Genomic DNA, 230686 nt, shown 5'->3' on the forward strand with positions numbered 1-230686 from the left:
CCATTTGTCTGGTGACAATGGCAAGGAGGTCACACCTGTTCCCATGCCGAACACAGAAGTTAAGCTCCTTAGCGCCGATGGTAGTCGGACTAACGTTCCGCTAGAGTAGGACGTTGCCAGGCAAATAATAGGATGCGATGAGCCGCATTGAGACCGTAAGGTCTCTTTTTTTATGCCCAAAAAAGAAAGTCAACGCAGAGCAAATGCGTTTAGACGATGAATTGAAGAATGAGCGCAACGAGCTTAGTCGAGCTAAGTGAGTAAGGGAGAGATGAAAATGAAGAAGTATAAGCGCATTTCTCTCAAGTTGAAAAAGCTCCTTAGCGCCGAAGGTAGCAGACTAACGTTCTAAAGCAAAACAGTGATTGAAAATCACATGTTTTACTTACTTAATAGCATGAGCTATTAAGAACAATAGCCCATGCCAGGCAAATATAATTGAGACCGCAAGGTCTCTTTTTTTATGCCCAAAAATAAAAAGAGTCAGTTTATCCATTTCTCTTTAATTATATCCCTCAAGTTAATTATGAATACAATAGACTAACGTCAATTGCATAAGTAACACTAACTTTTTCAAAAGAAAAAGAAGTGTTACTTTATAATTAACGTATTGATGAGTGCTTCTGTATGGGAAGTTAATTGGTTTTTAGGAATACCACCGAAACCTATAATGAATTTTGGAGTTGAACTTGTATTTTCTTCAAATTCATAGGGGTGTAATTTCAGTGAATGCTTTTTAGCGCGTTGTAAACATTCTTCCATATTTAATCCGTTTAAAACAGTTAGAGTAAAATGCATACCTGTAAGTGCACCGTCAACTTTCAACTGATTTTCGTATGGTGACAAAGCATTTAAAATAAATTGCAACTTTTCTTTATAAATTTTTCTCATTTTATTTAAATGACGTTCAAAACTACCACTACTCATAAATTGTGCAATCATTCTTTGGATATGAACTGGAGCTGTATTGGCTTCTTTATAATGATAATGATGATATTGTTCTAACAATTTCGGTGGTAATACAATATATGCAATTCTGCAACTTGGATAAATAGATTTAGAAAAGGTACTAAGATAAATGACTTTATCCTGTGAATCAAGACTCTGTAATGCAGGGATAGGTTTACCAAAATATCTAAATTCTGAATCATAATCATCTTCGATAATGTATCTATTATCTTGTTGTTGAGCCCAGTTGATGAGTTGGGTTCTTTTCTTTAGATTCATAACATGGCCAGTAGGAAACTGGTGTGAAGGTGTGATATAAATTATGTTATGATCCGATGATAAAATAGGATGAGTTTGTATACCATTTTTCTCGACTGGGACTTGTAAATAGTTGAATTTCTTTTTATCTAATACTTGTTTAATCGGAGGATAACTAGGTTTTTCTATAGCAAATGACGCATCTTCGAGTATATCAGTTAACATATTTAATAATTGTTCTGTTGAAGATCCTATTATGATTTGATCTGGATGAGATGTTACTCCTCTACTGCTGAATAAATAATGCGCAATTTGTTGTCTTAATTCAAATTCACCTTGATTATTTCCTCTTTGTAATAGTTCAAACTGATTATCTTCAAATACATCTTTTGCATATTTTCTAAATAAATGTGAGGGAAAATATTCTGCGTCGATTTCTGATAAGTTAAAAGAATAAGCATAATGTTCTTTATCTTCATCCAAATTTTCATTATTGTTGTATGTAGTTGTGGGCACAACATATTGTTTGGGTAGTACAGGTAATGATTCGATATCGGAGACGTAATAACCTGATCGTGGTTTAGAGTATATAAACCCTTCATCCAATAACAATTGATAGGCGTGTTCAATAGTTGTTTGGCTTAAAGATAAATGCTCACTTAATTGACGTTTTGAAGGGAATCTGTCATTTGACTGATATTGACCTTCTATAATTTGCTTTTTCAACTTTTCGTATAAATCAATATACAGTGATTGTTTCTCTTTCACTCATCTGACCTCCTTTATAATAAATAAATTGAACCTTTTTAAATATCAGTTTATCCTTTACAATTAATTTAATCAAGAAGTAAAGGGGTAGAATTTATGTCTAAAATAGTTGGATCTGAAAGAGTTAAACGAGGAATGGCTGAAATGCAAAAAGGCGGCGTTATTATGGATGTTGTCAATGCGGAACAAGCTAAAATTGCAGAAGAAGCTGGTGCTGTTGCAGTTATGGCATTAGAACGAGTACCTTCTGATATTAGAGCAGCTGGTGGTGTTGCACGTAGTGCTAACCCTAAAATTGTTGAAGAAGTTATGAATGCTGTATCTATTCCAGTTATGGCTAAAGCACGAATTGGTCATATTACAGAAGCTCGTGTATTAGAAGCAATGGGTGTGGATTATATTGATGAATCAGAAGTACTAACACCTGCTGATGAAGAATATCATTTGCGTAAAGATCAATTCACAGTACCTTTTGTATGTGGTTGTCGTAATTTAGGTGAAGCTGCTCGTCGTATCGGCGAAGGGGCTGCTATGTTAAGAACTAAAGGAGAACCGGGTACGGGTAATATTGTCGAAGCAGTAAGACATATGAGAAGAGTTAATGCTGAAGTGAGTCGATTGACTGTTATGAATGATGATGAAATTATGACATTTGCTAAAGATATCGGAACACCATATGAAGTTTTAAAACAAATCAAAGATAATGGTAGATTACCAGTTGTTAACTTTGCTGCAGGTGGCGTTGCAACACCTCAAGATGCTGCTTTAATGATGGAACTAGGTGCAGATGGTGTATTTGTTGGATCAGGTATTTTCAAATCTGAGGATCCAGAAAAATTCGCTAAAGCGATTGTTCAAGCTACGACACACTATCAAGATTATGAGCTAATTGGTAAATTAGCTGCCGAATTAGGAACTGCTATGAAAGGCTTAGACATTAACCAAATTTCATTAGAAGAACGTATGCAAGAGCGTGGTTGGTAATATATGAAAATAGGTGTATTAGCGCTTCAAGGTGCAGTTCGTGAACATATTCGTCATATAGAATTGAGTGGTCATGAAGGTATCGCAATTAAAAAAGTAGAACAATTAGATGATATCGATGGTTTAATCTTACCTGGTGGTGAATCAACAACATTAAGAAGGTTAATGGATTTATATGGTTTTAAAGAAAAGCTTCAGCAATCAGATTTACCTATGTTTGGTACTTGTGCTGGTTTAATCGTACTAGCTAGTGATGTTGAAGGTGAGGAAGGCTATTTAAATAAATTGGATATTACAGTTCAACGTAATTCATTTGGTAGACAAGTAGATAGCTTTGAATCAGAATTAGACATTAAAGGTATCGCTACGGATATAGAAGGTGTTTTTATTAGAGCACCTCATATTGCGAAAGTAGCTGACCATGTTGAAATATTAAGTGAAATTGGCGATAAAATCGTTGCTGTTAAGCAAGATAAATATTTAGGGGTATCATTCCATCCTGAATTAACAGATGATTATCGTGTAACGGACTATTTTATTAACCATATGATTCAAAAATAAAAATAAGGCAATGTATGATTGAGTTTAAATACCCAATCATACATTGCCTTTGTTCATTAAATGAAGAATCCAGCAATTGCTGCTGAAATAAATGATACTAATGTCGCACCGAATAATAATTTTAATCCGAATCTTGCAACAACGTCACCTTTTTTATCATTTAATGATTTAATAGCACCAGAAATAATACCAATAGAGCTAAAGTTAGCAAATGATACTAAGAATACTGAAGTAACACCTTTAGCATGTTCTGAAATGCCATTTAACTTACCTAATGCCTGCATTGCAACGAATTCATTTGATAGTAATTTAGTTGCCATAACAGAACCTGATTGAACCGCATCGTTCCATGGTACACCTGCTAAGAATGCAAATGGAGCAAAAACAAATCCAATTAAAGTTTGGAAATCCCATTTGATTGCACCACCTGAAAGTAAACTGAAAGCACCGCTTACTAAACCATTAAGTAACGCGATGATTGCGATGTATCCAATTAACATCGCGCCTACGATGACTGCCACTTTAAATCCATCTAAAATATACTCCCCAAGCATTTCAAAGAAAGATTGATTTTTAGTTTCACTTTCGGCAACTAATAATTTATCATCTTCTTCATTAACTTTATAAGGATTAATAATTGAAGCGATAATGAAACCACCAAATAAGTTTAATACAACGGCTGTTACGACGTATTTCGGTTCAATTAATGTGAAATAAGCACCAATAATTGAAGCAGATACAGTAGACATTGCAGATGCAGTTAATGTATACAAACGTTGTTTAGGTATATAAGGAAGTTGTTGTTTTAAAGAAATAAATACTTCAGATTGACCTAAAATTGCTGCTGCTACTGCATTGTATGATTCCAAACGTCCCATACCATTGATTTTTGAAATCAGGAAACCTAACACATTAATTATAAATGGTAAAATTTTAGTGTATTGTAAGATACCGATTAATGCTGAAATAAATACAATTGGTAATAAAACGTTAAAGAAAAATGGTGGATTTTTAGGATCTACATATTTAAAACCACCGAAAACGAAGTTAACGCCTTCTGCTGCTTTAGATAGTAAATAACCAAAACCATTAGCAATACCACCAATGACTGTAATACCAATATTTGTTTTTAATAAAATGAAGGCGAAAATTAATTGAATTACTAATAATAATCCAACATATTGCCAACGAATATTCTTTCTATCTGAACTAAATAAGTACGCGAGTGCTAAAAAGAAAATAATTCCAATAATCCCTATGAGAATGTGCATGTTTTTTCATTCCTTTAATTTATTCTATTGTCTATCATACAATAAAAAATAAGCGCTAACATCATAAAATTTAAAAATTTAAAATCAAATTAATTGAAAATGGTCAAAGTTGGTCATATAATATAGTCAAAGAAGGTCAAAAAGAGGTGATAATCATGCATAATATGTCCGACATCATAGAACAGTACATTAAACATTTATTTGAAGAAACCAATGAAGATGTGGTGGAAATTCAAAGAGCAAATATTGCTCAACGTTTTGACTGCGTCCCTTCTCAATTAAACTATGTGATTAAAACGAGATTTACAAATGAGCATGGTTACGAAATAGAAAGTAAACGTGGTGGTGGTGGTTACATCCGAATCACGAAAATTGAAAACAAAGATGAAACAGGTTATATTAATCATTTACTTCAATTAATAGGTCCTTCAATATCCCAACAACAAGCACTTTATTTAATAGATGGCTTGTTAGATAAGGGACTTGTAAATGAAAGAGAAGCAAAAATGATTATTGCTGCTATTGATCGAGAAACGTTAAAAATGGATATTGTATCTCGAGATATTATTAGAGCAAATATTCTTAAAAGAATTTTACCTGTCATAAATTACTACTAGAAGAATTGAGGTGTTGCTTTTTGCTTTGTGAAAATTGCCATTTAAATGAAGCTGAAGTTAAATTAACAGTTAAAAGTAAAGATGGTGTGCAAGAAAAATGGGTATGTAGTACTTGTGCGCAAGGTGATAACCCATGGACGCACCAAGAGCAATCATCCTATCATCATCAAGATGATATAGAAGAAGCATTTGTTGTAAAGCAAATATTACAACATTTAGCGACTAAACATGGTATTAATTTTCAAGAAATGGCATTTCAGGAAGAAAAAAGATGTCCAACTTGTCATATGACGTTAAAAGACATCGCACATGTAGGCAAATTTGGTTGTTCCAATTGCTATGCAACATTCAAGGATGACATCTTAGACATAGTAAGACGTGTGCAAGGCGGTCAGTATGAACATGTTGGAAAAGTGCCTCAATCTTCTTATCATAAGCTTGCGCTTAAAAAGAAAATCGAAGAGAAGAAACAATTTTTACAACAATTAATAGATGAACAAGATTTTGAACAGGAAGCCATTGTTCGAGACGAAATTAAATCGCTACGTGATGAGAGCGAGGTGCAACAGGATGAGTGACTTAGAACCTAACATTAGTGAGTGGATGAAAACGACTAAAGAAGCACCAGTGGTCATTTCTTCAAGAATTCGCTTAGCAAGAAATCTTGAAAATCATGTTCATCCACTCATGTTTCCGACAGAACAAGATGGATTTAGAGTAATAAATGAAGTGCAAGATGCATTACCCAACATGACTTTGAAAAGACTAGACATGATGGACCAACAAAATAAAATGAAATTAGTAGCTAAACATTTAGTGAGTCCAGAGTTGATTAAACAACCAGCATCGGCCGTTCTATTAAATGATGATGAATCAATCAGTGTCATGATTAATGAAGAAGATCATATTAGAATTCAAGCGCTAGGTACAGATTTATCTCTAGAAAGATTGTATAAAGAAGCGTCGACGTTAGATGATGAAATCGATCAACAACTCGATATCAGTTATGATGAACATCTAGGTTATTTAACAACATGTCCTACTAATATAGGAACTGGTATGAGAGCAAGTGTGATGTTGCATTTGCCAGGTCTTTCTATCATGAAAAGAATGTCAGGTATAGCACAAACAATCAATCGATTTGGTTTTACCATTCGAGGAATATACGGTGAAGGGTCACAAGTTTATGGCCACATTTACCAGGTTTCAAACCAATTAACATTGGGGAAAACAGAAGAAGAAATCATAGAGAATTTAACAGAAGTAATCAATCAAATTATAAATGAAGAACTTCAAATTCGATCAAGATTAGATAAACATAAACATTTAGAAACGTTAGATAGAGTTTATCGTTCATTAGGAATACTGCAAAATAGCAGGCTTATCACTATGGAAGAAGCATCTTATCGATTGAGTGAAGTTAAATTAGGCATAGATTTAAATTATATCAAACTAGATAATTTTAAATTCAATGAACTGATGGTAGGAATTCAAACACCATTTTTATTTGATGAAGAGGATGAAACACCAGTCAATGAAAAGAGAGCGAATGTTTTAAGAGAACATATAAAATAGGAGGTAACAAATCATATGCTATTTGGTAGATTAACTGAACGTGCACAAAGAGTATTGGCTCATGCACAAGAAGAAGCAATTCGATTGAACCATTCAAATATTGGAACAGAACATCTTTTATTAGGTCTAATGAAAGAACCTGAAGGTATCGCAGCAAAAGTATTAGAAAGTTTTAATATTACAGAGGATAAAGTTATTGAAGAAGTTGAGAAACTAATTGGTCATGGTCAAGCACCTATGGCAACATTACACTATACACCTAGAGCTAAAAAAGTGATTGAATTATCAATGGATGAAGCACGTAAGCTACATCATAACTTTGTTGGAACAGAACATATTTTACTTGGCTTAATCCGGGAAAATGAAGGTGTAGCAGCACGTGTATTTGCTAACCTTGATTTAAATATCACAAAGGCACGTGCACAAGTGGTTAAAGCATTAGGAAGTCCAGAAATGAGTAATAAAAACGCTCAAGCAAATAAATCTAATAACACACCAACATTAGATGGTTTAGCACGTGATTTAACAATTATTGCTAAAGATGGCACATTAGATCCAGTTGTGGGTCGAGACAAAGAAATTACTCGAGTTATAGAAGTACTTAGTCGTCGTACTAAAAATAATCCTGTATTAATTGGTGAGCCAGGTGTAGGTAAAACAGCAATTGCGGAAGGATTAGCTCAAGCAATAGTGAACAATGAAGTGCCCGAAACACTAAAAAACAAACGTGTCATGTCACTAGATATGGGTACGGTTGTAGCTGGTACAAAATACCGTGGTGAATTTGAAGAACGATTGAAAAAAGTAATGGAAGAAATTCATCAGGCTGGTAATGTGATTCTATTTATTGACGAATTGCATACATTAGTAGGTGCAGGTGGCGCTGAAGGTGCTATAGATGCTTCAAATATCCTCAAACCGGCATTAGCTCGTGGCGAATTACAATGTATTGGTGCCACAACGTTAGACGAATATCGTAAAAACATTGAAAAAGATGCCGCTTTAGAGCGTCGTTTCCAACCTATTCAAGTTGATGAGCCTACAGTTGAAGACACTGTATCAATCTTAAAAGGACTTCGTGATCGTTATGAAGCACATCACCGTATCAATATTTCAGATGAAGCTTTAGAAGCGGCTGCTAAATTAAGTCATCGTTATGTATCAGATCGTTTCTTACCAGACAAAGCGATTGATCTAATTGACGAAGCAAGTTCAAAAGTAAGATTGAAGAGTCATACAACACCTAATAATTTAAAAGAAATTGAACAACAAATTGAAAAAGTAAAAAATGAAAAAGATGCAGCTGTCCATGCACAAGAATTTGAAAATGCAGCTAACCTAAGAGATAAACAAACAAAATTAGAAAAACAATACGAAGAAGCTAAAAATGAATGGAAAAACTCACAAGATGGGGTGAGTACATCATTATCAGAAGAAGATATTGCTGAAGTTATTGCGGGTTGGACAGGTATCCCATTAACTAGAATTAATGAGACAGAATCAGACCGTTTACTAAATCTAGAAGATACACTACATCATAGAGTTATTGGTCAAAAAGATGCCGTTACATCCATCAGTAAAGCTGTTAGACGAGCAAGAGCAGGCTTGAAAGACCCTAAACGTCCAATTGGTAGCTTTATATTCTTAGGGCCTACAGGTGTAGGTAAAACTGAATTAGCCCGTGCTTTAGCAGAGTCAATGTTTGGTGAAGATGATGCTATGATTAGGGTTGATATGAGTGAGTTTATGGAAAAACATGCTGTCAGTCGTTTAGTCGGAGCCCCTCCAGGCTATATTGGACATGATGATGGCGGTCAATTAACTGAAAAAGTAAGACGTAAACCATATTCAGTTATCCTATTTGATGAAATTGAAAAAGCACATCCAGATGTATTTAATATACTTTTACAAGTTTTAGATGATGGTCATTTAACTGATACTAAAGGACGTCAAGTTGATTTCCGAAATACAGTTATCATTATGACATCCAATGTTGGTGCACAAGAATTACAAGACCAACGTTTTGCTGGTTTTGGTGGTGCAGATGATGGTCAAGACTATGAATCTATACGTAAAACAATGATGAAAGAGCTTAAAAATGCTTTCCGTCCTGAGTTCTTAAACCGTGTGGATGATATTATTGTCTTCCATAAATTATCTAAAGATGAACTTAAAGAAATCGTCACTATGATGGTGAATAAATTAACATTGCGTTTATCAGAACAAAATATTAATATCAAAGTTACTGAAAAAGCCAAAGAAAAAATTGCTGAAGAAGGTTATGACCCAGAATATGGCGCAAGACCATTGATTCGTGCAATTCAAAAAACAGTTGAAGATAATCTAAGTGAATTAATCTTAGATGGAAATCAATTGGAAGGTAAAGAAGTAACAGTGGACCATGATGGTGAAGCATTTAAATATGATATTCAAGATAGAAAAGTAGATAAGGCTTCTACTGAAGCGTAAACAATTATAGACTCTATTATGCTATAAGAGGTGGGAACTGAAGTATTCCCACCTCTTTATTTATATTCCGATAACACTATTATTCTAATATTTCCAATGATTACTAAATTGAGTTGTGACATAATAGAAATCAATGCTAGTGATATATAATTGTCTTTATTGATAATTGTAGAAAAGCATTAATTAATAAAAATTAAAATTTACATATTATTACGAAAAAATGACTTTATCGAATTGAATTATGAATACTTTTAAAAAATTAATTAAAGCATTAACATTTAATTTGTCATTATGAAAGTGTCAGTTTAAAATAGATTTGTTCTTAAATATAACGGAGGTGCGAAATTGGCCAAGAAAAAGATAATATTCGAATGTATGGCATGTGGCTATCAATCTCCAAAATGGATGGGAAAGTGTCCTAATTGTGGTGCATGGAACCAGATGGAAGAAATAGTAGAAAAAGCAGCCAACCCTAAACATGGTGTTAAATCTAAAGAAGCAGCAGGAAAAGTACAAACATTAGATAGTATCAAAAATGAATCAACACCACGTATTCTTACAGAATCTAAAGAATTTAACCGTGTACTTGGTGGAGGGATTGTCAATGGATCATTAGTGTTAATAGGCGGAGATCCAGGAATTGGGAAATCCACGTTACTTCTACAAATTTGTGCCTCACTCTCACAATCTAAAAATGTTTTATATATAACAGGTGAGGAATCAATTAACCAAACCAAATTACGTGCAGATCGTTTAGAAGAAGATTCAAGTCAATTACAAGTATTAGCTGAAACAGATTTAGAAGTCATCTATCAAACAGTTAAAGACATTAATCCGGACTTACTAGTCGTCGACTCTATCCAAACGATATACCATCCAGAAATCAGTTCTGCACCAGGGTCTGTGTCACAAGTTAGAGAAAGTACGCAAAGTTTAATGAATATAGCTAAACAAATGAATATAGCTACATTTATTGTTGGACATGTTACAAAAGAAGGTCAAATTGCTGGACCAAGATTACTTGAACATATGGTGGATACTGTATTGTACTTCGAAGGTGATGAACATCATGCTTATCGAATACTAAGAGCAGTTAAAAACCGTTTTGGTTCGACAAATGAGATGGGAATATTTGAAATGAAACAGAGTGGTCTTAAGGGTGTTCTGAACCCTTCAGAGATGTTTTTAGAAGAACGTTCAACTAACGTGCCAGGTTCAACAATTGTTTCAACTATGGAAGGTACAAGACCACTACTTATTGAAGTACAGGCGCTTGTAACACCGACTACATTTAATAATCCACGTCGTATGGCTACTGGTATCGATCACAATCGTTTAAGCCTATTAATGGCAGTTTTAGAGAAAAAAGAAAATTATCTACTACAACAACAAGATGCTTATATTAAGGTTGCTGGTGGCGTAAAATTAACTGAACCTGCAGTTGATTTAAGTATCATCGTCGCTACAGCTTCAAGCTTTAAAGATAAAGCTGTAGACGGCTTAGACTGCTTTATTGGTGAGGTAGGTCTAACAGGAGAAGTAAGGCGGGTTGCTAGAATAGAACAACGTGTGCAAGAAGCGGCTAAATTAGGGTTTAAGAGAGTTATTATTCCACAAACTAATATTGGTGGTTGGACTTTCCCTGAAGGTATTAAAGTAGTAGGCGTTTCATCAGTACACGAAGCATTAAAATACGCATTTAATTCATAAATGATTTGAAAGAGAGGGGGTAAAAAATGAACCCATTAAGATTAATGGTTGTAGCTATTTATATGATTATTGGTGCGACTTTAGGAATCATTATTATTCCAGAAGTTGTGAACGATTTAGGATTTAACCAATTTCCAATTTTGACGAATCATTATATTGACGGACTCATTGGGATTATTGTATTTTTTATTATTTTTGGTTTCTTTATCAAACAAATTACATTTGCTTTTAAAGAGTTAGAACATACAATCATGAAGCGTAGTGCTGTAGAAATATTATTTGCTACAATTGGCTTAATTATTGGACTACTAATCTCTGTAATGATTTCATTTATTTTAGAATTAATAGGGAATTCAGTTTTAAATCATTTTATTCCAATTATTATTACAATGATTTTATGTTATTTTGGCTTTCAATTTGGCTTAAAAAAGAGAGACGAAATGCTTATGTTTTTGCCAGAAAACATCTCACGTTCAATGTCTCAACATTCATTTAAAGCAATCCCTAAAATCATCGACACAAGTGCCATTATTGACGGGAGAGTTATAGATATTATGAAATGTGGATTTATGGACGGAGAGGTACTTATTCCACAAGGTGTGATTAATGAACTACAAGTCATCGCTGATGCTAATGATAGTGTTAAACGAGAAAAAGGACAAAGAGGTTTAGATAAACTGAATCAAATATATGATTTAGAATATCCCACACGTGTAATACACCCAACAAAATCACATAGTGATATAGATACTTTGTTGATTAAATTAGCAAAACAGTATCATGCACATATTATTACAACAGATTTCAATCTTAATAAAGTTTGTCACGTACATGGAATAAGTGCGTTAAATGTTAATGATTTATCTGAAGCGATTAAACCCAATGTACACCAAGGAGACCATTTAAATATCTTACTTACTAAGATGGGGAAAGAGCCAGGTCAAGGAGTTGGTTATTTAGACGATGGTACTATGGTTGTTGTTGATAATGCTAAGAAATTGATAGGACAACATGTTGATTTAGAAGTTATTAGTTTATTACAAACATCATCAGGACGTATTGTCTTTGCTAAAAACTTAAATGAAATAACGGAAGAATGATTATTGTATATGGAAAATCAGTTTCATGTGAAACGAGTTGAAAACCTAGTAGTATGAATACACGAAAAATGAAGGCTAGTAACTTATCAAAGTAGCGTAGAAGTGCTACAATTGTTTCTGACACAATTTGTATTATCAATGATTCATGTTTGACAGATAGACATTATATTTATCATAAAAACTAAATCATAGATAAACATTCGTTACATATTCAATAAGGAAAGTTGAATGAATATTGTTACAATATATAAATATCGATAATTAAAAACTACAGGAGTGGATAAAATGAGTGAACGCGTAAGAGTAAGGTACGCACCAAGTCCAACAGGATACTTGCATATCGGTAATGCACGTACTGCCTTATTTAACTATTTATTTGCTAAGCACTATGGTGGCGATTTTGTAGTGCGTATTGAAGATACTGATAGTAAACGTAATTTAGAGGATGGCGAATCTTCACAATTCGATAACTTAAAATGGTTAGGATTAGAATGGGACGAATCAGTTGATAAAGATAAAGGTTATGGACCATATCGTCAATCTGAACGTGCAGATATCTATAACCCACTTATTAAGCAATTATTAGATGAAGATAAAGCTTATAAATGTTATATGACTGAAGAAGAATTGGAAGCAGAACGTGAAGCGCAAATTGCACGTGGAGAAATGCCAAGATACGGTGGTCAACATGCTCACTTAACAGAAGAGCAACGTCAACAATTCGAAGCGGAAGGTCGTCAACCATCAATTAGATTCCGTGTACCTAAAGATAAAATATATACTTTTAATGATATGGTTAAAGGTGAAATTTCATTTGATTCAAATAATATGGGTGACTGGGTTATCGTGAAAAAAGATGGTGTGCCAACATATAACTTTGCCGTAGCCATAGATGATCATTACATGGAAATCAGTGATGTTATACGTGGTGATGACCATGTTTCAAATACGCCTAAACAATTAATGATTTATGAAGCATTTGGATGGGAAGCACCTAGATTTGCTCATATGTCACTTATTGTTAATGAAGAACGTAAGAAACTAAGTAAACGTGATGGACAAATTTTACAATTCATCGAGCAATATCGTGATTTAGGTTATTTACCAGAAGCGTTATTTAACTTTATTACATTATTAGGTTGGTCACCTGAAGGTGAAGAAGAAATTTATTCTAAAGAAGAATTCATTAAAATCTTTGACGAAAAACGATTATCTAAATCACCTGCATTCTTTGATAAACAAAAATTAGCATGGGTTAATAACCAATATATGAAACAAAAAGATACTGAAACAGTATTTGAATTAGCACTACCACATTTAATTAAAGCTAACTTAATCCCAGAAAACCCTTCTGAAGAAGATTTAGATTGGGGACGTAAACTTGTTGCTTTATATCAAAAAGAAATGAGTTATGCTGGTGAAATCGTTCCACTTTCAGAAATGTTCTTCAATGACATGCCTGAATTTGGTGAAGAGGAAAAAGAAGTAATCAATGGCGAACAAGTGCCAGAACTAATGACACACTTATATGGCAAATTAGAAGCACTTGAACCATTCGAAGCAGCGGAAATTAAAAAAACGATTAAAGAAGTACAAAAAGAAACTGGTATTAAAGGTAAACAATTGTTTATGCCAATTCGTGTTGCGGTTACAGGACAAATGCATGGTCCTGAATTACCGAATACAATTGAAGTGCTTGGTAAAGATAAAGTATTATCACGTTTGAAAGAATATATCTAAGCATATTGATAAAATCAAAAAAGTTGAAATTCACACTTGAAAAATTATAATTTAACACATAATATTGAATGTAATAAGTGAATTAAAACAAAGGATTAGTAATTAAATAGTACATGATGCAGAGAGTGTGCGGTGGCTGCGAGCACAACATGGAAATTAATGAATGCACCTTTGCTAGTTAAATTATATATGGATTAAATGAGAGTAAATTTATGTGATATAATACATTGAATTGATGTATATACAAAGATTTACTGAACGAAGAGTGGAACCGTGCTTATGCGCCTCTAACCCAAAAGTTAGAGGTGCATTTTTTATTTTATTCAAATATACAAATTAAAGAACTAATATTAGTTGTAAAGCTAAGGGGGAGAATGTTTTGTTAAGAAGAATGAGAGACGATATAAAAATGGTGTTTGAACAGGATCCAGCGGCACGCTCAACTATTGAAGTTGTTACAACATATGCAGGATTACATGCGGTATGGAGTCATTTGATTGCGCATAAATTATATAATAATCAGCGTTATGTAGCTGCCAGAGCTATTTCACAAATATCAAGATTTTTTACAGGTATTGAAATTCATCCTGGAGCTAAAATTGGTAAACGTTTATTTATCGACCATGGTATGGGCGTAGTGATTGGTGAAACGTGCACGATTGGGGATAATGTAACGATATATCAAGGTGTAACTTTAGGTGGGACTGGTAAAGAAAAAGGTAAAAGACATCCAGATATCGGGGATAATGTCCTTATCGCAGCTGGGTCAAAGGTTTTAGGCAATATTCAAATTAGTTCTAACGTAAATATAGGTGCGAATTCAGTAGTGTTACAATCAGTACCAAGTTATTCTACAGTTGTAGGTATACCTGGCCATATTGTAAAACAAGATGGTAAACGTATTGGTAAAACATTCGATCATCGTAATTTACCTGATCCATTATTTGAACAAATTAAACACTTAGAAAGACAACTTGAAAAAACAAGAAACGGAGAGATTCAAGATGATTACATTATATAATACGTTAACACGTCAAAAAGAAACATTTGAACCAATAGAACCAGGTAAAGTTAAAATGTATGTTTGTGGTCCAACCGTGTATAACTATATTCATATTGGGAATGCTAGACCGGCGATAAATTATGACGTTGTGCGTAGATATTTTGAATATAAAGGTTATGAAGTGGTATATGTATCCAACTTTACAGATGTCGACGACAAATTAATCAAACGTTCAAAAGAATTAAACGAAAGTGTTCCTGAAATTGCAGATAAATATATTAAGGCATTCTATGAGGACGTAGGTGCACTGAATGTTAAAAAAGCAACATCAAATCCAAGAGTTATGAATCATATGGATGAGATTATTGATTTCATCAAAAAATTAGTGGATGAAGGATATGCTTATGAAAGTAATGGCGATGTCTATTTCAGAACTCGTCAATTTAAAGACTATGGTAAATTAAGTCACCAATCAATTGATGATTTAAAAGTAGGTGCACGTATTGAAGCTGGCGATCAGAAGGAAGATGCACTTGATTTCACTTTATGGAAAAAGGCTAAGCCAGGTGAAATTAGTTGGGAAAGTCCATTTGGAGAAGGTCGTCCAGGTTGGCATATAGAATGTTCAGTTATGGCATTTCATGAACTAGGCCCAACTATTGATATTCATGCAGGTGGATCAGATTTACAATTTCCTCACCATGAAAATGAAATTGCACAATCTGAAGCACATAACCATGCACCATTTGCTAACTATTGGATGCATAATGGCTTTATCAATATTGATAATGAAAAAATGAGTAAGTCATTAGGTAACTTTATTTTAGTACATGATATTATCAAAGAAATTGACCCAGATGTATTAAGATTCTTTATGATTAGTGTTCATTATCGTAGCCCAATCAACTATAATTTAGAACTTGTGAGCGCTGCTAAAAGTGGGCTTGAACGTATTAGAAATAGTTACCAACTTATCGAAGAAAGAGAAGCTATCGCGACAGATATAGATAATCAGGAAGAATATATCAATCAAATTGATCAAATTTTAGAAAACTTTGAAACAGTAATGGATGACGACTTTAACACTGCTAATGCAGTAACAGCATGGTATGATTTGGCTAAATTAGCGAATCGATATGTTTTAGAAAACGTAACATCTACAAACGTAATTGCTAAATTTAAAGAAGTATATCAAATATTCAGTGATGTCTTAGGAGTCCCGCTAAAAGGAAACCAACAAGATGATCTATTGGACGAAGAAATTGAAAAATTGATAGAAGAGCGAAATGAAGCTCGCAAAAATAAAGACTTCGCACGTGCTGATGAAATTAGAGATCATTTAAAAGAACAAAATATTATTTTAGAAGATACACCTCAAGGTGTTAGATTTAAACGTGGATAATATGAATATTAAATTACTGAACCCGTTAACATTAGCCTATATGGGAGATGCCGTTTTAGATCAACATGTTCGAGAATATATCGTACTCAAATTACGAAGTAAACCCAATCGATTACATCAAATGTCTAAGTTATATGTGTCAGCGAAAAGCCAAGCACAGACACTTGAAACACTTATTGGTGAGGCATGGTTTACTGAAGAAGAAATGGATATATTAAAAAGAGGGCGCAATGCCAAAAGTTATACTAAAGCTAAAAATACAGACGTTCAAACGTATCGTAAAAGTTCTGCATTAGAAGCGGTAATTGGCTTTTTGTATCTAGAACATAGAGAAGAACGATTGAAAGCATTACTAAATAAAATCATAGAAATAGTTAACGAGAGGTCGTGAGTACGTGGAAGATATAGTCATTGTTGGTAGACATGCAGTAAAGGAAGCCATTATTTCAGGTCATTCTATAAATAAAATTTTGATTCAAGACGGTATAAAAAAACAACAAATTAACGATATTTTAAAAAATGCAAAAGATCAAAAACTAATAGTACAAACAGTACCAAAATCCAAATTAGATTTCTTATCAACTGCACCTCATCAGGGTGTAGCAGCATTAGTAGCACCATATGAATATGCAGATTTTGATCAATTTTTAAAGCAACAAAAAGAAAAAGATGGTTTATCTACGGTTATCATACTAGATGGATTAGAAGATCCTCATAATCTCGGATCAATCTTAAGAACGGCTGACGCATCAGGTGTTGATGGCGTGATTATTCCTAAACGTCGTTCTGTTTCATTAACTCAAACGGTTGCTAAAGCATCTACAGGTGCAATTCAACATGTGCCAGTGATTAGAGTAACAAACTTAGCCAAAACCATTGATGAATTAAAAAGCAACGGTTTTTGGGTCGCTGGTACAGAAGCGAATAACGCAACAGATTATAGAGACTTAGAAGCTGATATGTCATTAGCAATTGTAATTGGTAGTGAAGGGCAAGGTATGAGTAGATTAGTAAGTGATAAATGTGATTTTTATATTAAAATTCCTATGGTCGGTCATGTGAATAGTTTAAATGCATCTGTTGCTGCTAGTTTAATGATGTATGAGGTATTCCGTAAAAGACACTCGAACGGAAATAAATAATGAAAGAACGTTATTTAATAATTGATGGGTATAACATGATTGGCCAATCACCAACGTTAAGTAAAATTGCCAAGGAAAACTTAGAAGAGGCGAGAGAACAACTCATTGATGCGATTGCAAACTATAATGCTGTTATTGCCGATGAAATTGTTTGTGTCTTTGATGCTTACGAACAATCCGGCAAAGAAAGAGAATATATGTACCATGGCGTGAAAACACTATTTACTAAAGAAAAGGAAACGGCAGATAGTTTTATTGAACGATATGTGTATGAATTATACGATAAACATACAACGCATATTACAGTTGTGACGAGTGATATGAGCGAACAACATGCTATTTTTGGTTCAGGCGCTTATCGCGTATCTTCAAGAGAAATGTGGAGAGATTTGAGAGAAAATCAAATAACGGTGAGTAAATCCCTCGAAGATATTACAGAAACAAAGCCAAGAACTCGAATTCCGCTATCAGAAGACATACTTGCAGAATTTGAAAAAATACGAAGAGGAAACCACAAAAAAGACTGATTTTGCAACATTGTTATTTAGAAAGTGTTTCATATAAAATAGCCTTAAAATTTTGAAAGGCAACTATGGTATGACACAAAAGAATAACAACATAAAACAGCAATCAGTATTATTATCAAAGTCACAAAAAATAGATTTAGAATTAAAAGCTATCCTTCAACAATTCAATTCTTTTATTGTGGGTAGAATTAATTACATTTCTCAAAATGATTTTGAAAAAGACGACCTCTATCAAGAAGTACTCATCAAACTATATCTAGCACTTAAACGCCAACAGTTTCAATATGATGATTCGTTTATAAAATATATATCGCGCCTCATCAAATCAGTGAAATGTGATTACTATCGACGGTATTATACTCAACAAAAGCGGTTTACGAATGTAGTGAATGATGCTGTGGTTGAATATCAAACGAATTTGCTTGACCATGATCGAGTTGAAAAAGAAATCTTAACATGTGAAGCAATCAAACTATTAAATGATGCGTGTGAGAAATTAACTAAACAAGAACGAGAAGTATTTGAGTTATATAGTAAAGGTTATAAACCAAAAGAAATTGTACGTTTACTAAATATAAAAGACAAAGTAGTTTACAATGCGATACAACGTTGTAAAATGAAAATAAGACATCATTTAGAATATAGATTAAAATAATAGTGTAGTGTGACGACAATCTGTTCCCACTAATACTTACTGTGATAGTCATATATCAGTTTGACATTCGTATTTAGATTTATGTATAGTAGACTGGTATATTAATGAGTAAAGGTGAATGAAAGTGAAAAAAGTACCCTTGAATTGTGAAGAGTGTGGCAATAGAAATTATCATGTACCCAAAAAAGAAGGTTCAGCAGAACGATTGACCCTTAAGAAATACTGTTCAAGATGCAATGCTCATACAGTACATAAAGAATCAAAATAAACAATAATCAAATGTTTAATGGCTATTGTTAAAGATTTGGAGGTTTTATTAGTGGCTAAAAAAGAAAGCTTTTTTCAAGGTGTAAAATCAGAAATGGAAAAGACAAGTTGGCCAACTAAAGAAGAATTGTTTAAATATACTGTTATAGTAGTATCAACAGTAATATTCTTCTTAGTCTTTTTCTATGCCTTAGATTTAGGAATTACAGCATTGAAAAATTTATTAATAGGTTAGGAGTGGCGACATGTCTGAAGAAGTAGGCGCAAAGCGTTGGTATGCAGTGCATACATACTCAGGATATGAAAATAAAGTTAAAAAGAATCTTGAAAAAAGAGTAGAATCAATGAATATGACAGAACAAATCTTTAGAGTTGTCATACCTGAAGAAGAAGAAACACAAGTTAAAGATGGTAAAGCAAAAAAACTTGTGAAGAAAACATTCCCTGGTTATGTGCTAGTTGAACTTGTAATGACAGATGAGTCATGGTACGTAGTAAGAAATACACCAGGTGTGACTGGATTTGTCGGTTCAGCTGGAGCTGGTTCAAAACCTAACCCATTACTACCAGAAGAAGTTCGCTTTATTCTTAAACAAATGGGATTAAAAGAAAAAACAATCGATGTCGAGTTAGATGTTGGAGAACAAGTACGCATTAAATCTGGACCATTCGCAAACCAAGTTGGAGAAGTTCAAGAGATTGAAGCGGAAAAATTCAAATTAACTGTTTTAGTTGACATGTTTGGACGTGAAACACCAGTAGAAGTAGAATTTGATCAAATCGAAAAATTATAGTGAGATGCTTTAACGTTTTTAAATGTAAAAGTTGAAATTTTACTATTGCTTTTTGAAATAAAAAAGTGTTAAAATAATGTGGTCGCGCTTTTAGAGCGTTCATTTCGTCACGAAATGTTAAGAGTGGGAGGGCAAAACTGAGCCCTGTGACCACATCACGATATCAAGGAGGTGCACATCGTGGCTAAAAAAGTAGAAAAAGTAGTTAAATTACAAATTCCTGCAGGTAAAGCAAACCCAGCACCACCAGTTGGTCCAGCATTAGGTCAAGCAGGTGTGAATATTATGGGATTCTGTAAAGAGTTCAATGCACGTACTCAAGAACAAGCAGGTTTAATCATCCCGGTAGAAATTAGTGTATATGAAGACCGTTCATTTACATTCATTACAAAAACTCCACCGGCTCCAGTACTACTTAAAAAAGCAGCTGGCGTTGAAAAAGGTTCAGGCGAACCTAACAAAAACAAAGTTGCTTCAGTAACTAAAGATCAAGTACGTGAAATTGCTAACAGCAAAATGCAAGACTTAAATGCTGCTGACGAAGAAGCAGCTATGCGTATTATCGAAGGTACTGCTCGTAGTATGGGAATCACTGTAGAATAATAAGCAATCAAATTTAATTTGAAATGAACTGATTTAGACGATAAAAGCAGGTAACAGAATAGGTAAACAATCCATATTGTCTATGACATCTTATTACACTTTGGTCTCTGTGGCTAATTTGATTAAGACACTATCTGTTATCTGCTCTTAACTTGTGGCTAACACAAGTAAATGTGGGAGGAAATTCCGCTAAAACCACTAAAGGAGGAACAATAAATGGCTAAAAAAGGTAAAAAGTATCAAGAAGCAGCTAATAAAGTTGACCGTACTCAATACTATAGTGTTGAAGAAGCAATCAAATTAGCTAAAGAAACAAGCATTGCTAACTTTGACGCATCAGTTGAAGTTGCATTCCGTTTAGGAATTGATACACGTAAAAATGACCAACAAATCCGTGGTGCAGTTGTACTACCAAACGGAACTGGTAAATCACAACGTGTATTAGTATTCGCAAAAGGTGACAAAATCACTGAAGCTGAAGAAGCAGGCGCAGATTACGTAGGTGAATCTGATTACGTACAAAAAATCCAACAAGGTTGGTTCGACTTTGACGTAGTAGTTGCTACTCCAGACATGATGGGCGAAGTTGGTAAACTTGGTCGTGTATTAGGACCTAAAGGTTTAATGCCAAACCCTAAAACTGGTACTGTAACTATGGATGTTAAAAAAGCTGTTGAAGAAATCAAAGCTGGTAAAGTTGAATACCGTGCTGAAAAAGCTGGTATCGTACATGCTTCTATCGGTAAAGTTTCATTTAGCGATGAAAAATTAGTTGAAAACTTCAAAGCCTTACAAGATGTATTAGCAAAAGCTAAACCATCTTCATCTAAAGGTACTTACTTCAAATCTGTTGCTGTTACAACAACAATGGGTCCTGGAGTTAAAGTTGATACTGCTTCATTCAAACTATAATTTAAATATATTTAAATTACATCAAGCCTAGGACAATGAATGTTCTAGGCTTGATTTTTGAAAGAGAAAATTGACGATTTTTATAAACGTTGTATTTTAATTGTATTTAAGTAAACAATATGCAGTCAGCATCTGAGTTATTCGATTTCAAAATATAATTGGATCCTGATCATATTGGCTTGACTAAGGGATCAAACATATCAGAATTACTCAGAGAAACGTTAAGTATTAAAATGCAAAGGAATAGGAACGCCTGAGCAAAAGCTCATGCATAAGAAACTCTAAGCATTAAAATGCAAAGAGTTTCTAAAAATATATTGACATATTACAATTAAACGGTTATATTAATTATTGTGATTATTTTACCTAAGACAGTAGGAGTTATTTGATAACTTAAAAACCGATCCTGCCGAGGCTAAAATTGACTTGAACGTGACCATTAAACTTTCAAGCACTTTTTGCCGTGGGTAGAAAGTGCTTTTTTTATTAATCTTAAAAAAAGCACCGAAAAATACTAAATGGAGGTGTCTGAATGTCTGTTATCATTGAAGCTAAAAAACAATTAGTTGATACTATTGCTGATCAACTTAAAAACTCAGTTTCAACAGTGATCGTTGACTACCGTGGATTAACAGTAGCTGAAGTTACTGAATTACGTAAACAATTACGTGAAGCTGGTGTTGAGTATAAAGTATACAAAAACACAATGGTACGTCGCGCAGCTGAAAAAGCTGGAATCGAAGGCTTAGATGAATTCTTAACAGGTCCAACTGCTATTGCAACTTCAACTGAAGATGTTGTAGCTCCAGCAAAAGTTATTGCAGGATTTGCTAAAGAACATGAAGCTTTAGAAGTTAAATCAGGCGTTATGGAAGGAAATGTTATTTCAGCAGAAGAAGTTAAAACTGTTGGTTCATTACCTTCACACGACGGTCTTGTATCTATGCTTTTATCTGTATTACAAGCTCCAGTACGCAACTTCGCTTATGCGGTTAAAGCTGTTGGAGAACAAAAAGAAGAAAGCGCTGAATAATTGCGCATAAAAAATTAAAAATAACGGAGGAATTATAAAATGGCTAATCAAGAACAAATCATTGAAGCAATTAAAGAAATGTCAGTTTTAGAATTAAACGATTTAGTAAAAGCAATTGAAGAAGAATTTGGTGTAACTGCAGCAGCTCCAGTAGCAGCAGCAGGTGCAGCTGGCGGCGGAGAAGCAGCAGCTGAAAAAACTGAATTTGATGTTGAATTAACTTCAGCTGGATCTTCAAAAATCAAAGTTGTTAAAGCTGTTAAAGAAGCAACTGGCTTAGGATTAAAAGATGCTAAAGAATTAGTAGACGGAGCTCCTAAAGTAATCAAAGAAGCTATGCCTAAAGAAGACGCTGAAAAACTTAAAGAACAATTAGAAGAAGTTGGAGCTACTGTAGAATTAAAATAGTTCTAGTTTCCTAACTAAATAATATGGTTATCGATTTTGAATCGTAGCCACATTCTTTGAGAAGTTAAAAACCCCGTTATCGCGATAACGGGGTTTTTAATTCATTTATAGCTAAATTTATAATGATAGGAATGCAAAAGACTAATAGAGGTGAAGACATGAGTCATTACTACGACGAAAATCCGGATGTAAAAAGTGATGAAAAGCATATTACTTATGAATGTTATCAACATTCTATTAATTTAATAACAGATAATGGTGTATTTTCTAGAGATAAAGTAGATTTTGGATCAGATTTACTAATCCAATCATTCTTGAAGGCAAATCCTCCTGGACCAAGTAAAACGATTGCAGATGTAGGTTGTGGATATGGGCCGATTGGGTTGATGATCGCCAAAGTATCACCGCACCACCAGATTACAATGTTAGACGTCAATCGTAGAGCATTAGAATTAGCTAAAAAGAATAAAAAGAAAAATCATATTGAAAATGCGGATATTTTTGAAAGTGATGGTATGACTCAGGTTGATGATAACCAATTTGATTTTGTATTAACAAATCCGCCAATCAGAGCGGGTAAAGCTGTCGTTCATCGTATTTTTGAAGAAGCGTATCAAAAACTGAAAAGCAATGGCGAATTATATGTTGTTATTCAAAAAAAGCAAGGTATGCCTTCGGCTAAAAAGAAAATGGATGAATTATTTAACAATGTGGAAGTTGTGAATAAAAGTAAAGGATACTATATATTGAAAAGCGTAAAAGCTTGATTTAAAAGTATTATTCTGATATAGTTATAAAATGTAAAAATTTATGTTCAATAAGTGTGTACTTTTACGCAAAAACAAATAAGTAAATCAAGATAAATATAGAATAGAAAATGGTGTCATCTGAAGTGTTGCCGTTTTCTTTTTGTCTTTAAATCTTGTGATACTCTTTGTTTTATTAGTAAAAGCAACCCACACAATTTTTGAGGGGTGAATCTGTTTGGCAGGTCAAGTTGTCCAATATGGAAGACATCGTAAACGTAGAAACTACGCGAGAATTTCAGAAGTATTAGAATTACCGAACTTAATAGAAATTCAAACAAAATCTTACGATTGGTTCCTTAAAGAAGGTTTATTAGAAATGTTTAGAGACATTTCTCCGATTGAAGATTTCACAGGAAACCTATCTTTAGAATTTGTAGATTATAGATTAGGTGAACCAAAATACGACTTAGAAGAATCAAAAAACCGTGACGCTACTTATGCTGCACCTCTTCGTGTAAAAGTACGTCTTATTATTAAAGAAACTGGCGAAGTGAAAGAGCAAGAAGTATTTATGGGTGATTTCCCATTAATGACTGATACAGGTACCTTTGTTATTAATGGTGCAGAACGTGTTATCGTATCACAATTAGTACGTTCACCATCCGTATATTTCAATGAAAAAATTGATAAAAACGGACGTGAGAACTACGATGCAACTATTATTCCTAACCGTGGTGCATGGTTAGAATATGAAACTGATGCTAAAGATGTAGTTTATGTACGTATTGATAGAACTCGTAAATTACCATTAACTGTATTATTAAGAGCATTAGGTTTTTCTAGTGACCAAGAAATCGTTGATTTACTTGGCGACAGTGAATACCTACGCAATACACTTGAAAAAGATGGTACTGAAAATACTGAACAAGCATTATTAGAAATTTATGAGCGTTTACGCCCTGGCGAACCACCAACAGTTGAAAATGCTAAAAGTTTATTATATTCACGTTTCTTCGATCCAAAACGTTATGACTTAGCAAGCGTTGGTCGTTATAAAGCAAATAAAAAACTTCACTTAAAACACCGTTTATTCAATCAAAAATTAGCAGAACCAATTGTTAATAGTGAAACAGGTGAAATAGTTGTTGAAGAAGGAACAGTCCTTGATCGTCGTAAGTTAGACGAAATCATGGATGTATTAGAAGCAAATGCTAATAGTGAAGTGTTCGAGTTAGAAGGAACAGTTATTGATGAACCAGTTGAAATTCAATCAATTAAAGTATATGTTCCAAATGATGATGAAGGTCGTACAACTACAGTAATTGGTAATGCTTTACCAGATTCTGAAGTTAAATGTATTACACCAGCTGATATTATTGCTTCAATGAGTTATTTCTTTAACTTATTAAGTGGTATTGGTTATACAGACGATATTGATCATTTAGGTAATCGTCGTTTACGTTCAGTAGGCGAACTATTACAAAACCAATTCCGTATTGGTTTATCAAGAATGGAACGTGTGGTACGTGAAAGAATGTCTATTCAAGACACTGACTCAATCACACCACAACAATTAATCAATATCCGTCCCGTTATTGCATCAATTAAAGAATTCTTTGGTAGTTCTCAATTATCACAATTCATGGACCAAGCTAACCCATTAGCAGAGTTGACACATAAACGTCGTCTATCTGCTTTAGGACCTGGTGGTTTAACACGTGAACGTGCTCAAATGGAAGTGCGTGACGTACACTATTCACACTATGGTCGTATGTGTCCGATTGAAACACCAGAGGGTCCAAACATTGGATTAATCAACTCATTGTCTAGTTATGCACGTGTAAACGAATTTGGTTTCATTGAAACACCATACCGTAAAGTGGATTTAGACACTAATGCGATAACAGACCAAATCGATTATTTAACTGCTGACGAAGAAGATAGTTATGTTGTTGCCCAAGCGAACTCACGTTTAGATGAAAACGGACGTTTCTTAGACGATGAAGTAGTTTGTCGTTTCCGTGGTAATAACACAGTGATGGCTAAAGAAAAAATGGATTACATGGACGTTTCACCTAAGCAGGTTGTTTCAGCCGCTACAGCTTGTATTCCATTCTTAGAAAACGATGACTCTAACCGTGCATTGATGGGTGCGAACATGCAACGTCAAGCAGTACCATTGATGAACCCTGAAGCGCCATTCGTTGGTACAGGTATGGAGCATGTTGCTGCGCGTGACTCAGGTGCAGCTATTACAGCTAACCACAGAGGTCGTGTAGAGCATGTTGAATCTAATGAAATCTTAGTACGTCGTTTAGTAGAACAAGATGGTCAAGAGTATGAAGGTGAATTAGATCGCTATCCATTAGCGAAATTCAAACGTTCAAACTCAGGTACTTGTTACAACCAACGCCCAATTGTTGCTACAGGTGACATTGTTGAATACAACGAAATTTTAGCCGACGGTCCTTCAATGGAATTAGGTGAAATGGCATTAGGCCGTAACGTAGTTGTAGGATTCATGACATGGGATGGTTATAACTACGAGGATGCTGTAATCATGAGTGAACGTCTAGTTAAAGATGACGTATACACTTCTATCCATATTGAAGAATATGAATCAGAAGCACGTGATACTAAACTAGGACCTGAAGAAATCACTCGTGACATTCCTAACGTTTCCGAAAGTGCACTTAAAAACCTAGACGAACGTGGTATTGTGTATGTCGGTGCTGAAGTTAAAGATGGAGACATCTTAGTAGGTAAAGTAACGCCTAAAGGTGTTACAGAGCTTACAGCCGAAGAAAGATTATTACATGCCATCTTTGGTGAAAAAGCACGTGAAGTACGTGATACATCATTACGCGTACCACATGGTGCTGGCGGTATTGTTCTAGATGTTAAAGTCTTCAATCGTGAAGAAGGAGACGACACATTATCACCAGGTGTTAACCAATTAGTACGTGTTTATATCGTTCAAAAACGTAAAATTCACGTCGGAGATAAAATGTGTGGTCGTCATGGTAACAAAGGTGTCATCTCAAAAATCGTTCCAGAAGAAGATATGCCATATTTACCAGATGGACGTCCAATTGACATCATGTTAAACCCACTAGGTGTACCATCACGTATGAACATCGGACAAGTTCTTGAATTACATTTAGGTATGGCTGCTAAAAACTTAGGTATCCATGTTGCATCTCCAGTATTCGATGGTGCTAATGATGATGACGTATGGTCAACTATCGAAGAAGCTGGTATGGCACGTGACGGTAAAACTGTATTATACGATGGTCGTACTGGTGAACCATTCGACAACCGTATTTCAGTTGGTGTTATGTACATGCTTAAACTTGCACACATGGTTGACGATAAATTACATGCGCGTTCAACTGGTCCATACTCATTAGTAACGCAACAACCACTAGGTGGTAAAGCACAATTTGGTGGTCAACGTTTCGGTGAGATGGAGGTATGGGCACTTGAAGCATATGGTGCTGCATACACATTACAAGAAATCTTGACTTATAAATCAGATGATACAGTAGGTCGTGTTAAAACATACGAATCTATTGTTAAAGGCGAAAATATCTCTAGACCAAGTGTTCCTGAATCATTCCGAGTATTGATGAAAGAATTACAAAGTTTAGGATTAGACGTTAAAGTGATGGATGAGCAAGATAACGAAATCGAAATGGCAGACATTGAAGATGAAGATGTAACAGAACGCAAAGTAGATTTACAACAAAAAGATGCGCCAGAATCACAAAAAGAAATTACTGATTAATATGCACTTAAGATAATTAGAATGATAGAGGTAGAGCGATTTTAAATGTCGCTCATACCTTTCTCAAATTCTATATACTATAAATGTAAATCAATCAAATAGCACAGCTAATCTAAATTGAAGGAGGTAGGCTCCTTGATTGATGTAAATAATTTCCATTATATGAAAATAGGATTAGCTTCACCTGAAAAGATTCGTTCGTGGTCTTATGGTGAAGTTAAAAAGCCTGAAACAATTAACTATCGTACGTTAAAACCTGAAAAAGATGGTCTTTTCTGTGAAAGAATATTTGGACCAACTAAAGACTGGGAATGTAGTTGCGGTAAATACAAACGTGTACGCTACAAAGGCATGGTTTGTGATAGATGTGGTGTTGAAGTAACGAAGTCTAAAGTACGTCGTGAAAGAATGGGACACATCGAATTAGCAGCACCAGTATCACACATTTGGTATTTCAAAGGTATTCCAAGCCGTATGGGACTTTTATTAGATATGTCTCCAAGAGCATTGGAAGAAGTTATTTACTTTGCTTCTTATGTTGTTGTTGATCCAGGTCCAACAGGTTTAGAAAAGAAAACTTTATTATCAGAAGCAGAATTCAGAGATTATTATGATAAATATCCAGGTCAATTTGTAGCTAAAATGGGTGCTGAAGGTATCAGAGACTTATTATCTGAAATTGACTTAGATGAAGAACTAAAAATCTTACGCGATGAATTAGAATCTGCAACAGGACAAAGACTTACTCGTGCTATTAAACGTTTAGAAGTTGTTGAATCATTCCGTAACTCTGGTAATGATCCAGCATGGATGATTTTAGATGTACTTCCTATCATTCCACCTGAAATCCGTCCAATGGTTCAATTAGACGGTGGACGTTTTGCTACAAGTGACTTAAACGATTTATATAGACGTGTTATTAACCGTAATAACCGTTTGAAACGTTTATTAGATCTTGGTGCACCTGGAATCATTGTTCAAAACGAAAAACGTATGTTACAAGAAGCTGTTGATGCTTTAATCGATAATGGTCGTCGTGGCCGTCCTGTAACTGGACCAGGTAACCGTCCATTAAAATCATTGTCACATATGTTAAAAGGTAAACAAGGTCGTTTCCGTCAAAACTTACTTGGTAAACGTGTTGACTATTCAGGTCGTTCCGTTATCGCAGTAGGACCAAGTCTGAAAATGTACCAATGTGGATTACCGAAAGAAATGGCGCTTGAACTATTTAAACCTTTCGTTATGAAAGAATTAGTTCAACGTGAAATTGCAACAAATATCAAAAATGCTAAAAGTAAAATTGAACGTATGGATGACGAAGTGTGGGATGTTTTAGAAGAAGTTATCGTAGAACACCCAGTACTACTTAACCGTGCGCCTACGCTTCATAGACTAGGTATCCAAGCATTTGAACCAACTTTAGTAGAAGGTCGTGCCATCCGTTTACATCCACTTGTTACTACAGCATATAATGCTGACTTTGATGGTGACCAAATGGCGGTTCACGTTCCATTATCTAAAGAAGCTCAAGCCGAAGCACGTATGTTAATGTTAGCTGCTCAAAATATCTTAAACCCTAAAGATGGTAAACCAGTAGTTACACCATCTCAGGATATGGTATTAGGTAACTACTACTTAACACTTGAACGTACAGACGCAGTTAATACTGGTACTATCTATAATGATACAAACGAAGTATTAAAAGCTTATGCAAATGGATATGTTCACTTACACACTAGAATTGGTGTTCATGCAAGTTCATTCAATAATCCAACATTCACTGAGGAACAAAATAAGAAAATCTTAGCTACTTCAGTAGGTAAGATTATCTTTAATGAAATCATTCCTGATTCATTTGCTTATATTAATGAGCCAACTCAAACTAACCTAGAGGGTACAACACCAGATAAATACTTTGTTGACCCAACAGAATTAGGTGAAGGCGGATTAAAAGAATTCTTTGAAACTAAAGAATTAATTGAACCATTCAATAAAAAATTCTTAGGTAATATCATTGCTGAAGTATTTAATAGATTCAGTATTACTGATACATCTATGATGCTTGACCGTATGAAAGACTTAGGATTCAAATTCTCATCTAAAGCAGGTATAACTGTTGGTGTATCTGATATCGTGGTATTACCAGATAAAAAAGATATTCTAGATGAACATGAAAAATTAGTTGAACGCGTGACTAAACAATTCAATCGTGGTTTAATCACTGAAGAAGAAAGATACAACGCTGTCGTTGAAATTTGGACAGATGCTAAAGATCAAATTCAAGGTGAATTAATGCAATCACTTGAAAAAACAAACCCAATCTTCATGATGAGTGACTCTGGTGCCCGTGGTAACGCATCTAACTTTACTCAGTTAGCTGGTATGCGTGGATTAATGGCTGCTCCATCAGGAAAAATTATTGAATTACCAATCACTTCATCATTCCGTGAAGGTTTAACAGTATTAGAGTACTTCATCTCTACTCACGGTGCGCGTAAAGGTCTTGCTGATACAGCACTTAAAACAGCTGACTCAGGTTACCTTACTCGTCGTCTTGTTGACGTTGCGCAAGATGTTATTGTGCGTGAAGAAGATTGTGGTACTGACCGTGGCTTACTTGTTTCTGACATCAAAGAAGGTACAGAAATGATTGAACCATTCATTGAACGTATTGAAGGACGTTATTCAAAAGAAACAATTCGTCATCCTGAGACAGATGAAGTTATTATTCGTCCAGACGAATTAATCACTGCGGAAATCGCTAAGAAAATTACTGATGCTGGTATCGAACAAATGTATATCCGTTCAGCATTCACTTGTAATACACGTCATGGTGTATGTGAAAAATGTTATGGTAAAAACCTTGCAACAGGTGAAAAAGTTGAAGTTGGTGAAGCAGTTGGTACAATCGCTGCCCAATCAATCGGTGAACCAGGTACACAGCTTACAATGCGTACCTTCCATACAGGTGGGGTAGCCGGAAGCGATATCACTCAAGGTCTTCCACGTATCCAAGAGATCTTTGAAGCCCGTAACCCTAAAGGTCAAGCGGTAATCACTGAAATCGAAGGTGTAGTAGAAGATATTAAATTAGCGAAAGACCGTCAACAAGAAATTGTTGTTAAAGGCGAAAATGAAACTAGATCTTATCTAGCTTCAGGTACTTCTAGACTTAAAGTTGAAGTAGGACAATCAGTTGAACGTGGTGAAGTATTAACAGAAGGTTCAATCGAGCCGAAAAACTACTTATCCGTTGCTGGTTTAAATGCTACAGAAAGCTACTTATTAAAAGAAGTACAAAAAGTTTACCGTATGCAAGGTGTTGAAATTGATGATAAACACGTTGAGGTTATGGTTAGACAAATGTTACGTAAAGTACGTATCATCGAAGCAGGAGATACTAAGTTATTACCTGGTTCATTAGTTGATATTCACAACTTTACTGATGCTAACAGAGATGCATTTAAAGAACGTAAACGCCCTGCAACTGCTAAACCAGTATTGCTTGGTATTACAAAAGCTTCTCTTGAAACAGAAAGCTTCTTATCTGCAGCTTCATTCCAAGAAACAACTCGTGTTCTTACTGATGCAGCAATTAAAGGTAAACGCGATGACTTACTTGGTCTTAAAGAAAATGTTATTATTGGTAAACTTATTCCAGCTGGTACAGGTATGAGACGTTATAGTGACGTTCAATACGATAAAAATGTAGCGCCAGTTGCTAGTTCTGAAGAAGAAGTAGAAGTTACTGAATAATTGATATAATGATCAAGAGGTTAGACTTAATTCTAGCCTCTTGATTCTTATTTATTTCATAAAAACACGAATAATTATTGACTATTGTACTGTAACAATGTTAATATATTATAGGTTGATGCAAGCAGAACTTTGGAGGATATTGAACATGTCTAATGAAAAAGTTGCACGCTTTAACAAACAACAATATGTAGTTGGTCTGAAGGAAACGCTCAAAGCGTTGAATAAAGATCAAGTTACATCATTGATTATTGCTCGAGACGTAGAAGTTCATCTAATGACTCGCGTGTTAAGCCAAATCAATCAAAAAAATATACCATATACACTTTTCTCATCTAAGAAAGAATTAGGAGAATATGTAGGTATCAATGTAAATGCAACAATCGTTGCTATATTGAATGAGAATTAGTAAGTGTCTGCTTACTAAATTTTATTTAACCTTAAAATGAACCACCTGGATGTGTGGGATTAAAAAATGAAGAGAGGAGGACATATTCAATGCCAACTATTAACCAATTAGTACGTAAACCAAGACAAAGCAAATCAAAAAAATCTGATTCACCAGCTTTAAACAGAGGTTTTAACAGTAAGAAGAAACAATTCACTGAATTGAATTCTCCACAAAAACGTGGCGTATGTACTCGTGTGGGTACTATGACACCTAAAAAACCTAACTCAGCGTTACGTAAATATGCACGTGTGCGTTTATCAAACAATATTGAAATCAACGCATACATTCCTGGTATCGGCCATAACTTACAAGAACACAGTGTTGTACTTGTACGTGGTGGACGTGTAAAAGACTTACCTGGTGTGCGTTACCATATTGTACGTGGTGCACTTGATACTTCAGGTGTAGACGGACGTAGACAAGGTCGTTCATTATACGGAACTAAAAAACCTAAAAATTAATTTTTAAGATTACGTAAATTTTAAAAATAATTAATCACAATATACTATAATAGGAAGGGAGGATTTACATTATGCCTCGTAAAGGATCAGTACCTAAAAGAGACGTATTACCAGATCCAATTCACAACTCAAAATTAGTTACAAAATTAATTAACAAAATTATGTTAGATGGTAAACGCGGAACAGCTCAAAGAATTCTTTATTCAGCATTCGACCTAGTTGAAGAACGTAGTGGTCGTCAAGCTATTGAAGTATTCGAAGAAGCAATTGAAAACATTATGCCAGTATTAGAAGTTAAAGCTCGTCGTGTGGGTGGTTCAAACTACCAAGTACCTGTTGAGGTACGCCCAGAACGTCGTTCTACTTTAGGATTACGTTGGTTAGTTAACTATGCGCGTCTTCGTGGTGAAAAAACTATGGAAGAACGTTTAGCTAACGAAATCTTAGATGCAGCAAATAATACAGGTGGTGCAGTTAAGAAACGTGAGGACACTCACAAAATGGCTGAAGCTAACAAAGCATTTGCTCACTACCGTTGGTAAGATTAAAGCTTTTACCCTGAGCGTGTTCCGTATCATTGGTTTACCAATAATGGCTCATGCTTAGGGCATCGCCATATCTAAAGTACTTATTCAGTAATAACTGGAAGGAGAAAAAATACATGGCAAGAGAATTTTCTTTGAAAAATACTCGTAATATCGGTATCATGGCTCACATTGATGCTGGTAAAACTACTACGACAGAACGTATTCTTTATTACACAGGTCGTATCCACAAAATTGGTGAAACACACGAAGGTGCTTCACAAATGGACTGGATGGAACAAGAGCAAGACCGTGGTATTACTATCACATCTGCAGCAACAACTGCAGCTTGGGACGGACACCGTGTAAATATCATCGATACACCAGGACACGTAGACTTCACAGTTGAGGTTGAACGTTCATTACGTGTACTTGACGGTGCGGTTACAGTACTTGATGCTCAATCAGGTGTTGAACCACAAACTGAAACAGTTTGGCGTCAGGCTACAACATACGGCGTACCACGTATCGTTTTCATCAACAAAATGGATAAATTAGGTGCAAACTTTGAATACTCTGTAAGCACATTACATGATCGTTTACAAGCGAATGCTGCACCTATCCAATTACCTATCGGTGCTGAAGATGAATTTGAAGCTATCATTGACTTAGTTGAAATGAAATGCTTCAAATACACTAATGACTTAGGTACAGAAATTGATGAAATTGAAATTCCTGAAGATCACAAAGAAAGAGCTGAAGAAGCTCGTTCAACATTAATTGAAGCAGTAGCTGAAACTAATGATGAATTAATGGAAAAATATCTTGGTGACGAAGAAATTTCAGTAGAAGAATTAAAAAATGCAATCCGTCAAGCTACAACTGACGTAGAATTCTACCCAGTTCTTTGCGGTACTGCATTCAAAAACAAAGGTGTTCAATTAATGCTTAACGCTGTAATTGATTACCTACCATCTCCTTTAGATGTTAAACCAATCGTTGGTCACCATGCTAATGATCCTGAAGAAGAAGTAATTGCTAAACCAGACGATTCAGCTGAATTCGCTGCATTAGCATTCAAAGTTATGACTGACCCTTATGTTGGTAAATTAACTTTCTTCCGTGTTTACTCAGGTACTTTAAGCTCAGGTTCTTACGTGAAGAACTCATCTAAAGACAAACGTGAACGTGTAGGTCGTTTATTACAAATGCACGCTAACTCACGTCAAGAGATTGACACTGTTTACTCAGGCGATATCGCTGCTGCGGTAGGACTTAAAGAAACAGGTACTGGTGATACTTTATGTGGAGAGAAAAATGACATTATCTTGGAATCAATGGAATTCCCAGAGCCAGTTATCCACTTATCAGTTGAACCAAAATCTAAAGCTGACCAAGATAAAATGACTCAAGCTTTAGTTAAATTACAAGAAGAAGATCCAACTTTCCATGCACATACTGACGAAGAAACTGGACAAGTTATCATCGGTGGTATGGGTGAGTTACACTTAGACATCTTAGTTGACCGTATGAAGAAAGAATTTAACGTTGAATGTAATGTTGGTGCGCCAATGGTTTCATATCGTGAAACATTCAAGCAAGCTGCACAAGTTCAAGGTAAATTCTCTCGTCAATCTGGTGGTCGTGGTCAATACGGTGATGTTCACATTGAATTCACACCTAACGAAACAGGTGGCGGTTTCGAATTCGAAAACGCTATCGTCGGTGGTGTAGTTCCTCGTGAATACATTCCATCAGTTGAAGCTGGTCTTAAAGATGCAATGGAAAACGGTGTATTAGCTGGTTATCCATTAATTGATGTTAAAGCTAAATTATTTGATGGTTCATACCATGATGTCGATTCATCTGAAATGGCCTTCAAAATTGCTGCATCATTAGCACTTAAAGAAGCTGCTAAAAAATGTGATCCAGTTATCTTAGAACCAATGATGAAAGTAACAATCGAAATGCCTGAAGAATACATGGGTGATATCATGGGTGACGTAACTGCTCGTCGTGGACGTGTAGATGGTATGGAACCTCGTGGTAATGCACAAGTTGTAAATGCTTATGTACCACTTTCAGAAATGTTCGGTTATGCAACATCATTACGTTCAAACACTCAAGGTCGCGGTACTTACACTATGTACTTTGACCACTATGCAGAAGTTCCAAAATCAATTTCTGAAGAAATCATTAAGAAAAATAAAGGCGAATAATATAACTTGTCTTTACTAGCTATGCTAGGTTAAAATACAGGTTGAGCTTAGTTATAGGCTAATCGCTTTTATGAATTGATTTTTGTGGGTAAATGCATTATAAAGGAAATATGAATTAAGTAGTATTTCTTTTAGACACAACTTAATCAAACATCTTCTCATGATGGTGAGAAACTATCATGAGAGATAAATTTGAAAATAACTTTTATTAAGAATAGGAGAGATTTAATAATGGCAAAAGAAAAATTTGATCGCTCAAAAGAACATGCCAATATTGGTACTATCGGTCACGTTGACCATGGTAAAACAACATTAACAGCTGCTATCGCAACTGTATTAGCTAAGAACGGTGACACTGTTGCACAATCATACGACATGATTGACAACGCACCAGAAGAAAAAGAACGTGGTATTACAATCAATACTGCACACATCGAATATCAAACTGACAAACGTCACTATGCTCACGTTGACTGCCCAGGACACGCTGACTATGTTAAAAACATGATCACTGGTGCTGCGCAAATGGACGGCGGTATCTTAGTTGTATCTGCAGCTGATGGTCCAATGCCACAAACTCGTGAACACATTCTTTTATCACGTAACGTTGGTGTACCAGCTTTAGTTGTATTCTTAAACAAAGTTGATATGGTAGACGACGAAGAATTATTAGAATTAGTAGAAATGGAAGTTCGTGACTTATTATCTGAATACGACTTCCCAGGTGACGACGTACCTGTAATCGCTGGTTCAGCATTAAAAGCTTTAGAAAGCGACGAAAAATACGAAGAAAAAATCTTAGAATTAATGCAAGCAGTTGATGACTACATCCCAACTCCAGAACGTGATTCTGACAAACCATTCATGATGCCAGTTGAGGACGTATTCTCAATCACTGGTCGTGGTACTGTTGCTACAGGCCGTGTTGAACGTGGTCAAATCAAAGTTGGTGAAGAAGTTGAAATCATCGGTTTACATGACACTTCTAAAACAACTGTTACTGGTGTAGAAATGTTCCGTAAGTTATTAGACTACGCTGAAGCTGGTGACAACATCGGTGCTTTATTACGTGGTGTTGCTCGTGAAGACGTACAACGTGGTCAAGTATTAGCTGCTCCTGGTTCAATTACACCACATACAAAATTCAAAGCGGAAGTTTACGTTTTATCTAAAGACGAAGGTGGACGTCACACTCCATTCTTCAGTAACTACCGCCCACAATTCTATTTCCGTACTACTGACGTAACTGGCGTTGTTCAATTACCAGAAGGTACTGAAATGGTTATGCCTGGTGACAACGTTGAAATGACAGTAGAATTAATCGCTCCTATCGCGATTGAAGACGGTACTCGTTTCTCAATCCGTGAAGGTGGACGTACTGTAGGATCAGGCGTTGTAACTGAAATCCACGAATAATTTTATTATTCGATTTATATAAAGACCCCATTATGGGGTCTTTTTTTATTTCTATAAATACATAACTTTACCGGCGATTTATCAACAAAAAATCCACTTATTACCCTAAATAAAAGGTAATAAGTGGATTATTTATTAGTTGGACTTTGAAAATTCACAAGACCATATTTTTACAATACATTTTCAAGTTCTAAAATTTTTAAAAATTCACTGGCAGCATATTTAAATGATGATTCATCGATATCGAAATAAGGATTATGATGAGGTGCAGTAATATTTTTATCTTGATTGCCACATCCTGTTAAGAAAAATGCGCCTGGTCTGACTTTTAAATAGTGAGAGAAGTCTTCTCCAATCATCATCAAATCAGATTCATTAAAACGTAAATGCATATCATTTGCTGCTTGTTTAACAACTTCATATGCTTGTTGGTGATTATGAAGTGGTAAATAACCTTTAATGTAATTAAAGTCATAAGTGATATCATTAGCTACCGCTAAACCTTGTAATAATTTTTCCATCTTAGTTTTGATATGGTTTTGTAAATTAGTGTCAAAGGTACGTACTGTTCCTTTGCAAAACGCACTATCTGGTATCACGCTATCTGAAGAACCTGCTTGAACCATACCAAATGTTAACACCGCTTGTTTTACTGGATCGATGGTACGAGATACAATCTTCTGAGCGCTTAAAATAAATTCAGCCATGATGACGATTGGATCAATAGTTTCTTGTGGTTTAGCACCATGACCACCTTTACCTTGTATCGTGATACTAAATTCGTCAGGTGAGGCCATAATTGGTCCTGGACGAGAATAAATAGTACCTGTTGGATAACCACTCCATAGATGTGTACCGTAGATCTTATCGACGTCTTGTAAACATCCATCATTGATCATTTCTTGTGAACCACCGGGCATAATTTCTTCACCGTATTGGAAGATGAAAACAACATTACCTTTTAATAGATGACGATGTTCATTTATGATTTCTGCAACGCCTAATAATATGGCTGTATGTCCATCATGACCACACGCATGCATACACCCATCATTTTTAGATTTATAAGGTACATCGTTTAATTCTTGAACAGGTAGTGCGTCAAAGTCAGCCCTAAATGCAATGGTTGGGCCGTCAACTTTTCCTTTAAAAGTAGCTTTAATTCCATTACGACCTACTGGCGTTTGAATGTCACATGACAATTGGCTAAGTTGGTTAACGATATAGTCATGTGTTTGCTTTTCTTCAAAAGAAAGTTCAGGATATTGATGTAAATAACGACGTAATTGAATCATTCTTTTTTCTTTTTTACTAGCCAATTGAAACCAATCAAACAAAACTATCACTTCTTCCGTATTATTATGATAATTAGTATATCATTATCTAATAAGACAAAATAGTTCAAAATGAATATTTATTGTTAAAAATACAATAAGTGATAAGGCTTTCATGAAAGGCGAAATTAAGGTATTATAAAGATAAATAGAGATACAAGGGGGATATGGTTGTGGTTCAATCATTACATGATTTTTTAAATGAAAATATAAACTACTTGAAAGAGAATGGATTATATAATGAAATCGATTCAATTGAAGGTGCAAACGGTCCAGAAATTAAAATTGATGGTAAAACGTACGTTAACTTATCATCAAATAACTATTTGGGATTAGCAACAAATGAAGATTTAAAAGAAGCTGCTAAAGCTGCCATTGATTCACATGGTGTTGGTGCAGGGGCTGTACGTTCGATAAATGGTACATTAGATTTACATGACGAATTAGAAGAAACATTAGCGAAATTTAAAGGCACAGAGGCAGCAATTGCTTATCAATCTGGTTTCAATTGTAATATGGCTGCAATTTCAGCAGTAATGAATAAAAACGATGCTATTCTTTCTGATGAACTAAATCATGCTTCTATTATAGATGGTTGTCGTTTATCTAAAGCTAAAATCATTCGTGTTAATCACTCAGATATGGATGATTTAAGAGCTAAAGCTAAAGAAGCAGTGGAATCTGGTCAATATAACAAAGTGATGTATATTACTGATGGCGTATTTAGTATGGATGGCGATGTTGCTAAACTACCAGAAATTGTTAAAATCGCAGAAGAATTTGGCTTATTAACTTACGTTGATGATGCACATGGGTCTGGTGTAATGGGCAAAGGTGCTGGTACAGTTAAACACTTTGGTTTACAAGATAAAATCGATTTCCAAATTGGTACATTATCTAAAGCAATTGGTGTTGTAGGTGGTTATGTAGCGGGTACTAAAGAACTTATTGATTGGTTAAAGGCACAATCTCGTCCATTCTTGTTCTCAACTTCATTAGCACCTGGAGATACTAAAGCCATCACAGAAGCAGTTAAAAAATTAATGGCTTCTACTGAGTTACATGATCAATTATGGGAAAATGCACAATATCTTAAAGATGGCTTAGCTAAGCTAGGATTTAACACTGGCGAGTCTGAGACACCAATTACACCTGTGATTATTGGTGATGAAAAAGATACTCAAGCATTCAGTAAACGCCTTAAAGAAGAAGGTATTTATGTTAAGTCTATCGTCTTCCCTACAGTGCCAAAAGGTACAGGTAGAGTTAGAAATATGCCTACTGCAGCACATACAAAAGAATTGTTAGATAAAGCTATAGAAGCATATGAAAAAGTTGGTAAAGAACTTAACATTATTTAATAGATTTATTCAACAAATCAAGCACTCGTATATTGCGGGTGCTTTTAAATTTAGTGGAGTGGAAGCAATGGATGAAATTCGACAACTTACATATGATGATGAAACACAATTTCTAAAATATATTAATGAATGGTACGAAAATGAAGAGAAAATTGTTCCTGGTAATACAGATTTAAAAAAATATACATCTTTTAAAGAAATGGTAGATCATATTAATAAGTCAAAGCCTAGAGAAGATTGGGTGGAAACAAGTACATCGTTTTACTTTAAAGATAATGTTATTGTAGGCGCGGTTAATATTCGCTATCAGCTGAATGAATCATTAACGCGAATAGGTGGACATGTAGGGTATGGTGTGGCACAATCACAACGTGGTAAAGGCTATGCAAAAGAAATGCTAGGTCATGCTTTAGATATATTAAAAACAAAACAAATTAAATATGTATTAATGACATGTAATCCTAAGAATTTTAGCTCTCAAAAAGTAATTAAGTATTATGGCGGCTATGAAATAGAACCCTATATCAAAAAGAATGGATCACCTGTTAAACGATACCATATTCCAATTAATTAATCATATGCACAAAAAAACATTCCCCTAAATAGGAGAATGTGTGTCGTCAAAAGTTAAATTAAATAGTTTTGTTTAAATAAACAAAATCGCAGAGATGGTAAAGACACTTGTCTAACTATCTCTTTATTTATGTTTTTAAGAATAGCATGAATATGCGTACAAGACAATATAAACTTTAAATTACCGACATTTTTAATTAAAATATCGGGTAAAGATGACTATAGATGTATGAAAATACGATAATGATGAAATACGGAGGATGTAAATATGTTGTATTTAACTGAAAAAGACCAACAACAATTACTCAATATGCGTGAAGTGATAGATGAAGTAGCAGAATCACTCAAAGCCTTTTCTGAAGGCGAAACTGAAAACCCTTTACGATATTCTATTCCATTCAATGAAGATAATAGATATTTAGTCATGCCTGCGCTATCAGATGCTTTGAAAATTGTCGGTTTAAAGACAGTGACTTTTGCACCTAAAAATCCGGAAAAAGGTAAGTCGACCATTAGTGGCTCAGTTATTTTAAGTGATTATGAAACTGGCGAAACTTTGTCTGTTTTAGACGGTGGGTATTTGACTAAAATTAGAACAGGTGCCATATCTGGTGTTGCCACAAAATATTTATCTAGAGAAAATGCAAATACTTTATGTGTGATTGGTGCCGGCGAACAAGCTGAAGGACTAATTGCGGCTGTTTTAGCAGTCAGAAATATTAATACGATTCACTTTGCTAGTAGAACGATAGAGAAAGCAGAAAGATTAGCAAAACAAACTAAAGATTTATATGATGTTAATGTTGAAGTATTTGAAGATGCAAATCAGGCTATTGAAGGGACAGATATCGTTGTCACTGCTACTAATTCATCAACTCCGGTTTTCGATAGAACATTAGATCCTGGTGTTCATTTGAATGCGGTAGGTTCTTTTAAACCTGATATGCAAGAGTTACCAACAGAATCTATGATGGTTGCGAATAAAATTGTCGTAGAATCAACAGAAGCAGCAATGGAAGAAACAGGAGATTTAAAAATTCCCGAACAAGAAGGCGTATTAACGCAAGATATGTTACACGCAGAGCTCGGGGATATTGTGGCAGGTCGTAAACAAGGTAGAACAGATGAGAAAGAAGTCACGCTATTTAAATCAGTGGGACTAGCAATTGTAGATATTGTCGTAGCTAATTACTTTTATAAAAAAACACAGAAATAAAAGAAATCAGGCTAGGACATAAATATATTTCAAGTTATATTCATATTTAGGCAGTAGTTGACTTACACATGCGTATTGACTCATGTGTTCAAATTAAGCTTTAGAGGTATACATGAACTAAAGTTCATGCATAAAACCGTCTAAGTAATAAATTACAAAGATGGTCTAATGTACTAAGCTTTTTCATTTCAAGTCAACCTTGCCGTGAGGACGGGCCCCAAACATAGAGAGTTTCGAAAAGAAAATCTACAGACAATGCAAGTTGGGGATGGACAACGATAAAGAAATACTTTTTCTTTAGAAATTAGTATTTCTTATGCATGAGTTTCACTCATGTATTCCTATTTTAAAGTACACATTAGCTGTGGCTAATGCGTAAGAGGTTGAGACATAAAGTTATTGTGCTTCTGGGAAACTGATTAACGGCGTCCCAAAAGCAGGATTATCGGCAGAAGGGACCCAACATAGAGAAATTGGTATTCCAATTTCTGAAAATAATGCAAGTTGGGCAAACGTTCACGATTCGACAAAATTTGGAAAACAATTCAAATGAATAAACTCAACTATTGAGTTTGTAAGAACTACTAACCTATGAATAAGGAAGTAGTTCTTTATCATCGCTCGGTTCTGCTCAAATCCTAAACGCTTTTGTCCAGACCTCTTTATTATTTCTATCCCACTCCCATTATCTTTACTTTCGATTTAATAAGGTCTGCGTTTATAATTATGGATGAATGACTTTATATTAATCATTAAAAAGACAATAAATATAATTAAAGATCCACCGGCTAATGCCAGAGGTAGCCATTCGTCTTTACTTAATATCGTACGTATATCTGAAATGATAAATAACATAAATATTATACTAGTAATTATTACGGTTGTTTGTTTTGATTTGTATGTTTGCAACGGCTTTTGATTATTCATAATATCATCCTCATTCAATAAAAATGTGACTAAGTAAGACTATCCGCAGTATCCTCGCAGACAAACAGCAGACTTATCATTTAAAATAGATAAATGTGAAATCGCTTATCTTCTTTATAACATCGATTAATAGTACTTTCAATATAAGGAACGCTTATTTATTGATAATCTTTAGGGTTGACTGCAATCACATTTGGAATGGTCTTCTTATACTCATGTATGTCTTCGTGATGATCTGTGATTAAAGCAGTAATTTTATGAATAGGACATACTTGGTAAAAAGCAATTTTATTCAATTTAGAACTGTCTGTAAGCATATACACTTCTTTAGATTGATTTACCATTTGGCGTTTAGCGTCTACAAATTCTTCACTATAGTGAGTTACACCTTTGATCGCATCTATAGCAGGAGTAGCTAAAAAAGCCTTCATCGAGTTAAATGATTGTAGTGTTTGTGTCGTAATTAAACCATTTAGTACATAGTTGTTATGATATAGTGTGCCGCCAGTCACGATGACTTTATGGTTAGAAGAACGAAGTATCGAAGCGATATGGATATCATTTGTAATGATGGTTAAATGTTGCTTATGCAGTAAAGCTTTAGCAAATAATAATGTGGTTGAACCTGAGTCGATAATAAGTGTGTCTCCATCTTCAACGAACTCAGCAGCTTTGTATCCAATACCTAGCTTTTCGTAATAATATTCTGTCTGTCTTTCATCGAAATTCAGCTCACTATATACATTTTCATTATTTAACACCACACCACCATGTGTACGTCTAATTTGGTTATATTGCTCGAGTTTAACAAGATCGCGACGAATTGTGGCATCATGTACATTAAATTCTTTAGCTAATGTGTGAACTGAGGCAGTTTTGTATTTAGTTAAATAGGATATAATTTTTTGTTCTCTTTCGGCAGGTAACATATTCACCGTCTCCATCTAGTAGTTTTGTTCAAATTATATAAATAATCCATGATTTATGTATGTTTATTATAGTATATCAAATACATAATAAAGGCTGTAGATGAAAGTATGACAATGAAATGACCATCTTATACTTAGCCTACAGCCTTTATATTATTGAGTTTTATTCTGTTTCACCGTATTGTTGGCTTTTCGGCATTTTAATGAAGTAAGTTAAAATTGTACTAATAAAGTATAATATACCTAAAATCCAAATTACGCCTAAGTCACCAAACGGTTCTAAGAAAATTCTTACGATCATTGGGCCTACGAACACTGGTAAACCAGCACCTAAGTTTAAAATTGAAAGGGTAGCACCTTTATCTTTTTTCACTAATGAAGGAATTAAAGCAGTTAAAGGTACATATGCTGCGATAAAGATACCCCAAGCAACACCAACAATTGTAAGTAAAATGATATTTCCGTGTGACCAGATAGGTACATAGCCCATTAATAGACATGAGATACCACTACCGATACCACCGAAAATCATAACAGTATTACGCCAACCAATTTTATCTCCGATAATACCCCAAATAAGGTTAAAGACGATATTTCCGAAGAAAATAGCTGACCAAACAGCTAACCATTTAGAAGTCGGGATGCCGTATGATTCTAAGTAAAGTGGTAAGAAGATTGGGAAAGCAAATTGTGCAGTAGTATTAATGACACGTACAATACCACCTACTAATACTTTTGGTTCTTCAACAACGATTGTGAATCCTTTTAACATTTCAGCTAATTTTGCTTTGGCATTACTTTTATCAGTAGGTAATTTATCTTTATTCAAGACGATTGCTAAGAATCCACCTAAAACTACCCAGAATAATGAGCTCCATAATGTTCCGATATGACCTAAGTATTTAATAGCAAAGATAGAGTAAAATGCACCTAGCACATTTAATCCACCAGTAAATACAAGCCAGAACCAACCTACAGCTGCGCCTAACGTACGTTGTTCAGAACGATATGAAATCCAAACTAAGAATGAATAAGCGAATAAAGGATAACCTAAACCTCTTAATGCATAAGCAGGATACATAATTGCTAAATTCTCAGAAGGTAGTGCAATACCAACAAAGAATATTGTTCCAATAATGTACAATACTAAACCGATAAACATCGTACGTTTACCGCCTAATGCTTCAGCTAAAACACCACTGAACCAACTTGCAATTGCAACCGTAATACCATAGCACCCAAATAACCAACTTACTTCATTTGAGCTAAAGCCATTATGTTGCAAATAGGGGCTTAGCCAACCAATTTCTAGGCCGTCTCCCATCATAAATATTAATATCCCAATGTAACCCCATACGATTTGTTTGGGCATACCTAAAAACGTTGTCTTATTCATCATTATGTTATCTCCCCTTAGATATCATGGTTTATGACCAGTGATATCTTAAATATGTTTTTTTCCAACCTTTATGTGCTGCAGTATCATCCATCGCCTTTTTAAGATCCTCTGTACTATGGATATCATAGTATTCATCAGGGATTAATTTTTTAAGGGCTTGTTGATACTCTTCATTTTCGAATGAAGCAATGAGTTGTTCAAATTCGTGTTTTGTACTTCTTGAACTACCTGAAAGTGTTAAACCTTTTTCTAATACGTCACGTGTATTAATACCAACTAAGTCTTCAGTAACACCCATTAAAACGATTTGTCCTTGTCTATCAATTAAATCGATTGCTTGGTTGATTGCAGATTCAGAGAATTTACCACCACAACATTCAAATACAGTATGAACGCCTTTATGACTGTTGAAATCATAATCAAATACAAGATGTGTTGTCGCAAAGTTTTCGAATGATTGAAGTTTTTCTTCAATAGCGCCGAAAACAATTAAATTTTCTTTTTCAATGCCATATATATAATGAAGTGCAGTTGCTGCTAAATAACCAACCGGGCCGTCGCCGAATACTGCAACTTGTGGAGAAGATTTAGTAGTAATCTCTTTAAGTTGATTGATTGGGAATAATGATACTGAACATAATTCAGCTAATAAAGCGACGTCTTCATCTAATGTGTCTGGAATTTTCACGATGTTATCTCCAGGTACAACCATTCTATCTTGGCAAATACCATCATAGCCGCTACCCATAAATACGGCATTTTCATCATAATTATCTAATAAATCTGTTTCTTCGAAGTCACCAGCTCTTAAGCGAGAAGGGATATTCGGAACGATAACTACTTTATCTCCTTTTTGATAATCAGGATGTTTAGAATCTTCAATAGTACCGATACCTTCATGGAATAATGCCATAGGCAATTTTTTGTCTAATGCTTCTTTACGTCTATTACCTGTGTAATATCTTAAATCAGCATGACAAACACTTGCTTTAGAAGGATTAACAATAACATCACCATCTCTAAACTCATGATTAATTGTTGTATATTCAAATTCGCCAGGTTGAATTAGGCGATAAGCTTTTGACTCGATGCTCATTTTTGTTCATCTCCCTTTAATACTTGTTCACTTTTATTTATGTAAACAATAGTAAACGCTTACAGTTGCCTGTGTCAATGATTTTTTATATAAAAATGTTCATTTTAGTTCTTTTTGAACTTTTATGATTGATTTATTGTTCATTTATGCGTATTATTTAGGAAAACGCTTACTTAAAAGAGATGTAGATAAAGTATGGGGGTATAACAATGAGTTATAGCATTGGAGTAGATTACGGAACAGGCTCAGGAAGAGCTTTTTTAGTTGATACAACAAATGGAAAAATAATAGATAAATATATAAAACCATATACACATGGCACAATTGAAAAGAATTTAAATGGTGTTAAGTTACCACATAGCTTCTCACTTCAAAATGGAAATGATTATATGGAAGTTTTAGAAGAGGGCGTTCCATATTTAATTGAATCTTCAGGTGTTAACCCAGAAGAAATTGTAGGTATTGGCATTGATTTTACTTCTTCTACAGTTATGTTTACAGATGAACATTTAGAACCAATTCATAATTTACCAGGATTTGAAAATAATCCTCATGCATATGTAAAATTATGGAAACATCATGGTGCTCAAGCTGAAGCAGATCAACTTTTCCAAACTGCATTAGATAATAAGAGTAGATGGTTAGGCTACTATGGATTTAATGTAAGTAGTGAGTGGATGATTCCTAAAATTATGGAAGTAATGAATAAGGCACCAGAAGTTTTAGAACAAACCGCTAATATCATGGAAGCTGGAGATTGGATTGTTAATAAATTAACAGGACAAAATGTTCGCTCTAATTGTGGTTTAGGCTTTAAATCATTTTGGGAAGAAAATGAAGGATTCCACTATGATTTGTTTGATAAAGTAGATGATCAATTATCAAATGTTGTACGTGAAAAAGTGGATGCACCAATTTTTAAAATAGGCGAAACAGTTGGCCAAATTTCTGCAGAGATGGCTGAGAAATTGGGTCTTTCAACCCATACTAAAGTAAGTCCGTTTATTATAGATGCACATTCAAGTTTATTAGGAATTGGTTCACAACAAGATAAGCAAATGACGATGGTAATAGGAACAAGTACATGTCATCTTATGTTAAATGAACAACAACATCAAGTGCCTGGTATTTCAGGTTCTGTTAAGGGTGCTATTATTCCAGAATTATATGCATATGAAGCAGGACAATCAGCAGTAGGTGATCTTTTTGAATATATTGCAAACCAATCACCGAAAGCTTATGTAGATGAAGCGAATGAAAGAGACATTTCAATTTTTGAATTATTAAATGAGAAAGTAAAGGACCAAATGCCAGGTGAGAGTGGTCTAATTGTTTTAGATTGGCACAATGGTAACCGAAGTGTGTTAAGTGATAGTAACCTAAAAGGTTGTGTGTTTGGTATGTCGCTACAAACAACACATGAAGAGCTTTACCGTGCATATTTAGAAGCTACAGCATTCGGTACTAAAATGATTATGCAACAATACCAAAGTTGGAATATGGATGTTGAAGATGTATTTGCATGTGGTGGTATTCCTAAGAAAAATCCACTAATGATGGACATTTATGCAAATGTACTAAATAAAAAAGTAACAATAATAGATAGCGAATATGCACCTGCTATTGGGGCAGCAATCCTTGGCTCAGTTTGTGGTGGCGCACATCAAACTTTAAATGAAGCGATTAAGTCTATGAAAGAACCTGTTTTATATGAAGTAACGCCAGATCCTGAAAAAGTGAAACGTTATAAGAAACTATTTAGCGCTTATAAAGAATTACATGATATTCATGGTTATAAAAAAGCGAGAATCATGCGTAATGTTGGTAAGTTAATGGAAACATAAAAATTTATGTTGGCACTTAGTGAATTGACAGAAGTTAGATTCACTAAGTGTTTTTAGTATCAATGAGTTTATTTATGAAGTTAGAAGTATTAGGCTTAAATAAAGGAGCTGAATGAAATGAATATAATGTTAACAGGTGCTACAGGAAATTTAGGTCATCATATTACTAACCAAGCCATTGAGCATGGTATTGACCGATTTTATATAGGGGTAAGAAATTTAGATAAAGTTCCAGAACAATGGAGAAATAATGTTTCTGTAAGGCAATTGGATTATTTTGATGAAAAAAGTATGGTTACAGCATTTGAAGATATTGATACAGTTATTTTTATACCAAGTATCATACATCCATCTATTAAAAGAATTCCAGAAGTAGAAAATCTAATTAGTGCAGCAAAGCAAAGTGGCGTTAGTCATATTATTTATATTGGATATTATGCAGATCAACATAATAATCCTTTCCATATGAGTCCTTATTTTGGATATGCTGAACGTCTTCTTGCTTCAAGTGGTATTGATTATACATATGTCAGAATGGCAATGTATATGGACCCATTGAAACCGTATCTTCCAGAATTAATGGACATGCATAAGTTGATATATCCAGTAGGTGAAGGTCGAATTAATTATATTACTAGACGTGATATAGCTAGAGGTATTATTGCTATCATAGAGAATCCTGATACATGGGGAGAACGTTACTTATTATCAGGATATAGTTATGATATGTATGAGCTTGCAGATATTTTATCAGATGTATCTCAAACAGAAATTAAATATGAACCTGTTTCATTAGAGACGTTTGCAAATATGTATGATGAACCAAAAGGATTTGGAGCACTTCTAGCATCTATGTATGAAGCAGGCGCAAGGGGATTACTGGATCAACATTCTAACGATTTTGAAAACTTAGTTAACGACAAGCCACAAACATTTAAAGACTTTCTAATGGAATAAAGGTTGTAATAAGAAGGTCATGAGACATGCAATACTGTCTCATGACCTTCTTTATATTATGCAGATTTTTTACGTGAATATAATAAAGTGATGCCAGTTATCGCTACTAATAGTGCGATTACATCAGAATGATTGCTACCTCCTGTATTAGGAAGAATAGCTAAATTGTCATGAGTCGATTGTTGAGAACGTTCTCCATTATACATGTTTTGTATATGTTTAGTGTTAGATGTTACGATATCTAAATTTGATTGAGAATATGATGTTGCGCTTCTTAGATAAGTAGATTTTGTATTAAATATATTAGTTTTGATTTGGTCATCACTTTGATTTGATGTTTCACTGCGCTTTTTATTTAATGACTTAGCATGATGATGCGTATTGTTTTGAGTCGCTATTGATATTTTATTGCTAGGGCTTGGTTGGTAGGCATCGATATGACTAACCGTTCTGTTTGAAGGTTTGCCTGAGTGGTTTCTTTGATGTGATGAGATTGTCGCTACATTATTTCCAGGGTAATAAGTCGTTTTAATGTCTTTTGTTTTTGGAAGTGGAACGACTTTGTCACTATGTTTATTATTTTGAGGCAGTTGACCATTGATGATTCTTTCAGGTTTGTTGGTATCATATTTAGATAAATCAGCATTTTTAATGTATTGAGCAACTACTTCATCTAAAGAAACACCTTCTTCTCGTTTGCCTCCGAACATGTCATAACCATCACCTTTATTAGCTGTGAAATCATTCGTTGCTACATAATATGTTTTATTGGGGTCTAATTTTTCGAATTTACCAGTATCATGATTAATGATTTGTATATCTGTAACTCTATCGCCTGACTTTTTATCCATATCGAACCCAATGCGAATAGACTTAGATACTTGTAAGAAGCCACCATTTGCCGTCAACTGTGGTTTGCCATTTTTTGATTCTGTAGGTGCACTTAAACTATGTTCAAAAGCTTTTTTTACGTCAGAGCCTTTTACTTTAATTTGAGAGATTAAGTTTCCGAAAGGTAAAACAGTAATAATGTCATTTTGAGTTACTTTACCTTTATCGATAGACGCTCTAATGCCACCACCATTCGTAATAGCAAAATCAGGTCGATGGCTAAACTTCTTAGAAGCATAATCCTCCATTGCATCGGTAATTAAATTACCTAAATTTGTTTCTTGTGTACGGGCAACATTACGTTCACCATTAAGTTTCACTTTGTTATTAGGAATAATGACTGTTGATGTCGCTTTTAAGAAGTCATCATTCGCTTTGTTTACTTGTTTTTCAATTTTAGTGTCAGGCTGAATGTTTTTTGTATCAGCAACGTTAATTAAATCAGCTTTAAGATTTTTCGTTTGATTATCCTCTCTATTAAATCGGATGCGTCCCACATTTTCTAATGCTGTTCCCGTTTGAGCTAATACATTTTTATCGTATGATTTACCATTTTTAATGACAGTATGAGAGTGACCATCTAACACGATGATAGATTGTTTAAATGATTTATCTTTCGATAATTGTTCAGTCAAATAATCGCCACGCCATTCTTTTTTAGTATTAGGATCTACACCTAAATGAGATAAAATGACAAAAACATCTACTTGATCTTTAATGTCATTCATAGCACGTTTCACACTTGTCAGTGGATCTTTAAATTCAACACCTTTTACAGCCGATGGTGAAGTCTTAGTTTTAGTTTCTGGAGTGGTCACTCCGACGATACCATATCGAATTCCATTTTTATTGATTATTGTTGATGGTTCGAAGTCACTTTTGCCATTTTTATAAACATTTGAAGTAATCATCGGAAAGTTTAGCTGCTTTTTTAATTTAAGTAATTGGTCATATCCAAAATCAAATTCATGATTGCCTAGAGTCATGGCATCATAACTGGCACTATTCATAGCCTTTGCCATTTCTTCACCTTTAGAATTATTAGACACAGGTAAGCCTTGGAAAGCATCACCAGAATCTAATAATAAATCGGGATTTTCTTTATCTTTAAGGCCTTTAACTTTAGGCATACCAATGACTTTTCCATCGTCTTCAACAAAACGACCATGGATATCGTTTGTATGTAAAATTTTATGTTCATTTTTGTTAGTACTTTTTGTTTTCGAGCTATCATTATTTTTAGCTTTTTCTTGTGTTTGTGTAGAAGTTACATATAGTTGCTTGTTCTGATCAGCCTGCTGTTGATGATTTTTATCATTGTTACTTTGATTTTTAGTTGAAGATTGCTGTTCTTTTAACTGTTGCTTTGGTGTATTTGAATTCTTGTTAATATTAACTACTGGTTCCTTGGTATTTGAATTTGGTTGTTCGTGTTGTGTATTTAAATGATAAGAAGTTGTGTTTGTAGCATTTTTATTTACTAAATCATTTCTATTGTTGCCATTACTTTGAGTATTTGTATCATCTACTTTGTTTTGATGTTTCGCTCGTTCCTCTTTATGTAAAGAAATATTTTGCGAATTATCATTGTTATTATTTGAAGACGTATGAATAGTTTTATCTTCAGGTAACGACGTCGTAGTATCGTCTTTTGAAAGTTGCTGTTCTATGTGGGCTCTTGGCGTTGAATCTTGACTACTTGTATTTATTTGTTGAGTTGTTGTGGCATTGCTCTTTTGAATTTCACTTTGATTTTCAGCTGCTTGTATAGGATGATTTATAAAACCTAAACAAATCAACATGATTAATATGAATGAAAAAAATAGACGCTTCATATTGGCCTCCTTAATAATCAAAAATATAACAAGTCAATTTTAGCATATAAATTTTAAATAAAAATATTCTATAAACATAATTTACTGTAATTTTAAGGTTTATTAATATTTGATTAACGTGTATGTCATTGTGAGTAATAAATATAGAATTTCCTCTAAATATTGATTTAATAACAAAAAATAGAAAATTTAACTTTGTACTCACTATATATACAAGAAAGCGCTTTTATATTATAATATAGATGTAAATCGAGAATTTGTTCACACGAGAAAGACAACGAATTTTCTATAAACACAAGGGGAGATTTATAATGAAAAAAATTATGATAACAGGTGCTTTAGGACAAATAGGTACAGAATTAGTAGTTAAATGTAGAGAAATTTATGGAACAGATAATGTACTAGCTACGGATATTAGAGAACCAGAAGCGGATTCACCAGTTAATGATGGGCCTTTTGAAATTTTAGATGTAACAGATCGTGATAAAATGTTTGAATTAGTTAAGGATTTTGAAGCTGATACGTTAATGCACATGGCTGCTTTATTATCAGCTACAGCAGAGAAGAACCCTATGTTTGCTTGGGATTTAAATATGGGTGGATTAATGAATGCTTTAAAAACAGCGCGTACATACGACTTACATTTCTTCACACCAAGTTCAATTGGTGCATTTGGAGATTCAACACCTAAAGTCAATACGCCACAAGTCACAATTCAACAACCTACAACAATGTATGGTGTTAACAAGGTTGCCGGAGAATTATTATGTCAATATTACTTTACGAAATTTGGCGTAGACACACGCAGTGTAAGATTCCCAGGATTAATTTCACATATTAAAGAACCAGGCGGTGGTACTACAGATTATGCTGTAGAAATATACTTTAAAGCAGTTAGAGAAAATCATTATACAAGTTATATTGATAAAGGCACATTTATGGATATGATGTACATGGACGATGCAATTGAAGCTATTATTCAATTAATGGAAGCTGATGGTGCGAAATTAGAAACTAGAAATGGTTATAATCTAAGTGCTATGAGTATTGATCCCGAAATGGTTAAAGAAGCTATCCAAGAACATTATCCAGACTTTACATTAGACTATGATGTGGATCCTGTACGAGAAGGTATTGCTAAAAGTTGGCCAGATAGTATTGATACAAGTTGTGCACGTGGCGAATGGGGCTTCAATCCTAAATACGATTTAGAAAGTATGACTAAATTAATGTTAGATGCCATTGAAGATAAAGAAAAAGCAACAAAATAATCTACTTAATCAATTTAACGTTGTAAATATTAGTTTTACTCCTTCTAATTATTTTTACATTAGAAGGAGTAATTTTTATCTTCCAGCAGTTACTTGACTTGTAAGATAAAACCGATAGTGTTTTACTTAATATATAATACATATTAGTATTTAGTTTGAATTTTCGGAAAATTTATTGAATACTAAATATACGATTGCTATAATCTAGTATAACTATTTATATTGGTAGCAATATTAGGAGGCCGTTATCATGACAGAACAAGTTAAATTTGAGAAACGAGATACGCTAAAAGAAAAACCAGATAATTCGAATTTAGGGTTTGGTCAATACTTTACAGATTATATGTTGAGTTATGATTATGATGCTGATAAGGGTTGGCATGATTTAAAAATAGTGCCTTATGCACCATTTGAAATTTCACCAGCCGCTCAAGGTTTACATTATGGTCAAGCTGTATTTGAAGGTTTGAAAGCATATAAATATAATGATGAAGTTGTTTTATTCCGCCCAGATCAAAACTTCAAACGAATTAATAATTCTTTAGCACGTTTGGAAATGCCAGAAGTAGATGAAGAAGTGTTGTTAGAAGGTTTGAAACAATTAGTAGATGTTGAACGTGATTGGATTCCAGAAGGAGAAGGTCAATCATTATATATTCGTCCATTTGTATTTGCGACTGAAGGCATTCTTGGCGTAAGAGCATCTCATTCATATAAATTATTCATTATCTTATCACCATCAGGTGCTTATTATGGTGGTGACACACTAAAATCAACTAAAATTTATGTTGAAGATGAGTATGTACGTGCAGTACGTGGTGGTGTAGGGTTTGCTAAAGTAGCAGGTAACTATGCTGCGAGCTTATTAGCGCAAACGAATGCTAACAAATTAGGTTACGACCAAGTGCTTTGGTTAGATGGTGTTGAACAAAAGTACGTTGAAGAAGTAGGCAGTATGAATATCTTCTTTGTTGAAAACGGAAAAATCGTTACACCTGCATTAAATGGTAGTATTTTACCTGGTATAACACGTAAATCTATTATCGAATTAGCACAAGATTTAGGTTATGAAGTTGAAGAACGTCGAGTTTCTATTGACGAATTATTTGAAGCGTACGACAAAGGTGAGTTAACCGAAGTATTTGGTACTGGTACAGCAGCAGTTATTTCACCGGTAGGAACTTTGCGTTATGAAGATAGAGAAATTGTCATTAATAACAATGAACCAGGTGAAATTACGACAAAACTTTATAATGAATATACAGGTATTCAAAATGGTTCACTAGAAGATCGTCACGGTTGGCGTTTTGTAGTGCCTAGATATTAAAATATTAAATTAATGCTAGGAGCCTTTATTAAAGGTTTCTAGTTTTTTTATGAGCAATCACAATGTGCATATATGTGTTGAAGTTAAAATGTTATTCCTTTAGTTTGGATTTAGATGATTATGTTTGTTTTGAGAATTTACTCTAAAGTAACTTTCCTACATTTTTAAGAATGATTGTACTACAATAGTAAGTATTGAAAGAAAAATAAAATATGGAGTGTAGTGATATCAATGGAATGGATACTGTTTGATAAAGATGGCACGTTAATAGAGTTTGATAAGAGTTGGGAAAAAATTGGTATACGTCTGGTTGATAAATTGTTAGATACATTTCCTGTTCATGATAAAGAAGTAGCGCACAGACAATTAGGAATCATAGATGATAAAATTGTTCCAGATTCTGTGATGGGTTCAGGATCTCTAGGTGAAATGATCAAATCCTTCGATGATGTTACCAGTCAAGACACATCTGAATGGACAAGAAATACGAGTCAAGAGTTAGTGGACTCAAGAGAGCCTGAAAATCATTGGGTAGATGGTGTATACGATACGATTGTAGCTTTACGTCAAGATGGCTATAAAATAGGCATTGTAACAAGTGATACTAAAAAAGGGGTTACCCAATTTTTAGAAGCAACACAATCAAAACATTTATTCGATTTAGTTATTTCAACTGAAACACATGCTGAAGAAAAACCGAGTCCCAAAGTATTAGACCCATTATTCGAAGTCTATGATGTTAAACCAGAACATGTAGTGATTGTAGGGGATACAGCAAATGACATGAAGACTGCAATTAATGCACAATTAGGATTGAGTATTGGTGTCTTAACAGGTATTGCTAAAAAAGAAGAACTTCACGAAGCGGATGTCATCGTTGAAAGTGCGAGTGAAGTTAAACAAGTGCTTGATAAACAATAATAATCGTGATTTTTAAAATAAAAAAGCTCCCGACTTTGTCTCCACTATATATGTGGGTAAATAAAGTTGGGAGCTTAAATATTTGGTTATTGATTATCTTGGGTCAACTTGACGATACGTATCGATAACATGTGCAATTTTATCGATAATAGGATTAAGTGTGTCAGGGTCGTTATGAATATCGTATTCATTTATATTCACGCGAACAACTGGACAAGCATTAAAGTTATTAATCCAATGATCGTAACGTTCGAATAATTTTTGCCAATATTCAGGGTTGGTATCAATTTCAATGTCACGACCACGCTGCTTGATGCGTTCAATGACTTCGTCATAATCACATTCCAAATAAATAAGTACATCTGGCTTTGGAAAATAAGGTGTCATGACCATGGCATTGAATAGTTCTGAATAAGTATTAAAATCGTCTTGACTCATAGTTCCTTCTTCTTCATGCATTTTGGCAAAGATATCTACGTCTTCATATATAGAACGGTCTTGTACAAATCCACCACCATACTCAAACATACGCTTCTGTTCTTTAAAACGTTCTGCTAAAAAGTAGATTTGTAAATGAAAGCTCCAACGCTCAAAATCTTGATAGAATTTATCCAAATATGGATTATGATCTACATTTTCAAATGAGGTTTTAAAATTTAACTTATCTGCTAAAGCTTGAGTAAGGGTAGACTTACCGACACCTACTGTACCTGCAATTGTGATAATGGCATCTTGTGGTATGTTAAATGAATTCATTTTATTTATCTCCAATCATTGATTTTACCTGAGTAAGTATCTCTTGATAATCTTTGTTATTATTGACAAAATCCATATTTGACGTATTGATGTGCAATACTTGAACGTTACTATCTTTTAAAGAACTATAAAATGTATGATAATCATGTTTCAAAGCCAGTAAATAATCATCTTCGATTTGATGTTCGAAACTACGATTTCTTTTAGTAATTCTGTGTTTTAATACATCTAATTCTGCATCTAAAAAGATAATTGTATTTGGCATTGTTAAATCCTCAGTTAAAATGTCATATATACGTGAGAATTTATTGAATTCATGACTGTCTAATGTATTTTTAGCAAAGATTTTATTTTTATAAATGTGATAATCACTTACTATACCTTTATGAAGTGACTCGATATCTTTAAACTGTTTGTATCTATTACATAAAAAGAACATTTCTGTTTGGAAACTCCATTTTGAAATGTCATCATAAAAGTCAGATAAAAATGGATTTTCATCGACAATTTCTTTTTCTTCATAAAAATCTAAGGATTGACTTAATTTGTGGGCAAGAGAAGATTTTCCAACACCGATTGGACCTTCAATTGCGATAAATGGTTTATTCATATTCACTTCTCCAAATGTTAAGATAGACAGTGAGTATTGTAACACAAGTGAGGTGTCTGGACACGAATGGAAACTGATGAATATTATATGAAACTTGCAATCCAAGAAGCTAAAAAAGCCGAACTACTAGGTGAAGTTCCTATTGGTGCAATTATAGTTAAGAACGGTCATGTAATCGCAAGAGCGCATAATCTGAGAGAAACGATGCAACAACCTACGGCCCATGCTGAACATTTAGCTATTGAACGGGCAGCCAAAGTAATAGGTAGTTGGCGACTTGAAGATTGTACTTTATATGTCACGTTAGAACCTTGTGTGATGTGTGCAGGCACTATTGTCATGAGTAGAATACCATATATTAAATATGGCGCAGCAGATCCTAAAGGCGGATGTTCAGGCAGTTTAATGAATTTATTGACGCAACCGGACTTTAATCATAGAGCACAAGTAGAGAGTGGACTTTTAGAAGAACAATGTGGTGATTTACTAAGAAACTTCTTTAGAAAGTTAAGAAAAAAGAAAAAATCCGACAAACGGGCTATACTAAATCATGAATCGGATTTGTTAGAATAGTGTAGTAAGGCAAGTTATTGTCAATCCACGAATCTTTAATATAATGAATACTATATAGTATGAAACGAGGTTAACGAATGATTAAGTTAATAGCAACAGACATGGATGGTACGTTATTAAACGCAGCACACGAAATTTCAGAAGAAAATCAGCAAGCAATTCGATATGCCCAAGAACAAGGTATTACTGTAGTCATAGCGACAGGTAGAGCATTTTATGAAGCTAACACGCCAGTTGCTGAGACAGATTTGAAAGTACCTTATATTTGCTTGAATGGGGCAGAGGTTCGAGATGAAACATTCAATATAATGAGTACCTCTCATTTGAATCATGAATTAGTGCATAAAGTTACTTCAAAATTAAAAGAGGAAGATATTTATTACCAAATCTATACCAATAGAGGTATTTATACTGAAGATCCACAACGTGATTTGGATATTTATATTGATATCGCTGAGAGAGCAGGTCAAAAAGCAGATGTCGAAAAAATTAAAAATGGTATTCAAAAACGTATTAAGAATGGAACTTTAAAAGTTGTTGATAGCTACGATGCGATAGAGGACATCCCTGGTGAATTAATAATGAAAGTGTTAGCCTTCAATCCTGATTTAGGAAAAATGGATCGTGTTGGACAAGAACTTGCAACGTCACCTAACCTAGCTATATCTTCTTCTTCAAGAGGGAATTTAGAAATTACACATTCAGATGCCCAAAAAGGTATTGCGTTGGAAACAATCGCAGAACGTTTAGGTGTGAAAATGGAAAATGTAATGGCGCTTGGTGACAACTTGAATGATATGTCTATGTTAGAACGTGTTGGCTATCCTGTTGCAATGGAAAATGCCGCACCGGAAGTGAAGGCAATTGCAACATACACTACTGACACTAATGAAAATAGTGGTGTTGGTAAAGCTATAATGAAATTGATTGATCAGAAAAAATAATACAATCGACAAAGGAGATATAGATAATGAAAGGACTAGCAATTATCGGTAGTGCACAATTAGGATCTCATACGCACGCGTTATCCCAATATTTACAAGGTCAATTTGAAGAACATGATGTAGAGTTGGAAATTTTTGAATTAGCGAAAAATCCTATACATCAACTTGATTTTGCAGGGACAACACAAGCGACTGAAGAGATTAAAAATAATGTTGATTTATTACAAAGTAAGGCTATGGAAGCGGATTTCTTCATATTAGGGACACCTAATTACCACGGTTCATTTTCAGGTATTTTAAAAAACGCATTAGACCACTTGAATATGGATTACTTTAAAATGAAACCTGTTGGATTGATTGGAAATAGTGGTGGTATTGTAAGTTCTGAACCACTATCACATTTAAGAATTATCGTGAGAAGTTTATTAGGCATTGCTGTACCTACGCAAATTGCTACGCATGATAGTGATTACGCTAAATTAGATGATGGCACATTATATTTAGAAGATGATGAATTCCAGTTACGTGCTAGATTATTTGTAGATCAAATTGTATCTTTCGTAAATAATAGTCCATATGACCATTTAAAATAAAAGCACAACTAAAATAGAAAATGATTAAAATCAACTCAAACAAGTATTGAATAGATATTAAAGAGTAGTTAGAAAATATACTAATTTCTAAATATCTACATTATATAAAACTTGTTTGAGTTTTTTGTTGCTGATAAGTAAATATATATTTTATTTATATTCATTTGAGAATTAAAGTATTTAATTCTCAAATGATATTATTGTTGTGATTTATTTAAAAAGATTATATAATGATATTCTTAAATCATTGAAGGTCATTTAATGATTTAAGTCATTATCTAACAAATTATACATAATAATTAAATGAAGTTTGATAAACAAGCATGTTTTGATAATAAGTTTAGAATATATAAAACAATAATCCTTTTGATTGTTATATTTGTCATTAAAAATATAGTGCGAATCGATTAATCATTATTTTATAGCGTAACTATATGACATATAGCTTTCAAAAGGATTATTTTTATGTAAATTTATTAATCAACTTATTTTAGTAAATGTAATGTTTCAGACATTTATTCATTAATTTTTTAATATTTTAATATTATGAAGTTTGTATACTTTATTAATAAAATATTATATGTTGCAAAATAATATTGCTTGTATTATATTTGTGGTAGCAACTAAAAGAATATACATGGTTGTTACATAGTATTTTGAAAAATTTTTCAAGGAGGAAGTAAATGAAGAAAAGAATGGATTTTTTACCAAACAAACTAAACAAATATTCAATTAGACGTTTTACAGTAGGGACGGCATCAATTTTAGTCGGCGCCACATTAGTATTCGGTATTGGTAATAACGAAGCGCATGCTTCTGAGAAGACAAGTACTGAAGAATCTACTCAATCTAATGAAGATATAGCCTCTCAAGATAGTGTTAAACAAAAAGGTGATGTTCAAACAAATGAACAAGCAACTAACAATAATGTCAACCCTGACCAAGTTGATGTAACAAATGAAGCAACTACTTCAGAAGAGTCAACAACGGAAGAAACACCAAAAGCTGAGACAACAAAAGAAGCGCCAACAACAGCGGAAGAACCAAAAAAAGAAGCACCAGCAACAGCAGAAGCAGAAGAACCAAAAGTTGACACAACAAAAGAAGAACCAGCAACAACAGAAGAAGCACCAAAAGCTGATACAACAAAAGAAACTCCAACAACTACAGACCAAACTCCAGAATCAAACCAAACTGATTCTCAAGAAACAACTACAGAACAATCAACTCAACCAACAACTCAAACTCAAAATTCACCAGAAGCAAATACAACACAAGAATTTGATACAGTAGTAAATAATGTTCAAAATGCATCAACAACTGAAGATAAACAAGAAGCTTTAACGAATTATATTGCTGATACAAACAATACAAGCAAAGAAGATGCAAAAGCACAAGTTGAAAACTTAGATTTAGATTATAAGAATCTTGATGAAACAACATTATTAAGTGTACTAGCTCAAGATTATTCAAATAAAAAAGATTCAACAACAACGTATGCTACACCACGTTCAACTACAACAACACCAAAACCTGTTAATCGTTTAGGTATTAAAAAATTAGCAGCAGTAAGACAAGGTACAAATGTAAATGATAAAGTTCATTTTTCTAATATCGATATAGCTATTGATAAAGGACATACAAATCCTCAAACAGGACAAAAAGAATTCTGGGCTACATCAAGTGATGTTTTAAAATTAAAATCGGATTATACAATTGATGATGATGTGCATGAAGGAGACCAAATGACGTTCCAATATGGAAAATACTTCCGTCCTGGTTCAGTAAGTTTACCTTCTACACAACAGAACTTATATGATGCAAATGGTGGATTAGTTGCTAAAGGTATTTACGATAGTAATACTAATTCAACTACTTATACATTTACTAACTACGTTGATCAATATAATAATATTAAAGGTAGTTTTGAACAGATTACGTTTGCTAAACGTGAAAATGCAACAACTGATAAAACGGCTTATCCAATGCAAGTCACTTTAGGTAATCAATCATATTCTAAAGATGTTATTGTGGATTATGGTAATAAAGAGAATGCACCTATCATTACAAGTACAAATTATATTGAAAATGGTACATTAGCACGTCATATGACAGCTTACATTAACCAACCCAAATCAACATTTACGAAAGAAATATTTACTACAAACCTAACGGGATTTAAATTCGATCCAACTAAAAATAACTTCAAAATCTATGAAGTAACAGATCAAAACCAATTTGTAGATAGTTTTACACCAGATACATCTAATCTTAAAGATGTAACTAGTAATTTTAAAATTAATTATAGTAATAACAACCAAACTGCAACTGTTGATTTATTAAACGGAGCAAGAAGTAGTAATAAGCAATATATTATTGAACAAGTTGCCTATCCTTTAGATACAGCAAATGATACGAATGGTAAAATTGATTACCGATTAGATACTAATGAAAAAATCTACACATGGTCAAACTCTTATTCAGTAACAGCAGGATCTTCAACAGCTAATGGTGATTTAAAGAAATATGCATTAGGTGATTATGTATGGGAAGATACGAATAAAGATGGTAAACAAGATGCTGATGAAAAAGGTATTCAAGGTGTATATGTCATTCTTAAAGATGCTAATGGCAAAGAGTTGGATCGTACTACTACAGATGCAACAGGTAAATATCAATTTAATAACTTAACAAACGGAACATATACAGTAGAATTTTCAACACCAGAAGGTTATACACCAACAACAGCAAATGCTGGTACAGATGATAGTGTTGATTCAGATGGCTTAACTACTACTGGTGTGATTAAAGACGCAGATAACTGGACGTTAGATAGTGGTTTCTATAAAACACCAAAATATAGTTTAGGTGATTATGTTTGGTTAGATACCAACAAAGACGGTAAACAAGATGATACTGAAAAAGGGATTCCTGGTGTAACTGTTACATTAAAAGACAAAGATGGTAACGTGCTTCAAACAACAACAACAGATGAAAATGGTAAATACCGTTTTGATAATTTAGATAATGGTGATTACATTGTTCATTTTGATAAACCAGCAAACTTAACACAAACTACAGTAGACTCTAGTGATGATGATAAAGATGCTGATGGGGAAGATGTACATGTAACTATTAAAGATCATGATGATTTCACAATAGACAATGGTTACTTCGAAGAAGATAGCGACTCAGACTCAGATAGCGACTCAGACTCAGACAGTGACTCAGATTCCGACAGTGACTCCGATTCAGATAGCGATTCTGACTCAGACAGCGATTCTGACTCAGATTCCGACAGCGATTCAGACTCAGACAGCGATTCCGACTCAGATAGTGACTCAGATTCCGACAGTGATTCCGATTCAGATAGCGATTCCGACTCAGACAGCGACTCCGACTCAGATAGCGACTCAGATTCCGACAGCGATTCCGACTCAGACAGCGACTCTGACTCAGATAGCGACTCAGATTCAGATAGTGACTCAGACTCAGACAGCGATTCCGACTCAGATAGCGATTCTGACTCAGACAGTGATTCTGACTCAGACAGCGACTCAGATTCAGACAGCGATTCCGACTCAGACAGCGATTCTGATTCAGATAGCGACTCAGATTCAGATAGCGATTCCGACAGTGACTCAGATTCAGATAGCGATTCAGATTCAGATTCCGATAGCGACTCAGATTCAGACAGCGACTCAGACTCAGACAGCGATTCAGATTCCGACAGTGACTCAGATTCAGACAGCGACTCAGACTCAGACAGTGACTCAGATTCCGACAGTGACTCCGATTCAGATAGCGATTCTGACTCAGATAGCAACTCAGATTCAGACAGCGATTCTGACTCAGATAGCGACTCAGATTCAGACAGCGATTCAGACTCAGACAGCGATTCTGACTCAGACAGTGACTCAGATTCCGACAGCGACTCAGACTCAGACAACGATGCAGATAAAGAGCATGGAGATGATGCATTACCTGAAACGGGTGATGACTCTAATCAAAACTATGCTACTTTATTCGGTTCATTATTCGCGGCATTAGGATCTTTATTCTTATTCGGTAGACGCCGTAAAAAAGATGCAAATAACAAGTAATATCCAATAAAAATACAATATTTATTAATGGTAAAAGCCAGGTTTAAAAAACCTGGTTTTTATTATTTTTATAAGTTACATAATTGTAGAAAATGTTATAATAAATATATGTTATGCAAATGGAGGTAATCATGAGAATTGAAGCAAAAATAAACAAATTATTAAGTTTTATAAAAATAGAGGATTATAAAAACGCATACGCATTTGTAAGTTTAGGAAAACCAAATGTTAAAGCGACTATTAAATTATTAAAAAAGACAAACTATATATAGAGAGAGATTAATAAGCTATGCTTAAAGTTTAAAAAAAATCTGGTGAGTATCCTCAATGGATAAAACTCGATTTTGTTACAGGGGAAGAAAATATATCATTTAAACAAATTAAAGAAGAATTGGAAGAAACGCGTCGTAATTATGTACAATTTGGTATTGCTTTTGATCAATATTGGAACTTAGCATTTTTACCTGAAGAAATTAATATTAATGCTTTTGTAAAACCAAATAAAGAAACAGGAAATTTAGAGTTATCAGAAGATAATATTAATAATTATTTAAGAAAGTATACCAACCATAAAAAAGGTTTTACCCATGAATTTTATAACGATAAAAATGTCATTAAATTTTTCACTCAAAGTTTTATATTAGATGAAGAGGAAGTTTTTGAATTATGGCCTGAAGGTAACAGAAAAGGATTACGTAAAGTTGATAACTTATCAGATGAAATAGATAAACTAATCAACAGCAGTGTGCCTTATTTATTAAATATGCTAGGGGAAAACGGTAAGTATAATTATGGTTATTTCCCACACTTTGATAAAAAAATTAATTTTTATAATATTTTACGACATTCTTCATCTATCTATGCTTTAATAGAAGGATTAACTTATATAGATCAATCAGTCGAACCAGTAGAAAAGGCAATCGATTTCATTATTGAAAACTATATTTTAGAAAAAGATGGTAATTGTTACGTTTTTGATGATACAGAAAATAGTAATGAGATAAAATTAGGCCAAAATGCTTCATTTATTTTTGCCATTTGTGAATATCTTAAGGTGAAAAATAATGAGCGCTATCTAAAAGTGGCCCAAAAAGTAGCTAATGGTATATTAACAATGATTAATAAAGATACCTTTGAAACTACTCATATATTAAACTATCCTGATTTATCTGTTAAAGAGAAGTTTAGAATTGTTTATTATGATGGTGAGGCAGCGTTAGCATTATTAAGATTATATCAACATGATAAAAATAATTTATGGTTAGAAACAGTTGAAAATTTATTTGAATTCTTCATTAAAAACGAGTATTGGCAATATCACGATCATTGGTTAGGATATTGTACAAATGAGTTAGTACAAATAAAACCAGAGGATAAATATATTATTTTCGGTATTAAAAATGTCAATGAAAATCTTGCTTTTATAAGAAGAAATAAATTAGCTTTTGCTACATTTTTAGAATTACTGATGGCTACTTATCGTTTGATTCAAAAAGCAAAATCTATTGGTAAACAAAATTTAATTAATGAGAATATTGATGAAGACAAATTTATAGACACTATTCATTTGAGAGCAGACTATCAGAGGATTGGCTATTTTTACCCTGAAGTAGCAATGTACTTTAAAAATCCTCAAAGAATCTTGGGATCATTTTTTGTTAAAGACCAAGGATATAGAGTCAGAATAGATGATATTGAGCACTTCCTTTCAGGGTATGTACAATACCAAAAAGCATTTAAGGATTAAAGGGTAATAAAATTCCCAAGGTACAAAATGTATCTTGGGAATTTTTATGATTATTAGAAATTATAACGTTTTAAGGAAGGTATGCCATTGTTTAATTAAATGATCTTCAGAAAATTGATTGGCAACTTGTATGCTATTTAGTGAAAATTCGTGTTGTAGTTCAGGATGATCTAATAGATATTTTACTTTTTCGTATAATGCATCTTCATCATTTTTTTCAATTAAATAGCCATTTTCGCCATTATTAATCATTTCTTTAGGACCATATTTAATATTGTAACTTATAGTTGGAACTCCGTGTGCTAATGATTCAAGCAGTGCTAAAGAAAAGCCCTCCATATTACTTGTTATAATTGACAGATAGGCATCATTAAATTCGTTTTCTAAATCTGGTAAAAAACCACGTAAAAATACATGATTCTCTAAATCTTGCTCTTTTATAAGATTTTGTAATTTAACTTTTTCCATTCCTGAACCATACATATGTAATTCTATATTTGGAAAACTATTTTTTAATTTTTTAATTAATCTGAGTTGGTGATCAAGTTGTTTTTCTGGTGAATATCTAGCTACAGAAATTAATTTGTTATGATTGATATTATTATTTGCTAATTTAATAGGATTTGTAAAACCAACAGGTATATTGTGAACAGGGATTTCTGAATTAACACGATGAGATACATCTAACTTTTGTTCATTTGTCGATGCAATTATAGCTTGGTATCTAGATAAATTGTTAAAAATTTCTTTATATACATTTTTGTAATTAGATGTAGAAACATTATTTGAATCTTTTACGTGTGTACTGTGTAAAACAGCAACTACCGGAATATTTGTTGAAGTTAAATTAAAGGCAGGTGCAGTGTATAGGTTTTTATCACTAAAGAATAAATCATTTTCTTGGAATAAAGTTTCGATAAAATAAGCTACTAACTCTTCTTCTTGATAAAAATAATGATTTTTATTATCAAAATTCAATACAATCAAATCTAACGTATCTTTGTCTGATTGAGCATGATAATATTTTTCAATTACAATTTCACCATTTGCGTTATGATATGATTCATATACCGTATTTTGGTTTACAGTCAATAACTTAGTACAACTTAAAAAGCCTCTAACATCAAATAATTCTCTTTTAACTTTTCTTCTATTTTTATCAAAATAGTTAATGTAATCAATGTTTTTATGACTAGAATTGAAAAAATGAGCATATATAATAAAAATACCATTATTATAGACCCTTACATCGTTCGTATTTGGAACATATTCTATATCATAATTACATTGATCTTCCCAATAACTAATCCAATCAAATTGATAAGTTTCATTTAAATTCTCTACTTCTTGAAAAAAGTCATACATGTTGATAATATCGTCTTTATTTATAAATTTCTTATAATAATTATTTAAAAATCGATTCCATTTAATAAAAACACATTTAGCTGGCAATCCTGCTTTTTTAAAAAGATTAGTACGATTTATCATGGCTTTTTCAATACCTGTCAATGTACTTCCTAAATTAAAACCTACAAAATAATTCATATAAATACCTCATATTTAGTATATTTTTCATTAATTATAACATGTTTATTGCATATAAATATATTAATGCATACAACATTTCGCTTTTTTTCTAATTATTTTAAAATTCTAACCATTTATGGTAGCGCTTCCAATTACAACTATGCTACACTACTAACGAGTGTAAAAGTTCATGAAGGGGTGGGACATAATGAAGCGTTATCGCTATTTTATTATTACGATGATTGTCATTATGACAATGATTAATTATATTGATAGGGGTGCTATTTCATACGCTCAAGAGGATATTATCAAAGAATTTGGTTTTGATACGATTGCTTGGGGCTCTATTCTAGGATATTTTGGTTATGGTTATATGTTTGGTTCGCTGTTAGGGGGTATTACAGCGGATAAAAAAGGACCGAAATTTGTATGGATTGTAGCAGGAACTGCTTGGTCATTAGTAGAAATTGCTATGGCATTTGCTGGTGAATTAGGTATTGCAGTATTTGGAGGTTCTGCTTTAGCAGGATTCGGCATGTTGCGTGTCATGTTTGGTGTGGCTGAAGGGCCTATTTTTTCTACAATTAGTAAAACCAATGCCAATTGGGCTGCGCCTAAAGAAAGAGGTTTATTATCTGCATTAGGATTAATCGGTGTACCATTAGGTGCACTCATTACAGCACCCATTGTTTCAGGTTTTTTAACAATTTCTAATTGGCGTTTACTATTTATCTTGCTAGGGATATTAGGCCTGATTTGGGTAGTTGTTTGGTCTATGGTATTTACAGATTACCCTGAAGATAATAAAAGAATTTCTGAAGAAGAATTACAATCTATTCGATCTACTGAGGATAGTTTAAATGTCGAAAAGACAGTTGATACAGAACAATCTAAAGAAAAATGGTATCATTTTTTTACAAGTACAACGTTAATTTGTAATATGTTAGGTTATTTTGGTTTCCAATATGTTAACTTTCTTATTTTAACTTGGACGCCTAAATATTTACAGGATGAATATCATTTTGAAATCCATTCATTATGGTATTTAGGTATGATTCCATGGATTGGGGCAGTCTTTACAGCTTACTTCGGTGGTCAATTATCAGATTGGCTTAGAAAAAAGACAGGAAGTCTACGTATTGCGAGATCTGGACTTTCAATAGCAGGTATGATTTGCGCTGCTACATGCTTTTTAATCATTCCATTTACACATAGTATTGTAGCGGTCATGATTTTAATGATGATTGGAAACGCATTTATTTTCTTACCTAATGCCGTATATTGGGCTGTAATTATTGATACAACACCTAACAATACAGGTACATACGGAGGTATTACACATTTCTTTGTTAATACTGCAACGGTCATTGCGCCAACATTAACAGGCTATTTAGTAGCATCTTATGGCTACTCTTCAATGTTTGTATCTGCAGTGGTTGCATCATTAATTAGTATCATTGCAATGTGCTTTGTTAGACCAGGTGAAAAGAAAATGCATATGACAAAATAAAAAATGCAGTACTTCCCAAATTGATATATTTGGAAGTACTGCATTTCTTTTATTATTTTCTATATTTTAAACGCGCAAAAGCATCATGTTGATGTATGGATTCTTCGTTACGACATTCGATATCAAAGCCTTCTATCCAATCAAATTCAACTAAATCAGCTGCTATTAATCGGATTAAGTCTTCAACAAAACGTGGATTTTCATAAGCACGTTCCGTGACACGTTTTTCGTCAGGTCGTTTTAAAATTGGATAAAGTAAGGAGCTTGCATTTGCCTCCATCGCATCTAAAATTTTATCTTTATAATCATCAATGACAATGTCATCTCTATTTAAATACGTTTTCACTGTAACGATACCACGTTGATTATGTGCTGAGTATTCACTGATTTCTTTTGAACATGGACATAACGTCGTAACGGCCGCTTGAATTGTTAATTCTTTGCGCGTTACTTTAGTACCTTCAATTGCTAAACCATAAGTGACATCAGCATTTCCAATGGCTTTAATTTGGGTTACCGGACTAAAGCGGTCAAAGAACCATTTGCCACTAACATCCACACCTGCTGCGTTTTGGTTCATCTTTTCTTGTAATGTTCTTAATACTTGATAGAGCGTATTAAATTCTAATTCAATACCATTATTATAATGCTTTTCAACACTTTCTAAGATACGGCTCATATTAATACCTTTTTCATCTTTATTTAAACTTGTTGAAAAGCTAAATGTACCTGCTGTTTGAAATTGATCAATCAATACAGGATAGGTTAAATTTTTAATACCTACTTCTTCTATTTCAAATAAGAAGTTTTTGTGTGTGCTTTGTAGATCAGTCATTTCATTTTTGGTAGTTGGTTTCGTACCTTCGATAGGGTCAACAGAACCAAAATGTTTCCATCGGCCTTCTCGTGTAGATAAATCAAATTCTGTCATTGTTAACCTCCATTAAGATTCGAAATGATATGTCCAAAATGGTTCGATTTCTAAAAAGCTATGAACTTGTCCATCTACTTGTGGACTTGCTAATTCTTTTAAGAAAGGGCCAGTTTGTGATGCATGTGCTTCAAAAGCTTTGATTTTAATGTCTTTATATTTAGAAATATCGTTTTGGATGTCTGGCTCGCCTAAAATATCTGGCGCATCATTACTGAATGCAACTAAAGTCAACCTTGGACGCTCATTTTTAGGCATGCGTCCAACAGTTCTTACTACAGCTTCGCCAGTTGCTTCGTGATCAGGGTGAACAGCGAATTTAGGATAGAATGAAATAATTAATGAAGGATTCGTTTCATCAATTAATTTTTTAATCATGTCATCCATTTGATCATGGGGTTCAAATTCTACTGTTTTATCTCGTAATCCCATTTTGCGTAAATCTGTAATACCAATCGCTTTAGCAGCCTCTTCTAATTCTTTTTCACGATAATCCGGTAATGATTCTCTTGTGGCAAATGGGGGGTTACCTAAATTTCTGCCCATTTGACCGAGTGTTAAACAAGCATAGGTTACAGGAATGCCTGCTTCAATATAGCTTGCAATGGTTCCCGCAGATGAGAAGGTTTCATCATCTGGATGAGGGAATATCACGAGTACATGTCTTTCATCAGTCATGATTTTGACCTCCTCTATATAGTAAATGGCTTTTCGCTAATTTCTAATGTAGCAGCCAATTGCCCTTCATAATTAAATCCTGCTATGAGACATTCGTTATCTTGGTTGACTTCGTAATGTGTTAGTCCCTGAACATAAACCCAACCGCCATCGCGAAGTTTTAAACCGATACGGTATGGATCTTTATCTCCGCCTTTTAGTTGTGCGTGTTCATAAGTCACTTGTATATTTCTTAAAAAAGTACCTGCATTAAATACACGTTCATCAAAATGGTTAGCATATGCACCATTTGTCGTCTCAACATGTAGGTAAACGGGTTTATTTTCATAAGAGGTGAGTAATTTCATCACTTCTTCATATTTGATAGGTTCCAACACGTTCACTCCTTACACCATTCAATGTGTTTATCAGTCTATTTTACTAAAAACAACGCAATAAATGTACATCTCTGCTCAATTTCTTTTATGAAATTTAAAATTATTCATATATATCAGTGTTTTAAAGTTGGCATATCACTTTAGTACTAAAAAAATGTTGTATCGTGTTATAATCCAAATGTAATTAAGGGGTTTGTTTTTATGTTGGTTGATAGCAAATTTTTGAGGTGATTAATTATGAAAATTATTAATTTAGGTTCTAAAGAATTAGCATCATTTTATGTTGCCTGTGAGTTATTTAAACAAATGGACTATAGCCCAGATAGTAAATTAGGATTAGCTACAGGAGGTACTATGACAGATGTTTATCAGAGTCTAGTTACACTATTAAAGAAAAATCAAATAGATGTCTCACAAGTGACTACGTTCAATTTAGATGAATATGTCGGTTTAGAACCTGAGCATGAACAAAGTTATCATTATTATATGGATGACATATTATTTAATCAATATCCATATTTTAATCGCCAACGGATTCATATCCCTAATGGAGACGTAGTTGATTTTGAACAAGAAGCAAGACGCTATAATCAATTAATTGAATCAGAAGGACCGATCGATATTCAATTGTTAGGTATTGGTGAAAATGGACATATCGGATTTAATGAGCCAGGAACATCATTGGAAAGTGAAACGCATGTAGTGGATTTAACTGAAAGTACAATTAAAGCAAATAGTAGATACTTTAACGATGAGTCTGAAGTACCTAAGCAAGCAATATCAATGGGCCTTCAGTCAATTATTAAAGCTAAAAGAATCATTTTATTAGCGTTTGGAGAGAAAAAGAAACAAGCAATAAATGACTTATTGAATCAACCGGTAAGCAAAGATATCCCGTCTACAATTTTAAAGACACATCCAAATGTAGAAATCTATGTAGATGACGCGGCTGCACCAGACTTAAAGAATAGCTAAGCTATTTTGAAAAATATATTTCGTTTAAAATAAAAGTGTACAGGGTAATTCATTCAATGAGATAGATAAATACAGATAAATTTGAAAGGATGAATTATAGTGGAATTACAATTAGCTATTGATTTATTAAATAAAGAAGAAGCAGCAGAATTAGCGAAAAAAGTAGAAGAATATGTTGATATTGTAGAAATTGGTACACCAATTGTGATTAACGAAGGTTTACCTGCAGTTCAACATTTAAATGAAAATATAAGCAATGCTAAAGTATTAGCAGACTTAAAAATCATGGATGCAGCAGACTATGAAGTAAGCCAAGCTGTTAAATTCGGCGCTGATGTTGTAACAATTTTAGGTGTAGCTGAAGATGCATCAATTAAAGCAGCAGTTGAAGAAGCACATAAAAATGACAAACAATTATTAGTAGATATGATTGCTGTTCAAGATTTAGAAAAACGTGCGAAAGAATTAGATGAAATGGGTGCTGACTATATTGCAGTGCACACTGGCTATGATTTACAAGCTGAAGGACAATCTCCATTAGATAGCTTACGTAAAGTTAAATCAGTAATTAAAAATTCTAAAGTCGCAGTTGCTGGTGGTATTAAACCAGATACAATTAAAGAAATTGTTGCAGAAGAACCTGACTTAGTAATTGTTGGTGGCGGTATCGCAAATGCTGATGACCCTGTTGAAGCAGCTAAACAATGTCGTGATGCTATTGAAGGTAAATAATGATGGCAACTTTTAATCATTATCAATTAATTTTAGATGAGCTAAAGGGCACTTTATCTCATGTTAAAGATGAAGAATTTGATGGATTTGCATCAGAAGTAACTGAAGCATCACGTATATTTGTTGCAGGTAAGGGGCGTTCTGGATTCGTTGCAAATAGTTTTGCAATGAGACTCAATCAATTAGGCAAGCAAGCATTTGTTATTGGCGAATCAACAACACCATCAATTCAAAAAGGTGATTTATTTATTGTGATTTCTGGTTCAGGCTCAACAGAACATCTTCGCTTATTAGCAGATAAAGCGAAATCAGTTGAAGCAGAAGTGGTATTACTAACAACTAAACTAGATTCTGCAATTGGTGAAATTGCAGACACAGTAGTTGAATTACCCGCAGGTACAAAACATGATGCCACTGGATCTGATCAACCTTTAGGTAGTTTGTTTGAACAATCATCACAAATCTTTTTAGATAGTGTAGTCATTGGATTAATGACACAATTTGACGTAGATGAAACGACAATGCAAAATAATCATGCCAATTTAGAATAAATCATAAAAAGTAACTCTCATGAAATGGGAGTTGCTTTTTTTATAGAAAAAATTATTGAAATTACTATATAATGAAAATATGTTATATGTACTTTAGAGGTGATCATCATGAATTTTGACAACTATATTTTTGACTTTGATGGAACGTTAGCGAATTCTAAGCAGTGCTCTATTGAAGCAACTAAAGAAGCTTTTGCACAATTTGGGTTATCTGAACCAAGTGATGCAGATATTGTACATTATATGGGAATTCCCATTGAAAAGTCATTTATAGAAATGAGTGACCGTTTTTTAACAGAAGATGCATTAAATCAATTGTTACAATTATTTAGAGAACAATACCGTCAATTAGAAACAACATATTTATGTTCGGTAATCGGTATATCTGAAACATTAGAACAATTATTGCGAAAAAAGAAGCAGGTGTTTGTGGTTTCTAGTAAAAAAACAGATGTGTTGTTGAGAAATTTAGACCATTTAGGCCTTGGTAGATTTATTCAAGAAGCTATTGGTTCTGATAAAGTAACACGTTATAAACCAGATCCAGATGGTATCAACTATATTATTCAGAATCATCATCTTAATCCGGCACGCAGTATATACATTGGCGACGCTATACATGATATTCAAATGGCTAAAGCAGCTGGTATTAAGTCTTGTGGTGTAACTTGGGGTGCTTTTGACGCAAAGGCATTATTAAGAGAAAATCCAGATTATATTTTAAATGAAGCGGATGAAATCAATACCATACTATAAATAGATTATCTTAATGCCAGTGAAGTGTTATTACTTTGCTGGCATTTAGAATGTTAAATGTAAGTTTGAAGTTATTAAAGAAATACAAAAGGGGCAATATTTATTTTGCTTCTATATAAACTAAATCATTATTTTAAAATTATAGAATTAATATACCTAAAATAATAAATTTGTTACATAGATTATTTGAAAAGCGATTTTACGGGAAATTTTGAGAAAAAGAGAGGCAAAAAACGTCAAATTTTAGCAATGATTCCAAATTAATAAAAATAACTGAAGATGTATATATATTTAAAATAGTATTTTTGTCCAATTGATTATGAAAATGAAGCTATGGTGAAATCAAGAAACATTATTATGAAATGACACCGATATCAAATTAAAAGAAATTTTAGTTTGATAAAGTGAATGGTGGCGCTATTTAGTGAAGATAGTACAAGTTTGTTGCCTTAAAACCATTGATATCATTAATGATTGACAAATATGTTTATTTTAAACGGTTTGGATCAAAAAAGAGAGGGTAAAACTATCTATATTTAAAAATAGATAAAAAAATAATCATTTCAAATTATTATTCGTATAACACTTAGTTAATCGTGTCGGGTTCAAATGTTAAATAAAATATTCTGCAAATTGAATAAACTTGTATTTTTGAAAAGAATTAATTTTGAATTAATTTGACATTGATATTTAACTGAGTATAATTATGTAACATATAAAAGGGAGTGTTTAAATTCATGGATTTCGAAAAAGAAAATATTAACATGGTCAACGCTCAAAAAGCGAAAAAAACCGTTGTTGCAACCGGTATTGGTAATGCCATGGAATGGTTTGACTTTGGTGTTTATGCTTATACGACTGCATACATAGGAGCGAATTTCTTTTCTCCAGTGCAAAACCCTCAAATACAACAAATCTTTACATTTGCTGCACTAGCTATAGCGTTTTTACTTAGACCTATTGGTGGAATAGTATTTGGTATTATTGGAGATAAATATGGACGTAAAGTTGTATTAACAACGACTATTATTTTAATGGCCCTTTCAACACTAACAATCGGGTTATTACCGAATTACGATACGATTGGTATATGGGCGCCTATCCTCTTACTATTGGCGCGTATATTGCAAGGTTTCTCAACTGGTGGGGAATATGCAGGTGCCATGACTTATGTGGCTGAATCGTCTCCAGATAAAAAACGTAACAGTTTAGGTAGCGGGCTTGAAATTGGTACATTATCAGGTTACATTGCAGCGTCAATTATGATTGCGTTATTAAGTTTCTTCTTAACACATGATCAAATGCAATCATGGGGTTGGAGAATTCCATTTATTTTAGGATTATTCTTAGGATTATTTGGGTTATACTTACGTCGTAAATTGGAAGAATCACCAGTTTATGAAAATGATGTAGCAACAACACCGAAACGTGATACAATCGGTTTCTTCGGTATTATTCGCTATTATTATAAAGATATCTTAGTTTGCTTTGTTGCGGTAGTATTCTTCAATGTTACAAACTATATGGTGACTGCATATTTACCAACATACTTAGGGCAAGTAGCGAAAGTAGACGAAACAACGACAAGTGTGATTATTACTTGTGTGATGGCTATTATGATTCCTTTAGCATTAGGATTTGGTAAAATGGCTGATAGAATTGGAGAGAAAAAAGTATTCTTAATAGGTACAGGTGGACTTACATTATTAAGTATTGTTGCATTTTCATTGTTAGCAACTAAATCTTTACCGTTTATTATTATTGGTGTACTTATCTTAGGTTTCTTCTTATCAACGTATGAAGCAACAATGCCTGGATCGTTACCAACAATTTTCTATACACATATTAGATATCGTACGTTATCAATCACATTCAACATCTCAGTATCAATTTTTGGTGGTACAACACCATTAGTTGCGTCATGGTTAGTTGAATCTACTGGTAATGTATTAGCGCCAGCGTACTATTTAACAGCAATTAGTGTGATTGGTTTCTTAGTCATTTTATTACTTCATGTCACTACAGCTGGTAAGTCACTTAAAGGGTCTTATCCAAACGTAGATAATGAAGAAGATAGAGCATATTATGAAGCACACCCTAAGGAAGCATTATGGTGGGTTAAAGAAAGACAAGATAAAGAAAACTTTTAATTTAATATGATGATTTTAGTTACTTATTGTTAGATACATTCTAAAGTGAAACAGAGTAAGTAATAGTCATTAAAGAAAGGCTAAAAGGTGAAATGTGTATTTCATCTTTTAGCCTTTTTATATTGCTATGAAAGAGTTACCTTCTATTGCCTATCTTTCAAATATAATCTTAGGTGAAGCGCCAATAGCATTGATATTAATTAAATTGAAAATGATTTTATTTGGATTGATGATGCATATTTCAATCACTATAGATAAAGTGGATTTTTCAGTTAATACAATCGTCCGTTGATTAGTATCTAATTTGGTACAGTAATAACTTGGTTGCATTGTTTCATTAAATACGAATTTAAGAGGTGTTGTGTCAAAATTTTTAGGAAACCAATTACCCTCTAAAACCTTAAGGAATGAACTATTTGGAGAGTAGGGATTTACATCTATAATATTGATTATTTCGAATTGAGTCATATAGTCCCTCTATCTTTCACATTATTAGTAACCATAAATGGAAGCATTCCATCTAAAATGAGTACCATCAGACACAGGTATCACATTACTGTCAGCTGATTGCGTAGTTAAACCATTATCCCATGGATTCCATATTAGAATAACACGTTGGTTATTATTTAATACAGCATTACCAGCAACAGCCATAGCATGACCAGCATGAATACCGTTTCTAGGTTCTACACTAGAACTGATTAAAGCAATACCTTTATTTTGTTTAGTTAATCTATCTACTTCATCAAACTGAGGCATTCTATTTAAGTAATTGACATTTCTACCTTGAGATTGACCATATCTCATCATTTCTTGAGGGGTTAACCCTGTGAATTGGAAGGCTTGGCCACTTAGATTTGGATGTAATGCTCTCATAATCATTTCAGCATTATAATGACCAGTGTTATAAGTAGCATTTAATAAAAATGCCATAGTATAACCTGCACACCATCCATTTTGGCCTTGAGTTTCTCTAATTTGCATATTTTTAAGGGTATTAACATATTGAGGTTGTTGATTAATAGCTGTTTGATATTTAGTAATTGGTTTTGCAATATGGCTTGTTTGGTTAAATTCATTACTATATCTTACGGCTGATTCTTTAGTAAGATTTTTATCTGATTTGGCATCTTGTCGAGGTGTTTTTAAAACTAAGTGAGGTGCTTTATCTTCACCCATTATAAAGTAACCTTTTTTACTAGTGAAGATAGTGACCTTTTGATTTTTATAGTTATTTAATGCTTTTGAAATGAAAGGGGAAACATTAATTGAATATTTTGCTTTTTTAGAAGGATTAGGAGAAATTGTAACGATATATTTTACATCGCCACTTTTATTAAGGACGGGATAATAGAAGTTGCCATCACTTTGTTTATTGAGTTTGTAAATTTTGAATGGCTCACCCAATGTATAAGCACTTTTTGAAGTGTGAGATGCTTGATCTAGCAAACTGACATGTGATAGGAAATTTTTCTTTGCTAAACGGTCAACATCTTTAGGAACATCCTTATTTTCTACTTTAACTTGAGTACTATTGGATTGTGTGGTTTCTTGATTTACGTTTGAGTTTGCATGTGCTTGATTGAGAAAACTAAAGATACTCAATCCCATTAAAAACAGTAGTACCAAGGTTATGGCATTGCGACATTTGGTTATCATATAAACACTCCTTTTCTATTAATTTAAAGGTAACTCTTTCATAAATTAATATAACATTATATTTTATACTTAAATCATAAAAATCTAAAGTGATATAAGTTTATGCAAATTCGTTAATAAAATTAATAAAACTATAGAATGCTTTGCTTGACTCTTGTGTTTTTATGCTTATATGTAAATTGGATTCAATAAGAAAAGCACTATTGTTAGAATAGCTCAAAGTTTCTCTCTGAGCGCCAAAGGGGACAACTTTGGCTAACAATAGTGCTTTTGATTAATATTAAGATGAGTATTTTAGGGGTGATGGCATTTAAAGTATGCATTGGTTAGGGGACAAGCAACTTTAAAATCATCATTTTGGGCAGCTATACAATATGGAATGATTAATGTTCAATAGCAAATAATGTATCTCTTCTTTGATGTTGAAAATAACACTCATGTTCGACTGAATTGCATAGTGTCTATGTCATTTTCTATTAGAGAGAGCAAGCGATAGATATCATTGTCATTTAAAGTTTCATCAAATTTAACTGTAATTGTTTTGAACTTTTTCGTGATGATTTCATACATAGGGACACCATTTTGTATATCTTGTTTATGAATAATCATGTTGTATTGCCTCCTTTGTCTCTCTACACTTTATATAATATCTCTCTTTTTAATAAAAAACATGAGGCTCTAGTATCAACTTTGTATCAGTCAAACATTGGAGGCAAGACTACGACTTTATGCGTAGTCCATTTTCATAATTTATAGAGACATAAAAAGCCCAAAAAGAACGTTAATGTTCTTTTTGAGCTTGAAAGTACCATTATGGTTTACACTTCAGTGACTTGTACGTCGATTTGTTCAACACGACGATTGGCACCGTGATCAACGGGTCCTACAAAATCGTTCATTTTCCAACCGTTTTTAATAGCTGAAGCAACGAAAGCTTTGGCTGCTATGACAGCTTCTTTTGGAGATTTACCGTTTGCAAGATAAGCTGTGGTAGCTGCTGCAAATGTACAACCTGCACCGTGATTGTAACTTTGTTGGAACATATCCGTTGTTAATTGATAGAATGATTGGCCATCGTAGTATAAATCATATGATTTATCTTGGTCTAGTGCTTTACCACCTTTAATAATGACATGCTTAGCCCCTTTATCAAAAATGATTTGAGCTGCTTTTTTCATGTCTTCGATAGAAGTAAGTTTACCTAGGCCAGATAATTGTCCAGCTTCAAATAGGTTAGGTGTCACGACCGTTGCTTTAGGTAATAAATATTGAATCATTGCGTCAGTATTTCCCGGGTTAAGTACTTCATCTTCCCCTTTACATACCATTACAGGATCAACAACGAAGTAGTCTGCACCAGATTGTTCATATACTTCACCAGCACGTTTGATAATTTCTTCAGTACCTAACATGCCTGTTTTTATAGCATCTGGACCAATTGAAATTGCAGTTTCAAGTTGTTTTTCAAATACATCCATAGGTAATGGTGTTACATCGTGAGACCATGTTGCTTTATCCATTGTAACGATAGCTGTTAAAGCGACCATACCATAGACATCTAACTCTTGAAATGTTTTTAAATCTGCTTGCATACCAGCACCTGCACTAGTATCTGAACCAGCTATTGTTAATACTTTTTTTAATGCCATTTGTATTCACTCCCAATGTTTTCTAATACATGTACCATCATATCACGATTCAAGTATGAGAAAAATAAAATTGTGCTATGGTAGGCTTGGTTAATTGTTTTAATTCAATTGTGTGATAGTCAATTGATGATTAACATCTATAAAAGTCATATCTTTTTTAGTAAGTAATTGTTCGTTTAATTGTATTTTAAATATTTGATTCGTGAAATAGGGTTTGATGTAGTACGCACAGTCTTTACTATCCATTACTAGTTGGTATTGTGTATAATGCGATTCTCCTGCATCGACCACTGCACCTTGAGGAATACTCACTGCGTCTAACACTTTAAAGCAATTCATTAAATTTACGCTTTCATCGTGTGATTGAGGCAAATGATGTCTTAAATAAGTTGTTCTAACAAAGCGCTCAGTAGATGTATAGCCGCCTGGTAAACCGTTAGTGCCTGCCTCACAACCCATAGAACGCACAAGAACTTTACCAACTAGTTGATTAGTTGACTTTTCAGGTGATAAAAATGCATAATTCCTTAAATTTTCAACATGCCATTCTAATTTCGGGGCATTGGTTAGTACCTTTACATGATTATCTTTAACGATAAGTAGACCATTATGTGGTTCAACTGAAACGGTATGTCCTTCACGGTCAGTGATAATAAAATGAAGTGGAGGTACAATATTTAGTGTTTCGTTTTTTTCATTCATAATATTAACTTTTTTAACTTTATGTTTTAAGTCTTGAATACTTTTAGTGAAACCTAGAACCCAAATAATAAATTCTTCAGGAGCCATATTGAAATAGCCATATCTCTTATGTTTACTGTAGGAAGCTTCACCGGTGAAATAATGATTCGAAATTGCTACACCACATTCATTAATACCATCCCCGAATCGATAGCGGCCTACCTTTAAATTTGTTCCTACAAAGCCATAGGTCAGTTTCATTGAAGGCTCTAAATCAAATTGATACTCAAAGTTTCTAGGTACTGCAGTTGGTACTCCGTTAAATTCAAATGCAAAGTCCATCGTTCTAGCTAAATAATGATGTTGTTGTTGTGTGAAAAATGAAAATCCTGTACACATATACGTCGCTCCAAACTTAAGTCATCTTAATATGCACTATATACAAAATGAATACATTTGTAAACTTTTCTATTTATACAGTTTACATTGATGAGACAATATAATTTATAGAGATAGTTGTGTTAAAATACCATTGAGGTGAATAGGATGGAATGGTCTGAAGTATTTCACAATATAACGACAAAACATGATTTTAAAGCTATGCATGACTTTCTTGAAAAGGAATATACAACACAAGTTGTTTATCCGGATCGAGAAAATATTTATCAAGCTTTTGATTTAACACCATTTGAAAATATTAAGGTCGTGATATTAGGACAAGATCCTTATCATGGTCCTAATCAAGCACATGGTTTAGCTTTTTCAGTTCAACCAAATGCGAAATTTCCGCCTTCATTAAGAAATATGTACCAAGAATTAGAAGACGATATAGGATGTCGACGTCAGTCACCTCATTTACAAGATTGGGCAAGAGAAGGTGTCTTACTTTTGAATACGGTTTTAACAGTAAGACAAGGTGAAGCACATTCTCATAAAGACATTGGATGGGAAATATTTACAGATGAAGTGATTCGCACAATTTCAGAAGAGCGAGAAGACGTCGTCTTTATTTTATGGGGAAAACCGGCCCAACAAAAAATAAAGTTAATAGATACGTCTAAACATTTTATTATAAAATCACCACATCCAAGTCCTTTATCGGCCTATAGAGGTTTCTTTGGCTCAAAACCTTATTCTAAAGCAAACGCATATTTAGAATCTAAAGGGCAAACACCTATTCAATGGTGTGAAAGAGAGGATACAACACATGGATAAAGACAAAATTATTCAATTAATTGAGCGTGAATTAGTTCAAGCTGATGAATCATCATCACAACATGAATTTGAGAAACATATGTATGCCATACACACCATTACATCTCTGTACACAACATCATCTACGCAAAGCTTACAACATAATGATTTTACACACACAGATATTGATACACAGAATAAGTTGACGAAGACAACAAATCAGCAAAAGTCGTATGATCATGTGACACCAGAAGAAATTCAAGCAATGGGTGGAAAGGTGACGCATACAAATCATTCAAATAAAGAACAATCATCCTCAACGTTATCTAATTCTAATTTAATGACAACAGATGATGAAATTGGAAACGGTGAATCGATATTTGATTTTTAATAATAAAGGAGAACGTAAATTATGATGAAATTATTTATTATTTTAGGGGCCTTAAATACAATGATGTCAGTAGGTACTGGCGCATTTGGGGCACACGGATTAGAAGGTAAACTGTCAGACAAATACATGTCTGTTTGGGAAAAGGCAACAACGTATCAAATGTATCATGGCTTAGCATTACTTATCATCGGTGTCATTAGTGGTACAACACCTATTAATGTGAATTGGGCAGGTTGGCTCATCTTCTTCGGTATTGTATTCTTTAGTGGATCATTATATGTTTTAGCGTTAACTCAAATTCGTATTTTAGGTGCCGTTACGCCTATTGGAGGCGTTTTATTCATCGTTGGTTGGTTAATGCTTATTATTGCTACATTTAAATTCTCAGCATAATGTATGATGATTTTACAAATTGCATGTAAATTTGATAACAATAATTTAATAATTAAGTTACATGACTCACCTTTTCGGGTATATGAATATCTCGAGGTGAGTTTTTAATTATGGAAAATGACAAAAATAAACAGGTAGATAGAGGCGACCTCAAACAAAACTTATCAGAGAAGTTTGTTTGGGCGATTGCATATGGTTCGTGTATTGGTTGGGGCGCATTTATTCTTCCAGGTGACTGGATAGGACAATCAGGTCCCATTGCAGCATCCATCGGTATAGTGATCGGTGCCTTGCTTATGATTTTAATTGCAGTAAGTTATGGCGCCTTAGTAGAAAAATTCCCTGTATCAGGTGGGGCGTTTGCATTTAGTTTTTTAAGTTTCGGTAGATATGTGAGTTTCTTTTCTTCATGGTTCTTAACCTTTGGGTATGTCTGTGTCGTAGCTTTAAATGCTACCGCATTTAGTTTATTGATTAAATTCTTATTACCTAATGTATTGAATAATTGGAAATTATACACTGTTGCAGGTTGGGACGTCTACATAACAGAAATTATTATTGCGACAATATTGTTGCTTGTATTTATGTTTGTAGCTATTAGAGGTGCAAGCGTATCTGGCTCGTTACAATATTATTTCTGTGTAGCGATGGTTGTTGTAGTATTACTGATGTTCTTTGGTTCGTTCTTTGGTAATAATTTTGCTTTAGATAATTTACAACCTTTGGCTAATCCAGAACAAGGTTGGTTTATCTCAATTATTACGATTGTATCGATTGCGCCATGGGCTTATGTAGGATTTGATAATATTCCGCAGACAGCTGAAGAATTTAACTTTGCGCCTAATAAGACATTTAAATTAATCGTCTATAGTTTACTTGCAGCATCAATGACTTATGTAGTGATGTTGTTATATACAGGATGGTTAAGTACAAATCAGAAAAGTTTAAATGGACAACTATGGTTAACAGGTGCTGAAACGCAATCAGCATTTGGTTATGTTGGATTAGCCGTTTTAGCCATTGCCATTATGATGGGCATCTTTACTGGATTAAATGGTTTCTTAATGAGTGCCAGTAGACTGCTTTTCTCAATGGGACGCTCAGGCATTATGCCAAGCGTATTCAGTCGTATTCACAGTAAATACAAAACACCTTATGTGGCAATTATTTTCCTAGTAGGTGTATCATTAATTGCGCCATGGTTAGGACGTACAGCGTTAACATGGATAGTTGATATGTCATCAACAGGTGTTTCTGTTGCGTACTTTGTAACCTGTTTATCAGCTACTAAATTATTTAGTTATAATAAACAAAGTAATACGTATGCACCTATTTATAAAACATTCGGTATCATCGGTTCAGTCGTATCGTTTATCTTCTTATGTTTATTATTAATACCAGGAACTAAAGCTTCATTATCATTACCATCATACATTGCATTAGGTGTATGGTTAGTATTAGGATTAGTCTTCTTTGCGATTCGCTATCCTAAACTTAAAAAAATGGACAATGATGAATTAAGTAGATTAATTTTAAATAGAAGTGAAGACGAAGTAGAAAGTATGGTCGAAGAACCAGCAAATCATAAATCATAAAAAATAGTCATGGTGAGTGAAGAGAGAATCTCTTTATACTCACCATGACTTTTTTATTTATATTATGACTTATAATTTCTTTCTTGTTCTATCGAAGCCAGAGATAATAATTTTTGAGATTTGATCTGCAAAAAGTAAGCCCAGGGCTATTGCGCCTGCGATTAATGTCACCTCTAACATCGTATTGATGGCTTTATTGAAATGTAAAAGGACTAAGCTTTTAGTAGCATCATAGGCAAGCCCTCCAGGTACTAATGGAATGATTCCAGTAACCATAAAGATAATTGCTGGTTCTTTCTTATATCGTGCCATATAGTGGCTTAATAAGCCTAACGCAAGACTGCCAAAGAAACTAGAATATATGGTGTGTACTTGTAAACCATTATAAAAGAGAATATATATCATCCATCCACACGCACCTACAACACCACAAGAAAGATATAATTTTCTAGGAGCATCAAATATCACGCAGAAGAACAGCGATGCTAAAAAACTAAATATAAAATTTAATATCCAAAACATATAACAGCTCTCCTAGACTAAAATTAAAATTGAACTAACACCAGCACCTATACCAAAGGCAGTGACAAGTGCTTCTAATGATTTAGTGGTAAACATTAGCATATGACCACCAAATAAATCTTGAATGGCATTTGTGATTAATACTCCAGGTACAATAGGCATGACTGAAGCAATAATAATTGTTGCGAGATCGCCATGAGGTATGAGGGTATGACCGGCAACAGCTATAATGGCTATGACGACGGAACCAATAAATTCAGGAATGAATTGTGCATGTAGTTTTCTATCTAGAATTTCAACGACTAGATAACCTAGACTTCCTGCAAGTAAGGCAGTCAAAATGTCTATAAGCGAACCATCTTGCAAATATAAAAAGCTAATAGCGATCATTGCTGCTGCAAATCCCTTGAAGGGGAGACTACTATCTCGTTTAGCAACATATATTTTCTCTAATTTTTCTTTAGCTTCTTCTAATGTGATAGCACCTTTAGTGATCAAACGAGAAATTTCATTTGCTTGAGAAATCTTAATTAAATTCGTATCTCGCGCATTAATTCTGAACATGCGAGGTGTTGATTCGTTGTGCAAATGGAATTGAATTACTGTATTTGTAACAAAGCTATTGCTCTCTTGATAGCCTAATTTTTTGGCGATGCGATTCATTGTATCTTCGACTCTTGTACCTTCAGCACCAGATTCTAGTAAAATGCGCGCTGCCAACATGACAACATCTTTAATAAGACGCTCATGATCGTTTTCATTCACTACTTTTGTCATTTAATCACCAATTTTTTAAAATTTTGAAGTTAGATTTATTATAGAGGATGTATTGAGAAAAAACCATTATATAAAGTTAAGGGTGTCTTAATAAAAGGCGAAATGAAGTAAAGACTGCAAAAGTAAGAAGACGTATTATGGTTGTTTGGATATATAATGTAGAATGGTTTTATATTGAACAGTATTTGATAATTTTTAGAAAATGTAGGTTTTGTAGGTTCAATTGTCAACTTATATAAACTTATTACATCTTTTATATAAATAAACACTAAAGTTATGTTTCAAATATTTCAAAATGGTTAAAATAACATTAGTTAACTATTACAGAATATATTGGGTAGCGACAATATATTTTTTGTAGTTAACTTATACGTAGTAGTGATTAAAGTTCTCCCAAGGATACTACTCGTCAGAAGTACACTTTGCATGCAAAGTGTACTTTTTTATGCCATTAAAAAACGATGAACCCCTATTTAATAAGGATTCATCGACATCGCTTATATTTAAAATTTAAAAAATTGAGTAAAGTCTTCTGATTTTAAGATATGGCCAACATAGAAACTGCCAAATTCTCCGTAACGTGCAGTTGTTTCATCAAAACGCATTTCATAAACAATCTTTTTGAATTGTAGAATGTCATCAGAGAATAATGTGACACCCCATTCAAAATCGTCAAAACCTACAGAACCTGTGATGAATTGTTTGATTTTACCGGCATATTTACGGCCAATCATACCATGGTTATACATCAATGATTTTCTTTCTTCCATAGGTAACATGTACCAGTTATATGCTTCATTTCTACGTTTATCCATTGGATAGAAACAAATATATTCTGCATGAGGTAGTTCAGGGTATAATCTAGCTTTTACATGAGGATTTTCATAAGGGTCCTCATCAGATTTACCTGCTAAATAATTACTTAATTCGACAACAGATACATATGAGTATGTTGGAATAAAGAAATCTGCAATACGTAGCTTATTAAGCTCGTTTTCAATTGAATTGAGTTCTTTCATTTCAGGTCGTAAGAACCATAATAATAAATCTGCTTTTTGACCAGTAATATTATAAACTGCTTGATCGCCAGTACGTGTTGTTCTTGCTTCCGCTTTACTGTTCACGAAATTTTCAAATTCAGTAATCATAGTTTCACGTTCTTCTTCTGGTACTAATCTAAATGTTGCCCAATCAATTGCGTAAAATAAATGTAAACTGTACCAACCGTCTAGTGTTTCGGCTGCTTCACTCATGTTTATCGCTCCTTTAAAACTATATGTTCAATTCATACTAAATTTTATCATAAACAAATAGCTAACTACTAAGTAAATGATTACAAAAGAGTGAAATGGCATTCTATTTTAAAATGACGTATAATTAGTTTTGTAAACGTTATTATGAAATGAAATTCAAGGAGGACATTATGGCTAATCTATTAAACGTATTAGAAGACAAATTAGCAGGGAAAAATGTAAATATTGTATTACCTGAAGGGGAAGACGAACGTGTGTTAACTGCAGCAACGCAATTACAAGTGACTGACTATGTAACACCAATCGTTTTAGGTAATAAAGATAAGATTCAATCATTAGCAAAAGACAAAGGTTTAGACCTTGCCAATATAGAAGTCATCGATCCTTCAACAAGTGAATTGAAATCAGAATTGGTAGACGCATTTGTTGAACGTCGTAACGGTAAAGCGACAAAAGAACAAGCTGAAGAATTATTAGATAATGTTAATTACTTTGGAACTATGCTTGTATACACTGGTAAAGCAGCAGGATTAGTAAGTGGTGCAGCACATTCTACTGGAGATACAGTACGTCCAGCACTACAAGTCATTAAAACTAAACCAGGTGTTTCTAAAACATCAGGGATCTTCTTTATGATGAAAGGTGAAGAACAATATATCTTTGGTGATTGTGCAATTAATCCAGAATTGGATGCACAAGGATTAGCTGAAATTGCAGTAGAAAGTGCCAAATCTGCTCAAAGTTTCGGTATGGAACCAAAAGTTGCTATGTTAAGCTTTTCAACTAAAGGTTCTGCTAAATCAGACGATGTGACTAAAGTTCAAGATGCATTGAAATTAGCACAAGATAAAGTAGCTGAAGAACAATTGGATAATGTTGTCATTGATGGTGAATTCCAATTTGATGCCGCAATTGTACCAAGTGTAGCTGAGAAAAAAGCACCAGGTGCAAAAATTCAAGGAGATGCAAATGTATTCATTTTCCCTAGTTTAGAAGCGGGTAATATTGGCTACAAGATTGCACAAAGATTAGGTGGCTATGACGCTGTTGGTCCGGTTCTTCAAGGACTTAATTCTCCTGTAAATGATTTATCACGTGGATGCTCTATCGAAGATGTCTATAATTTATCAATTATTACTGCTGCACAGTCATTACAATAATGGATTTAGGTAACAAATATTTTAATGGTATTGAATGGCGATATGTAGATCATTCTAGTGGCTTAGAACCTATGCAATCATTTGCTTTTGATGATACGTTTTGCGAAAGTGTAGGCAAAGATATGTCACCTAATGTAGTGAGAACATGGGTTCACCAACACACAGTGATTTTAGGCATTCATGATTCACGATTACCATTTTTAAAGGATGGTATTGCCTTTTTAACAGATAAAAAAGGATATAATGCAATAGTACGTAATTCGGGAGGTCTAGGGGTTGTCTTAGACCAAGGTGTGCTCAATATTTCATTGATGTTCAAAGGACAGACAGAGACAACAATCGATGAGGCATTTACAGTCATGTACTTACTTATTGCTAAAATGTTTGAAGATGAAGATGTAGACATCGATACACATGAAATTGAACGTTCATACTGTCCTGGTAAATTTGATTTGAGTATTGATGGTAAGAAATTTGCCGGTATTTCACAACGACGTGTGCGTGGTGGAATCGCTGTACAGGTATATCTATGTGTCGAAGGATCTGGTTCTGAGCGTGCATTAATGATGAAAGAATTTTATGAGCATGCACTTAAAGGTGAAGCAACTAAATTCACTTATCCTGACATTGAACCCAATTGTATGGCTTCACTTGAGACGCTATTAAACCGAAAAATTTCAGTACAAGATGTCATGTTTTTACTATTGTATGCTATCAAAGATTTAGGTGGACGTTTAAATATGGATCCTATCACTGATGAAGAATGGCAACGCTATGAGGGTTATTTCGATAAGATGATTGATCGTAATGCGAAAATGATTACAAAAATGAACGAAAAGTAGTATAAATTAGATATTAAAGACAACAAAATAGTAATGACCGTCTTATTCAGACATCTTTTGTCATCATAACTATGCACTTGAGACTGGTTGCATAGTCCTAGTTTATGATGCATTTTGAATAAGGCGGTTTTTTTACGCATTCATCTCTCACGAAAGCCAAATTTTATGTATTAAACTTGCCTTATTATATATAAATCTGTGTATTCCAAGAAATATTTGTAGTATTATAGTTGAGGTGGAAAAATTTAAGAATAAATAGCAAACTGTTTATATATTATTCGAAAAATGTTTACAAAATCTTATTTAAAGGTAAATATATGCAAGATTTTGAACAAAATTATAAAATCATGTGTTTGCTATTAATGATAAACTTAATAGTACAAATAAAAGCACGGGCATTAATAATACGAAACAGATTAGTGAAGGTATATTAAAAGGTGATAATAACATGACAAAAAAAGGATACGGGGAGTCTACCGGTAAAATTATTTTGATAGGTGAACACGCAGTAACTTTTGGTCAACCTGCTATAGCTATTCCATTTAATTCCGGTAAGATTAAGGTTTTAATTGAAAGTCTTGAAAAAGGAAATTATTCAGCGATTGAAAGTGATGTTTATGATGGGCTATTGTATGATGCACCAGAGCATTTAAAGTCTATGGTAACGCGCTTTATAGATAATACAGGTGTAGAAGAGCCATTATTAGTTAAAATACAAACGAATTTGCCGCCTTCTAGAGGCTTAGGTTCAAGTGCTGCTATAGCAGTAGCATTTACTAGGGCCAGTTATGATTTCTTAGGCAAGCCGTTAAGTGACGCAGAATTAATTGAAGAGGCCAATTGGGCTGAGAAAATTGCACATGGTAAACCAAGTGGTATTGATACACAAACCATTGTCTCTAGCAAACCTGTTTGGTTCCAAAAAGGACATGCAGAAACGTTGAAAACACTACAATTAAATGGTTATATGGTTGTCATTGATACAGGTGTAAAAGGTTCTACAAAACAAGCAGTTGAAGACGTTCACCAATTATGTGAATCACCAGAATATATGAGTCATATAGAACATATCGGGGATTTAGTGTATCAAGCAAGCCAAGCAATAGAACATCACGATTTTAATCAGATTGCCCGTATTTTTAATGAATGCCAGCAAGATTTAAGAAATTTAACAGTAAGCCATGATAAAATAGAAGAGTTGTTAGAAATCGGTAAAGCACATGGTGCCATTGCAGGTAAATTAACTGGTGGCGGCCGAGGTGGTAGTATGTTATTACTTACTGAAGATTTAAAAACAGCTAAAAACATTGTAGCTGCAGTTGAAAAGGCTGGAGCAGCACATACATGGATTGAGAATTTAGGAGGTTAACCCATTGGCAAAGAGTGGTAAAGCACGCGCACATACAAATATCGCATTGATTAAATATTGGGGTAAAGCTGATGAAAAATTGATCATACCTATGAATAATAGTTTATCAGTATCATTAGATAAGTTTTATACGGAAACGAAAGTCACATTTGATAGTGATTACCCTGCTGATCAATTGATTTTAAATGGTAAAGAAGCCAATGAGAAAGAAACTAAAAAGATTCAATCATATATGGATATAGTTAGAGAGATTGCTAATACAGACTTGCATGCACGAATTGATAGTCAAAACTTTGTACCAACAGCAGCTGGTCTAGCATCATCTGCGAGTGCTTATGCAGCATTAGCAGCGGCATGTAATGAAGCGTTACAACTTGAGTTATCAGATAAAGATTTATCGCGTTTAGCACGCCGTGGTTCTGGCTCAGCTTCACGCAGTATTTTTGGTGGATTTGCAGAATGGGAAAAAGGCCATGATGATGAAACATCATATGCACACCCTATAGATGCAGATCACTGGGAAGATGAACTTTCAATGATATTTGTGGTCATTAATAATCAATCGAAAAAAGTATCAAGTCGATCTGGAATGTCATTGACACGTGATACGTCACGTTTTTATCAATATTGGTTAGATCATGTCGATGAAGACATTAAAGAGGCTAAACAAGCAATTGAAGCTAAAGACTTTAAACAACTAGGTGAAGTCATAGAAGCCAATGGTCTACGTATGCATGCAACGAATTTAGGTTCTCAACCACCGTTTACATATTTGGTTCAAGAAAGTTACGATGCGATGGCTATTGTACATGAATGTCGTAAGATGGGAGTGCCTTGTTATTTCACTATGGATGCAGGGCCTAATGTAAAAGTCCTTGTAGAAAAGAAAAATAAACAATTAGTTATCGACCAATTTTTAAAACATTTTGAAGCATCACAAATTATTGCGAGTGATATTATCGCTACAGGCGTTGAAATAATTAAGTAAGGAAATGATAGAATGATTCAGGTCAAAGCACCCGGTAAACTTTATATAGCTGGTGAATATGCAGTTACAGAACCAGGGTATAAGTCTGTCTTAATTGCACTAAACCGCTTTGTTACAGCTACTATTGAACCTTCTACACAAGTTGAAGGTACGATACACTCAAAGACATTACATCATGAACCGGTCACTTTTTATAGAGATGAGGATAGTATTGTCATTTCTGACCCTCAAGCTGCCAAACAACTAAATTATGTTGTTACAGCAATAGAGGTATTTGAGCAATATGCCAAAAGTTGTGAGATTCCGTTAAAACACTTTCATTTAACGATAGACAGTAACTTAGATGATGCGAATGGTAATAAATATGGACTTGGATCGAGTGCAGCAGTGCTAGTTTCAGTAGTTAAAGTATTGAATGAATTTTATGGACTAGAATTATCCAATCTTTATATTTATAAATTAGCTGTTATTTCAAATATGAAATTACAAAGTTTAAGTTCTTGTGGCGATATTGCAGTAAGTGTTTATAGTGGTTGGCTAGCGTATAGTACGTTTGATCATGATTGGGTGAAACAACAAATCGAAACAACATCGGTCAACACAGTGTTAGAGAAGAACTGGCCTGGTCTACATATCGAGCCATTGCAAGCACCAGAAAATATGGAAGTTCTGATCGGTTGGACTGGATCACCTGCATCCTCACCGCATTTAGTAAGCGAAGTTAAACGACTAAAAGCGGACCCGGCTTTTTATGGTGAGTTCTTAGATCATTCTCATCAATGTGTTGAATATTTAATTCATGCATTTAAGACTAACAATATTAAAGGCGTCCAAAAAATGATTCGTCAAAATCGCGCCATCATTCGTAAGATGGATGACCAAGCATCAGTTGATATTGAAACGGATAAATTAAAATCATTATGTGATATTGCTGAAAAGCATGGTGGCGCTGCTAAAACATCAGGTGCAGGTGGTGGCGATTGCGGTATCACTATTATTCATCAAAATGTAGATAAACAAAAGATTTACGATGAATGGATAGAGAATGATATCAAACCATTACAATTTAAAATCTATCACGGACAATAATGAAACAATCTTTACAATGATAATTAATGATCATCTATCTCATCTTTTAGATGGTCATTGAGTTTTTCATTTAAAAAGGTTGTTTTTTTATGTTCTAAAAGCGTGTTGGAAAAAAAGACCTTGAATTTTTAAATAAAAAGAGTAAAATAATTAGAGTTAATAATTAATAGAAACGAGCGGGACAGAAGTAATGAAGAACCACTTTTCGATTATTATGTAGTGGTTCAAACGCATTAACCTTAGCTCATTTATTCTTAATAAGAATTATAGATATTATGAATATGCGTAAGAAATACTAAGGTTTTAAAGAAAAGAATGGCTTTAAAAGCCACTATTGGTAAATATGATTATATACTGGGACATTTATTCATGTTCCAGACAATTAACATGAACGTTAAAAAGTAGATTGGAAATAAAACAAATGAGCAGAAAGGTGGGAAGCAATATGAAGAATAAGTTTTTAATTTGTGATGAATGTCAGGCTGTAAATATTAAAACATTAAAAAAGAAATTAGAAAAACTTGATCCTGATGCAGAGATAGAAATTGGTTGTCAGTCATATTGTGGTCCTGGTAGACGAAAAACCTTTGCATTTGTGAATAATCGTCCGTTTGCTGCTTTGACTGAAGAAGAATTAATGGAAAAGGTTACGAAACAACTTAAAAAACCTAGAGATCCTGAAGAAGAAGAGCGACTAAGAAAGCGAAATGAAGAACGTAAACGTCGTAAAGAAGAACAAGATCGTAAATTAAAAGAAAAGCTAGCTAAGAAAAAAGCAGTTAAATAATATATGATGAATGAAGAGGTCGGGACAAAATCCTGCTTTTGGGACACTGTTAAAGCGTTTCAAATGCACAAAACTTTTGTCAGACCTCTTTTTTTGTTAATAATAAAGTAGCGATTTCCTTATGAATGATTAGATTTAAATTAGGGTAAATATTAAATATATAATCACTGAAGGAGAGATGTCTATTATGGCTAAAGAAGTCACTTTAGGTAAATCAGATGTTAAAGTTTTCCCTATTGCATTAGGTACAAATGCAGTTGGTGGACACAACTTATATCCAAATTTAGATGAGGAACAAGGAAAAGAAGTTGTAAGAAAAGCAATAGATCATGGTATTACTTTACTTGATACAGCCTATATATACGGTCCAGAGCGTTCTGAAGAATTAGTTGGAGAAGTAGTCAAAGAATATCCTAGAGAACAGGTTAAAATTGCTACCAAAGGATCTCATTATTTCGATGAAGATGATAATGTACAACAAAATAATGACCCTGAATTTATTAAACAACAAGTTGAAAACAGTTTGAAACGTCTACAAACTGACTATATAGACTTGTATTATATTCATTTCCCAGATGATAATACGCCAAAAGACAAAGCTGTCGCTGCTTTACAAGAGCTAAAAGAAGAAGGGAAAATCAAAGCAATTGGTGTATCTAACTTTACATTAGACCAATTGAAAGAGGCTAATAAAGATGGCTATGTAGATGTTGTGCAGTTAGAATATAATTTATTGCATAGAGAAAATGAAGAAGTGATGCAATATGCAGCAGAAAATCAAATTACATTTGTACCATATTTCCCATTAGCTTCTGGTATTCTAGCTGGTAAGTATGATGAAGATACAACATTTGATGATCACCGTGCGACAAGAAGAGACTTTAAACCAGAAGTGTTTAAAGATAACGTGCGTCGTGTCAATCAACTTAAAGATATCGCCGAAGCGCATCAAACTTCTATTGCTAATATCGTTTTAGCATTTTACTTAACTCGTCCTGCATTAGACGTTGTTATCCCTGGAGCTAAACGTGCAGAACAAGTGATAGAAAATATTGATGCAGCTAATGTCGAATTATCTCAAGATGAAATTAATCAAATTGATTCATTATTCCCGATTAATAAATAATATTGAAAGTGATGAAATCATTTGAGTCACTAACTTTTTTTAGAATATGCCCGTAAAGGAACTAGTACATAGTTTTTTACGGGTATTTTTTTAATGGAAAAATTATCTTTGGATAATAACAATATTTTGCTCAATACATACATAAAACTTTTATAAACGGGTAAGGAAAGATATTGAATAAATGAAAGCGTTTCAAACTGAAATGATATAGGAGGAATAATGAATGATTACGGTATTATTTGGTGGGAGTCGTCCAGAAGGCAATACTGCACAACTCACAAAATATGCTCTAGAAAATGTTGAACACCAGTGGTTAGATCTTACTAAATATCAATTGAATCCAGTAAGAGATGTGCGTCATGATAATAAAAATATTGAGACATATTCTGATGACTACGAACAACTCATACAAACTGTATTAGATAGTGATGTCGTTATCTTTGCGTCACCGGTTTATTGGTACAGTGTATCAGCTTCAATGAAAGCTTTTATTGATCATTGGTCTGAATCGATGGTAGATCCAAGATATTCAGATTTTAAAGAAGTGATGTCTAAAAAAGAATTTAGATTAATTTTAGTGGGTGGCGATTGTCCGAAAGTTAAAGCCAAGCCATGTATTGCTCAAATGAAATATACATTAGAATTTATTGGTGGCGAATTAGCAGGCTATATTGTTGGCACGGCCGAAAGACCTGGAGACATTATGAAAGACACCTACGCTTTAGAAAGAGCTAAAGAATGGAATAACAAATTTAGTCAAAGCAATTCTTAAGATTGTTTAAATAGGTAATGACTTAATACCCCCTTTACTATAACTTAATGTATCGGGGGTCTTAATATTTTATGAGTTGTTTCAACAGTAGAGGCATCATTAAAAAAACCGATTTATAAAAATGATAGATGTTTTCATAAATACTTTTAAAAAATATATAAGTACAAAACGTTTAATTCACTCTATTAAATGAATAGGATATATATGTGATATAATACATTTATTAATAACTTGGAATTGTTAGGGGAGACATACATGTATAGAGTTAGAGAAGCAACAAGTGCCGATGCGGTAGCAATTAGAGATGTCGCAACAAAGGCTTGGTACAATACGTATTTAAATATTTATGCTGCAAGTACGATCAATGAATTATTAGCAGCTTCATATAATGAAGAACATTTGAAGAAAAGAATGCAAGAACAACTCTTTTTAGTTGCCGAAGAAGATGAAGAAATTGTTGGCTTTGCCAATTTTATTTATGGAGAAGAATTATATTTATCAGCACATTATGTACATCCTGAATCTCAACATAAAGGATATGGTACACATCTATTAGAAAAGGGATTAGAGGCATTTAAAGGCCAATACGATACAGTTTATTTGGAAGTTGATAATCAAAATGATGAAGGTATTCACTTCTATAAAGAACAAGGATTTGAAACGATTCGCTCATATCAACCTGAAATGTATGGCGAAGTTATGAATTTGGCTTTAATGAAAAAGACGTTCTAAGACGTTTGCCATCAATATATCAAAGCAAAGGTAGAGGCATTGACGAAAGTCTCTTATAAAAAGGAGGTATTACATGACACAATCATTGTATACAACGAGTAAATTAGCAGAGGAAAAAGTATTTAAAGATCCTATACATAGATATATTCACGTTAAAGATCAATTGATTTGGGATTTAGTTAAGACGAAAGAATTTCAACGATTACGTAGAATAAAGCAACTTGGTACATTATATCTTTCCTTTCATACTGCTGAACATAGTCGTTTCGGTCACTCTTTAGGTGTGTATGAAATTGTTCGACGCATGATAGATGAAACGTTTGAAGGGCGTGACGCGTGGGATAACAATGATCGTCCTCTTGCTTTATGTGCTGCATTGTTACATGATTTGGGTCATGGCCCTTTCTCTCATAGTTTTGAAAAGATTTTCAATATGGATCACGAAGCGTTTACTCAGGCGATTATTACAGGTGATACTGAAGTAAATGAAGTGCTAAGTCGTGTGTCAGATACATTTCCTCAAGAAGTGGCAGATGTGATTAATAAAACACATCACAATAAACTAGTTATTTCTATGATATCGTCTCAAATTGATGCTGATAGAATGGACTATTTACAACGCGATGCGTATTTTACTGGCGTGTCTTATGGTGCGTTTGATATGGAACGTATATTACGATTAATGCGTCCATCCAAAGACGAAGTGTTAATTAAAGAAAGCGGTATGCATGCAGTTGAAAATTTTATCATGAGTCGTTATCAAATGTATTGGCAAATTTATTTCCATCCAGTTAGTCGAGGTGGAGAAGTATTGCTTAATAATTGTTTGAAAAGAGCAAAGCAATTATATAATGAAGGTTATCAATTTAAAAAATCACCAGAAGATTTTATTCCATTCTTTGAAGGCACAATGACAATTCAACAATATGTAGATTTAGATGAAGCGGTTGTCTTATATTATCTGAAAAAATGGATTGATGAAGATGACGAGATTTTAAGTGATTTATCACGTCGTTTTATTAATCGTGATTTATTTAAATACATTCCATTTGATGGTTCGATTATTACCATCTCTGAACTTCAAGAATTGTTTGAAGCAGGTGGTATTAATCCGGATTATTATTTCGTGAGCGAATCATTTTCTGACTTGCCTTATGATTATGATAGACCGGGTTCCAATCGTAAACCAATTCATTTATTAAGACGAGATGGTACGATAAGAGAAATTAGTAATCAATCCCTAGTGATAAATAGTATTACAGGAATTAATAGAGAAGATTATAAATTGTACTACCCTAAAGAATTAGTTTTAAATATTGAAGATGACATGATTAAAGGCTCTATTATCAATCTATTAAATGAATTAAATTAATGATTTGATAGAATGTGCTAGCTCATTTAATATAGTAATCAGTTGAAAATTGTATGAGGAGGTACCGATGGTGACTGAGAAAAAAGGATTTAATTTTAACATCATAAAAAATGACCCATTAGATGGCCATAAAGGTACAAATATCGGTTCAATTAGTTTAGATAATATTGCGCCTGTCTTTATAGATGTTGAGAATCAAGAAGCTTTTGTTGATATTGGTGGTATGCATGCCCGTGCCAAAGTTGAAAAAGGTGTAAAATGGATTACAGATAAATCAGAAGTAGAAGGCGAAGAAGCTAAAGAATACTGGTTATGTTGGGTTACAACTGAAAGAGGCGAAAACGGTCCTTATTATGCAGGTGTAACGGCATGTTACTTATTAGTAAACAAAAGTATTAGACGTGGATATAAGAGTATGCCAGAACACGTTAATATGATGGATAAATCAATGAAACATCAAATTATTATCGACCATATTGGTGAAGACAATAAAAAAGTATTAAAAACATTTTTACAAAATCATAATGAAGAAATGTGGAACAACTCTACAGAAGAATTGTTTAAGGCATTGGGATAAAGCCAATTGTAAATGTAAATGAATTTTATCTAAACAATTAGAGTTTTAACTTAATATTAATTTGATATTATAGGTTACTTTTCCTTATAAAAAATATAGGAAGAAGTAACCTTATTTTTATAAGGGTATTAATATTTAAAGTATTATTTTTGAAATATATTAATAAAATGTTTGAAAGTATTAACAAATTCATCAAAAAATTGTATATTTAAATTAAATAAAAAATAAGGAGGTATTATATGTCTGAACAACAAAAAGATAACAATGCGTTAGTTTTTATAATCCTTGGATGGGTCTTTTCTGGGTTATCACTAATTATACTGCCAATTATATTTGGTCCAGCAGGTGTTGTTTTTGGGGCTTTAACAATTAGTAAAGGTAAAAAAGTACATGGTATAGTTATTATCATTGCTGCAATTGTTTTTGCATTAATTGGATTTACATTAGGCTATATTATTGCTTCGCAAGCAGGTCTTTAAATTTTATAAATAATTACATAAAACTATAAATAAGCTACTCATTTCTATTTAGAAATGAGTAGCCAGTTTTTTAAAGTAGTCATTATCTATATTCAATCAAAAAGAGAATAGGGGATGGGTTTATGCAATTCAAATTAAAAGAAGAAGAACTGATTGATTTTTTAGAATTGAAATTTCCGGAATACACCTTTGTTAAAGGTAGACTTCTAGTGGGACAACATAAACAAGAAGATTTGCATGTCTATTATTTAGGGGAAGAAACGTTGGCATGTTTAACTATTGCATTTAAAACATTTGAAATTAGAGACGCTGACATTTTAGATTATGAACCGTTAAAAGAAATTCGTCTCAAAGATGGTTTGCTATTTAGGAAAATGCAAATCATTACTGACGGTGGCATACTAAAATACGGTACGTCTAAAGCGTTATTAACGGACTTCCAAAATGACAATTACAATCACTTTATTGATGGTAATAAGGAAAAAGTGATTTATAAAGATGGTACCTTTCAATAATTAATAAACGTGGATAAATCATATTTACTCATAGTTATGATGATGATAATATAAAAAAAGAAATAAATATCATTATAGAATATGAGGTAAAAAATGAATAAATTAATATTCATGACAGCACTGATTTTCGGCATCGTATATTTCTATAAGTATCAACTTATAAAAAGTAAATATCAAAGACATATTGTTGACATAGAATCATTAGAAGATGTTATTGAGGTTAGATAGTATGAAATGAGTGGATAAGCTATTTTTGGCTTATCCGCTTTTTATATTTATTAATAAATTAAATCCCCCAATACTACAAGCAATAGGGCAATTATGCTATAATATCATGTATTATTGTGTAGGATAAGGGAGTAGTAAATTGGAAAATAATGTTAAAATCCAAACGAAACAGATAATTAAACAAAATGGCGAAAAAGAGAAGTTTGATTTTACTACTGAAGGATCATGGCACAAACGTCAATCTCACATCATTAGATATACTGAACATATAGATGATGCCAACGTGAACGTAACCATTAAAATAGAAGAAGATGGCGTGAAATTGATTCGAAAAGGCGATATTAATATGAACTTTCATTTTGTAGAAGGTGCTGAAACAACTACATTTTATGATATACCTGCAGGACGTATTCCGTTAAATGTTAAAACGTTAAGTATTCTACATTTTGTTACCCCAGATGGTGGTAAACTGAAAGTACATTACGAATTATTTCAAAATGAAGAGAAAATGGGTTCATACCAATACGAAATAAATTACAAGGAGTTAGGCTAATGAACATAATAGAACAAGTCAAACAGACGCTAGTTGAAGAAATTGAAGCAAGTATTAAAAAAGCTGAATTAGCAAGTGATATTCCAGAAATTAAAATAGAGATTCCTAAAGATGTAAAAAATGGCGACTATTCAACGAATATTGCAATGGTACTTACTAAAATAGCTAAACGTAATCCACGTGAAATTGCACAAGCTATCGTGGATCATTTAGATGCTAGTAAAGCGCATGTTAAAAAGGTAGATATTGCTGGGCCAGGATTTATCAATTTTTATTTAGATAACCAATATTTAACAGATATTATTCCAGAAGCTATTCAAAAAGGCGATCAGTTCGGTAAAGCAGAAGCATCTAAAAATAAAAATATTTTACTTGAATATGTATCAGCCAATCCAACAGGAGACTTGCATATTGGTCATGCGCGTAATGCGGCAGTTGGTGATACATTAGCTAATATTTTAATAGCAGCAGGTTATCATGTGACACGTGAATATTATATTAATGATGCCGGTAATCAAATTTCAAATCTTGCACGTTCAATTGAAACACGTTTCTTTGAAGCATTAGGTGATAACAGTCATGAAATGCCAGAAGATGGCTATAATGGTAAAGATATCGTTGAAATCGGTAAAGATTTAGCGGATAAACACCCAGAAATCAAAGATTATAGTGATGACGAACGTCTGAAGACATTTAGACAACTTGGTGTTGATTATGAAATGTCTAAATTGAAGAAAGATTTATCAGACTTCAATACACATTTTGATAATTGGTTTAGTGAAACGTCTCTTTATGAAAAAGGCGAGATTAAAGAAGTATTAGCTAAAATGAATGACTTAGGTTACACATATGAAGCGGATGGTGCAACTTGGTTGCGTACATCGGATTTTAAAGATGACAAAGACAGAGTGTTAATCAAAAAAGATGGCAATTACACTTATTTCTTACCTGACATTGCTTATCATTTTGATAAAGTACAACGTGGTAATGATATTTTAATTGATTTGATGGGTGCTGACCATCACGGTTATATCAACCGTTTGAAAGCGTCTCTAGAAACATTTGGTGTAGATAGTGATCGCTTAGAAATTCAAATTATGCAAATGGTACGTCTAATGCAAAATGGCGAAGAAGTTAAAATGAGTAAACGTACAGGTAATGCTATTACATTACGTGAAATTATGGATGAAGTCGGTGTAGATGCCGCTCGTTACTTCTTAACAATGCGTAGCCCTGATACACACTTTGATTTTGATATGGAATTAGCCAAAGAACAATCACAAGATAATCCGGTTTATTATGCACAGTATGGTCATGCACGTATTTGTTCTATATTAAAACAAGCTAAAGAACAAGGCATAGAAATAAGTACGGACGTTGATTTTTCAAAAATCACTAATGACAAAGCCATTGAATTATTGAAAAAAGTAGCAGAGTTTGAACCAACAATTGAAAGTGCAGCAGACTCAAGAGCACCACACCGTATGACAAATTATATTCAAGATTTAGCGTCACATTTCCATAAATTCTATAATGCTGAAAAGGTATTAACAGATGACATTGAAAAAACAAAAGCACACATTGCGCTTGTAGAAGCAGTGAGAATTACTTTAAACAATGCATTAGCATTAGTTGGCGTATCTGCACCGGAGACAATGTAATATTAAATTTGATTAAACCCTTATAGCTCTATGGTTATAAGGGTGTTTTTATGACTATGTAAAAGGGGGATATTTTGTTACAAACAGAAGAATTATATAACATTTTATATCAAAACATGGGTCCTCAACATTGGTGGCCTGCAGACAGTAACATTGAAATGATGTTAGGAGCGATACTTGTTCAAAACACCAATTGGAGAAATGCTGATTTAGCTTTACAATCATTAAAAGAAGCAACGGATTTTAACCCGAAATATATATTAAATATGCCATTAGAAGACTTACAAATGGTGATTAAATCTAGTGGTTTCTATAAAAATAAGGCTAAAGCGATTCATGCATTGTTCTTATGGTTAGATCAACATCATTTTGATTATAATGGTATTGTTACACAATACAGGGATGATCTTAGACAAGAATTATTAAGCATACGTGGCATTGGCAGTGAAACAGCGGATGTATTAATCGTGTATATTTTTGGTGGGGTTGAGTTTATCCCAGATAGTTACACGAGACGATTATATGCCAAACTCGGATATGCGAATACAGATAGTTACGATAAATTTAAAAAAGAAATACAATTACCATCAACATTTACCAACCAAGATGCGAATGAATTCCACGCATTGTTAGATAGCTTCGGTAAAAATTACTTTAATATTAAGAATGGTACACATTATACATTTTTAGATTCTTATTTTGAATCATCTGTCAATGATTAGATGACCAAAATGTATTAGTTCTTTTATAGTAATTATGTTTTTTGATTAATTTAAAAATTGTAGTCATATTGAATGATAATTGATAAATTATATAATAGATATTGAAATAAATTTTTGTGAAAGGGGTACAAAATGTTAAGGTCTTATAAAGCGTTTTGGCAAAAGGCATTGATATTAGAGGGCAGGACACGAAGAAAAGATTTTTGGTGGCCGGTTTTAATTAACATGATTTGTTTATTATTGATTGCGATTATTGCATCGTTAATATTAGTACCACTTCAGCATGGGAAAATCATTTATGATACTGTCTTTTATATCGTGTATCTCATTTTTACAGTACCGATGTTTACAATTTCTGTAAGGCGATTTCACGATATAGGAAAAGGTAAAACGATACCCGTCATCTATTTAGTATTAACCCTTTTAAATCCGATAAATCAAATGGCAAATGACTATGGATGGTTTTCTCAACTAGAGCATTTAAATATTGTTGTCATTTTTGTATTATCTATTATGGCAATTATATTTGCCATTGGAAGTATTGTTATTTCAATTATGGCATTAGTGTATTGTGTTCAAGACAGTGAAAAAGGTACGAACCAATATGGACCAAATCCTAAAGAACACATGCATGAAGCATAAAAGTTATCAAATTAATTTCAATCTACTGCATTACAAGTTGGTTTACTTGTAGTGCAGTTTTTTTATTTTGTATGGCTTAATTTCTCATATGGGTTAAATTGACATGATATATGGGAATAGATATCATAAATGAATTGATATATGAAAAGGTACAAATACAAAGGGGATGTCTGAATGCCGAGTCAACAACGTGATTTTACACATGGCAATATATTTAAAGGATTGGTTTTATTTTCAGGCCCCATCATGTTAACCAATCTACTTCAAACCTCATTTCAAATTATAGATAGCTTATGGGTAGGGAATTTATTAGGGGCTCACGCACTGGGTGCTGTGGCGATTTCCACTACTATTTTAATAACAATACTTTCATTTATTTTAGGTTTAAATAATGCAGTTTTAACGATATTATCTCAATATTACGGTAAAAAAGACTATAAAGGTCTTAAGCAATATTTAAATGCATTTGTTGTTGTGATGACGTCAATGGCTCTATTATTTGGTGTAGTTGGATTCATATTTTCAAAACATTTACTATTATTGATTGGTAAGCCCACCACTTTATTAGGACAAGCAACGACATATTTGCAGATTAGTTTTTTAGGTATTTTATTCTTATTTGGTTATAACTTTGTAAATACGGTATCGCGTGCACTCGGAGATAGTAAGACACCCATGCGTATTGTATTTTTAGCAGTAATACTTAATGCTATTTTAGCGCCATTATTTATTGGTGTTTTTCAATTAGGTATGGTTGGTGCCGCATTATCGACAGTCGTATCACAAGGCCTAGCTTTTCTGTATAGTTTATATCATTCACTTAAGCATCAACTTATTCCATTTACAGTCCCTAAACTGCCTCAAAAAGATGAAGTCATCTTAATTTTGAAATTAGGTATACCCGCAGGCTTACAGATGGCAGTGATTCAAGGTGGTAATGCTGCTATACTTAGTGTGGTTACCCAATTTGGTGGTGATACAGTAGCAGGATTTAGTGCTTCTCAAAGGTTAGACAGTTTAATTATGTTACCGGCAATGGCACTTGGAACTGCAGTGAATAGTATGGCAGGTCAGAATATTGGTGTCGGTAACTGGAAGAGAGTACGTCAAATAGCTAAAGTATCAGCATTATATAATTTCGCAATTATGATTACTATTGCCATAGTTGTAATGGTATTTGCAGAATTTGCAATTAAGTTCTTTATACAGGATAAACAAGCTGTTGATTTTGGTACGCACTATTTACGTATTGTAGCGCTTTGTTTTCCATTTTTAGGATTGAATTTTGTATTAAATGGTATCGTAAGGGCATCTGGTGCAATGTACCAAGTATTAGTGTTAAATATTATTTCATTTTGGATACTACGGTTTCCATTAACAGGACTATTCTCAAAAATGTTTGGCCAAATAGGTATTGGTATGGGCATCGGTACAGGTTTTATCATTAGTAGTTTATTTGCATTTGCCTATTATCAATTTGGCAAATGGGACCAAAAAGTTATACTTGAAGACCATGATTAGAAAAGGTTAAAAACTAACATTAAAATATCAAATAGCATACTTGGAATATCCTATTACTATAAAAATAGTGATAGGATATTTTTATTAAAAATATTTTAAAATGATTTGAAAATCTAATGAAAAATATGTGAAATTTGATATGATAAAATGAAGTGATATACATATTAAATTAAAAATGAATGGAATGAGCAAACATGAAACGTAATTTTTGGATAATTATGATGTCATTATTGATAATTCTTGCAGGTTGCAGCCAAAATGAACAATATCAAACAGATAAAGATTTTAAAGATCAATCTACTACAGGTAAGACACCATATCATCGTATTGTTTCATTGATGCCAAGTAATACTGAAATTTTATATGAACTTGGACTAGAAAATCGTATTGTGGGTGTGTCTACCGTTGATGACTATCCTAAAAATGTTAAAAAAGGGAAAAAGCAATTTGACGCGATGAGTTTGAATAAGGAAGCCTTATTAAAGGCAAAACCTGATTTGATATTAGCGCACGAATCTCAAAAATCGTCTTCTGAAAAAGTTTTAGATGCTCTGAAAAAAGAGGGTGTGAAAGTTGTTTACGTTAAAGATGCACAATCACTTAAAGAAACATATGAGACATTTAAATCAATTGGGAAATTAACCCATCGTGAAAAGCAAGCCAATCAATTAGTAAATGAAACTAAAGATAATGTCGACAAAGTGATTCAATCCATCCCTAAACATCAAAAGCAACCAAAAGTATTTATGGAAGTATCATCTCAACCAGATATATATACTGCCGGTAAACATACATTCTTTAATGATATGTTAAAACAATTAGATGCTAAAAATAGCTTTGATGATATTGATGGTTGGAAATCAGTCAGTAAAGAAAGCATCGTCAAACACAATCCAGATATTTTAATATCTACGGAAAGAAAGTCACAGGCTGAATATGAAAAAATCATTGAAAAACGTGGTGGCTTTGATAAAACGAATGCTGTGAAACATCATCGTATTGAAACAGTTAATGGTGATGAAATATCACGCCCAGGTCCAAGAATAGACGACGGCTTAAAAGAACTAAGGGATGCTATTTATCAAAAATAATGATTTCTAAAAGTACTAGTACACATGAAGTAGATATATAATGAACGATGTCAGTTAGCTATGTCAATGTGAGACTAGTACTTTTTTGATTTAAAGTTTGTTATGATGGGCACAATAATGAAAATGTATTAGAAATGAGCGTATTATGAAAAAGATAAAGGTTATTTTAATTTGGACATTGATATTAACTGTCACTATTCTAATGAGTTTAATGTGGCAAATTGGTGACTTGTCTGATCCATTTAACCAAACAATTTTATTGAAAGTAAGACTACCTAGGGTGTTAGAAGCATTACTTACTGGAGCGACATTAACATTGACTGGGCAAATGTTTCAGACGGTACTCAATAATCCACTTGCAGATAGTTTTACATTGAGTTTAGCCAGTGGTGCTACGTTTGGTTCAGGCTTAGCCTTATTTTTAGGACTGAGCTTTTTATGGATACCCTTCTTTTCAATAGGATTTAGCCTCATAACGCTAATCATTGTATTAAGTCTAACGATGGCGTTATCTACGGGGTACCCTGTTCGTGTATTGATTCTACTTGGATTGATGATAGGGGCATTATTTAATGCTTTATTATATATATTGATATTGATAAAACCGCAGCAATTAAATACAGTGGCGAATTATTTATTTGGCGGCTTTGCTTCTGCAGAAATTGAAAATGATATCATGATAGCCATTGTATTAGCATTGTCAGTTATAGGACTAGGATTATTATTACGTCCAATTAAATTATTGCAACTAGGAGAGTTGAAAGGGCAATCGTTAGGTTTAAATGTACAACGTATGACCTTTATGGTACTCACCATTGCCTCTATTATCACTGCTATTGTAGTAGCATATGTGGGGATTATTGGCTTCATAGGTATGATTGTGCCTCAATTGATTCGACGTTATTATTGGCGTTTTGAGCTCGGAATGCAAATGGTTTTAAATATCATCATTGGTGCAATAGTGATGGCGTTAGCTGATTTTATAGGTAGTATTGTGATTCATCCAATACAAATTCCTGCTAGTATTATAATGGCGTTATTAGGTATACCGGTATTATGTTATATTTTATTATCACAATCTAAAGTATTACGCTAATGTCATTCATTTGCTAAAATAAGAATTAATAAACGATGAAGAGGTTAAAAAGATGGATTTGAGTCATATAAAAGCAATCGTATTCGATTTAGAAGGCACATTGCTAGATAGAGTAAAATCACGTGAGAAATTTATTGAAGAACAATATGAAAGATTTCATGATTATTTTGTACATGTACAATTAGCTGATTTTAAGAATAAGTTCATTGAGTTAGATGACGATGAAGACAATGACAAGCCAGATTTATATAAAGCTATAATTAAACAATTTCATATCGATCGTTTAACCTGGAAAGATTTATTTAATGATTTTGAAATGCATTTTTATCGTTACGTATTTCCATATTATGACACGTTATATACACTAGAACGATTATCTAAAGCAGATTATCTTATTGGGGTAATTGCTAATGGTAAATCTAAAATTAAACAATTTAGACTACACTCACTAGGTATCATGCATGTCATTAATTACTTATCAACATCTGAAACTGTAGGTTTTCGTAAACCACATCCAAAGATATTTGAGGATATGATTGATCAATTAGATGTCAAAGCAGATGAAATTATGTACGTTGGAGACGATGCTTTAAACGATGTTGCACCAGCACGTGCAATGGGAATGGTAAGTGTTTGGTTCAAACAAGAAGATGCAGAAATAGAACCACTTGAAGAGGAAGTTGATTTTACCATTACCACGATTGAAGAATTATTGGATATTTTACCGAAGAATTTTAATTTAGAAGGAGAACGATCTAATGGATTTATTTACTAGAAATGATGGTACAACACTACATTACAATACATTAGGTGAAGGATACCCAGTTGTGTTGATTCACACTGCATACGACAACTATACGGTATTTAATGATGTAGCTAAAAAGTTAGCAAAGTCATTCCAAGTGGTACTGATTGATTTAAGAGGGCATGGTTATTCTGACAAACCGAGACATATTGCATTCCAAGAATTTGCGGATGATATCATAGCATTACTAGACTTTATATATATCGACCAAGCCGCATTTATTGGACATGAAATGGCTGCCATGATTATTGCAGATTTATCAGTAAGATATCCTGGCTATGTATCTTCATTAACATTCGTCAATCCTACATCAGTTGAAGGAGAACTACCAGAAGAGCGTTTGTTTAGAAAATATGCCCATACCATTCGTAACTGGGATGATGAAAAACAATCGAAATTCTTGAATGATAAAAAATATTACAAACCACGTAAAATGAATAAGTTTTTAAAACATGTCGAAGATACAAATTCAATTTCAACTAAAGAAGAAATTCAAGCAATTGAAGATGTATTTAAATCAACAGGCATCTCCGATGTTTTTCCAAAAGTAGCGGCACCTACATTAATTATTGCAGGAGAATATGGTGAAAGAACGACAACGCTTGAAGCTAAAGAAGTTGTTGATTTAATCGAACATGGGGACTTTTTAGTATATAACACTTCAAGTTTATATCCATTTGTAGAAGAAGAACAACGATTTATAGATGATGTGACGCAATTTATTACAGAGCATTGCCCAATTAGAAAAAATCATAATTAATGATTGAGGTTTGATAGATAACTACGACTTAAGTATTAAATTTTGTAATAATTTTGTAATGATGTTGTCATATTAGTAATATTTGTAGTATACTGTGATTAAGCACAAGAAAGAGATATTGATATAAAGGAGAGAGTGCTTATGAAAAAGTTAATGGCATCATTACTTGTTTCAGGACTAGTTGTCACAGGAGTAAACGTTAATCACGTCGAAGCAGCAACTGGTAATTCAATTCAAACAGTTCAACAAATCACACAAGGTGATCAATCATTAGAAAATGTAAAATTAGGCGAATCAATGCAAAGCGTCTTAGGTAAATATAGCAGTCCTATTTATTCTTATAATGAAAATGGTTCAGAACATTACTATGAATTTAGAACAAATAAAGGTGTATTATTAGTAACAGCAGATGGTAAAAAAGATAGAGGTCATGTGACACGTGTATCTATGACTTATAATAAAGCTAACGGTCCAACATATAATGCAGTTAAACGCAGTGTAAGTCCAAATGCTTCTAGTCGCGTTCATTATAATCATGTTACTGGTAACTTTGGATATATCAAAGATAAAAATGCTAGCTATCAATTTAGTTCAAATTCACCTAAAGATAAAAATGTTAAACTATATAGAGTAGATTTAGGTAAATAATACGTCATCAATATTTTAAATATGAATAGCCGACAAACCGATGTTGAGTTACTTTTTTAAGTTTCTTACAGTGTTTGTCGGTTATTTTGTGTGTAATGATTGATGTCAAGGTTTTATCGTTATAAAGGATAATGACTCATTTTTGATATAAAATAAAAATAAGGTTGAAGAAATGGGAATTCAATTATGTTACAATGCTATATTGATAGTAAGAAAAAGTAATTAAAATGCATGTCGGAAGTAAATACGGATAGGAAATGACTGCCGTAATTGAAGTTAAGATTAACAAAGCATCTAGAAAGCGTAATTAAAGGAGCTTAACATGAGGACAAATGATAAAGTACTACTCGAAAATATAAATGACTACTTTAGTCATAAGGGAATGTCACCAAACCTTATAGATGATATTAAAGAAAAGTTTCGTATAGATATTCAAAAGTCAGAGGCAAAAGATCAAGATTACATAGAGTATAGACAGAAATCGCCAGCACAAATTATTTTAATTATACAACGTAATCTATTTGCGCTTGAACTTAATCCTATCATCTTTTTTATTATTAATTTTATATTGATTTCATATTTATATGACAAGCAATATGTGCAATTTCAAGCGATTACAGGCATTAGCTTGTTTTACAGCATAGTGATTTTTCCAATATCCATATTGATTTATCATCGAATCAATAAAAAAAATTATCTCTACAGTAATCGATATGAAATGATAGGCGGATTTATAATAGCTGCAATAGCGTTGATACTTATTATTATGCAAGGATTCCATTTCAATTGGTCGATTATACCTATATCTATGTATGTTCATCAATTTGTATTCTTTGTGGGTATTATTTTATGTATTGCAGGAATCTATTTAAAAAAATTAGAATTTACTGGGTTAGGATTGTTAGTTTGTCAAAAAACGATTGATGCGATGGTATCCAATCCAGATATCGCACAAATTTTCTCATTAGTTATATGGATTCTATTAGTGATATTAATTATTTACTGTACAATTAAATTATCAGAGAGAACAAAAAGTTAAAAAAGTTGGGAGAAGGTCTTCATTCGTTTTTCGAATGAAGGCTTTTTTCTTTAGAAAGGAGAATGATCTACACATGAGCTATAAATGATTTGGTCAACGAAATGACCCTAATGGATACCTAGTCATCCTTGCGGGGGTAACACTAAGAAATTAAAAATTACAGAGTAACGCCCTAAGAAGTTCTAAGCAATTTCTTGCAGAAGGGGAGGAACGCCTGAGCTAAAGCTCATGCCACGCAGTAGATGACTGATATCAATGGACGTTACACTAATTGATATCTAGTCATCCTTGCGGGGGTAACACTAAGAAATTAAAAATTACAGAGTTACTCCCTAAGAAGTTCTAAGCAATTTCTTGCTAAGAACTTCTAAATATTGGCGTAAAGGTATTTTCAAATGGGTATAGTACATACTAAAGGGAGGTGCCACTATGGACAAAATTCAATTAGGCAATGGTATTGAAATTGCTTATCGTGATGTAGGGCAAGGCATTCCCATCGTATTAATTCATGGATTAGATGGCAACTTAGCAGCATTTAAACAATTATCAGAACGGTTAAGTGATCGCTATAGAGTCATAACTTATGATGTACGTGGTCATGGGAAATCATCTAGATGTGACTCTTTTGATTTAGAGGATCATATTGAAGATTTGTATATATTAATGGAGCAATTAAATATTAGCTCTGCACATATCTTAGGACATGATATGGGTGGATTAATCGGTAAAAGATTTACCGAAAAATATCCATTTAAGACAATTTCATTAACTGCAGTTGCTTCAAAAAGAGAGGATATTACTCACGGATTTACTAAATTAATGGTGGAACATCAAGATTTAGTTGCAGGTTTTAATAAATCGGAGGCAGTTCTTTTACTTTTTCCAATTTTATTTAAAGAGCAAGACAATACAATGAGATGGTTCCAAGATCAAAGAATGTATTATAGACCATCATCAGAGGAAAGTGCTATCGCTATTAGAGCGCTAATCTCTTATAATGCACAAGAACAAGAAGAACGTCCATTGGTCAACGTACCAACATTAATCATTAATGGATTTTATGATCCTTTGATTAAGGATAAAAATAATTATTGTGTAGACGATCATTTTGAAAATATTACTAAAATGGTATTTAATGACTCAGGTCATGCGCCACATATCGAAGAACCAGAAAAATTTGAGAGTGTATATACAGATTTTATTAGTTCAATTGAACAATGGATTGAAAGATAACGATTGACTCAAAAAGGGATTTTATCACACGTGCACATTGCACGAGGATAAAATCCCTTTTTATTTCAGACACGTTATATACTTTTTCAAATCTATTTATCATTAAAAAATACCTATCTTTTCAAAGATAGGTATGAGATGGTTAGATATTTACATTGAAATCTATTAAGTTGTTAGATTAACTGTTTATATCTATCTATCTCTTATCAAACATCATCACTTGAGTTGAAGCTTAGACTTCGTTTTCGTCATTAGCTTCAGTGATTCGTTTGTTAACACGTTTTAATAATTCATCGATTTTTTTACGTTGTTTAGTATTAACTAAAATTAATACTGTTCTTTCATCATGTTCATTACGTTTTTTGTCGAAATAATCTTCTTGTGATAAGTTTTTAACAGCTTTTACAACTTGTGGTTGTTTGTAGTTTAAGTGGTTAATAATATCTTTAAGATAGTATTCCTCTTCTTTGTGTTCACTAATATAAGTTAAAACTGCGAATTCCTCAAAGCTAATTGAGAATTCTTTTTTGATAATACTTTTTAATTTGTCAGCATAAGTGACCATTGCTAGTAATTCGAAGCAATCATTTATTTTTGAAATAGCCATTACTGAAACCTCCCTATTATATATACTTACATATACCTCTATAAGTGCTTTTACCCGATTTTATATATTTATATCTTTTTTTTGAAAAATACGAAGTGTCTGCCATAATTTAGTATTAAATTAATTTAAAGAATTATATTTAATGCTATATTATTTAGTTAATTATAACTAAATAAAATTAAGAAGTAAACAAATAAGTGTTTATAAAACAAATTATTGATTGTGATATATCTTTTTTTCTTAAAAATAGCATTTTTCTAATTCAAATTTATCATAGCAAATTCAAATTTTCTGTAATTTAATAAAAAAACAACTAAAAAGTAAAGTTTTTGAAATGATTATTACAAATAACCTATTTATAAACCTTTTTTAAAGATGCTGAAGGCGTAGAAACAACGTTTTCATTCAACATTAATCCTTGTGTAACATTTATATACCCATGTTGCTTAGCAGTATTGTATTTAATTTCTCGTTTTACGATTTTATTTTTTAGTTTAACGAGGACATACTTGCTTTCTACTAATGCACTTTTAGGGATACGTATATGATCAGAATAGAGTCTAACTTTGAAGTGGGTGCCGATATCATAATGTGGTTGAGTCGATATTTCAATTTGATACATGGATGTTTGCTTATTAATTTGTTTTGGAATATTTGAAATATATTTAACTTTTCCAATGAATCGATTTTTATCATTAGAATAGATTGAAATATTTTGATTTATTTTTAATAAATCTTTTTCAGATTCTGATATAGTAGCACGAATAATACGTTCTTTGCTATTGATTTGCATTATAGGCTGATTATTTTTAGAAGGAGATTTGTTTAGCATATGTATATAGCCGCTAATAGGGGTATAAGTTTGCGTATAAACTTCTGATTTATCTTTTAAGAATTGTGATTGATGAAGTGTTCTTTCTGTTAGTTGTTGCTGTTGGGAAGATGATAATTTAGGGAAGTTGTGCTGGATTTGTTTGAGAGTTAGTTGTTGCTGATCATCAAGTTGTGTTGCTTTCGATGGGTTGAAATATTCTAAAAGCGGGGAATTCTTTTTTACATAAGTATGGGGTTTAACGAATAGTCTATGGATGTAGCCATATTGTTTGTCGTAATAAAGAGTGAAAGTTTCGACAGCTTCTTGCGTGCCTATAGTAGAAAGTAAGGTTTCATGTTTAGTCTTAATTGTTTTAACTTGGTCAAGCTGATCGGGAGAATGAGAAGAACGATAAAGGTAAAAACCGAATCCTGAGGAAATAATGGTTAATAGAAGTATTAAAGAAAATATTATCGTTTTGTTTAAGTTCAATATGTTCACCTCGGTGGAGTAAGATGTGATTATTATACTACAAAAATAGAATTGTAAAAATATTAAAACAAAATATTATTTGAAATGGTGTCATAACTATTTGATAGAGTTACAGATTATGAAAAAACACGATTTAGATGATAAAAAAAGAGGTCTGGACAAAAGCGTTTAGGATTTGAGCAGAACCGAACGATGATAAAGAACTACTTCCTTATTCATAGGTTAGTAGTTCTTACAAACTCAATAGTTGAGTTTGTTCATTTGAATTGTTTTCCAAATTTTGTCGAATCGTGAGCGTTTGCCCAACTTGCATTATTTTCAGAAATTGGAATACCAATTTCTCTATGTTGGGTCCCTTCTGCCGATAATCCTGCTTTTGGGACGCCGTTAATCGGTTTCCCAAAGCACCAAACCTTTATGTCTCAACCTCAGCAATTAAAACGTTAGAATAAACGTAATAATATAATGCCTATAGCAATGCAACTTAAGCCAATACATTTTCTTAGTGTGATTCTGTTTTTGGGTGTGCCCAGTAAACCAAAGTGATCGATAATTACGCCCATTAACATTTGTCCGAGCATACCAACAATGGTAGTTAAAGCAGCGCCTAGAAATGGCATCAGTATCACATTGGAAGTAACAAAAGCCATACCTAAGATACCACCCACAAAATAAATTGATTTGATATGACCCAAATCCGGATGTGTTTGGTTGATTTTTAAGCTTCTATGGAAAATTAATGTCAAAATGAGTAATGCGATTGTACCTATCGTAAACGATACTAATGAAGCAAAGAATGATGAATGGACTTCTTTTGCTAACGCACTATTGATTGTCGTTTGGATAGGCGGCGCACATCCGAAAATAAAGCCAACGATTAACCATATATATAAATTCGAGTGAGATTGACGTAAGAGTTTGTCTTTAGGAATTTGATTCATAAGTAAAATACCTATAAGTAAAAGAACTATACCCACTGCTTTAAACAAGGTGAATGGTTGTTGGCTTGCACCAAACAAACCTAAAGTATCAATGGCAACGCCCATGATAATTTGACCAGCTACTGTAATGACAACGGTAAGTGCTGCGCCTAATCTAGGTAATAATAATAAGTTGCCAGTTAAGAAACATACGCCTAATAAGCCACCTACAAACCAGTGATAATTAAAGGTTTGTTCTGTAAAGAATTGAGGTGTGAGCATATGAGGGTTAATTATTAAATTCAGAATGATTAAACATAAGGTTCCCACACCGAAAGACACTGTTGAAGCATAAAAAGATGAACGTGTGTATTGACTTAGTCTTGAGTTTACGGATGTCTGTATAGGAATTAACATACCGACAAAGATACCTAAAAAATAAAGTAAAGCCATAATTGAAGTCACTCTTTTCTCGACAGAATGAATCAATTATATCGAAAAAGACACTATTATAAAATAGTAGATGATGTATAAATCAAACGATTTATATACATCTATTCAAACAAAAAAGCCCTATACCCAATGTGATGAATATCAGAGGGTATAGGACGTCGATCAATTATTTATTTTCAAAAAAGATTTGTGTATTTTTGGATACAATATAAGCAGCATACACTTTGTGGATTGTGCCGACATTTGATTTTAAAATATCTAATTTTAATAATTGATCCATACTTTCTTTTACAACCTGTTCGGTTAGTGTGCTATCATTTTCGGGTATTTGTAACTTTATTGGTTTGTCTAAGTTACTTTTAAAAACAAGGTCTAATGTAGTTTTCATAAGCATTCTCCTATACTAATGATTGTGTTCTAATGGCTTCAACTTTATCAAATGATTCGCCAGTCAAGCGTTAGATAATCGTTGAAAATGTTTTGATTTGTTCGTCTGTTGTAGTCGGTTTTAAATTTGAAAAACGTCGTTTATGTTGGATTGCTTTACCTTCTGAATCATAAGTAATACGAGTTAAAACAACCACCAGTTGATTCACTTCATTCATTGTTGTAACCTCCTTTCACTATATATATCGAAATAAAAATTAAAAAGGGTCACAATTTAATAAATAAATTTAAGCAGATTACTTTAATGTTACTTAATCATGTTTTATCATTAAATAAGAAACTTAATAAGGAGGACGTATGAATCAAGTAGAGCCGATTAGAAGAACAGAAGATATACAAAAAATGTATAGTGTGTTGCGATCTCGTTCTCAAAGAGACTATTTATTATTTAAATTTGCTATACATACAGGAATTAAATTGTCGGAATTGTTAAATATGAGTGTTCAACGACTGAAATCAATTGAAAGTGGGAATATAAAATCAACTTGGATTGGTGATGGAGAACCAACGATTCAAATTTTATTACCACCTGATTTAAGAAATGAGTTACAAGACTATATTGAATATTATCAAATTAAGGATAATGATCTTGTTTTTCAGTCAATACGGACAGGTAAAGGGCTATCACGACAACAAGCTTATCGTATTATTAACAAAGCGGCTGAAGAGTTAGACATACCACATATTGGATTAACTACATTGAGAAAAACCTTTGCATATCACGCATATCAATCGGGAATATCGATTTCAATAATCCAGAAATATTTAGGGCATCAAACAACCAATGAAACAATGAAATTTATCGGTATTAAAGATAAAATGCATAATCGTACTGTCATTGCGTTAAATCTATAATATAAAAAAGGAGGCTTTTGATGGGCTTGATATACCTAATGGTTCTACTGTTAGCCATTATGGGTTTGGTGCTATTAACTATGTCACATAGCAAATTGAATGCTTTGGCCAGTTACGTTGCACTCAGTGCCCCCATAATTACATCAATTTATTTTATCTCGAAGATACCACAAATTGTGCAACAACAATTTATAGCAGTTCAAGTGCCTTGGATGACTTCGTTAGATATTAATATTGACATGAGGCTAGACGGACTTAGTTTAATGTTTGCTTTAATTATTTCATTAATTGGTGTAGCGGTATTTTTCTATGCTACACAATACTTATCACCTCAAACGGATAACCTACCTAGATTCTTCTTTTATTTACTATTATTCATGTTCAGTATGTTAGGCATTGTACTTTCCAATAATACAATTTTAATGTATGTCTTTTGGGAATTAACTAGTGTGTCATCGTTTTTACTTATTTCATATTGGTACGATAACGGTAATAGTCAATTAGGTGCTATTCAATCGTTTATGATAACGGTATTAGGTGGATTAGCATTACTAACAGGATTTATTATGCTGTATTTGATGACAGGTACAAACACGATTACGGATATTTTAGATCAACGTCATCATTTGATTAACCATCCTTTATTTATACCAATGATGTTGATGATTTTATTAGGTGCTTTTACGAAATCAGCACAATTTCCATTTCATGTATGGTTGCCTAAAGCGATGGCAGCACCGACGCCAGTCAGTGCATATTTACATTCAGCTACTATGGTGAAAGCAGGTATTTTCTTATTATTCCGCTTCACACCTGTCTTAGGACTAAGTGATGCTTATATTTATATCGTAACTTTTGTAGGATTGATTACGATGCTATTTGGTTCATTAACCGCATTAAGACAATACGATTTAAAAGGTATTTTAGCGTATTCTACTATCAGCCAATTAGGTATGATGATGTCAATGGTAGGTATTGGTGGCGGTTATGCACAACATCCATCTGATTCATTAACAGAGTTTTATGTTTTAGTTTTATTTGCTGGTTTATTTCATTTAATGAATCACGCCATTTTTAAATGTGCTTTGTTTATGGGTGTAGGTATTATCGACCATGAAGCGGGAACAAGAGATATTCGTTATTTAAATGGCATGCGTAAGCTTTTCCCTAAAATGCATATTGCTATGTTAATCGCTGCTTTATCGATGGCAGGGGTACCATTTTTAAATGGCTTTTTAAGTAAAGAAATGTTCTTCGACGCATTAGTGAAGGCTAGTCATTTAGAGCAATTTGGCATCATGCTCACAGTAATTGTTGTCGCAATAGGTGTCATCGCAAGTATCTTTACCTTTACGTATGCACTTTACATGGTAAAAGAAACATTTTGGGGCAAATTTAATACAACTTATTTTACGAAAAAAGATATACATGAACCTTGGTTGTTTAGCATGCCTTCATTAGTATTAATGATACTTATTCCAATCATATTCTTTATTCCGAATCTTTTCGGTCAAAATATGATTTTACCGGCGCTTAGATCGGTTACAGATGCAGGCTCAAAAGTAGATGCGATAGCGCCGCATATTTCTCAATGGCATGGGGTTAATTTACCACTTATTCTAAGCGTGACTGTCATTGTTTTAGGTGTTGTGTTGGCCTTATCAATAGATTGGAAGTCATTGACACATCGTATCATTAAGCATGCGTCGATAACTAAATCGTATCAACACGTTTATCGACAGTTCGAGTTATATTCTGGATACAGTATTAGAATGTTGATGAAAAATAAACTCAATCACTATATCATCATTACATTACTTATCTTTGTTGCCATCATTCTATATGGATACATTAGTGTCGGATTCCCACATGTACATCAATTACATGTGTCTCAATTCGGACCGTTAGAAGTTATTTTATCTATAGTGACATTAGTTATTGGAATTGTACTCATTTTTATTCGCCAACGTCTTACAATGGTTGTGCTTAATGGTGTTATTGGCTTTGCAGTAACATTATTCTTTATTGCAATGAAAGCACCCGATTTAGCTTTAACACAACTTGTGGTTGAGACAATTACAACTATTTTATTTATTGTAAGTTTCTCTAGATTACCAAACGTTCCAAGAAATAAGCCGAATATGAAAAAGGAAATTGTGAAAATCGTTGTGTCACTCATAACTGCAATGACTGTGGTCTCATTGATTTTTATTACACAACAAGCAGACGGTATGCCAACGATTTCTAAATTCTATGAAAATGCAGATAAATTAACAGGTGGTAAAAATATTGTTAATGCTATTTTAGGTGATTTTAGAGCATTAGATACATTGTTTGAAGGCCTTGTACTTATTATTGCAGGTCTAGGGATTTATACATTACTAACTTATAAAGATCGGAGGGGACAAGATGAAAGAGAATGATGTCGTATTACGAACGGTAACTAAAGTCGTCGTATTTATACTATTAACGTTTGGGTTCTATGTTTTCTTTGCAGGACATAATAATCCAGGCGGCGGCTTTATCGGTGGTTTGATTTTTAGTTCTGCTTTTATTCTGATGTTCCTTGCATTTGATGTTAAGCAAGTGCTTATCAGTTTACCGATCGATTTTAAACAGTTAATGATTATAGGTTCTTTAATTTCATTGGCGACAGCTATTGTCCCTACATTTTTTGGTAAACCGTTTTTATATCAAACTGAAGCCAATATCGCTTTACCCTTATTAGGTCATGTACATGTTACAACAGTCACACTCTTTGAATTAGGTGTGTTATTAGCAGTTGTGGGTGTCATAGTTACAGTGATGTTGTCGATAAGTGGGGGTAAATCATGAATCTTATATTATTATTAGTGATTGGCTTTTTAGTATTTATCGGTACGTATATGATTCTATCTATTAATTTAATTCGAATTGTCATAGGTATCTCCATTTATACCCACGCAGGTAATCTCATTATCATGAGTATGGGGCGTTATGGTGGACATATGACAGAACCATTAATAACAGGAGGTAAGGCTTATTTTGTTGATCCATTATTACAAGCCATTGTTTTAACAGCTATTGTCATTGGATTTGGTATGACTGCCTTCTTACTTGTATTAATTTATAGAACATATCGAGTAACTAAAGAAGATGAAATTAACGTATTAAGGGGTGAAGATGATGATGAGTAATTTATTGATTTTACCCATGTTACTTCCATTTCTTTGCGCTTTAATACTTGTCTTTATCAAAGATAAAAGTAAAGTATCTAAATTCTTATGTATTGGCACAATGTTGGTAACAACAGTCATTTCGTTAGCATTATTAATTTATGTGATGAATGAAAAACCAATTACTTTAGATTTCGGTGGATGGAAAGCACCATTCGGTATTCAATTTTTAGGCGATTCATTGAGTTTACTTATGGTCACTGTATCATCGTTTGTCATTACATTGATTATGGCTTATGGATTTGGTCGTGGAGAGCAACGTGTGAATCGTTTCCATCTTCCATCGTTCATACTATTTTTAGCTGTAGGAGTTATTGGCTCATTTCTAACTTCAGATTTGTTTAATCTATACGTTATGTTTGAAATTATGTTGCTTGCTTCTTTTGTGCTTGTCACATTAGGACAATCTGTTGAACAATTACGTGCAGCAATTATTTATGTCGTATTAAACATTATCGGATCTTGGTTTTTACTTTTCGCGATTGGTTTATTGTATAAAACAGTAGGAACACTTAATTTTTCTCATATTGCTTTAAGATTAAATAACATGGAAGATAATCAAACCGTGACGATGATTTCACTTATATTCTTGGTAGCATTCAGTTCGAAAGCGGCACTAGTTATCTTTATGTGGCTACCTAAAGCATATGCAGTATTAAAAACAGAATTAGCCGCACTTTTTGCAGCATTAATGACGAAAGTCGGTGCATATGCATTAATCCGCTTCTTCACATTATTATTTGACTCTCATGCAGGTGTCACACATCCATTACTTATCTTCATGTCATGTCTAACAATGATTATTGGTGCTTTTGGCGTTTTAGCATACAAAGATATTAAGAAGATTGCTGCTTATCAAGTCATATTGTCGATTGGTTTTGTCATTCTTGGTTTAGGTACACATACATTTTCAGGTGTTAATGGTGCGATTTTCTATCTAGCTAACGATATTGTTGTTAAGACGTTATTATTCTTTATTGTAGGTAGCTTAGTTTATATTTCGGGTTATCGTCAGTACCATTATTTAAGTGGACTTGCTAAACGCGAACCATTCTTTGGTATAGCATTTGTTATTATGATTTTTGCGATTGGTGGGGTGCCACCATTTAGTGGTTTTCCCGGTAAAGTTTTGATTTTTAAAGGTGCCATCGAAAATGGCAACTATATTGGTCTGGGATTAATGATTGTAACCAGTCTTATTGCAATGTATAGCTTATTTAGAATCCTATTTTTAATGTACTTTGGTGACCAAGATGGCGAAGAGGTTGAATTTAAGAAAATACCTAAACATCGTAAAGGGATTCTAGGTATTCTTGTAGTAGTCATTTTATTAATGGGAATTGGAGCGCCACTAGTATTAAATGTCACTGAAAATGCGACTAAGATGAATATAGACGAGCATCAGTTCCATCAAATAGTGAATACGCATTTGAAGGAGGGAGATAATTAGATGAATCAAGTCGTTCTGAATATTGTTATCGCGTTTTTATGGGTTTTATTTCAAGATGAGGACGAATTTAAATTCACAACCTTCTTCTCTGGGTATTTAATTGGTGTGATCGTCATCTATATTTTACATCGTTTCTTTGGACAAGAGTTTTATTTGAGAAAAATATGGGTTGCCGTTAAGTTTTTAGTCGTTTACTTATATCAATTAATTACATCTAGTATTAGTACAATCAATTATATTTTGTTTAAAACGAAAGATATGAATCCTGGATTGTTAACGTATGAGACCAATTTAACTAACGATTGGGCAATTACCTTTTTAACGATTTTAATTATCATAACGCCAGGTTCAACGGTGATTCGAATATCAAAAGGAACAAATAAATTTTTAATTCATAGTATTGATGTAACGGATAAGGATAAGAAAAATTTACTACGAAATATTAAACAATATGAAGACTTAATCTTGGAGGTGACACGATGATACAAGCTATGACGCAATTTTTTATTATTGCAGCTTTGGTTATTTTTGGTATTGCATTATTGGTTTGTCTTTTGAGATTAATTAAAGGGCCGACTACTGCTGATAGAGTCGTGTCATTCGATGCGACGAGTGCCGTTGTCATGTGTATTGTTGGTGTCATGAGTGTGATTATGGGTACCGTTTCATTCCTAGATTCAATCATGTTAATAGCCATCATCTCATTTGTAAGTTCGGTGTCTATTTCTAGATTTATTGGAGGGGGGCGCGTTTTCAATGGAAACAGTAAAAGAAATCGTTAGTCTCATCTCTTCAATATTCATCTTTCTAGGTAGTGTGATTGCATTAATCAGTGCGATCGGCATCGTGAAATTCCAAGATGTATTTTTGAGAAGTCACGCTTCCACGAAAAGTGCGACGCTATCAGTATTATTAACGATTGTTGGCGTGTTAATCTATTTTGTAGTGAATACAGGATTTTTCAGTGTTAGGTTATTATTATCACTGATCTTTATTAATTTGACATCACCAGTAGGCATGCATTTAGTCGCACGTGCGGCGTATCGAAATGGTGCATACATGTATAGAAAAGATGACGTACCTAGACAGTCTTCCATATTGTTAAGTCAAAATGAATTCAACTCACCTGAAGAATTGAAAACGCGTGCTAAATTGCGTGAACAACGAAGAGAAAAATTATATTATAAAGAGAATCAAAAGCTTAATAAATAAAGGCTATGAGTAAAATAAAGCTATCGTGTATCCGTATAGAAGGATGTGCGGTAGCTTTTAATTTGTATTAGAAAAAGATGAGAGTTTAAGGTGCGATTTATTTAAGTAATACTCAAAATAGTGATAAAATATTGTACAAGGAAAATTATGAATTTAAGTAGTAAATTTATTGAAAAGGGATAAAAAGATATTTTATGTGTTTGGAACTTTAAAGTATAACTTTGGGATAACGAGTACTACGTAGTTAACAATGTATTGCATTACTTTAACATTCCAAAATCATAAAATTTGATGATACTAGTTAACTTTTCAATTCATGTTCAAATGATTGATGTATGGATAACCTAACATTGTGATAACTGAGTTGAGCCCTCCTCATAACATCTATATTAATAAAGTCAATTGTGATATAACAATCTGATAAATCTTATTATTTAAGGATTGCTTCTATATTAATTAACCTCTAGAGTACATCAATTCCTATACGTGTTACTTAATTTTCATTCCAAAACAATTCATTAAAGAGGTGAAAGTTTGGAAATATTTGAAACATTACTTATATTTATCGGCGTCGTTATTATTAGTTCTTTCGTTCATACGTTTATGCCGAAAGTACCACTAGCGTTTATTCAAATCGCTTTAGGTATGTTGTTATTTATTACTCCTATCCCTGTTGAGTTTAATTTTGATTCCGAATTATTTATGGTTGCATTAATCGCACCGCTTCTATTTGTAGAAGGCGTTAATGTCTCACGGGTGCACTTAAGAAAATATATTAAACCTGTGATGATGATGGCGTTAGGTCTAGTCATTACAACTGTCATTGGTGTAGGTTTTTTCATTCATTGGATTTGGCCTGAACTACCTACGGGTGCAGCTTTCGCGATTGCTGCTATTCTATGTCCAACTGATGCAGTAGCGGTACAAGCAATTACGAATGGTAAAGTATTACCAAAAGGAGCAATGACTATTTTAGAGGGCGAGTCATTGTTAAATGATGCGGCAGGTATCATTTCATTTAAAATTGCAGTTGGTGCATTAGTAACAGGTACATTTTCTATTATGGAATCCGTGGAACAGTTTTTAGTTGCTTCGTTAGGTGGGGCCATCGTAGGGTTACTCATTGGAATGGCTTTAGTTCGGTTTAGATTAACATTAATGCGCCGTGGTATTGAAAACATTAATATGTTTACATTTATACAGTTATTGACACCATTTGTTACATACTTAGTTGCAGAGTTATTTCATGCATCAGGTATTATCGCTGCTGTAGTGGCAGGACTCGTTCATGGATTTGAACGAGATAGAATCGCACAGACACGAACGAGATTGCAAATGAGTTATAACCATACATGGAATATTTTAGGATATGTGTTAAATGGTTTTGTTTTTTCTATATTAGGATTTTTAGTACCAGAAGTGGTAATTAACATCATTAAAACTGAACCACACAATTTACTGTTTTTAATTGTTATTACTGTACTAGTAGCATTAGCTGTTTATCTATTTAGATTCTTATGGGTTTACGTATTATATCCTTATTTCTATTTAGCTGTCAGTCCATTCCAGAAAATGATTAGCCAAGATGACGACGGTAATAATACAACGGAGAAACCACCCAAACGCAGTTTGTATGCACTTATTATGACGTTATGTGGTGTCCATGGAACGATTTCGTTAGCTATCGCATTAACGTTACCCTATTATTTAGCTGATCATCATGCATTTGATTATCGTAATGATTTGTTATTTATTGCATCAGGTATGGTGATCATCAGTTTAGTTGCGGCACAATTATTACTACCATTTGTTACTGCTAATGCGCCTGAAGTGAAAGTGGGTAGCATGAACTTCAAAGAAGCAAGAATATACATTTTGGAACATGTCATTGATTATTTAAATCAAAAATCAACTTTTGAAACCAGTTACCGTTATGGCAATGTCATTAAAGAATATCATGACAAATTAACATTCTTGAAAACGGTAGAGAAAGACGATGAAAACTCTAAAGAACTTGAAAGACTTCAAAAGATTGCGTTTAATGTGGAAACAAAAACGCTTGAACAGTTAGTAGATGACGGTAGTATCACAAATAGTATACTTGAGAACTACATGCGATATGCTGAACGTACACAGGTATATAAACAAGCATCATTAATCCGTCGTTTAATTGTATTATTTAGAGGTGCACTATTAAAACGACGCGTGAAGACAACTATTAACTCTGCTTCATCTTTAAGCGTGACAGATAACTTGTTAGAATTAGTTAAAATCAACAAAATCGTTCACTATAATGTAGTAAGACGATTAGGACAAGAAGCCAACAATGATAACAAGTTAGAGGTAGGTATGATTTGTGATGGTTACCTCATGCGTATAGATAACTTAACACCAAACAATTTCTTTAATTCTCCTAGTGAGGATACATTGACTCGTATTAAACTTAATGCATTACGTGAACAACGTCGTATTTTAAGAGAGTTAATTGAAGATGAAGAAATTACAGAAGGTACAGCTTTAAAACTTAGAGAATCAATTAATTATGATGAGATGGTTATTGTGGATAGTATGACATAATCATATTATAAATAGGAAAGCTCGTGAGGTAAGACCTCACGAGCTTTTTCCTGTATATAAAGCAGACACTCGTAAAACTCATCGGGTGAAATATAAGTTCTACGACCGACATTTATGGAGAGAATAGGCCATAAATGTTGAATCATTTGAGATTGAACCATCAGTGCATGGGTTCTATACAACCTGTTCAACAGCGTCCTATAGTGAAACCCAATTCAATCTCAATGTTATAGGGATGATTTTATAACTTTGACAGATATATGGTTTGAAAAGGGAACGTATTTCAAGCCACTTTATGATATCTTGTCAGTTTAAAACGATTTGGTAAAGGGGGATGAAATGATACCTTTACCATTGGGGAGTTAAGATAATGTATAAGCCCACTACATAAATGAGATGAGATAGACTAACACCACCATACCGTGCGTGAGAGAACGATTTTATATTTTAGGAGGATAATATAAAACTTCACGCACGATATGAGACTATTAGTTATAACATAAAGACTTAATAGGGTGGCTGAGTGTGATTCAAGTTATATCTTATTCACTCAGCCATCGGTTCTATTAAGTTGTTGCGGTAGTTACGCAAGTAGCATTATTTCATGCTACCATGTATTGTATCGATATTAGATTTCATCATTTTATAATAAGAATCACCTTTTGAGCCTTTTTTACCAATTGAATCAGTAAATACTTCTCCGTATATATCTTTATGTGTTTCTTCGGATAAGCTTTCCATCGCTTTTTTATCTACACTTGTTTCGACTAATAGATGTTTAATCTGATGCTCTTTTACAAATTGAATAGCGTGTCTCATTTGTGAAGGTGTACCTTGTTTTTCTGTGTTGATTTCCCAAATATATCCAGGCTTCACATTATATTGCTTTGCAAAGTATTTAAATGCACCTTCACTAGTAATCATGGCACGTCGTTCTTTTGGAATATCATTAAATTTGTCTTTACTTTCTTTATTAAGTTTTTCTAATTTAGATAAGTATTGATTTCCTTGATGTTTATAATCTTTTTGATTTGATGAATCATATTTGTTTAAACTATCTTGAATCGTTTTGACATACTTAATACCATTTTCAATACTTAACCATGCGTGAGGATCTAATTTATCTTTGTTACCTTCTTCTCCGTTTAGATATATAGGTTTAACATCTTTAGAAACGGCGATGACTTTTTTATCATCCATCGATTTGCCGGCTTGTTCTAATGCTTTCTTGAACCAGCCATTACCAGTTTCTAAATTTAATCCGTTATAAAATATAACATCTGCATCTGTTAACTTTTTAATATCCTTAGGTTTGACTTCATATTCATGTGGATCTTGTCCAACAGGAACAATACTATGGACGTCAACATGATCGCCACCGACATTTTTTACCATGTCATAAAGGATAGAATTAGTTGTGACAACTTTTAATTTATGACTGTCAGCTTGTTGTTTATCTCCATTAGATTGACTGCAACCAACCAAGACGATAAAAATGGCTAGCAATAAGGGAATGATTTTCTTCATTTAAATTACGCCTCTTCTCTGTTTATTTTTAAATGTTGTGATACCTAATGTGATAACGTAAATCGCAAATGTGCAAAGTACAATAGCTGCACCACTTGGTACGTTATATATGTAACTGAAATAAAGTCCGATAATTGAACTGATTACACCAATGAAGCTTGCGACTGCCATCATGCCATATAAATTCTTGCAAATAAGAAAGGCAGTTGAAGCGGGTGTGACTAGGAGTGCAACGACTAAAATAATGCCTACGGTTTGGATACTTGCAACCGTTACTAATGCAAGGAGTAGCATGACAAAATAATGTATTAGCTTAGTATTTAAACCATTCATTCTACTAAATGTGTTATCAAACGTAGAAATCATTAAAGGTCGATAGAATATAATGATGAGACTTAGTACAAATAGTCCGATGATCACGGTAGTCCAAAACGTTGTATGCGTGATGGCGAGTAAATTACCGAATAGAATATGGTATAAGTCAGTCGTACTATTGATGACACTGATTAAAATGACACCTAGTGCAAGGAATGCCGTAAAGCTAATGCCTATAGCTGCATCTGGCTTTGTTTTACTCTTAGAAGTAATAAATCCGATTAACATACTTGCAATCATTCCAGTTATTAACGCGCCAATAAACATTGGTATTCCAAATAAGAATGATAATGCTACTCCTGGTAATACAGCATGACTCATCGCATCGCCCATCAGTGATAATCCTCTTAATACAATTAGGCTACCTACAGTGCCACAGACAACACCAACGATCATTGAAATGATTAGTGCTCTATTTAAAAATTGATAATTTAAAAGATGTGTGAAAAAGTCATGCATATTTAGGCACTTCCTTTCGAAGATGCATCAATGTGACTAGTCTGAGACATAAATGTGTCATTTAATAGTGTGTCATTATTCATTGCATCTTCAGCATCACCAAAATAACGAAGCGTTTGATTGAGCAACATAATACGATCGAAGTATTGAGAAGCCTTAGATAAGTCATGATGAACAATGAGAATCAACTTGCCTTGTGATTTTAATTGCCTAATTTTATTCATTATGAGTTGCTCGCTTTTATAGTCAATGCCGACAAAAGGTTCGTCGAATAAATAAAGTTGACTTTTAGACATGAGTGCGCGTGCAACAAGTACACGCTGAAGTTGACCACCACTTAATGCAGAAATCTGTTTTCGTTTTAAAGATTTTAAGTCTAAATCATCTAATAATTGATTCAATTGAATTTTGGTCTCATGTCTAGGTTGATTAAACCAACCGATGTCGCCATAACATCCTGAGAGAATCACTTTTTCCACATTGATCGGAAAATCCAAATCAATATTTGATTTTTGAGGTATGTATGTCATGTATTTCAATTGAGTATGTATCGGACGTTGGTAAAGTAATTGTGTGCCAGTTGCTTGGAAATCTCCTATTAATGACTTCAGTAAAGAAGACTTTCCAGCACCATTAGGCCCCATAATACCTATCATTTCACCAGTAATAGGAATTTTAAAACCAATATCTTTTAAAATATGCTTATTACCTAAAAAAAGATTTAAATTACTAACTTCAAGCAAATATTAATACCTCCTAATTAAAAGTTTAGGTTAACCTAATTTATTTTATAATAAACCGAGAAGTTTTAACATGTCAAGTAGATTCGTGATACAATAAAGTGAATATGTGTGAGGTGAAATGATGTTAACTGAAGAAAAAGAGGATTATCTCAAGGCAATATTAACGAATGACGGTGATGTATCCTTCGTATCAAATAAAAAATTATCTCAATTTTTAAATATAAAACCACCATCAGTTAGTGAAATGGTCGGGAGATTAGAAAAGTCAGGCTATGTAGAAACAAAGCCATATAAAGGTGTTAAATTAACAGAAGAAGGTTTAAATCACACTTTAGATATTATTAAAAGACATCGGTTACTTGAATTATTTTTAATAGAAATTTTGAAATATAATTGGGAAGAAGTGCATCAAGAGGCTGAAATTTTGGAGCATAGAATTTCAGATTTATTTGTTGAACGTTTAGATAATATTTTAAATTATCCAGAAACGTGTCCGCATGGTGGTGTGATTCCTAGAGATCATCATTACAAGGAAAAATATACAAAGACAATACTAGAATTTGAACCTGCTGATGTTGTCACGATTAAACGCGTTAGAGATAAGACAGAGTTGTTAGTTTATCTTTCAAGTAAGGATATTTCTATAGGTAATGATGTTGAAATTGTATCCAAAGATGACACGAATAAAGTTGTCATTATTAAGCGCAATGATGTGATTACAATTTTAAGTTATGAAAATGCTATGAATATTTTTGCGGAAAAATAATACAATACAAACTTGAGCCCTAAACTGTATCATGTGGTGATTGAGATTAAATATCTTAACACCATATTTTTCAGAAGGGCTCAAGTTTTTTACTATTTTATTATCTTTTTTTGAAGGTAGGTTGATCATTTAAGATTTGAACAATAGTAATTTGATTAATATGTACACGGTATATAAATTGATTGTAATCCAAATTGTGCTATAGATGACTGTAGGCACTTTACTAATATCAGTTAAGGTACTGCCGTCCCAACTTTGTTTAGGTCTTTGGAATGTCAGTCTGAAAATTGTCCAAGACGATTGAAGCACTTCACCAAGTAATACGCCTAAAGTAAAATGATAACTAGAACTAACAATTTGATGAATAACAAGTAAGTCATCGCTTTGGAATAGGAAATACAAGAGTATTGTCATAGCAATAATAATTATTATAGGTGATAATTTACGGGATGTTAAAATCAGAAAATAAATAAAAATTCCTAAGTACAGGAGTATGAAAAAGCTTGGATGATTATAAAATATTGTGATAATACCTATCCATAACATCATTGGAGGCATGATATAGCCACCTAATGTAGTGAACCATTGTCCAAGATAACTCTTAGATTGAGTAATTGCATAGCCCTGTTGTAAGGTAGCTTCTCTTTCAGACGGCCGTGTCACAATAACTAAACCTTTAGCATGACCACCGGATAATTTATTAAAAAGTACATGTCCGAATTCATGAGTTAATACTGGGATATAGTTAAGTATAATTGCAAAGTATCGATAGTAAAATTTATAGCGGTTTTGATGGACGATAATGTAGATGATACTTATGATTAATATGATATACATATTTAAATGAATATGAGTGGTTAAGAATGATTCGAATTGTGTCATATTAAGGCTCCGTAATTAAAATTAATCAATCGACTCAAAGTCACACTGATTTTGTAAGTTATTATCTATTATACGTTAATATCTAAAAATTATCCTTTAGACTTAAGGCGTAAATTGTACGAGTGATGAAGGTTTTTTGGATAATCATATCTTGATGTATGTTGATGTGTTAAAATAAGCGTACATTTTGGTGAAATTTAAAACAATGACTAGATTTGATATAACTTGATATATCAGTTGAGATGACTGATCAAGTAGGATAGGAGATTTATTTTATGACATTAAAAGGTCAGCACAAGAATAAAAAGGTTGATATATTAGGCGTGAATTTTGACCATACTACGATGTTGCAAATGGTTGAAAATATTAAAACATTTTTTATGGCACAGACGACAGATAATTTATTTATAGTTACGGCTAACCCTGAAATTGTTGACTATGCATCAGAAAATCATGACTATCAACAACTCATCAATAGTGCTGATTACGTCATCGCTGATGGTACAGGTGTCGTGAAAGCATCAAAACGATTAAAACAACCGTTACCACAAAGGATTCCAGGTATAGAATTATTAGAAGAATGTCTGAAAATGGCACATGTAAACCAACAAAAGGTTTTTATTTTAGGTTCAAAGAATGAAATTATTGAAAAGGCAGAGCAACAATTAAAAGCTAAATATCCACGCGTGACATTTGCACATCATCATGGTTACATTAATTTAGAAGATGAAACGGTCATTAAGCGTATAGAGACATTTAATCCGGATTATATATTTGTTGGTATGGGTTATCCTAAACAAGAAAAGTGGATTGCTCACCATAGTAAAGCATTTCAACATACCGTAATGATGGGTGTTGGTGGTTCATTTGAAGTGTTTAGTGGCGCCAAAAAAAGAGCACCCAAATTCTTTAGGAAGTTAAATATAGAATGGATTTATCGTTTATTAATTGATTGGAAACGTTTAGGAAGATTAAAGAGTATCCCTAAATTTATGTTTAAAATTGCTAAACAAAAAAGACAACATTAATAATATAGACATAAGAAAAGGCAATCAATGTGTTAAGCGATTAACACATTGATTGCCTTTTTATTGGTGTTTTAAGTTGATTATTTAACGATAAATCGAGATGCATCTAAGTCTCTTCTAAATGCTTTTTGTTCATTTTTCGATTTTTTCTTGAATTCTTTCAAGAACTTTTCATAATTTGGTAAAACATCATCTAATTCGCCAAACTCTTTAAGTTTACCGCCTTCAATCCATGCGATTTTCGTACAAAATTCTTTAACTTGACGGATATTATGACTGACGAAAAAGATGGTTTTATTCGCTTCTTTAAATTCATAAATTTTATCTAAACATTTTTGAGTGAAAGTTTGGTCACCAACGGACAATGCTTCGTCAATAACTAAAATATCAGGGTTAACTGTAATGTTAATAGAGAAACCAAGTTTTGCACGCATACCACTAGAGTATTTTTTTACAGGTTGATATATGAATTCACCTAATTCACTAAATTCAATGACTTGAGGCATTAATTCTTTGATTTCTTTACGTTTGAATCCCATACATAACATTTTGAATTCAATATTTTCAACACCTGTTAATTGGCCATTTAATCCAGCATTGATTGCAATTACACTAACGTCACCTTTGCGGTCGATTTTACCTGATGTAGGGGACAGTGATCCGCCAATCATATTGCTTAATGTAGATTTCCCTGAACCGTTAATACCAACAAGACCAATCACATCTCCTTCGTGTGCTTGAAGAGAAACATCATCTAATGCGAAGAATGTTTTGTTTTTATTTTTAGGTATTAAGGCATCTTTAATACGGTCTTTATTCGTTCTATATATACGATATTCTTTAGTTACATGTTCTATATTTACCGATACGCTCATAATTAGTCCTTCCTTAATTACATTTATATAGATTATAATATACTACTCATCAGTTGTTAAATTTATTAACCTAGTGTAAAGTGAGTAGAAGATTTTGTTTAAAATTGAGTGAAAGTTAATCTAACACGATAGACTTTGTCTAATTATAGACAATCAATGATATTATTGTCATTTTAAGGTGCTTTATTATGTTTAATAACTTAAATGATTGTATAATAAGATGAGAATTTAATAAACTAATATCTTTTACTTAGTTATATAGTTTGGTATATTTTATTCAATTAAAACAAATTTACATATTAAAAAACAATGAGTTTGAGATATGAATATCATCATTTCAAAAGTATTTGTTTAACTTAATTTCTACTCATAACATGAATAGTGTGGATTGAAAGACAAATAGTTTCAAAATGATAGATTCCATCTCAACATCAATTGTATATACATTAAATGTTTGAAAGTGTGGTTTAATTCAATGTCAGCAGTAGTTACTGTATTTAAAGAACACATCAAAAACTTTTATTTAATCCAACGACTGGCACAATTCCAAATTAAAATTTCAAACCATAGTAACTATTTAGGGATGGCTTGGGAACTATTGAACCCAGCGCTACAAATTATGGTTTATTGGTTAGTGTTTGGTCTGGGAATCAGAAGTAACAATCCGGTACATGGCATTCCATTTGTATTTTGGTTACTCGTTGGTATTAGTATGTGGTTCTTTATTAACCAAGGTGTACTCGAGGGTACAAAATCTATATCCCAAAAATTTAATCAAGTCGCAAAGATGAATTTCCCATTGTCCATTATTCCAACATACATTGTAACAAGCAGATTTTATGGACATATTGGTTTACTTGCCATCATTATCGTAGCATGTATGTTTAGAGGGATTTACCCATCTATTCATATCATTCAATTATTGATTTATGTGCCGTTTGCCTTTTTATTAACGGCGTCTGTTGCTTTATTTACATCAACGTTAGGTATATTAGTGAGAGATACTCAGATGGCGATGCAGGCATTAATGAGAATATTATTCTATATGTCGCCCATTTTATGGATTCCTAAAAACCACGGTGTAAGTGGCATTGTGCACCATATTATGTTATTCAATCCAGTATACTTTATTGCTGAATCATACCGTGCGGCAATATTATTCCATCAGTGGTACTTCATTGATCACTGGAAATTAGCATTATATAATGTCATGATTGTTCTCATATTCTTTGTTTTAGGTTCTATACTTCATAAAAAATATAGAGATCACTTTGCTGATTTCTTATAAGAATATAGTGTGTCAAAAGACGTATAACAGTAGACCGACGATGTATTGTTGGTCTACTTTTTATTTTAAGGACAATGGGTTATGAGAGAATTATTTTCTATCAATCTTGGAATCGTTTATAATTTATGAATAAAGATAAATCGAAATAAAGCCGGTGAATGAAATGAGAGTTTTAATCAAAAAAATATATATGATCGTCATTGCAATATTGAATGTCCTTTTTAGAGGATTAAAAGTTAAAAATAAAGATATTGTTGTTATGATGACTTTTCCTAAAGATGTACTTCCGATTATTGAACAATTAAGTACTAAAGGATACAAATTAACTGTTATCACGACAGACAAACATGCACAGTATATTCAACATTTATCAAATGTAACTTATGTTAAAGCAGGAAATAAAAATGTTATTAAGCACATTAAATTGTTAAGTACGGCAAAAATAATTCTAATAGATACGTATTATTTAATCATGGGGGCATACCATAAAAAAGCGCAACAAACTGTTATTCAAACATGGCATGCTGCTGGTGCTTTAAAAGATTTTGGGTTAACAGATCATCAAGTGGATTTGAATAATCAAGCAATGGTGAATCAATATCAACGAGTATATTCAGCTACAGATCTATATTTAGTAGGTGGAGATGAAATGGGGCATTGTTTTAATGAATCATTTGATGCACAACCTTCAAAAATGTTATGTTCTGGACTTCCTAGATTAGTTGAATATTTAAATATTGATATCAAAGAAGAACAACAGCGATTAAAAAATCAATATGGTATCCAAGGTAAATTAGCGGTCTATATGCCAACCTATAGGGAAAATCATCAAGCTAACAGACAAATTAATACGGCACGCTTTGAAAAGGCTTTGCCTGAATACACATTGCTAAGTCACTTACATCCGTCTATCAAAAATGATGAAGAATATGACTTAGATTCGACATCATTAGTTATCATGGCTGATTTAATTATTAGTGATTATAGTTCGATACCAATAGAAGCAAGTTTAATTAATAAACCAACACTCTTTTATGTGTATGACGAAAAGGAATATGAAAAGGTAAGAGGACTTAATCACTATTATTATGATATTCCTAATACGTATAAAGTGACGACGGAAGACGCACTTATTGAAAAAATTAAACAAGACGATAAGCAATTTAAGTCTTTATTTAACCATTGGCATCAATACACTACGCAAGAAACACTGAATCAAGTAACAAACTATATAGATAAGTTGGTGAAATCATGAAATTAGCGATTATAATGCCTGTATATAATGGGCAAGATACAGTACGAAGAGCGGTAACGTCGATTGATACTAAAGCTGAATTTGAAATTATTTGTGTGAATGATGGTTCGACAGATCATACTAAGCATGAATTAACCGAATTACAAAAAGAATTTCCTAATATTAAAGTCATTCATCAAGAGAATCAAGGTGCTGCTAGAAGTCGTAATGTAGGATTAGCAGCTATGGATGACGATACGGATGCATTTATGTTTTTAGATGCGGACGACCAATATTTACCAAGTCGCATAGATGCGATGATACAAACATATGAGAATCACGAGGAAACTGACATAGTAATAGGTCAAATAGGTCGCGATGTTCATGGGGAATGGAAAGTATTTCCAACGCACGAAGAAATTAAGAGAGATGAAGTTGTAACGCTCGAAAGAAGCCCAGAAATACTTCAATCTATAGGTCCTGGTGGTAAATTGTTTAGTGCAAAATTTGCTTCTTTAAGATTTGATGAAGATGTTGTATTTTGTGAAGAGCATACATTCATGGTACGTGCTTTTTCTAAAGCGCGAGATATTAATCTTATGTCAATCATCGCATATGGCTATAATGAGCGAGAGGGATCTGTGACAGATAGACGTGCAGATACGTTCTTACCATATATGGAAGATGCTATGAAAGTGCGACAACGCGTGATGGAATTATTGCTATTAATGAATGAAAAAACTTACTATAGCTATCGTATGGATAACCTTATTGTAAGTTATTTAATTCAAGCACATTTATTAAAAAATAGTGTGATTACACCTTCATTTATAGAAAGTGTGACGCAGTATATTAATTTGATGCAAGAAACACATTATTCTGGTGAGGCAATGTTTAGAATTGTAGAAGCGGTTGAGCAAGGTGGAACGCAATGGACTAAAGACCTCTATCAATCATGGAGACGTGTATTGGCAAATGTTGGTATTGGAAGACCAGGCTATATTCGATTTTTAGCACAGACTTTTTCTAAAAAATCTGCATTTTCTGGAAAGCAAAAATTAAAAAAAGTATTAAAGAAATGATGACGCTTCATCATATAAATTTGAAAGAATAACATGATGTTTTGGTGAATTAATGGTAAGCCTATACAATTTATGCTACATTAAGAATATAAATTTTTATTAAATATTTAGTTAAGGAGAATCACGTATCATGAAACGAGTAATTACTTATGGTACATATGATTTATTACATTATGGACATATTGAATTATTAAGAAGAGCACGTGAAATGGGAGACTATCTCATCGTTGCGTTATCTACTGATGAATTCAACCAAGTGAAAAATAAAAAATCATATTATGACTATAATCAACGTAAAATGATGTTAGAATCGATTCGTTATGTAGACTTAGTAATCCCTGAAGATGGTTGGGGCCAAAAAGAAATTGATGTTGAACGTTTCGATGTCGATGTTTTCGTTATGGGACATGACTGGGAAGGCGAATTTGATTTCTTAAAAGATAAATGTGAAGTGATTTATCTTAACCGAACTGAAGGTATTTCAACAACGAAAATCAAACAAGAATTATACGGAAAAGACGCTAAATAATAGCGTGTTTATAATAAAGGACAAAGCCAAGACGAGATGTCTACGCTTTGTCCTTTTATTGTTATGGTAATATAATATCTATTTTCGACGAAAAGCTTGAATAAATAGATGGATCATAATAGATAATACGATGACTAAACCTATAGCAAAGATGATAGCTATCGTAGGATGAGTTTGCCACATGCTTTTAGCAACGGTTGTCGCATGATGGAATATGGGTTTATGTACTGTAACCGAAGGTGGACCATCTTGTTTAGTGATGAATTGACGATTGTAATCTACATGTACTTTGCCGTTATCAATGACTAATTGATAGTCCTTTTTAGTGAAATCTTTAGGTAGTACGTCGTATAAATCTTGTTCAACATAATAGGTTTTACCATTTATTTGATGTTTACCTTTTGAAAGGATTTTTTCGTATTTATATTGACTAAATGAACGTTCCATTAGCGCATTGCCCATCATGTTACGTTGTTTTTCTCCACCGATATGTTTATAATCCCCAGCGCCTAATATGACTTGGTTGATTCTAAAACCGTTTCGCTTTGTAGTAATCGTATGATTATAATCTGCAGTGTCACTAGAACCAGTTTTTAATCCATCTGTTCCTGGTAAGCTCATGTCGGCACCATCCAATGAATGGTTGAATGTATAATACGTGACACCATGCGTCGTTGGTGCGAGTTGTTTGGTAAAATGTAATATTTTAGGCGTTTCATTAATCACATGTTGGTCTAAAATGGCATAGTCACGTGCTGTAGTTGTTGTGTTTTCAGTTTTTTTATATTTAGAAGGGGCAAAGCTTTTGAGACGAGCATTTTCAGCACCTGTTGGATTCACATAATGTGTATCTTTCATACCGAGTTCTTTGGCTTTTTTATTCATTAAATCTGTGAAGTCATTGACGTTACCCGATACTTGCTCGCCAAGTATCAATGCAGCGGCATTGCTAGAATTAGATACGGTAATTTGAAGCAAATCTGAAATGGTCCACTTCTGGCCCGGGTAAAGCTTAGTATTACTTAATTCGGGAAGCGTAGACATTTGATATTCGCGATCAGTTATTTTGACTTCATCATTTAATGATAGCTTTTTATCTTTAACGGCTTCTAATGTAAGATACATTGTCATAAGTTTAGTCATTGATGCCGGATACCATACCTTATCTTTATTGTATTCATAGAGTATTTGGCCGTCTTGACTCACGTTAATAGCACTTTCAGGTTGATATGCTTCAGTTACTTTACTATAACCATTATCGATTGCAACTTGAACTGGTGTAACATCACCATTCTCTGCATTAGCAAAAGGTGTTATAATATTTAATACGAAGAACATCGTTATGATGAGTATAAAGATTCTTTTCATTATTTCTTTCCTTTAACTATTATTTTCAACTAATATATTTTATCATATACATTATTTGATACATATATGTAAGATGTTGAATTTTTGATATTTTATTATAGTTGGGAAAGACTTAAATATTTGGGATGCACGGACTTTTATAGTAAGATTGAGCAAAATTTAAAATATGAATATTAATAGAAGAGGTATTATTATGAAACAAACTAACCCTTTATTCTTTTTATTTAAAAGGCTCTCTTGGCCAATTGGGTTAATCATTGCTGCGGTTATTATTACTTCTTTAGGAAGCTTGAGTGGATTATTAGTACCTCTATTTACTGGGAGATTAGTAGATAAATTCTCAGTAAGTACTATGAACTGGAATCTTGTAGCCATATTTGGAGGTATATTCTTACTTAATGCTATTTTAAGTGGTATTGGATTATATTTACTAAGTAAAATTGGTGAAAAAATGATTTATGATATCCGTTCATTATTGTGGGAACATATCATTCAATTAAAAATGCCGTTCTTTGATAAAAACGAAAGTGGTCAATTGATGAGTCGTTTAACAGACGATACAAAGGTAATTAACGAATTTATTTCTCAAAAATTACCTAATTTATTACCTTCAGCATTAACGTTAGTTGGTTCACTCGTTATGCTATTTATCATGGATTGGAAAATGACGTTGTTAACGTTTATTACTATTCCTATTTTTGTACTTATCATGATTCCATTAGGTCGTGTGATGCAGAAAATTTCAACAAGTACACAAACTGAAATTGCTAATTTTAGTGGTTTACTTGGACGTGTACTGACAGAAATGAGATTGGTTAAAGTATCCAATACAGAAAGATTAGAACTTGATAATGCGCACACTAATTTAAAAGAAATTTATCGCTTAGGTTTAAAACAAGCTAAAATTTCAGCAGTAGTACAACCTATTTCGGGTGTAGTAATGTTATTAACTATAGCTATCATCCTAGGTTTCGGCGCTTTAGAAATTGCAACAGGTGCTATCACTGCAGGTACATTAATCGCAATGATTTTCTATGTGATTCAAATGTCTATGCCGTTGATTAATTTGTCAACATTGATAACAGATTATAAAAAAGCTGTTGGGGCAAGTCATCGTATTTATGAAATCATGCAAGAACCTATAGAACCTACAGAATCACTTGAAGATTCAAAAGATGTTGAGGTACAAGATGGTGAACTTGTATTTGATCATGTGAACTTCAAATATGACGTTAAGTCTATATTAAATGATGTGTCATTTAACATTCCTCAAGGTCAGGTTAGTGCATTTGTCGGTCCTTCAGGTTCTGGTAAAAGTACGATATTTAACTTAATTGAACGTATGTATGATATTGAAAGTGGCGACATTACGTATAATGGTACAAGTATTTTTGATATTCCATTATCTAAGTGGCGTACTAAAATCGGTTATGTTATGCAATCAAACTCTATGATGAGTGGTACGATTAGAGATAATATCTTGTACGGTGTCAATCGTTCTGTATCAGATGAAGAACTTATTAAATATGCTAAATTGGCTAATTGTCATGATTTTATTATGCAATTTGATGAGGGTTACGATACATTAGTGGGTGAACGTGGTCTTAAGCTATCCGGTGGTCAAAGACAAAGAATTGATATTGCACGTAGCTTTGTTAAAAATCCAGATATTTTGTTATTAGATGAAGCCACTGCTAACTTAGACAGTGAAAGTGAATTGAAAATTCAAGAAGCTTTAGAAACATTGATGGAAGGTCGAACTACAATTGTCATCGCACATAGACTTTCTACAATTAAAAAAGCAGGTCAAATTATCTTTATAGATAAAGGACAAGTGACTGGTAAAGGCACACATAGTGAGTTAATGACAACACATGAGAAATATAAACACTTTGTAACGTCTCAAAAGCTTGCAGACTAAAATTTAATGATAAGCACATACGCTTTAAAGAGTGTGTGTGCTTTTTTTGTATAAATTAAAGATTTAATGAAAAACGTTATTTTAAGTCATTTTTACAAATGGTATAATTAAGCCAATTAGATGGGCTCTGGTTTTGGGGTGGATTTTATCCATGATATAGAGTCATATATCTATACATATGTTCCTTTTGTACAACACGTTGTTGAAAAATTAAATAAATAGGTGGGTGCCAAATGTTTTTATTGATTAATATCATTGGGTTAATTGTTTTCCTAGGTATTGCAGTGTTATTCTCGAGAGCACGAAAAGATATACAATGGAAATCAATTATTATTTTAGTCGTTTTAAACTTATTTTTAGCATGGTTCTTCATTTACTTCCCATGGGGAAAATTAGGAATTAAAGCAGCTGCAAATGGTATTTCCTGGGTAATTGAATCAGCAAATGCAGGTACAGGATTTGCGTTTAATAGTTTTGTTTCGAATAAGCAGATGGATATGGCTGTGAGCGCACTATTTCCAATTCTATTAGTAGTACCGTTATTTGATATTTTAATGTACTTTAATATTCTACCGAAATTAATTGGTGCAATTGGTTGGGTTTTAGCAAAAATTACGCGCCAACCTAAATTCGAGTCGTTCTTTGGCATTGAAATGATGTTCTTAGGTAACACAGAAGCACTCGCTGTTTCTAACGAACAATTGAAGCGCATGAATGAAATGCGAGTGTTAACTGTAGCAATGATGTCTATGAGTTCTGTGTCAGGTGCTATTGTAGGTGCTTATGTTCAAATGATTCCAGGGGAATTAGTGTTGACTGCTATTCCTTTAAATATCGTGAATGCTATTATTGTCGCGTCAATTTTGAATCCAGTAAGAGTAGAAGATAAAGAAGATATTATTTATAGTATTAAGGATCAAGATATAGAGCGTCAGCCATTCTTCTCATTCTTAGGTGATTCTGTATTAGCTGCAGGTAAATTAGTACTCATTATCATAGCATTTGTGATTAGTTTCGTAGCGTTAGCAGATTTAGCGGATCGTTTGATTAACTTGATTACAGGTGGCATTGGTCACTTGATGGGTCTTAAAGGTAGCTTTGGATTAGACCAAATTTTAGGCGTATTTATGTATCCATTTGCATTATTACTTGGTCTTCCTTGGGATGAAGCTTGGTTAGTTGCACAACAAATGGCGAAAAAAATCGTTACTAACGAATTTGTCGTAATGGGTGAAGTATCTAAGTCTATTAATACACTTTCACCTCACCATAAAGCAGTGATTTCAACATTCTTAGTGTCATTTGCTAACTTCTCAACTATTGGTATGATTATCGGTACATTAAAAGGTATCGTAGATAAGAAAACAGCAGACTTTGTTTCTAAATACGTGCCAATGATGCTATTAGCAGGGATTTTAGTTTCATTATTAACAGCTGCATTTGTAGGATTATTCGCATGGTAAATTAAAAATTAAGGTTACACCTTCTATTGCTAGAACCTTTTCTAGCGATGGGAGGTGTTTTTTAATGAAAAAAATGACACATAATAAAAACCAAGTATAGTAAGTGAGGAGACACTTGTTATACTTGGCTTTTATGGGAAATGAATATTAATGTACTTGTAACGGTAAGGACTAGGTACAGTTACAGTACTTCGAGCAAAATTTGTTTTGTTACTATAAACAACACAAAGGAGATAACTTCTTTTGTTAAGAAGTTAACATTATTATAGCAAAGCGAAAGCTATAAGTAAATTAAAAATTCTGAAAATTTAAAAATATTTTATCCTTTTTTATGTTAAACCGTATTATTTCGTTAGAGATGATTCATTGATAAGTTGTATGAGTGGAAATGAAATTATTTCAAAAATATGAATTATTTACACAAGCAGTGTTGTAGGGGCTACATGCGTGTGCTACCATTTTGTTAATCATATAAAAAATAAATAAAGGGATGTGGTTGCTTGAATAGATTAATAAGAGATTTAATATTAGTCATTGTTGGATCGTTTATTTTTTCAGCTGGTGTTAATGCATTCATTATTTCAGGTAATTTAGGTGAAGGTGGGGTCACAGGTTTAGCCATAGTATTGTACTACGCTTTTCACTTATCGCCAGCTATTACTAACTTTGTAGTCAATGCTGTTTTAATTGCAGTAGGATATAAATTTTTAAGCAAACGTAGTATGTATTTAACCATTGTAGCAACTGTACTTATTTCAGTATTTTTAAGTTTAACAGAATCTTGGCATGTTGAAACAGGCAATGTAATTGTCAATGCAGTGTTTGGCGGAACAAGTGTCGGATTAGGTATTGGTGTTATTGTCTTAGCAGGTGGGACTACTGCTGGAACTACTATATTAGCTAGAATTGCACATAAGTATTTAGACGTGAGTACGCCTTATGCATTACTCTTCTTCGATTTAATTGTTGTAGTCATATCTTTAACTGTGATTTCACTCGATCGTGCATTAGTTACCGTCATTTCATTGTATATTGGTACGAAAGTGATGGAATTTGTAATCGAAGGTTTAAATACGAAGAAAGCGATGACAATTATTTCAAGTAAACCAGATGAAGTGGCTAAAGCCATAGATGAACAAGTAGGTCGTGGATTAACTATATTGAATGGTCACGGCTATTATACTAGAGAAGAAAAAGACGTCCTTTATGTCGTGATTACAAAAACACAAGTGTCACGTGCTAAAAAGATAATTAGAAGTATTGATAATCAAGCATTTCTAGTCATTCATGATGTGAGAGATGTATACGGAAATGGTTTCCTTATAGATGAATAAAAGATATTATTCCAAAGCTGTTTTAAGTAGCAAATTTGTTAGCTTAGAACGGCTTTTTAATGCGATAAAAAAGAGGAAATTAATGAAATTTATTAGTCAATATAAGTGAAAAATGTTATAATGGCTCCTGTGATAATGATTATCAATTACAATCATGAATTTAATAATTAATATATTTAATTACAGTTATGTTTTCGATATAGATATAGTAATTTAGAAAGTAGGGGAATTATGAGTCGTTTAAACGGTGAACAAGTAACAATAGGTTATGGAGATACGACGATTATTAATCATTTAGATGTGGAAATTCCAGATGGTAAAGTAACTTCAATCATTGGACCTAATGGTTGTGGCAAGTCTACCTTACTTAAAGCATTGTCTCGTTTATTATCTGTAAAAGATGGCACGATTAATTTAGACGGAGAGAGTATCCACACGCAATCTACGAAAGAAATTGCTAAGAAAATTGCGATTTTACCACAATCTCCTGAAGTGGCTGATGGTTTAACTGTTGGTGAATTAGTATCTTATGGCCGATTTCCTCATCAAAAAGGATTTGGGCGTTTATCTGATGAAGATAAAAAAGAAATCAATTGGGCGCTAGAAGTGACAGGTACATCTGAATTTAGACACCGTTCAATCAACGATTTAAGTGGTGGTCAAAGACAACGTGTCTGGATTGCTATGGCATTGGCTCAACGTACAGATATTATCTTTTTAGATGAACCAACAACATATTTAGATATATGTCATCAATTAGAAATTTTAGAATTAGTTCAAAAATTGAATCAAGAACAAGGTTGTACGATTATTATGGTATTACATGATATCAATCAAGCCATTCGATTCTCAGATCATCTTATTGCTATGAAAGACGGTGACATTGTAGCAAATGGTGAAACAAATGAAGTGTTGACACAAGATATTTTAGAACGTGTATTTAATATAGATGTTGTATTAAGTGAAGATCCTAGAACTGGTAAACCTTTATTAGTGACATATGATTTATGTCAAAAGGCATATTCTTCATAAACTGTGAGATGATTTAAAATATATAGAAAAGGTAAAGATATCATGTCAAAACCAAGGCAAAGTGGTTATATGAGATTTGTATCTTATTTGATAGGTGGAATGATAGTGCTAGCAATAGCACTATTTTTATCTATTTTATTTGGAGATGCGAAAATAGATATACCCACCATTATGGATGCAATTTTCAATTATAATCCTAAAAATCAACAACATAATGTGATTAGTGAGATCAGAATTCCAAGAGATTTAGGTGCCATTTTAGTAGGCATGGCATTATCGGTTGCCGGTGCGGTTATTCAAGGTGTGACTAAAAATAGTTTGGCGGATCCGAGTTTAATTGGTCTCAATTCAGGTGCGTCATTTGGCTTAGCCATAACGTATGCTTTTTATCCAGAAGCACCGTTTACATTACTAATGATTGCCGGGTTTCTCGGTTCATTGTTAGGTGGTTCGATTGTGTTAATGATTGGCCGTTCAAGAAAAGATGGTTTCAATCCTATGCGTATTATTTTAGCCGGAGCAGCCGTTAGTGCTATGTTAACGGCATTAAGCCAAGGTGTTGCGCTTATCTTTAGATTAAATCAATCTTTAACGTTTTGGAGTGCTGGTGGGGTTTCAGGAACAACATGGTCTCAAATTATTTGGACAGGTCCCATCATTATAGTGGCATTGGTAATTATTCTCACAATGAGTAGACAATTAACTATATTGAATTTAGGGGAATCTTTAGCCAAAGGTCTAGGACAAAATGTGACTATGATTCGTGTTGTCATATTAATTTTAGCAATGGTTCTAGCTGGCGTAGCAGTATCGATGGTAGGGCAAATTGCATTTGTTGGATTAATCGTCCCACATATTGTTCGATTTATAATAGGAACTGATTATTCTAAAGTATTACCTTTAACTGCCATTTTAGGTGGCATATTGATGTTAGTAGCTGATATGCTTGCTAGATATTTAGGAGATGCGCCAGTGGGTGCGATTATTTCATTTATTGGCGTTCCTTACTTTTTATACTTAGTTAAAAAAGGAGGACGCTCAATATGATAGATAGCCAATTACGACGTAAACAAATCATTACATTCGTGATATTTACTGTACTTGTTTTCTTAGCGTGTACATGGAGTATCGCTTCTGGTGAGTACAATATCCCTGTAAGTCGATTTTTCCAAATATTGACCGGGCAAGGTGATTATACAGACACATTAATTCTAGTCGATTTTAGATTACCACGTATGCTCATCACTATTCTTGCTGGGGCGGCATTAAGTATGAGTGGCGCAATTGTACAAAGTGTTACTAAAAATCCAATTGCTGAGCCAGGCATTCTAGGTATTAATGCTGGTGGTGGTTTTGCAATCGCATTATTCATCACAATTGGTCAGATTAAACCAGACAATTTTGTTTATGTTTTACCTATTATTAGCGTCATAGGCGGTGTAGCGACAGCTTTAATTATTTTTATGTTTAGTGTCAATCAAAGACATGGCGTTACACCTTCCAGTATGGTTTTAATAGGTGTAGGTATGCAGACAGCTTTATATGGTGGTTCAATAACACTCATGTCTAAATTCGACAAAGATCAATCAGAATTTATAGCAACATGGTTTGCAGGCAATATCTGGGGAGATGAATGGATATTTGTGATGGCATTTTTACAATGGATCATCATCATACTGCCATATCTATTTTATAAATCTAATGAATTGAATATTATCAATACGCATGAGCATGTAGCTAAAGGTTTAGGTGTTAAGGTCGATAAAGAACGCATGGTATTATTCTTTGTAGCAGTAGTACTATCTTCAGTAGCAGTTGCAGTAGCAGGGTCTATTTCCTTTATAGGATTGATGGGGCCACATATTGCTAAACGTATTGTAGGACCACGCCATCAGTTGTTTTTACCAATAGCAGTGCTTGTTGGTGCCTTTTTATTAGTGTTCTCAGATACATTGGGCAAGGTTATATTAGAACCTACAGGCGTACCAGCAGGTATCATCGTTGCAATTATTGGTGCACCTTACTTCCTATATCTCATGTACAAAACCAAAAATGTATAAAATATGTAAATAAAGTGGCATGTACGATACATGTCACTTTATTTTTATATATAATTGTTAACGCTTTCTTAAGTCGATGCATTATAATGAAAGTGGATAAATAAGGAGGGCTAACTATGAAAAAATTAATTAAAGATAAACAACAATTTTTAAGTGATATGCTCGAAGGTATAAAAATTGCTCATCCAGAATTAGAAGTTATCAATGACAATGTCGTTGTAAAAAAGAATAAAAAAACAACTGGTGTAACTTTAGTGTCAGGTGGTGGGAGTGGTCATGAACCAGCTCATGCAGGCTATGTTGCTCAGGGTATGTTAGATGCTGCAGTTTGTGGTGAAGTATTCACCTCTCCAACACCAGATAAAATTTTAGATGCTATAAAAGCTGTAGACACGGGTGAAGGCGTGCTTCTCATCGTTAAAAATTATGCGGGAGATGTCATGAATTTTGAAATGGCACAAGAAATGGCAGAAATGGAAGGTATTAATGCTGCTATGGTAGTAGTGAAAGATGATATTGCCGTTTCTGATGTTGAACAAAGACGTGGTGTTGCCGGAACAGTTTTCATTCATAAGTTTGCCGGATTTTTAGCCGATAAAGGTCTATCTTTAACAGAAATTCAAGCAAAAGTAGAAGAACTATTACCTACAGTTAAAAGTATTGGTATGGCATTAACACCACCTATGGTACCAACAACAGGAAAGTATGGTTTTGATATTGATGAGAATGATATTGAAATTGGTATCGGTATTCATGGTGAAAAAGGATTACATCGTCAACAAATGGAACCTATAGATCAGATAGTGACACGATTAGGTGACGCATTATTACAAGAAGTTGATAGTAAAGAAATACTTGTAATGGTAAATGGTATGGGCGGTACACCTTTATCTGAGCTTACAATTGCGACGTCTTATATCAAACAATATTTTGATGCGCATGATATCACTGTCAAATATTGGTATGTAGGTGATTACATGTCGTCATTAGACATGCAAGGATTTTCAATAACAGTCGTACCCTATTCAGAAACACTTTTAAAAGCATTACTAGCGCCAACAACGAGTAGATATTTTAATATTTAATGAATAAATATACAGGATAAGGAGAATCATAATGGATATCCAAAAGATGAAACAACAGTTATTGGATTTAGAAACAACATTTAAAGAGCAAGAAGATGCATTAACTGAACTTGATAGAGCTATTGGCGATGGCGATCATGGTGTTAATATGTTAAGAGGTTTTGAAAGTTTAAAAGATAAATTAGATGACAGTACAATGCAAAGTGTTTTTAAATCGACAGGTATGTGTCTCATGTCAAATATTGGCGGTGCTTCAGGTCCGTTATATGGTTTTAGCTTTGTGAAAATGGCTGAAGTTGTTAAAGACGACATTGACCATAATAATTTAGTAGAACTTCTAGAAACATTTACAGAGGCAATTGCCAAACGTGGTAAGGTAGAACTTAATGAAAAGACCATGTATGATGTTGTTGCACGTGCAAATGAAGCGGTCAAAAAAGGTGAACAAGTTGATTTGAATCGCCTACAAAGCTTTGCAGAAGCAACTGTGGATATGGTAGCTACGAAAGGGCGTGCATCATACTTTAAAGAAGCGTCAAAGGGTTATATGGACCCAGGTGCACAAAGTATGGTTTATATATTACATGCAATAATAGGAGATGAAGCATAATGGCAACGCTTGTAATTATTAGTCATAGTGAACAAATAGCGAATGGTACAAAAGCATTGTTGCAACAAATGGCACCAGATGTAAAAGTCATTGCTAACGGTGGTATGAATGGTGATATTGGGACGTCGTTTGAGACAGTTCAACAGCTAATCAATGGTTTAGAAGATGATGCCATGTGCTTTTATGATATAGGCTCATCCGAAATGAATATTGATATGGCTATTGATATGTATGATGGGAATTATAAAATTGTTAAAGTGGATGCACCAATTGTAGAAGGTAGTTTTACAGCTGCAGTTAAATTATCAATCGGTGGAAATTTGGCGGACGCTATAGAAGAAGTAAATCAAACAACTTTTTAAAATAAATGATATATTAAGCTTAAATTGATTTTTTGAAATGAAAGTTAAGGATATCTGTGATATGATTAATATTAAATGTACGATAAAATCTGGCTAATAGGAGGACATTGCCATGCAACATCTTATAAAGAAACATGTATTGAATGGCGAGTTTGATTTAGTAAGACAATTGATGTCCGAAACAGATTTTATGGAATTTGAAGAAGCATATATTTCAAGTGCTCATGAAGTAGAAAGTATGATGTTTTATACTTGTATTTTAGACATGATGAAAGTGGAAGAAACAGCAGAAATGCATGACTTAGCATTCTTATTGCTTGTTTATCCACTCAGTGACTATGAAGGTGCTTTACATTCTGCGTATTACCATGCAGATTCATCCATAAAACTTACTGACGGAAATGAAGTTAAAAGCTTATTACAAATGTTATTACTACATGCAATTCCAGAGCCTGTTATCTCTGATAAGAAGGCCTTCGATATTGCAAAACGTATTCTTAAATTAGATCCTACCAACAATGTGGCTCGTAATGTATTGAAAGATACAGCGAAACGTATGGATAATGTAGTTGTTGATATTAATGAACTAAATCAACATCGTAACGCACGTTAAAATGTGAATATTAATTTTATGAATAAAAGTCATTGAGATGAGTCATACCGTTTCAATGACTTTTTTATTGTGAATTTATAAATGATATTGTATTAAAATAAATGTGTTTTTAATAAATAAATTATTATAGAATTGTTAGAAAAGTATGAATTTTATATTTTGTAGATTAGTGAAAACAGTTGATATATAAGTCTAAATCGTGGATTTAGGCTTTTTTGACATACTTTGAGTTGGGTTGAAATTAAATAATAGTACGTTATAATTCAAAATATGCGAAACGAAGGAGGTAAACTTTTCATGGGGCTCAATAAAGAAGCTATAAAAATTGGTTTCGCCTATGTCGGCATCGTTGTCGGTGCAGGTTTTTCAACCGGACAAGAAGTGATGCAATTCTTTACACCTTATGGCTTATGGTCATACATAGGTGTAGTCTTATCAGGTTTGATTTTAGGTTTTATTGGTAGACAAGTAGCAAAAATAGGGACAGCATTTGAAGCAACTAATCACGAATCTACATTGCAATATGTCTTTGGCGATAAATTTAGTAAGGTTTTCGATTATATTCTTGTATTCTTTTTATTTGGTATCGCCGTTACGATGATTGCGGGTGCTGGATCAGCATTCCAAGAAAGTTTTAAAGTACCCATTTGGTTAGGTGCATTAATTATGACTGTAGTTATTTATGGCACCTTACTATTAGACTTCAATAAAATAGTAAGAGCTTTAGGTATTGTGACACCATTTTTAATTGTGATGGTTGTATTAGTTGCGGTGTACTATTTGTTTAATGGATCTATACCATTGAATAAAGTTAATGATACTGTCGATAAGTCAAGCGTCATTTTAGGTATTCTCAAAGGTATTCAATATGGCGGCCTTGCATTTGCGGTAGGTTTTAGTACAGTCGTAGCCATTGGTGGGGATGCATCTAAACGAAGAGTTTCAGGTGCAGGTGCGTTATTTGGTGGTATTGTTTATACTATTCTATTAGCATTAATTAACTTTGCTTTACAAGCAGAATACCCACAAATTAAAGATGCTGCTATTCCTACACTTAATTTAGCAAATGAAATCAATCCGTGGATTGGATTAGTATTAACAATTATTATGTTAGCAGTAATGTATAATACTATTTTAGGATTATGCTACTCATTTGCAGCACGTTTTACTGAACCATATAGCAAAAAGTATCATGTCTTCATCATTATTATGATGATTGCTGCCTACATTTTAAGTTTCGTAGGATTCGCTGATTTAATTAACTATTTATATAATATTATGGGTGTAGTCGGTTTATTTATAGTTGTTGCCGTACTTATCAAATATTATAAACGTAAGAGTGATGACAAAAAGCATATTGCATAATGATATGTAATTTGATGTACTTTACAATTAAATGTGATTGATTTAATCTTAAAAGCAATTCATCTTTTTAAATAGAAGATGAATTGCTTTTTTAGCGTAATTAATTAAACGATATAATTGAGCATTGATGAGAGGATTATCCGTCATGAAGGCAAAACATAAATGGTTGTTGATAACAATTGTTGTCATTTTAATAGTAGGTACTAGTATTGGTTTACTATTGAAAACACATTATGATCATGAACATCGACAACAACAAAATAAAGAAAAAGTCCAAATCAATAATAAAAACGTGAAAGTTTTACAGAATATTTCTTATGGTCAAGGTATACCTAATAGTAAACTGGATATTATTATGCCATCTGATATGAATAAAGATAGTAAGTTACCAGTCATCTTTTGGATGCATGGTGGAGGTTTTATTGCTGGCGATAAACAGTATAAAAATCCATTACTATCTAAAATAGCTGAACAAGGTTACATTGTGGTAAACGTCAATTATGCGTTAGCACCTCAATACAAGTATCCTACACCTATTGAACAAATGAACAAAGCGGTCAAATTTATTAAAACGAATGAACATGATTTGCCAATTGATTTTGATCAAGTGATTATAGGTGGCGATTCCGCTGGCGCACAATTAACCAGTCAATATGTTGCTATGCAGACAAATCAGTCATTACGTGATGAAATGAAATTTGAACCGGAATTTAAACCTTCTCAAATTAAAGCGGCGATATTCTTTGGCGGATTCTATGATATGAAGACAGTTAAATCAACAGAATTTCCTAGGATTCAATTATTTATGAGAAGTTATACAGGTACGACAAATTGGGAGAGTAATTTTAAAAACCTATCTCAAATGTCTACAATAAATCAAGTAACCAAAGATTATCCGCCTACATTTTTATCTGTAGGAGATGCGGATCCGTTTTATAGTCAGAATATAGATTTTTATAAAAAATTAAAAGAAAAAGATGTGCCAGCTGAGACATTATTTTATGATGGCTCACATCACTTACACCATCAATATCAATTCCATTTAAATAAACCAGAATCTAAAGAAAATATTAAACGGGTACTCTTATTCTTAAGTAGAAATACATCTTCTTCAGGTGTTGAACGTAATAATCAATCTAATAACAATGAAAACAATAATATGAATCAAGATGTGCAATTAGATCCATTCAGTGAATAAAACAAACCACCGTAAAACGACAATTATAGTCGTTTTACGGTGGTTTTTTATACATGATATATCGTTATCAACTTATTTCATCTAATTATATGATAAAATTCAATATGTAATTACCATAAACAATTAATTTAAAATTTTAGCCATCACGTATTCATTATAATATTTGTTGTTAATATACAGCTTATCTTTTAATTCGCCTTCAATTTGGAATCCAGCGCTCTTAAATAAGTTAACAGCACCATCATTTTCGGGTACCACTGTCGCTTCAATACGACGGATATTATGATTGAGGGACCATGCTTCTATTGCATTAATCAAAGTTTGTCCGACACCATCTTTTTGGTACAGTTTTTTAACACCTAGATATACAATCGCTTCATGGCGTGTACGTTCATATGTTTCAGTACCTACAAAACCGTATCCTACAAGTTGATCGCTACTTTCGACAACAAAAATAGCTTTAGAAGAAGAGGTAATATAATCTTCTAAGCGCTTAATCACTTCGGTAGTACTGGGTGCATACTCACCAGGATTGTAAAATGTGAATTCTGATTCATCATAAATTTTGGTAAGTAAGTCTATAAAATTGTCTACGTCTTTTATACTGATTTCACGAATAGCGTGAGGCATGAAAACACTCCTATATTCATTTAAGTTTCTGCTACTTCTATATTATAATATAAATAAGATAAGTTTGCTTTGAATCGTGTAATTGCACACGATGGAGTGTTCATTATACACAAGGGAGTTTAAAATATGAAACCAAAAGTACTTTTAGCAGGCGGCACAGGCTATATTGGGAAACATTTAAGTTCGGTAATTGAAAATGATGCTGATTTATATGTATTGTCAAAGTATCCAAAACCGGAACATGTTAATGCAACTGATATGACATGGTTACAGAGTGATATTTTTAATTATCAAGATGTCGTTGAAGCGATGAAAGAGATTGATATAGCTATTTTTTATTTAGATCCAACGAAAAATTCAGCGAAATTAACGCAAGCGACAGCGCGAGATCTTAATTTAATTGCTGCTGACAACTTTGGTAGGGCAGCGTCAGTGAATCATGTTAAAAAGTTAGTATATATTCCAGGAAGTCGAAATGATAATCAAACGATGGAACGTTTAGGCGCTTATGGTGTGCCAGTAGAGCGTACGAAATTGGAAATCAAACGTCCTCATATCAATGTAGAATTGCAGGTGTCTAAGTACGATGATGTTAGAACGGCTATGAAAATGGTTTTGCCTAAAAAGTGGACACTTGACCAAGTTGTTGAATACTTTTTTAATTGGTTAAATAAAACCAAAGGAACGATTGTTAAGACGTATCATAGTGATGACCATTATTATATATATTTAAAAAGTAAAAACAAACCATTGGCTATTTTTAAGAAAGTGTTAACAGAGGACAACCTCATCACTTTATATTTAGTTGGTGGTAAGTTAGTCAAATCCAATGCGAAAAAGCAAGGGAAATTAGAGTTTCGATTGCTAAAAAATAACGCAATTGTTTTAGTTCATCTATATGATTACATTCCTAAAATGTTTTGGCCTGTATATTATTTTGTTCAAGCACCTCTACAAGGCATCATGATGCGTGGATTTGAAGTGGATTGTCGCATCAAACATTTTCAAGGACGTGTTCAATCTGGAGAAAAAATTAAGTACACAAAATAATAAGGTGATATGAATGCAAATATTATTAGTAGAAGATGACAATACATTGTTCCAAGAACTCAAAAAAGAATTAGAACAATGGGATTTTAATGTAGTAGGTATAGATGATTTTGGAAATGTTATGGATACATTCGAAGCATTTAATCCAGAAATTGTTATTTTAGACGTGCAATTGCCAAAGTATGATGGCTTTTATTGGTGTAGAAAAATGAGACAAGTGTCTAATGTACCTATTTTATTCTTATCCTCAAGGGATAATCCGATGGATCAAGTCATGAGTATGGAGTTGGGTGCTGATGATTATATTCAAAAACCATTTTATACCAATGTTTTAATAGCTAAACTCCAGGCGGTTTATCGTAGAGTATACGAATTTGGTGTTGAAGAGAAACGTACATTGAACTGGCAAGATGCTGTAGTAGATTTATCAAAGGATAGTATACAAAAAGGTGATCAAGCTATCTTTTTATCTAAAACAGAAATGATCATTTTAGAGATGTTAGTCAATAAAAGAAATCAAATTGTCTCACGTGATACATTGATCACCGCATTGTGGGACGATGAATCGTTTGTAAGCGATAACACATTGACTGTCAATGTCAATCGATTAAGAAAGAAACTATCTGAAATTGGTATGGATAGTGCGATAGAAACGAAAGTTGGTAAAGGGTATATGGCGCATGAATAATTTAAAGTGGTTTTGGTTATTCGTTAAATCGCGATTAAATTGGATATTATGGATTGTATTTATCAATCTAGTCATGATCGGAATTGCGTATATTGATTATGATATTGCAGCAGATAGCGTATGGTATATCGTTGTTCTGAATTTAGGTATGAGTGTATTATTCATCATTTTTACATTTTTTAAGGAATCTAGGTTATCTAAACATTTTTATAAAAATAAAGAAATAGAAGAAATTAAACATAAAGATTTAGCTGAAACGCCATTTCAACAACAAATCGTAGACTATTTATATCGAAATATAACTTCCCAGAAAGATAAGGTATTAGCGCAACAAGTACAAATTAAAAATCATGAACAAAGCATTACAGAATTTGTTCATGATATTAAAACCCCAGTAACAGCGATGAAGTTATTAATTGATCAAGAGCAAGATTCTAAACGTAAACAAGCATTATTATACGAATGGTCACGGATCAATGAAATGTTAGATAAACAATTGTATTTAACAAGGTTAGAAACTCAAAATAAAGATATGTACTTTGACTATGTCTCTTTAAAACGTATGGTTATTGATGAAATTCAGTTGACGCGTCATATTAGTCAGGCTAAAGGTATTGGATTTGAATTAAATTTTACGGATGATTTTAAAGTGTACACAGATTTAAAATGGTGTCGTATGATGATTAGACAAATATTATCTAATTCATTGAAATATAGTGAAGATAATATGATTGAAATGAATGGTAAATGCATAAATCAACATATCGTATTAGAAATAAAGGACTATGGACGTGGTATAAGTAAGAAAGATATGCCAAGGATTTTTGAAAGAGGTTATACGTCTACAGCTAATAGAAATGAAACGACGTCATCAGGCATGGGTTTGTATTTGGTTGATAGTGTTAAATCACAATTAGGGATTGAAATTAAAGTAGAGTCTAGCGTAGGAAAAGGAACTACTTTTAGCCTCATATTCCCACAACAAAATGAAGTGATTGAACGCATGTCTGAAGTGACAACATTGTCATTTTAAACATGCGTTTTGTTACACAGAATTAGCGCATTTGTTATATTCAATCGTTATAATAATATTGAATAGTTATGCGTTTCATTATATTTACAAATGATGTGGCATCAACGTTAAACAGTTGATAATCATAGGAGTGTTAAAGTGGCAATATTAGAAGTAAAACAATTAACAAAAATATATGGCAATCAATATTCACCACAAGAAGTGCTACATGATATTAATTTATCTGTTGAAAAAGGTGAATTTATCTCAATTATGGGGCCTTCTGGTTCGGGAAAAACAACATTATTGAATGTACTGAGTTCCATAGATTATGCAACGCAAGGATCGATTAAATTAAATGGGCAGCCATTAGACAAATTATCAAACAAAGCGTTATCCAATATTCGTAAAAAAGACATTGGATTTATTTTCCAAGATTATAATGTCTTACATACCTTAACGGTAAAAGAAAATATTATGCTACCGTTATCTGTAAAGAAAATAGATAAACAAGAAATGAAACAGCGCTATGAACGAATTGTTGAGGCATTAAATATTAGTGATATCAGTGATAAGTACCCAACTGAATTGTCAGGAGGACAAATCCAAAGAACGTCAGCCGCTAGAGCGTTTATTACTAACCCATCAATAATATTTGCTGATGAGCCAACAGGAGCATTAGACTCTAAAAGCACGCAAGACTTATTAAAACGACTATGCAAAATGAATGAGAAATTTGATACTACGATTATAATGGTTACTCATGACCCCGTAGCAGCTAGTTATTCAAATCGTGTGGTTATGTTAAAAGATGGAAGAATCTTTACTGAAATTTTCCAAGGTGAAGACGATAAACAAACTTTTTACAATGAAATTATTAGAACACAAAGTGTACTTGGTGGCGTGAATTATGACCTTTAAAGAAATTATTTTTAAAAACTTTCAACAAAAGTTTTCGCATTATGCCATATATTTATTTTCTTTAGTTATTAGCGTAGTACTGTATTTTAGTTTTATTACTTTAAAATATGCACATCATTTACATGGCAATCAGAATTATCCAATCATTAAAGAAGGCTCTCAAATAGGAAGTTATTTTCTATTTATCATTATTATCGTATTTATTTTGTACGCGAATCTGTTGTTTTTAAAACGGCGAGGTCGTGAATTTGCCTTATTGCAAACAATTGGTCTTTCAAGATTCAATATTTTACAAATGATTATGATTAAACAATTACTTATTTTTATTGCCACTTCTATTTTAGGAATTATCATTGGTATTTTTGGCTCTAAAATATTGTTAATGATTGTTCTAAGATTACTCGGTATTAACATTACTGTTTCAATCATTTTCAGTGTGTCTGCTATTTTACAAGCAATTTTATTGATTGTTGTGGCGTACATTTTAACTATAGGTCAAAGCTATTTTTATATTAGAAGACGTTCTATTATAGAATTAGCCTCTAATATGACCAAAAGAGAAATCAATCATAATCGTTTTACAATGGGTGAATTAATTTTAGGTGTATTAGGCGTACTCATGATTCTGACAGGTTATTATTTATCGACAACAGTTGTTCAACATTTTAATAGTATTTTTCAGCCATTTGTTATTTTGATATGTACAGTGATTGGGGCGTATTTCTTTTTTAGAAGCACTGTTTCACTAATCTTTAAAGCAATTAAGAAAGTGAGACAAGATACAGTAAGCGTCAACGATGTGATGTTTACAGCACCGATTATGTATCGTATAAAGAAAAATGCGTTTTCTTTAACTGTTATGACAATTATTTCTGCTATTACTGTATCAGTATTGTGTTTTGCAGCGATTAGTCGTGGGACGTTAACCAATGAAGTTCTATTGAATTCGCCACACGATGTGACGTTAAAAGATAAAGAAAAGGCCAATGAATTAGCATATGAATTAAACAATAAAAATATTGAGCATTTTTATAATTATAAAGAAGTTGTTTATAGTAAGTTGTTTAAAGACAAATTATTTGAAAAGGGCATTGCTAAACCATATGAAGTATCTGTAACGAGTGACAAGTATATACCTAATGTTGAAGTGTCGAAGGGTTACACAGATATTATAGTACCTGAAGGTAGAGTAAGTGATGTCATGAAATATAAGAAGCACGGTGTAACACAATTGGGGACACATCAACACTCGATCAAAGTTAAATTAAATAAAGAAATTAACCAAGTTTATTTTATGAGTGATGTTGATTTAGGAGGACCTACTTTAGTATTAAATGACAAAGATTACCAATATTTAAGAAATCATACTAAAGCTAAAAATATTGTGTCTCAATATGGATTTGATATTAAACACAAAAAGGACAGGCCAGAATTGCAAAGTGCGGTAAAAAATGTGGATAAAAATATTGAAACGAGAAGTGAAGCAGCAAGTGAAATTTCAAGTTTAACGGGTATATTACTATTCGTGACATCATTTTTAGGAATCGCGTTTTTAATTGCGGCAGGTTGTATCATATATATTAAGCAAATCGATGAAACAGAGGATGAAATAGAAAATTATTCTATATTGCGTAAATTAGGTTTCACACATCGAGATATGGCCAAAGGTTTGAAATTAAAGGTTCTATTTAACTTTTCATTACCATTAATCATTGCTTTATTACATGCATATTTTGCTTCACTGGCATTTATGTCATTGTTAGGTGCGACCAATCAATTCCCTATATTTATTGTTATGGCAGTGTACACAGCCATTTATGCTGTATTTGCCTTAACAGCTTATAATCACTCTAAAAGGACAATAAGACATTCAATTTAATATTAAATAAAAAAGGATTTCATTGTAATCACAAGATGTACAATGGAATCCTTTAAATATATGATTCGAATGATTATTGCGGGATTTGTTCACTTACAATAGTTTGTTGGTTTAAATCAATATATGAACAAGTACCAGCATTAATATCAATAGACCATTTATAAATACCAGCTTGAGCCATTTCTTCACAAAATGTAGGAAAATCAGTCTGTCCTGCTTGATGACGTGTGAGAATGTCTTTCACTTCTTCAACATGTGAAGTGTCAGCGATAGGATGGGATACTTTCACACCTTCTGCTGTAATCGTTTGACCATCGGTATTTGTATAAACAGAAGTACCATGTTGAATATTCACTTCATTACTAACCATTCCCATATCTTTAAAAGCTTTGAATAGCATTGGGAAATCGGGACCAGTATATTTTTCATGTGCTTCTTGAATTGATTTTAATGTAAATTCCATAATTATCTCCTTTAGTATAGTAATGCTAGTATAAAGTGGAATAGGAGGGATAGCAAAAATTATGGTTTATATTTGGTATATGGGAAATTGATTGAAAGACATCATTTAAAACGTTAAATTATAAAGTGGATTGGTTATTATACTCCTTTTGTGCACATTAGGAAAGTGTATGTAAAATTTTGTTTGCGTATTTGTTAAGAATTTGTAAATTGAATTGTAGTTATGTAAATTTTGTGATATTTTCAAGTAGGAACAAATCGCAATTTATTTGAATGCAATCATCATTGCTTATAACTATGATTTACATAATATTTACAAAATGAAAAAGTGAATCTCCTTTTTTCTGAAAATTGTAAATGTGTTCCTTATAATAGGTCTTATGGAGTAAAAATTTATGAATGTGATTGGCAACAATCGCTCAAATGGAGGATTTTGAATGTTTAGTAAGAAAAAAGATAAGTTCATGGTTCAGTTAGAAGAAATGGTTTTTAATCTTGATCGTGCAGCAATTGAGTTCGGTAAAATGGATTTCAATACACATTTAGATTTGAAAGCATATTCTGATAATATCAAAACTTATGAATCTCATGGTGATGAATTAATGCATCAAGTGATTACTGATTTAAATCAGACTTTTATCACACCAATTGAACGTGAAGATATCTTATCTTTATGTAATGCAATTGATGATGTGTTAGATGCTATGGAAGAAACGTCAGCAATGTTTGAAATGTATTCAATCGAATATACAGACGAATACATGGCTGAATTTGTTGAAAATATTCAAAAAGCAGTTGCAGAAATGAAACTAGCTGTAGGTTTATTAGTAGATAAAAAATTATCTCACATGCGTATTCACTCAATTAATATTAAAGAGTTTGAAACGAACTGTGACGGTATTTTAAGACAATCTATGAAACATATCTTCAACAGTGAAACAGATCCAATCACATTAATTAAAATAAAAGATATTTATCAAAGCATGGAAGAAATTGCAGATAAATGCCAAACAGTCGCAAATAATTTTGAAACTATAATCATGAAAAATAGCTAAAGGGAGTCCTCACTTATGGAATATATTTTAATCGTCACGATAGCTATAGTTATATTTTCATTAATATTTGACTTTATCAATGGTTTCCATGATACAGCCAATGCTGTAGCTACTGCCGTATCTACGAGAGCATTAACTCCAAGAACAGCCATTTTATTAGCTGCAGTTATGAACTTTATTGGTGCTTTAGCATTTACTGGAGTTGCTGGTACAATAACAAAAGATATTGTAGATCCGTTTAAATTGCAACATGGATTGGTTGTTGTTTTAGCAGCAATTATCGCTGCGATTGCATGGAATTTAATTACTTGGTTATATGGTATCCCAAGTTCGTCATCACATGCATTAATTGGATCAATCGCAGGTGCAGCTATTGCTTCAGAAGGATCATTTGGAGTATTACATTACCAAGGTTTCACTAAAATTATTATCGTGTTAATTGTATCTCCAATTATCGCTTTCTGTGTTGGTTTTATTATGTATTCAATTGTTAAAGTCGTATTTAAAAATGCTAACTTAACACGTGCTAATCGTAACTTTAGATTCCTTCAAATCTTCACAGCAGCGTTACAATCATTCTCACATGGTACAAACGATGCTCAAAAATCAATGGGGATCATTACTTTAGCTTTAATCGTTGCTAATATTCAAAACGGTTCAAACGTAGAACCAGCATTATGGGTTAAAATTGCATGTGCTACTGCTATGGGTCTTGGTACTGCAGTCGGTGGTTGGAAAATCATCAAAACTGTTGGTGGTAACATTATGAAAATCAGACCAGCAAATGGTGCTGCAGCTGACTTGTCATCTGCGTTAACTATTTTCGTAGCATCATCATTACATTTCCCACTTTCAACAACACACGTTGTATCTTCATCAATTTTAGGTGTTGGTGCTTCTAACCGTGCGAAAGGTGTTAGATGGAGTACAGCACAACGTATGTTAATTACTTGGGTAATTACATTACCTATTTCTGCAGTATTAGCAGCACTTGTTTACTTTATAATGCATTTCTTCTTAAAATAATATATATAACATAGCGATTTAAATATTTAGGTTGAGCGTTTAAGACATACGCTCAACCTTTTTATATGGTCTATTTTTAGCTATGAAATATAGAGGCTAATGTATTTGATGATAAAACAACTTTCCTCAGTCAAGTAGTGTCTATATTATCGCTCCAGAGAATTCAGTAGAAACATAATAGATGATAATATTTATGATGAGAGTGTCATTATTAAGGTTGATAATGTTAGTTATGGAATAAGGGGGCGTTTCGTCAGGTAAATCAATGGACTTATACCAGAATAGTCGTCTTAGTATTAGATTTATGATGATGATTAATGAGGGGGACATGTCATATATAAGATCAATTTAGACAATTAAAAAACACCAACAAAGTGATATGCTTTGTTGGTGTTAAGCTATTTTTATTAAAAGTATAATTAATGATATAGCATCTCACTTTTTAGTGAATGAATGCATAACTTGATACTTCAGAAGCTGGTATTGTTCTGTAGTTTGTGTTGTAAGGTCCGTTAGTATAGTTCATTTCTGAAATTAAGATACTTCCGTCACCATTCACACGTTCAACGTATGCAACATGACCATATGGACCTGGAACGCTTTGCATAATTGCACCTACTTCAGGTGAATGGTCAACTTGGTAACCATCATTAGCTGCGCCTGTAGCCCAATATTTAGCATCTGACCAATATGTGCTAATTGGTTTACCAGCTTGAGCGCGTCGGTCAAATACGTACCATGTACATTGACCTTCAGTATATAAGTTTTGGTGGTTAAACGATGGTGATTGTGTGCTTGTATTACCTTGTGTAGCAGTTGCACCACCAGAACCAGATCCAGCGCCTGCACCAGAACCGCCATTAGGTATTTTTAAAGTTTGGTTAGGTGTGATTAAATAACCATTTAAATTATTGGCTGACATTAATTCGTTAACTGATACACCGTATTTATTTGCAATGATATTTAATGACTCACCTGATTGTACAGTGTGTGTTGAAGGTGATCCTGATTGTGAAGAAGTGTTTGAACTTGAGCTTTGAGAAGCACTTCCACCTACTGTGATGACTTGTCCAGGGAATACCATATTATTATCTAGATTATTGTTTTGTTTAATACTATCTACAGACGTATTATATTTCTGAGCGATAGTCCATAATGATTCTCCTGACTGTACTTTATGTTGAGTAGAAGCTTCGGCATCGTGATGAGAAAGTGCTGCGGCTGCGCCTGAAGCGGCAGTTACTGCAAAGGCTAACTTTTTCAAAGTGACTCCTCCTTATATTTGCTTTAATATTTTTATTTATAGAAATTAAGTTTAACGATGTATCATCGCGTTTCGTTTTTTTACTACGCTATCCATACTAACAAAAATATTAGTCTCTGTGTGGTTTGTTATTATCTTGTAATATTGTTAACAATTGAGAGTTGAAATATTTCATTTGTGGAAATGTTGATATGACAGTTATGAAGCGGCTTTTTAATTAAAAAATCCAATAATAAATTTTTATAAATTGTAACAAAGTGTATAGTATATATAGAATTACCGACTAAGTATATCTATTTTTCATTATTATTACTTTTTTTAATTAATATATTATTGTAAAATCGTACCATTAGATAAACAAACCATAAATGAAGGAGCAGAATATATGTCACAGACTGCACAACATACAAATGAAACAAAAGATAAACATCGTTCACATGCTTATGCTAAGGTTTGGCTATTCTTCATGTATTATTGGATTATTTTTGGGATTGGTTGTTACTTTGGTCAATTTTTACCTATGGAATGGAGAAGACCCTTATCTCTTGCATTAATGGTCTTAGTATTAATTACCTTAGTGTTTCAGCGTGCACGTAAGTATGGTTTAGTTATTTCGCATATATATGCAATTATATTGGGACTTTTATCATATGCTATGTTTACAAGCTATTTGCAAAATTTAGGACCTGAAGTCTTTTATAAGAATATTATTTTAGCCATTGGTGCTTTTATTGCTTTTGGTATTGTAGGATTCTTTTTAATCAACGATGCATCAAGTATGGGAAGATATTTATTCGTTACTTTATTAGCATTAATTATTGCAAGCATTATTGGGATGTTTATTCATAATCCTATTTTCCATACTATTATTACAGTCGTAAGCTTATTATTGTTCTTGTTATATACCCTGTATGATTTTAATAGGATGAAACGAGGACAATTCTCTCCACGAGAAATGGGCTTTAATTTATTTATCAATCTATTAAATATCATTAAAGATATACTTCGATTGGCTAATCGATTTAGATAATCAAAATAGCGATTGTTCAAAAACAAAGATGTTGGCGTGAAATTAACTATGTGATGTAAAATATTTTCTTAATGTCTTTAGATAAAACATTAAGAAGTTAGCGCCGCATCTTTTTTTATTCGTAATATTTATGTTGTTTTATAACTTAATTTTTTCTAAATATATAAACAAGTATATTTTTTAAATACGTGTTATAATTGCGTTAAATTATTGTGGTTAGGTATTTAGAATGTTAATTAAGTTTGGAAGCTATACTGGGTTTATTAGAAAAGAGAGGGAGAAATATGCCGAATTCTTATTTGCGTATACTTTCTAATGTTGAATATCCGACAACTAGGTGTCAAGACGGGATCATCTTATTTTGGCCATTAGAGAGTGACATGTATGTTCAAAAATTTCGTAAACAAATGACGATTAATAACGACATCTATATCATCAACAATGCTGATGTTTTTAGTGTAAACACAAAAGGTAGAATGATCATGCTATATCTAACAAGTGATTGGTTTACAGAACAAGGTTTTCATTTTTTGAATTCCAATATACGTCCAATCTGATTAAATCTTCTAATTTACTTAAAGACTTGATTTTACAGTTAGCACTCAAACGAATTTGTCAAGATAATCAAGAGATGCTGGATCAACTTACAAGGGAAATTGTTCAAATCATAGGTACAGAAGCAGTTGTAGATAAGGATATTGCAGTTAATCAATACAACTATACATATTATAATGATTTAAAAGAGGAATTAGAATATATCGATAATCACATTGAAACGAGATTGACGTTAAAAGATATATCAACAGATCTTTTTATATCAAAATCAAATATTTCTTCCCAATTCCATCAATTAATAGGTATGGGGTTTAAGAGATATGTAGATACTTTAAAAATTAGTAAGTCAATAGAGATGTTGCTAACCACTAGTGCCACAATTAGTCATATTAGTGACGCATTAGGTTTTAGTAATATGTCTACATTTTCTAAAATGTTCAAAGGCTATTTAGGTGTGACGCCCAATGATTATCGTAAACTTTCAAAATACGATAAGAATGTGATGTTTAAAGTGAATATTGAAACTGATCAAGATATTGAAGCTTTCAAAACATATGTTGAAGATTTAGTAGAGCAACATAATATTGAAAAATATGAAGATATCCAACTAGATATTGGTACGCCTAATAAAGTTAAACCATTTTATAGCACTATTCAAATTCAAACAATAGAAGAAATTCGATATTTATTTTTATATGACAAGTTTGAAAAATATGACTTTTCACGTACTGATGTCATTTTCTATATTGTACCAACACTCACAGAAATTTGTGATGTGATGACATATGACGACAAACGAAAAATTGCAGAGGTTATCATTGAAAAAGGGTTAAGGGTTGCTTTTAATATTGATAATTATAGAGTTATTGATCATTTAGGAATTTGTTTTAATGATGCAGTGTTAAAATTGAAAAATGCTATGAAAGTCATTCCTTATGAATATGAAGTGATTTCAGTATTCAATTTAGATGAAAAGGCAATACGTGAAATTTATAGAGATATTATTAATTTTCAAGATTTGCATATTAATCATGTTATCGGCTTAGATATGACATGTTTGTTAGATGATCCTGTACTATTAAAAACGATAGAATCACAAATTAAGCGATTGAAATTCGAATATTTATTTATTGATAATGCCAAATTAAAAACATCCTATTTAATAGATGAAAATGAACATTTGTTATTAAAAAATGAGATTCAATTAAAGAACTTAAAGGCAATTCTGAATGAAATTGACTTTGTGAAAGAAAAGATGATTTTACTAAATGTAGAAAATCATCAATTAATTAACGATAAAGATAATGATTTAAGCAATAGTTCGCCACTTATCATTGAAACAGTATCGACTTTAAGAGAAACATTTGCTGGATTAGGTTTTAATTTATATGACCATACACACCTTTTTAATACATTACACTTATTTGATAAGAACGGTTTTAAAACAACATTTGGCTTAATATTTAATGAGTTAACTTGGCTGTTCAACCAAGAGTATGTTGATGCAAGTTACTACAAAAAAGTCGAACTCGATGACAGATATGTTTTATGTTTATTTGATTGGAGAATCATCGAAAACGAAGCTACAAATGAGAACTATGAAGATAGTCATGTGTATGTAAGTTTTGAGCAAACGCCTTCGAATAAGCGCTACTTTATATTCATAGGAAAAATAAATAGTTATAGTGGTAACCTAAATCATTTAATATCTAAAGATTTAAGGAATAAATATGACTGGACGAGTGAATTTCTAGATACTATAGATTATTACTTTAAGCCTATGGTAGAAGTGATTGAACATGATTTTACAGAAAAGTCGTTAGACATTAACCTTAGTTATAATTCCTTTTATATGATTACTATATTTAAAAATGAATCTAAAATCAAAAGGGCGTGGCACAACTCAATTTAAATTTATCGGTAATTTTGACAATAGATTAAAAACAAACAGGAAAGACAAATTTTCAGATATTTAGGATAATGTTATTATACGTTGTCTGTTTTATATTTGGGGGTGCAAGTCTTTGAATAAAGAGAAGTTAGATAAGTTATTAGAATTTTATAAACAATATAAAGCATTATCTGAATATATAGATCAAAAATATAAATTAACATTAAATGATTTAGCTGTTTTAGACTTGGCCGAAAAGAATTGCCAAGAAGAACAAATGTTAATGCAAACATTTTTGAAAATTGCAATTTCAGAATTAGAATTGAGTAGAACTAAATTATTAGTATCAATTCGTAGATTGATTGAAAAAGATAAATTAAGTAAAGTAAGATCTAAAGAAGATGAAAGAAAGATATATCTATATATGAATCAAGACAACATGAAAGAATTTAATGCTTTATTCAATGATGTTGAAGAATATTTAAACATTTAAATATCTACATATAAGTTAGTTCCTAATTTTAGGGGCTAATTTTTTTATGTTTAATGATATATCTTCTAGGTTGGTACAATAGTGAGTTCAAACGTTATCAAAGAGATAGGTTACTAGTGGTATATAAACGATGCAAAATCATGTATAATATAGAATGTTAATTATAGAGAATGAAAGCGAGATGACCATAATGGGACGTAAGTGGAATAATATTAAAGAGAAAAAGGCTCAAAAAGATAAAAATACAAGTAGAATTTATGCTAAATTTGGTAAAGAAATATATGTAGCAGCAAAATCAGGTGAACCCAATCCTGAATCTAACCAAGCCTTACGATTAGTATTAGAACGTGCCAAAACATATTCTGTGCCAAACCATATTATTGATAAAGCTATCGATAAAGCTAAAGGTGCTGGAGATGAAAACTATGACCATCTAAGATATGAAGGTTTTGGTCCTAGCGGCTCAATGTTAATCGTTGATGCACTTACAAATAATGTGAATAGAACAGCGTCTGATGTGCGTGCGGCTTTCGGTAAAAATGGTGGTAACATGGGCGTTTCAGGTTCAGTTGCTTACATGTTTGATCATACAGCTACTTTTGGTATTGAAGGTAAGTCTGCAGATGATGTACTAGAAGAGTTAATGGAACAAGATGTAGATGTTAGAGATGTGATTGATGCAGACGGCTTAACAATTGTTTATGCAGAACCAGATCAATTTGCACAAGTTCAAGATGCATTACGACAAGCAGGTGTTGAAGATTTCAAAGTAGCAGAGTTTGAAATGTTACCTCAAACAGATATTGAGTTATCACCTGAAGATCAAGAGACTTTTGAAAAATTAGTAGATGCATTAGAAGATTTAGAAGATGTTCAAAATGTATTCCATAATGTGGATTTAAAATAATGACTAACGCACAATATTGGATTGATCAACTGCAAATGACACCTCATCCGGAAGGTGGTTATTTTAAGGAAAGTATACGCCATGGTTCTATGAATTCAACAAGAGCTGCATTCAGTAGTATATATTTTCTATTAACCTCGAATGATATTTCACATTTTCATCGCATCGATGCTGATGAAGTGTGGTATTATCATGCAGGCGAATCCTTAACTATTCATATGATTATGCCTGACGGTAAATACGAAGCGGTACAATTAGGTACTAATATTGAAGCGGGAAAAGTTCTGCAGTATGTTGTGCCTAAAGGTACAATCTTCGCTTCTTCTTTTGAACATGATGAAGGATTTTGTTTAGTAGGTTGTATGTGTCAACCTGCCTTTGAATATAAGCATTTCGAATTATTTGAAGCACATGAATTATTAGCATTATATCCAGAACATCAAACATTGATAGATCAATATGCCCTAAAAGAGAAATAACTGAATTTCAGCATACCTATGAGAGCACCTTAACTCGTAGGTATGCTTTTTTATGTTAATGTTTAAATGAGTTTTAAAATATATCGTAGTGTCTATCAGTGTTTAAAAAATGATTAGAATTAAAATTAAATAAATTCATAGTAATTTAGTCGTTTTAAAGTAAAATGTCTTGATATGTAGTAGAATATAGATAAATCAATTTTACGACAGAATATAACCAGGTTCGGCATATGATGACATTACAGAACCATTTATATATAATGAGAACAAGGAGTTGGTGACTGTGAAAGTAAAATATATAGACAAACGTCACTGGCGTCGCCTGATTGAAAGAGAATACACAGAGGTTAAAGTTAATAATAATAGATTTAAGGGTATTATAGGCTTGGTCACGATGAAGAAAGTACGTGAACCTTTAGAGGTGACGGTAGTTGGTCAGAATATTATAGTCGCAGATGATAATTATAAATGGTTACAAATATTACCTGAAAAAAAGAGATATAGTTTGACCGTTATGTTTGATGATAAGGGGAATCCACTAGAATATTATTTTGATATTAATATTAAAAATATTACTCAAAAAGGAAATGCACGTACTTTAGATTTATGTTTAGACGTTTTGGTATTGCCTGATGGATCATACGAATTAGTTGATGAAGATGATTTGTTATTTGCATTACAAAATGAGCAAATTAGTCAAAAACAATATCACGAGGCATATATTATTGCGCATCAATTAATGATTGAAATTGTAGAAAATTTTGATGACATACAGAGTAAAGTGATGAAATGTTATCATAAAATTAATCAAAAATATAAGAAAAATAAACACAATCATCCATTTAAAAGTAAGAAAGTGCATCGAGTAAAATCGTCTGATAAAAAATAATGCTAATTACGCTTACATAATAAATAGAAATAACAATATTGAAGCGTTTAAAAGAAACGTTACATTCTAGGGGGACACTATGAAAATAGATGATTATCGTTTATTGATTACGTTAGACGAAACAAAAACATTAAGAAAGGCAGCGGAAATATTATATATTTCACAACCAGCTGTCACGCAACGGTTAAAAGCGATTGAAAGTGCTTTTGGAGTAGATGTTTTTATAAGAACGAAAAAACAACTTATCACAACAACCGAAGGCGCAATGATTATCGAACATGCACGTGATATGTTGAAAAGAGAACGTTTATTTTTTGATAAAATGCAGGCACATATAGGGGAAGTCAATGGAACAATCTCTATTGGTTGTTCTTCTTTGATAGGACAGACACTGCTACCTGAAGTATTAAGTTTATATAATACGCAATTTCCTAATGTTGAAATTCAAGTACAAGTAGGTTCTACAGAGCAGATTAAGGCAAATCATAGAGATTATCATGTCATGATTACAAGAGGTAATAAGGTCATGAATTTATCTAACACGCATTTGTTTAATGACGATCACTATTTTATCTATCCTAAAGATAGACGTGATGAAGTTACAAAACTACCATTTATTGAATTCCAAGCTGACCCTATTTACATTAATCAAATTAAGCAATGGTATAATGATAATTTGGAACAAGATTATCATGCGACGATTACTGTTGACCAAGTTGCTACGTGTAAAGAAATGTTGATTAGTGGTGTAGGTGTAACGATTTTACCCGAAATTATGATGAAAAACATTGATAAGAATATGTTTGAATTTGAAAAAGTGACTATCGATAATGATCCACTGATTCGTTCAACTTATATGAGTTACGATCAAAGTATGTTACAACTACCTCAAGTAGACTCGTTTGTTAATTTAATGTTGAATTTTATTCGTTAGATACAGTAGACAGATTCGCTTAATGAATAGAGGTTATTCTTATGTTTAAAGAATTGTTATATATCAAAAACTACAAGTTATTTGTTGTGAATATGTTGCTATTAGGTATGGGTATTGCAGTAACGGTACCCTACCTTGTTTTATTTGCAACGAAAGATATAGGCATGACGACGAAACAATATGGCCTATTATTAGCTTTAGCAGCTATCAGTCAATTCACAGTTAATTCGATTATTGCTAGATTCTCTGACACACATAATATTAATAGAAAGTTCTTAATTATAACGGCATTGTTTATGGGTGCGATTAGTTTTTCTATTTACTTTTTTGTGAAAGACATTCTATTATTTATTATTCTTTACGCACTTTTTCAAGGTTTGTTTGCACCTGCAATGCCTCAACTTTATGCATCCGCTAGGGAATCAATTAATGTTTCAAGTTCACGTGAAAATGCCAAATTTGCTAATACAGTACTAAGATCAATGTTCTCGCTAGGATTTTTATTTGGGCCATTTATCGGTTCGCAATTGATTGAACTGAATGGTTATTCAGGATTATTTGGTGGTACGGTTTCTATTATTTTATTTACACTGTTATTGCAAGTCTTCTTCTATAAAAATTTAAATGTTAAGCAACCCATTTCCCAACAACAACACGTTGAAAAGGTTGCGCCAAATATGTTTAAAGATAAGACATTACTCATACCGTTTTTAGCGTTTATTTTATTACATATTGGACAATGGATGTACACAATGAATATGCCATTATTTGTTACAGATTACCTTCATGAAAAGGAAGGGCATGTGGGCTATTTGGCAAGTTTATGTGCTGGATTAGAAGTACCATTTATGGTGATTTTAGGTATCTTATCTAGGAAATTACCAACACGAACGTTACTTATATACGGCGGTATATTTGGAGGGGCATTTTACTTTAGTATTAGCTTATTTAAAAATTTCTATATGATGTTACTTGGTCAATTATTTTTAGCGTTTTTCTTAGCCATACTATTAGGTATAGGTATTAGTTATTTTCAAGATATACTACCTGATTTCCCAGGTTATGCCTCAACATTATTTGCTAATGCAATGGTGATTGGTCAACTATGTGGTAATTTATTAGGTGGTATGATGAGTGGATGGGTTGGTTTGGAAAATGTATTCTATGTTTCAGCGGGCTCACTATTCTTAGGAATTATATTAATTTTCTTAACCAAAGATCAAAAAATTACAAAATTAGATGTGGAGTAGTTTAAAATGACAGTGATATTATGGTGCTTAATTATATTAATGTTCATATTAGCATTTATAGGATTAGTTAAACCTGTGATTCCTTCCGTCTTAGTGATGTGGATAGGATTTCTAATTTATCAATTTGGATTTCAAGATGGGAAATTATCTTGGATATTTTATATATCAATGATTGTTTTAACAATATTAATCTTTTTAGCTGATTTTCTTATGAATAAATATTTTGTAGGAAAATATGGTGGCTCTAAATTCGGAGAGTATGGTGCGATTCTAGGTGTGATTATAGGGTGTTTTGTATTACCTCCATTTGGAATTGTCGTTATACCTTTCATACTTGTTCTAGTAATCGAATTAATACAAGGTTATGATTTTAAACAAGCCATTAAAGTGGGTTGTGCTTCTATTGTTGCATTCTTAGCAAGCACGATTGCACAAGCTATCATTATGATTATTATGGTTAGTTGGTTTATGCTAGACATCTTTTTACTTAATTAGACACGAATATAAAATCGATAAAGCCCTAAATGAATGTTGAATGTCATTTAGGGCCTTATTTATTTTATGCGCTGTTTTATCAAGTTTTTATTGGACTTAAAAAATATTTAATTAAATTTCATGATGAGATAATCAATATTATCACATAATTGTATTTGCATCTTTATTGAAATAATGATGATCAATATAAAATGAAATCGGAGTAATAATGATAGAAATTATTATAAATGACCAATTACTTACATTAATAAAAGGACCGAAGGCTAAAAAAGATTGTGGTATGAAAAAGACATAAAACAACGCAACGATTAACAATGCAATCACTGCATAGGTTAAGAGCCAAACCCAATTTGAGTTGTTAAAGCACTGCAATTGAATCGTCTTAAATATCATCCAAATAAACAAGAAAATGATAAATAAGCCAATAATGACAGTGATTGGGAATGTGTATAGATAAAGATAGTTGCTATCTCCACCAATAAAAAATCCGATAAATCCTTTTAAAAAACAAAAGATACCTATTAATAATACAAAATGCTGATAGATATATTTAAATATATTCTTTACTGTTTCATTTGGGAGCTCTTTTAATTGTTTTTTAGCGTGCATTTTAGGATTGTGGTTAAAGAATTCCATAGCCAACATACCTTTATCTTCAGCGCTAATTAAATGTTTTAATATACGATTCAACATAACTTCTGAATCATGAGGATTCACACTTAAATCAGACCGAATATAGGTCATATAGTTTTCAAATATTTCTCTATCTGTATTATTTAAACGTAATGATTTTACATTATTTTCTTTAGCTAATTGAGCAGTAGACTTCATGAGTGCTTAAGCGCTCCTTTAAAATAGTTTAAGTAGTATGAAAAAAGAGAGGTTTCTCTCAATAATGTGAGCAATATACTACTTTTTTAAATCACAAATATAACTAATGTACACATTCTAACTATTGCGTAAATATATTTTACGGATATTATGCGTCATTATTAGATAGTTAATACCAATATATGTGTTAATTCACAGATATGCAAGGGTATGTCAGTATTATATTACGCTTAATCATACCATAGAAATCGGGTGATTATCATATCAAGTTTAGGAGTTAAATATGAGAAAGTTAACATTAAGTAATCAAGCAATTATTAATGAAGTAGCAATCATACATGAACATTTATTAGAAAATCAAGAAGACAATTACAAAGTTACTAAGACATCTATCGCATTACGATATGAAATGATTAATGCAAGATTGCGTCATACAAATGATACTATCTTACTTCTTGAGAATAATCAGGAGTTAAAAGGCTTTGTATGGGGTCACTATGAGTTACAAACTAAAACTGTAATCATTGAATTATTATATGTATACCCACATTTTCGTCGTCAAGGACTCGCCAAACAGCTTAAAATGGCAATAGAACAATGGGCCAAAGACATAGGCGCAGAGTCGATTCAGAGTACAATCCATATTAAAAATAAAGCGATGCTTAATTTGAATCATCAATTAGGTTATGATGATAGTCATATTAGGATGCGAAAAGATTTAATGTAGAAAAATGAATAATTTAATATTTCATGATAAAATGAATTATATTTATAACTGTTTTTAAAGGAGTTTAACATGAAAAAGTGGATTATATTGTTTTTATCTGCAACTTTGACGTTGTCTGCATGTGGTAAAAGTGAGGAAAAAGCTTCTTTAGAAAAGAGTGTAGACAAACTAGAAAAAGAAAATAAATCATTGAAAGCACAAAAGAAAAAATTAAAAAAACAAAAAGAGGATTTAAAAGACCAACAGGATAAATTACAAAAAGAAGTAGATAATAGTGCCTCAAGTGCAGCAAGTAGTGCAGATTCAAGTGATGAAGATAGTGGTAACCAAAGTCAAGAGGATAATGATGCATCTAAGTCAAGCTCACAAAAAAATGATCAACAATCAACTGAAGGAAAAGATGCTAGTAAACAAACTCAAAACCAGTCATCCACACCAACTCAGTCAAAGAATAACCAAAATCAATCGAACCAAACATCTCAACAGAATGGCAGTAATAAGGCTAATACAAATCAAACTAACCAAAAGCAATCATCTTCAACACAATAGAGTATGATATGATGTAGTTACTATCATATTATTGGGCGATATTATCAGGTTTGATTAATAAAAAAATAGGGTATTTTAGTTGATAAATGTATATACTAAAGAATAAACCAATGTTATTAATATAAAATTTATCATTTTGAACAATGATGTAAAGAGGAGAGAAACGCCATGCATGAACAAGACTTTAGCATTTTAGAAGGTAAAGCATTAACATTACCTGAATTAGGTAGAGAATTAGAAAACATTACAGGTAGACAGTTAATTGATTCAACAGGAGAAATTAAACGTGTGATTGCACATTTACCAAACTTTGAATCTGAGACAGATACATTTGTAGCAACATATCGTTTGAATCATCAGAATGATTTTATCGATGCAACGTTCACTGCGCCTAAGAATCAACGTGATCATTTGAAAGAAATTCCTGTCAATATTGAATTAATTAGTTATATTACTAAAAGTTAATAATTAGAATATACAATCTAAACAATAGCGCGATATGAATCATAAACGTTTCATAGCGCGTTAATTTTATACTAAAATATAAGTGAAGATGTATTTATGGAGTAATGGAGTGTTAAAAAATGGTTGTTTATATTGAGACGGAGCGTTTAAAGTTACGAGATTGGGAAGACAGTGATTTACTACCATTTCAAAAGATGAATGCCAATCCACAAGTACGAAGATATTTTCCAAGTTTATTAAGTTATCGTCGATCAGAACTTGATATGAAGAAGATGGACCAAATAATAAAAGATTATGGTATCGGCTTATTTTCCGTGGAACTTAAAGAAACGAATGAATGGCTTGGATTTATAGGATTAAATTACATTCCAGAGGATAGTGAGTATCCATTTAAAGAACTACCACTATATGAAATAGGTTGGCGCCTGATACCTGAAGTTTGGGGAAATGGTATTGCGACAGAGGGGGCCGAAGCGGTGCTCCGATTTGCTAAAGAAAAAGGTATAACTAAAGTTTATAGTTTCACCGCTGAAACAAATTTACCCTCAAGAAAAGTAATGGAAAAAATTGGGATGACGTTCCTAGATCATTTTGAATTTCCTAATCTAAGTAAATATCATCCTTTAAAAAGACATGTGAGATACGAGATTGATTTATAAAAATTTAAAACAAAACGCCAAGAAATAACTGATAGATGGCCAAATTAAAGAATTAGGATTTAATGTGTCAGATATTGAATATGTCATCTTAAGCCATTTAGATGGAGATCATGCTGGAGGACTTCAATTATTAAAAGAAGCAAAGGCAATGATAGTTAGTAATGAAGAGTATCAAAAAGCTAATCAAAATCATTCACTTAGATATAATACAGCTTTATGGCAAGGGACATCTTTGCGATCATTCCATTTCAAGGCAACACATATTGGTCCCCAAAATAAATCATTTGATTTTTTTAATGACGGTGCTATTACATTAGTGCATACACCTGGGCATTCAGTAGGATTAACGAGTTTCATAATTAAATCATTGCGAAATGATGATTATATTTTATTAGCTTCAGATGTAGGATATTACCCAGGAAATTGGAGGGAACTTAGATTGCCTGGCATTTTAAGTAGTAAAAAACAAGAAAAGCGTTCACTACAATGGGTACAAAATATTGAAAAAGATAGACACTGTCTAGGTGTTTTTGCTAATCATGATCCGTGTGTAACCATCGATGAATTATCAATATAATTAAGTAGAATTATCAAACTAAAAAGTCAGTAAATACAATTTAATTAATGCATTTACTGGCTTTTAATAGTTAAGAGATTAATCATATGTACGAACGCCTAAAGGTTGATAGTTAAGTAAACCTTCTAGCAAAGCTTCTTTAGTATCAAATAGGGGTGCTAATTCACGATATTTTTCATCAATAAAACCTTCTGCAATCATATGATCGATAAGGGATTGTAACGGTTCGAAGAAACCATTAATGTTATAAACGCCAATTGGTTTTTGATGAATACCGATTTGTGCCCAACTATACATTTCAAAGAATTCTTCTAATGAACCGGCACCACCAGGCGCCATAACAAATGCATCTGCAAGTTCTGTCATTTTATTTTTACGTTCATGCATCGAATCTACAAGTATGAGTTCACTGACTTTTTGACTTGTTATTTCTCTTTCATCAAGCATTTTTGGCATAACACCAATAGCTTTACCACCATGGTCTAATACACCATCCTGAATTGCTCCCATAATGCCTACAGAGCCAGCACCAAAGACCAATTCATAGCCTTTTTCAGCCATATATTTTCCTAATTCATAGGCTTCTTTAACGTATATATCATCGTTACCTTTACTCGCACCACAATAAACTGCAATTTTCTTCATTATAATCTTCCTTTAACAAGTTTGTATTAGTAATTTAAATTGATGTTCGAAATGTTGTCTATCTTGCTTAGTAAAAGGGGGAGGACCTTTATGTCTTCCACCTTGCTTTCGTATTTGAGCATTGATATAACGTTGATCCAATAATTGTTGGATATTATCATCATTAAACAAGAATCCTTTATGATGCATCACAAATTTAACTTTATTTAGTAATAAACTTGCTAATCCATAATCTTGAGTAATCACAATATCTTCAGAAGAAGCAAGTTGTACAATTTTATAATCGACAGATTCGGGTCCATCATCGACATACACAGTTCGAACATGTTCAGGATCGATTTGTGTTGAGAAGTGACTAAAGCTACGTATAATTGTAACAAAAATGCCTGTCTCTTGCGTTAATTCTATGACTGAATTAACAACAGGACAAGCATCTCCGTCAATAATAATATGTGTCATTAATGATTAAGCCTCTTGGTCGGCTTCTTTGTTTTGTTTAACAACACTTTTAGCTGTATAATCTTTATATTTTTTGAATTCTTTTTTTCTAGCTTTTTCAGCTTCGTCACGTAGTTTATCTTCTTTTTTATGACGCTTCTCAATATTTTTTTGAAGCTTTTTGTCCATTTTCTTAGCTTCTTTGCGATTTTCTTTTTCTAACTTTTCACCTTTTTTCTCAGTTTTTTCATCGAGTTTACCAGGTGTTAAGCCAACTTTTTCTTCGTATTTTTGAGTTTTTTTCATATCTTTAATACGTTGCTTTTGGTTGTCTTCACGTAATTTGTCTTCTTCTTTATGACGTTTTTCGATATTTTTTTGAAGCTTTTTATCCATTTTTTCAGCTTCTTTACGGTTTTGCTTAGCTAATTTTTCGCCTTTTTTCTCAATGTAAGCAGGATCATTTTCTTTTGCGATTTTTTTCAATTCGCGTTTATTATCAAATTCTTGTTTCTTATCTCCAACATAGGCTTTTACGTCAGATGACTTATTAGAAATAGCAGATGTTGTTTTAGATGCAGCTCTTGATGTTGCATCAGTCGCTTTTTTTACATCAGGATGTTCTTTTATTTTTTTACGTTCTACGACTAAAGGAACGATAATAATTGGTAACACATTAATTGCTGTTTTGATGAGTTTCTTTTTGTCCATACTCGTTGCCTCCATTAATTTTACTATTTTTATCCATACCCTATGATACATGATAATAAACTAGAGATGCTAACATTATCGCATGAAATTATAGGAGAATATTTTTAGATTTTAATGAAATGAAATTATTTATGATCAACATAGGCACAAAAAAGTCATTAAGTGACGGTGTAATCACTTAATGACTAAATGTTTGTTTTAAATTCCTTTACCAATACCGAAACCAAAGTATAGGATTGCAATAATAACTACTAAGATGATTCGATAAATGGCGAATGGTACTAATTTTACTTTATTAATTAAGTGTAAGAAAGTCTTGATAGCAATGAGTCCTACGATAAATGCTGCTAAGAATCCTAATAAATAGAATGGTATGTGTGCTAAGTGAATATATTCATAATGCTTTAACAATGATAAACCACTTGCTGCAAGCATAATTGGAACAGACATAATAAATGTAAAATCAGATGCTGCTTTGTGATTCATTTTCATTAAAACACCTGTGGAAATGGTTGACCCAGAACGACTAAAACCTGGCCACATTGCAATGGCTTGCGAAATACCGATTACAAATGCTTGGAAATAGTTAATTTGATCCACTGTTTGAGGATTGGTAACTTTTTCAGAATATTTATCAGCGATAATCATATAAATAGCACCTAGGAAAAGGCCAATCATAACTGTTGGAACACTGAATAAATATTTTTCTATGACATCGTCAAATAAGAAACCTAAAATACCTGCAGGAATCATACCAACTAATACATGTAATAAGTTTAGACGTTGAGGTTTAGAACGGCGTCCTGCTGTAGCATGTTGTTCAGGTTTATGTTTACCGATATGTAATAATTCAAAGAAACGTTCTCTAAACACCCATGCTGCTGCGAAAACTGAACCTAACTGAATCACGACTTTAAAAGTAAATGCAGATTGTTCACCTAAGAACTTTGTGGATTTCAACCACATATCGTCGACAAGAATCATATGACCTGTAGAAGAAACAGGTGCAAATTCGGTAAGGCCTTCCACAATACCTAAAATAAGACCCTTGATCAATTCAAGTAATAACATATTGTACCTACTTTCATTTATAAATGTTTTTTGATTACTATAAATTCACCATATTATCATAGCACACTCATTTCAACCCATGCTACTGTTAGTAATAACACTAGACCAAAGTATGAGAAAATCAAACGTCATAATATTGTCAAATGCACTATCGTTGTGCATATAACTACTAGACTTTATTATTGAGTCTATAACGAAATTTAGGTGATTAAATTGTGAAAAAATTAATGCAACTAGTATATAAATATAAAAGATATCCAATTTTAATGCTCTTAGTATGTGCTACGTTAGCTGTAGCTGTTGTCGTACAGAATGTAGCAATAGCAGAATTCTTAAATCTTATGTTATTTAAAACGAAGCAATCGCTTAATTTTATTCTTACATTGATTATAATCGTGCTTATGTTACGCGCGACCTTAAACTTTATCAATCAATTATTAGGTAATCATCTCTCAAGTCATGTTAAACATAACTTGCGTCAACGTATGGTTCATATAGAATCAGAACGGCCAGTGGGTGAACAGATGACACTCATTACTGAAACCATCGATGGAATTTCTCCATTTTATCAAAGTTATCTACCACAAGTATTTAAATCCATCACGATTCCTATGGCAATTATCATTGCGATGTTTTGGATTCATTTGAATACAGCGCTAATTATGTTGGTAACAGCACCATTCATTCCATTGTTTTATATCATTTTCGGTTTGAAAACACGCGATGAATCTAAGGATCAAATGACTTACTTAAATCAATTTGGACAACGATTCCTTAATCTGACGCAAGGTTTAATTACGTTGAAGTTATTTAATCGTACAAAGCGTACTGAAAAACACATCTATGACGATAGCACTCAATTTAGAGATTTGACGATGAAAATATTAAAAAGCGCATTTTTATCGGGTTTGATGCTAGAGTTTATTAGTTTGTTAGGTATAGGGCTTGTTGCGTTAGAAGCAGCATTAAGTCTTGTTGTATTTCATACGATAGATTTTAAAACAGCGGCTATCGCCATTATTTTAGCGCCAGAATTTTATAATTCGATTAAAGATTTGGGTCAAGCGTTCCATACTGGGAAACAAAGTGAAGGTGCCAGTGATGTGGTATTTGAATTTTTAGATCATCCGACCAAGAAAAAGCCATCTGATTTTGTCTATCAAGAAGGTCAAATACCGTTTATTCGATTAAACAACGTTTCATTTAAATATAATACTGAAATGGGACATGGATTTGCATTGGAATCTACGCATTTAGATATTTACGAACGCGAACATATCGCTTTAGTTGGACCAAGTGGCGCTGGCAAAACGACATTATCTAAAATCATCACACGTTCATTAATACCAACCGAAGGGGAAGTGACATTTAAATATCAACATATGCGTATGGGGATATTAAGTCAGAATCCATATATTTTTACTGCATCAATTAAAGACAATATTGCGATGTTTAGTGATGTTAAGGATGAAATAATCATTGATGTATTAGAAAAAGTAAAGTTAAAAGATAAAGTAATGTCATTACGAAATGGTATCCATACGATGATAGGTGATGGCGGAGAAACATTCTCTGGTGGACAGATGAGAAGGATAGAATTATGTCGCTTGCTTGTTATGCAGCCAGATTTAGTTGTACTTGATGAACCAGCTTCTGGATTAGATATTGAAACGGAACAAGTCATCCAGAGCGTGCTTGATGATTATTTTAAAGAAACAACTCAATTAATTATAGCCCATCGAGACTCAACAATTAGAAAGGCAACCCGTCGATTATATATTCAAGATGGCTACATTATTAAAGATGATCAATTGATTTCAGTGAATAAAGAAGAAAATGGTGACGAATCATGAAATCACAAATACGATTTACAATAGATAAGGATTTAGTGATTGCAATTATAATAGGTATCATAGGAAGTTTAGTCGCCTTAGCGATGTTCTTTTTAAGTGGCTATATGGTGACACAAAGCGCATTAGGTGCACCATTATATGCGTTGATGGTATTAGTCGTTTCTGTTAAATTATTTGGTTTTTTACGTGCTATTGCTAGATATTATGAAAGACTATATTCTCATCGAACGACATTCACCATGTTGAGAAACGTCAGAGTTCAATTTTTCCGTGGTCTTGTTAAAGTAATACCAGATGTATATCGTAAGTTTAATTCGAGTGACTTAATTTCAAGAATGGTAAGTAGGGTGGAAGCACTACAAAATATTTATTTACGCGTGTATTATCCACCGATAGTGATAGGAATGACAGCCGTGATAACGATGTCTGTATACGTCTTTCTATCACCAGCGCATGCAGTCTTAATTGCTATGAGTATGTTAATGACATTATGGCTCGTTCCTTTATTAAGTAGTAAGAGGGCACGAAGATTAAAACAATTGGTTAAAGTTCAACAAAGCCAATTTTTAACTCGATTCTACGATTATCGTCAAGGTTATAAAGAATTACAACGTTTTAATAAAGAAGCGTCATTTAAAAATGATGTATTAGAGCAATTGCAATCATTTGATCATTTGCAAAATAAGGAACAACGATTTTTAACAATGTATGATTATATGCTTAATATCATTGCAATGGTGTCTATATTTGGTACGTTATACTTAGGTGCGTTGCAAATTCACTCACAAACATTAGATGTGGTTTATTTAACAAGTATCGTATTAATGGTACTTACATTATTTGAACAAGCTGTCCCTATGAGTAATGTTGCATATTATAAAGCTGATACAGACCAATCATTGTATGATATTAATGAAGTGATTCAATACGACGATATAATAAAAGAGGAAGATAGCGTTGCAAATGACGAGTCAGCACCTTTATTTGAACTGAATAATGTCACATTTAAGTACGCAAATCAAGAAATACCTGTATTAAATCAAGTTTCATTTAATGTGTATCATGGTGAGAAAATAGCTATTATAGGTCCATCTGGAAGTGGTAAAAGTACGCTACTACAAGTCATGTTAGGATTATATCAAGTTCAAGAAGGTAGCGTCATTTATAGCCAGTCTGATATCTTTCGAATAGAAGATGAAGTCAAATATAATGATATTAATGCATTGTTACAGTCCCAACAATTATTTGATGGCACTATTAAGGACAATTTACTGACAAATTGTAATGAGGACGAGATACAACATGTATTAAATTCGTTAGATTTATCTCATTTATCAACAGAACAGTATATGACGATGAACGGTGAAACATTATCAGGCGGGGAAATTCAACGATTAAGTATGGCTCGCTTATTACTTAAAACAAATGCTAAGGTTTGGATGTTAGATGAGCCAACGACTGGTTTAGATATTGAACATACAACTCAAATGATGCATTTACTACTTAAAGAAGCTGAAACAATCATTGTATCTACACATGACTTACGACTATTACCTGATTTTGACAGGATCATAGTTATGATAGATGGAGAAATCAAAGAACAAGGCACTTATGAAACGTTAATTAAAAATAGAGGATATCTATATCAAATGGAGCAGTTAAATCAGTAATATAGGCATGACAATAATGTAATATAAAAATGCTCTAAAATACTGAGAAGTACTTTAGAGCATTTTTATACTTTAAAAGTGTTAAATTCTAAACTTTAACTTTAAATTACCATGACAAAAGCTTAATTAATTATCTTTAGCTTCATTAAATGCATCAATGACTTTACCTAATAATCGGTTAAGTTCATCCACTTCTTCAAGTGACAATGATGATGCAGTTGCAACTTTTTCAGAAGCGCTGCTAAGTTCGGGTCTAATTTTTTCGCTTTTATCAGTCAAGTGAATAAATACTTCACGTTGATCGACTTCGGAACGTTCACGTTTGATTAAATCAACCTGTTCCATTCTTTTTAATAGTGGGGATACTGTACCAGTATCAAGTGCTAGTTCAGTCACAACCTTCTTAACATTTACAGGCGACTCGTCCCATAAAATAGTTAATACAAGGAATTGTGGGTAAGTTAGATTGTACTTTTTAAAGACTTTGTTTGAGTAGTAGCGATTTACTTGTCTTTGAGCATTGTACAAACTAAAGCATAGTTGCTCTTTTAAATTATGTTGATCAGACATTAAAGTTCTCCTCCAGACATTCTATCCGTTTTTTTCTCTCTATTCGGATTGGAATCCGTCTATGTTGTGCGGAATATAATTCACAACACACTGTGATTCAATGTCATGCTAAAATTAAAGTATGTTTAAAGTTTAGAAGATATCTATCGTTAAATCAAGCAAAAAGATAATTTAATATTTATGTTATCATTTTTAAAAATACTTGTAATAGAAAAGGAATTTTACAATGAAAAATAATAATTTTAGAAAAATATCAATTTCTATCATAAGTGGTTTCCTAGGTAGTGGGAAAACCACGCTACTGACACATTATATTAGCGAATTATTAAAAATTGATGAGAAAATCAAAGTGATTATGAATGAATTTGGTTCATTTGATATTGATAGTCAAAATATAGACGCAAATATCGAAGTGCGATCAATCATCAATGGTTGTGTATGCTGCGACTTAAAGACAGACTTAATCACTCAAATTCAATCACTAATACAACAAGGTGATTGTAATCATATCATTATTGAGGCAACAGGAATTGCTAATCCTATAGAAATGATTACTGCATGTCAAGATCCGACTATTATCGAATATATAAATATGCCTCAAATCATTAGTTTAGTGGATGCTGAACGATTTTTAAATAGGAATGATTACACTATATCTACTCAAACACTAATGGAAGAACAACTTGAGATAAGTGATTTATTAGTCGTTAATAAAATAGATTGTATTGATTCTAAGGAATTACATAAAATCAAAGAAGAATTGATTCAAATTAATCCCCATGCGCCCAATGTATTAACAACATATGGACAATTTGACATCAATTTATTAAGTAATCAAATCATAGATAAAACTGTCAATCATAAACACCACCATCACCATGGTATTCAAAGTATGAAATATACATTTACGAGCCCGATTGATCGCCAGTTATTTTATCAATTTATAATGCAATTACCGAAAAATGTGATGAGACTTAAAGGATATGTGCAATTTAGAGACCAACCCAATGAAACAATTGAATTTCAATTGGCTTACGGGTTGCCTGATTTTGGTCCCATCAATCAAGAATTGCCTTTAACAATAGTCATTATCGGAGAGCAAATCGACATTAATCAACTCAGAAATAAATTGGATATGTTACAATTTACTTGATTTTAAATTCAACTGCTTCTATTTAATAGAGAGCAATTAAATAATAATAAGGTCGTGATGATTATGGATAAAATAAAGATTAATCAGTACGTTGATTTTTCAAAAATGATTCAAGGGTTTTGGAGAGCAAATGAATGGCAGTATACTGATCAAGAATTGAATCGATTTATCAATCAGCTCGTTGACCGTGGCATCACTACGATGGACCATGCCGATATTTATGGGGATTATCAATGTGAATCTATATTTGGTAAAGCGCTACAGTTATCACCTAACTTACGTGATGACATTCAAGTTGTATCTAAATGTGGTATTGTCTTACCATCTAAAACTCAAACGTTTACTGATGGTCATCGCTATGATCATAGTCGTCAACATATTATTCGATCAGTTAACAATTCATTACTACGTTTGAACGTGGATTATTTAGATAGTTTATTGATTCATAGACCTTCACCATTAATGAATCCTGATGAAATAACGGATGCTTTAAAGGAACTTGTCGATGAAGGTAAAATCAAATCATTTGGGGTATCCAATTTTAACGAAACACAATATGATTTATTAAAACATAGCCTTAATCATGATAAATTGCATATTAGCATTAACCAACTAGAAGTGTCCCCATATCAAACAGACATTTTAAATAATGGTGTGATGGACAAAATGTATGAAAATCAAGTAAAAGTAATGGCTTGGAGTCCACTGGCAGGCGGTAAATTGTTTGATCCATCCGATGATAAAGCGAGACGTGTACGTACCATTATTGAACCTTTAGCACAAAAATATGATGTTGATGAAACGGCTATTATGATAGCTTGGTTGAATAGACATCCCAATGATATCATGCCGGTGCTAGGTACCCATAAAATTGAAAGAATTGATGCTGCTCTACCTGGCTTATCGATTACTTTAACTGACCAAGAGTGGTTTGATATATACACTGCAGCAATGGGGCATGACATTTTATAAATAAAATGTTAGAAAGGATTTTATTAAATGAATAATGAAGATAGACATCAGAAACAACTTAAATTTGAACGTAATTTAATTATGATTCCTTATTTAATCTTTGCGATAATCGTACTATTATGTAATATTTTTTATCCTGAGATAAAAGTAACAATGACGTTATTTGGTTTACTCTTTGCCTATAATTTAGGATTACTATTTATTGCATTCATTCGTCATTTTAAACGTACGCTTATATTAACTTTAGTATTAACAATATTAAGTGGTGCAGCATTCTTTATATTATTATATGTGTTTGGTATAAACCACGAAATTTTTGGACAAATTAAAAAATAAAATACCAATATTTAATGAAAAACTCTGTTATTTCAATGTTATAATTAATTTGAAATAACGGAGTTTTGTTTTTATCAATTTATAAATGGGAGTGTATTTGATGAATAAACGTAAAAAGGTTTCTATTATCGGTGCAGGTCAAACAGGTGCAACATTAGCTTTTATTTTAGCGAAAAATGAAAGCGCTGACATAGTGATTGTAGATCGCCCACAATCTGAAAGTGCAGTAAAAGGGAAAGCGTTAGATATTCAAGAAAGCGGACCTATTTTTAACTTTAATATTGATATTAAAGGTACTGCCGACTATTCAGAAACGAAAGACTCGGATATTGTAGTGATAACAGCAGGAATTGCTAGAAAACCTGGTATGAGTAGAGATGATTTAATACAAACGAATGAAGAAATTGTTCATTACAGTGCACAACAAATCGCAAAATATGCCCCCGACGCCATTATTATTGTATTGACTAATCCTGTTGATGCGATGACTTATTCTGCATTAGTCGCATCTGGATTCCCTAAACATAGAGTATTGGGGCAATCAGGTGTATTAGATAGTGCCAGATATAAAACATTTATCGCCAAAGAGTTAGGAATCTCTGTTGAAGATGTACAAGGTTTAGTATTGGGTGGTCATGGAGATACAATGGTGCCATTAGTCAACTCAACACAAGTCAATGGAATCCCTTTAAGTGAACTACTTGATCAGCAAGTCATTGATCAAATTATTGATAGAACACGAAAAGGTGGTGCCGAAATTGTCCAGTTATTAGGAAATGGTTCAGCATATTACGCACCTGCTGCCGCAATTTATGAGATGATTAATGCCATTTTAAAAGACAAATGTCGAGTATTGGCAGCAATTACATATCTCGAAGACGAGTATGGATACCGAGATATCTGCTTAGGAGTGCCGATTAAACTTGGACAAAATGGCGTAGAAGAAATATTAGAATTAACTTTAAGTCAAGAAGAACAAAATCAACTAGATACATCAGCGTTATCAGTCAAAAATGTTAAAGATGCACTTAAATATAGATTTGAATAATGAATTAAAGTCAAATCGTAAAACCTATCGTTCACAATAAATTGAGTGTGTCTATTTTAAATAATTTAATATTTAAAAAGTGAGAATTATATGACTTTTGTAAGTAAATCGCATAGGTAAAGCGCTTTCTTGATATAATTAGAGTGTAAGGTCAAGATAAAAAGGAGCCGGTGTCTATGTCTAAAGGGAATCAAAATTCACAGGTAGTCGATACTGAAACTACCAAAAAAGAGAAAAAGGAATATAAACCACTATGGATTATCATTAGTTTTATCGTGTTAATAGCCATATTACTTTTACCTACACCTGCAGGTTTGCCAGTGATGGCTAAAATGACTCTAGCGATACTAGCATTTGCTGTCATTATGTGGGTTACTGAAGCAGTTTCATATCCTGTTTCAGCAACGTTGATTTTAGGGTTGATTATATTATTATTAGGTTTCAGTCCTGTTCAAAATTTATCTGAGCAGCTTGGCAACCCTAAAAATGGAGATGCCATTATTAAAGGTAGTGAAATATTAGGAACAAATAATGCCTTAACACTTGCGTTTAGTGGCTTTTCTACTTCAGCGGTAGCGTTAGTTGCAGCTGCATTATTTTTAGCAGCAGCTATGCAGGAAACCAACTTACACAAACGTTTAGCATTATTAGTATTATCTGTTGTGGGGAATAAAACTAAAAATATTGTCATAGGAGCAATACTTGTTTCAATTGTTCTTGCGTTCTTTGTACCTTCTTCAACAGCTAGAGCGGGTGCAGTCGTACCAATATTATTAGGTATGATTGCAGCATTTAAAGTTTCTAAAGAGAGTAAGTTAGCGTCTTTATTAATTATTACGTCAGTTCAAGCAGTTTCTATTTGGAATATTGGTATTAAAACGGCGGCAGCACAAAATATCGTTGCGATTAATTTTATTAATCAGAATTTAGGTCATGATGTATCATGGGGTGAATGGTTCATGTACGCTGCGCCTTGGTCAGTTTTAATGTCTATCGCACTTTATTTTATTATGATCAAAGTGATGCCACCCGAACGTGAATCTATTGAAGGTGGAAAAGCGTTAATTAAAAAAGAGTTAAACCAATTAGGTCCAGTGAAACCAAGTGAATGGCGTTTAATCGTTATCTCTCTATTATTATTGGTATTTTGGTCAACTGAAAAAGTGTTACATCCAATTGATTCTGCATCAATTACATTAATTGCCTTAGGTATCATGCTCTTACCTAAAATTGGCGTTATTACCTGGAAAGGTGTAGAAAATAAGATTCCTTGGGGCACAATCATAGTATTTGGTGTCGGTATTTCATTAGGAAATGTATTATTAAAAACAGGGGCAGCACAATGGTTGAGTGACCAAACCTTTGGGTTAATGGGTCTTAAAGGATTACCGATTATTGCAACTATAGCACTTATTACTTTATTTAATATTTTAATTCACCTAGGTTTTGCAAGTGCTACAAGCTTATCATCTGCACTCATTCCTGTATTTATCTCATTAACATCAACATTACATCTTGGCGATCAATCTATCGGATTTGTTTTAATCCAACAATTTGTAATTAGCTTTGGATTCTTACTACCAGTGAGTGCACCACAAAATATGTTAGCGTATGGTACAGATACATTTACAGTTAAAGATTTCTTGAAATCTGGTATACCATTAACGATAGTCGGCTATATATTAGTCATTATATTTAGTTTAACATATTGGAAATGGTTAGGTTTAGTATAAATAATGTAAGATAAATAGCTTGGCGGTCTAATAGATCGTCGAGCTTTTTTTATAAATGAACTAGAAGTATTTTTATTACAAAGATAATCTATCATTTAAGTTAGATATTTATTTTACTAGGATAAGGGTATAAATCAAAAAAACAAGGAATGATAGGTGATTGAGCAATGAAAATTGGCGTTATATTAAATAGAGTATTTAGAATTCATCATAATCCGTTACTAGCTTATATTTGTAATCAATTAGATACTACTGATACATGTGTATTGATTATACCTAAAGAAAAATTTGGTGATGAAGCACAATTAAAAGCATCATTTTATCATGGAACACTCAATGCTTTTATCAACACATTAAATCATTATCAAATTCAAACGAATGTAATAGATTACGATTATTTAATAGAGTTTTGTATTAACCAACAATTAGATAAAGTCGTTATGGCAAGTGATATCATGAGTTATCATCATGAATCATATGATTATCCACATCAAAATCAACGATTTCATGACGCAGGTATCCATGTTGATGCGCTTCGTGTACAACATTATTTTAGTCCACGAAAAACATTTAACAATCAAGGCGAACCATACAAAGTATTTACAAGTTTTTATAAAAAATGGCGACCATATGTTATGCAACGACATAGAGCACATTACGAATTAAGTGATATTTCAAAAATAGTCGAGCCGGCATACGCCCCAACGCAAATTAATGATAGCCATAGTGGATTAACTGAAAAAGAAGTACAACAGCAATGGCAAAGTTTCTTAAATAATGATATTCAAAATTATGAGTCAAATAGAGCGTATTTACCTGAAGTATTAACGAGTCAACTTAGTATTGCATTAGCATATGGATTGATTGATATATTGCAAGTATTTAATGATTTATTACAGGGGTATGAAAGTGACGAATCTAATTATGAAGCATTTATCAGAGAATTAATTTTTAGAGAATTCTATTATGTACTGATGACACAGTATCCAGAAACAGCCCATCAATCATTTAAAGAGAAATATCGAAACATTGATTGGGTCAATGACAAGCAACAATTTAATAAATGGAAAAACGGTGAAACAGGATATCCAATTGTAGATGCTGCTATGCAAAAACTGAATCAAACTGGATATATGCATAATCGAATGAGAATGGTGACATCCCAATTCTTAACGAAGGATTTATTGATAGATTGGCGCTGGGGAGAAACTTATTTCAAAGATAAATTAATTGATTATGATAATGCGTCGAATGTTCATGGATGGCATTGGTCCGCTTCGACTGGAACAGATGCGGTACCATATTTTAGGATGTTTAATCCTATTAAACAGAGTGAGCGATTTGATCAAAACGCATTATATATAAAACAATGGCTACCCACATTCAATAATGTAGATAGCCATCTATTACACGATACTAAAAAGCATATGCAGTTATTAAAACAACAAGGTATTGAATTGGGTATTGATTATCCTGAACCAATGGTTAATCACAGTGATAGCCGTCAACGTGTAATGTCATTGTTTAAATCATTGTGATTAAAGTCCTGTTCTTTTGTAGGTTATTTGAATTGAGTTCATTCAAAATGAAATGACACATGTACTATTTAAGCCAGAACAAGCAAACATATACAGTAACATATTCGAAAAAGGTTAAAATGTACATATATTTTAATCGTAATTTAACCCCTAGTGGGACGTCCCAATTTGGATATTTTCTTTCGAAATGAAAAGCCTGTAAAATAAACAAACCTATACCTAATGGTAAAAACATAAGACCGATACTTTTAGCATAGCTAAAACCGATATCATGTATAAAATGACCTACAACGAGTTGTAGAATAATAATGATTGCTAATAAAATGATTAGGTTTAACATCATTTTTGTAATCGAACTCCTTTTACAAATAAAATGATTGCTGATTGCATTATTACCATTAATAACACAAAGATAAATGTTTTTAGGTTAAATACACCTAGGACCTCGTAGAATATTTTTAATGGTTCATTGATTAAATATACCGTATGAAATCTTAAGAAGCGGCCCATATAAATACCCAAACCATTTAAAAACATAAGAATAATAACTAATATGCGATTAAGCCAGATGTGTTTGGTAAAATGTAGAATTTCCATAAAAATCAAGATCATGACATACATGGCTAAAAAGACGCCTAACATTAAATAAGTAAAGAATATCCATTCCTTTAAACTCAACCCTACTAAGAAATTGAATTGAAACTGATTTAAATGAATCAAGTCAGTAATCATATAGAAGGTATTAGGTACGAGTAATAAAAAGATCATGCCAAATACAACAAATAAAGGCCATTCGAATTTCTTGATAGGTTTAAATAATTTTAATAATAAGCAGAGTTCGTATGGAATATACGCTAAAAATAAATTTAACGTCATAAAATTGAAAATCTTGGTTTCAAATAAAGATATGATAAACAGAATAATAAAATATATTCTCGCTATATATCGGGGTTGCATGATTAACACTACTTTCATAACATACTTTGGTTGTCATTTGATTTAATACTTTCATCCGTTAAAATAAAATTGGACAACTGAGTTTTAATAATATCGTTCTAAGCTTTAGTAATCAAACAAAAAAGTAAAAGCAGTAAGAATTATCATTTTAAAGCACCTACATATTATATACTGGAAATAAGAAGACGTCCGGCTGTTAATTTGTTGTGAAATATATTAAAATATACTGACTTTTAACGTGTTAATATGATGAAAAGGTATGTTTGTATAGGGACCCGCATAATTTGAATAAAGATATGTAAAATACGAGAGAGGGGGACACCATTATGAGAAAACAATTATTTACACTCTACTTTAATATTTTCCTAATATTTTTAGGAATAGGACTCGTTATACCGGTGTTACCAGTTTATCTTAAAGATTTAGGATTAAAAGGTAGTGATTTAGGTATACTGGTAGCTTCATTTGCATTAGCGCAAATGATTATTTCACCATTTGGTGGTGGACTAGCTGATAAACTGGGTAAAAAATTAATTATATGTATCGGTCTTGTTTTATTTTCAATATCTGAATTTATGTTTGCAGTTGGTCACTCATTTACAATTTTGGTTATTTCTCGTGTGTTAGGTGGTTTTAGTGCAGGTATGGTTATGCCTGGTGTAACAGGACTTATTGCTGATATTTCTCCATCACAAGATAAAGCAAAGAACTTTGGTTACATGTCAGCAATCATTAATTCTGGTTTTATTCTAGGTCCTGGTTTTGGTGGATTTTTAGCAGAAGTTTCACATAGATTACCTTTCTATTTTGCAGGTGGTTTGGGAATCATTGCTTTTATTATGTCATTAATTGTAATTCACAATCCAAAGAAAATGACAACAGCAGGTTTCCCTCAATATGATCCAGAACTCTTAACTAAAATTAATTGGAAGGTGTTCTTAACACCAGTGATTTTAACATTAGTATTAGCATTCGGATTGTCTGCATTTGAAACACTTTTTTCATTATATACATCCGATAAAGCTGGTTATACGCCTAAAGATATTTCGATTGCTATCACAGGAGGCGGTATTTTTGGCGCCTTATTCCAAGTGTTTTTCTTTGATAAATTCATGAAATTTACAACTGAATTGAATTTTATTGCGTGGTCATTACTATATTCAGCAATTGTTCTAGTAATGCTTATTATTGCTCAAGGGTATTGGACAATTATGCTCATTAGCTTTATCGTCTTTATTGGTTTCGATATGATTAGACCTGCAATTACGAATTATTTTTCTAATATTGCCGGTAATCGACAAGGCTTTGCAGGAGGACTTAACTCAACATTCACAAGTATGGGGAATTTTATTGGTCCTCTCGTTGCAGGTACACTTTTTGATGTGAATATCGAATTTCCATTATATATGGCTATAGCGGTATCATTAAGTGGTATTGTTATTATATTTATTGAAAAGATGATTAGAACTCGATTAAATCGAAACGCACAATGATGATAGATACCATTCAACGTTTTTCGTTGAATGGTTTTTATATGTGTAAAATATGAAGGTTTAAAAAATCACTAATATAACGTGATAAAATCCTTTAAATTTTTAATATTGTTTTCGAACGATTTTGAATGATTGTGGTACTTTTTTACTTAAAAAAACAGTTTAATGTATTAATTTAAGATAATTATTTCGTTTTTTAATGCTTTTATGTAACAAAAATAACAACTTCAGTAATATTACTGTTACAAATATTACAATCTATTTAAATTGTGACCCACATATCTAAAATTAAAAATTATTATGTTAAGATAGACAAAAATCGATTGAGAAATGTGGGTAAGGAGATGAATTTGAAAAACTTATTATTAAGTATCTTTGCAGTGATTTTGACGATATGTTTAATAGGTCTAATATTTTTAGCTACTAACCAAAATGCATTAGCTAAAGTACATCAGACTATTTGTACATTTTCAAAAGCGAATAAAGTATCTGCATTAGAGAAAACAATTAAATTTACTGATTTTAAAACAGCGAAGGCATCAGAAAAAAATGAAGACAATCATAATGACAATCAACAAAAGACTACATATTTAAAAAAAGACAATCATAGATCTGCAGAAAATCATTTTACACCAAGAGAATGTAAAGTGATTGCATTAAATTATGCGAGCAATCATTTAAATGAAAATTATGATTTAAAACAAGTTAATTATCAAAATCAATCATCAAAGTATCAATATGTGAATCAACAAAATCAACAACAATCAAATATAGTAGTGAATGACAACGGGCAAGTAGGGGAAAATCATTCACATATGAGATAGCACGTGCTTACTAATTGGAGGCATGTGCTTTTTTGTGATTACTATATAAAGAACTAGTGTTAAAATATAGAGGATTAAGTTAAGTAATACCAGAGGTGAGAATATGGGTAAAACCAAAAAAACAAATGCAATGCGCATGTTAGATAGAGCAAAGGTAGCTTATCAAACTAACGTATTTGAAGTAACCGAAGAACACCAAACAGGTGAACAAATAGCAGCACTTGTGCATGCTAATGTTGAAGATGTCTATAAAACACTTGTATTAGAAAATGCTAACCATGATCATTTCGTGTTTGTTATACCAGTGAATGCAACGTTAGATATGAAAAAGGCTGCTCACGAAGTAGGCGAGAAAAAATTAAATTTAATGCCCTTAGATCAACTTAAACAGGTGACAGGATATATTAGAGGTGGATGTTCACCTATTGGTATGAAGCATTTATTCCCGACTGTTATTGACCAGTCAGCGCTTAAACGAGAACAGATTTATATCAGTGGTGGCCAAAGAGGTATGCAAATCATTATCGCTATCAAAGATTTGATAGCAATGACAAACGCTAAAGTGGCTTCAGTCATTCATGACTAATGCACATGCAGTTATATAATAATCAATCAAACACGGAAATACATGAACACAACTAGTCTATAAGTTGGTAGATGTATTTTCGTGTTATTTTTGTCACAAAATGAACGTTTTTGATTGTTTTTGACAATTTTTGATTGAATTTTGTAAGCGTGCTCATTATAATGGTAATTGAGATGGGGTGGTTATATTGATATCTGAAAAGCGACACGATTTAATTTTACAAGAACTTATAAAAAAGGATTTTCTGACACTCCAGGAATTAATGGATAGAACCGGTTGTAGTGCCTCTACCATTCGACGTGATTTATCTAAGTTGCAATTAGCTGGTAAATTACAACGTATTCATGGTGGTGCGACACTTAACTATAATCGAATGGTCGAACCAAGATTAACAGAGAAATTGACGCAAAATTCACGAGAAAAGAAAGAAATTGCCAAACGAGCAGCTCGACAAATTAGAGATAATGAGTGTGTTTTTTTAGATGCTGGGTCAACAACATTAGAGATGATACCTTACATAGATGCAAAAGATATTATTGTTGTAACTAATGGTTTGACACATGTTGAACAGCTACTTAAAAAAGGGATTAAAACCTTAATGTTAGGTGGTCAAGTTAAAGAAAATACATTCGCTACAGTAGGTTCGAGTGCCTTAGAAACATTAAGACGATATTGTTTTGATAAATCATTTATTGGAATGAACGGTATAGATGTAAAGTATGGTTTAACTACACCAGATGAACAAGAGGCGTTAATTAAAGATAATGCTATGCGCCTTTCTAATGAAAGCTTTGTTGTTGTAGATGAAACGAAATTTAATCAAGTGTACTTTGCTAGAGTACCTGTGCAAGATAATACTCGAATCATTACATCTAAGCAGGGGTTACAACATGTGAATGAAGCGTTTACGGCACAATATGAATTTTTAGGAGGGACAATATGATATATACAGTTACTTTTAATCCATCCATTGACTATGTCATGTTTGTAGATGACTTTAAGATAGATGGGTTGAATCGTGCTCAAGATACAAACAAATTTGCCGGTGGTAAAGGTATAAATGTTTCAAGAGTACTAAAGACTTTGGGGGTTGATTCAACAGCATTAGGATTTGCTGGTGGATTCCCAGGCGATTTTATAGCTCAAACATTAAAAGATAGTGATATTCATACAAATTTTGTACAAGTAGAAGAAGATACGCGTATCAACGTTAAGTTGAAAACAGGTCAAGAAACAGAAGTGAATGCACAAGGACCTAATGTGACGGAAGCACAATTTCAATCATTATTAAATCAAATTAAGGAAACGTCAGACAAGGATACGGTTATTGTTGCTGGTAGTGTACCAAAGAGTATTCCGAGTGATGCTTATGCGCAGATTGCTAAAATTACGCGACAAACAGGTGCTCAACTAGTTGTAGATGCTGAAAAAGATTTAGTTGAAACAGTGTTAGAATATCAGCCACTATTTATTAAACCTAATAAAGATGAATTAGAAGTGATGTTTAATACATCTGTTAAAAATGATGAAGATGTTATTAAATATGCTAAACAAATCTTAGAAAAAGGTGCACAGTCAGTCATTGTGTCATTAGGTGGAGATGGCGCAATTTATGTGGATCATCAACAAAGTATTAAAGCTGTGAATCCAACAGGTGAAGTGATTAACACGGTTGGATCAGGCGATAGTACGGTAGCAGGTATGGTAGCAGGGTTAGCTACTGGTTTATCTGTGCAAGATGCATTTAAACAAGCAGTAGCATCGGGAACTGCTACTGCGTTCGATGCAGATTTAGCAACAAAAGAGGCAATAGAAAATATCAAATCACAAGTTACGATTTCTGTACTTGATGGGGAGTGAATAATATGAGAATAACAGAATTATTAACAAAAGAAACGATAGCAATGGATTTATCTTCATCAGACAAAAATGGTGTTATCGATGAGTTAGTGCATCAACTGGACAAGGCAGGAAAATTAAGCGATGTACCATCGTTTAAAGAAGCAATTCATAATCGTGAATCTCAAAGTACAACAGGTATCGGTGAAGGTATTGCTATTCCACATGCGAAAGTTAGCGCTGTTAAATCGCCAGCGATTGCATTTGGTAAATCGAAAGCAGGCGTAGATTACCAAAGTTTGGATATGCAACCAGCACATTTATTCTTTATGATTGCTGCACCAGAAGGTGGCGCTCAAACACATTTAGATGCATTAGCAAAATTATCAGGTATTTTAATGGATGAAAATGTGCGTGAAAAATTAATTAATGCATCCTCACCAGAGGAAGTATTACAAATTATTGATGCAGCTGATGATGAAGCAACAAAAGAAGAAGAAGCAGAAGCACAACAAAATGAAGCGGATGCAACAGCTGCTTCAACAGGTGTGGATGCAGAAGATAATGAACCATACGTTTTAGCTGTCACAGCATGTCCTACAGGTATCGCACATACGTATATGGCACGCGATGCTTTGAAAAAACAAGCTGAAAAAATGGGTATCAAAATCAAAGTAGAAACAAATGGTTCAAGTGGTATTAAAAACCATTTAACAGAACATGATATTGAAAAAGCATCAGGGATCATTGTAGCAGCAGATGTACATGTTGAAACAGATCGTTTTGATGGTAAAAATGTTGTCGAAGTACCTGTAGCTGACGGTATTAAACGACCAGAGGAATTAATTAATACGGCATTAGATACAAGTCGTAGACCATTTGTTGCTAGAGGTGATCGTTCTGGTAATAAGGAAGAGAATGAAGAAAAATTAAGTCCCGGAAAAGCATTTTATAAACATTTAATGAATGGTGTTTCTAATATGTTACCACTTGTTATTGCTGGTGGTATTTTAATGGCAATTGTCTTCATTATAGGACCAAACTCATTTGATCCTAAGAGTGCTGAACACAATGCATTTGCGGAGCAACTGTGGAATATTGGTAAAAATAGTGCCTTTGCATTAATCATTCCAGTATTAGCAGGTTTCATTGCTCGTAGTATTGCAGATAAACCAGGATTTGCAGCTGGTTTAGTTGGTGGTATGTTAGCCATTTCAGGTGATTCCGGGTTCATTGGTGGTATCATTGCTGGTTTCTTAGCAGGTTATTTAACTCAAGGTATTAAGTACATTACACGTAAGTTACCTCAATCATTAGAAGGTTTAAAACCAACATTGATTTATCCATTATTGTCAGTAGCAATTACAGGTTTATTAATGATTTATGTGTTTAATCCACCTGCTTCATGGTTAAATCACTTATTGTTAAATGGATTAAATGGACTTTCAGGTTCTAATATTATGTTACTTGGTTTAGTTATCGGTGCGATGATGGCAATCGATATGGGTGGACCATTTAACAAAGCTGCTTACGTTTTCGCAACAGCAGCACTTACAGAAGGTAATGCAGCACCAATTACTGCAGCAATGGTTGGAGGAATGATTCCGCCATTAGCAATTGCAACAGCAATGCTTATCTTCAGAAAGAAATTCACAAAAGAACAAAGAGGTTCAATTGTACCTAACTATGTTATGGGTGCATCATTCATTACTGAAGGTGCGATTCCATTTGCTGCAGCTGACCCAATTCGTGTAATTCCATCTATGATGATTGGTTCCGGTGTGGGTGGTGCGATTGCATTAGCATTAGGTTCAAGAATCAACGCGCCACACGGTGGTATCTTTGTAATCGCAACAACTGACTTCAGTCATATTTTACAAACATTATTAGCGTTAGTTATAGGTACTGTAGTTTCTGCCTTAATATATGGTTTCTTAAAACCAAAATTAACAGAAAATGAAATTGAAGCATCTAAAGCAATGGATGAATAATAGACTTCTAGCCCTTGTCGTTTAATCGACAAGGGCATTTATATTTTTACAAAACTAAATTTTAAATTGTATGATATGAATAAAATGAAAGGTTGTAGTAAAATAACAATCGAATCATTAGAATTAGAAAAGAAGGTATGGATATTGAAGGAATATTTACTTATAAACGGTCAGATTTATACAGAAAGTCAAAAAATAGAACAAGGTTTTATACATATTAAAGATGGCAAAATCATTGAAATTGGTTCTGCTAAAGATAGATTGAACACTTTAAGTAAAACGTATCCTACAGTAGATGTACAAGGTCATCATGTTATTCCAGGATTTATAGACATACATATCCACGGTGGTTACGGCGAAGATGCGATGGATGCCTCAATGGATGGTCTTAAACATTTATCTGAACAACTATTATCTGAAGGAACAACGTCATTTTTAGCAACAACGATGACACAATCAGATGATAGCATTCATCGAGCACTCCAAAATATTGCAGATTATTATCAAATTCAAAATAGGCATGATGCTGCAGAAATTGTAGGTATTCATCTCGAAGGGCCATTTATTTCAGAACATAAGGTGGGCGCACAACATCCTAAATATGTTCAAAGACCATCTATTGAAAAGATTAAGACATTTCAACAGACTGCCAATCAATTGATTAAAATTATTACTTTTGCACCTGAAGTTGAAGGTGCAACTGATACATTAAAAGCTTTAAATAACGACATCATATTTTCAATGGGACATACAGTAGCTACATATGATGAAGCAAATGAAGCTGTTGATAATGGTGCTAAACATATTACGCACTTATATAATGCAGCAACAGGTTTTGGACATCGAGAGCCAGGTGTTTTTGGAGCGGCATGGTTAAATCAAAACCTAAATACAGAAATTATTGTTGATGGTGTGCATTCACACCCAGCGGCTGTAGCAATGGCTTACCAAAATAAAGGTAATGAACATATGTATCTCATTACAGATGCCATGCGTGCAAAAGGAATGCCAGAAGGTGAATATGATCTAGGTGGCCAAAATGTTATTGTTAAAAATGCAGAAGCACGATTAGATTCAGGTGCATTAGCAGGTAGTATCTTAAAAATGAATGATGGTTTGCGTAACTTAATCACTTATACAGGTGCTAATATTAAAGACTTGTGGCGAGTGACAAGTTGGAACCAAGCCAAAGCCTTAGGTATCGATCAAACCAAAGGTAGTATTAAGGTTGGGAAAGATGCTGATTTAGTGATTGTTGACGATACGATTTCTGTCCTTAAAACGATTAAGAATGGTTATATTCATACATTTTAGATTTGATGAATAACTTGACTAAATAGGGGTATTAGTTTTAAATGTTATGTTGTAATTCTATAAACATAAATCAACCAAATGAAATATTTTTATGATAGAATAAAATCAATTACATTTTTTTAGGGGGTGTCGCAATGGGAAGGTCTTAGCATGTAAATATCATTTAAACCAATTCGAAAATTTTAATTACGTGTTAACCATGTGTGACACAGATAATATGGAGGTGAATCCCTAGAAATAGGGAATTAATTGGATACTTCGACCATAATTAGTTTAATTGTATTTTTTCTTTTAATTGCATTAACAACAGTATTTGTCGGATCTGAATTTGCACTTGTCAAAGTAAGATCTACGCGTATCGAACAATTAGCAGATGAAGGAAACAGTGGCGCTAAAATCGTTAAGAAAATGATTGCTAACTTGGATTACTACTTATCTGCATGCCAACTAGGTATAACAGTAACTTCATTAGGTTTAGGTTGGTTAGGTGAACCGACATTTGATAAATTACTACATCCTTTATTCGAACTAATGCATTTACCAAGCGCATTAACGACAACAGTTTCATTTGTCATTGCGTTTATTGTAGTCACATATTTACATGTCGTATTAGGTGAACTTGCTCCTAAATCATTCGCTATTCAACATACTGAGAAGATGGCGTTACTATATGCTAGACCGTTATATTACTTTGGTAATGTAATGAAACCCTTAATTTGGTTAATGAACGGTTCAGCACGCGTGATTCTTAGAGTGTTTGGTGTAGATCCGGATGCACAATCGGATGCAATGTCAGAAGAAGAAATCAAAATCATTATTAATAATAGTTATAATGGTGGCGAAATCAACCAAACTGAGCTTGCATATATGCAAAATATCTTTTCTTTTGATGAAAGACAAGCTAAGGATATTATGGTTCCCCGAACTCAAATGATTACGTTGAACGAGCCTTTTAATGTTGATGAACTATTAGAAACGATTAAGGAATACCAATTTACTCGATATCCTATTACTGAAGATGGTGATAAGGACCATGTTAAAGGATTTATAAATGTTAAAGAATTCTTAACTGAGTATGCATCTGGTAAAACAATCAAAATTGGTAACTATATACATGAATTACCGATGATTTCAGAGACAACACGTATTAGTGATGCACTTGTTAGAATGCAACGTGAACATGTTCATATCAGTTTGATTATTGATGAATATGGTGGTACAGCAGGTATTTTAACAATGGAAGATATTCTAGAAGAAATTGTCGGTGAAATCCGAGATGAATTTGACGATGACGAAGTAAACGATATCGTTAAATTAGAAGACAACAAATATCAAATTAATGGTCGTGTGTTATTAGACGACTTAAATGAACAATTTGGTATTGAATTTGAAGACTCAGAAGATATTGATACAATCGGTGGATGGCTACAATCTGAAAATACAAATCTGCAGAAAGATGATTTCGTTGATACAGAATACGATCGTTGGATTATATCAGAAATTGAAAATCACCAAATTATATGGGTTACTTTAAATTATGAATTTAATCAAGAACGCCCATCATATGAAGTGAATTCAGATGAGGAACAAACGGATTAACAATATTATCTTTGATGAAAAGACGCTTAAGCTATAATGTTTAAGCGTCTTTATTTACGTGTATTATAGTATGGTATACCTTTGCTTGCGCATTTCAACAACTAAGACATATGAAAGAGAGTGGTAGAAATGAATATTAATGATACACAATATTTAAATAATGGTTATCCTATGCCATCGATTGGCTTAGGTGTTTATAAAATAGCAGATGATGAAATGAATGAAGTGATTAATACCGCTATTGAAGCAGGTTATCGTGCATTTGATACGGCATATTTCTATGGTAACGAACAGTCCTTAGGGCAAGCGTTAAAGCAAACAAACGTTGATAGAGAAGATTTATTTATTACATCTAAATTATGGAATGATTATCAAGGATATGACAGTACGATTCAATATTTCAACCAATCTTTAGAAAATTTAGGTCTTGAATATTTAGATTTGTTTTTAATTCATTGGCCTTGTGAAGAAAATGGCTTATTTATAGAAAGTTATAAGGCACTAGAAACCCTTTATCATGAAGGTAAAGTCAAAGCCATAGGCGTTTGTAACTTTAAACAACATCATTTAGAGAAACTAATGCAAGAAACAGAAATAGTTCCTCAAATTAATCAAATAGAGTTACATCCATACTTTAATCAACAAGAATTACAAGATTATTGTGATCATCATGATATTAAAGTCACTGCATGGATGCCATTAATGAGAAATAGAGGATTATTGGACGATCCAGTTATTACGGATATAGCGAAACGCTATCAAAAGACACCAGCACAAATTGTTTTACGTTGGCATTTAGCACATAATCGCATTATTATTCCTAAATCTAAAACACCTAGTCGAATTCAAGAAAATTATAATATTTTAGATTTCAATCTTGAACTTACAGATGTAGCACAAATTGATAGTTTGAACCGAAATGATAGACAAGGTAAAGATCCAGATGAAGTCGCGATAGGTGATTTAAAATAAATAAGTTGAAGTAATGCGACACATCATAAATCATTGTATGAGTAAAAAACATTTATGTTATTTTTGAGGTCGTTTAATTTTACAAAAGTAATGATTTTCGATAAATATTGCGATAAACATTAATGGAATATTAAGATTTTGTAAATACAAAGGCTCTAAGTAGAATACACTATTAAGTAATTGATAAAATAATATTAAATCAATTACTAGAAAAGGATGTCATTGAATGAATATAAGAGTCATCATTCCTTGTTATAATGAAGGAGAAGTCGTATTAAAGACATATGAAAAACTGACTGAGATATTAAAGCAAGATAGTAGCGATAAACAATATGAATACGATTTACTATTCATAGATGATGGCAGTAAAGATTCAACTATTGATCATCTACAAAATTTAGCATTAGCCGACCACCACGTAAAATATATTTTATTTAGTAGAAACTTTGGTAAAGAGGCTGCTATGGTGGCAGGCTATCAGCATAGTGAACATTGTGACGCTGTAGTTATGATAGATGCTGATCTACAACATCCGCCAGAATTTATTCCGCAAATGGTTGAAGGATATAATGAAGGTTATGATCAAGTGATAGCAAAACGTGATCGTAAAGGAGAAAATGTCGCTAGAAAATCGATGACACGTGCTTATTATAAGTTGATAAATGCCTTTGTGGAAGATGTACAGTTTGAAGATGGCGTAGGTGACTTTAGATTAATAAGCAAGCGTGCAGTACAAGCACTGACATCTATGGATGAATATAACCGATTTTCAAAGGGATTATTTGAATGGATAGGTTATAATACGAAAGTATTCACCTATGAAAATGTAGAACGTGAAGCAGGAGAATCGAAATGGTCATTTGCCAAATTATTAAATTATGGTATTGATGGCTTAATTTCGTTTAATAATAAACCATTAAGAATGATGATTTATCTAGGTATGTTTACATTTTCACTCAGTGTACTATATCTTCTGTATCTTTTAATTAATATCATGATTTCAGGTGTAAACATTCCTGGTTACTTCACAACAATAGCTGCGATTACACTTTTAGGTGGTATTCAGTTAATGTCCATAGGAGTTATTGGTGAGTATATTGGTCGAATCTATTATGAAGTGAAAAAGCGACCTAAATATATTGTTCAGGCAACAAATATTGAACCTGAACAAACATCTGAAATATCACAGGAGTCAAATGACTCAAACAAGACACAATCTAGTAAAAATCAATCTCAACACTATCATCAAATTAGAAGATTTGATGCACATAGACATCAACCAACATATCAAGCAACACAAAATAGTGAAGAATATAAAGAACGTGTTCATTAAACAAAAAGCTTACAGGCTATGGATCAGTCCATGAGCTGTAAGCTTTTTATAATTTGATTTATCGACAACGAAAAAAAGAGGTTGAGACATAAAGTTTTTGTGCTTCTGGGAAACCGATTAACGGCGTCCCAAAAGCAAGATTATCGGCAGAAGGGACCCAACATAGAGAAATTGGTATTCCAATTTCTGCAAATAATGCAAGTTGGGCAAACGCTCACGATTCGACAAAATTTGGAAAACAATTCAAATGAACAAACTCAACTATTGAGTTTGTAAGAACTACTAACCTATGAATAAGGAAGTAGTTCTTTATCATCGTTCGGTTCTGCTCAAATCCTAAACGCTTTTGTCCGGACCTCTAAATATACGTTGCCATATGATAAATAATATGAATAGTACATAGATGATAGTAAATACATACCAAAAAGGTGTGAGTATCATCATAGCTATAAATGAGATGATAATTAATATCGTACCAATTAGCATAGGATGCTTGATTGTTTTTAAAATAGGTAGATGATTAAGTTCCGATACATTAAATGTACCTACAAATAATAATACTGCACCAATAATGAAAATAGCTGGAGCTAAGTATGGTAACGACATATAGACAGATTGTTCACTGGATATATCAGTTATAAACTGTGCTAAACTGATGACAATTACAAATATCACTGCAATGAACTTTTGGTCTTTTATCATGAAAGGGTTAATTTTTTTATTTAAATAGAGTTGTAATAATGCCCATACAATAAATAAAATCATCGTATAGATTGAAATGAAATTATATTTTGCGACTACAATTAAATCGATAATAGCATTTAATGAAATAGCTATTAGTATTGAACTAAATCGAAGTTGTTTAAATTGGTGCAAATATAAATCTATTCCTACAATGAGCAATACTACGGCAATATTAATTAATATATATAGAATCATGGTGTACTCCTATCCGTAATACTTCATTCAATTATTATATCAATTAACATAAACTTAATCATTATATAACACTCGAAATTGTTAAAGTTATATTAAATGAGTTTAAACGCCCTTCATATTACTCCATAACAAAGTGTGTAATTGAGGCAATACGTATACATTATTCATATCACTACTTGTCATGACACGATCGACTAATTGTTCATAACGTTGTAATAGCTTGGCAGTATGATTGTCGACGTCATCATCTAAATATGGATTACCAACTTGTAAATAAAACGGAATTGTTGGATAACGATGATGTATCATTTTAGCAAATTCGAAGTCATCTTCATCAAAAATAACGACTTTTAAATTAAGAGATTCAGGTACACATTGTTCAATAACGCTATCTAAAATATCCAAATTAGGTTTCATATTTGAGCTTGGTGGTTTAGGACTTATCGTTAAATCATCGATTTGTGTCATCCATGGTTGGAATTTACTGCCTTGAGTTTCTAGGGCAGTTTGAATATGATGTTCTTCAAATAAATCTACTAAATCTTGGATACCTTTGATAAGTGCTGGATTTCCACCAGAAATTGTGACGTGATTAAAATTATCGCCACCTATTTCACGCAATTTGTTATATATTTCTTCTGCAGACATTAATTGAATATCTTCCTTAGCACTACCATCCCATGTAAAGGCAGAATCACACCAACTACAGCGATAATCACAACCTGCAGTTCTAACAAACATTGTTTTTCTACCAATGACGCGTCCTTCTCCTTGAATTGTTGGTCCAAATACTTCTAATACAGGTATTTTAGCCATTATAAATCACCTTTAGGACGATATACGACATAGCTAGTAGGTGTTTCACGTAAATAAACTTGGACGCATTTTGGATGGTTTTTTTGATCTTTAAGGTATGATTGCACCATTTGATAAATAGTCTGAGCGACAATTTCTGTAGAAGGACTTTTACCTTTGAATTGAACTAAATCATTTAATAAATAATGATCGAATTGGTCATGTATCAATTTTTTTAAATCACTAAAATTCACTAAAAAACCGTTATGGTCTAATTCATCTCCAGCTATGGTAATATTTACGAAATATGTGTGCCCGTGAGTACGCATACATTTCCCAGCGTCTTCACTCGGAATGTAATGTGCTGCTGAAAAGTTAAAGTCTTTATTAAGTTCGAATTGATAGGGATGACTGACACTAGGATAAATTTGTTGAATCATCTTATTGTACTCCTTTCTTAGCAAGATATTTTTCGAGTCCACGTGATCTTAATTGGCAGGCAGGGCATTCACCACAGCCATCTCCAATAATACCGTTATAACAAGTTAGCGTATTTTCACGAATATAGTTTAATACCCCAAGATCGTCAGCAAGTTCCCATGTTTGTGCTTTATCTAACCACATTAATGGCGTGTGAATCACGAAGTCTCTGTCCATAGACAAGTTTAATGTTACGTTCATGGATTTAATGAAGCTATCACGACAGTCTGGATATCCTGAGAAGTCAGTTTCGCACACACCAGTAATAATATGTTTAGCTTTAATTTGATAAGCTAATGCACCAGCGAATGATAAGAAGAGTAAATTACGAGCAGGTACGAATGTATTTGGTATGCCATCTTCAGTATCTTCAATTTTTAAATCATGTTGTGTTAATGCATTAGGTGTCAGTTGCGATAACAACGACATATCTAATATGTGGTGTTCTACGTTTTGCTCTTGAGCAATTTTTTTTGCTACTTCAATTTCAGTATCATGTCTTTGTCCATAATTAAAGGTAACGAGAGTAACATCTTTAAAATGCTTTTTAGCATAAAACAAACATGTTGTACTATCTTGACCTCCGCTAAAGACGACAATAGCTTTGTTTTGATCTAGAGTGTGTTGCACCATAATTATTCCTCCTGTATATCATTAGTCACTGAAACCGAACATTAGGGCATAAAAAAAGCCTATCTCTATAAAAAAGATAGACGACAGATTGTGAATACACATATAATTTTAAAGAAAGTATTAAAATGATATGTCTATTTGCAATCAGAAATTGAATTCAGTGTCTAGTTTTTTATAGAGGGTTTCGGCTAGGAACCTCTGATAAATATATATTTTGTACGCAACATAGAATAAACCAATTCATATGTAAAATCAAGTGAATTTTTGTGATAATAGTGTTAAAGACGTATAGAAGAACTAATATTAATGTAATGGAGCGTAATCATGATAGTAGTGATAGATAATAATGATTCATTTACTTATAATTTAATTAATTATTTTAAAATGGCTACCCAAGAGACGGTTAACGTCGTTGATGTAGAGGATATTAATATAGAAGAATTAAAAGAATTGAAGCCCAAAGCTATCGTTATATCACCGGGTCCTGGGAGACCTAGTGATTATCCTATTTTATTTAAGGTGATGGATGACTTTTATCAGCGCATACCTATTTTGGGGGTCTGTTTAGGATTTCAAATGATTTACCAATATTTTGGAGGAACAATTATACATAGAGATAGACCTATACATGGTCATACGACATTATTAAGACATAACGGCGAAGGTGTATTCAAAGGATTACCAGATAGCTTCAGTGTTATGCTCTATCATTCTTTGAAGGCAGATGAAAGTTGTGTTCCTAATGAATTGAAGGTTACAGCTGAAGGAGAAGATGATGTCATTATGGGATTACAGCACGATAAATATCCTATTTACGGATTGCAGTATCACTCAGAATCCATTTTAAGCGAACAAGGCCAAAACCAGATTCAAAACTTTATCGACATTGTAGGTGAAAATAGTGACTATCAAATTTAACTATCGCTATTACTTAGACGACAATCAATTCGAAACCTATCATCTTGAATTAGATCAATTGATTGAAAAAAAGGTAGCTAAACATATGGATGAAGTGGGGCATGTGATACGTTTTGCAGAATTACAACAACAACAAGGTCGTTATGTCGCGTTATATGTAACATATGAAGCGGCTCGTTATTTCAACCCACAAATGACCGTGTGCCATTTAGAAGAAGATGGTGTCTTAGCAATTGCATATAGCTTTAAAGGTGCTAATCATATTAATGAATCTAAGAAATTGAATAATGCATCATATCAACCGAAACATCAATTTAAATTTATAGAATCAAATCAACAAATGAAAGAAAAAATACAAAGCATTCAACATGCAATTGTCGAAGGAGATACTTATCAAGTGAACTATACTACACGTTTGACTGATGACATCTACTTACCGATTCATCAGTTATATCGACAATTAACTACTGAGGCAAATGGTAATTACACAGCCTTATTAGATACAGATGAGATCAAAGTTGCATCTATTTCTCCTGAATTATTTTTTCAGAAAGGAATCTTTAATGGTGAAGAGAACGTGTTAGTTAGTAAACCTATGAAAGGTACCATGCCGAGAGGTGAAACCAATAAAGAAGATCAACAAAACTACCATCAACTACAACAGTCTAAGAAAGATAAAGCTGAAAATGTAATGATTGTAGATTTATTGAGAAATGACATTTCTAGAATAGCAAAGACAGGGAGTATTATTGTTTATAAATTATTCTTTATCGAAACGTATCATACGGTACACCAAATGACGAGTATGGTAACAGGAAAATTATCGTCAGATGTGACCCTTGAAATGATCTTGAATGCTATATTTCCGTGTGGTTCTATTACTGGTGCACCTAAAATAAATACTATGAAGTTAATTCATTCTTTAGAACAAGTTCCAAGACACATATATTGTGGAACAATTGGATTATTACTTCCTAACGATAAAATGATATTTAATATACCTATACGTACGATTGAATATCGACATCAACAAGCAATTTATGGTGTTGGTGCTGGGATTACGATTAACTCTAATCCAGATGATGAAGTCAAAGAATTTTATGATAAGACAAGGATACTGGAGAGATTATAATGTACTTATTTGAAACAATGAAATTAGAGAATGGTCATATTGCACGACTTACTTTTCACAAACAGAGAATGAGTCAATCTAGCAACAAATTGAATATAGCTTTTAATGAGCTAGATTGGGACCGTCTTATTCAATCGATCCAAGCTGAATATTCTGAAGGTAGCTATCGTTTGAAAGTGATGTTACAAGAAGAAGGGAATTTCGATTATTTAGTGGCGCCCCTAACATCTAAATCACATTTCACTGCGTCTTTAGTACGTGAACATGCCAATACGTCGCATCTAATGAAAATTAATAAAACCTCAAATAGAGAACATGTATCTTATGATTTAAACACTGATTTAGCACTCATATTTGATGAAAATGGCAAAATTTTAGAATTTAATATTGGTAATGTCATGTTCAAAGAAAACGATCATTATTTTACACCTCATTATAATGAAGATTTTCTATTAGGATGTATGCGACAATCCTTGATTGATGAAGGTTGTTTGCAAGAAAGAGACTATTATGTCGATGAATTAATAGAGAAATTGAAGACAAAGAAAGTGGAGGTATTTTTACTAAATAGTTTGCGAGAGGTTGCCGATGTTACAATTTACCTATAAAATTAACATGGAAGAAATGCGAAATATTAACAGACGGAGTAGATAATGACACTAATATGGATAGGATTATTAATTGTTGTAGCAGTTGTAAATAAAGTCATCGTTAATCGATTATTACAAAAGAGAGCTCAAATATTCGCACGTATCGTTGCAACAGCTACTACCATATGTGCCATTATATTAGTATATTTATTGATTAAATCACTTATGCCTTTTGTAATAGAGCGTATGGACGTATTTTATCATCATTAAAGACTTTTGAGGTGAAGGTATGAAAATATATAGTCAAGGCGACCAAGCCATCGTAATATCAATAGAGAAAAAGGTATCAAAAGATCTTACTGAAGATTTATTAGCCTTGAGATCATATTTGAATAAAAAAAATTATTCGTTCATTACAGAAATTGTACCTACTGAATCGGATATGATGATTATTTATGATGCACGAGACATGATTAAACATCATCATATACAATCCCCATTCTTATATATGAAAGCGCTCATTGAATCGATTAAGTTGGAAATAAAACATGAAAATAAAGCACAAGCGCCATTTCAAATTCCTATTGTATATGGAGATGAATATGGGCCAGACTTGGCATCATTATTAAAACATTTAAAAATTGATGAATCACAATTTAAAGCACTTCATACAGGAAGTGACTACTTTGTATCAATGATGGGATATTCCCCAGGATTTCCATATTTAACAGGAATGAATAAAAAATTATTTGTGAATCATACAAGTAAAGAAAAGAAATTTATTCCGGCAGGTTCAGTCGTCATTGAAGGCAAGAAATGTGGTATCGTTACTACTGACACTTATAATGACTGGTTGGTAATTGGGTATACACCAACACAACTTTTCTTTCCAAACAAAGATGATTTTTCACTCTTAAAATTGGGCGATAATGTACAATTTATTGCTAAAGATAAAAACGAATTGGATTTAGGAGACTTTAAAACATGTCAATCATAATAGAAAATAGCGGTTTGTTTAGTAGTTTTCATGATTTTGGGAGACACGGATATGAACATAATGGTGTGATACCATGTGGTGCACTCGATAGTTTGTCACATGAAATTGCCAATCGATTAGTAGCTAATGATAAAAATGAAGCAACACTTGAAATGACACATAAAATGCCAACGATTCGTTTTACAGAACCTACACTCATCGCATTAGCAGGTGGTAACTTTAAAGCCGAGACACAAACAATGAAGGTATTTCCATATAAGTTATATTTAATGGAAAAAGATGATGTTTTGAAGTTTAAAGAAACGAGTAGAACATCACGTGTCTATTTAGCTATCGGTGGTGGTTTTAAGTTAGATGAATGGTTAGGTTCTACATCCACAGATTTCAACGTGAAATTGGGTGGCTTTGAGGGTCGACAATTACAAAATGGTGATGAAATTGAAATGAAACGCTTATATAGTGAGCGACATCACAAACTGTTTGAAAATTTAGCTGAGTCCCGACAAACTGATTGGGGTGTAGATGGCTATGCGTTATCATTTAATTATATGTCAGACGTATTTCATGTCATTAAAAATAAAGGTTCAGAAGATTTTAAAGAAAATGCATTACAACGTTTTACATCACGTAACTATAAAGTAACTAGTAAAGCTAATAGAATGGGCATGATTTTAGAAGGTGAGAAAGTAAAAGCATATTATGAAGATATGCCTGCACATCAATCCGTTAAACGCGGTACAATCCAAGTTAAAAGAGATGGCACACCCATTATTCTATTAAATGATCACTATACATTAGGAAGTTATCCTCAGATAGGAACGATTGCAAGTTATCATTTAACTAAACTAGCTCAGAAACCAACGGGATCAAAATTAAAATTCCAATTTATAGATATTGAAACAGCGGAGAAAAATCTCGTTAAATACAGTAATTGGTTAAATCAATTATTCCATGGCATTGAATATCGTATGCAGTTAGAAATGTTGAAATAGGTACGATTAATGTAAAGTGGAAGCTCGTTCTTAAGACGGATGGCTTAATAAAAACAAATCTATATAATATATAGGTACATTATAAAAAGTATAATTTTAAACCATAGTTTATATGTTGAAAAGTGTGTTTTTACTTGATATTTAAGGTTGCTTCCTTTATATTAATATATTGAACTATGTATTTTGTTACAATATGATTACATTCATCATATTTTCTTAATAAAAAATTAACATCAACAATACATTAGCTAGTTATTGAATCAATCTACTAGCTATTTTTAACGTCAAAATGAAATGTTTAGTGAATTTTAAAAATTATATATTGTGTTAAATCATGTAGACCAACATTGGTATGGGTTAAAATAAAAGTGGAAATAACTCGTTTTAATTCGACGCAATAAAGTAAGCAATGCGTTTATATATTAAACGTAATTATCATGTTAGAGGATAAAAGTTTACTGGCGTTGTTTTAAGATAATTACCATTGCCTAATTACGTTTAATTCGTTATTGATAAGGTTCTTGTGGTTTATTAACAATAAACGGAGGAAACAAACATGAGTTCTCACAAAAAGAAGATAAGTCTTTTTGCGTTTTTCCTGATGACCGTATTTACGATCACGCTGAAGACATATTTTTCCTATTATGTTGATTTTTCTTTAGGTGTTAAAGGATTAGTACAAAACTTAATATTACTGATGAATCCATACAGTTTAATCGCACTCGTACTAAGTGTGTTCTTATTCTTCAAAGGTAAAAAGGCTTTCTGGTTCATTTTTGTCGGAGGATTCCTATTAACATTTTTACTGTATGCTAACGTTGTATACTTTAGATTCTTCTCTGATTTTTTAACGTTTAGTACTTTAAATCAAGCAGGGAATGTAGAATCAATGGGTGGCGCATTAGGTGCTTCATTTAAATGGTACGACTTTGTGTACTTTATCGATACGATTATCTACCTGTTTATTCTAATCTTTAAACGTCAGTGGTTAAGTACAAAAGCATTTAGTAAGAAATTTGTTCCAGTTGTTATGGCTGTATCAGTTGCATTATTCTTCTTAAACTTAGCTTTTGCTGAAACTGACCGTCCAGAGTTATTAACTCGTACATTCGACCACAAATACTTAGTTAAATATTTAGGACCATTTAACTTTACAGTATATGATGGTGTGAAAACGATTGAAAACAATCAACAAAAAGCGCTGGCATCAGAAGATGATTTAACTAAAGTGCTTAATTATACAAAACAAAAACGTACTGAGCCTAACCCAGAATATTATGGGGCGGCTAAGAAAAAAAATATTATTAAAATACATTTAGAGAGTTTCCAAACTTTCTTAATTAACAAGAAGGTTAATGGTAAGGAAGTAACACCGTTCTTGAACAAACTTTCAAGTGGTAAAGAAGATTACACTTACTTCCCAAACTTCTTCCATCAAACAGGTCAAGGTAAGACATCAGATGCCGAATTAACGATGGATAATAGTATTTATGGATTACCTCAAGGTTCTGCATATTCGTTAAAAGGTGATAACACATATCAATCACTACCTGCGATTTTAGATCAAAAGCAAGGTTATACTTCAAACGTTATGCATGGTGACTATAAAACGTTCTGGAACAGAGACCAAATTTATAAACATTTTGGTATAGATAGTTTCTATGATGCAACGTATTATGATATGTCAGATGAGAACGTGGAGAACTTAGGATTAAAAGATAAAATATTCTTTAAAGATTCAGCTAATTATCAAGCTAAAATGAAGAAACCATTTTATTCACATTTAATTACATTAACTAACCATTATCCGTTCACGTTAGATGAGAAAGATGCATCAATTGATAAACCAAATACAGGTGACTCTACAGTTGACGGATATATTCAAACAGCACATTATTTAGACCAAGCTCTTGAAGAATATGTTACAGATCTTAAGAAAAAAGGTTTATATGATGATTCTGTTATCATGATTTATGGTGACCACTATGGTATCTCTGAAAACCATAACAATGCGATGGAAAAATTATTAGGTGAAAAGATTACACCAGCGAAATTTACTGATTTAAATCGTACTGGTTTCTGGATTAAAGTTCCAGGTAAATCAGGTGGAATAAATAAAGAATACGCTGGACAAATGGATGTTATGCCAACAATATTACATTTAGTTGGTATTGATACTAAAAACTATATTATGTTTGGTACTGATTTATTCTCTAAACAACATAATGATGTCGTACCATTTAGAAATGGTGACTTTATCACTAAAGACTACAAATATGTTAATGGTAAGTTATATTCTAATAAAGATAATGAATTACTAACTAAAAAACCAAAAGACTTCGAGAAGAATCAAAAACAAGTTGAAAAAGATTTAGAAATGAATGATAGTTTATTAAATGGTGACTTATTCAGATTCTATAAAAATCCTGATTTCAAAAAAGTAGATCCATCGAAGTATGAATATAAACCAGGACCAAAAGGTAACGAAAAAAAATAATTCAATAAAACCGAATTGAGCGCTTGCTCAATTCGGTTTTTTATTATTGAAATATAAAGTAATGCATAAAAAAAGGATGGGGTTTCTATTGAACTCCCACGCCTCGTAATCGTTCTATCTGCCTTCGTTTTCAAACTTTAATTTTAGGAATAATATGGAAATTGCATATTTCAAAATGTATGATTAACCTAATGCAACGTCTAATACCATCATAATGGCAAAACCAAGCATTAAGCTTAGTGTAGCTAAATCTGTATTATTACCTGATTGAGAATCTGGAATCAGTTCTTCTACTACTACAAATATCATTGCACCTGCAGCAAAAGCAAGTGCGTAAGGTAACATTGGCGTAATAACGAGTACTGCACCAGCACCAATCATAGCAAATATAGGTTCTACAATGGCTGAAGCTTGTCCATAGTTGAAAGCTTTCCAACTAGAAGCACCTGCTGCTTTAATTGGCATAGATAAAGCTGCACCCTCAGGAATATTTTGAATACCTATACCAATCGCTAAACCAATTGCCCCTAAGAATGTGGCAGTGCCATTGCCTGATACTACGCCACCAAAGGCAACACCAATTGATAAACCTTCTGGTATATTATGCAATGTAATCGCAAGAACAAGTAATGCATTTTTACTTAGAGATGTATCAATACCTTCTTGTTGTTGATTTTCATCTTTCGCATTACGGTGTATATGCGGTATAACAAAATCTAGTCCGCGAATAAAGAATCCGCCAAATAAGAAACCAATTGCAGCTGGTAACCAAGGCATTGCTGAGTCTTTGCTAAATTCTATTGAGGGTTGTAACAGAGACCAGAAACTTGCGGCAATCATAATTCCTGCAGCAAATCCTTGCATCGAGTTCAACACTTTATCATTAACAGATTTAAAAATAAAGACAGAAGCTGCACCAAGTGCTGTTAATAACCATGTAATGATTCCTGCAATTAAAGCTTGGAAATGAGGAGGCAAATTTTCGAAGAATTCTGCCATAACTAGGTCTCCTTGTATCATTTAAGCTTAAAAAGGTGTATAATATATAGAACTGATTTAAGCTTAACAAAATTATATAGAAAATTCGATAGTAAAAGGAAGATAAGCATGGAAGCATATAAAATTGAACATTTAAATAAATCCTATGCAGATAAAGTGATATTCGATGACTTAAATTTATCTATCTCTGAACATGAAAAGATTGGTCTTGTAGGGATTAATGGTACAGGTAAGAGTACATTGCTGAAGGTCATAGGTAATATAGATGAAGACTTCACAGCAGATATCACACATCCAAATAATTATCGAATACGATATTCATCGCAAAAGCATGATCTTGATGGAGATATGACAGTGTTTGAGGCAGTACTAAGTTCTGATACACCCACATTAAAGGTGATTAAAGATTATGAACAAGCTGTGAGTCAATACGCCATCAATCAAAGCGACAAGCAATTTCAAATTATGATGGAAGCCCAAGAAATGATGGATCGTAAAGAGGCATGGGATTATAATGCTGAAATCAAGACCATACTTTCTAAATTAGGCATTAATGATACAAATAAACTAGTGAAGGCATTATCAGGTGGTCAACAAAAGCGTGTTGTTTTAGCGAAGACATTAATAGAACAACCAGATTTATTATTGTTAGACGAGCCGACAAACCATTTAGATTTTGAATCGATAAACTGGTTAATTAATTACGTAAAACAATATCCATACACTGTTTTATTTGTAACACACGACCGTTACTTTTTAAACGAAGTGTCTTCGAGAATTATTGAATTAGATAGAGGTAAGTTGAAAACATATCCTGGTAATTATGAAGACTACATAGCTATGCGTGCTGAAAATGAACAAATTGAACAGAAACAGCAACAAAAGCAAAAAGCACTATATAAGCAAGAGTTAGCTTGGATGAGAGCTGGCGCAAAAGCTAGAACGACTAAACAACAGGCACGTATTAATCGCTTTAGCGATTTAGAATCTGAAGTTAAACAACAAACGAAGCAAGATAAAGCTCAGTTGAATTTAGCTCACTCAAGACTTGGTAAACAAGTTTATGAATTAGATCATTTATCAAAAACAATCAATGACAAAGTACTATTTGAAGATATTACTGAGATCATACAAAGTGGTCAAAAAATTGGTATAGTAGGTCCGAATGGAGCAGGTAAAACAACATTATTAAATATATTGGCATCTGAGGATCAATCATTTGAAGGTCAATTAAAAGTAGGACAGACCGTTAAAGTGGCTTATTTCAAACAAACTGAAGAAACATTAGATAGAGATATTAGAGTGATTGATTATCTTCGCGAAGAAAGCGAAGTTGCTATGGAAAAAGATGGCACTTCCGTATCTGTAACACAACTGCTTGAGCGTTTTCTATTTCCAAGTTCAACTCATGGTAAGAAAGTATACAAATTATCTGGCGGTGAACAAAAACGACTATATCTCTTACGTTTATTAGTACATAAACCGAATGTATTATTATTAGACGAACCCACAAATGATTTAGATTCCGAAACACTAACTATTTTAGAAGATTATATCGATGAATTTGGCGGTTCAGTAATTACTGTTAGCCATGATAGATATTTTCTTAATAAAGTGGCACAAGAGTATTGGTATATTCATGATGGAAAAATGGAAAAAATCATCGGATCATTTGAAGATTATGAAGCCTATAAAAAAGCTCAGGATAAACAATTGGCTCTGAATAAGCAAGAAGCCAATCAAACCAAACATAAGCCACAAACTCGAAAAAAATCGGGACTATCATATAAAGAAAAGCTTGAATATGAAGCACTTCTTGAACGTATTGATCAAACAGAAACAAGGTTAGTTGAAATTGACGAAGAAATGGTAGAAGCTAGTGCAGATTATGCAAAAATCAAAGCACTGAATGAAGAAAAGGAAGAACTTGAAGCAACATATGATACTGACATCACAAGATGGAGTGAACTCGAAGAATTAAAAGAACAATAAGGGGAATTTAATCATGCAAGAAACTTTATCGCATTATTTTGGCTACGATACGTTTCGTCCAGGTCAGGAAGAAATTATTTCAAAAATTATAGACCATCGAAATGTATTAGGTGTGTTACCTACAGGTGGCGGTAAATCGATATGTTATCAAGTACCTGGATTAATGTTAGGTGGAACGACAATAGTTATTAGTCCATTAATATCTTTAATGAAAGACCAAGTAGACCAATTGAAAGCAATGGGGATTAATGCTGCTTATATAAATAGCAGTTTAACTCAGAAACAACAAAAAGAGATTGAGCAAGATTTAATTAGTGGTCATATTCAGTTCTTATATGTAGCACCTGAACGTTTTGAAAATCAATATTTTTTAAGCCAATTAAGAAAAGTAAATATACGATTAGTTGCATTTGATGAAGCACATTGTATTTCAAAATGGGGACATGATTTCAGACCAAGTTATCAAAATGTGATTCAAAAGGTTTTCACACTTCCACAAGATTTTGCAATTGTGGCATTAACAGCAACAGCAACAGCAGAAGTACAACAAGATATTATGGCCAAGTTAAATATTGACGCCAACGATGAAGTGAAGACCAGTACGAAGCGTCGAAATTTAATATTTAAAGTTAATCCAACATATCAACGTCAAAAATTTGTCGTAGACTATGTCACAGAACATAATGAAGAAGCGGGTATCATATATTGCTCGACACGTAAACAAGTTGAAGAGCTACAAGAGGTACTCGAAAGTCATAAGGTTAAATGTACTATTTATCATGCAGGCTTAACCAATAAAGAAAGAGAAGCTGCTCAAAACGATTTTCTATACGACCGTGTGAATGTCGTTATTGCGACGAATGCCTTCGGTATGGGAATAGATAAATCCAATGTCAGATTTGTTATACACTATAATATGCCGGGTGATTTAGAATCATATTATCAAGAAGCTGGACGTGCAGGTCGTGATGGTCTGAAAAGTGAGTGTATCTTATTATTCAGTGAACGTGATAGAGGACTTCACGAATATTTTATATCAGTATCTCAAGCAGATGATGATTATAAAGAGAAGATGGGCGAAAAGCTAACTAAAATGCTCCAATATACCAAAACAAAGAAGTGTCTTGAAGCAACGATTGTGCATTATTTTGAACCAAATGAAAAATTAGAAGAATGTAAACAATGTAGTAATTGTATTCAAGAGAATAAAACTTATGATATGACGAGAGAAGCTAAGATGATTATTAGCTGTGTCGCAAGAATGAGACAACAAGAAAGTTATAGCGTGATTATTCAAGTGTTACGCGGTGAAACAACAGATTACATTAAATATAATGATTACGATCAATTAACTACTCACGGTATTATGAAATCATATACCACATCTGAATTAAGTCATTTAATTGATGAACTAAGGTTCAAAGGCTTTTTAAATGAAAATGATGAAATACTTATATGTGATAAGTCAGTGAAAAAATTGTTAAATGATGATACAAAAGTATTTACTACGCCATTTAAACAAAAATCAAAAGAAAAAGTATTTATTAATACCGTAGAAGGTGTAGATAGGGCTTTATTTAGCGAATTGGTTAAAGTGAGAAAACAATTAAGTGATAAGTTAGGTATCGCACCAGTAAGTATTTTCTCTGATTACACATTAGAAGAATTTGCTAAACGAAAACCAGAATCTAAACAGGATATGATCAATATTGATGGTGTGGGGAGTTATAAATTAAAACATTATTGCCCACAATTCCTAGAAAGAATACAGTCATATAAGACAAGTATTTAAATGATAGCCGCATGCAAATAATTAAGAAATATGAACTCGATGTATGTCACATGATGAATGTGCGTTACATCGGGTTTTTTACTTTGAAAATGGTATCCATTTCATCTTTTGAAAGAAGATTATGTATGAAAATAAAAAATCCAAAGATTTAATTTGTGATTAGAATATAAAACAGGGTATAGTAGATGAAAATGTCTATTTGATTAGAGTGAATGAAGGTGAAATTGTGATTGAATTTAAAAATGTGACGAAACGCTATGGCAATCACGTTGCAGTGGATGATGTTAGTTTTAATATCAAAGAAGGAGAGTTTTTCGTATTAATAGGACCTTCAGGTTGTGGGAAAACGACAACGTTAAAAATGATAAATCGATTAATACCATTAAGTGAGGGATATATTTATTTTAAGGATAAACCAATCAGTGACTATCCTGTTTATGAAATGAGATGGGATATTGGGTATGTACTACAACAAATCGCGCTATTTCCTCATATGACGATTAAAGAAAATATAGCACAAGTGCCACAAATGAAGAAATGGAAAGATAAAGATATTGATTTAAGAGTAAATGAATTATTAGAGATGGTTGGACTGGATCCTGAGATATATAAAAATAGATTGCCAGAAGAACTATCTGGAGGACAACGACAACGAGTTGGTGTAGTACGTGCGTTAGCTGCAGACCCACCTGTCATTATTATGGATGAACCATTTAGTGCATTAGACCCAATAAGTAGAGAAAAGCTGCAAGATGATTTGATTGAGTTACAAACAAAGATTCAAAAGACCATTGTATTTGTGACACATGATATTCAAGAAGCGATGAAGTTGGGAGATCGAATTTGCTTATTGAATGAAGGACATGTCGAACAAATTGATACACCTTTAGGTTTTCAGCAACAGCCACAAAGTGATTTTGTGAAACAGTTTATGGGTAGTCATTTGCAACAATCTGAATCTAAAGTGATGCTGAAAGATTTGAATATTGAACGTCAATTGGATGAGGATGCAGCTAAGGAAAATTATCCAGAAATCAGTAATGAACAATATTTAGATGATATTTATCAAACATTCATCAAGCACGATGCTATCGTTATGATTGATGAACCTTCACAGCATAAAACATTAATTAAAAGAGAAGATATATTTAAATATTTGTCAGGCGTAAAGGGGGATAACACCCATGCATGAATTTTGGCAAACGCTAGTAGAACGTAAGGGACAGTTACTCTCAACAATCATAGAACATATACAAATATCATTTATTGCTTTATTAATAGCAACAATCATTGCAGTACCACTCGGTATTTTATTAACTAAAACGAAGAAAACATCTGAAATTGTCATGAATATTGCGGCAATATTGCAAACCATTCCTTCATTAGCATTACTTGGGTTAATGATTCCATTATTTGGTATAGGACGTTTGCCAGCCATCATTGCATTAGTTGTATATGCATTATTGCCAATATTACGTAATACATATACGGGTGTGAAAGAGGTTGATCCATCACTAATAGAAGCGGCAAAGGGTATTGGTATGAAACCAATACGTCGTTTAACAAAAGTAGAATTACCTATAGCTATGCCTGTGATTATGGCAGGTATTAGAACTGCTATGGTGCTCATAATTGGTACTGCAACTTTAGCAGCATTAATTGGTGCAGGAGGCCTTGGAGATTTAATATTATTAGGTATTGATCGTAATGATGCATCATTAATTTTAATTGGTGCGATTCCAGCAGCGTTATTAGCCATATTATTTGATATTATACTAAGATTTATGGAGAAATTATCGTACAAAAAGTTATTAATTGTATTAGGAACAATGATAGTAGTTATTATGATTGCTATTATCGTCCCATTATTTGCCCAAAAAGGTGATAAAATTACACTAGCAGGTAAATTAGGTTCAGAACCATCGGTCATTACAAATATGTATAAAATTTTAATTGAGCAAGATACCGATGATACTGTTGAAGTCAAAGATGGAATGGGTAAGACTGCTTTCTTATTTAATGCACTCAAATCTGACGATATCGATGGTTATTTAGAATTTACAGGTACAGTTTTAGGAGAATTAACAAAAGAAGATTTAAAATCTAAACAAGAACCTAGAGTATATCAACAAGCAAAACAAAGTTTAGAGAAAAAATATAAAATGACAATGTTAAAGCCAATGAAATATAATAATACTTATGCATTAGCAGTTAAACGTGATTTTGCTAAGAAAAACCACATTAAAACCATTGGTGACTTATCTAAAGTAGAAGATAAATTGAAACCAGGTTTTACATTGGAATTTAATGATCGACCAGATGGATTTAAAGCTGTTAAAAAGGCTTATGGTCTAAATATTTCAAATGCCAAAACCATGGAACCTAAACTTCGCTATACTGCAGTTGAAAAAGGAGATATTAATTTAATTGATGCATATTCTACAGATGCAGAATTAAAGCAATATGACATGGTAGTATTAAAGGATGACAAGCATGTATTTCCGCCTTATCAAGGTGCACCAATGTTTAAAGAAAAATTCATCAAAGATCATCCAGAAGTGAAGAAACCACTTAATAAGTTAGCTGGTAAGATTTCAGATGAAGACATGCAAGAAATGAATTATAAAGTGACAGTAAAGAAACAAGACCCTTATCAAGTGGCTAAAGATTATTTAGAAAAAGAAGGTCTATTAAAATAAAATAATTTGATAGACATAGCCTTAATGCGTATGGAATATATTTAATTGTTCCATTCTCATTGAGGCTTTTTTGAATCTTTATATTTTATATATCACATTTGATTGGAAGATGGATTGATTTATGTAATAGTAAGTGTTTATAATTAATATTAAGTTTTTGAAATTTCTGTCAATTTGAGGGGCAACAATTATTATGAAAAAACAACTCGAACAATTATCTGCATATCAACCTGGTTTATCACCTAGAGCACTTAAAGAAGCATATGGAATTGAGGAAGAGTTATATAAATTAGCATCCAATGAGAACTTATATGGTCCTTCTCCTAAAGCTAAAGAAGCAATATCAAACCATTTAGATGAGTTATATTATTATCCTGAAACAGGGTCACCACTACTTAGAGAGGCGATAAGTCAACATTTAGGTGTGGATGCATCTCGAATTTTATTTGGTGCAGGTTTAGATGAAGTCATTTTAATGATTTCAAGAGCAGTATTAACGCCAGGGGACAAAATCGTAACGAGTGAAGCAACATTCGGACAGTATTATCATAATGCTATTGTTGAGTCTGCTCAGGTTATTCAAGTGCCATTAAAGAATGGTGGATTTGATTTAGAAGGTATTTTAAATGAAGTTGATGACAATACTTCTCTAGTGTGGTTATGTAATCCTAATAACCCTACTGGAACATATTTTAATCATGATGACCTTAAAGGATTTTTAGAACGTGTACCAAGCCATGTGCCCGTACTCATTGATGAAGCATACTTTGAATTTGTTACTGCAGACGATTATCCTGATACCTTAAAGTTACAGGAAACATTTGATAATGCATTTTTACTAAGAACTTTTTCAAAAGCATATGGATTAGCAGGATTACGTGTAGGTTATGTGGTTGCCACTAATGAAGCAATTGAAAAATGGAATATCATTAGACCCCCATTCAATGTTACACGATTATCTGAATATGCCGCAGTAGCTGCATTAGAAGATCAAGACTACTTAAAACAGATCACTGCTAAAAATGCAGAGGAACGTGCAAAATTTTATCAAATACCTCAAAGTAAACATTTCTTACCAAGTCAAACTAACTTTGTATTTGTACAAACAGATAAAAGTAAAGCACTTTATGAAGCACTCTTAAAAGTAGGCTGTATTACACGACCATTTCCTACTGGTGTAAGAATTACTGTAGGATTCCCAGAACAAAATGATAAGATGATTGACGTATTACAACAATTTAAATTTTAAAGTAATATATTAGGTGAGTTATATCTTTTGTCTGAATCGTCCTTTTGCTATACTTTAGGAATACATTACATTTGAGGAGTAGATTTAATGTCTCGTAAGAAAATTGCTATAGATATGGATGAAGTACTCGCTGATACACTCGGCGCTATCATTGATGGTGTTAATGAAAGAGCTAATTTAGGAATCACAGTAGAATCACTAAATGGACAAAAATTAAAGCATGTTATTCCAGAACATGACGGATTAGTTACTGAAATACTTAGAGAGCCAGGATTCTTTAGACATTTAAAGGTTATGCCAAACGCACAAGAAGTCGTAGAAAAGTTAAATGAACATTATGATGTTTATATAGCAACAGCTGCAATGGATGTTCCGACATCATTTCATGATAAATATGAATGGTTATTAGAACATTTTCCATTTTTAGATCCACAACATTTTGTTTTTTGTGGTCGTAAAAATATTATTAACGCGGACTATTTAATTGATGATAACCCACGTCAACTTGCTATTTTCGAAGGTGAATCTATTATGTATACTGCAGTTCATAATATGAATCATCATGATTATAAGCGTGTAAATGGTTGGAAAGATGTAGAAGCATTATTTTTAAATGATAAATAAAAATAGGAGCTAGCCCTTATCCAAAGATGATCATATGGATGAGTGGCCAAGCTCCTATTTTTTGCGAGTTAGTGCATTGTTATCATTGGTTATTATTTTGATCAGGGAAGGTGAGTAATTTGATGGCATCAGGTAACACTTCGACATTTATAGGTGTCTCTAAAGCAATTTCACCATCAATATCAATTTTCATATTAGGGTCAGTAGTTAGCTTAATTTGTTTACCTGAGACATGATCAATACCTTGTGTGATTTCATTCCAATTCATGCTATCACGCTTTTTAAAGATATCATTAAGAATGCTGAAACTTTGATCATCAAAGATAAAGGTGTTCAATTGACCATCCTGTGGAGATAAATCTGTTAAAGGAATTCTGCTGCCACCAATATTAGGTCCGTTTGCAATTAATATCATTGAGGTATTACCTGTTTTCTCTTCACCATCAATCGTTAATGTGAAGTCGAACTTGCTAGGATCCATTAATGTTTTAACAGTAGAACCAATATAGCTTAATTTACCAAAGATGTCTTTAGAACCATCTTGTACATTTTCAGCATTTTGTACAATTAACCCTAATCCAACGAAATTAAGTGCATACATATCATTAATTTTCATTACATCATATGTTTGTATATGTGATGATAATAATTGCTGACTAGCTAATGTATGATTTGGATTTAGGTTTAATGTTTTAGTAAAGTCATTGAATGTGCCGCCGGGAATAATGCCAATAGGTAAATCTAAGTCATTCTCCATTACACCATTAATCAGTTCATTCACTGTACCATCGCCACCTAAAATAAATAACACATCTATGTCGTTGCCATACTGTCCATTTTTAATAGATTCGCAATAGCCTTTGATATCCCCTTCATTCTCACTTAATTGAATGGAAAAGTGTTTACACATAGAACTTAGAGACTTTGTCACTTCACCTAGACCTTGGTAGATATCTTTTAAGCCACTGTGTTCATGATAGAATAACACACCATGATTATATTTTTTTGTCATCGTCTATACCTACTTTCCTTAAGTTCTTGTTTAATATATTTCAATACCCATTTTTATAGGTAATCAATGAAATTTTATAGTGATTTTTATTATAAACTAAAAAAGCAGTAAGCCGAATCATTTCGACTTACTGCTTGTATTCTAATCTATTATCTAATGCCTCTCATTGCTTTCACAATTTTTGGTGAGAAGGCTAGAATGACTAATGTAATGACGATGACTGTAGTACCTAAGAAAATAAAGTAATTCGTTTGACCTAAAGGATCGATTAATTTAACTAATGTACCGTTAAATGCTTGAGCTGATGCATTAGTTAACAACCATAAACTCATCATTTGAGCATTGAATGCTTTTGGTGCTAATTTAACTGCAGCACTGTTACCAGTAGGTGATAAACACAATTCACCTACAACACAAATGATGTATGAAAGTATAACCCAGTTAACTGAGAAATGAGCACTTCCATAAATGGTACCGATTAATCCTATTAAGATATAAGAGATACCAGCCAAACCAGCACCAATCACAAATTTGATAGGTAAACTTGGTTGGCGTTTACCTAATTTTTGCCAAATTAATGAAACAACAGGTGCAAATAATAAGATGAAAAGTGGGTTAATAGATTGGAAAATCGTTTCACCGAAGTTGGTTTTCCATCCTAATAAGTTTAATTTCATATCTGAATGTTCAATACCATAAATGTTAAGTACGTTAGAACCTTGTTCTTGAATTGCCCAGAACACCATTCCCAGAATAAATAATGGAATAAAGGCTTTAACTCTTGAACGTTCTACATCTGTAACATCTTTACTTCTAATCATTATTGTAAAGTATGAAATTGGTAATACGATACCAAGTACTAAAACAGTATTACTTACTAAGTTGAAAGATAATGTATTCGTTAAGTATGTAACGATGAGTACAACAATAATAATTGCTACAATACCACTAATAATTGCCCCATATTTTTTCTTCTCAGCAGGTGATAGTGGGTTTGTTGGTGTCATACCAACACGACCTAAATTTTTACGGTTGAATAATACGTACCAAACTAAGCCTAATGCCATACCAATAGCTGCAATTAAGAATCCGCCATGGAAGTTTTTGACATTTAAGAATTGTTGCAGAATGATAGGTGAAATTAATGCACCAAAGTTAACTGACATGTAGAAGATAACGAAACCTGCATCCATTCGTGTATCATCTTTAGTATATAATCTACCAACTATATTAGATATATTGGGTTTCATCATCCCAGATCCGATAATAATAAAGAACATTGACGCAAATAAACCTACCATTGCGAATGGTAAACTTAGACAAATATGTCCAATAATGATGAGAACGGCACCAATTAATGTGGCACCTCTTGTACCTGTAATTCGGTCAGCAATCCAACCACCTGGAATACATGACATGTATATTAATGCTCCATATACTGACATGATTGACATTGCCGTTGTTTTATCGATGCCTAATCCATGATCTGCAATAGCGTAGTACATATAGAATAGTAACATCGCACGCATGCCGTAATAACTAAATCTCTCCCAAAATTCTACGAAGAATAAAACACCTAAACCTCTTGGATGTCCAAAAAACCCTGTTTGTGGTATTTCTTGAACTGCTTGTTCATGGGAATTATTTGCTTTCATATAATCATCCCAACCTTTCTGTTCCCTTAACACTAACGTTATATTGGTTTTTAAAAATTGTACTATTGAAATTAAAAAGTTGCAATAATATTCTAAAAATTATAAATAAGAAAATTCTGTCAATTCCTTCGAATTAATTATATGAAATGTTCATATAAAATTGAGACTCATTAATTTAATAAACTATAGTACTAATATATATAAAAATACGCTTTAACTTAATAAAGTGCAAGAGTTTTTTGAAAATTAAACAAAAAAACTTTAGTACAATTTGAAATTATCTTTGTAAGATGTTTTCAATGTACTAAAGTTAATTTTTAATATTCGCTAAAAGATTAGCGATTGTCTACATTTTCAGGATACATATCATGATTCATCATTCTATGTTCTGCCATTTTTTCATATTTTGAATTAGGGCGACCATAATTTGTATATGGATCGATGGAAATACCACCACGTGGAGTGAATTTACCCCATACTTCAATGTAATGAGGATCCATTAATTCAATTAAATCATTCATAATGATATTCATACAATCCTCATGGAAGTCACCATGGTTTCTAAAGCTAAATAAGTATAATTTTAAAGATTTAGATTCAACCATTTTAATGTTAGGAATGTATGAAATGTATATTGTTGCGAAATCTGGTTGTCCTGTAATAGGGCATAGTGATGTGAATTCTGGACAATTAAACTTTACAAAGTAATCTCTACCTTGGTGTTTATTATCAAATGTTTCTAAAACATCTGGTCTGTAATCAAAGTTATATGTGTTATTTTGGTTTCCTAGTAATGTTATATCTTGTAATTCATCATTTTGACGTCCTTGTGCCAAATGAATCACTCCTTATCATATGATTAATTTTGTTGTTGTTGATTTGATTCGCGACGTGCTTTTTCGAACATATAGTAACTTGCACTTATAATGACAACATATCCGATTGTTGATAATAAATCAGGTGTTTCACCAAATAATATGAAGCCGAATATTGCTGTAAATATAATTGAAGCATAAGTGAAAATAGATATATCTTTTGCTGCTGCGAAACTATAGGCTAGTGTGATTCCAATTTGGCCCACTGCAGCTGATAAACCTGCGCCGAATAAATATAATAATTGTAATTTACTCATTGGTTCAAATGTAAAGATTGAAAATGGGATAAGTACAATTACTGAGAATAGTGAAAAATAAAATACAATGGTGTAGGGTGCTTCTCTAGTACTTAAAGCACGGACACAAGTATATGCTGATGCAGCAAATATACCTGAAAGTAGTCCAATTAATGCTGGTATAAACGAAGAAGAAAATTCTGGTTTTACAATAAGTAACATACCGAGTATTGCAACGATCATTGCTGAAATTTGATATTTTCGTACTTTTTCATGTAAAAAGATAAAACATAATAATATAGTCCAGAAGGGGTTTAATTTCATTAATGTATCAGCGTCACTCAATACCATATGATCAAGTGCATATATATTAAGCAATACACCTATTAAACCGAGTGTTGACCTTGAGATAAGTAATGGTTGGCTACTTAATTTACCAAACATTGGTTGTTTATATTTAAATATGAAGAATAATGGTATGAACATTGCAACTAAATTTCTTGCTAGAGACTTTTGAAATACAGGTAAATCGCCTGATAATCTGAAGAAGACAGACATAAAACTAAAGCCTATCGCAGATATTAGTATTGCAATTATACCTTTGATTTTAGGATTCAATACTATCGCCTCATTCATAAAAGTTTAACGTTATTATAGTAGCATAAATGATGTCGATATGCATAAAAGACTTGAAAAAACAGTGGGTGAAATATATAATCATAATACGAACGTACGTTCTGTTAAGGAAGAGTCATAATCTAGTTTCAAATCATTTGTGAGAATTAAAATGATTGCATATAACTGAAAACGATTGCAGTTTAATTTTGATTCTTCATTGATTGTATCCTTTATTTTGACAGGGTTGAGCTAGAATCAAGACCTTAAGCTTAATGTATAATTTTTTATAAAAAGCAAGTAATTTTAACTGAAAAATTTTTTTATTTTTATTTGTGTAAGACTAAAGGTGTAGTGGTGCATGTTCAGAAGAAAAGACGAACATTTGACATAAAACTTTAACTTTAAATAAGTTTAGGTATTATGTATAATGAAACACAGAATATAGTATCGATATTGATAAACAGACACAATATATTGTGTCTGTAGCTGATACTAATAAATGGAATAATCTTAATTTAAATGCAAAATGACACTAGTAATTATAGAATAATCTCTCGTTTACAGTGTTTCCGCACAAAATGTTTACTTATACTATATAGATCTACATTTCTAATCAACCACAATATCTTGTGGTTCAAAATAAAATCTAATATCAAGATAAGGTCATATAATTTTTATAAACTTTTCTTTTAGTGACTCATTTCATTCTACAACACTATATTTTGTAGGAAGCTTTCCTGTCATGATAGGAGAACTTCTTTTTTAATTGTTTAAAGATTGGTGAAAGAAGGCGATCCAATGAAAGTAGTATATTTCTCATTTTCAGGTAATGTACGCAGATTTATTAAACGTGCTGAAATCGAAAATGTAATGGAAATTACATCAGAAAATTGTACGGATCCTATTAATGAACCATATATTTTAGTTACTGGAACAATAGGCTTTGGCGAAGTACCACAACAAGTACAATCATTTCTAGATGTTAATCATTCATATCTCAGAGCGGTAGCTGCCAGTGGTAATAGAAACTGGGGTCAAAATTTTGCTAAAGCAGGGCGCTCTATTTCTGAAGACTATAATGTACCGTTGTTAATGAAGTTTGAAGTGCAAGGCACTAATAAAGACGTTATCGAATTTAAAAACAAGGTGGGTAATTTTAATGAAAACTATGGACGAGAAGAAGTACAATCACATTGAATTAAATAATGAAGTTACAAAACGAAAAGATAATGGTTTTTTTTATTTAGAAAAAGACCAAGAAGCGCTCAAAGTATATTTGGAAGAAATCCACGACAAAACGATTTATTTCGATAGCGAAATTGAACGTTTACACTATCTTGTAGACAATAACTTCTATTTCAATGTTTTTGAAAAATACAGTGATTCAGACTTAGTAGAAATCACAGAATATGCGAAGTCAATTAACTTCCAATTTGCTAGTTACATGTCTGCAAGTAAATTTTACAAAGACTATGCACTTAAAACGAATGATAAACAACAATATTTAGAAGATTATAATCAACACGTTGCCATTGTTTCAATGTACTTAGCTAATGGAGACAAAGATCAAGCTAAACAATTTATTTCAGCTATGGTAGAACAACGTTATCAACCTGCAACACCTACATTTTTAAATGCGGGTAGAGCAAGACGTGGAGAATTAGTTTCTTGCTTCTTATTAGAAGTGGATGATAGCTTGAATTCTATCAACTTTATTGATTCAACCGCGAAACAATTAAGTAAAATTGGCGGTGGCGTTGCAATTAATTTATCTAAATTACGTGCACGTGGTGAAGCAATTAAAGGTATAAAAGGTGTAGCCAAAGGTGTATTACCTGTTGCTAAGTCACTCGAAGGTGGATTTAGTTATGCAGATCAATTAGGTCAAAGACCTGGCGCAGGTGCTGTATATTTAAACATCTTCCACTATGATGTTGAAGAGTTTTTAGATACTAAAAAAGTAAATGCAGATGAAGATTTACGTTTATCAACTATCTCTACAGGCTTAATCGTGCCTTCTAAATTCTTCGACCTAGCAAAAGAAGGTAAAGACTTCTACATGTTTGCGCCACACACTGTAAAACAAGAGTATGGTGTGACTTTAGATGATATTGATTTAGAAAAATATTATGATGACATGGTTGCAAACCCTAACGTAGAGAAAAAGAAAAAAGATGCACGTGAAATGTTAAATACAATTGCTCAAACGCAATTACAATCTGGTTATCCATATTTGATGTTCAAAGATAATGCGAACAAAGTACATGCTAATTCAGATATTGGTCAAATTAAAATGAGTAATTTATGTACTGAAATTTTCCAATTACAAGAAACATCTATTATTAATGATTATGGTACAGAAGATGAAATTAAACGAGATATTTCATGTAACTTAGGTTCATTAAATATTGTGAATGTCATGGAATCCCAAAAATTTAGAGATTCGGTTCATACTGGTATGGACGCATTAACAGTTGTTAGTGATGAAGCGAATATTCAAAACGCACCTGGCGTTAAAAAAGCTAATAGTGAGTTACATTCTGTAGGACTTGGTGTAATGAATTTACATGGTTACCTAGCTAAAAATAAAATTGGTTATGAGTCAGAAGAAGCTAAAGATTTCGCTAACATCTTCTTCATGATGATGAACTATTATTCAATTGAGCGTTCAATGCAAATTGCAAAAGAACGTGGAGAAAAATATCTTGATTTTGATAAATCAGATTATGCAAATGGAAAATATTTCGAGTTCTATACTTCACAAGAATTTGAACCACAATTTGAAAAAGTACGCGAATTATTCAAAGGTTTTGAAATTCCTACAGCAGAAGATTGGAAAGCATTACAAAAAGATGTAGAGCAATACGGTCTATATCATGCTTATCGCTTAGCAATTGCACCAACACAAAGTATTTCATATGTGCAAAATGCAACAAGCTCAGTAATGCCTATCGTTGATCAAATCGAGCGACGTACTTATGGTAATGCTGAAACATTTTATCCAATGCCATTCTTATCACCTGAAACAATGTGGTATTACAAATCAGCATTTAATACAGATCAAATGAAATTAATTGATTTAGTATCAACTATTCAAACACATGTTGATCAAGGTATTTCAACTATTTTATATGTTAATTCAGAAATTTCTACACGTGAACTTTCTCGATTATATGTATATGCACATCATAAAGGTTTAAAATCTTTATATTACACACGTAATAAATTATTAAGTGTAGAAGAATGTACAAGTTGTGCAATTTAATACGATAAATAAACGTGATACATTAAATAGTAAGTATTATTATTGAAGTGGATTATAGAATATTAAGATTTAAAAAGGTTGGGACTACACGTTGACTTTAGAGAGCATATTTAGTATTTCTCAAAGTATGCAACGTAGATGTTCTAACCTTGAAATACATAACCTTAATAAGGATTTTGGTAGTTTAATTGATTATCTATGGCTATCTATCATCTTAATTAAAGGATAGGAGGATTATTATTCATGAAGGCCGTCAATTGGAATACCCAAGAAGATATGACAAATATGTTTTGGCGTCAAAATATCTCTCAAATGTGGGTAGAAACAGAATTTAAAGTATCAAAAGATATTGCAAGTTGGAAAACATTATCTGAAGCCGAAAAAAATACATTTAAAAAGGCATTAGCTGGTTTAACAGGGTTAGACACGCATCAAGCAGATGATGGAATGCCATTAATCATGCTTCACACAACTGATTTAAGAAAAAAAGCCGTTTATTCGTTTATGGCAATGATGGAACAAATTCATGCTAAAAGTTATTCTCATATTTTCACTACATTATTACCATCTAGTGAAACGAACTATTTATTAGATACTTGGGTAATTGAAGAGCCACATTTAAAATACAAATCAGACAAAATCATCGAAAACTACCATAAATTGTGGGGGAAAGAAGCCTCAATTTTTGACCAATATATTGCTAGAGTATCAAGTGTTTTCTTAGAAACATTCTTATTCTACTCTGGATTCTATTATCCGCTTTATCTAGCTGGTCAAGGTAAAATGACAACATCTGGTGAAATTATTCGTAAAATCTTATTAGATGAATCGATACATGGTGTGTTTACAGGTCTAGATGCACAAAGTTTAAGAAATGAGCTTTCTGAAAGTGAAAAACAACGTGCAGATCAAGAAATGTACAAATTGTTAAAAGAACTTTATGATAATGAAGTATCATATACGCATCTTCTATATGATGATATTGGCTTAGCTGAAGATGTGCTTAATTACGTTAAATACAACGGAAATAAAGCATTATCAAATCTTGGATTTGAACCATATTTTGAAGAACGTGAATTCAATCCAATTATTGAAAATGCTTTAGATACAACAACTAAAAACCATGATTTCTTCTCTGTAAAAGGTGATGGTTATACACTAGCTTTAAATGTTGAAGCATTACGAGATGAAGATTTCATATTTGATGATGAAAAATAAAATAGATTTAGCTCTAATTTTACTATACTTGTGTACGCACAATGAAAGTAAAATTAGGGCTTTTTTTATGTGCAATGAACTAAAAACATAAAAATAATCTAATTTATAACAATATTTATAGATAACCTATTGAAAATGACAAGGAAATTCTGTAACATTTTAATTGATAACGATTATCATTATCGTACAATCGTTACCAAGGATAACTATTCAAGGAGAAAGTGTTATGAAGTTTTTATTAAAGGGATATGTTTTACTCATCTTTCTCGTCGTGCTTACGATTCTCTCTCTATTTATCGGTGTTAGCCAAATATCAATCTCCGATATTTTCCACCTTACCGATGATCAATTAAATATCATTTTATCGAGTCGTATTCCTCGAACAGTTAGTATTCTCATATCAGGTAGTACGTTGGCAATAGCAGGTTTAATCATGCAACAAATGATGCAAAATAAATTTGTGAGTCCAACAACAGCTGGCACAATGGAGTGGGCTAAGTTGGGTATTCTTTTATCACTTATTTTATTCCCTAAAGGTCACATACTTATTAAATTAATATTTGCAGTTATTTGTAGCGTCGGTGGTACTTATTTCTTCGTGAAATTAGTACAACTGATTAGAGTGAAAGAAGTCATCTTTATACCGTTATTAGGTATTATGCTTGGAGGTATTGTTTCAAGTTTTACTACATTTATCGCATTGAGAACTAATGCAGTACAAAGTATTGGAAATTGGCTAAATGGAAATTTTGCTATTATTACAAGTGGTCGTTATGAAGTTCTATATCAAAGTATACCGTTCTTATTAATTACATATATATTTGCAAATCATTTTACGATTGCTGGTATGGGCAAAGATTTTAGCCATAACTTAGGTGTGAATTATGAAAAAATCATTAATATCGCATTGTTTATAACTGCAACAATCACTGCACTTGTAGTCGTTACTGTTGGAACATTACCATTTCTCGGACTCATTGTTCCTAATATTATTTCAATATATCGAGGGGACCATTTAAAACATGCCTTACCTCATACGATGATGTTAGGTTCTATATTTGTGCTTATTTCAGATATTGTAGGACGCTTAATTGTTTATCCTTATGAAATTAACATAGGTCTAACTATTGGTGTTTTTGGAACGATTATATTCCTTATCTTAATGATGAAAGGTAGGGAGAATTATGCTAACTAATGTTAATAAAAAGCTTTTTTTATTAGGGGTAATCACAATAATTATAGCGACTTTATACTTAATTTTAGGTATTGATTTCGAAATATTTGATTATCAAATTCAAAGTCGTTTAAGAAAATTTATCTTAATTATATTAGTAGGTGGCGCTATTGGCACGTCAGTTGTCATTTTTCAAGCGATAACAACAAATCGCTTACTAACACCTTCTATTATTGGTTTAGATTCAGTCTATTTATTCGTCAAAATATTACCTGTTTTTTTATTAGGTACTCAATCGACAATCGTTAATAACGTGTATATCAATTTTTTAATTACGTTAGTGACAATGGTGTTATTTGCTTTAATTCTGTTTCAAGTTTTATTTAAAGTAGGTCATTTTTCGGTCTATTTCATTTTATTGATTGGTGTAATATTAGGCACATTTTTTAGAAGTATTACTGGTTTTATCCAATTAATTATGGATCCAGAGTCATTTTTAGCGGTTCAAAATACCATGTTTGCTAACTTTGATGCTTCTAATTCTAAACTTGTCGGATTTTCAGCTATTTTATTAATCATTTTAATAGGTATAACTATAGTGCTGATACCCTATTTAGATGTGTTATTACTAGGAAAAGCACAAGCTATCAATTTAGGTGTTAATTATGAAAATGTAACAAGATTAATGCTTATTCTTGTCGCTATTTTAGTATCTATTTCAACGGCATTAGTTGGGCCGATTACATTTTTAGGATTACTTACTGTCAATTTAGCTCATGAATTTATGAAAACTTATGAACATAAATATATTTTACCCGCTACAATATGTTTCAGTTGGATATGTTTATTTATTGCTCAATGGGTTGTTGAACATCTTTTCGAAGCTACTACAGAAGTAAGTATCATCATTGACCTCATAGGTGGAAGTTACTTTATTTACTTATTAGTTAAAGGGAGAAATGCAAATTGATCCAAATTCAAAATTTAAATAAATCAATTCAAAAGAAGTCCATATTAAAAGATATCAATGTCAATATCGAAAAGGGGAAGATTACCTCTTTGATAGGGCCTAATGGTGCAGGAAAAAGTACTTTGCTATCTGCAATTACAAAATTAATGAGTATCGATAGTGGCACAGTCAAAATTGAAGATAAAGAAATGTCTTTTTATAGGACGGATGAACTTGCTCAGAAAATTTCAATACTAAAACAAACTAATCACACAGATATGAATATTACTGTAGAGCAATTAGTGAATTTTGGCAGATTTCCTTATTGTAAGGGTCATCTTAAAAAAGAAGATAAAGAGCAAGTTAAATATGCCTTAGATTTATTACAGTTAAACGACATTAAAGATAGGAATATTAAAACTTTGTCCGGTGGTCAGCGTCAGAGAGCATATATCGCTATGACAATTGCACAAAATACTGAGTACATTTTGTTAGATGAGCCATTAAATAATTTAGATATGAAACATTCCGTTCAAATTATGCAGACATTGCGTACATTAGCACAGCAATTAGATAAAACAATCGTTATTGTATTACATGATATTAATTTTGCGTCATGTTATTCAGATCATATTATTGCATTAAAACATGGTGAATTAGTACGTGCTGGAAAAAATGAAGACGTTTTACAAACTGAGGTATTAAGAGAATTATATGAAATGGATGTCAAAGTAGAATGGGTTAATGGACAACGCATATGTCTGTATTACGATGAACAAATTCTTTCATAAAGTGAACATTTAAACCACTAAGGGAGTGATGCTTATAGTGAGTAAATAATTAATAAAGAAGAACATGTTACTCAGCCAATCGTGAAAAATTACAAAAGGAGTTACTACATAATGAAAAAATCAATTTTAGTCTTAATAATATCTTTAGTATTTATATTAGCAGCATGTGGTAATCAATCTAATAATAGTCAATCAAATTCGAAATCGAAGAAAAGTGATTCGAAAGATACTGTTAAAATAGAAAATAACTATGAAGCACAAGGAAAGGAAAAAGATGGCAGTGATGCTAAGAAGGTTAAAGAGACGGTCGAAGTTCCTAAAAACCCCAAAAATGCTGTCGTTTTAGATTATGGTGTATTAAATGATATGAAAGAAATGGGACTTTCAAGTAAAGTTAAAGCATTACCAAAAGGTGAAGGCGGAAAATCTCTACCAGATTTCTTAGAAGATTTTAAATCAGATAAATATATAAACTCTGGTAACTTAAAACAAGTTAATTTCGATAAAGTAGCTAAAGCCAAACCAGAAGTGATTTTTATTTCAGGTAGAACAGCTAATCAGAAAAATTTAGATGAATTTAAAAAAGCTGCACCAAAAGCAAAAATTGTATATATGGGTGCGGATAATAAAGATGTTATCAACTCTATGAAGGATAACACTGAAAAATTAGGTAAAATCTACGACAAGGAAGATAAAGCGAAAGATTTAACTAAACAATTAGATAAAAAAGTAGATACAATGAAAAACAAAACATCTAAATTTGATAAGAAAGTGATGTACTTATTAGTAAATGAAGGTGAGTTATCTACATTCGGCCCAGGTTCACGATTTGGTGGATTGGTATTTGATACACTAGGCTTTAAACCAGTTGATAAAGATGTAAGTAAAGGTCCGCATGGTCAAAATGTTAATAATGAATATATTAACAAAAATAATCCTGATGTGATTTTAGCTATGGATAGAGGACAGGTTGTAGCAAATAATGCAACAGCTAAGAAGACATTAAACAATAAAGTATTAAAAAATGTTAAAGCTGTAAAAGAACATAAAATTTATGAACTTGACCCTAAACTTTGGTATTTCTCATCTGGTTCAACAACTACAACAATGAAACAAATTGATGAATTAGAAAAAGTAGTAAAATAATATAAGAAAGCGCTAAAGGCATTAAATAATATGCTTTTAGCGCTTTTGCTTTATATATTAAATTTCAAAATATAGATGGTAATGAAATTTACATCTATGATTGAAGTGGGATTGACATCTGGGGCAAGATTCGACCATCATGTAATCGTTAATTGTCATCTGATGTTTACAAACACCACACATAATGGCTTGTTGGTCGAATTCATCTTCACTCCAACGTTGAATAGGGTGTGCTTCGTGTTCATTATGACATTGATAACAAGGATAGTATTTATCACAACATTTGAATTTAATAGCAATAATATCTAAAAAAGAGTGATAATGTATACATCTTGTTTCATTATCAATCATTGAACCATAGACCTTAGTCATTGAAACAAACCTCCGATATTAATCTTTATTCAGTGTCAGGATGTTCGCCAATGATTCGTACTTCAGTGTTTAATTCTACATCAAATTTATCTTTAACTGTTTGCTGCACGTAATGGATTAAATCTTCATAGTCTGTCGCAGTACCATTATCTACATTGACCATAAATCCAGCGTGTTTAGTAGAAACTTCTACACCGCCAATACGATGGCCTTGTAGATCAGAATCTTGGATTAATTTACCAGCAAAGTGACCTGGTGGTCTTTGGAAAACACTACCACATGAAGGGTACTCAAGTGGTTGCTTTGATTCACGACGTTCAGTTAAATCATCCATTTTCGCTTGTATTTCTTTTAAGTTTCCTGGTTCTAGTGTGAAAGCTGCCTCTAACACTACGAGATGTTTTTTCTGTACAATACTATTTCTATAATCTAATTCTAATTCTTGTGTTGTTAATTTAATTAAATCTCCATCTTCATTAACGCATAACGCATAATCAATACAGTCTTTAACTTCGCCACCATAAGCACCTGCATTCATGAAAACGGCGCCACCGATTGAACCAGGAATACCACATGCAAATTCTAATCCCGTAAGTGCATAATCTCTTGCAACACGTGAGACATCAATAATAGCCGCACCACTACCAGCAATAATGGCATCATCTGATACTTCGATATGTTTAAGTGATAACAAGCTTAATACGATACCTCTAATACCGCCTTCACGGATAATAATATTCGAACCGTTTCCTAGATATGTGACAGGAATATTATGTTGGTTTGCATATTTTACAATGGCTTGTACCTCTTCATTTTTAGTAGGTGATAAGTAAAAATCTGCTTTACCACCAGTTTCAGTATAAGTATATTTTTTTAGGGGTTCATCTACTTCAATAATGTCGTTTGGAATAATTTCTTGCAAACCTTTTAAAATGTCGTTTTTATTCACTATCCGTACGTCCTTTCTTTGATCAATACTAATATTTTTATTATATCAATTTTAGTTGTTATTTGCGAAATATGAAGATATTTAACGCTAAGATAATTGATTCTCGTTGTATATAATGCATAGTTCTTTTAATTCTAAATATATGTTATATAATTAAAATGCATAATTTATTTAATTTTGCGTTTGGGAAATAGATATTGACTGCTACATCAATTTAATAAGCTTTCTTTTACATATTTATGTGTTATGACCATACTGTTTATAAATGTTTTCAAAAATAGTTTGTTTTTGATTTTCATATTGTCTTATCGTATCAATATGATGCAATAGTTTCTCCTTTTTAGTCGCAAATTGGTTAGCAATCTTCTTATGATGACTTAATAACTCATCAACTTTTTGATATTGCTCAAATAACGGTGTATCTAATTGAATGATATGTAAGCGAACTTCTTGCTTTAAATCTTTAAGATTATTAAACTTAGCCATCATGACTTTCTTTTTATATGAATGGTGTAAACGATAAAATCCAGCGTAATTTAATCGTTTTTCGTCTAAAGCCGTAATATCATGTAAATTATCTACGCCAATAAGTATGTCAAGGATAGGTTCTGTATCATAATTGAAATGTCGAGTTCCACCAATATGTTGCGTAAATTTAACAGGTGAATCTAGCAAATTAAATAATAACGTACGCGTTTCTTGATATAGCGTGTCGAAATAGTCATTATTTTGATATTTAATAAGAGGTTGAACATGACCGTACATGGTTTTTCTCCTTTGTGTTGAATTAATAAGGTATAAAGTCTGAGATACTATAACATAATTCATTTTCTTAATAAATACGTTTTTGTATAATGTTCAATGGTAAGGGGTGCAAATATGAAAAAAATAGTACTTATCCCAATGATATTTTTACTTATCGTTGCCTTAACAGCATGTAGTAATAAAACCGATTCAGATTTAAGTCACTTTGAAAGTAAATTAGATGAAGTTAATCAAAAACAAGACAAGCTTGAAAAAGTGATGGATGAAATCAATCTAAAAGAATTGGATCACTTAAGTAAGACAGATACAACTGATAAAAACAGAAAAGAATTTATCAAACTTCAAGATGACATAAATGAGCAATTAATACCTGCATTTAAAGATTATGAAAAATCAGCGAAACAATTACCAGCAGAAACGCACGATGTAAAAGTATTAAAAGCAAAATACCTTAAAACAGTCAAAACAAAGAAAAAATCGATATATGATGTAAAAGAATTTGTGGATTTGTGTAATGATTCAATCAAAGATAATGAAGATATTTTAGATTACACAAAGTTATTTGAAAAAAATCGTTCGCAAGTTGAAAAGAAAATCAAAAATGCTTCGAACCAAGAAGACGCAGATCAATTAACTTCAAAACTGGAAAGTAATAATAAAGATTTAAAGGAAACGGCTCAAAAACATCTAGATACATCATCAAGCAATGCTAAATCAGCGAAAAAAGCAATCAAAAATTATATTTCTCCATTAATTGAAAAACAAATTAAAGACATCAATCAAACGAATATATCAGATAAAAATGTGAATGATGCACGTAAAAATGCGATTGAGATGTACTATAGTTTACAAAATTATTATGACACTCGTATTGATACCATAGAAGTTGGTGAAAAAATTTCTAAAATTAATGTCGAAAAGTTACCAAAAGAGGGTAAAGACATAGATAGGAAAGATAAGGCATTTAATTCGGAATTAAAAAAGGTTAAACAAAAAAGCGATTAATTTTGATTAGAATTAAATAAATTAAATAACCATGGTTAACATTGCTAAGTAAAATGTGTATAATTGTACCCACTGATATAATTTTTGGGATATGAATATCACGCATATGCTCAGAAAATGTGATAAATACTTTTAGAGGTGAATAGAATGGCTATAAAGCTGAGTTCGATTGACCAGTTTGAACAAGTGTTAGAAGAAAATAAATATGTTTTTGTTTTAAAACATAGCGAAACTTGTCCAATTTCTGCAAATGCGTATGATCAGTTTAATAAATTTTTATATGAACGCGATATGG

General features: G+C 32.7%; 221 protein-coding genes, 1 rRNA gene, 2 pseudogenes and 1 other annotated feature (1 of these 225 cut by a window edge). Of the genes and pseudogenes, 169 read left to right on the forward strand and 55 right to left on the reverse strand.

Translation table 11 applies throughout. The features are described 5' to 3' along the window. Positions 1-7 precede the first annotated feature (7 nt). Positions 8-122: ribosomal RNA gene (gene rrf, locus ACJQQZ_RS00005) — 5S ribosomal RNA — on the forward strand. A 469-nt stretch (positions 123-591) separates the two neighbouring features. Here rrf and pdxR read toward each other — a convergent pair. Beyond that, positions 592-1974, reverse strand: a complete 1383-nt coding sequence (gene pdxR / locus ACJQQZ_RS00010; protein ID WP_002451193.1) for a MocR-like pyridoxine biosynthesis transcription factor PdxR — start codon at positions 1972-1974, stop codon at positions 592-594. 96 nt (positions 1975-2070) lie between these two features. On the opposite strand from pdxR, the gene pdxS reads away from it, so the two are divergent. Together pdxS and pdxT are read left to right on the forward strand one after the other, a co-directional pair. After that, positions 2071-2958 (forward strand): pyridoxal 5'-phosphate synthase lyase subunit PdxS, encoded by an 888-nt coding sequence (gene pdxS / locus ACJQQZ_RS00015; RefSeq protein ID WP_124228573.1) that lies wholly within the window; start codon positions 2071-2073, stop codon positions 2956-2958. A gap of 3 nt (positions 2959-2961) precedes the next feature. Beyond that, positions 2962-3519 (forward strand): pyridoxal 5'-phosphate synthase glutaminase subunit PdxT, encoded by a 558-nt coding sequence (pdxT, locus tag ACJQQZ_RS00020; protein ID WP_002451195.1) that lies wholly within the window; start codon positions 2962-2964, stop codon positions 3517-3519. A 56-nt stretch (positions 3520-3575) separates the two neighbouring features. On the opposite strand, the gene ACJQQZ_RS00025 is transcribed toward pdxT, so the two are convergent. After that, positions 3576-4790 carry a NupC/NupG family nucleoside CNT transporter gene (locus ACJQQZ_RS00025; RefSeq protein ID WP_002451196.1) on the reverse strand — a complete coding sequence of 405 codons (1215 nt, stop codon included), beginning with the start codon at positions 4788-4790 and terminating at the stop codon, positions 3576-3578. Positions 4791-4945: 155 nt separating this feature from the next. Here ACJQQZ_RS00025 and ACJQQZ_RS00030 point away from each other — a divergent pair, with 155 nt between their 5' ends. From ACJQQZ_RS00030 to tuf, 28 genes are all read left to right on the forward strand, one after another. Further along, positions 4946-5407 (forward strand): CtsR family transcriptional regulator, encoded by a 462-nt coding sequence (locus tag ACJQQZ_RS00030; protein WP_002451197.1) that lies wholly within the window; start codon positions 4946-4948, stop codon positions 5405-5407. 20 nt (positions 5408-5427) lie between these two features. Next, the gene (locus ACJQQZ_RS00035) at positions 5428-5985 is read left to right on the forward strand and encodes a hypothetical protein (protein ID WP_002451198.1); all 558 of its coding nucleotides are present in this window, start codon (positions 5428-5430) and stop codon (positions 5983-5985) included. Beyond that, positions 5978-6982: a protein arginine kinase gene (locus tag ACJQQZ_RS00040; RefSeq protein ID WP_002451199.1), complete on the forward strand. Its 1005-nt coding sequence runs from the start codon at positions 5978-5980 to the stop codon at positions 6980-6982. Before ACJQQZ_RS00035 ends, ACJQQZ_RS00040 begins: the two co-directional genes overlap by 8 nt. Positions 6983-6997: 15 nt before the next feature. Then, positions 6998-9451, forward strand: coding sequence for an ATP-dependent Clp protease ATP-binding subunit (locus tag ACJQQZ_RS00045; protein WP_002451200.1), 2454 nt, complete (start codon positions 6998-7000; stop codon positions 9449-9451). Positions 9452-9796: 345 nt separating this feature from the next. Next, positions 9797-11161 carry a DNA repair protein RadA gene (gene radA / locus ACJQQZ_RS00050; RefSeq protein ID WP_002451201.1) on the forward strand — a complete coding sequence of 455 codons (1365 nt, stop codon included), beginning with the start codon at positions 9797-9799 and terminating at the stop codon, positions 11159-11161. 26 nt (positions 11162-11187) lie between these two features. Then, a complete protein-coding gene (locus tag ACJQQZ_RS00055) occupies positions 11188-12261 on the forward strand; it encodes a PIN/TRAM domain-containing protein (RefSeq protein ID WP_002451202.1) in 1074 nt (357 codons plus the stop codon). A 285-nt stretch (positions 12262-12546) separates the two neighbouring features. Further along, positions 12547-14001: a glutamate--tRNA ligase gene (gltX, locus tag ACJQQZ_RS00060; protein ID WP_124228571.1), complete on the forward strand. Its 1455-nt coding sequence runs from the start codon at positions 12547-12549 to the stop codon at positions 13999-14001. Between the two features lie 391 nt (positions 14002-14392). After that, entirely contained in the window at positions 14393-15022 is a 630-nt protein-coding gene (cysE, locus tag ACJQQZ_RS00065; RefSeq protein WP_171970107.1) for a serine O-acetyltransferase, read from the forward strand. Next, entirely contained in the window at positions 15006-16406 is a 1401-nt protein-coding gene (gene cysS / locus ACJQQZ_RS00070) for a cysteine--tRNA ligase (RefSeq protein ID WP_002451205.1), read from the forward strand. The genes cysE and cysS overlap by 17 nt, the downstream gene beginning before the upstream one ends. Position 16407: 1 nt before the next feature. After that, entirely contained in the window at positions 16408-16797 is a 390-nt protein-coding gene (locus ACJQQZ_RS00075) for a Mini-ribonuclease 3 (RefSeq protein ID WP_037552091.1), read from the forward strand. Positions 16798-16801: 4 nt separating this feature from the next. Then, complete coding sequence (gene rlmB / locus ACJQQZ_RS00080) at positions 16802-17548, forward strand: 23S rRNA (guanosine(2251)-2'-O)-methyltransferase RlmB (protein WP_002451207.1); 747 nt, start codon at positions 16802-16804, stop codon at positions 17546-17548. Next, on the forward strand, positions 17548-18075 hold the full coding sequence (locus ACJQQZ_RS00085; RefSeq protein ID WP_124228570.1) for an NYN domain-containing protein: 528 nt from the start codon (positions 17548-17550) through the stop codon (positions 18073-18075). Before rlmB ends, ACJQQZ_RS00085 begins: the two co-directional genes overlap by 1 nt. A gap of 70 nt (positions 18076-18145) precedes the next feature. Continuing rightward, the gene (locus tag ACJQQZ_RS00090) at positions 18146-18730 is read left to right on the forward strand and encodes a sigma-70 family RNA polymerase sigma factor (protein WP_124228569.1); all 585 of its coding nucleotides are present in this window, start codon (positions 18146-18148) and stop codon (positions 18728-18730) included. A 124-nt stretch (positions 18731-18854) separates the two neighbouring features. After that, positions 18855-18998, forward strand: a complete 144-nt coding sequence (rpmG, locus tag ACJQQZ_RS00095) for a 50S ribosomal protein L33 (RefSeq protein WP_002451211.1) — start codon at positions 18855-18857, stop codon at positions 18996-18998. Positions 18999-19049: 51 nt separating this feature from the next. After that, entirely contained in the window at positions 19050-19232 is a 183-nt protein-coding gene (secE, locus tag ACJQQZ_RS00100) for a preprotein translocase subunit SecE (RefSeq protein WP_002451212.1), read from the forward strand. 10 nt (positions 19233-19242) lie between these two features. Further along, positions 19243-19791 carry a transcription termination/antitermination protein NusG gene (nusG, locus tag ACJQQZ_RS00105; RefSeq protein WP_002451213.1) on the forward strand — a complete coding sequence of 183 codons (549 nt, stop codon included), beginning with the start codon at positions 19243-19245 and terminating at the stop codon, positions 19789-19791. 180 nt (positions 19792-19971) lie between these two features. Further along, positions 19972-20394: a 50S ribosomal protein L11 gene (gene rplK / locus ACJQQZ_RS00110; protein ID WP_002451214.1), complete on the forward strand. Its 423-nt coding sequence runs from the start codon at positions 19972-19974 to the stop codon at positions 20392-20394. A 216-nt stretch (positions 20395-20610) separates the two neighbouring features. Further along, entirely contained in the window at positions 20611-21306 is a 696-nt protein-coding gene (rplA, locus tag ACJQQZ_RS00115) for a 50S ribosomal protein L1 (RefSeq protein WP_002451215.1), read from the forward strand. A 347-nt stretch (positions 21307-21653) separates the two neighbouring features. Next, positions 21654-21799: a sequence feature (ribosomal protein L10 leader region), on the forward strand. A gap of 39 nt (positions 21800-21838) precedes the next feature. Continuing rightward, a complete protein-coding gene (gene rplJ, locus ACJQQZ_RS00120) occupies positions 21839-22339 on the forward strand; it encodes a 50S ribosomal protein L10 (RefSeq protein ID WP_124228568.1) in 501 nt (166 codons plus the stop codon). Between the two features lie 39 nt (positions 22340-22378). Further along, a complete protein-coding gene (gene rplL / locus ACJQQZ_RS00125) occupies positions 22379-22747 on the forward strand; it encodes a 50S ribosomal protein L7/L12 (RefSeq protein ID WP_002451217.1) in 369 nt (122 codons plus the stop codon). Positions 22748-22905: 158 nt separating this feature from the next. Then, on the forward strand, positions 22906-23514 hold the full coding sequence (locus ACJQQZ_RS00130) for a class I SAM-dependent methyltransferase (protein ID WP_002451218.1): 609 nt from the start codon (positions 22906-22908) through the stop codon (positions 23512-23514). A gap of 217 nt (positions 23515-23731) precedes the next feature. Continuing rightward, entirely contained in the window at positions 23732-27283 is a 3552-nt protein-coding gene (rpoB, locus tag ACJQQZ_RS00135; RefSeq protein ID WP_002451219.1) for a DNA-directed RNA polymerase subunit beta, read from the forward strand. A gap of 162 nt (positions 27284-27445) precedes the next feature. Further along, the gene (gene rpoC, locus ACJQQZ_RS00140; RefSeq protein WP_161767509.1) at positions 27446-31042 is read left to right on the forward strand and encodes a DNA-directed RNA polymerase subunit beta'; all 3597 of its coding nucleotides are present in this window, start codon (positions 27446-27448) and stop codon (positions 31040-31042) included. A gap of 148 nt (positions 31043-31190) precedes the next feature. Continuing rightward, positions 31191-31451 carry a ribosomal L7Ae/L30e/S12e/Gadd45 family protein gene (locus ACJQQZ_RS00145; RefSeq protein ID WP_002451221.1) on the forward strand — a complete coding sequence of 87 codons (261 nt, stop codon included), beginning with the start codon at positions 31191-31193 and terminating at the stop codon, positions 31449-31451. An 89-nt stretch (positions 31452-31540) separates the two neighbouring features. Continuing rightward, entirely contained in the window at positions 31541-31954 is a 414-nt protein-coding gene (rpsL, locus tag ACJQQZ_RS00150; RefSeq protein ID WP_002451222.1) for a 30S ribosomal protein S12, read from the forward strand. A 71-nt stretch (positions 31955-32025) separates the two neighbouring features. Next, positions 32026-32496 (forward strand): 30S ribosomal protein S7, encoded by a 471-nt coding sequence (rpsG, locus tag ACJQQZ_RS00155; protein WP_002451223.1) that lies wholly within the window; start codon positions 32026-32028, stop codon positions 32494-32496. 119 nt (positions 32497-32615) lie between these two features. Next, positions 32616-34697: an elongation factor G gene (gene fusA, locus ACJQQZ_RS00160; RefSeq protein ID WP_002451224.1), complete on the forward strand. Its 2082-nt coding sequence runs from the start codon at positions 32616-32618 to the stop codon at positions 34695-34697. Between the two features lie 231 nt (positions 34698-34928). Further along, positions 34929-36113, forward strand: a complete 1185-nt coding sequence (gene tuf, locus ACJQQZ_RS00165; RefSeq protein ID WP_124228566.1) for an elongation factor Tu — start codon at positions 34929-34931, stop codon at positions 36111-36113. 170 nt (positions 36114-36283) lie between these two features. On the opposite strand, the gene ACJQQZ_RS00170 is transcribed toward tuf, so the two are convergent. Beyond that, positions 36284-37450, reverse strand: a complete 1167-nt coding sequence (locus ACJQQZ_RS00170; RefSeq protein WP_002451226.1) for a M20 family metallopeptidase — start codon at positions 37448-37450, stop codon at positions 36284-36286. Positions 37451-37620: 170 nt separating this feature from the next. On the opposite strand from ACJQQZ_RS00170, the gene ACJQQZ_RS00175 reads away from it, so the two are divergent. The 3 genes from ACJQQZ_RS00175 to ACJQQZ_RS00185 all read left to right on the forward strand — a co-directional run bounded on the left by ACJQQZ_RS00175 (position 37621) and on the right by ACJQQZ_RS00185 (position 40597). Then, positions 37621-38808, forward strand: coding sequence for a glycine C-acetyltransferase (locus ACJQQZ_RS00175; protein WP_145505837.1), 1188 nt, complete (start codon positions 37621-37623; stop codon positions 38806-38808). Between the two features lie 67 nt (positions 38809-38875). Then, on the forward strand, positions 38876-39382 hold the full coding sequence (locus ACJQQZ_RS00180; protein ID WP_049423933.1) for a GNAT family N-acetyltransferase: 507 nt from the start codon (positions 38876-38878) through the stop codon (positions 39380-39382). Positions 39383-39649: 267 nt separating this feature from the next. Continuing rightward, positions 39650-40597, forward strand: coding sequence for an ornithine cyclodeaminase family protein (locus tag ACJQQZ_RS00185; protein ID WP_145505832.1), 948 nt, complete (start codon positions 39650-39652; stop codon positions 40595-40597). A gap of 1085 nt (positions 40598-41682) precedes the next feature. Here ACJQQZ_RS00185 and ACJQQZ_RS00190 read toward each other — a convergent pair. From ACJQQZ_RS00190 to ACJQQZ_RS00200, 3 genes are all read right to left on the reverse strand, one after another. Continuing rightward, complete coding sequence (locus ACJQQZ_RS00190; protein ID WP_002452001.1) at positions 41683-42453, reverse strand: DeoR/GlpR family DNA-binding transcription regulator; 771 nt, start codon at positions 42451-42453, stop codon at positions 41683-41685. A 163-nt stretch (positions 42454-42616) separates the two neighbouring features. Further along, positions 42617-43852, reverse strand: a complete 1236-nt coding sequence (locus tag ACJQQZ_RS00195; RefSeq protein ID WP_075778354.1) for an MFS transporter — start codon at positions 43850-43852, stop codon at positions 42617-42619. A gap of 28 nt (positions 43853-43880) precedes the next feature. Further along, positions 43881-44948 (reverse strand): alcohol dehydrogenase catalytic domain-containing protein, encoded by a 1068-nt coding sequence (locus ACJQQZ_RS00200; protein WP_002451999.1) that lies wholly within the window; start codon positions 44946-44948, stop codon positions 43881-43883. Positions 44949-45157: 209 nt separating this feature from the next. On the opposite strand from ACJQQZ_RS00200, the gene ACJQQZ_RS00205 reads away from it, so the two are divergent. Both ACJQQZ_RS00205 and ACJQQZ_RS00210 read left to right on the forward strand, forming a co-directional pair. Further along, complete coding sequence (locus ACJQQZ_RS00205) at positions 45158-46792, forward strand: ribulokinase (protein ID WP_124228564.1); 1635 nt, start codon at positions 45158-45160, stop codon at positions 46790-46792. A gap of 117 nt (positions 46793-46909) precedes the next feature. Next, positions 46910-47749 carry an SDR family oxidoreductase gene (locus ACJQQZ_RS00210; protein WP_124228563.1) on the forward strand — a complete coding sequence of 280 codons (840 nt, stop codon included), beginning with the start codon at positions 46910-46912 and terminating at the stop codon, positions 47747-47749. A 56-nt stretch (positions 47750-47805) separates the two neighbouring features. Here ACJQQZ_RS00210 and ACJQQZ_RS00215 read toward each other — a convergent pair whose 3' ends face one another. After that, on the reverse strand, positions 47806-50475 hold the full coding sequence (locus ACJQQZ_RS00215; protein WP_002451996.1) for a 5'-nucleotidase C-terminal domain-containing protein: 2670 nt from the start codon (positions 50473-50475) through the stop codon (positions 47806-47808). Positions 50476-50786: 311 nt separating this feature from the next. On the opposite strand from ACJQQZ_RS00215, the gene ACJQQZ_RS00220 reads away from it, so the two are divergent. The 3 genes from ACJQQZ_RS00220 (at position 50787) to ACJQQZ_RS00230 (ending at position 53994) form a co-directional block, all read left to right on the forward strand. Then, positions 50787-51746, forward strand: a complete 960-nt coding sequence (locus tag ACJQQZ_RS00220) for an NAD-dependent epimerase/dehydratase family protein (protein WP_002451995.1) — start codon at positions 50787-50789, stop codon at positions 51744-51746. Between the two features lie 250 nt (positions 51747-51996). Next, on the forward strand, positions 51997-53073 hold the full coding sequence (locus ACJQQZ_RS00225) for a branched-chain amino acid aminotransferase (protein ID WP_002451994.1): 1077 nt from the start codon (positions 51997-51999) through the stop codon (positions 53071-53073). Positions 53074-53304: 231 nt separating this feature from the next. Then, on the forward strand, positions 53305-53994 hold the full coding sequence (locus ACJQQZ_RS00230; protein WP_002451993.1) for an HAD family hydrolase: 690 nt from the start codon (positions 53305-53307) through the stop codon (positions 53992-53994). Between the two features lie 93 nt (positions 53995-54087). Here ACJQQZ_RS00230 and ACJQQZ_RS00235 read toward each other — a convergent pair whose 3' ends face one another. Together ACJQQZ_RS00235 and ACJQQZ_RS00240 are read right to left on the reverse strand one after the other, a co-directional pair. Continuing rightward, positions 54088-54750 carry a deoxynucleoside kinase gene (locus tag ACJQQZ_RS00235; RefSeq protein ID WP_002451992.1) on the reverse strand — a complete coding sequence of 221 codons (663 nt, stop codon included), beginning with the start codon at positions 54748-54750 and terminating at the stop codon, positions 54088-54090. 1 nt (position 54751) lies between these two features. Next, on the reverse strand, positions 54752-55360 hold the full coding sequence (locus tag ACJQQZ_RS00240; RefSeq protein ID WP_124228561.1) for a deoxynucleoside kinase: 609 nt from the start codon (positions 55358-55360) through the stop codon (positions 54752-54754). A 66-nt stretch (positions 55361-55426) separates the two neighbouring features. On the opposite strand from ACJQQZ_RS00240, the gene tadA reads away from it, so the two are divergent. The 5 genes and pseudogenes from tadA to ACJQQZ_RS00265 all read left to right on the forward strand — a co-directional run bounded on the left by tadA (position 55427) and on the right by ACJQQZ_RS00265 (position 63320). After that, positions 55427-55933, forward strand: coding sequence for a tRNA adenosine(34) deaminase TadA (gene tadA, locus ACJQQZ_RS00245; RefSeq protein ID WP_049423313.1), 507 nt, complete (start codon positions 55427-55429; stop codon positions 55931-55933). A gap of 77 nt (positions 55934-56010) precedes the next feature. Next, positions 56011-56877: a Cof-type HAD-IIB family hydrolase gene (locus tag ACJQQZ_RS00250; RefSeq protein WP_124228560.1), complete on the forward strand. Its 867-nt coding sequence runs from the start codon at positions 56011-56013 to the stop codon at positions 56875-56877. Positions 56878-56903: 26 nt separating this feature from the next. Beyond that, on the forward strand, positions 56904-57470 hold the full coding sequence (locus ACJQQZ_RS00255) for an NADPH-dependent FMN reductase (protein WP_015365345.1): 567 nt from the start codon (positions 56904-56906) through the stop codon (positions 57468-57470). A 683-nt stretch (positions 57471-58153) separates the two neighbouring features. After that, positions 58154-61573, forward strand: a complete 3420-nt coding sequence (locus ACJQQZ_RS00260) for an MSCRAMM family adhesin (RefSeq protein ID WP_145505826.1) — start codon at positions 58154-58156, stop codon at positions 61571-61573. Positions 61574-61704: 131 nt separating this feature from the next. Next, positions 61705-63320 (forward strand): annotated as a pseudogene (locus tag ACJQQZ_RS00265) (poly(glycerol-phosphate) alpha-glucosyltransferase). A 60-nt stretch (positions 63321-63380) separates the two neighbouring features. Here ACJQQZ_RS00265 and ACJQQZ_RS00270 read toward each other — a convergent pair. Then, complete coding sequence (locus tag ACJQQZ_RS00270; protein ID WP_145505822.1) at positions 63381-64865, reverse strand: glycosyltransferase family 4 protein; 1485 nt, start codon at positions 64863-64865, stop codon at positions 63381-63383. Positions 64866-65055: 190 nt separating this feature from the next. On the opposite strand from ACJQQZ_RS00270, the gene ACJQQZ_RS00275 reads away from it, so the two are divergent. Continuing rightward, positions 65056-66357: an MFS transporter gene (locus ACJQQZ_RS00275; protein ID WP_107536230.1), complete on the forward strand. Its 1302-nt coding sequence runs from the start codon at positions 65056-65058 to the stop codon at positions 66355-66357. 52 nt (positions 66358-66409) lie between these two features. Here the strand turns inward: ACJQQZ_RS00275 and folE2 are convergent, their stop codons facing one another. From folE2 to ACJQQZ_RS00290, 3 genes are read right to left on the reverse strand one after another with little or no spacing between them, the layout of a single operon-like run. Beyond that, complete coding sequence (gene folE2 / locus ACJQQZ_RS00280; protein WP_408023003.1) at positions 66410-67288, reverse strand: GTP cyclohydrolase FolE2; 879 nt, start codon at positions 67286-67288, stop codon at positions 66410-66412. A gap of 12 nt (positions 67289-67300) precedes the next feature. Beyond that, the gene (gene bshB2, locus ACJQQZ_RS00285) at positions 67301-67966 is read right to left on the reverse strand and encodes a bacillithiol biosynthesis deacetylase BshB2 (protein ID WP_002451098.1); all 666 of its coding nucleotides are present in this window, start codon (positions 67964-67966) and stop codon (positions 67301-67303) included. A 14-nt stretch (positions 67967-67980) separates the two neighbouring features. Continuing rightward, positions 67981-68343, reverse strand: coding sequence for a YojF family protein (locus tag ACJQQZ_RS00290; protein ID WP_172852425.1), 363 nt, complete (start codon positions 68341-68343; stop codon positions 67981-67983). 237 nt (positions 68344-68580) lie between these two features. Between ACJQQZ_RS00290 and nagB the strand changes: the two genes are divergently transcribed. The 5 genes from nagB to ACJQQZ_RS00315 all read left to right on the forward strand — a co-directional run bounded on the left by nagB (position 68581) and on the right by ACJQQZ_RS00315 (position 73507). Continuing rightward, positions 68581-69318 (forward strand): glucosamine-6-phosphate deaminase, encoded by a 738-nt coding sequence (nagB, locus tag ACJQQZ_RS00295; protein ID WP_002451096.1) that lies wholly within the window; start codon positions 68581-68583, stop codon positions 69316-69318. Between the two features lie 99 nt (positions 69319-69417). Then, positions 69418-70050, forward strand: a complete 633-nt coding sequence (gene hxlA, locus ACJQQZ_RS00300; protein ID WP_002449613.1) for a 3-hexulose-6-phosphate synthase — start codon at positions 69418-69420, stop codon at positions 70048-70050. Positions 70051-70052: 2 nt separating this feature from the next. Beyond that, positions 70053-70601, forward strand: a complete 549-nt coding sequence (gene hxlB, locus ACJQQZ_RS00305) for a 6-phospho-3-hexuloisomerase (RefSeq protein ID WP_172852427.1) — start codon at positions 70053-70055, stop codon at positions 70599-70601. Positions 70602-70709: 108 nt separating this feature from the next. After that, positions 70710-71357 (forward strand): HAD family hydrolase, encoded by a 648-nt coding sequence (locus ACJQQZ_RS00310; RefSeq protein WP_058709767.1) that lies wholly within the window; start codon positions 70710-70712, stop codon positions 71355-71357. Between the two features lie 737 nt (positions 71358-72094). After that, positions 72095-73507, forward strand: a complete 1413-nt coding sequence (locus tag ACJQQZ_RS00315; RefSeq protein ID WP_002451093.1) for an MFS transporter — start codon at positions 72095-72097, stop codon at positions 73505-73507. Positions 73508-73657: 150 nt separating this feature from the next. Here ACJQQZ_RS00315 and ACJQQZ_RS00320 read toward each other — a convergent pair whose 3' ends face one another. The 5 genes from ACJQQZ_RS00320 to ACJQQZ_RS00340 form a co-directional block, all read right to left on the reverse strand. Beyond that, on the reverse strand, positions 73658-73975 hold the full coding sequence (locus ACJQQZ_RS00320) for a staphostatin A (RefSeq protein ID WP_037552014.1): 318 nt from the start codon (positions 73973-73975) through the stop codon (positions 73658-73660). A 24-nt stretch (positions 73976-73999) separates the two neighbouring features. Continuing rightward, positions 74000-75166, reverse strand: coding sequence for a C47 family peptidase (locus ACJQQZ_RS00325; protein WP_145505815.1), 1167 nt, complete (start codon positions 75164-75166; stop codon positions 74000-74002). 435 nt (positions 75167-75601) lie between these two features. Further along, positions 75602-75775, reverse strand: coding sequence for a C1q-binding complement inhibitor VraX (gene vraX, locus ACJQQZ_RS00330; protein ID WP_186364157.1), 174 nt, complete (start codon positions 75773-75775; stop codon positions 75602-75604). A 209-nt stretch (positions 75776-75984) separates the two neighbouring features. Next, entirely contained in the window at positions 75985-76815 is an 831-nt protein-coding gene (gene thiD / locus ACJQQZ_RS00335) for a bifunctional hydroxymethylpyrimidine kinase/phosphomethylpyrimidine kinase (RefSeq protein ID WP_002451089.1), read from the reverse strand. Positions 76816-76914: 99 nt separating this feature from the next. Then, the gene (locus tag ACJQQZ_RS00340; protein WP_049424400.1) at positions 76915-77895 is read right to left on the reverse strand and encodes a choloylglycine hydrolase family protein; all 981 of its coding nucleotides are present in this window, start codon (positions 77893-77895) and stop codon (positions 76915-76917) included. 147 nt (positions 77896-78042) lie between these two features. On the opposite strand from ACJQQZ_RS00340, the gene ACJQQZ_RS00345 reads away from it, so the two are divergent. The 4 genes from ACJQQZ_RS00345 (at position 78043) to ACJQQZ_RS00360 (ending at position 81069) form a co-directional block, all read left to right on the forward strand. Next, positions 78043-78711, forward strand: a complete 669-nt coding sequence (locus ACJQQZ_RS00345) for a uracil-DNA glycosylase (protein ID WP_002451087.1) — start codon at positions 78043-78045, stop codon at positions 78709-78711. Further along, on the forward strand, positions 78704-79081 hold the full coding sequence (locus ACJQQZ_RS00350; RefSeq protein ID WP_124228557.1) for a DUF5327 family protein: 378 nt from the start codon (positions 78704-78706) through the stop codon (positions 79079-79081). Before ACJQQZ_RS00345 ends, ACJQQZ_RS00350 begins: the two co-directional genes overlap by 8 nt. 24 nt (positions 79082-79105) lie before the next feature. Continuing rightward, positions 79106-79474: a DUF423 domain-containing protein gene (locus tag ACJQQZ_RS00355; RefSeq protein ID WP_124228575.1), complete on the forward strand. Its 369-nt coding sequence runs from the start codon at positions 79106-79108 to the stop codon at positions 79472-79474. A gap of 110 nt (positions 79475-79584) precedes the next feature. Continuing rightward, positions 79585-81069: an APC family permease gene (locus ACJQQZ_RS00360; RefSeq protein ID WP_145505811.1), complete on the forward strand. Its 1485-nt coding sequence runs from the start codon at positions 79585-79587 to the stop codon at positions 81067-81069. A gap of 69 nt (positions 81070-81138) precedes the next feature. Here the strand turns inward: ACJQQZ_RS00360 and ACJQQZ_RS00365 are convergent, their stop codons facing one another. The 3 genes from ACJQQZ_RS00365 to hemQ form a co-directional block, all read right to left on the reverse strand. Then, on the reverse strand, positions 81139-81591 hold the full coding sequence (locus ACJQQZ_RS00365; RefSeq protein ID WP_023374681.1) for a threonine/serine exporter family protein: 453 nt from the start codon (positions 81589-81591) through the stop codon (positions 81139-81141). A 12-nt stretch (positions 81592-81603) separates the two neighbouring features. Continuing rightward, a complete protein-coding gene (locus ACJQQZ_RS00370) occupies positions 81604-82368 on the reverse strand; it encodes a threonine/serine exporter family protein (RefSeq protein WP_079449068.1) in 765 nt (254 codons plus the stop codon). Between the two features lie 503 nt (positions 82369-82871). Further along, a complete protein-coding gene (gene hemQ / locus ACJQQZ_RS00375) occupies positions 82872-83621 on the reverse strand; it encodes a hydrogen peroxide-dependent heme synthase (protein WP_124228555.1) in 750 nt (249 codons plus the stop codon). 170 nt (positions 83622-83791) lie between these two features. Here hemQ and pta point away from each other — a divergent pair, with 170 nt between their 5' ends. From pta to ACJQQZ_RS00505, 26 genes are all read left to right on the forward strand, one after another. Further along, the gene (pta, locus tag ACJQQZ_RS00380; RefSeq protein ID WP_049424413.1) at positions 83792-84781 is read left to right on the forward strand and encodes a phosphate acetyltransferase; all 990 of its coding nucleotides are present in this window, start codon (positions 83792-83794) and stop codon (positions 84779-84781) included. Next, a complete protein-coding gene (locus ACJQQZ_RS00385; protein WP_107533022.1) occupies positions 84781-85623 on the forward strand; it encodes a lipoate--protein ligase family protein in 843 nt (280 codons plus the stop codon). The genes pta and ACJQQZ_RS00385 overlap by 1 nt, the downstream gene beginning before the upstream one ends. A 448-nt stretch (positions 85624-86071) precedes the next feature. Further along, positions 86072-86992 (forward strand): mevalonate kinase, encoded by a 921-nt coding sequence (gene mvk / locus ACJQQZ_RS00390; RefSeq protein WP_002451078.1) that lies wholly within the window; start codon positions 86072-86074, stop codon positions 86990-86992. Positions 86993-86996: 4 nt separating this feature from the next. Next, on the forward strand, positions 86997-87980 hold the full coding sequence (gene mvaD, locus ACJQQZ_RS00395; RefSeq protein WP_124228553.1) for a diphosphomevalonate decarboxylase: 984 nt from the start codon (positions 86997-86999) through the stop codon (positions 87978-87980). Positions 87981-87992: 12 nt separating this feature from the next. Continuing rightward, a complete protein-coding gene (locus tag ACJQQZ_RS00400; protein ID WP_049424419.1) occupies positions 87993-89069 on the forward strand; it encodes a phosphomevalonate kinase in 1077 nt (358 codons plus the stop codon). A 445-nt stretch (positions 89070-89514) separates the two neighbouring features. Further along, positions 89515-89856, forward strand: a complete 342-nt coding sequence (locus ACJQQZ_RS00405) for a YuzB family protein (RefSeq protein WP_124228552.1) — start codon at positions 89515-89517, stop codon at positions 89854-89856. A gap of 187 nt (positions 89857-90043) precedes the next feature. Continuing rightward, entirely contained in the window at positions 90044-90982 is a 939-nt protein-coding gene (locus ACJQQZ_RS00410) for an aldo/keto reductase (protein WP_002451074.1), read from the forward strand. A gap of 223 nt (positions 90983-91205) precedes the next feature. Beyond that, complete coding sequence (locus tag ACJQQZ_RS00415) at positions 91206-91754, forward strand: flavodoxin family protein (RefSeq protein WP_002451073.1); 549 nt, start codon at positions 91206-91208, stop codon at positions 91752-91754. Between the two features lie 255 nt (positions 91755-92009). Further along, on the forward strand, positions 92010-92486 hold the full coding sequence (locus ACJQQZ_RS00420) for a GNAT family N-acetyltransferase (RefSeq protein WP_075778608.1): 477 nt from the start codon (positions 92010-92012) through the stop codon (positions 92484-92486). Between the two features lie 73 nt (positions 92487-92559). Continuing rightward, positions 92560-93858, forward strand: a complete 1299-nt coding sequence (locus ACJQQZ_RS00425; protein WP_145505807.1) for an HD domain-containing protein — start codon at positions 92560-92562, stop codon at positions 93856-93858. A gap of 67 nt (positions 93859-93925) precedes the next feature. Then, positions 93926-94435, forward strand: a complete 510-nt coding sequence (locus ACJQQZ_RS00430) for a YwhD family protein (protein ID WP_002451070.1) — start codon at positions 93926-93928, stop codon at positions 94433-94435. A gap of 239 nt (positions 94436-94674) precedes the next feature. After that, positions 94675-94914: a hypothetical protein gene (locus ACJQQZ_RS00435; protein WP_002465897.1), complete on the forward strand. Its 240-nt coding sequence runs from the start codon at positions 94675-94677 to the stop codon at positions 94912-94914. Positions 94915-95036: 122 nt separating this feature from the next. Further along, complete coding sequence (locus ACJQQZ_RS00440; protein WP_124228551.1) at positions 95037-95429, forward strand: hypothetical protein; 393 nt, start codon at positions 95037-95039, stop codon at positions 95427-95429. A gap of 93 nt (positions 95430-95522) precedes the next feature. After that, a complete protein-coding gene (locus ACJQQZ_RS00445) occupies positions 95523-95657 on the forward strand; it encodes a hypothetical protein (RefSeq protein WP_260390715.1) in 135 nt (44 codons plus the stop codon). A gap of 139 nt (positions 95658-95796) precedes the next feature. Then, positions 95797-96210: a YwiB family protein gene (locus tag ACJQQZ_RS00450; RefSeq protein ID WP_002451067.1), complete on the forward strand. Its 414-nt coding sequence runs from the start codon at positions 95797-95799 to the stop codon at positions 96208-96210. Further along, positions 96210-97871, forward strand: coding sequence for an arginine--tRNA ligase (gene argS, locus ACJQQZ_RS00455; RefSeq protein WP_075778611.1), 1662 nt, complete (start codon positions 96210-96212; stop codon positions 97869-97871). Before ACJQQZ_RS00450 ends, argS begins: the two co-directional genes overlap by 1 nt. A gap of 74 nt (positions 97872-97945) precedes the next feature. Next, on the forward strand, positions 97946-98593 hold the full coding sequence (locus ACJQQZ_RS00460) for an endonuclease III domain-containing protein (protein WP_124228549.1): 648 nt from the start codon (positions 97946-97948) through the stop codon (positions 98591-98593). Positions 98594-98725: 132 nt separating this feature from the next. Further along, positions 98726-99235 (forward strand): DUF805 domain-containing protein, encoded by a 510-nt coding sequence (locus ACJQQZ_RS00465; protein ID WP_124228548.1) that lies wholly within the window; start codon positions 98726-98728, stop codon positions 99233-99235. Positions 99236-99409: 174 nt separating this feature from the next. Further along, positions 99410-100756: an MATE family efflux transporter gene (locus tag ACJQQZ_RS00470; RefSeq protein WP_408023004.1), complete on the forward strand. Its 1347-nt coding sequence runs from the start codon at positions 99410-99412 to the stop codon at positions 100754-100756. A 194-nt stretch (positions 100757-100950) separates the two neighbouring features. After that, positions 100951-101847, forward strand: coding sequence for an ABC transporter substrate-binding protein (locus tag ACJQQZ_RS00475; protein ID WP_145505804.1), 897 nt, complete (start codon positions 100951-100953; stop codon positions 101845-101847). A gap of 145 nt (positions 101848-101992) precedes the next feature. Further along, complete coding sequence (locus ACJQQZ_RS00480; RefSeq protein ID WP_408023005.1) at positions 101993-102943, forward strand: FecCD family ABC transporter permease; 951 nt, start codon at positions 101993-101995, stop codon at positions 102941-102943. Between the two features lie 52 nt (positions 102944-102995). Further along, positions 102996-103718, forward strand: a complete 723-nt coding sequence (locus tag ACJQQZ_RS00485) for an HAD family hydrolase (protein ID WP_002451060.1) — start codon at positions 102996-102998, stop codon at positions 103716-103718. Beyond that, a complete protein-coding gene (locus ACJQQZ_RS00490; protein WP_124228544.1) occupies positions 103702-104508 on the forward strand; it encodes an alpha/beta fold hydrolase in 807 nt (268 codons plus the stop codon). The genes ACJQQZ_RS00485 and ACJQQZ_RS00490 overlap by 17 nt, the downstream gene beginning before the upstream one ends. A gap of 141 nt (positions 104509-104649) precedes the next feature. Continuing rightward, positions 104650-105156 carry an SA0570 family protein gene (locus ACJQQZ_RS00495; protein WP_002451058.1) on the forward strand — a complete coding sequence of 169 codons (507 nt, stop codon included), beginning with the start codon at positions 104650-104652 and terminating at the stop codon, positions 105154-105156. 322 nt (positions 105157-105478) lie between these two features. Next, a complete protein-coding gene (locus ACJQQZ_RS00500) occupies positions 105479-106195 on the forward strand; it encodes a hypothetical protein (RefSeq protein WP_408023006.1) in 717 nt (238 codons plus the stop codon). Positions 106196-106624: 429 nt separating this feature from the next. Then, complete coding sequence (locus ACJQQZ_RS00505) at positions 106625-107428, forward strand: alpha/beta fold hydrolase (RefSeq protein ID WP_002451056.1); 804 nt, start codon at positions 106625-106627, stop codon at positions 107426-107428. A 232-nt stretch (positions 107429-107660) separates the two neighbouring features. Here ACJQQZ_RS00505 and sarA read toward each other — a convergent pair whose 3' ends face one another. The 5 genes and pseudogenes from sarA to ACJQQZ_RS00530 all read right to left on the reverse strand — a co-directional run. Continuing rightward, a complete protein-coding gene (gene sarA, locus ACJQQZ_RS00510) occupies positions 107661-108035 on the reverse strand; it encodes a global transcriptional regulator SarA (RefSeq protein ID WP_002451055.1) in 375 nt (124 codons plus the stop codon). A gap of 352 nt (positions 108036-108387) precedes the next feature. Beyond that, entirely contained in the window at positions 108388-109341 is a 954-nt protein-coding gene (locus ACJQQZ_RS00515) for an efflux RND transporter periplasmic adaptor subunit (protein ID WP_002451054.1), read from the reverse strand. A gap of 443 nt (positions 109342-109784) precedes the next feature. Further along, entirely contained in the window at positions 109785-110714 is a 930-nt protein-coding gene (locus ACJQQZ_RS00520; protein WP_037552008.1) for a DMT family transporter, read from the reverse strand. Positions 110715-110880: 166 nt separating this feature from the next. Then, positions 110881-111102, reverse strand: coding sequence for a DUF2922 domain-containing protein (locus tag ACJQQZ_RS00525; protein ID WP_124228543.1), 222 nt, complete (start codon positions 111100-111102; stop codon positions 110881-110883). Positions 111103-111175: 73 nt separating this feature from the next. Beyond that, positions 111176-111319: pseudogene (locus ACJQQZ_RS00530) on the reverse strand (DUF1659 domain-containing protein); the annotation flags it as partial. 139 nt (positions 111320-111458) lie between these two features. Between ACJQQZ_RS00530 and ACJQQZ_RS00535 the strand changes: the two are divergent. The 9 genes from ACJQQZ_RS00535 (at position 111459) to ACJQQZ_RS00575 (ending at position 120470) form a co-directional block, all read left to right on the forward strand. Continuing rightward, positions 111459-112016 carry a tyrosine-type recombinase/integrase gene (locus ACJQQZ_RS00535; protein WP_124228541.1) on the forward strand — a complete coding sequence of 186 codons (558 nt, stop codon included), beginning with the start codon at positions 111459-111461 and terminating at the stop codon, positions 112014-112016. 20 nt (positions 112017-112036) lie between these two features. Beyond that, positions 112037-114439, forward strand: coding sequence for a Na+/H+ antiporter Mnh2 subunit A (gene mnhA2, locus ACJQQZ_RS00540; RefSeq protein WP_124228540.1), 2403 nt, complete (start codon positions 112037-112039; stop codon positions 114437-114439). Beyond that, positions 114426-114851, forward strand: coding sequence for a Na+/H+ antiporter Mnh2 subunit B (gene mnhB2 / locus ACJQQZ_RS00545; RefSeq protein ID WP_002451047.1), 426 nt, complete (start codon positions 114426-114428; stop codon positions 114849-114851). The genes mnhA2 and mnhB2 overlap by 14 nt, the downstream gene beginning before the upstream one ends. After that, entirely contained in the window at positions 114848-115192 is a 345-nt protein-coding gene (mnhC2, locus tag ACJQQZ_RS00550; RefSeq protein ID WP_002451046.1) for a Na+/H+ antiporter Mnh2 subunit C, read from the forward strand. Before mnhB2 ends, mnhC2 begins: the two co-directional genes overlap by 4 nt. Continuing rightward, positions 115182-116681 (forward strand): Na+/H+ antiporter Mnh2 subunit D, encoded by a 1500-nt coding sequence (gene mnhD2, locus ACJQQZ_RS00555; RefSeq protein ID WP_145505798.1) that lies wholly within the window; start codon positions 115182-115184, stop codon positions 116679-116681. The genes mnhC2 and mnhD2 overlap by 11 nt, the downstream gene beginning before the upstream one ends. Beyond that, complete coding sequence (gene mnhE2 / locus ACJQQZ_RS00560) at positions 116682-117164, forward strand: Na+/H+ antiporter Mnh2 subunit E (RefSeq protein WP_002451044.1); 483 nt, start codon at positions 116682-116684, stop codon at positions 117162-117164. Then, a complete protein-coding gene (gene mnhF2 / locus ACJQQZ_RS00565) occupies positions 117161-117463 on the forward strand; it encodes a Na+/H+ antiporter Mnh2 subunit F (protein WP_002451043.1) in 303 nt (100 codons plus the stop codon). Before mnhE2 ends, mnhF2 begins: the two co-directional genes overlap by 4 nt. Further along, complete coding sequence (gene mnhG2, locus ACJQQZ_RS00570; RefSeq protein WP_002451042.1) at positions 117438-117893, forward strand: Na+/H+ antiporter Mnh2 subunit G; 456 nt, start codon at positions 117438-117440, stop codon at positions 117891-117893. Before mnhF2 ends, mnhG2 begins: the two co-directional genes overlap by 26 nt. Positions 117894-118427: 534 nt before the next feature. After that, on the forward strand, positions 118428-120470 hold the full coding sequence (locus ACJQQZ_RS00575) for a cation:proton antiporter (protein ID WP_002451041.1): 2043 nt from the start codon (positions 118428-118430) through the stop codon (positions 120468-120470). Between the two features lie 597 nt (positions 120471-121067). Here the strand turns inward: ACJQQZ_RS00575 and mntC are convergent. The 3 genes from mntC to ACJQQZ_RS00590 are packed head-to-tail and all read right to left on the reverse strand — an operon-like array spanning position 121068 to position 123574. Beyond that, positions 121068-121997, reverse strand: a complete 930-nt coding sequence (gene mntC / locus ACJQQZ_RS00580) for a manganese ABC transporter substrate-binding lipoprotein MntC (protein WP_107532167.1) — start codon at positions 121995-121997, stop codon at positions 121068-121070. Then, positions 121998-122831, reverse strand: coding sequence for a metal ABC transporter permease (locus tag ACJQQZ_RS00585; protein WP_002451039.1), 834 nt, complete (start codon positions 122829-122831; stop codon positions 121998-122000). A gap of 2 nt (positions 122832-122833) precedes the next feature. Next, positions 122834-123574, reverse strand: a complete 741-nt coding sequence (locus tag ACJQQZ_RS00590) for a metal ABC transporter ATP-binding protein (protein WP_124228538.1) — start codon at positions 123572-123574, stop codon at positions 122834-122836. Between the two features lie 121 nt (positions 123575-123695). Here ACJQQZ_RS00590 and ACJQQZ_RS00595 point away from each other — a divergent pair, with 121 nt between their 5' ends. After that, positions 123696-124340, forward strand: coding sequence for a metal-dependent transcriptional regulator (locus ACJQQZ_RS00595; RefSeq protein ID WP_002451037.1), 645 nt, complete (start codon positions 123696-123698; stop codon positions 124338-124340). Between the two features lie 129 nt (positions 124341-124469). On the opposite strand, the gene ACJQQZ_RS00600 is transcribed toward ACJQQZ_RS00595, so the two are convergent. Beyond that, positions 124470-125222, reverse strand: a complete 753-nt coding sequence (locus ACJQQZ_RS00600) for a M50 family metallopeptidase (protein WP_124228537.1) — start codon at positions 125220-125222, stop codon at positions 124470-124472. 275 nt (positions 125223-125497) lie between these two features. Here ACJQQZ_RS00600 and tarA point away from each other — a divergent pair, with 275 nt between their 5' ends. Then, on the forward strand, positions 125498-126250 hold the full coding sequence (tarA, locus tag ACJQQZ_RS00605; protein WP_124228536.1) for an N-acetylglucosaminyldiphosphoundecaprenol N-acetyl-beta-D-mannosaminyltransferase TarA: 753 nt from the start codon (positions 125498-125500) through the stop codon (positions 126248-126250). 80 nt (positions 126251-126330) lie between these two features. On the opposite strand, the gene tagH is transcribed toward tarA, so the two are convergent. Further along, the gene (gene tagH / locus ACJQQZ_RS00610; RefSeq protein ID WP_107532170.1) at positions 126331-127125 is read right to left on the reverse strand and encodes a teichoic acids export ABC transporter ATP-binding subunit TagH; all 795 of its coding nucleotides are present in this window, start codon (positions 127123-127125) and stop codon (positions 126331-126333) included. Between the two features lie 475 nt (positions 127126-127600). Between tagH and tagG the strand changes: the two genes are divergently transcribed. The 4 genes from tagG to tagD all read left to right on the forward strand — a co-directional run bounded on the left by tagG (position 127601) and on the right by tagD (position 131258). Beyond that, on the forward strand, positions 127601-128413 hold the full coding sequence (gene tagG, locus ACJQQZ_RS00615; RefSeq protein ID WP_002451033.1) for a teichoic acids export ABC transporter permease subunit TagG: 813 nt from the start codon (positions 127601-127603) through the stop codon (positions 128411-128413). Between the two features lie 163 nt (positions 128414-128576). After that, entirely contained in the window at positions 128577-129668 is a 1092-nt protein-coding gene (tarB, locus tag ACJQQZ_RS00620) for a teichoic acid glycerol-phosphate primase TarB (RefSeq protein WP_408023007.1), read from the forward strand. Beyond that, on the forward strand, positions 129665-130729 hold the full coding sequence (locus tag ACJQQZ_RS00625; protein WP_124228534.1) for a glycosyltransferase family 2 protein: 1065 nt from the start codon (positions 129665-129667) through the stop codon (positions 130727-130729). The genes tarB and ACJQQZ_RS00625 overlap by 4 nt, the downstream gene beginning before the upstream one ends. Before the next feature lie 130 nt (positions 130730-130859). Then, positions 130860-131258 (forward strand): glycerol-3-phosphate cytidylyltransferase, encoded by a 399-nt coding sequence (gene tagD / locus ACJQQZ_RS00630; protein ID WP_002451030.1) that lies wholly within the window; start codon positions 130860-130862, stop codon positions 131256-131258. Between the two features lie 78 nt (positions 131259-131336). On the opposite strand, the gene pbp4 is transcribed toward tagD, so the two are convergent. Further along, positions 131337-132626, reverse strand: coding sequence for a penicillin-binding protein PBP4 (gene pbp4 / locus ACJQQZ_RS00635; protein WP_124228533.1), 1290 nt, complete (start codon positions 132624-132626; stop codon positions 131337-131339). Positions 132627-132819: 193 nt separating this feature from the next. On the opposite strand from pbp4, the gene ACJQQZ_RS00640 reads away from it, so the two are divergent. The 12 genes from ACJQQZ_RS00640 (at position 132820) to ACJQQZ_RS00695 (ending at position 145669) form a co-directional block, all read left to right on the forward strand. Then, positions 132820-134547 carry an ABC transporter ATP-binding protein gene (locus ACJQQZ_RS00640; protein ID WP_002451028.1) on the forward strand — a complete coding sequence of 576 codons (1728 nt, stop codon included), beginning with the start codon at positions 132820-132822 and terminating at the stop codon, positions 134545-134547. A 233-nt stretch (positions 134548-134780) separates the two neighbouring features. Continuing rightward, a complete protein-coding gene (locus ACJQQZ_RS00645; RefSeq protein WP_124228531.1) occupies positions 134781-136010 on the forward strand; it encodes a NupC/NupG family nucleoside CNT transporter in 1230 nt (409 codons plus the stop codon). A 500-nt stretch (positions 136011-136510) separates the two neighbouring features. Further along, positions 136511-137344: a YitT family protein gene (locus tag ACJQQZ_RS00650; RefSeq protein WP_002451026.1), complete on the forward strand. Its 834-nt coding sequence runs from the start codon at positions 136511-136513 to the stop codon at positions 137342-137344. Positions 137345-137575: 231 nt separating this feature from the next. Beyond that, positions 137576-138376, forward strand: coding sequence for an ABC transporter ATP-binding protein (locus ACJQQZ_RS00655; RefSeq protein ID WP_023374733.1), 801 nt, complete (start codon positions 137576-137578; stop codon positions 138374-138376). Positions 138377-138445: 69 nt separating this feature from the next. Next, positions 138446-139423 carry a FecCD family ABC transporter permease gene (locus ACJQQZ_RS00660; protein WP_398575073.1) on the forward strand — a complete coding sequence of 326 codons (978 nt, stop codon included), beginning with the start codon at positions 138446-138448 and terminating at the stop codon, positions 139421-139423. Continuing rightward, on the forward strand, positions 139420-140436 hold the full coding sequence (locus ACJQQZ_RS00665; protein WP_145505795.1) for a FecCD family ABC transporter permease: 1017 nt from the start codon (positions 139420-139422) through the stop codon (positions 140434-140436). The genes ACJQQZ_RS00660 and ACJQQZ_RS00665 overlap by 4 nt, the downstream gene beginning before the upstream one ends. A 116-nt stretch (positions 140437-140552) precedes the next feature. After that, positions 140553-141521 (forward strand): dihydroxyacetone kinase subunit DhaK, encoded by a 969-nt coding sequence (gene dhaK / locus ACJQQZ_RS00670; RefSeq protein ID WP_408023008.1) that lies wholly within the window; start codon positions 140553-140555, stop codon positions 141519-141521. 31 nt (positions 141522-141552) lie between these two features. Then, complete coding sequence (dhaL, locus tag ACJQQZ_RS00675) at positions 141553-142131, forward strand: dihydroxyacetone kinase subunit DhaL (RefSeq protein WP_002451021.1); 579 nt, start codon at positions 141553-141555, stop codon at positions 142129-142131. After that, positions 142131-142493, forward strand: coding sequence for a dihydroxyacetone kinase phosphoryl donor subunit DhaM (dhaM, locus tag ACJQQZ_RS00680; RefSeq protein ID WP_145505792.1), 363 nt, complete (start codon positions 142131-142133; stop codon positions 142491-142493). Before dhaL ends, dhaM begins: the two co-directional genes overlap by 1 nt. Positions 142494-142605: 112 nt before the next feature. Beyond that, positions 142606-143106 (forward strand): hypothetical protein, encoded by a 501-nt coding sequence (locus ACJQQZ_RS00685; protein ID WP_002451019.1) that lies wholly within the window; start codon positions 142606-142608, stop codon positions 143104-143106. Between the two features lie 297 nt (positions 143107-143403). After that, positions 143404-144471 carry a YkvI family membrane protein gene (locus tag ACJQQZ_RS00690; protein ID WP_124228526.1) on the forward strand — a complete coding sequence of 356 codons (1068 nt, stop codon included), beginning with the start codon at positions 143404-143406 and terminating at the stop codon, positions 144469-144471. Between the two features lie 145 nt (positions 144472-144616). After that, the gene (locus tag ACJQQZ_RS00695; protein ID WP_002451017.1) at positions 144617-145669 is read left to right on the forward strand and encodes an alpha/beta hydrolase; all 1053 of its coding nucleotides are present in this window, start codon (positions 144617-144619) and stop codon (positions 145667-145669) included. 123 nt (positions 145670-145792) lie between these two features. Here ACJQQZ_RS00695 and ACJQQZ_RS00700 read toward each other — a convergent pair whose 3' ends face one another. Beyond that, the gene (locus tag ACJQQZ_RS00700) at positions 145793-146299 is read right to left on the reverse strand and encodes a GNAT family N-acetyltransferase (RefSeq protein ID WP_075778865.1); all 507 of its coding nucleotides are present in this window, start codon (positions 146297-146299) and stop codon (positions 145793-145795) included. 126 nt (positions 146300-146425) lie between these two features. On the opposite strand from ACJQQZ_RS00700, the gene ACJQQZ_RS00705 reads away from it, so the two are divergent. The 5 genes from ACJQQZ_RS00705 (at position 146426) to ACJQQZ_RS00725 (ending at position 151849) form a co-directional block, all read left to right on the forward strand. Next, positions 146426-147349, forward strand: a complete 924-nt coding sequence (locus ACJQQZ_RS00705; RefSeq protein ID WP_107536137.1) for an NAD-dependent epimerase/dehydratase family protein — start codon at positions 146426-146428, stop codon at positions 147347-147349. A 13-nt stretch (positions 147350-147362) separates the two neighbouring features. After that, a complete protein-coding gene (gene graR / locus ACJQQZ_RS00710) occupies positions 147363-148037 on the forward strand; it encodes a response regulator transcription factor GraR/ApsR (protein ID WP_408023009.1) in 675 nt (224 codons plus the stop codon). After that, positions 148030-149070 carry a sensor histidine kinase gene (locus tag ACJQQZ_RS00715; protein WP_037552000.1) on the forward strand — a complete coding sequence of 347 codons (1041 nt, stop codon included), beginning with the start codon at positions 148030-148032 and terminating at the stop codon, positions 149068-149070. Before graR ends, ACJQQZ_RS00715 begins: the two co-directional genes overlap by 8 nt. Before the next feature lie 138 nt (positions 149071-149208). After that, positions 149209-149970 (forward strand): ABC transporter ATP-binding protein, encoded by a 762-nt coding sequence (locus ACJQQZ_RS00720; RefSeq protein ID WP_002451012.1) that lies wholly within the window; start codon positions 149209-149211, stop codon positions 149968-149970. Then, positions 149960-151849 carry an FtsX-like permease family protein gene (locus ACJQQZ_RS00725; protein ID WP_206140678.1) on the forward strand — a complete coding sequence of 630 codons (1890 nt, stop codon included), beginning with the start codon at positions 149960-149962 and terminating at the stop codon, positions 151847-151849. Before ACJQQZ_RS00720 ends, ACJQQZ_RS00725 begins: the two co-directional genes overlap by 11 nt. A 73-nt stretch (positions 151850-151922) precedes the next feature. Here the strand turns inward: ACJQQZ_RS00725 and ACJQQZ_RS00730 are convergent, their stop codons facing one another. Beyond that, the gene (locus ACJQQZ_RS00730) at positions 151923-152312 is read right to left on the reverse strand and encodes a DUF1398 domain-containing protein (protein ID WP_124228524.1); all 390 of its coding nucleotides are present in this window, start codon (positions 152310-152312) and stop codon (positions 151923-151925) included. Between the two features lie 436 nt (positions 152313-152748). On the opposite strand from ACJQQZ_RS00730, the gene ACJQQZ_RS00735 reads away from it, so the two are divergent. Continuing rightward, complete coding sequence (locus ACJQQZ_RS00735; RefSeq protein WP_002433514.1) at positions 152749-153366, forward strand: DUF47 domain-containing protein; 618 nt, start codon at positions 152749-152751, stop codon at positions 153364-153366. A gap of 15 nt (positions 153367-153381) precedes the next feature. Next, positions 153382-154392: an inorganic phosphate transporter gene (locus ACJQQZ_RS00740; protein WP_002451009.1), complete on the forward strand. Its 1011-nt coding sequence runs from the start codon at positions 153382-153384 to the stop codon at positions 154390-154392. Between the two features lie 442 nt (positions 154393-154834). Here ACJQQZ_RS00740 and ACJQQZ_RS00745 read toward each other — a convergent pair whose 3' ends face one another. Continuing rightward, the gene (locus ACJQQZ_RS00745) at positions 154835-155656 is read right to left on the reverse strand and encodes a LysM peptidoglycan-binding domain-containing protein (protein WP_075778869.1); all 822 of its coding nucleotides are present in this window, start codon (positions 155654-155656) and stop codon (positions 154835-154837) included. 385 nt (positions 155657-156041) lie between these two features. Between ACJQQZ_RS00745 and ACJQQZ_RS00750 the strand changes: the two genes are divergently transcribed. The 10 genes from ACJQQZ_RS00750 (at position 156042) to ACJQQZ_RS00795 (ending at position 164579) form a co-directional block, all read left to right on the forward strand. Beyond that, positions 156042-156686 (forward strand): Bax inhibitor-1/YccA family protein, encoded by a 645-nt coding sequence (locus tag ACJQQZ_RS00750; protein ID WP_002451007.1) that lies wholly within the window; start codon positions 156042-156044, stop codon positions 156684-156686. A 284-nt stretch (positions 156687-156970) separates the two neighbouring features. Further along, on the forward strand, positions 156971-157243 hold the full coding sequence (locus ACJQQZ_RS00755) for a hypothetical protein (RefSeq protein WP_408023010.1): 273 nt from the start codon (positions 156971-156973) through the stop codon (positions 157241-157243). 74 nt (positions 157244-157317) lie between these two features. Beyond that, positions 157318-159153, forward strand: a complete 1836-nt coding sequence (locus ACJQQZ_RS00760; protein ID WP_408023011.1) for a helix-turn-helix domain-containing protein — start codon at positions 157318-157320, stop codon at positions 159151-159153. A 112-nt stretch (positions 159154-159265) separates the two neighbouring features. Then, positions 159266-159625, forward strand: a complete 360-nt coding sequence (locus ACJQQZ_RS00765) for a transcriptional regulator, SarA/Rot family (protein WP_002451005.1) — start codon at positions 159266-159268, stop codon at positions 159623-159625. 190 nt (positions 159626-159815) lie between these two features. After that, positions 159816-160532 (forward strand): YebC/PmpR family DNA-binding transcriptional regulator, encoded by a 717-nt coding sequence (locus tag ACJQQZ_RS00770; RefSeq protein WP_002451004.1) that lies wholly within the window; start codon positions 159816-159818, stop codon positions 160530-160532. Next, positions 160532-161011, forward strand: a complete 480-nt coding sequence (locus tag ACJQQZ_RS00775) for a cupin domain-containing protein (protein ID WP_124228522.1) — start codon at positions 160532-160534, stop codon at positions 161009-161011. Before ACJQQZ_RS00770 ends, ACJQQZ_RS00775 begins: the two co-directional genes overlap by 1 nt. A gap of 283 nt (positions 161012-161294) precedes the next feature. Beyond that, a complete protein-coding gene (locus ACJQQZ_RS00780) occupies positions 161295-161900 on the forward strand; it encodes a ribonuclease FAU-1 family protein (RefSeq protein ID WP_002451002.1) in 606 nt (201 codons plus the stop codon). Positions 161901-161979: 79 nt separating this feature from the next. Continuing rightward, entirely contained in the window at positions 161980-162834 is an 855-nt protein-coding gene (locus ACJQQZ_RS00785; RefSeq protein WP_002451001.1) for a LysR family transcriptional regulator, read from the forward strand. 35 nt (positions 162835-162869) lie between these two features. Further along, positions 162870-164084, forward strand: a complete 1215-nt coding sequence (locus ACJQQZ_RS00790; protein ID WP_408023095.1) for a sugar efflux transporter — start codon at positions 162870-162872, stop codon at positions 164082-164084. 6 nt (positions 164085-164090) lie between these two features. Continuing rightward, positions 164091-164579, forward strand: coding sequence for a DUF456 domain-containing protein (locus ACJQQZ_RS00795; protein WP_124228520.1), 489 nt, complete (start codon positions 164091-164093; stop codon positions 164577-164579). Between the two features lie 141 nt (positions 164580-164720). Here ACJQQZ_RS00795 and ACJQQZ_RS00800 read toward each other — a convergent pair whose 3' ends face one another. After that, positions 164721-165410 carry a DUF1129 family protein gene (locus tag ACJQQZ_RS00800; protein WP_049425603.1) on the reverse strand — a complete coding sequence of 230 codons (690 nt, stop codon included), beginning with the start codon at positions 165408-165410 and terminating at the stop codon, positions 164721-164723. 283 nt (positions 165411-165693) lie between these two features. Between ACJQQZ_RS00800 and ACJQQZ_RS00805 the strand changes: the two genes are divergently transcribed. The 5 genes from ACJQQZ_RS00805 to ACJQQZ_RS00825 all read left to right on the forward strand — a co-directional run bounded on the left by ACJQQZ_RS00805 (position 165694) and on the right by ACJQQZ_RS00825 (position 168387). Next, positions 165694-166137, forward strand: coding sequence for a GNAT family N-acetyltransferase (locus tag ACJQQZ_RS00805; protein WP_049425602.1), 444 nt, complete (start codon positions 165694-165696; stop codon positions 166135-166137). A 69-nt stretch (positions 166138-166206) separates the two neighbouring features. After that, positions 166207-166686, forward strand: coding sequence for an SA0632 family lipoprotein (locus tag ACJQQZ_RS00810; protein ID WP_002450995.1), 480 nt, complete (start codon positions 166207-166209; stop codon positions 166684-166686). Between the two features lie 168 nt (positions 166687-166854). Then, positions 166855-167151 (forward strand): hypothetical protein, encoded by a 297-nt coding sequence (locus ACJQQZ_RS00815; protein ID WP_002450994.1) that lies wholly within the window; start codon positions 166855-166857, stop codon positions 167149-167151. 119 nt (positions 167152-167270) lie between these two features. Further along, entirely contained in the window at positions 167271-167810 is a 540-nt protein-coding gene (locus ACJQQZ_RS00820; RefSeq protein ID WP_107536046.1) for a GNAT family N-acetyltransferase, read from the forward strand. A gap of 64 nt (positions 167811-167874) precedes the next feature. Continuing rightward, complete coding sequence (locus ACJQQZ_RS00825; RefSeq protein WP_242238398.1) at positions 167875-168387, forward strand: MBL fold metallo-hydrolase; 513 nt, start codon at positions 167875-167877, stop codon at positions 168385-168387. Positions 168388-168465: 78 nt separating this feature from the next. Here the strand turns inward: ACJQQZ_RS00825 and ACJQQZ_RS00830 are convergent, their stop codons facing one another. From ACJQQZ_RS00830 to ACJQQZ_RS00845, 4 genes are all read right to left on the reverse strand, one after another. Further along, positions 168466-169032, reverse strand: a complete 567-nt coding sequence (locus tag ACJQQZ_RS00830) for an LOG family protein (RefSeq protein ID WP_002450988.1) — start codon at positions 169030-169032, stop codon at positions 168466-168468. Positions 169033-169044: 12 nt separating this feature from the next. After that, entirely contained in the window at positions 169045-169491 is a 447-nt protein-coding gene (locus ACJQQZ_RS00835) for a YaiI/YqxD family protein (protein WP_107532186.1), read from the reverse strand. 6 nt (positions 169492-169497) lie between these two features. After that, positions 169498-170181, reverse strand: coding sequence for a hypothetical protein (locus ACJQQZ_RS00840; RefSeq protein ID WP_002450986.1), 684 nt, complete (start codon positions 170179-170181; stop codon positions 169498-169500). 198 nt (positions 170182-170379) lie between these two features. Next, the gene (locus ACJQQZ_RS00845) at positions 170380-171252 is read right to left on the reverse strand and encodes an undecaprenyl-diphosphate phosphatase (protein WP_002450985.1); all 873 of its coding nucleotides are present in this window, start codon (positions 171250-171252) and stop codon (positions 170380-170382) included. A gap of 215 nt (positions 171253-171467) precedes the next feature. On the opposite strand from ACJQQZ_RS00845, the gene ACJQQZ_RS00850 reads away from it, so the two are divergent. Beyond that, a complete protein-coding gene (locus tag ACJQQZ_RS00850) occupies positions 171468-173105 on the forward strand; it encodes an ABC transporter ATP-binding protein/permease (protein ID WP_124228518.1) in 1638 nt (545 codons plus the stop codon). Further along, a complete protein-coding gene (gene cydC / locus ACJQQZ_RS00855) occupies positions 173102-174775 on the forward strand; it encodes a thiol reductant ABC exporter subunit CydC (protein WP_124228517.1) in 1674 nt (557 codons plus the stop codon). Before ACJQQZ_RS00850 ends, cydC begins: the two co-directional genes overlap by 4 nt. A gap of 126 nt (positions 174776-174901) precedes the next feature. On the opposite strand, the gene mgrA is transcribed toward cydC, so the two are convergent. Then, on the reverse strand, positions 174902-175345 hold the full coding sequence (gene mgrA / locus ACJQQZ_RS00860) for a global transcriptional regulator MgrA (protein WP_002450982.1): 444 nt from the start codon (positions 175343-175345) through the stop codon (positions 174902-174904). Between the two features lie 226 nt (positions 175346-175571). Here mgrA and ACJQQZ_RS00865 point away from each other — a divergent pair, with 226 nt between their 5' ends. The 6 genes from ACJQQZ_RS00865 to ACJQQZ_RS00890 all read left to right on the forward strand — a co-directional run bounded on the left by ACJQQZ_RS00865 (position 175572) and on the right by ACJQQZ_RS00890 (position 182125). Further along, positions 175572-176498: a CobW family GTP-binding protein gene (locus tag ACJQQZ_RS00865; protein WP_124228516.1), complete on the forward strand. Its 927-nt coding sequence runs from the start codon at positions 175572-175574 to the stop codon at positions 176496-176498. 63 nt (positions 176499-176561) lie between these two features. After that, positions 176562-177470, forward strand: a complete 909-nt coding sequence (locus ACJQQZ_RS00870) for an aldo/keto reductase (protein WP_124228515.1) — start codon at positions 176562-176564, stop codon at positions 177468-177470. A gap of 27 nt (positions 177471-177497) precedes the next feature. Next, positions 177498-177806 (forward strand): hypothetical protein, encoded by a 309-nt coding sequence (locus tag ACJQQZ_RS00875; RefSeq protein WP_002450979.1) that lies wholly within the window; start codon positions 177498-177500, stop codon positions 177804-177806. A gap of 100 nt (positions 177807-177906) precedes the next feature. Continuing rightward, positions 177907-178854 carry a malate dehydrogenase gene (mdh, locus tag ACJQQZ_RS00880; protein WP_124228514.1) on the forward strand — a complete coding sequence of 316 codons (948 nt, stop codon included), beginning with the start codon at positions 177907-177909 and terminating at the stop codon, positions 178852-178854. A gap of 176 nt (positions 178855-179030) precedes the next feature. Further along, positions 179031-180587 (forward strand): SLC13 family permease, encoded by a 1557-nt coding sequence (locus tag ACJQQZ_RS00885; RefSeq protein ID WP_124228513.1) that lies wholly within the window; start codon positions 179031-179033, stop codon positions 180585-180587. A gap of 167 nt (positions 180588-180754) precedes the next feature. Beyond that, positions 180755-182125 (forward strand): cryptochrome/photolyase family protein, encoded by a 1371-nt coding sequence (locus ACJQQZ_RS00890; protein ID WP_408023012.1) that lies wholly within the window; start codon positions 180755-180757, stop codon positions 182123-182125. 64 nt (positions 182126-182189) lie between these two features. Here the strand turns inward: ACJQQZ_RS00890 and ACJQQZ_RS00895 are convergent, their stop codons facing one another. Together ACJQQZ_RS00895 and ACJQQZ_RS00900 are read right to left on the reverse strand one after the other, a co-directional pair. Further along, positions 182190-182468, reverse strand: coding sequence for a hypothetical protein (locus ACJQQZ_RS00895; protein ID WP_124228511.1), 279 nt, complete (start codon positions 182466-182468; stop codon positions 182190-182192). Beyond that, a complete protein-coding gene (locus tag ACJQQZ_RS00900; protein WP_124228510.1) occupies positions 182465-183082 on the reverse strand; it encodes a DUF1361 domain-containing protein in 618 nt (205 codons plus the stop codon). The genes ACJQQZ_RS00895 and ACJQQZ_RS00900 overlap by 4 nt, the downstream gene beginning before the upstream one ends. Positions 183083-183408: 326 nt before the next feature. Here ACJQQZ_RS00900 and norA point away from each other — a divergent pair, with 326 nt between their 5' ends. From norA to ACJQQZ_RS00950, 10 genes are all read left to right on the forward strand, one after another. Further along, positions 183409-184575, forward strand: a complete 1167-nt coding sequence (gene norA, locus ACJQQZ_RS00905; RefSeq protein ID WP_124228509.1) for a multidrug efflux MFS transporter NorA — start codon at positions 183409-183411, stop codon at positions 184573-184575. A gap of 344 nt (positions 184576-184919) precedes the next feature. Continuing rightward, positions 184920-185399 (forward strand): hypothetical protein, encoded by a 480-nt coding sequence (locus ACJQQZ_RS00910; RefSeq protein ID WP_037551992.1) that lies wholly within the window; start codon positions 184920-184922, stop codon positions 185397-185399. Positions 185400-185502: 103 nt separating this feature from the next. Next, complete coding sequence (gene ybaK / locus ACJQQZ_RS00915; RefSeq protein ID WP_145505777.1) at positions 185503-185985, forward strand: Cys-tRNA(Pro) deacylase; 483 nt, start codon at positions 185503-185505, stop codon at positions 185983-185985. 187 nt (positions 185986-186172) lie between these two features. Next, positions 186173-186928, forward strand: coding sequence for a DeoR/GlpR family DNA-binding transcription regulator (locus ACJQQZ_RS00920; protein ID WP_124228507.1), 756 nt, complete (start codon positions 186173-186175; stop codon positions 186926-186928). Beyond that, complete coding sequence (gene pfkB, locus ACJQQZ_RS00925; protein ID WP_124228506.1) at positions 186925-187845, forward strand: 1-phosphofructokinase; 921 nt, start codon at positions 186925-186927, stop codon at positions 187843-187845. The genes ACJQQZ_RS00920 and pfkB overlap by 4 nt, the downstream gene beginning before the upstream one ends. Before the next feature lie 5 nt (positions 187846-187850). Beyond that, positions 187851-189815, forward strand: a complete 1965-nt coding sequence (locus tag ACJQQZ_RS00930) for a PTS fructose transporter subunit IIABC (RefSeq protein WP_002450968.1) — start codon at positions 187851-187853, stop codon at positions 189813-189815. A 144-nt stretch (positions 189816-189959) separates the two neighbouring features. After that, on the forward strand, positions 189960-191129 hold the full coding sequence (nagA, locus tag ACJQQZ_RS00935; protein WP_107532244.1) for an N-acetylglucosamine-6-phosphate deacetylase: 1170 nt from the start codon (positions 189960-189962) through the stop codon (positions 191127-191129). A 249-nt stretch (positions 191130-191378) separates the two neighbouring features. After that, the gene (locus tag ACJQQZ_RS00940; protein WP_107532194.1) at positions 191379-192728 is read left to right on the forward strand and encodes a hemolysin family protein; all 1350 of its coding nucleotides are present in this window, start codon (positions 191379-191381) and stop codon (positions 192726-192728) included. A gap of 129 nt (positions 192729-192857) precedes the next feature. Beyond that, positions 192858-193700 (forward strand): aldo/keto reductase, encoded by an 843-nt coding sequence (locus ACJQQZ_RS00945; RefSeq protein WP_075778891.1) that lies wholly within the window; start codon positions 192858-192860, stop codon positions 193698-193700. Between the two features lie 226 nt (positions 193701-193926). Next, the gene (locus ACJQQZ_RS00950; protein WP_408023013.1) at positions 193927-195033 is read left to right on the forward strand and encodes a glycosyltransferase family 2 protein; all 1107 of its coding nucleotides are present in this window, start codon (positions 193927-193929) and stop codon (positions 195031-195033) included. A 336-nt stretch (positions 195034-195369) separates the two neighbouring features. On the opposite strand, the gene ACJQQZ_RS00955 is transcribed toward ACJQQZ_RS00950, so the two are convergent. The 4 genes from ACJQQZ_RS00955 to queC form a co-directional block, all read right to left on the reverse strand. Then, positions 195370-195972, reverse strand: a complete 603-nt coding sequence (locus ACJQQZ_RS00955) for a hypothetical protein (RefSeq protein ID WP_049423587.1) — start codon at positions 195970-195972, stop codon at positions 195370-195372. A gap of 102 nt (positions 195973-196074) precedes the next feature. Beyond that, a complete protein-coding gene (gene queE / locus ACJQQZ_RS00960) occupies positions 196075-196788 on the reverse strand; it encodes a 7-carboxy-7-deazaguanine synthase QueE (RefSeq protein WP_002450962.1) in 714 nt (237 codons plus the stop codon). After that, positions 196788-197207, reverse strand: a complete 420-nt coding sequence (gene queD / locus ACJQQZ_RS00965) for a 6-carboxytetrahydropterin synthase QueD (RefSeq protein ID WP_002450961.1) — start codon at positions 197205-197207, stop codon at positions 196788-196790. The genes queE and queD overlap by 1 nt, the downstream gene beginning before the upstream one ends. A 1-nt stretch (position 197208) precedes the next feature. Then, complete coding sequence (gene queC / locus ACJQQZ_RS00970) at positions 197209-197880, reverse strand: 7-cyano-7-deazaguanine synthase QueC (protein ID WP_002450960.1); 672 nt, start codon at positions 197878-197880, stop codon at positions 197209-197211. A gap of 324 nt (positions 197881-198204) precedes the next feature. Here queC and ACJQQZ_RS00975 point away from each other — a divergent pair, with 324 nt between their 5' ends. The 7 genes from ACJQQZ_RS00975 to ltaS all read left to right on the forward strand — a co-directional run bounded on the left by ACJQQZ_RS00975 (position 198205) and on the right by ltaS (position 205006). Then, on the forward strand, positions 198205-198798 hold the full coding sequence (locus ACJQQZ_RS00975; protein WP_124228502.1) for an anthranilate synthase component II: 594 nt from the start codon (positions 198205-198207) through the stop codon (positions 198796-198798). After that, on the forward strand, positions 198782-199930 hold the full coding sequence (gene pabB / locus ACJQQZ_RS00980; RefSeq protein WP_124228501.1) for an aminodeoxychorismate synthase component I: 1149 nt from the start codon (positions 198782-198784) through the stop codon (positions 199928-199930). The genes ACJQQZ_RS00975 and pabB overlap by 17 nt, the downstream gene beginning before the upstream one ends. Continuing rightward, positions 199930-200538 carry an aminotransferase class IV gene (locus ACJQQZ_RS00985; protein WP_002450957.1) on the forward strand — a complete coding sequence of 203 codons (609 nt, stop codon included), beginning with the start codon at positions 199930-199932 and terminating at the stop codon, positions 200536-200538. Before pabB ends, ACJQQZ_RS00985 begins: the two co-directional genes overlap by 1 nt. 45 nt (positions 200539-200583) lie before the next feature. Next, positions 200584-200790 carry a hypothetical protein gene (locus ACJQQZ_RS00990; protein WP_002450956.1) on the forward strand — a complete coding sequence of 69 codons (207 nt, stop codon included), beginning with the start codon at positions 200584-200586 and terminating at the stop codon, positions 200788-200790. A gap of 19 nt (positions 200791-200809) precedes the next feature. Continuing rightward, the gene (locus ACJQQZ_RS00995) at positions 200810-201517 is read left to right on the forward strand and encodes a 5-oxoprolinase subunit B family protein (protein WP_002450955.1); all 708 of its coding nucleotides are present in this window, start codon (positions 200810-200812) and stop codon (positions 201515-201517) included. Next, positions 201505-202509 carry a 5-oxoprolinase subunit C family protein gene (locus ACJQQZ_RS01000; RefSeq protein WP_002450954.1) on the forward strand — a complete coding sequence of 335 codons (1005 nt, stop codon included), beginning with the start codon at positions 201505-201507 and terminating at the stop codon, positions 202507-202509. The genes ACJQQZ_RS00995 and ACJQQZ_RS01000 overlap by 13 nt, the downstream gene beginning before the upstream one ends. A gap of 556 nt (positions 202510-203065) precedes the next feature. Beyond that, on the forward strand, positions 203066-205006 hold the full coding sequence (gene ltaS, locus ACJQQZ_RS01005) for a polyglycerol-phosphate lipoteichoic acid synthase LtaS (RefSeq protein ID WP_002450953.1): 1941 nt from the start codon (positions 203066-203068) through the stop codon (positions 205004-205006). 183 nt (positions 205007-205189) lie between these two features. Here ltaS and ACJQQZ_RS01010 read toward each other — a convergent pair whose 3' ends face one another. Further along, a complete protein-coding gene (locus tag ACJQQZ_RS01010) occupies positions 205190-206005 on the reverse strand; it encodes a ZIP family metal transporter (protein ID WP_107532204.1) in 816 nt (271 codons plus the stop codon). Positions 206006-206107: 102 nt separating this feature from the next. On the opposite strand from ACJQQZ_RS01010, the gene ACJQQZ_RS01015 reads away from it, so the two are divergent. From ACJQQZ_RS01015 to ACJQQZ_RS01040, 6 genes are all read left to right on the forward strand, one after another. After that, positions 206108-207997 (forward strand): ABC-F family ATP-binding cassette domain-containing protein, encoded by a 1890-nt coding sequence (locus tag ACJQQZ_RS01015; protein ID WP_185291352.1) that lies wholly within the window; start codon positions 206108-206110, stop codon positions 207995-207997. 10 nt (positions 207998-208007) lie between these two features. Further along, a complete protein-coding gene (gene recQ / locus ACJQQZ_RS01020; RefSeq protein WP_107532206.1) occupies positions 208008-209789 on the forward strand; it encodes a DNA helicase RecQ in 1782 nt (593 codons plus the stop codon). A 226-nt stretch (positions 209790-210015) separates the two neighbouring features. Continuing rightward, positions 210016-210981, forward strand: a complete 966-nt coding sequence (locus tag ACJQQZ_RS01025; protein WP_075778944.1) for an ABC transporter ATP-binding protein — start codon at positions 210016-210018, stop codon at positions 210979-210981. Next, entirely contained in the window at positions 210974-212488 is a 1515-nt protein-coding gene (locus tag ACJQQZ_RS01030) for an ABC transporter permease/substrate-binding protein (RefSeq protein WP_075778903.1), read from the forward strand. The genes ACJQQZ_RS01025 and ACJQQZ_RS01030 overlap by 8 nt, the downstream gene beginning before the upstream one ends. Positions 212489-212681: 193 nt before the next feature. Beyond that, positions 212682-213737 (forward strand): histidinol-phosphate transaminase, encoded by a 1056-nt coding sequence (hisC, locus tag ACJQQZ_RS01035; protein WP_002450947.1) that lies wholly within the window; start codon positions 212682-212684, stop codon positions 213735-213737. Between the two features lie 87 nt (positions 213738-213824). Further along, positions 213825-214361 (forward strand): 5' nucleotidase, NT5C type, encoded by a 537-nt coding sequence (locus tag ACJQQZ_RS01040; RefSeq protein ID WP_075778904.1) that lies wholly within the window; start codon positions 213825-213827, stop codon positions 214359-214361. Between the two features lie 82 nt (positions 214362-214443). Here ACJQQZ_RS01040 and ACJQQZ_RS01045 read toward each other — a convergent pair whose 3' ends face one another. The 4 genes from ACJQQZ_RS01045 to ACJQQZ_RS01060 all read right to left on the reverse strand — a co-directional run bounded on the left by ACJQQZ_RS01045 (position 214444) and on the right by ACJQQZ_RS01060 (position 218757). After that, a complete protein-coding gene (locus tag ACJQQZ_RS01045) occupies positions 214444-215373 on the reverse strand; it encodes a diacylglycerol/lipid kinase family protein (RefSeq protein WP_075778905.1) in 930 nt (309 codons plus the stop codon). Between the two features lie 149 nt (positions 215374-215522). Continuing rightward, positions 215523-217028 carry a peptide MFS transporter gene (locus ACJQQZ_RS01050; protein WP_002450944.1) on the reverse strand — a complete coding sequence of 502 codons (1506 nt, stop codon included), beginning with the start codon at positions 217026-217028 and terminating at the stop codon, positions 215523-215525. 335 nt (positions 217029-217363) lie between these two features. After that, positions 217364-217864, reverse strand: a complete 501-nt coding sequence (queF, locus tag ACJQQZ_RS01055; protein WP_002450943.1) for a preQ(1) synthase — start codon at positions 217862-217864, stop codon at positions 217364-217366. A gap of 23 nt (positions 217865-217887) precedes the next feature. Further along, entirely contained in the window at positions 217888-218757 is an 870-nt protein-coding gene (locus ACJQQZ_RS01060) for a DMT family transporter (protein WP_049423612.1), read from the reverse strand. Between the two features lie 798 nt (positions 218758-219555). Between ACJQQZ_RS01060 and nrdI the strand changes: the two genes are divergently transcribed. The 7 genes from nrdI (at position 219556) to ACJQQZ_RS01095 (ending at position 227300) form a co-directional block, all read left to right on the forward strand. Continuing rightward, a complete protein-coding gene (nrdI, locus tag ACJQQZ_RS01065) occupies positions 219556-219954 on the forward strand; it encodes a class Ib ribonucleoside-diphosphate reductase assembly flavoprotein NrdI (protein WP_002450941.1) in 399 nt (132 codons plus the stop codon). After that, positions 219917-222022, forward strand: coding sequence for a class 1b ribonucleoside-diphosphate reductase subunit alpha (nrdE, locus tag ACJQQZ_RS01070; RefSeq protein WP_145505765.1), 2106 nt, complete (start codon positions 219917-219919; stop codon positions 222020-222022). The genes nrdI and nrdE overlap by 38 nt, the downstream gene beginning before the upstream one ends. A 243-nt stretch (positions 222023-222265) precedes the next feature. Further along, the gene (nrdF, locus tag ACJQQZ_RS01075) at positions 222266-223240 is read left to right on the forward strand and encodes a class 1b ribonucleoside-diphosphate reductase subunit beta (RefSeq protein WP_002450939.1); all 975 of its coding nucleotides are present in this window, start codon (positions 222266-222268) and stop codon (positions 223238-223240) included. 226 nt (positions 223241-223466) lie between these two features. After that, a complete protein-coding gene (locus ACJQQZ_RS01080) occupies positions 223467-224435 on the forward strand; it encodes an ABC transporter permease (protein ID WP_145505762.1) in 969 nt (322 codons plus the stop codon). Then, positions 224425-225384 (forward strand): iron chelate uptake ABC transporter family permease subunit, encoded by a 960-nt coding sequence (locus tag ACJQQZ_RS01085; RefSeq protein WP_107546376.1) that lies wholly within the window; start codon positions 224425-224427, stop codon positions 225382-225384. The genes ACJQQZ_RS01080 and ACJQQZ_RS01085 overlap by 11 nt, the downstream gene beginning before the upstream one ends. Then, complete coding sequence (locus tag ACJQQZ_RS01090; protein ID WP_107532210.1) at positions 225381-226154, forward strand: iron ABC transporter ATP-binding protein; 774 nt, start codon at positions 225381-225383, stop codon at positions 226152-226154. The genes ACJQQZ_RS01085 and ACJQQZ_RS01090 overlap by 4 nt, the downstream gene beginning before the upstream one ends. A 111-nt stretch (positions 226155-226265) precedes the next feature. After that, on the forward strand, positions 226266-227300 hold the full coding sequence (locus ACJQQZ_RS01095; protein ID WP_124224553.1) for a ferrated catecholamine ABC transporter substrate-binding lipoprotein SstD: 1035 nt from the start codon (positions 226266-226268) through the stop codon (positions 227298-227300). 57 nt (positions 227301-227357) lie between these two features. Here ACJQQZ_RS01095 and ACJQQZ_RS01100 read toward each other — a convergent pair whose 3' ends face one another. From ACJQQZ_RS01100 to ACJQQZ_RS01110, 3 genes are all read right to left on the reverse strand, one after another. Then, the gene (locus ACJQQZ_RS01100; protein WP_049423626.1) at positions 227358-227672 is read right to left on the reverse strand and encodes a CHY zinc finger protein; all 315 of its coding nucleotides are present in this window, start codon (positions 227670-227672) and stop codon (positions 227358-227360) included. A 25-nt stretch (positions 227673-227697) separates the two neighbouring features. Next, positions 227698-228624, reverse strand: a complete 927-nt coding sequence (murB, locus tag ACJQQZ_RS01105; RefSeq protein WP_080548089.1) for a UDP-N-acetylmuramate dehydrogenase — start codon at positions 228622-228624, stop codon at positions 227698-227700. Positions 228625-228858: 234 nt separating this feature from the next. Further along, entirely contained in the window at positions 228859-229386 is a 528-nt protein-coding gene (locus ACJQQZ_RS01110; RefSeq protein ID WP_124228497.1) for a GrpB family protein, read from the reverse strand. 114 nt (positions 229387-229500) lie between these two features. On the opposite strand from ACJQQZ_RS01110, the gene ACJQQZ_RS01115 reads away from it, so the two are divergent. Beyond that, on the forward strand, positions 229501-230391 hold the full coding sequence (locus tag ACJQQZ_RS01115; protein ID WP_002450932.1) for an EMYY motif lipoprotein: 891 nt from the start codon (positions 229501-229503) through the stop codon (positions 230389-230391). A 147-nt stretch (positions 230392-230538) separates the two neighbouring features. Further along, positions 230539-230686, forward strand: the beginning of a protein-coding gene (ytxJ, locus tag ACJQQZ_RS01120) for a bacillithiol system redox-active protein YtxJ (protein WP_002450931.1). The gene runs 173 nt beyond the window's last position; 148 of the gene's 321 nt are visible here — the first part of the coding sequence; it begins with the start codon at positions 230539-230541; the stop codon falls past the right edge of the window.

This window comes from Staphylococcus sp. KUGN1 (genome assembly GCF_045984185.1).
GTDB lineage: Bacteria > Bacillota > Bacilli > Staphylococcales > Staphylococcaceae > Staphylococcus > Staphylococcus warneri_A.

What these genes read in the sequence shown, in the direction of transcription:
- ACJQQZ_RS00985 (WP_002450957.1), top strand. Translation starts at nt 199,930, where the DNA reads ATGTACTTATTTGAAACAATGAAATTAGAGAATGGTCATATTGCACGA.
- ACJQQZ_RS00190 (WP_002452001.1), bottom strand. Translation starts at nt 42,453, where the DNA reads ATGTTACCTGCCGAAAGAGAACAAAAAATTATATCCTATTTAACTAAA.
- ACJQQZ_RS00250 (WP_124228560.1), top strand. Translation starts at nt 56,011, where the DNA reads ATGATTAAGTTAATAGCAACAGACATGGATGGTACGTTATTAAACGCA.
- ACJQQZ_RS00445 (WP_260390715.1), top strand. Translation starts at nt 95,523, where the DNA reads ATGAATAAATTAATATTCATGACAGCACTGATTTTCGGCATCGTATAT.
- ACJQQZ_RS00045 (WP_002451200.1), top strand. Translation starts at nt 6,998, where the DNA reads ATGCTATTTGGTAGATTAACTGAACGTGCACAAAGAGTATTGGCTCAT.
- ACJQQZ_RS00310 (WP_058709767.1), top strand. Translation starts at nt 70,710, where the DNA reads ATGAATTTTGACAACTATATTTTTGACTTTGATGGAACGTTAGCGAAT.
- ACJQQZ_RS00730 (WP_124228524.1), bottom strand. Translation starts at nt 152,312, where the DNA reads ATGGAATTTACATTAAAATCAATTCAAGAAGCACATGAAAAATATACT.
- ACJQQZ_RS00055 (WP_002451202.1), top strand. Translation starts at nt 11,188, where the DNA reads ATGAACCCATTAAGATTAATGGTTGTAGCTATTTATATGATTATTGGT.
- ACJQQZ_RS00260 (WP_145505826.1), top strand. Translation starts at nt 58,154, where the DNA reads ATGAAGAAAAGAATGGATTTTTTACCAAACAAACTAAACAAATATTCA.
- cydC (WP_124228517.1), top strand. Translation starts at nt 173,102, where the DNA reads ATGAAATCACAAATACGATTTACAATAGATAAGGATTTAGTGATTGCA.
- ACJQQZ_RS00865 (WP_124228516.1), top strand. Translation starts at nt 175,572, where the DNA reads ATGAAAAATAATAATTTTAGAAAAATATCAATTTCTATCATAAGTGGT.
- norA (WP_124228509.1), top strand. Translation starts at nt 183,409, where the DNA reads ATGAGAAAACAATTATTTACACTCTACTTTAATATTTTCCTAATATTT.
- tagH (WP_107532170.1), bottom strand. Translation starts at nt 127,125, where the DNA reads ATGAGCGTATCGGTAAATATAGAACATGTAACTAAAGAATATCGTATA.
- ACJQQZ_RS00810 (WP_002450995.1), top strand. Translation starts at nt 166,207, where the DNA reads ATGAAAAAGTGGATTATATTGTTTTTATCTGCAACTTTGACGTTGTCT.
- ACJQQZ_RS01080 (WP_145505762.1), top strand. Translation starts at nt 223,467, where the DNA reads ATGAAGTTTTTATTAAAGGGATATGTTTTACTCATCTTTCTCGTCGTG.
- mnhD2 (WP_145505798.1), top strand. Translation starts at nt 115,182, where the DNA reads ATGATGAGTAATTTATTGATTTTACCCATGTTACTTCCATTTCTTTGC.
- mnhA2 (WP_124228540.1), top strand. Translation starts at nt 112,037, where the DNA reads ATGGGCTTGATATACCTAATGGTTCTACTGTTAGCCATTATGGGTTTG.
- ACJQQZ_RS00660 (WP_398575073.1), top strand. Translation starts at nt 138,446, where the DNA reads ATGAGATTTGTATCTTATTTGATAGGTGGAATGATAGTGCTAGCAATA.
- ACJQQZ_RS00240 (WP_124228561.1), bottom strand. Translation starts at nt 55,360, where the DNA reads ATGAATAAACCATTTATCGCAATTGAAGGTCCAATCGGTGTTGGAAAA.
- ACJQQZ_RS00690 (WP_124228526.1), top strand. Translation starts at nt 143,404, where the DNA reads ATGGGGCTCAATAAAGAAGCTATAAAAATTGGTTTCGCCTATGTCGGC.
- ACJQQZ_RS00895 (WP_124228511.1), bottom strand. Translation starts at nt 182,468, where the DNA reads ATGATGTTAAACCTAATCATTTTATTAGCAATCATTATTATTCTACAA.
- ACJQQZ_RS00770 (WP_002451004.1), top strand. Translation starts at nt 159,816, where the DNA reads ATGGGACGTAAGTGGAATAATATTAAAGAGAAAAAGGCTCAAAAAGAT.
- mnhC2 (WP_002451046.1), top strand. Translation starts at nt 114,848, where the DNA reads ATGAATCTTATATTATTATTAGTGATTGGCTTTTTAGTATTTATCGGT.
- hemQ (WP_124228555.1), bottom strand. Translation starts at nt 83,621, where the DNA reads ATGAGTGAAGCAGCCGAAACACTAGACGGTTGGTACAGTTTACATTTA.
- ACJQQZ_RS00655 (WP_023374733.1), top strand. Translation starts at nt 137,576, where the DNA reads ATGAGTCGTTTAAACGGTGAACAAGTAACAATAGGTTATGGAGATACG.
- ACJQQZ_RS00600 (WP_124228537.1), bottom strand. Translation starts at nt 125,222, where the DNA reads ATGACACAATTCGAATCATTCTTAACCACTCATATTCATTTAAATATG.
- queC (WP_002450960.1), bottom strand. Translation starts at nt 197,880, where the DNA reads ATGGTGCAACACACTCTAGATCAAAACAAAGCTATTGTCGTCTTTAGC.
- cysE (WP_171970107.1), top strand. Translation starts at nt 14,393, where the DNA reads ATGAGAGACGATATAAAAATGGTGTTTGAACAGGATCCAGCGGCACGC.
- ACJQQZ_RS00145 (WP_002451221.1), top strand. Translation starts at nt 31,191, where the DNA reads ATGTCTAATGAAAAAGTTGCACGCTTTAACAAACAACAATATGTAGTT.
- ACJQQZ_RS00755 (WP_408023010.1), top strand. Translation starts at nt 156,971, where the DNA reads ATGCCGAATTCTTATTTGCGTATACTTTCTAATGTTGAATATCCGACA.
- ACJQQZ_RS00480 (WP_408023005.1), top strand. Translation starts at nt 101,993, where the DNA reads ATGAAAAAGATAAAGGTTATTTTAATTTGGACATTGATATTAACTGTC.
- nusG (WP_002451213.1), top strand. Translation starts at nt 19,243, where the DNA reads ATGTCTGAAGAAGTAGGCGCAAAGCGTTGGTATGCAGTGCATACATAC.
- ACJQQZ_RS00185 (WP_145505832.1), top strand. Translation starts at nt 39,650, where the DNA reads ATGTTGTATTTAACTGAAAAAGACCAACAACAATTACTCAATATGCGT.
- ACJQQZ_RS00695 (WP_002451017.1), top strand. Translation starts at nt 144,617, where the DNA reads ATGAAGGCAAAACATAAATGGTTGTTGATAACAATTGTTGTCATTTTA.
- ACJQQZ_RS01100 (WP_049423626.1), bottom strand. Translation starts at nt 227,672, where the DNA reads ATGACTAAGGTCTATGGTTCAATGATTGATAATGAAACAAGATGTATA.
- mgrA (WP_002450982.1), bottom strand. Translation starts at nt 175,345, where the DNA reads ATGTCTGATCAACATAATTTAAAAGAGCAACTATGCTTTAGTTTGTAC.
- rpoC (WP_161767509.1), top strand. Translation starts at nt 27,446, where the DNA reads ATGAAAATAGGATTAGCTTCACCTGAAAAGATTCGTTCGTGGTCTTAT.
- argS (WP_075778611.1), top strand. Translation starts at nt 96,210, where the DNA reads ATGAACATAATAGAACAAGTCAAACAGACGCTAGTTGAAGAAATTGAA.
- ACJQQZ_RS00270 (WP_145505822.1), bottom strand. Translation starts at nt 64,865, where the DNA reads ATGAATTATTTTGTAGGTTTTAATTTAGGAAGTACATTGACAGGTATT.
- ACJQQZ_RS00235 (WP_002451992.1), bottom strand. Translation starts at nt 54,750, where the DNA reads ATGAATTCATTTAACATACCACAAGATGCCATTATCACAATTGCAGGT.
- fusA (WP_002451224.1), top strand. Translation starts at nt 32,616, where the DNA reads ATGGCAAGAGAATTTTCTTTGAAAAATACTCGTAATATCGGTATCATG.
- folE2 (WP_408023003.1), bottom strand. Translation starts at nt 67,288, where the DNA reads ATGACAGAATTTGATTTATCTACACGAGAAGGCCGATGGAAACATTTT.
- ACJQQZ_RS01010 (WP_107532204.1), bottom strand. Translation starts at nt 206,005, where the DNA reads ATGGCAGAATTCTTCGAAAATTTGCCTCCTCATTTCCAAGCTTTAATT.
- rplA (WP_002451215.1), top strand. Translation starts at nt 20,611, where the DNA reads ATGGCTAAAAAAGGTAAAAAGTATCAAGAAGCAGCTAATAAAGTTGAC.
- ACJQQZ_RS00345 (WP_002451087.1), top strand. Translation starts at nt 78,043, where the DNA reads ATGGAATGGTCTGAAGTATTTCACAATATAACGACAAAACATGATTTT.
- ACJQQZ_RS00495 (WP_002451058.1), top strand. Translation starts at nt 104,650, where the DNA reads ATGAAAAAGTTAATGGCATCATTACTTGTTTCAGGACTAGTTGTCACA.
- ltaS (WP_002450953.1), top strand. Translation starts at nt 203,066, where the DNA reads ATGAGTTCTCACAAAAAGAAGATAAGTCTTTTTGCGTTTTTCCTGATG.
- hxlB (WP_172852427.1), top strand. Translation starts at nt 70,053, where the DNA reads ATGGCAACTTTTAATCATTATCAATTAATTTTAGATGAGCTAAAGGGC.
- ACJQQZ_RS00705 (WP_107536137.1), top strand. Translation starts at nt 146,426, where the DNA reads ATGAAACCAAAAGTACTTTTAGCAGGCGGCACAGGCTATATTGGGAAA.
- ACJQQZ_RS00785 (WP_002451001.1), top strand. Translation starts at nt 161,980, where the DNA reads ATGAAAATAGATGATTATCGTTTATTGATTACGTTAGACGAAACAAAA.
- ACJQQZ_RS00425 (WP_145505807.1), top strand. Translation starts at nt 92,560, where the DNA reads ATGACACAATCATTGTATACAACGAGTAAATTAGCAGAGGAAAAAGTA.
- ACJQQZ_RS01050 (WP_002450944.1), bottom strand. Translation starts at nt 217,028, where the DNA reads ATGAAAGCAAATAATTCCCATGAACAAGCAGTTCAAGAAATACCACAA.
- ACJQQZ_RS00585 (WP_002451039.1), bottom strand. Translation starts at nt 122,831, where the DNA reads ATGCATGACTTTTTCACACATCTTTTAAATTATCAATTTTTAAATAGA.
- ACJQQZ_RS00030 (WP_002451197.1), top strand. Translation starts at nt 4,946, where the DNA reads ATGCATAATATGTCCGACATCATAGAACAGTACATTAAACATTTATTT.
- ACJQQZ_RS00360 (WP_145505811.1), top strand. Translation starts at nt 79,585, where the DNA reads ATGGAAAATGACAAAAATAAACAGGTAGATAGAGGCGACCTCAAACAA.
- cysS (WP_002451205.1), top strand. Translation starts at nt 15,006, where the DNA reads ATGATTACATTATATAATACGTTAACACGTCAAAAAGAAACATTTGAA.
- ACJQQZ_RS00740 (WP_002451009.1), top strand. Translation starts at nt 153,382, where the DNA reads ATGGAATATATTTTAATCGTCACGATAGCTATAGTTATATTTTCATTA.
- nagB (WP_002451096.1), top strand. Translation starts at nt 68,581, where the DNA reads ATGAAAATTATTAATTTAGGTTCTAAAGAATTAGCATCATTTTATGTT.
- ACJQQZ_RS00500 (WP_408023006.1), top strand. Translation starts at nt 105,479, where the DNA reads ATGAGGACAAATGATAAAGTACTACTCGAAAATATAAATGACTACTTT.
- ACJQQZ_RS00200 (WP_002451999.1), bottom strand. Translation starts at nt 44,948, where the DNA reads ATGAGCATCGAGTCAAAAGCTTATCGCCTAATTCAACCTGGCGAATTT.
- mntC (WP_107532167.1), bottom strand. Translation starts at nt 121,997, where the DNA reads ATGAAGAAAATCATTCCCTTATTGCTAGCCATTTTTATCGTCTTGGTT.
- ACJQQZ_RS00350 (WP_124228557.1), top strand. Translation starts at nt 78,704, where the DNA reads ATGGATAAAGACAAAATTATTCAATTAATTGAGCGTGAATTAGTTCAA.
- ACJQQZ_RS00955 (WP_049423587.1), bottom strand. Translation starts at nt 195,972, where the DNA reads ATGATTCTATATATATTAATTAATATTGCCGTAGTATTGCTCATTGTA.
- ACJQQZ_RS01045 (WP_075778905.1), bottom strand. Translation starts at nt 215,373, where the DNA reads ATGACAAAAAAATATAATCATGGTGTGTTATTCTATCATGAACACAGT.
- ACJQQZ_RS00340 (WP_049424400.1), bottom strand. Translation starts at nt 77,895, where the DNA reads ATGTGTACAGGATTTTCATTTTTCACACAACAACAACATCATTATTTA.
- ACJQQZ_RS00025 (WP_002451196.1), bottom strand. Translation starts at nt 4,790, where the DNA reads ATGCACATTCTCATAGGGATTATTGGAATTATTTTCTTTTTAGCACTC.
- ACJQQZ_RS00875 (WP_002450979.1), top strand. Translation starts at nt 177,498, where the DNA reads ATGAATAATGAAGATAGACATCAGAAACAACTTAAATTTGAACGTAAT.
- ACJQQZ_RS00440 (WP_124228551.1), top strand. Translation starts at nt 95,037, where the DNA reads ATGCAATTCAAATTAAAAGAAGAAGAACTGATTGATTTTTTAGAATTG.
- ACJQQZ_RS00370 (WP_079449068.1), bottom strand. Translation starts at nt 82,368, where the DNA reads ATGACAAAAGTAGTGAATGAAAACGATCATGAGCGTCTTATTAAAGAT.
- queE (WP_002450962.1), bottom strand. Translation starts at nt 196,788, where the DNA reads ATGGCTAAAATACCTGTATTAGAAGTATTTGGACCAACAATTCAAGGA.
- ACJQQZ_RS00715 (WP_037552000.1), top strand. Translation starts at nt 148,030, where the DNA reads ATGAATAATTTAAAGTGGTTTTGGTTATTCGTTAAATCGCGATTAAAT.
- ACJQQZ_RS00805 (WP_049425602.1), top strand. Translation starts at nt 165,694, where the DNA reads ATGAGAAAGTTAACATTAAGTAATCAAGCAATTATTAATGAAGTAGCA.
- ACJQQZ_RS00995 (WP_002450955.1), top strand. Translation starts at nt 200,810, where the DNA reads ATGAAAATATATAGTCAAGGCGACCAAGCCATCGTAATATCAATAGAG.
- ACJQQZ_RS00320 (WP_037552014.1), bottom strand. Translation starts at nt 73,975, where the DNA reads ATGACTCAATTCGAAATAATCAATATTATAGATGTAAATCCCTACTCT.
- rpsL (WP_002451222.1), top strand. Translation starts at nt 31,541, where the DNA reads ATGCCAACTATTAACCAATTAGTACGTAAACCAAGACAAAGCAAATCA.
- mnhE2 (WP_002451044.1), top strand. Translation starts at nt 116,682, where the DNA reads ATGAATCAAGTCGTTCTGAATATTGTTATCGCGTTTTTATGGGTTTTA.
- vraX (WP_186364157.1), bottom strand. Translation starts at nt 75,775, where the DNA reads ATGATTATTCATAAACAAGATATACAAAATGGTGTCCCTATGTATGAA.
- pfkB (WP_124228506.1), top strand. Translation starts at nt 186,925, where the DNA reads ATGATATATACAGTTACTTTTAATCCATCCATTGACTATGTCATGTTT.
- ACJQQZ_RS00640 (WP_002451028.1), top strand. Translation starts at nt 132,820, where the DNA reads ATGAAACAAACTAACCCTTTATTCTTTTTATTTAAAAGGCTCTCTTGG.
- ACJQQZ_RS00470 (WP_408023004.1), top strand. Translation starts at nt 99,410, where the DNA reads ATGCCGAGTCAACAACGTGATTTTACACATGGCAATATATTTAAAGGA.
- pdxT (WP_002451195.1), top strand. Translation starts at nt 2,962, where the DNA reads ATGAAAATAGGTGTATTAGCGCTTCAAGGTGCAGTTCGTGAACATATT.
- ACJQQZ_RS00130 (WP_002451218.1), top strand. Translation starts at nt 22,906, where the DNA reads ATGAGTCATTACTACGACGAAAATCCGGATGTAAAAAGTGATGAAAAG.
- ACJQQZ_RS00930 (WP_002450968.1), top strand. Translation starts at nt 187,851, where the DNA reads ATGAGAATAACAGAATTATTAACAAAAGAAACGATAGCAATGGATTTA.
- ACJQQZ_RS00275 (WP_107536230.1), top strand. Translation starts at nt 65,056, where the DNA reads ATGAAGCGTTATCGCTATTTTATTATTACGATGATTGTCATTATGACA.
- rpsG (WP_002451223.1), top strand. Translation starts at nt 32,026, where the DNA reads ATGCCTCGTAAAGGATCAGTACCTAAAAGAGACGTATTACCAGATCCA.
- ACJQQZ_RS01000 (WP_002450954.1), top strand. Translation starts at nt 201,505, where the DNA reads ATGTCAATCATAATAGAAAATAGCGGTTTGTTTAGTAGTTTTCATGAT.
- ACJQQZ_RS00900 (WP_124228510.1), bottom strand. Translation starts at nt 183,082, where the DNA reads ATGCAACCCCGATATATAGCGAGAATATATTTTATTATTCTGTTTATC.
- ACJQQZ_RS00830 (WP_002450988.1), bottom strand. Translation starts at nt 169,032, where the DNA reads ATGAAGAAAATTGCAGTTTATTGTGGTGCGAGTAAAGGTAACGATGAT.
- ACJQQZ_RS00225 (WP_002451994.1), top strand. Translation starts at nt 51,997, where the DNA reads ATGACAGAACAAGTTAAATTTGAGAAACGAGATACGCTAAAAGAAAAA.
- nrdI (WP_002450941.1), top strand. Translation starts at nt 219,556, where the DNA reads ATGAAAGTAGTATATTTCTCATTTTCAGGTAATGTACGCAGATTTATT.
- ACJQQZ_RS00750 (WP_002451007.1), top strand. Translation starts at nt 156,042, where the DNA reads ATGTCACAGACTGCACAACATACAAATGAAACAAAAGATAAACATCGT.
- ACJQQZ_RS01110 (WP_124228497.1), bottom strand. Translation starts at nt 229,386, where the DNA reads ATGTACGGTCATGTTCAACCTCTTATTAAATATCAAAATAATGACTAT.
- ACJQQZ_RS00485 (WP_002451060.1), top strand. Translation starts at nt 102,996, where the DNA reads ATGGATTTGAGTCATATAAAAGCAATCGTATTCGATTTAGAAGGCACA.
- ACJQQZ_RS00255 (WP_015365345.1), top strand. Translation starts at nt 56,904, where the DNA reads ATGAAAGGACTAGCAATTATCGGTAGTGCACAATTAGGATCTCATACG.
- tagG (WP_002451033.1), top strand. Translation starts at nt 127,601, where the DNA reads ATGTCAGCAGTAGTTACTGTATTTAAAGAACACATCAAAAACTTTTAT.
- ACJQQZ_RS00435 (WP_002465897.1), top strand. Translation starts at nt 94,675, where the DNA reads ATGTCTGAACAACAAAAAGATAACAATGCGTTAGTTTTTATAATCCTT.
- mnhF2 (WP_002451043.1), top strand. Translation starts at nt 117,161, where the DNA reads ATGATACAAGCTATGACGCAATTTTTTATTATTGCAGCTTTGGTTATT.
- mdh (WP_124228514.1), top strand. Translation starts at nt 177,907, where the DNA reads ATGAATAAACGTAAAAAGGTTTCTATTATCGGTGCAGGTCAAACAGGT.
- ACJQQZ_RS00415 (WP_002451073.1), top strand. Translation starts at nt 91,206, where the DNA reads ATGATTACGGTATTATTTGGTGGGAGTCGTCCAGAAGGCAATACTGCA.
- ACJQQZ_RS00975 (WP_124228502.1), top strand. Translation starts at nt 198,205, where the DNA reads ATGATAGTAGTGATAGATAATAATGATTCATTTACTTATAATTTAATT.
- pdxS (WP_124228573.1), top strand. Translation starts at nt 2,071, where the DNA reads ATGTCTAAAATAGTTGGATCTGAAAGAGTTAAACGAGGAATGGCTGAA.
- ACJQQZ_RS00465 (WP_124228548.1), top strand. Translation starts at nt 98,726, where the DNA reads ATGTTAAGGTCTTATAAAGCGTTTTGGCAAAAGGCATTGATATTAGAG.
- ACJQQZ_RS00760 (WP_408023011.1), top strand. Translation starts at nt 157,318, where the DNA reads ATGCTGGATCAACTTACAAGGGAAATTGTTCAAATCATAGGTACAGAA.
- bshB2 (WP_002451098.1), bottom strand. Translation starts at nt 67,966, where the DNA reads ATGACTGATGAAAGACATGTACTCGTGATATTCCCTCATCCAGATGAT.
- tarB (WP_408023007.1), top strand. Translation starts at nt 128,577, where the DNA reads ATGAGAGTTTTAATCAAAAAAATATATATGATCGTCATTGCAATATTG.
- ACJQQZ_RS00400 (WP_049424419.1), top strand. Translation starts at nt 87,993, where the DNA reads ATGATTCAGGTCAAAGCACCCGGTAAACTTTATATAGCTGGTGAATAT.
- mnhG2 (WP_002451042.1), top strand. Translation starts at nt 117,438, where the DNA reads ATGGAAACAGTAAAAGAAATCGTTAGTCTCATCTCTTCAATATTCATC.
- ACJQQZ_RS00355 (WP_124228575.1), top strand. Translation starts at nt 79,106, where the DNA reads ATGAAATTATTTATTATTTTAGGGGCCTTAAATACAATGATGTCAGTA.
- sarA (WP_002451055.1), bottom strand. Translation starts at nt 108,035, where the DNA reads ATGGCTATTTCAAAAATAAATGATTGCTTCGAATTACTAGCAATGGTC.
- mvk (WP_002451078.1), top strand. Translation starts at nt 86,072, where the DNA reads ATGACAAAAAAAGGATACGGGGAGTCTACCGGTAAAATTATTTTGATA.
- dhaL (WP_002451021.1), top strand. Translation starts at nt 141,553, where the DNA reads ATGGATATCCAAAAGATGAAACAACAGTTATTGGATTTAGAAACAACA.
- ACJQQZ_RS00945 (WP_075778891.1), top strand. Translation starts at nt 192,858, where the DNA reads ATGAATATTAATGATACACAATATTTAAATAATGGTTATCCTATGCCA.
- tagD (WP_002451030.1), top strand. Translation starts at nt 130,860, where the DNA reads ATGAAACGAGTAATTACTTATGGTACATATGATTTATTACATTATGGA.
- ACJQQZ_RS00325 (WP_145505815.1), bottom strand. Translation starts at nt 75,166, where the DNA reads ATGATAACCAAATGTCGCAATGCCATAACCTTGGTACTACTGTTTTTA.
- ACJQQZ_RS00180 (WP_049423933.1), top strand. Translation starts at nt 38,876, where the DNA reads ATGGATGAAATTCGACAACTTACATATGATGATGAAACACAATTTCTA.
- ACJQQZ_RS00950 (WP_408023013.1), top strand. Translation starts at nt 193,927, where the DNA reads ATGAATATAAGAGTCATCATTCCTTGTTATAATGAAGGAGAAGTCGTA.
- ACJQQZ_RS00775 (WP_124228522.1), top strand. Translation starts at nt 160,532, where the DNA reads ATGACTAACGCACAATATTGGATTGATCAACTGCAAATGACACCTCAT.
- ACJQQZ_RS00990 (WP_002450956.1), top strand. Translation starts at nt 200,584, where the DNA reads ATGACACTAATATGGATAGGATTATTAATTGTTGTAGCAGTTGTAAAT.
- ACJQQZ_RS00535 (WP_124228541.1), top strand. Translation starts at nt 111,459, where the DNA reads ATGAATCAAGTAGAGCCGATTAGAAGAACAGAAGATATACAAAAAATG.
- rplL (WP_002451217.1), top strand. Translation starts at nt 22,379, where the DNA reads ATGGCTAATCAAGAACAAATCATTGAAGCAATTAAAGAAATGTCAGTT.
- ACJQQZ_RS00405 (WP_124228552.1), top strand. Translation starts at nt 89,515, where the DNA reads ATGAAGAATAAGTTTTTAATTTGTGATGAATGTCAGGCTGTAAATATT.
- ACJQQZ_RS01040 (WP_075778904.1), top strand. Translation starts at nt 213,825, where the DNA reads ATGTCTCGTAAGAAAATTGCTATAGATATGGATGAAGTACTCGCTGAT.
- gltX (WP_124228571.1), top strand. Translation starts at nt 12,547, where the DNA reads ATGAGTGAACGCGTAAGAGTAAGGTACGCACCAAGTCCAACAGGATAC.
- pta (WP_049424413.1), top strand. Translation starts at nt 83,792, where the DNA reads ATGGCTAATCTATTAAACGTATTAGAAGACAAATTAGCAGGGAAAAAT.
- ACJQQZ_RS00420 (WP_075778608.1), top strand. Translation starts at nt 92,010, where the DNA reads ATGTATAGAGTTAGAGAAGCAACAAGTGCCGATGCGGTAGCAATTAGA.
- thiD (WP_002451089.1), bottom strand. Translation starts at nt 76,815, where the DNA reads ATGGCATTAAAAAAAGTATTAACAATAGCTGGTTCAGATACTAGTGCA.
- ACJQQZ_RS00075 (WP_037552091.1), top strand. Translation starts at nt 16,408, where the DNA reads ATGAATATTAAATTACTGAACCCGTTAACATTAGCCTATATGGGAGAT.
- ACJQQZ_RS00815 (WP_002450994.1), top strand. Translation starts at nt 166,855, where the DNA reads ATGCATGAACAAGACTTTAGCATTTTAGAAGGTAAAGCATTAACATTA.
- ACJQQZ_RS00525 (WP_124228543.1), bottom strand. Translation starts at nt 111,102, where the DNA reads ATGAAAACTACATTAGACCTTGTTTTTAAAAGTAACTTAGACAAACCA.
- ACJQQZ_RS00385 (WP_107533022.1), top strand. Translation starts at nt 84,781, where the DNA reads ATGGATTTAGGTAACAAATATTTTAATGGTATTGAATGGCGATATGTA.
- ACJQQZ_RS01115 (WP_002450932.1), top strand. Translation starts at nt 229,501, where the DNA reads ATGAAAAAAATAGTACTTATCCCAATGATATTTTTACTTATCGTTGCC.
- ACJQQZ_RS00195 (WP_075778354.1), bottom strand. Translation starts at nt 43,852, where the DNA reads ATGATGAATAAGACAACGTTTTTAGGTATGCCCAAACAAATCGTATGG.
- ACJQQZ_RS01030 (WP_075778903.1), top strand. Translation starts at nt 210,974, where the DNA reads ATGCATGAATTTTGGCAAACGCTAGTAGAACGTAAGGGACAGTTACTC.
- ACJQQZ_RS00835 (WP_107532186.1), bottom strand. Translation starts at nt 169,491, where the DNA reads ATGACACATATTATTATTGACGGAGATGCTTGTCCTGTTGTTAATTCA.
- ACJQQZ_RS00725 (WP_206140678.1), top strand. Translation starts at nt 149,960, where the DNA reads ATGACCTTTAAAGAAATTATTTTTAAAAACTTTCAACAAAAGTTTTCG.
- ACJQQZ_RS00595 (WP_002451037.1), top strand. Translation starts at nt 123,696, where the DNA reads ATGTTAACTGAAGAAAAAGAGGATTATCTCAAGGCAATATTAACGAAT.
- ACJQQZ_RS01095 (WP_124224553.1), top strand. Translation starts at nt 226,266, where the DNA reads ATGAAAAAATCAATTTTAGTCTTAATAATATCTTTAGTATTTATATTA.
- mnhB2 (WP_002451047.1), top strand. Translation starts at nt 114,426, where the DNA reads ATGAAAGAGAATGATGTCGTATTACGAACGGTAACTAAAGTCGTCGTA.
- ACJQQZ_RS00625 (WP_124228534.1), top strand. Translation starts at nt 129,665, where the DNA reads ATGAAATTAGCGATTATAATGCCTGTATATAATGGGCAAGATACAGTA.
- nrdF (WP_002450939.1), top strand. Translation starts at nt 222,266, where the DNA reads ATGAAGGCCGTCAATTGGAATACCCAAGAAGATATGACAAATATGTTT.
- ACJQQZ_RS00700 (WP_075778865.1), bottom strand. Translation starts at nt 146,299, where the DNA reads ATGCCTCACGCTATTCGTGAAATCAGTATAAAAGACGTAGACAATTTT.
- ACJQQZ_RS00490 (WP_124228544.1), top strand. Translation starts at nt 103,702, where the DNA reads ATGGATTTATTTACTAGAAATGATGGTACAACACTACATTACAATACA.
- ACJQQZ_RS00520 (WP_037552008.1), bottom strand. Translation starts at nt 110,714, where the DNA reads ATGGCTTTACTTTATTTTTTAGGTATCTTTGTCGGTATGTTAATTCCT.
- ACJQQZ_RS00210 (WP_124228563.1), top strand. Translation starts at nt 46,910, where the DNA reads ATGAATATAATGTTAACAGGTGCTACAGGAAATTTAGGTCATCATATT.
- ACJQQZ_RS01085 (WP_107546376.1), top strand. Translation starts at nt 224,425, where the DNA reads ATGCTAACTAATGTTAATAAAAAGCTTTTTTTATTAGGGGTAATCACA.
- ACJQQZ_RS00645 (WP_124228531.1), top strand. Translation starts at nt 134,781, where the DNA reads ATGTTTTTATTGATTAATATCATTGGGTTAATTGTTTTCCTAGGTATT.
- ACJQQZ_RS00475 (WP_145505804.1), top strand. Translation starts at nt 100,951, where the DNA reads ATGAAACGTAATTTTTGGATAATTATGATGTCATTATTGATAATTCTT.
- dhaM (WP_145505792.1), top strand. Translation starts at nt 142,131, where the DNA reads ATGGCAACGCTTGTAATTATTAGTCATAGTGAACAAATAGCGAATGGT.
- graR (WP_408023009.1), top strand. Translation starts at nt 147,363, where the DNA reads ATGCAAATATTATTAGTAGAAGATGACAATACATTGTTCCAAGAACTC.
- ACJQQZ_RS00910 (WP_037551992.1), top strand. Translation starts at nt 184,920, where the DNA reads ATGAATTTGAAAAACTTATTATTAAGTATCTTTGCAGTGATTTTGACG.
- ACJQQZ_RS00430 (WP_002451070.1), top strand. Translation starts at nt 93,926, where the DNA reads ATGGTGACTGAGAAAAAAGGATTTAATTTTAACATCATAAAAAATGAC.
- ACJQQZ_RS00410 (WP_002451074.1), top strand. Translation starts at nt 90,044, where the DNA reads ATGGCTAAAGAAGTCACTTTAGGTAAATCAGATGTTAAAGTTTTCCCT.
- tuf (WP_124228566.1), top strand. Translation starts at nt 34,929, where the DNA reads ATGGCAAAAGAAAAATTTGATCGCTCAAAAGAACATGCCAATATTGGT.
- ACJQQZ_RS00315 (WP_002451093.1), top strand. Translation starts at nt 72,095, where the DNA reads ATGGATTTCGAAAAAGAAAATATTAACATGGTCAACGCTCAAAAAGCG.
- hisC (WP_002450947.1), top strand. Translation starts at nt 212,682, where the DNA reads ATGAAAAAACAACTCGAACAATTATCTGCATATCAACCTGGTTTATCA.
- ACJQQZ_RS00090 (WP_124228569.1), top strand. Translation starts at nt 18,146, where the DNA reads ATGACACAAAAGAATAACAACATAAAACAGCAATCAGTATTATTATCA.
- ybaK (WP_145505777.1), top strand. Translation starts at nt 185,503, where the DNA reads ATGGGTAAAACCAAAAAAACAAATGCAATGCGCATGTTAGATAGAGCA.
- queD (WP_002450961.1), bottom strand. Translation starts at nt 197,207, where the DNA reads ATGATTCAACAAATTTATCCTAGTGTCAGTCATCCCTATCAATTCGAA.
- ACJQQZ_RS00820 (WP_107536046.1), top strand. Translation starts at nt 167,271, where the DNA reads ATGGTTGTTTATATTGAGACGGAGCGTTTAAAGTTACGAGATTGGGAA.
- ACJQQZ_RS00885 (WP_124228513.1), top strand. Translation starts at nt 179,031, where the DNA reads ATGTCTAAAGGGAATCAAAATTCACAGGTAGTCGATACTGAAACTACC.
- ACJQQZ_RS00505 (WP_002451056.1), top strand. Translation starts at nt 106,625, where the DNA reads ATGGACAAAATTCAATTAGGCAATGGTATTGAAATTGCTTATCGTGAT.
- ACJQQZ_RS00870 (WP_124228515.1), top strand. Translation starts at nt 176,562, where the DNA reads ATGGATAAAATAAAGATTAATCAGTACGTTGATTTTTCAAAAATGATT.
- ACJQQZ_RS00845 (WP_002450985.1), bottom strand. Translation starts at nt 171,252, where the DNA reads ATGTTATTACTTGAATTGATCAAGGGTCTTATTTTAGGTATTGTGGAA.
- ACJQQZ_RS00685 (WP_002451019.1), top strand. Translation starts at nt 142,606, where the DNA reads ATGCAACATCTTATAAAGAAACATGTATTGAATGGCGAGTTTGATTTA.
- ACJQQZ_RS00840 (WP_002450986.1), bottom strand. Translation starts at nt 170,181, where the DNA reads ATGGACAAAAAGAAACTCATCAAAACAGCAATTAATGTGTTACCAATT.
- ACJQQZ_RS00795 (WP_124228520.1), top strand. Translation starts at nt 164,091, where the DNA reads ATGACAGTGATATTATGGTGCTTAATTATATTAATGTTCATATTAGCA.
- ACJQQZ_RS00365 (WP_023374681.1), bottom strand. Translation starts at nt 81,591, where the DNA reads ATGTTTTGGATATTAAATTTTATATTTAGTTTTTTAGCATCGCTGTTC.
- ACJQQZ_RS00085 (WP_124228570.1), top strand. Translation starts at nt 17,548, where the DNA reads ATGAAAGAACGTTATTTAATAATTGATGGGTATAACATGATTGGCCAA.
- rplJ (WP_124228568.1), top strand. Translation starts at nt 21,839, where the DNA reads ATGTCTGTTATCATTGAAGCTAAAAAACAATTAGTTGATACTATTGCT.
- ACJQQZ_RS00230 (WP_002451993.1), top strand. Translation starts at nt 53,305, where the DNA reads ATGGAATGGATACTGTTTGATAAAGATGGCACGTTAATAGAGTTTGAT.
- nrdE (WP_145505765.1), top strand. Translation starts at nt 219,917, where the DNA reads ATGAAAACTATGGACGAGAAGAAGTACAATCACATTGAATTAAATAAT.
- tarA (WP_124228536.1), top strand. Translation starts at nt 125,498, where the DNA reads ATGACATTAAAAGGTCAGCACAAGAATAAAAAGGTTGATATATTAGGC.
- ACJQQZ_RS00040 (WP_002451199.1), top strand. Translation starts at nt 5,978, where the DNA reads ATGAGTGACTTAGAACCTAACATTAGTGAGTGGATGAAAACGACTAAA.
- ACJQQZ_RS00890 (WP_408023012.1), top strand. Translation starts at nt 180,755, where the DNA reads ATGAAAATTGGCGTTATATTAAATAGAGTATTTAGAATTCATCATAAT.
- ACJQQZ_RS00800 (WP_049425603.1), bottom strand. Translation starts at nt 165,410, where the DNA reads ATGAAGTCTACTGCTCAATTAGCTAAAGAAAATAATGTAAAATCATTA.
- ACJQQZ_RS00735 (WP_002433514.1), top strand. Translation starts at nt 152,749, where the DNA reads ATGTTTAGTAAGAAAAAAGATAAGTTCATGGTTCAGTTAGAAGAAATG.
- ACJQQZ_RS00665 (WP_145505795.1), top strand. Translation starts at nt 139,420, where the DNA reads ATGATAGATAGCCAATTACGACGTAAACAAATCATTACATTCGTGATA.
- ACJQQZ_RS00205 (WP_124228564.1), top strand. Translation starts at nt 45,158, where the DNA reads ATGAGTTATAGCATTGGAGTAGATTACGGAACAGGCTCAGGAAGAGCT.
- ACJQQZ_RS00220 (WP_002451995.1), top strand. Translation starts at nt 50,787, where the DNA reads ATGAAAAAAATTATGATAACAGGTGCTTTAGGACAAATAGGTACAGAA.
- dhaK (WP_408023008.1), top strand. Translation starts at nt 140,553, where the DNA reads ATGAAAAAATTAATTAAAGATAAACAACAATTTTTAAGTGATATGCTC.
- pbp4 (WP_124228533.1), bottom strand. Translation starts at nt 132,626, where the DNA reads ATGAAAAGAATCTTTATACTCATCATAACGATGTTCTTCGTATTAAAT.
- tadA (WP_049423313.1), top strand. Translation starts at nt 55,427, where the DNA reads ATGGAAACTGATGAATATTATATGAAACTTGCAATCCAAGAAGCTAAA.
- ACJQQZ_RS00215 (WP_002451996.1), bottom strand. Translation starts at nt 50,475, where the DNA reads ATGAAGCGTCTATTTTTTTCATTCATATTAATCATGTTGATTTGTTTA.